This window comes from Streptomyces sp. NPDC094147 (genome assembly GCF_044764265.1).
Classification (GTDB): domain Bacteria; phylum Actinomycetota; class Actinomycetes; order Streptomycetales; family Streptomycetaceae; genus Streptomyces.
Genome location: NZ_JBIWHT010000006.1, coordinates 1 through 221260, shown reverse-complemented (window position 1 = coordinate 221260; position 221260 = coordinate 1). Strand labels below are relative to the sequence as shown.

At 71.5% G+C, this 221260-nt stretch carries 218 protein-coding genes, 3 pseudogenes and 2 riboswitches; of the genes and pseudogenes, 111 read left to right on the top strand and 110 right to left on the bottom strand.

Annotated features, from left to right (window positions below):
- Positions 1–106 precede the first annotated feature (106 nt).
- Positions 107–1195 (top strand): WD40/YVTN/BNR-like repeat-containing protein, encoded by a 1089-nt coding sequence (locus ACIQ8J_RS12975; protein ID WP_403269935.1) that lies wholly within the window; start codon positions 107–109, stop codon positions 1193–1195.
- Positions 1196–1254: 59 nt separating this feature from the next.
- Here ACIQ8J_RS12975 and ACIQ8J_RS12970 read toward each other — a convergent pair whose 3' ends face one another.
- Positions 1255–1932 (bottom strand): uracil-DNA glycosylase, encoded by a 678-nt coding sequence (locus ACIQ8J_RS12970; protein WP_403607810.1) that lies wholly within the window; start codon positions 1930–1932, stop codon positions 1255–1257.
- A gap of 175 nt (positions 1933–2107) precedes the next feature.
- On the opposite strand from ACIQ8J_RS12970, the gene ACIQ8J_RS12965 reads away from it, so the two are divergent.
- Entirely contained in the window at positions 2108–3088 is a 981-nt protein-coding gene (locus ACIQ8J_RS12965) for an N-acetylglucosamine kinase (protein ID WP_403269941.1), read from the top strand.
- Between the two features lie 121 nt (positions 3089–3209).
- Complete coding sequence (locus ACIQ8J_RS12960) at positions 3210–4139, top strand: sirohydrochlorin chelatase (protein WP_403269944.1); 930 nt, start codon at positions 3210–3212, stop codon at positions 4137–4139.
- An 83-nt stretch (positions 4140–4222) separates the two neighbouring features.
- Here the strand turns inward: ACIQ8J_RS12960 and ACIQ8J_RS12955 are convergent, their stop codons facing one another.
- From ACIQ8J_RS12955 to ACIQ8J_RS12940, 4 genes are all read right to left on the bottom strand, one after another.
- Positions 4223–5266, bottom strand: a complete 1044-nt coding sequence (locus ACIQ8J_RS12955; RefSeq protein WP_403269948.1) for a lactonase family protein — start codon at positions 5264–5266, stop codon at positions 4223–4225.
- A 238-nt stretch (positions 5267–5504) separates the two neighbouring features.
- Positions 5505–6176: a hypothetical protein gene (locus tag ACIQ8J_RS12950; RefSeq protein ID WP_403269951.1), complete on the bottom strand. Its 672-nt coding sequence runs from the start codon at positions 6174–6176 to the stop codon at positions 5505–5507.
- Between the two features lie 172 nt (positions 6177–6348).
- Positions 6349–6810 carry a hypothetical protein gene (locus ACIQ8J_RS12945; protein ID WP_403269954.1) on the bottom strand — a complete coding sequence of 154 codons (462 nt, stop codon included), beginning with the start codon at positions 6808–6810 and terminating at the stop codon, positions 6349–6351.
- Positions 6811–6993: 183 nt separating this feature from the next.
- Positions 6994–8478, bottom strand: coding sequence for an FUSC family protein (locus ACIQ8J_RS12940; RefSeq protein ID WP_403270493.1), 1485 nt, complete (start codon positions 8476–8478; stop codon positions 6994–6996).
- A 225-nt stretch (positions 8479–8703) separates the two neighbouring features.
- On the opposite strand from ACIQ8J_RS12940, the gene ACIQ8J_RS12935 reads away from it, so the two are divergent.
- The 3 genes from ACIQ8J_RS12935 to ACIQ8J_RS12925 all read left to right on the top strand — a co-directional run bounded on the left by ACIQ8J_RS12935 (position 8704) and on the right by ACIQ8J_RS12925 (position 11141).
- Entirely contained in the window at positions 8704–9180 is a 477-nt protein-coding gene (locus ACIQ8J_RS12935) for an Lrp/AsnC family transcriptional regulator (RefSeq protein WP_403269956.1), read from the top strand.
- 54 nt (positions 9181–9234) lie between these two features.
- Entirely contained in the window at positions 9235–9918 is a 684-nt protein-coding gene (locus ACIQ8J_RS12930) for an HAD family hydrolase (RefSeq protein ID WP_403269959.1), read from the top strand.
- Between the two features lie 170 nt (positions 9919–10088).
- On the top strand, positions 10089–11141 hold the full coding sequence (locus ACIQ8J_RS12925) for a chitinase (RefSeq protein ID WP_403269962.1): 1053 nt from the start codon (positions 10089–10091) through the stop codon (positions 11139–11141).
- Positions 11142–11164: 23 nt separating this feature from the next.
- Here the strand turns inward: ACIQ8J_RS12925 and ACIQ8J_RS12920 are convergent, their stop codons facing one another.
- Positions 11165–14182, bottom strand: coding sequence for an amino acid adenylation domain-containing protein (locus tag ACIQ8J_RS12920; protein WP_403269965.1), 3018 nt, complete (start codon positions 14180–14182; stop codon positions 11165–11167).
- A 486-nt stretch (positions 14183–14668) separates the two neighbouring features.
- On the opposite strand from ACIQ8J_RS12920, the gene ACIQ8J_RS12915 reads away from it, so the two are divergent.
- The 5 genes from ACIQ8J_RS12915 (at position 14669) to ACIQ8J_RS12895 (ending at position 30691) form a co-directional block, all read left to right on the top strand.
- Positions 14669–18736: an amino acid adenylation domain-containing protein gene (locus ACIQ8J_RS12915; protein WP_403269968.1), complete on the top strand. Its 4068-nt coding sequence runs from the start codon at positions 14669–14671 to the stop codon at positions 18734–18736.
- Positions 18733–28050 (top strand): amino acid adenylation domain-containing protein, encoded by a 9318-nt coding sequence (locus ACIQ8J_RS12910; protein ID WP_403607808.1) that lies wholly within the window; start codon positions 18733–18735, stop codon positions 28048–28050. Before ACIQ8J_RS12915 ends, ACIQ8J_RS12910 begins: the two co-directional genes overlap by 4 nt.
- Positions 28047–29090 (top strand): GSCFA domain-containing protein, encoded by a 1044-nt coding sequence (locus tag ACIQ8J_RS12905; RefSeq protein WP_403269977.1) that lies wholly within the window; start codon positions 28047–28049, stop codon positions 29088–29090. Before ACIQ8J_RS12910 ends, ACIQ8J_RS12905 begins: the two co-directional genes overlap by 4 nt.
- On the top strand, positions 29056–29748 hold the full coding sequence (locus tag ACIQ8J_RS12900; RefSeq protein ID WP_403269980.1) for a hypothetical protein: 693 nt from the start codon (positions 29056–29058) through the stop codon (positions 29746–29748). The genes ACIQ8J_RS12905 and ACIQ8J_RS12900 overlap by 35 nt, the downstream gene beginning before the upstream one ends.
- Before the next feature lie 70 nt (positions 29749–29818).
- On the top strand, positions 29819–30691 hold the full coding sequence (locus ACIQ8J_RS12895) for a TauD/TfdA dioxygenase family protein (protein WP_403269982.1): 873 nt from the start codon (positions 29819–29821) through the stop codon (positions 30689–30691).
- A gap of 12 nt (positions 30692–30703) precedes the next feature.
- On the opposite strand, the gene ACIQ8J_RS12890 is transcribed toward ACIQ8J_RS12895, so the two are convergent.
- Together ACIQ8J_RS12890 and ACIQ8J_RS12885 are read right to left on the bottom strand one after the other, a co-directional pair.
- Positions 30704–31393, bottom strand: coding sequence for a SpcZ (locus ACIQ8J_RS12890; RefSeq protein WP_403269985.1), 690 nt, complete (start codon positions 31391–31393; stop codon positions 30704–30706).
- 214 nt (positions 31394–31607) lie between these two features.
- Positions 31608–32963, bottom strand: a complete 1356-nt coding sequence (locus ACIQ8J_RS12885; RefSeq protein WP_403269988.1) for an OFA family MFS transporter — start codon at positions 32961–32963, stop codon at positions 31608–31610.
- A gap of 442 nt (positions 32964–33405) precedes the next feature.
- Here ACIQ8J_RS12885 and ACIQ8J_RS12880 point away from each other — a divergent pair, with 442 nt between their 5' ends.
- The 8 genes from ACIQ8J_RS12880 (at position 33406) to ACIQ8J_RS12845 (ending at position 42865) form a co-directional block, all read left to right on the top strand.
- The gene (locus tag ACIQ8J_RS12880; protein WP_403269991.1) at positions 33406–33633 is read left to right on the top strand and encodes a type A2 lantipeptide; all 228 of its coding nucleotides are present in this window, start codon (positions 33406–33408) and stop codon (positions 33631–33633) included.
- A 75-nt stretch (positions 33634–33708) separates the two neighbouring features.
- Positions 33709–34515 carry an HlyD family efflux transporter periplasmic adaptor subunit gene (locus ACIQ8J_RS12875; RefSeq protein ID WP_403269994.1) on the top strand — a complete coding sequence of 269 codons (807 nt, stop codon included), beginning with the start codon at positions 33709–33711 and terminating at the stop codon, positions 34513–34515.
- On the top strand, positions 34500–36791 hold the full coding sequence (locus ACIQ8J_RS12870; RefSeq protein WP_403269997.1) for an NHLP family bacteriocin export ABC transporter peptidase/permease/ATPase subunit: 2292 nt from the start codon (positions 34500–34502) through the stop codon (positions 36789–36791). The genes ACIQ8J_RS12875 and ACIQ8J_RS12870 overlap by 16 nt, the downstream gene beginning before the upstream one ends.
- A gap of 1 nt (position 36792) precedes the next feature.
- Entirely contained in the window at positions 36793–39645 is a 2853-nt protein-coding gene (locus ACIQ8J_RS12865) for an NHLP bacteriocin export ABC transporter permease/ATPase subunit (protein WP_403270000.1), read from the top strand.
- 205 nt (positions 39646–39850) lie between these two features.
- Complete coding sequence (gene htpX, locus ACIQ8J_RS12860; RefSeq protein WP_403270002.1) at positions 39851–40756, top strand: zinc metalloprotease HtpX; 906 nt, start codon at positions 39851–39853, stop codon at positions 40754–40756.
- A gap of 40 nt (positions 40757–40796) precedes the next feature.
- A complete protein-coding gene (locus ACIQ8J_RS12855; protein WP_403270004.1) occupies positions 40797–41375 on the top strand; it encodes a hypothetical protein in 579 nt (192 codons plus the stop codon).
- 124 nt (positions 41376–41499) lie between these two features.
- Positions 41500–42114 carry a phospholipase domain-containing protein gene (locus ACIQ8J_RS12850; RefSeq protein WP_403270007.1) on the top strand — a complete coding sequence of 205 codons (615 nt, stop codon included), beginning with the start codon at positions 41500–41502 and terminating at the stop codon, positions 42112–42114.
- A 37-nt stretch (positions 42115–42151) separates the two neighbouring features.
- Entirely contained in the window at positions 42152–42865 is a 714-nt protein-coding gene (locus ACIQ8J_RS12845) for a DUF4142 domain-containing protein (RefSeq protein ID WP_403270009.1), read from the top strand.
- Positions 42866–42887: 22 nt separating this feature from the next.
- Here ACIQ8J_RS12845 and ACIQ8J_RS12840 read toward each other — a convergent pair whose 3' ends face one another.
- The 5 genes from ACIQ8J_RS12840 to ACIQ8J_RS12820 all read right to left on the bottom strand — a co-directional run bounded on the left by ACIQ8J_RS12840 (position 42888) and on the right by ACIQ8J_RS12820 (position 46724).
- A complete protein-coding gene (locus ACIQ8J_RS12840; RefSeq protein WP_403270012.1) occupies positions 42888–43367 on the bottom strand; it encodes a DUF3574 domain-containing protein in 480 nt (159 codons plus the stop codon).
- A gap of 37 nt (positions 43368–43404) precedes the next feature.
- The gene (locus ACIQ8J_RS12835; protein ID WP_403270014.1) at positions 43405–44364 is read right to left on the bottom strand and encodes a DNA-binding protein; all 960 of its coding nucleotides are present in this window, start codon (positions 44362–44364) and stop codon (positions 43405–43407) included.
- Complete coding sequence (locus ACIQ8J_RS12830) at positions 44361–45575, bottom strand: MAB_1171c family putative transporter (RefSeq protein WP_403270017.1); 1215 nt, start codon at positions 45573–45575, stop codon at positions 44361–44363. The genes ACIQ8J_RS12835 and ACIQ8J_RS12830 overlap by 4 nt, the downstream gene beginning before the upstream one ends.
- On the bottom strand, positions 45572–46147 hold the full coding sequence (locus ACIQ8J_RS12825) for a hypothetical protein (RefSeq protein WP_403270020.1): 576 nt from the start codon (positions 46145–46147) through the stop codon (positions 45572–45574). The genes ACIQ8J_RS12830 and ACIQ8J_RS12825 overlap by 4 nt, the downstream gene beginning before the upstream one ends.
- A 154-nt stretch (positions 46148–46301) precedes the next feature.
- Positions 46302–46724 carry a YjbQ family protein gene (locus tag ACIQ8J_RS12820; protein WP_403270023.1) on the bottom strand — a complete coding sequence of 141 codons (423 nt, stop codon included), beginning with the start codon at positions 46722–46724 and terminating at the stop codon, positions 46302–46304.
- Positions 46725–47157: 433 nt separating this feature from the next.
- Between ACIQ8J_RS12820 and ACIQ8J_RS12815 the strand changes: the two genes are divergently transcribed.
- From ACIQ8J_RS12815 to ACIQ8J_RS12795, 5 genes are read left to right on the top strand one after another with little or no spacing between them, the layout of a single operon-like run.
- Complete coding sequence (locus ACIQ8J_RS12815) at positions 47158–48093, top strand: ABC transporter permease (RefSeq protein ID WP_403270026.1); 936 nt, start codon at positions 47158–47160, stop codon at positions 48091–48093.
- Positions 48066–48824, top strand: coding sequence for an ABC transporter ATP-binding protein (locus ACIQ8J_RS12810; RefSeq protein WP_403270029.1), 759 nt, complete (start codon positions 48066–48068; stop codon positions 48822–48824). Before ACIQ8J_RS12815 ends, ACIQ8J_RS12810 begins: the two co-directional genes overlap by 28 nt.
- 24 nt (positions 48825–48848) lie before the next feature.
- Entirely contained in the window at positions 48849–49880 is a 1032-nt protein-coding gene (locus ACIQ8J_RS12805) for an ABC transporter substrate-binding protein (RefSeq protein WP_403270032.1), read from the top strand.
- The gene (locus ACIQ8J_RS12800; RefSeq protein ID WP_403270035.1) at positions 49880–51088 is read left to right on the top strand and encodes an LLM class flavin-dependent oxidoreductase; all 1209 of its coding nucleotides are present in this window, start codon (positions 49880–49882) and stop codon (positions 51086–51088) included. Before ACIQ8J_RS12805 ends, ACIQ8J_RS12800 begins: the two co-directional genes overlap by 1 nt.
- Positions 51089–51142: 54 nt before the next feature.
- Positions 51143–52225, top strand: coding sequence for an NAD(P)-binding domain-containing protein (locus ACIQ8J_RS12795; RefSeq protein ID WP_403270496.1), 1083 nt, complete (start codon positions 51143–51145; stop codon positions 52223–52225).
- A gap of 92 nt (positions 52226–52317) precedes the next feature.
- Here the strand turns inward: ACIQ8J_RS12795 and mltG are convergent, their stop codons facing one another.
- Together mltG and ACIQ8J_RS12785 are read right to left on the bottom strand one after the other, a co-directional pair.
- Positions 52318–53148, bottom strand: coding sequence for an endolytic transglycosylase MltG (gene mltG / locus ACIQ8J_RS12790; RefSeq protein WP_403270038.1), 831 nt, complete (start codon positions 53146–53148; stop codon positions 52318–52320).
- Between the two features lie 407 nt (positions 53149–53555).
- A complete protein-coding gene (locus ACIQ8J_RS12785) occupies positions 53556–55376 on the bottom strand; it encodes an ABC transporter ATP-binding protein (protein ID WP_403270041.1) in 1821 nt (606 codons plus the stop codon).
- Between the two features lie 118 nt (positions 55377–55494).
- Between ACIQ8J_RS12785 and ACIQ8J_RS12780 the strand changes: the two genes are divergently transcribed.
- The 3 genes and pseudogenes from ACIQ8J_RS12780 to ACIQ8J_RS12770 all read left to right on the top strand — a co-directional run bounded on the left by ACIQ8J_RS12780 (position 55495) and on the right by ACIQ8J_RS12770 (position 58093).
- Positions 55495–55953: a MarR family winged helix-turn-helix transcriptional regulator gene (locus ACIQ8J_RS12780; RefSeq protein ID WP_403270044.1), complete on the top strand. Its 459-nt coding sequence runs from the start codon at positions 55495–55497 to the stop codon at positions 55951–55953.
- A pseudogene (locus tag ACIQ8J_RS12775) lies at positions 55920–56521 on the top strand (hypothetical protein); the annotation flags it as partial. The gene ACIQ8J_RS12780 and the pseudogene ACIQ8J_RS12775, both read left to right, overlap by 34 nt.
- A 150-nt stretch (positions 56522–56671) precedes the next feature.
- Positions 56672–58093, top strand: a complete 1422-nt coding sequence (locus ACIQ8J_RS12770) for a Gfo/Idh/MocA family protein (RefSeq protein WP_403270046.1) — start codon at positions 56672–56674, stop codon at positions 58091–58093.
- A gap of 136 nt (positions 58094–58229) precedes the next feature.
- Here the strand turns inward: ACIQ8J_RS12770 and ACIQ8J_RS12765 are convergent, their stop codons facing one another.
- A complete protein-coding gene (locus ACIQ8J_RS12765) occupies positions 58230–59837 on the bottom strand; it encodes a peptide-N4-asparagine amidase (protein WP_403270048.1) in 1608 nt (535 codons plus the stop codon).
- Positions 59838–59997: 160 nt separating this feature from the next.
- Here ACIQ8J_RS12765 and ACIQ8J_RS12760 point away from each other — a divergent pair, with 160 nt between their 5' ends.
- Positions 59998–61812 carry an ABC transporter transmembrane domain-containing protein gene (locus tag ACIQ8J_RS12760; RefSeq protein ID WP_403270051.1) on the top strand — a complete coding sequence of 605 codons (1815 nt, stop codon included), beginning with the start codon at positions 59998–60000 and terminating at the stop codon, positions 61810–61812.
- Positions 61809–63590, top strand: coding sequence for an ABC transporter ATP-binding protein (locus tag ACIQ8J_RS12755; RefSeq protein ID WP_403270054.1), 1782 nt, complete (start codon positions 61809–61811; stop codon positions 63588–63590). Before ACIQ8J_RS12760 ends, ACIQ8J_RS12755 begins: the two co-directional genes overlap by 4 nt.
- Before the next feature lie 167 nt (positions 63591–63757).
- Here ACIQ8J_RS12755 and ACIQ8J_RS12750 read toward each other — a convergent pair whose 3' ends face one another.
- Positions 63758–64549, bottom strand: a complete 792-nt coding sequence (locus ACIQ8J_RS12750) for a metal-dependent hydrolase (RefSeq protein WP_403270057.1) — start codon at positions 64547–64549, stop codon at positions 63758–63760.
- Between the two features lie 85 nt (positions 64550–64634).
- Between ACIQ8J_RS12750 and ACIQ8J_RS12745 the strand changes: the two genes are divergently transcribed.
- From ACIQ8J_RS12745 to ACIQ8J_RS12735, 3 genes are read left to right on the top strand one after another with little or no spacing between them, the layout of a single operon-like run.
- Complete coding sequence (locus ACIQ8J_RS12745) at positions 64635–67208, top strand: DEAD/DEAH box helicase (protein WP_403270060.1); 2574 nt, start codon at positions 64635–64637, stop codon at positions 67206–67208.
- A gap of 22 nt (positions 67209–67230) precedes the next feature.
- Complete coding sequence (locus tag ACIQ8J_RS12740) at positions 67231–68115, top strand: acyl-CoA thioesterase (RefSeq protein ID WP_403270063.1); 885 nt, start codon at positions 67231–67233, stop codon at positions 68113–68115.
- Positions 68116–68146: 31 nt separating this feature from the next.
- Complete coding sequence (locus ACIQ8J_RS12735) at positions 68147–68635, top strand: glutathione peroxidase (protein ID WP_403270065.1); 489 nt, start codon at positions 68147–68149, stop codon at positions 68633–68635.
- Positions 68636–68702: 67 nt separating this feature from the next.
- On the opposite strand, the gene ACIQ8J_RS12730 is transcribed toward ACIQ8J_RS12735, so the two are convergent.
- Positions 68703–68924: a hypothetical protein gene (locus ACIQ8J_RS12730; RefSeq protein ID WP_403270068.1), complete on the bottom strand. Its 222-nt coding sequence runs from the start codon at positions 68922–68924 to the stop codon at positions 68703–68705.
- A 115-nt stretch (positions 68925–69039) separates the two neighbouring features.
- On the opposite strand from ACIQ8J_RS12730, the gene ACIQ8J_RS12725 reads away from it, so the two are divergent.
- Entirely contained in the window at positions 69040–69795 is a 756-nt protein-coding gene (locus ACIQ8J_RS12725; RefSeq protein WP_403270071.1) for a TetR/AcrR family transcriptional regulator, read from the top strand.
- Here ACIQ8J_RS12725 and ACIQ8J_RS12720 read toward each other — a convergent pair.
- A complete protein-coding gene (locus ACIQ8J_RS12720; protein ID WP_403270073.1) occupies positions 69783–70400 on the bottom strand; it encodes a TetR family transcriptional regulator in 618 nt (205 codons plus the stop codon). The two genes, ACIQ8J_RS12725 and ACIQ8J_RS12720, sit on opposite strands and share 13 nt — an antisense overlap.
- A gap of 152 nt (positions 70401–70552) precedes the next feature.
- On the opposite strand from ACIQ8J_RS12720, the gene ACIQ8J_RS12715 reads away from it, so the two are divergent.
- Complete coding sequence (locus ACIQ8J_RS12715) at positions 70553–71398, top strand: class I SAM-dependent methyltransferase (protein ID WP_403270499.1); 846 nt, start codon at positions 70553–70555, stop codon at positions 71396–71398.
- A gap of 21 nt (positions 71399–71419) precedes the next feature.
- Here the strand turns inward: ACIQ8J_RS12715 and ACIQ8J_RS12710 are convergent, their stop codons facing one another.
- The gene (locus ACIQ8J_RS12710; protein WP_403270075.1) at positions 71420–72649 is read right to left on the bottom strand and encodes an acyl-CoA dehydrogenase family protein; all 1230 of its coding nucleotides are present in this window, start codon (positions 72647–72649) and stop codon (positions 71420–71422) included.
- Positions 72650–72824: 175 nt separating this feature from the next.
- Here ACIQ8J_RS12710 and ACIQ8J_RS12705 point away from each other — a divergent pair, with 175 nt between their 5' ends.
- Positions 72825–73478 carry a TetR family transcriptional regulator gene (locus tag ACIQ8J_RS12705; RefSeq protein WP_403270077.1) on the top strand — a complete coding sequence of 218 codons (654 nt, stop codon included), beginning with the start codon at positions 72825–72827 and terminating at the stop codon, positions 73476–73478.
- Positions 73479–73512: 34 nt separating this feature from the next.
- Here the strand turns inward: ACIQ8J_RS12705 and def (ACIQ8J_RS12700) are convergent, their stop codons facing one another.
- Positions 73513–74052, bottom strand: a complete 540-nt coding sequence (gene def, locus ACIQ8J_RS12700) for a peptide deformylase (RefSeq protein WP_403270080.1) — start codon at positions 74050–74052, stop codon at positions 73513–73515.
- A 117-nt stretch (positions 74053–74169) separates the two neighbouring features.
- On the opposite strand from def (ACIQ8J_RS12700), the gene ACIQ8J_RS12695 reads away from it, so the two are divergent.
- The 5 genes from ACIQ8J_RS12695 (at position 74170) to ACIQ8J_RS12675 (ending at position 78660) form a co-directional block, all read left to right on the top strand.
- Complete coding sequence (locus ACIQ8J_RS12695) at positions 74170–75417, top strand: MurT ligase domain-containing protein (protein WP_403270082.1); 1248 nt, start codon at positions 74170–74172, stop codon at positions 75415–75417.
- A 20-nt stretch (positions 75418–75437) separates the two neighbouring features.
- Positions 75438–76166: a type 1 glutamine amidotransferase gene (locus tag ACIQ8J_RS12690; RefSeq protein WP_403270085.1), complete on the top strand. Its 729-nt coding sequence runs from the start codon at positions 75438–75440 to the stop codon at positions 76164–76166.
- A 181-nt stretch (positions 76167–76347) separates the two neighbouring features.
- A complete protein-coding gene (locus ACIQ8J_RS12685) occupies positions 76348–77373 on the top strand; it encodes a 6-phosphofructokinase (RefSeq protein ID WP_403270088.1) in 1026 nt (341 codons plus the stop codon).
- 104 nt (positions 77374–77477) lie between these two features.
- The gene (locus ACIQ8J_RS12680) at positions 77478–78434 is read left to right on the top strand and encodes a cytochrome c oxidase assembly protein (RefSeq protein ID WP_403270090.1); all 957 of its coding nucleotides are present in this window, start codon (positions 77478–77480) and stop codon (positions 78432–78434) included.
- A 64-nt stretch (positions 78435–78498) separates the two neighbouring features.
- The gene (locus tag ACIQ8J_RS12675; RefSeq protein WP_403270092.1) at positions 78499–78660 is read left to right on the top strand and encodes a hypothetical protein; all 162 of its coding nucleotides are present in this window, start codon (positions 78499–78501) and stop codon (positions 78658–78660) included.
- A gap of 50 nt (positions 78661–78710) precedes the next feature.
- On the opposite strand, the gene ACIQ8J_RS12670 is transcribed toward ACIQ8J_RS12675, so the two are convergent.
- Positions 78711–81137, bottom strand: coding sequence for a polysaccharide lyase 8 family protein (locus ACIQ8J_RS12670; RefSeq protein WP_403270094.1), 2427 nt, complete (start codon positions 81135–81137; stop codon positions 78711–78713).
- 244 nt (positions 81138–81381) lie between these two features.
- Between ACIQ8J_RS12670 and ACIQ8J_RS12665 the strand changes: the two genes are divergently transcribed.
- Both ACIQ8J_RS12665 and ACIQ8J_RS12660 read left to right on the top strand, forming a co-directional pair.
- The gene (locus ACIQ8J_RS12665) at positions 81382–82083 is read left to right on the top strand and encodes a lysophospholipid acyltransferase family protein (protein WP_403270096.1); all 702 of its coding nucleotides are present in this window, start codon (positions 81382–81384) and stop codon (positions 82081–82083) included.
- Between the two features lie 93 nt (positions 82084–82176).
- Entirely contained in the window at positions 82177–83202 is a 1026-nt protein-coding gene (locus tag ACIQ8J_RS12660) for an NAD-dependent epimerase/dehydratase family protein (protein ID WP_403270098.1), read from the top strand.
- Between the two features lie 67 nt (positions 83203–83269).
- Here ACIQ8J_RS12660 and ACIQ8J_RS12655 read toward each other — a convergent pair whose 3' ends face one another.
- The 9 genes from ACIQ8J_RS12655 to ACIQ8J_RS12615 all read right to left on the bottom strand — a co-directional run bounded on the left by ACIQ8J_RS12655 (position 83270) and on the right by ACIQ8J_RS12615 (position 90980).
- The gene (locus ACIQ8J_RS12655) at positions 83270–84847 is read right to left on the bottom strand and encodes an alpha/beta hydrolase (protein ID WP_403270100.1); all 1578 of its coding nucleotides are present in this window, start codon (positions 84845–84847) and stop codon (positions 83270–83272) included.
- A gap of 112 nt (positions 84848–84959) precedes the next feature.
- Positions 84960–85769 (bottom strand): urease accessory protein UreD, encoded by an 810-nt coding sequence (locus ACIQ8J_RS12650; protein WP_403270102.1) that lies wholly within the window; start codon positions 85767–85769, stop codon positions 84960–84962.
- On the bottom strand, positions 85757–86434 hold the full coding sequence (ureG, locus tag ACIQ8J_RS12645) for an urease accessory protein UreG (RefSeq protein ID WP_403270105.1): 678 nt from the start codon (positions 86432–86434) through the stop codon (positions 85757–85759). The genes ACIQ8J_RS12650 and ureG overlap by 13 nt, the downstream gene beginning before the upstream one ends.
- Before the next feature lie 99 nt (positions 86435–86533).
- Positions 86534–87208 carry an urease accessory protein UreF gene (locus ACIQ8J_RS12640; RefSeq protein WP_403270107.1) on the bottom strand — a complete coding sequence of 225 codons (675 nt, stop codon included), beginning with the start codon at positions 87206–87208 and terminating at the stop codon, positions 86534–86536.
- 14 nt (positions 87209–87222) lie between these two features.
- Complete coding sequence (locus tag ACIQ8J_RS12635) at positions 87223–88944, bottom strand: urease subunit alpha (RefSeq protein WP_403270110.1); 1722 nt, start codon at positions 88942–88944, stop codon at positions 87223–87225.
- The gene (locus ACIQ8J_RS12630) at positions 88937–89248 is read right to left on the bottom strand and encodes an urease subunit beta (RefSeq protein WP_399051746.1); all 312 of its coding nucleotides are present in this window, start codon (positions 89246–89248) and stop codon (positions 88937–88939) included. The genes ACIQ8J_RS12635 and ACIQ8J_RS12630 overlap by 8 nt, the downstream gene beginning before the upstream one ends.
- Before the next feature lie 15 nt (positions 89249–89263).
- Positions 89264–89566, bottom strand: a complete 303-nt coding sequence (locus ACIQ8J_RS12625; RefSeq protein ID WP_329466479.1) for an urease subunit gamma — start codon at positions 89564–89566, stop codon at positions 89264–89266.
- A 297-nt stretch (positions 89567–89863) separates the two neighbouring features.
- Positions 89864–90142: a type II toxin-antitoxin system Phd/YefM family antitoxin gene (locus ACIQ8J_RS12620; RefSeq protein ID WP_403270113.1), complete on the bottom strand. Its 279-nt coding sequence runs from the start codon at positions 90140–90142 to the stop codon at positions 89864–89866.
- A gap of 142 nt (positions 90143–90284) precedes the next feature.
- Complete coding sequence (locus tag ACIQ8J_RS12615) at positions 90285–90980, bottom strand: lysophospholipid acyltransferase family protein (protein ID WP_403270115.1); 696 nt, start codon at positions 90978–90980, stop codon at positions 90285–90287.
- Between the two features lie 186 nt (positions 90981–91166).
- Between ACIQ8J_RS12615 and ACIQ8J_RS12610 the strand changes: the two genes are divergently transcribed.
- From ACIQ8J_RS12610 to ACIQ8J_RS12600, 3 genes are all read left to right on the top strand, one after another.
- Positions 91167–91796, top strand: a complete 630-nt coding sequence (locus ACIQ8J_RS12610; protein WP_403270117.1) for an ATP-dependent Clp protease proteolytic subunit — start codon at positions 91167–91169, stop codon at positions 91794–91796.
- 6 nt (positions 91797–91802) lie between these two features.
- Positions 91803–92111 carry a hypothetical protein gene (locus ACIQ8J_RS12605; protein WP_403270119.1) on the top strand — a complete coding sequence of 103 codons (309 nt, stop codon included), beginning with the start codon at positions 91803–91805 and terminating at the stop codon, positions 92109–92111.
- 324 nt (positions 92112–92435) lie between these two features.
- A riboswitch (cyclic di-AMP (ydaO/yuaA leader) is annotated at positions 92436–92631 on the top strand.
- 4 nt (positions 92632–92635) lie between these two features.
- Complete coding sequence (locus tag ACIQ8J_RS12600; RefSeq protein ID WP_403270122.1) at positions 92636–93109, top strand: C40 family peptidase; 474 nt, start codon at positions 92636–92638, stop codon at positions 93107–93109.
- A gap of 94 nt (positions 93110–93203) precedes the next feature.
- Here ACIQ8J_RS12600 and ACIQ8J_RS12595 read toward each other — a convergent pair whose 3' ends face one another.
- A complete protein-coding gene (locus tag ACIQ8J_RS12595) occupies positions 93204–93638 on the bottom strand; it encodes an ATP-binding protein (RefSeq protein WP_403270123.1) in 435 nt (144 codons plus the stop codon).
- A 244-nt stretch (positions 93639–93882) separates the two neighbouring features.
- Here ACIQ8J_RS12595 and ACIQ8J_RS12590 point away from each other — a divergent pair, with 244 nt between their 5' ends.
- Positions 93883–94770, top strand: coding sequence for a helix-turn-helix domain-containing protein (locus tag ACIQ8J_RS12590; protein ID WP_403270125.1), 888 nt, complete (start codon positions 93883–93885; stop codon positions 94768–94770).
- On the top strand, positions 94771–94992 hold the full coding sequence (locus ACIQ8J_RS12585) for a DUF397 domain-containing protein (protein ID WP_403270128.1): 222 nt from the start codon (positions 94771–94773) through the stop codon (positions 94990–94992).
- A gap of 7 nt (positions 94993–94999) precedes the next feature.
- Here the strand turns inward: ACIQ8J_RS12585 and ACIQ8J_RS12580 are convergent, their stop codons facing one another.
- The gene (locus tag ACIQ8J_RS12580; RefSeq protein ID WP_403270131.1) at positions 95000–96142 is read right to left on the bottom strand and encodes an 8-amino-7-oxononanoate synthase; all 1143 of its coding nucleotides are present in this window, start codon (positions 96140–96142) and stop codon (positions 95000–95002) included.
- A gap of 145 nt (positions 96143–96287) precedes the next feature.
- Between ACIQ8J_RS12580 and bioB the strand changes: the two genes are divergently transcribed.
- From bioB to ACIQ8J_RS12530, 10 genes are all read left to right on the top strand, one after another.
- Positions 96288–97487, top strand: coding sequence for a biotin synthase BioB (gene bioB, locus ACIQ8J_RS12575; RefSeq protein WP_403270502.1), 1200 nt, complete (start codon positions 96288–96290; stop codon positions 97485–97487).
- Complete coding sequence (locus tag ACIQ8J_RS12570; protein ID WP_403270133.1) at positions 97480–98769, top strand: adenosylmethionine--8-amino-7-oxononanoate transaminase; 1290 nt, start codon at positions 97480–97482, stop codon at positions 98767–98769. Before bioB ends, ACIQ8J_RS12570 begins: the two co-directional genes overlap by 8 nt.
- A 1-nt stretch (position 98770) precedes the next feature.
- A complete protein-coding gene (bioD, locus tag ACIQ8J_RS12565) occupies positions 98771–99463 on the top strand; it encodes a dethiobiotin synthase (protein ID WP_403270136.1) in 693 nt (230 codons plus the stop codon).
- Entirely contained in the window at positions 99463–99825 is a 363-nt protein-coding gene (locus ACIQ8J_RS12560; protein WP_403270139.1) for a VOC family protein, read from the top strand. Before bioD ends, ACIQ8J_RS12560 begins: the two co-directional genes overlap by 1 nt.
- Before the next feature lie 60 nt (positions 99826–99885).
- Positions 99886–100566, top strand: coding sequence for a class I SAM-dependent methyltransferase (locus ACIQ8J_RS12555; protein ID WP_403270142.1), 681 nt, complete (start codon positions 99886–99888; stop codon positions 100564–100566).
- Between the two features lie 228 nt (positions 100567–100794).
- The gene (locus ACIQ8J_RS12550; protein ID WP_403270145.1) at positions 100795–101616 is read left to right on the top strand and encodes an ABC transporter ATP-binding protein; all 822 of its coding nucleotides are present in this window, start codon (positions 100795–100797) and stop codon (positions 101614–101616) included.
- Positions 101617–101622: 6 nt separating this feature from the next.
- Positions 101623–101748, top strand: coding sequence for a hypothetical protein (locus ACIQ8J_RS12545; RefSeq protein ID WP_403270148.1), 126 nt, complete (start codon positions 101623–101625; stop codon positions 101746–101748).
- Positions 101749–101816: 68 nt separating this feature from the next.
- The gene (locus ACIQ8J_RS12540) at positions 101817–102239 is read left to right on the top strand and encodes a GNAT family N-acetyltransferase (RefSeq protein WP_403270150.1); all 423 of its coding nucleotides are present in this window, start codon (positions 101817–101819) and stop codon (positions 102237–102239) included.
- 179 nt (positions 102240–102418) lie between these two features.
- On the top strand, positions 102419–103756 hold the full coding sequence (locus ACIQ8J_RS12535; protein WP_403270152.1) for a hemolysin family protein: 1338 nt from the start codon (positions 102419–102421) through the stop codon (positions 103754–103756).
- A complete protein-coding gene (locus ACIQ8J_RS12530) occupies positions 103753–104775 on the top strand; it encodes a hemolysin family protein (protein WP_403270155.1) in 1023 nt (340 codons plus the stop codon). The genes ACIQ8J_RS12535 and ACIQ8J_RS12530 overlap by 4 nt, the downstream gene beginning before the upstream one ends.
- A gap of 31 nt (positions 104776–104806) precedes the next feature.
- On the opposite strand, the gene ACIQ8J_RS12525 is transcribed toward ACIQ8J_RS12530, so the two are convergent.
- Positions 104807–105073, bottom strand: coding sequence for a holin (locus tag ACIQ8J_RS12525; RefSeq protein WP_403270158.1), 267 nt, complete (start codon positions 105071–105073; stop codon positions 104807–104809).
- Positions 105074–105257: 184 nt separating this feature from the next.
- On the opposite strand from ACIQ8J_RS12525, the gene ACIQ8J_RS12520 reads away from it, so the two are divergent.
- The gene (locus tag ACIQ8J_RS12520) at positions 105258–106094 is read left to right on the top strand and encodes an SGNH/GDSL hydrolase family protein (RefSeq protein ID WP_403270161.1); all 837 of its coding nucleotides are present in this window, start codon (positions 105258–105260) and stop codon (positions 106092–106094) included.
- A 31-nt stretch (positions 106095–106125) separates the two neighbouring features.
- On the opposite strand, the gene ACIQ8J_RS12515 is transcribed toward ACIQ8J_RS12520, so the two are convergent.
- The gene (locus ACIQ8J_RS12515) at positions 106126–106848 is read right to left on the bottom strand and encodes a GNAT family N-acetyltransferase (RefSeq protein ID WP_403270164.1); all 723 of its coding nucleotides are present in this window, start codon (positions 106846–106848) and stop codon (positions 106126–106128) included.
- A gap of 234 nt (positions 106849–107082) precedes the next feature.
- Here ACIQ8J_RS12515 and def (ACIQ8J_RS12510) point away from each other — a divergent pair, with 234 nt between their 5' ends.
- Positions 107083–107730: a peptide deformylase gene (gene def / locus ACIQ8J_RS12510; protein ID WP_403270167.1), complete on the top strand. Its 648-nt coding sequence runs from the start codon at positions 107083–107085 to the stop codon at positions 107728–107730.
- 198 nt (positions 107731–107928) lie between these two features.
- Here def (ACIQ8J_RS12510) and xerC read toward each other — a convergent pair whose 3' ends face one another.
- Positions 107929–109173, bottom strand: a complete 1245-nt coding sequence (gene xerC / locus ACIQ8J_RS12505) for a tyrosine recombinase XerC (RefSeq protein WP_403270170.1) — start codon at positions 109171–109173, stop codon at positions 107929–107931.
- Between the two features lie 13 nt (positions 109174–109186).
- Positions 109187–109891 (bottom strand): helix-turn-helix domain-containing protein, encoded by a 705-nt coding sequence (locus tag ACIQ8J_RS12500; RefSeq protein ID WP_403270173.1) that lies wholly within the window; start codon positions 109889–109891, stop codon positions 109187–109189.
- Between the two features lie 174 nt (positions 109892–110065).
- On the opposite strand from ACIQ8J_RS12500, the gene ACIQ8J_RS12495 reads away from it, so the two are divergent.
- From ACIQ8J_RS12495 to ACIQ8J_RS12430, 14 genes are all read left to right on the top strand, one after another.
- Positions 110066–110275, top strand: coding sequence for a hypothetical protein (locus ACIQ8J_RS12495; RefSeq protein WP_403270176.1), 210 nt, complete (start codon positions 110066–110068; stop codon positions 110273–110275).
- Positions 110275–110484 (top strand): DNA-binding protein, encoded by a 210-nt coding sequence (locus tag ACIQ8J_RS12490; RefSeq protein WP_403270179.1) that lies wholly within the window; start codon positions 110275–110277, stop codon positions 110482–110484. The genes ACIQ8J_RS12495 and ACIQ8J_RS12490 overlap by 1 nt, the downstream gene beginning before the upstream one ends.
- A gap of 352 nt (positions 110485–110836) precedes the next feature.
- A complete protein-coding gene (locus tag ACIQ8J_RS12485; RefSeq protein ID WP_403270181.1) occupies positions 110837–111124 on the top strand; it encodes a hypothetical protein in 288 nt (95 codons plus the stop codon).
- 139 nt (positions 111125–111263) lie between these two features.
- A complete protein-coding gene (locus ACIQ8J_RS12480; protein WP_403270183.1) occupies positions 111264–111551 on the top strand; it encodes a hypothetical protein in 288 nt (95 codons plus the stop codon).
- On the top strand, positions 111548–114070 hold the full coding sequence (locus ACIQ8J_RS12475) for a DUF3987 domain-containing protein (RefSeq protein ID WP_403270186.1): 2523 nt from the start codon (positions 111548–111550) through the stop codon (positions 114068–114070). Before ACIQ8J_RS12480 ends, ACIQ8J_RS12475 begins: the two co-directional genes overlap by 4 nt.
- Positions 114067–114246, top strand: a complete 180-nt coding sequence (locus tag ACIQ8J_RS12470) for a hypothetical protein (protein ID WP_403270189.1) — start codon at positions 114067–114069, stop codon at positions 114244–114246. The genes ACIQ8J_RS12475 and ACIQ8J_RS12470 overlap by 4 nt, the downstream gene beginning before the upstream one ends.
- Positions 114247–114266: 20 nt before the next feature.
- The gene (locus ACIQ8J_RS12465) at positions 114267–114905 is read left to right on the top strand and encodes a hypothetical protein (RefSeq protein WP_403270192.1); all 639 of its coding nucleotides are present in this window, start codon (positions 114267–114269) and stop codon (positions 114903–114905) included.
- Complete coding sequence (locus tag ACIQ8J_RS12460; RefSeq protein WP_403270195.1) at positions 114902–115513, top strand: hypothetical protein; 612 nt, start codon at positions 114902–114904, stop codon at positions 115511–115513. Before ACIQ8J_RS12465 ends, ACIQ8J_RS12460 begins: the two co-directional genes overlap by 4 nt.
- A 305-nt stretch (positions 115514–115818) precedes the next feature.
- Positions 115819–116046: a helix-turn-helix domain-containing protein gene (locus tag ACIQ8J_RS12455; protein ID WP_403270198.1), complete on the top strand. Its 228-nt coding sequence runs from the start codon at positions 115819–115821 to the stop codon at positions 116044–116046.
- Positions 115994–116575, top strand: a complete 582-nt coding sequence (locus ACIQ8J_RS12450) for a hypothetical protein (RefSeq protein ID WP_403270200.1) — start codon at positions 115994–115996, stop codon at positions 116573–116575. Before ACIQ8J_RS12455 ends, ACIQ8J_RS12450 begins: the two co-directional genes overlap by 53 nt.
- A gap of 161 nt (positions 116576–116736) precedes the next feature.
- A complete protein-coding gene (locus ACIQ8J_RS12445) occupies positions 116737–117105 on the top strand; it encodes a hypothetical protein (protein ID WP_403270203.1) in 369 nt (122 codons plus the stop codon).
- 3 nt (positions 117106–117108) lie between these two features.
- Positions 117109–117441, top strand: a complete 333-nt coding sequence (locus ACIQ8J_RS12440) for a hypothetical protein (protein ID WP_403270204.1) — start codon at positions 117109–117111, stop codon at positions 117439–117441.
- A 369-nt stretch (positions 117442–117810) separates the two neighbouring features.
- Positions 117811–118149 carry a helix-turn-helix domain-containing protein gene (locus ACIQ8J_RS12435; protein ID WP_403270206.1) on the top strand — a complete coding sequence of 113 codons (339 nt, stop codon included), beginning with the start codon at positions 117811–117813 and terminating at the stop codon, positions 118147–118149.
- Positions 118150–118247: 98 nt separating this feature from the next.
- Positions 118248–119294: a tyrosine-type recombinase/integrase gene (locus ACIQ8J_RS12430; protein ID WP_403270209.1), complete on the top strand. Its 1047-nt coding sequence runs from the start codon at positions 118248–118250 to the stop codon at positions 119292–119294.
- A 92-nt stretch (positions 119295–119386) separates the two neighbouring features.
- Here ACIQ8J_RS12430 and ACIQ8J_RS12425 read toward each other — a convergent pair whose 3' ends face one another.
- On the bottom strand, positions 119387–119962 hold the full coding sequence (locus ACIQ8J_RS12425; protein ID WP_403270212.1) for a hypothetical protein: 576 nt from the start codon (positions 119960–119962) through the stop codon (positions 119387–119389).
- Between the two features lie 338 nt (positions 119963–120300).
- On the opposite strand from ACIQ8J_RS12425, the gene ACIQ8J_RS12420 reads away from it, so the two are divergent.
- Complete coding sequence (locus ACIQ8J_RS12420; RefSeq protein ID WP_403270214.1) at positions 120301–120900, top strand: SHOCT domain-containing protein; 600 nt, start codon at positions 120301–120303, stop codon at positions 120898–120900.
- Positions 120901–121067: 167 nt separating this feature from the next.
- The gene (locus ACIQ8J_RS12415) at positions 121068–121208 is read left to right on the top strand and encodes a hypothetical protein (protein ID WP_403270217.1); all 141 of its coding nucleotides are present in this window, start codon (positions 121068–121070) and stop codon (positions 121206–121208) included.
- A gap of 143 nt (positions 121209–121351) precedes the next feature.
- Here ACIQ8J_RS12415 and ACIQ8J_RS12410 read toward each other — a convergent pair whose 3' ends face one another.
- The 20 genes and pseudogenes from ACIQ8J_RS12410 to ACIQ8J_RS12315 all read right to left on the bottom strand — a co-directional run bounded on the left by ACIQ8J_RS12410 (position 121352) and on the right by ACIQ8J_RS12315 (position 131654).
- Positions 121352–121582 (bottom strand): hypothetical protein, encoded by a 231-nt coding sequence (locus ACIQ8J_RS12410; protein WP_403270220.1) that lies wholly within the window; start codon positions 121580–121582, stop codon positions 121352–121354.
- The gene (locus ACIQ8J_RS12405; RefSeq protein WP_403270222.1) at positions 121579–122097 is read right to left on the bottom strand and encodes a hypothetical protein; all 519 of its coding nucleotides are present in this window, start codon (positions 122095–122097) and stop codon (positions 121579–121581) included. Before ACIQ8J_RS12405 ends, ACIQ8J_RS12410 begins: the two co-directional genes overlap by 4 nt.
- A gap of 134 nt (positions 122098–122231) precedes the next feature.
- Positions 122232–123074 (bottom strand): helix-turn-helix domain-containing protein, encoded by an 843-nt coding sequence (locus ACIQ8J_RS12400; protein WP_403270224.1) that lies wholly within the window; start codon positions 123072–123074, stop codon positions 122232–122234.
- Positions 123071–123607: a DUF6879 family protein gene (locus tag ACIQ8J_RS12395; protein ID WP_403270226.1), complete on the bottom strand. Its 537-nt coding sequence runs from the start codon at positions 123605–123607 to the stop codon at positions 123071–123073. Before ACIQ8J_RS12395 ends, ACIQ8J_RS12400 begins: the two co-directional genes overlap by 4 nt.
- Before the next feature lie 2 nt (positions 123608–123609).
- Positions 123610–123813, bottom strand: a complete 204-nt coding sequence (locus ACIQ8J_RS12390) for a hypothetical protein (protein WP_403270229.1) — start codon at positions 123811–123813, stop codon at positions 123610–123612.
- A 220-nt stretch (positions 123814–124033) separates the two neighbouring features.
- A pseudogene (locus tag ACIQ8J_RS12385) lies at positions 124034–124189 on the bottom strand (pRL2-8); the annotation flags it as partial.
- A gap of 27 nt (positions 124190–124216) precedes the next feature.
- Complete coding sequence (locus ACIQ8J_RS12380; protein ID WP_403270232.1) at positions 124217–124441, bottom strand: hypothetical protein; 225 nt, start codon at positions 124439–124441, stop codon at positions 124217–124219.
- 150 nt (positions 124442–124591) lie between these two features.
- Positions 124592–126724, bottom strand: a complete 2133-nt coding sequence (locus ACIQ8J_RS12375; RefSeq protein WP_403270234.1) for a cell division protein FtsK — start codon at positions 126722–126724, stop codon at positions 124592–124594.
- An 86-nt stretch (positions 126725–126810) separates the two neighbouring features.
- Positions 126811–126987 (bottom strand): hypothetical protein, encoded by a 177-nt coding sequence (locus ACIQ8J_RS12370; RefSeq protein WP_403270236.1) that lies wholly within the window; start codon positions 126985–126987, stop codon positions 126811–126813.
- Positions 126974–127141: a hypothetical protein gene (locus ACIQ8J_RS12365; RefSeq protein ID WP_403270239.1), complete on the bottom strand. Its 168-nt coding sequence runs from the start codon at positions 127139–127141 to the stop codon at positions 126974–126976. The genes ACIQ8J_RS12370 and ACIQ8J_RS12365 overlap by 14 nt, the downstream gene beginning before the upstream one ends.
- A gap of 23 nt (positions 127142–127164) precedes the next feature.
- Positions 127165–127362: a hypothetical protein gene (locus ACIQ8J_RS12360; protein ID WP_403270241.1), complete on the bottom strand. Its 198-nt coding sequence runs from the start codon at positions 127360–127362 to the stop codon at positions 127165–127167.
- Between the two features lie 82 nt (positions 127363–127444).
- On the bottom strand, positions 127445–127672 hold the full coding sequence (locus ACIQ8J_RS12355) for a hypothetical protein (RefSeq protein ID WP_403270244.1): 228 nt from the start codon (positions 127670–127672) through the stop codon (positions 127445–127447).
- An 89-nt stretch (positions 127673–127761) separates the two neighbouring features.
- Complete coding sequence (locus ACIQ8J_RS12350) at positions 127762–128100, bottom strand: hypothetical protein (RefSeq protein WP_403270247.1); 339 nt, start codon at positions 128098–128100, stop codon at positions 127762–127764.
- Positions 128097–129092 carry a hypothetical protein gene (locus ACIQ8J_RS12345; protein ID WP_403270250.1) on the bottom strand — a complete coding sequence of 332 codons (996 nt, stop codon included), beginning with the start codon at positions 129090–129092 and terminating at the stop codon, positions 128097–128099. Before ACIQ8J_RS12345 ends, ACIQ8J_RS12350 begins: the two co-directional genes overlap by 4 nt.
- 73 nt (positions 129093–129165) lie before the next feature.
- Positions 129166–129336 (bottom strand): hypothetical protein, encoded by a 171-nt coding sequence (locus tag ACIQ8J_RS12340; RefSeq protein ID WP_403270252.1) that lies wholly within the window; start codon positions 129334–129336, stop codon positions 129166–129168.
- Positions 129336–129533, bottom strand: coding sequence for a hypothetical protein (locus ACIQ8J_RS12335; RefSeq protein ID WP_403270255.1), 198 nt, complete (start codon positions 129531–129533; stop codon positions 129336–129338). The genes ACIQ8J_RS12340 and ACIQ8J_RS12335 overlap by 1 nt, the downstream gene beginning before the upstream one ends.
- Positions 129530–129775 carry a hypothetical protein gene (locus tag ACIQ8J_RS12330; protein WP_403270257.1) on the bottom strand — a complete coding sequence of 82 codons (246 nt, stop codon included), beginning with the start codon at positions 129773–129775 and terminating at the stop codon, positions 129530–129532. The genes ACIQ8J_RS12335 and ACIQ8J_RS12330 overlap by 4 nt, the downstream gene beginning before the upstream one ends.
- Positions 129772–130380, bottom strand: coding sequence for a DUF6907 domain-containing protein (locus ACIQ8J_RS12325; protein WP_403270260.1), 609 nt, complete (start codon positions 130378–130380; stop codon positions 129772–129774). Before ACIQ8J_RS12325 ends, ACIQ8J_RS12330 begins: the two co-directional genes overlap by 4 nt.
- Entirely contained in the window at positions 130377–131096 is a 720-nt protein-coding gene (locus tag ACIQ8J_RS12320; protein WP_403270262.1) for a DUF6907 domain-containing protein, read from the bottom strand. Before ACIQ8J_RS12320 ends, ACIQ8J_RS12325 begins: the two co-directional genes overlap by 4 nt.
- Positions 131097–131204: 108 nt before the next feature.
- Entirely contained in the window at positions 131205–131654 is a 450-nt protein-coding gene (locus ACIQ8J_RS12315) for a hypothetical protein (RefSeq protein WP_403270265.1), read from the bottom strand.
- Positions 131655–131888: 234 nt separating this feature from the next.
- Between ACIQ8J_RS12315 and ACIQ8J_RS12310 the strand changes: the two genes are divergently transcribed.
- The 4 genes from ACIQ8J_RS12310 to mug all read left to right on the top strand — a co-directional run bounded on the left by ACIQ8J_RS12310 (position 131889) and on the right by mug (position 135965).
- Complete coding sequence (locus ACIQ8J_RS12310) at positions 131889–132158, top strand: helix-turn-helix transcriptional regulator (RefSeq protein WP_403270268.1); 270 nt, start codon at positions 131889–131891, stop codon at positions 132156–132158.
- A gap of 181 nt (positions 132159–132339) precedes the next feature.
- The gene (locus ACIQ8J_RS12305) at positions 132340–133836 is read left to right on the top strand and encodes a peptide deformylase (protein ID WP_403270271.1); all 1497 of its coding nucleotides are present in this window, start codon (positions 132340–132342) and stop codon (positions 133834–133836) included.
- A 133-nt stretch (positions 133837–133969) separates the two neighbouring features.
- Entirely contained in the window at positions 133970–135412 is a 1443-nt protein-coding gene (gene purB, locus ACIQ8J_RS12300; protein ID WP_403270272.1) for an adenylosuccinate lyase, read from the top strand.
- Positions 135413–135425: 13 nt separating this feature from the next.
- A complete protein-coding gene (mug, locus tag ACIQ8J_RS12295; RefSeq protein WP_403270505.1) occupies positions 135426–135965 on the top strand; it encodes a G/U mismatch-specific DNA glycosylase in 540 nt (179 codons plus the stop codon).
- Between the two features lie 75 nt (positions 135966–136040).
- On the opposite strand, the gene ACIQ8J_RS12290 is transcribed toward mug, so the two are convergent.
- From ACIQ8J_RS12290 to ACIQ8J_RS12280, 3 genes are all read right to left on the bottom strand, one after another.
- Positions 136041–136475, bottom strand: coding sequence for a hypothetical protein (locus ACIQ8J_RS12290; protein WP_403270275.1), 435 nt, complete (start codon positions 136473–136475; stop codon positions 136041–136043).
- 66 nt (positions 136476–136541) lie between these two features.
- Positions 136542–137288 carry an ABC transporter permease gene (locus ACIQ8J_RS12285; protein ID WP_403270277.1) on the bottom strand — a complete coding sequence of 249 codons (747 nt, stop codon included), beginning with the start codon at positions 137286–137288 and terminating at the stop codon, positions 136542–136544.
- 3 nt (positions 137289–137291) lie between these two features.
- Positions 137292–138224, bottom strand: coding sequence for an ABC transporter ATP-binding protein (locus tag ACIQ8J_RS12280; protein WP_403270279.1), 933 nt, complete (start codon positions 138222–138224; stop codon positions 137292–137294).
- Positions 138225–138331: 107 nt separating this feature from the next.
- Between ACIQ8J_RS12280 and ACIQ8J_RS12275 the strand changes: the two genes are divergently transcribed.
- The 3 genes from ACIQ8J_RS12275 to ACIQ8J_RS12265 all read left to right on the top strand — a co-directional run bounded on the left by ACIQ8J_RS12275 (position 138332) and on the right by ACIQ8J_RS12265 (position 141502).
- On the top strand, positions 138332–139504 hold the full coding sequence (locus ACIQ8J_RS12275; protein ID WP_403270281.1) for a sensor histidine kinase: 1173 nt from the start codon (positions 138332–138334) through the stop codon (positions 139502–139504).
- A 101-nt stretch (positions 139505–139605) separates the two neighbouring features.
- Complete coding sequence (locus tag ACIQ8J_RS12270) at positions 139606–140256, top strand: response regulator (RefSeq protein ID WP_403270283.1); 651 nt, start codon at positions 139606–139608, stop codon at positions 140254–140256.
- A gap of 88 nt (positions 140257–140344) precedes the next feature.
- Positions 140345–141502, top strand: coding sequence for an ROK family transcriptional regulator (locus ACIQ8J_RS12265; protein WP_403270286.1), 1158 nt, complete (start codon positions 140345–140347; stop codon positions 141500–141502).
- A gap of 98 nt (positions 141503–141600) precedes the next feature.
- On the opposite strand, the gene ACIQ8J_RS12260 is transcribed toward ACIQ8J_RS12265, so the two are convergent.
- A complete protein-coding gene (locus ACIQ8J_RS12260; RefSeq protein ID WP_403270289.1) occupies positions 141601–142365 on the bottom strand; it encodes a GntR family transcriptional regulator in 765 nt (254 codons plus the stop codon).
- Positions 142366–142754: 389 nt separating this feature from the next.
- On the opposite strand from ACIQ8J_RS12260, the gene ACIQ8J_RS12255 reads away from it, so the two are divergent.
- Entirely contained in the window at positions 142755–143624 is an 870-nt protein-coding gene (locus tag ACIQ8J_RS12255; RefSeq protein ID WP_403270292.1) for an alpha/beta fold hydrolase, read from the top strand.
- Positions 143625–143633: 9 nt separating this feature from the next.
- Here ACIQ8J_RS12255 and ACIQ8J_RS12250 read toward each other — a convergent pair.
- Positions 143634–144479: pseudogene (locus ACIQ8J_RS12250) on the bottom strand (EamA family transporter); the annotation flags it as partial.
- 47 nt (positions 144480–144526) lie between these two features.
- Here ACIQ8J_RS12250 and ACIQ8J_RS12245 point away from each other — a divergent pair.
- A complete protein-coding gene (locus ACIQ8J_RS12245; protein ID WP_403270295.1) occupies positions 144527–145969 on the top strand; it encodes a PLP-dependent aminotransferase family protein in 1443 nt (480 codons plus the stop codon).
- Positions 145970–145994: 25 nt separating this feature from the next.
- Here the strand turns inward: ACIQ8J_RS12245 and ACIQ8J_RS12240 are convergent, their stop codons facing one another.
- Positions 145995–146405, bottom strand: a complete 411-nt coding sequence (locus tag ACIQ8J_RS12240) for a VOC family protein (protein ID WP_403270298.1) — start codon at positions 146403–146405, stop codon at positions 145995–145997.
- Between the two features lie 286 nt (positions 146406–146691).
- Here ACIQ8J_RS12240 and ACIQ8J_RS12235 point away from each other — a divergent pair, with 286 nt between their 5' ends.
- Positions 146692–148080, top strand: a complete 1389-nt coding sequence (locus ACIQ8J_RS12235) for a GNAT family N-acetyltransferase (RefSeq protein WP_403270507.1) — start codon at positions 146692–146694, stop codon at positions 148078–148080.
- A gap of 69 nt (positions 148081–148149) precedes the next feature.
- Positions 148150–149826, top strand: coding sequence for a DUF885 domain-containing protein (locus ACIQ8J_RS12230; RefSeq protein WP_403270300.1), 1677 nt, complete (start codon positions 148150–148152; stop codon positions 149824–149826).
- Positions 149827–149885: 59 nt separating this feature from the next.
- Here ACIQ8J_RS12230 and ACIQ8J_RS12225 read toward each other — a convergent pair whose 3' ends face one another.
- The gene (locus tag ACIQ8J_RS12225; RefSeq protein WP_403270303.1) at positions 149886–150371 is read right to left on the bottom strand and encodes a rhodanese-like domain-containing protein; all 486 of its coding nucleotides are present in this window, start codon (positions 150369–150371) and stop codon (positions 149886–149888) included.
- Between the two features lie 95 nt (positions 150372–150466).
- Here ACIQ8J_RS12225 and ACIQ8J_RS12220 point away from each other — a divergent pair, with 95 nt between their 5' ends.
- A complete protein-coding gene (locus tag ACIQ8J_RS12220) occupies positions 150467–150913 on the top strand; it encodes an Lrp/AsnC family transcriptional regulator (protein WP_403270306.1) in 447 nt (148 codons plus the stop codon).
- A gap of 21 nt (positions 150914–150934) precedes the next feature.
- Here the strand turns inward: ACIQ8J_RS12220 and ACIQ8J_RS12215 are convergent, their stop codons facing one another.
- From ACIQ8J_RS12215 to ACIQ8J_RS12205, 3 genes are all read right to left on the bottom strand, one after another.
- Positions 150935–153949, bottom strand: coding sequence for an AAA family ATPase (locus ACIQ8J_RS12215; protein WP_403270309.1), 3015 nt, complete (start codon positions 153947–153949; stop codon positions 150935–150937).
- Positions 153946–155100, bottom strand: coding sequence for an exonuclease SbcCD subunit D (locus ACIQ8J_RS12210; protein WP_403270312.1), 1155 nt, complete (start codon positions 155098–155100; stop codon positions 153946–153948). Before ACIQ8J_RS12210 ends, ACIQ8J_RS12215 begins: the two co-directional genes overlap by 4 nt.
- 72 nt (positions 155101–155172) lie before the next feature.
- The gene (locus ACIQ8J_RS12205; protein WP_403270314.1) at positions 155173–155799 is read right to left on the bottom strand and encodes a YigZ family protein; all 627 of its coding nucleotides are present in this window, start codon (positions 155797–155799) and stop codon (positions 155173–155175) included.
- Positions 155800–155897: 98 nt separating this feature from the next.
- Here ACIQ8J_RS12205 and ACIQ8J_RS12200 point away from each other — a divergent pair, with 98 nt between their 5' ends.
- Positions 155898–156305, top strand: a complete 408-nt coding sequence (locus ACIQ8J_RS12200; RefSeq protein ID WP_403270317.1) for a CoA-binding protein — start codon at positions 155898–155900, stop codon at positions 156303–156305.
- 101 nt (positions 156306–156406) lie between these two features.
- A complete protein-coding gene (locus ACIQ8J_RS12195; protein ID WP_403270320.1) occupies positions 156407–157270 on the top strand; it encodes an alpha/beta fold hydrolase in 864 nt (287 codons plus the stop codon).
- Between the two features lie 48 nt (positions 157271–157318).
- On the opposite strand, the gene fxsT is transcribed toward ACIQ8J_RS12195, so the two are convergent.
- From fxsT to ACIQ8J_RS12170, 5 genes are all read right to left on the bottom strand, one after another.
- Positions 157319–161293 carry an FxSxx-COOH system tetratricopeptide repeat protein gene (gene fxsT, locus ACIQ8J_RS12190; RefSeq protein ID WP_403270323.1) on the bottom strand — a complete coding sequence of 1325 codons (3975 nt, stop codon included), beginning with the start codon at positions 161291–161293 and terminating at the stop codon, positions 157319–157321.
- A complete protein-coding gene (locus ACIQ8J_RS12185; protein ID WP_403270325.1) occupies positions 161286–162635 on the bottom strand; it encodes a TIR-like protein FxsC in 1350 nt (449 codons plus the stop codon). The genes fxsT and ACIQ8J_RS12185 overlap by 8 nt, the downstream gene beginning before the upstream one ends.
- Before the next feature lie 194 nt (positions 162636–162829).
- Complete coding sequence (locus ACIQ8J_RS12180; RefSeq protein ID WP_403270328.1) at positions 162830–165253, bottom strand: FxsB family cyclophane-forming radical SAM/SPASM peptide maturase; 2424 nt, start codon at positions 165251–165253, stop codon at positions 162830–162832.
- 20 nt (positions 165254–165273) lie between these two features.
- The gene (locus ACIQ8J_RS12175; protein ID WP_403270331.1) at positions 165274–165465 is read right to left on the bottom strand and encodes a hypothetical protein; all 192 of its coding nucleotides are present in this window, start codon (positions 165463–165465) and stop codon (positions 165274–165276) included.
- 493 nt (positions 165466–165958) lie between these two features.
- On the bottom strand, positions 165959–166531 hold the full coding sequence (locus ACIQ8J_RS12170; protein ID WP_403270334.1) for a helix-turn-helix domain-containing protein: 573 nt from the start codon (positions 166529–166531) through the stop codon (positions 165959–165961).
- Between the two features lie 131 nt (positions 166532–166662).
- Here ACIQ8J_RS12170 and ACIQ8J_RS12165 point away from each other — a divergent pair, with 131 nt between their 5' ends.
- Positions 166663–167529, top strand: a complete 867-nt coding sequence (locus ACIQ8J_RS12165; RefSeq protein ID WP_403270337.1) for an EamA family transporter — start codon at positions 166663–166665, stop codon at positions 167527–167529.
- Positions 167530–167556: 27 nt separating this feature from the next.
- Here the strand turns inward: ACIQ8J_RS12165 and ACIQ8J_RS12160 are convergent, their stop codons facing one another.
- The 5 genes from ACIQ8J_RS12160 to ACIQ8J_RS12140 form a co-directional block, all read right to left on the bottom strand.
- The gene (locus ACIQ8J_RS12160; protein WP_403270340.1) at positions 167557–168300 is read right to left on the bottom strand and encodes an acyltransferase; all 744 of its coding nucleotides are present in this window, start codon (positions 168298–168300) and stop codon (positions 167557–167559) included.
- 72 nt (positions 168301–168372) lie between these two features.
- Positions 168373–168903: a gamma carbonic anhydrase family protein gene (locus ACIQ8J_RS12155; RefSeq protein WP_403270343.1), complete on the bottom strand. Its 531-nt coding sequence runs from the start codon at positions 168901–168903 to the stop codon at positions 168373–168375.
- Between the two features lie 310 nt (positions 168904–169213).
- Positions 169214–169864: a DedA family protein gene (locus tag ACIQ8J_RS12150; protein WP_403270346.1), complete on the bottom strand. Its 651-nt coding sequence runs from the start codon at positions 169862–169864 to the stop codon at positions 169214–169216.
- A gap of 76 nt (positions 169865–169940) precedes the next feature.
- On the bottom strand, positions 169941–172421 hold the full coding sequence (locus ACIQ8J_RS12145) for a beta-glucosidase (protein ID WP_403270349.1): 2481 nt from the start codon (positions 172419–172421) through the stop codon (positions 169941–169943).
- Positions 172422–172666: 245 nt separating this feature from the next.
- Positions 172667–173104, bottom strand: a complete 438-nt coding sequence (locus tag ACIQ8J_RS12140) for a DUF4442 domain-containing protein (protein WP_399051866.1) — start codon at positions 173102–173104, stop codon at positions 172667–172669.
- 109 nt (positions 173105–173213) lie between these two features.
- Here ACIQ8J_RS12140 and ACIQ8J_RS12135 point away from each other — a divergent pair, with 109 nt between their 5' ends.
- Both ACIQ8J_RS12135 and ACIQ8J_RS12130 read left to right on the top strand, forming a co-directional pair.
- Positions 173214–174281 (top strand): hypothetical protein, encoded by a 1068-nt coding sequence (locus ACIQ8J_RS12135; RefSeq protein ID WP_403270352.1) that lies wholly within the window; start codon positions 173214–173216, stop codon positions 174279–174281.
- Between the two features lie 58 nt (positions 174282–174339).
- Positions 174340–175638 carry an MFS transporter gene (locus ACIQ8J_RS12130; protein WP_403270355.1) on the top strand — a complete coding sequence of 433 codons (1299 nt, stop codon included), beginning with the start codon at positions 174340–174342 and terminating at the stop codon, positions 175636–175638.
- Here ACIQ8J_RS12130 and ACIQ8J_RS12125 read toward each other — a convergent pair.
- The gene (locus ACIQ8J_RS12125) at positions 175600–176460 is read right to left on the bottom strand and encodes a spermidine synthase (protein ID WP_403270358.1); all 861 of its coding nucleotides are present in this window, start codon (positions 176458–176460) and stop codon (positions 175600–175602) included. The genes ACIQ8J_RS12130 and ACIQ8J_RS12125 overlap by 39 nt on opposite strands.
- A 118-nt stretch (positions 176461–176578) precedes the next feature.
- The gene (gene tuf / locus ACIQ8J_RS12120; protein WP_403270361.1) at positions 176579–177748 is read right to left on the bottom strand and encodes an elongation factor Tu; all 1170 of its coding nucleotides are present in this window, start codon (positions 177746–177748) and stop codon (positions 176579–176581) included.
- A gap of 398 nt (positions 177749–178146) precedes the next feature.
- On the opposite strand from tuf, the gene ACIQ8J_RS12115 reads away from it, so the two are divergent.
- Positions 178147–178851, top strand: a complete 705-nt coding sequence (locus tag ACIQ8J_RS12115) for a TVP38/TMEM64 family protein (RefSeq protein ID WP_403270364.1) — start codon at positions 178147–178149, stop codon at positions 178849–178851.
- Between the two features lie 66 nt (positions 178852–178917).
- Here ACIQ8J_RS12115 and ACIQ8J_RS12110 read toward each other — a convergent pair whose 3' ends face one another.
- Positions 178918–179292, bottom strand: a complete 375-nt coding sequence (locus tag ACIQ8J_RS12110) for a hypothetical protein (RefSeq protein ID WP_403270366.1) — start codon at positions 179290–179292, stop codon at positions 178918–178920.
- Between the two features lie 198 nt (positions 179293–179490).
- Between ACIQ8J_RS12110 and ACIQ8J_RS12105 the strand changes: the two genes are divergently transcribed.
- From ACIQ8J_RS12105 to ACIQ8J_RS12095, 3 genes are all read left to right on the top strand, one after another.
- Positions 179491–179664 (top strand): hypothetical protein, encoded by a 174-nt coding sequence (locus ACIQ8J_RS12105; RefSeq protein WP_403270368.1) that lies wholly within the window; start codon positions 179491–179493, stop codon positions 179662–179664.
- Positions 179665–179784: 120 nt separating this feature from the next.
- Positions 179785–179982: a hypothetical protein gene (locus tag ACIQ8J_RS12100; RefSeq protein WP_403270371.1), complete on the top strand. Its 198-nt coding sequence runs from the start codon at positions 179785–179787 to the stop codon at positions 179980–179982.
- A 115-nt stretch (positions 179983–180097) separates the two neighbouring features.
- Positions 180098–180838 (top strand): GNAT family N-acetyltransferase, encoded by a 741-nt coding sequence (locus ACIQ8J_RS12095; protein ID WP_403270509.1) that lies wholly within the window; start codon positions 180098–180100, stop codon positions 180836–180838.
- 28 nt (positions 180839–180866) lie between these two features.
- Here ACIQ8J_RS12095 and ACIQ8J_RS12090 read toward each other — a convergent pair whose 3' ends face one another.
- Positions 180867–181670, bottom strand: coding sequence for a crotonase/enoyl-CoA hydratase family protein (locus ACIQ8J_RS12090; RefSeq protein ID WP_403270374.1), 804 nt, complete (start codon positions 181668–181670; stop codon positions 180867–180869).
- A gap of 83 nt (positions 181671–181753) precedes the next feature.
- Here ACIQ8J_RS12090 and ACIQ8J_RS12085 point away from each other — a divergent pair, with 83 nt between their 5' ends.
- Both ACIQ8J_RS12085 and lnt read left to right on the top strand, forming a co-directional pair.
- Positions 181754–182239, top strand: coding sequence for a nuclear transport factor 2 family protein (locus ACIQ8J_RS12085; protein WP_403270377.1), 486 nt, complete (start codon positions 181754–181756; stop codon positions 182237–182239).
- A gap of 143 nt (positions 182240–182382) precedes the next feature.
- The gene (gene lnt / locus ACIQ8J_RS12080) at positions 182383–183954 is read left to right on the top strand and encodes an apolipoprotein N-acyltransferase (RefSeq protein WP_403270380.1); all 1572 of its coding nucleotides are present in this window, start codon (positions 182383–182385) and stop codon (positions 183952–183954) included.
- On the opposite strand, the gene ACIQ8J_RS12075 is transcribed toward lnt, so the two are convergent.
- Together ACIQ8J_RS12075 and ACIQ8J_RS12070 are read right to left on the bottom strand one after the other, a co-directional pair.
- Positions 183878–184783 (bottom strand): Gfo/Idh/MocA family protein, encoded by a 906-nt coding sequence (locus tag ACIQ8J_RS12075; RefSeq protein WP_403270382.1) that lies wholly within the window; start codon positions 184781–184783, stop codon positions 183878–183880. The genes lnt and ACIQ8J_RS12075 overlap by 77 nt on opposite strands.
- Positions 184780–185145, bottom strand: coding sequence for a hypothetical protein (locus ACIQ8J_RS12070; protein WP_403270385.1), 366 nt, complete (start codon positions 185143–185145; stop codon positions 184780–184782). The genes ACIQ8J_RS12075 and ACIQ8J_RS12070 overlap by 4 nt, the downstream gene beginning before the upstream one ends.
- A gap of 184 nt (positions 185146–185329) precedes the next feature.
- Between ACIQ8J_RS12070 and ACIQ8J_RS12065 the strand changes: the two genes are divergently transcribed.
- Positions 185330–185866: a DinB family protein gene (locus tag ACIQ8J_RS12065; protein ID WP_403270388.1), complete on the top strand. Its 537-nt coding sequence runs from the start codon at positions 185330–185332 to the stop codon at positions 185864–185866.
- 124 nt (positions 185867–185990) lie between these two features.
- Positions 185991–186446 (top strand): hypothetical protein, encoded by a 456-nt coding sequence (locus tag ACIQ8J_RS12060; RefSeq protein ID WP_403270390.1) that lies wholly within the window; start codon positions 185991–185993, stop codon positions 186444–186446.
- Positions 186447–186471: 25 nt separating this feature from the next.
- On the opposite strand, the gene ACIQ8J_RS12055 is transcribed toward ACIQ8J_RS12060, so the two are convergent.
- The 6 genes from ACIQ8J_RS12055 to ACIQ8J_RS12030 form a co-directional block, all read right to left on the bottom strand.
- Positions 186472–186945 carry a hypothetical protein gene (locus tag ACIQ8J_RS12055; RefSeq protein ID WP_403270393.1) on the bottom strand — a complete coding sequence of 158 codons (474 nt, stop codon included), beginning with the start codon at positions 186943–186945 and terminating at the stop codon, positions 186472–186474.
- 160 nt (positions 186946–187105) lie between these two features.
- Positions 187106–187789: a uracil-DNA glycosylase gene (locus ACIQ8J_RS12050; protein ID WP_403270396.1), complete on the bottom strand. Its 684-nt coding sequence runs from the start codon at positions 187787–187789 to the stop codon at positions 187106–187108.
- A 162-nt stretch (positions 187790–187951) separates the two neighbouring features.
- On the bottom strand, positions 187952–188713 hold the full coding sequence (locus ACIQ8J_RS12045) for an SDR family oxidoreductase (RefSeq protein ID WP_403270399.1): 762 nt from the start codon (positions 188711–188713) through the stop codon (positions 187952–187954).
- Between the two features lie 17 nt (positions 188714–188730).
- Positions 188731–189492 carry a 3-oxoacyl-ACP reductase FabG gene (gene fabG / locus ACIQ8J_RS12040; RefSeq protein WP_403270402.1) on the bottom strand — a complete coding sequence of 254 codons (762 nt, stop codon included), beginning with the start codon at positions 189490–189492 and terminating at the stop codon, positions 188731–188733.
- Between the two features lie 148 nt (positions 189493–189640).
- The gene (locus ACIQ8J_RS12035) at positions 189641–190024 is read right to left on the bottom strand and encodes a DUF3037 domain-containing protein (RefSeq protein ID WP_403270405.1); all 384 of its coding nucleotides are present in this window, start codon (positions 190022–190024) and stop codon (positions 189641–189643) included.
- Positions 190021–190884, bottom strand: coding sequence for a HipA family kinase (locus ACIQ8J_RS12030; protein ID WP_403270407.1), 864 nt, complete (start codon positions 190882–190884; stop codon positions 190021–190023). Before ACIQ8J_RS12030 ends, ACIQ8J_RS12035 begins: the two co-directional genes overlap by 4 nt.
- Before the next feature lie 159 nt (positions 190885–191043).
- Between ACIQ8J_RS12030 and ACIQ8J_RS12025 the strand changes: the two genes are divergently transcribed.
- Positions 191044–191523, top strand: coding sequence for a Rieske (2Fe-2S) protein (locus ACIQ8J_RS12025; RefSeq protein ID WP_403270409.1), 480 nt, complete (start codon positions 191044–191046; stop codon positions 191521–191523).
- On the opposite strand, the gene ACIQ8J_RS12020 is transcribed toward ACIQ8J_RS12025, so the two are convergent.
- Complete coding sequence (locus ACIQ8J_RS12020) at positions 191510–192160, bottom strand: cysteine hydrolase (protein WP_403270412.1); 651 nt, start codon at positions 192158–192160, stop codon at positions 191510–191512. The two genes, ACIQ8J_RS12025 and ACIQ8J_RS12020, sit on opposite strands and share 14 nt — an antisense overlap.
- A 99-nt stretch (positions 192161–192259) precedes the next feature.
- Between ACIQ8J_RS12020 and ACIQ8J_RS12015 the strand changes: the two genes are divergently transcribed.
- The gene (locus ACIQ8J_RS12015; RefSeq protein ID WP_403270415.1) at positions 192260–192736 is read left to right on the top strand and encodes a pyridoxamine 5'-phosphate oxidase family protein; all 477 of its coding nucleotides are present in this window, start codon (positions 192260–192262) and stop codon (positions 192734–192736) included.
- Between the two features lie 34 nt (positions 192737–192770).
- On the opposite strand, the gene ACIQ8J_RS12010 is transcribed toward ACIQ8J_RS12015, so the two are convergent.
- Positions 192771–193679 (bottom strand): LysR family transcriptional regulator, encoded by a 909-nt coding sequence (locus tag ACIQ8J_RS12010; RefSeq protein WP_403270416.1) that lies wholly within the window; start codon positions 193677–193679, stop codon positions 192771–192773.
- Between the two features lie 75 nt (positions 193680–193754).
- On the opposite strand from ACIQ8J_RS12010, the gene ACIQ8J_RS12005 reads away from it, so the two are divergent.
- Complete coding sequence (locus ACIQ8J_RS12005; RefSeq protein ID WP_403270419.1) at positions 193755–194729, top strand: DMT family transporter; 975 nt, start codon at positions 193755–193757, stop codon at positions 194727–194729.
- Here the strand turns inward: ACIQ8J_RS12005 and ACIQ8J_RS12000 are convergent.
- Positions 194723–196063: an aminotransferase class I/II-fold pyridoxal phosphate-dependent enzyme gene (locus ACIQ8J_RS12000; protein ID WP_403270421.1), complete on the bottom strand. Its 1341-nt coding sequence runs from the start codon at positions 196061–196063 to the stop codon at positions 194723–194725. The two genes, ACIQ8J_RS12005 and ACIQ8J_RS12000, sit on opposite strands and share 7 nt — an antisense overlap.
- 23 nt (positions 196064–196086) lie before the next feature.
- Here ACIQ8J_RS12000 and ACIQ8J_RS11995 point away from each other — a divergent pair, with 23 nt between their 5' ends.
- Positions 196087–196770, top strand: coding sequence for a pyridoxamine 5'-phosphate oxidase family protein (locus ACIQ8J_RS11995; protein WP_403607805.1), 684 nt, complete (start codon positions 196087–196089; stop codon positions 196768–196770).
- Positions 196771–196783: 13 nt separating this feature from the next.
- Positions 196784–197422 carry an FMN-binding negative transcriptional regulator gene (locus ACIQ8J_RS11990; RefSeq protein WP_403270426.1) on the top strand — a complete coding sequence of 213 codons (639 nt, stop codon included), beginning with the start codon at positions 196784–196786 and terminating at the stop codon, positions 197420–197422.
- Between the two features lie 36 nt (positions 197423–197458).
- On the opposite strand, the gene ACIQ8J_RS11985 is transcribed toward ACIQ8J_RS11990, so the two are convergent.
- The 3 genes from ACIQ8J_RS11985 to ACIQ8J_RS11975 form a co-directional block, all read right to left on the bottom strand.
- Positions 197459–198403 (bottom strand): DMT family transporter, encoded by a 945-nt coding sequence (locus tag ACIQ8J_RS11985; RefSeq protein ID WP_403270511.1) that lies wholly within the window; start codon positions 198401–198403, stop codon positions 197459–197461.
- 190 nt (positions 198404–198593) lie between these two features.
- Positions 198594–199577: an EamA family transporter gene (locus ACIQ8J_RS11980; protein ID WP_403270429.1), complete on the bottom strand. Its 984-nt coding sequence runs from the start codon at positions 199575–199577 to the stop codon at positions 198594–198596.
- A gap of 184 nt (positions 199578–199761) precedes the next feature.
- The gene (locus tag ACIQ8J_RS11975; protein WP_403270432.1) at positions 199762–200289 is read right to left on the bottom strand and encodes a Clp protease N-terminal domain-containing protein; all 528 of its coding nucleotides are present in this window, start codon (positions 200287–200289) and stop codon (positions 199762–199764) included.
- Between the two features lie 245 nt (positions 200290–200534).
- On the opposite strand from ACIQ8J_RS11975, the gene ACIQ8J_RS11970 reads away from it, so the two are divergent.
- Positions 200535–200726: a hypothetical protein gene (locus tag ACIQ8J_RS11970; RefSeq protein ID WP_403270513.1), complete on the top strand. Its 192-nt coding sequence runs from the start codon at positions 200535–200537 to the stop codon at positions 200724–200726.
- Between the two features lie 119 nt (positions 200727–200845).
- Positions 200846–201274: an SRPBCC family protein gene (locus tag ACIQ8J_RS11965; protein WP_403270434.1), complete on the top strand. Its 429-nt coding sequence runs from the start codon at positions 200846–200848 to the stop codon at positions 201272–201274.
- A gap of 75 nt (positions 201275–201349) precedes the next feature.
- On the opposite strand, the gene ACIQ8J_RS11960 is transcribed toward ACIQ8J_RS11965, so the two are convergent.
- The gene (locus tag ACIQ8J_RS11960; RefSeq protein WP_403270437.1) at positions 201350–201955 is read right to left on the bottom strand and encodes a PadR family transcriptional regulator; all 606 of its coding nucleotides are present in this window, start codon (positions 201953–201955) and stop codon (positions 201350–201352) included.
- Between the two features lie 161 nt (positions 201956–202116).
- Here ACIQ8J_RS11960 and ACIQ8J_RS11955 point away from each other — a divergent pair, with 161 nt between their 5' ends.
- Positions 202117–202932 carry a PhzF family phenazine biosynthesis protein gene (locus ACIQ8J_RS11955; RefSeq protein ID WP_403270439.1) on the top strand — a complete coding sequence of 272 codons (816 nt, stop codon included), beginning with the start codon at positions 202117–202119 and terminating at the stop codon, positions 202930–202932.
- Between the two features lie 68 nt (positions 202933–203000).
- Here the strand turns inward: ACIQ8J_RS11955 and ACIQ8J_RS11950 are convergent, their stop codons facing one another.
- Together ACIQ8J_RS11950 and ACIQ8J_RS11945 are read right to left on the bottom strand one after the other, a co-directional pair.
- Positions 203001–203783 (bottom strand): CPBP family intramembrane glutamic endopeptidase, encoded by a 783-nt coding sequence (locus tag ACIQ8J_RS11950; protein ID WP_403270441.1) that lies wholly within the window; start codon positions 203781–203783, stop codon positions 203001–203003.
- Between the two features lie 325 nt (positions 203784–204108).
- Entirely contained in the window at positions 204109–205626 is a 1518-nt protein-coding gene (locus ACIQ8J_RS11945) for a glutamate--cysteine ligase (protein ID WP_403270444.1), read from the bottom strand.
- Positions 205627–206114: 488 nt separating this feature from the next.
- Between ACIQ8J_RS11945 and ACIQ8J_RS11940 the strand changes: the two genes are divergently transcribed.
- Both ACIQ8J_RS11940 and ACIQ8J_RS11935 read left to right on the top strand, forming a co-directional pair.
- Entirely contained in the window at positions 206115–206702 is a 588-nt protein-coding gene (locus tag ACIQ8J_RS11940; protein WP_403270446.1) for a hypothetical protein, read from the top strand.
- Between the two features lie 319 nt (positions 206703–207021).
- A complete protein-coding gene (locus tag ACIQ8J_RS11935; protein WP_403270448.1) occupies positions 207022–207228 on the top strand; it encodes a DUF5999 family protein in 207 nt (68 codons plus the stop codon).
- A 117-nt stretch (positions 207229–207345) separates the two neighbouring features.
- Here the strand turns inward: ACIQ8J_RS11935 and gcvP are convergent, their stop codons facing one another.
- Positions 207346–210231, bottom strand: coding sequence for an aminomethyl-transferring glycine dehydrogenase (gcvP, locus tag ACIQ8J_RS11930; RefSeq protein ID WP_403270450.1), 2886 nt, complete (start codon positions 210229–210231; stop codon positions 207346–207348).
- Positions 210232–210424: 193 nt separating this feature from the next.
- A riboswitch (glycine riboswitch) is annotated at positions 210425–210533 on the bottom strand.
- 136 nt (positions 210534–210669) lie between these two features.
- On the opposite strand from gcvP, the gene ACIQ8J_RS11925 reads away from it, so the two are divergent.
- Positions 210670–211047, top strand: a complete 378-nt coding sequence (locus ACIQ8J_RS11925; RefSeq protein ID WP_403270453.1) for a PRC-barrel domain-containing protein — start codon at positions 210670–210672, stop codon at positions 211045–211047.
- Here the strand turns inward: ACIQ8J_RS11925 and ACIQ8J_RS11920 are convergent.
- The 10 genes from ACIQ8J_RS11920 to ACIQ8J_RS11875 all read right to left on the bottom strand — a co-directional run bounded on the left by ACIQ8J_RS11920 (position 210963) and on the right by ACIQ8J_RS11875 (position 221017).
- Positions 210963–212453 (bottom strand): DNA polymerase IV, encoded by a 1491-nt coding sequence (locus tag ACIQ8J_RS11920; RefSeq protein WP_403270455.1) that lies wholly within the window; start codon positions 212451–212453, stop codon positions 210963–210965. The genes ACIQ8J_RS11925 and ACIQ8J_RS11920 overlap by 85 nt on opposite strands.
- Positions 212454–212511: 58 nt before the next feature.
- Positions 212512–213105 carry a MerR family transcriptional regulator gene (locus tag ACIQ8J_RS11915; protein WP_403270458.1) on the bottom strand — a complete coding sequence of 198 codons (594 nt, stop codon included), beginning with the start codon at positions 213103–213105 and terminating at the stop codon, positions 212512–212514.
- A gap of 218 nt (positions 213106–213323) precedes the next feature.
- Positions 213324–213797: a bifunctional nuclease family protein gene (locus ACIQ8J_RS11910; protein ID WP_006123076.1), complete on the bottom strand. Its 474-nt coding sequence runs from the start codon at positions 213795–213797 to the stop codon at positions 213324–213326.
- Positions 213798–213850: 53 nt separating this feature from the next.
- Positions 213851–214594, bottom strand: a complete 744-nt coding sequence (locus ACIQ8J_RS11905; protein WP_403270461.1) for a MerR family transcriptional regulator — start codon at positions 214592–214594, stop codon at positions 213851–213853.
- Between the two features lie 19 nt (positions 214595–214613).
- A complete protein-coding gene (locus tag ACIQ8J_RS11900) occupies positions 214614–215558 on the bottom strand; it encodes an FHA domain-containing protein (protein ID WP_403270515.1) in 945 nt (314 codons plus the stop codon).
- A gap of 82 nt (positions 215559–215640) precedes the next feature.
- Positions 215641–216444 (bottom strand): DUF881 domain-containing protein, encoded by an 804-nt coding sequence (locus tag ACIQ8J_RS11895; protein ID WP_403270464.1) that lies wholly within the window; start codon positions 216442–216444, stop codon positions 215641–215643.
- A gap of 5 nt (positions 216445–216449) precedes the next feature.
- On the bottom strand, positions 216450–216782 hold the full coding sequence (locus ACIQ8J_RS11890) for a small basic family protein (RefSeq protein ID WP_031069011.1): 333 nt from the start codon (positions 216780–216782) through the stop codon (positions 216450–216452).
- Complete coding sequence (locus ACIQ8J_RS11885; RefSeq protein ID WP_403270467.1) at positions 216779–217711, bottom strand: DUF881 domain-containing protein; 933 nt, start codon at positions 217709–217711, stop codon at positions 216779–216781. The genes ACIQ8J_RS11890 and ACIQ8J_RS11885 overlap by 4 nt, the downstream gene beginning before the upstream one ends.
- Positions 217712–217799: 88 nt before the next feature.
- Positions 217800–220295 (bottom strand): sugar phosphate nucleotidyltransferase, encoded by a 2496-nt coding sequence (locus ACIQ8J_RS11880; protein ID WP_403270470.1) that lies wholly within the window; start codon positions 220293–220295, stop codon positions 217800–217802.
- A 113-nt stretch (positions 220296–220408) separates the two neighbouring features.
- Positions 220409–221017, bottom strand: a complete 609-nt coding sequence (locus ACIQ8J_RS11875; RefSeq protein WP_403270473.1) for a CDP-alcohol phosphatidyltransferase family protein — start codon at positions 221015–221017, stop codon at positions 220409–220411.
- Positions 221018–221260: the final 243 nt, after the last annotated feature.

Genomic DNA, 221260 nt, shown 5'->3' with positions numbered 1-221260 from the left:
TAGCCAAACCGCTCTGAACTGCCGCTTTCCCGCTTCAGAGGCCGTTGTCAGTGGCCGGGTGCACACTGGCCCCTATCCGGAACAACGGCGTTTTGGAGGGACAGGCATGACCGAGGTACTGCTCACTGTGGGTACGCGCAAGGGGCTCTTTCTCGGCCGCAGACGCGGCGGGGCATGGGAGTTCGACGGACCGCACTTCAACGCCCAGGCGGTGTATTCCATCGCCATCGACACCCGGCACGGTCCGCGGCCCCGGCTGCTCGTCGGCGGGGACAGCGCGCACTGGGGCCCTTCGGTGTTCCACTCCGACGACCTGGGCCGGACCTGGACCGAGCCGAAGCAACCGGCCGTGAAATTCCCCGAGTTCACGGGTGCCTCGCTGGAGCGGGTGTGGCAGCTGCGCCCGGCCGGGCCCGAGGCGCCGGGCGTGGTCTACGCGGGGACGGAGCCGGCGGCGCTGTTCCGCTCCGAGGACGGCGGGGAGAGCTTCGAGCTCGTACGGCCTCTGTGGGAGCATCCGACCCGCTCCCAGTGGGTCCCCGGCGGCGGGGGCGAGGGACTGCACACCATCGTCACGGACCCGCGGGACGCCCAGGCGCTGACGGTCGCGGTGTCCACGGCGGGGGTGTTCCGCACCCGGGACGGCGGGGCGAGCTGGGCCCCCGCCAACAAGGGCGTCTCGGCGGTGTTCCTGCCGGACCCGAACCCGGAGTTCGGCCAGTGCGTCCACAAGATCGCCCAGGACCCGGCCGACCCGGACCGCCTGTATCTGCAGAACCACTGGGGGGTGTACCGCAGCGACGACGCCGGGGACCAGTGGACGGACATCGGCGCGGGGCTGCCGTCCACCTTCGGCTTCGCGGCCGCCACCCACCCGCGCCGCTCCAACACCGCCTACGTCTTCCCGATCACCGCCGACTCCGACCGGGTCCCGGCGGACAACAAGTGCCGCGTCTTCCGCACCGAGGACGCGGGCAAGAACTGGGACGCGCTCTCGACGGGCCTGCCGCAGGACCCGCACTACGGCACGGTCCTGCGCGACGCCCTCTGCACGGACGACGCCGACCCGGCCGGGGTCTACTTCGGCAACCGCAACGGCGAGCTGTACGCGAGCGCCGACGACGGCGACACCTGGCGGCTGCTCGCCTCGCACCTGCCGGACGTGCTCTGCGTACGGGCGGCGGTGATCGGTTGACGGCCCGATGGCCCGGCGGGCGGCGGTTTCCCCACTGCCGTGCCGACGGCGGAGCTGCCCTAGGGCAGGCGCCAGTCGACCGGCTGGGCGCTCTGCCGTGCCAGGAGTTCGTTCGTACGGCTGAAGGGGCGCGAGCCGAAGAAGCCGCGATCGGCCGACATCGGCGAGGGGTGGGCGGACTCGATCGCCGGGAGGTCGCCGAGCAGCGGCCGCAGGTTGCGGGCGTCCCTGCCCCACAGCACCGACACCAGCGGCTTACCGCGCGCGACGAGCGCCCGGATCGCCTGCTCCGTGACCTCTTCCCACCCCTTGCCCCGGTGGGCGGCGGGTTTGCGCGGGGCCGTCGTCAGCGCCCTGTTCAGCAGCAGCACGCCCTGCTCGGTCCACGGCGTCAGATCCCCGTTGGACGGCCGCGGCAGGCCCAGATCGGAGTTCAGCTCGCGGAAGATGTTCTCCAGGCTGCCCGGCAGCGAACGCACCTCGGGCGAGACCGCGAAGCTCAGCCCGATGGCCATCCCCGGCGTGGGGTAGGGGTCCTGGCCGACGATCAGGACGCGGACATCGTCGAAGGGCTGCTGGAAGGCCCGCAGAACGTTCGCCCCGGCCGGGAGATAGGTCCGTCCGGCGGCGATCTCGGCCCGGAGGAAGTCCCCCATGGCCGCGATGCGTTCGGCCGCGGGTTCCAGAGCCTTCGCCCAGCCCGCTTCGACAAGTTCATGCAAGGGTCGTGGTGCCACGACGCGTCACTCTACTGGCCCAGGCCGGGGCTCCGCACAAGCAGGGAGACCGCCGCCCCGGCTCGGCGCTACGCTTCGCCCGCGAGGAGGGGATTGCGCTGCGTCCAGTGACCTTCAGCCGTACGAGCGAGCTCCCGCGGCGGCGGGGCGCCCGGCCGGTCGACCGGCGGCTGCCGTGACGGGCGGCGCCCAGGAGTGGGTGCTCGGGGTCGACTCGGGCGGATCGGGAGTGCGGTTCGCGCTGCGCCGGACCGAACCGGGTGCGCGGGCCGAGGTGATCGTCTCGAAGGAGCCGGTGCGGACCGGTCCCGCCGGGATCGACGCCGGGCATTTCCTTGAGCAACTGCTGCCCGCTGCCGAGGAGTTGAGGCTACGCACCGGGGCGGGCCGGATCGTCGCGGCGGCGGTCGGCGCGGCCGGGATGGTGACGCTCGGGGACGCGCTGCGGGCCGAACTGCCGGGGGCCCTCGCCCGCTCGCTCGGGGTGCGCAGGCTCGCCCTGGCCGCCGACGCGGTCACCGCGTACGCGGGTGCCCTGGGCCAGCGGCCCGGCGCGGTGGTCGCCGCCGGGACGGGGATGATCGCGCTCGGCACGGATCTGAGCGGCTGGCGGCGGGCCGACGGCTGGGGGCATCTGCTCGGGGACTGCGGCAGCGGCGCCTGGATCGGCCGGGCCGGTCTCGAAGCGGCCCTGCGCGCCCATGACGGACGGCGCGGCGGCTCGGCGGCGCTGCTCGCCCGGGTCGAGGCGGTGTTCGGTGCGCCCGGCGGACTGCCGGGACTGCTCTATCCGCGGACCGACCGGCCCGCCGTGCTGGCCTCGTTCGCGCCCGAGGTCGCCCACTGCGCGGCTGCGGACCCGGTCGCGGCCGGCATTCTGCGCGATGCGGCCCGGCACATCGCCGAGACCGCCGCGGCGGTCTGCCCGGACGCCGGCCAGAAGAGCCAAGTGGCGCTGACCGGCGGCCTGTTCAGACTGGGAGACCCCCTTCTCATGCCGCTGCGGGAGGAGTTCCGCCGGCAACTCCCGCTGGCGCGCACGGTCGAGGCGGCCGGGGACCCGCTCGATGGTTCGCTGCTCATCGCGGCCGCCCTCGCCGACGGCGATCTGCGGCTCCCGAGCGACCCCCGCATGCTGTGGATCTCGACCGCGTGAGCGCCGAGACAGATCAGGGCAGTTGATGTTTATGCCACTCTCCGGGAAAATGCGGACAGATACCGCTCAGCTACCCCCTCCCCGAACGGCGGCCCACGCAAAACCAGTAGCATGCGGCGCCATGAGCACCCCCACTGGGCCAGCATCCGGCCTGCCCGTACGAATGCCGCGACCCCGCCAGTCCGGCCGGCACCGCCGCCCGGAACCGGTGGTTGCTCCGGAGGGCGCGCCCGCGCTCGTTCTCGCCGTTCCCGGCGCTCCCGGCCCGGCTGTGCGCAGCCTCGCCGAAGAGGTCATCAGCATCGCCCGTTCCGAGCTGCCCGGTCTCGATGCCCGCATCGGCTACCTGGACAGCGAGGACGCCGAGTCCGTCGAGTACCCCACGCTCGACGTCGTGCTCGCCCGCACCGCCGCCGAGCGCGCCGCGCGCGTCGAGCAGGCGCGCGCGGCGGGCCGCGAGGCCGCCGACCCGCAGGGCCCGGCCGCCGTGGTCGTGCCGCTGCTCGCGGGCCCCGACAGCGCCCTGATCCGCCGGATACGGCAGGCCGTCATGGACAGCCGCGCCGCCGCAGAGCTGACCGACGTGCTCGGCCCGCACCCGCTGCTCGCCGAGGGCCTGCACGTGCGGCTCTCCGAGGCCGGTCTGGCCCGCGCCGACCGCGCCCGGCTGTTCACGGTCGCCACCGCCGCCGACGGGATCATCCTGGCGACGGTCGGCGGCGAGGAGGCCGTCCAGGCCGCCGGGATCACCGGCATGCTGCTCGCCGCCCGGCTCGCCGTGCCGGTCATGGCCGCCGCCCTCGACCAGGAGGGCGCGATCGCGGCGATGGCCGCGCAGCTGCGCGGCTCGGGTTCGGTGCAGCTCGCGGTCGCCCCGTACCTGATCGGTCCCGAGGTCGCGGAGGGTCTGCTGGACGCCGCCGCGAAGGAGGCCGAGTGCGCGGTCGCCCAGGCGCTGGGCGCCTACCCGGCGATCGGCAAGCTGGTGCTCTCGAAGTACGCGGCCGCGCTGGGCATCGCCCCGCAGCCGCAGGGTTCGCCGGTCCACTGACCGTACGTACGACGTGAGGGGGCCCGTACCGGATGTCCGGTACGGGCCCCCTCACGTCGTGGACGGAGTGCGGCCCCAGGCTGTCAGCAGAAGACCACGCACGAGGCGGCGGGTGCCTCGATCGAGCCGGTGCGGGACGGGACGCCGGTGGCGGCATCGAGGTCGAACCAGGTCACGTCGCCGGAGCGCTCGTTGGAGGCGTACAGACGGCGTCCCGACGGGTCCAGGGTGAGGTCGCGCGGCCAGTGCCCGCCGCAGTCCACCGTGGCGACCAGGGCCGCCTTCTCGCCCGTCGGGTCGAGCGCGAGGACCGCGATCGAATCGTGGCCCCGGTTCGCCGACCACAGGAAGCGGCCGTCGTGCGCCACGACGACCCCGGACGGGTAGATCTCGCCGCTCACGCCGTCCTCGACGACCGGTGTCTCGCCGAGCGGTTCGAGGGTGCCGGTCGCCGCGTCCCAGCGGCACACGGTGAGTGTCGGCACCAGTTCGTTGAGGACGTACGCGTACCGGCCGCCGGGATGGAAAGCGAGGTGGCGGGGGCCGCTGCCGGGCCGCAGCGCCGTCTCGGAGCGGAGCCTGAGGACGCCGGTGTCCGGGGCGAGTTCGCAGACGCGTACGGAGTCGGTGCCGAGGTCGACGCTGACGGTCCAGCGCCCGCTCGGGTCCGCGAGCACCTGGTGGGCGTGCGGGCCTTGTTGGCGGTCGGGGTTCGGGCCCGAACCCCGGTGCTCCAGGACGCACGCGGCCGGGCCGAGGCGGCCGTCGGCGCGGACCGGGAGGGCGGTGACGCTGCCCGAGTCGTAGTTGGCGGTGAGGAGGTGGCCGGCGGCGAGCGAGAGATGGGTGGGGCCCGCGCCGCCGACCGGGACGGGCGCGCCCAACGGCCGGGGCAGCGCCCCGCTGATGTCGAACGCCGCCGCGGTCCCCGCTGCGTTCTCCCCGACGGCGTACAGGACGGTTCCGTCAGGGGAGGGAGCCAGGAACGACGGGTTGGGGACGGCGGCCGAGGCGCCGAGCGGGGTGAGCGCCCCCGTCTCCTGGTCCACGGCGGCCGCGGTGACCCCGCGCCCGCCCGCCGTGGTGAACGACCCGATGAATGCCCGCGCGGCGCCCTTGCTGCCCACCGTGCTTCCCCTCTCCCCTGAACCGAGCTGCCCTTGATCCGAACTGCTCGGCCGACCGTAGCAGTCGGTCTAGACCAACGGCTGGTCGTGGCGCGGCTCCTCACCCCGCGAACGGGCGAGTCGGCGTGGCGAGCGAGGGCGCCGGGGTGCCCGGGGCGTACGGCCTCCACGCGCCGACAGGCCGCGGCGAGCCGGGCGCGTGCGAGGCCGGACGACCCCAACGGTGGTTGTGTGCCGCCTACTTGAGGCCGAGCTTGGCCACTGCGGTCGTCCAGTCGGTCGCGATGGCGGTCTGCGCCGCGGCCAGTTGGACCTTGCCGGAGCAGACCGCGCTGGACAGTTTGGCCTCGACTCCGTCCTTGGGGTTGTTGGGGCCGCCGCCGGGCTTGTGGTCCGGCGACGGCGGCTCGACCCAGATGTTGCGCGGGTCGTCGGGGTCGCCGCCGAGGACGAGGGAGATCAGGTGGTCGTACTCGGCGTCGCCCAACGGCCCGGTATAGCCGTACGACTTGGCGTTCGCGGTCTTCTCCGGTCCGGTGACGGAGACCGGCGGGCGGATCGTGGCCGTGTACCCGGACTGGCAGACCGTCGACTTCAACGTCGTCTGCGTCACCTTCGGGTTGAGCGCCCCGGGAGTGCATTTCGGGTCGGGCAGCGGCTGCTTGTCCGCCGTGTAGCGGTAATGGCAGCTGCCCGGCGCCGGCTGCGCCTGCACGGTGTACTTCGCCTGCGCCCCCGGCCCGTACTGCAACGCGCCCGGGGCGCCGGGCGCCGGCGGGTTGCTGCTCTCGCTCGGAGCAGGCGGGCTCGGATGCTTTCCGCTGTCGGCGGACTTGCCGCTCGAACAGCCTGTGACGGTTGCGGCCAACACCAGCGAGACAGCGACGACGGTGATCCGGCGGACATCCATGGCGAACCCCCCAGGAGGACTGCGACACGATAAAATTACCGCGCGATCCTCAACTGCCATGCGGCCAGGGGCCGTAGTCCGCTCGATCGAAGGACACGTCACCGGCAGCGGCGCCGCAGCAGCCCCACTCGCCACATCCGGGGCTGCCCGAGCCCACGCTCGACCCCCTGGGTCAGTCTTCCTCGGGCGCCCCGGGGCGCAGCAGCGGGTGCAGGATGCCGGGGAACACCCGGGCCCGGACGACCGGTTCAGCGGCTCCGCCCTGGATGACCGTCTCGGCGATGCCCCACGGACGGCCGGGGAGGGTGACGGCGATCGTGTACGAGGACGCGCAGCCGGTGCAGTCGTACCGGTCCGCCCAGACCTCTACCTCGGTGAGGCTGCCGGGGGCGCGTGCCACGTGCCGGTGCAGGGCGTGGCAGCGGTCGCACTTCTCGCCGGGCTCGCACGTCCCGCCGCAGGGACACGGCAGGTCCGGCGAGTCCGCGGGCCGCCAGCGCTGCGTGCGGACCGCGTCACCGGTGGCGCCCATGTCCTTCATCGCCTTCAGGTTGCGGGCGGCGACGTTGTACGACTCGCCGGTCGCGGTCATCCGGTCCCGGATCACGTCCTTGCGTCCGCGGTTCGTCGTCATCTTGTTCCTCCTGGGTTCACGCAGCCCGTCAGGAGGCCCATGAGATCGGTTCTCCCTACGGTACCTGCCGCCCCGCACGGCCCGTGACGTCCCGGCTTCCGACGGACCGCTGATCACCGCAGGCACGAACGGGCAGGACACTTCGCGAGAGCCCCTCACAGAGCGTTGCGGATCTCACACCATTCAGGCGGGAGCGACGGGGCTCCGCAGGGGTGCGGCGAGTGCCTTCAGGGCCTGTTCCAGGTCGTGCAGATGGGCCAGGGCGACCTCGCCGTCGACATGCCGCGGTTCGGCGACGGGCACCTCGGTCTCGTCGTGCGGTGCACCCGGCGTGGTGAGTGCCAGCACCGCCGCCTCCACGCGCCAGCACGCGGCAGCGAGCCTGGCATCGTGCGAGGCGTCGGGATCCGCCGCGACCGACGCCAGACCGCGTACTTCCCGGGCGCACTGGTCGAGCAGCCGCAGCACCAGGCGGGCCCGCGCCTTGCGGGCGCGCAGCGGGCTGAGCGGGTGGACGAGCGGAGCGAGCGACAGGCGCACCCGGCCGAGCAGCAGCTCCAGTTCGGCGGCGCGGGGCGCCGGGTCGGCCCCCTCGTCCCCGGCGAGCCGGCCTGCGGCCTCGGCGGTGCACCGTCGTACGCAGTGCAGGGCCCGCTGGATCCAGGCGTCGGTGGTGGCATGCGTACTGACCGGCAGGACCAGGGCCACCCCGACGACCGCGCCCAGCGCGCCCACCGCGGTCTCCTGGACGCGGAGCACCAGCAGGCCCGGGTGCAGCACACCGAGCAGCCCGTACAGCAGCCCGGCCATGACCGTCACGAAGAACATCATCCAGCTGTAGCTGGGGGCCGCGGTGTAGAAGATCCCGAAGACGCACACCGCGACCAGGGCCGCGGTGGGGGCCGGCGCGCCGTGCAGCGGGATCGCGATCAGCAGTCCGGCGGCGATGCCGGTGACCGTGCCGAAGACCCTGCGGAAGCCCCGTACCAGGGTCTCGCCGCGCGAGGCGGTGTTGACGAAGATCCACCAGGCGGCGCCGACGGCCCAGTACCAGCGGTCCTCGGACAGCGCCTCGCCCACGCCGAGGGCGATCGCGCAGGCCACCGTCGCCTGGAAGGCCTGCCGGGTGGTGGGGCGGGCGAGGCCGCGTCCGGAGAGCGGGGCGGGGGCCGCGGGCGGCGGGGTGCGCCGCTCGATGCACCACAGGCCGAACCTGACACCGGCCGAGGCCGCGATCGCGAGTGCGACGGCTGTGTACAGCTCGGGCAGCTGAGCGGGGACCGCGTGCAGGAACTGGGTCGCGAAGAACATCATGAAGCCGAAGATCCCGAGCGCCTGGCCGCGCGGGCCCCAGCGCCGGGCGTACACGCCCGCGAACACGACCGCGAGCCAGGCCGCGTCGCGCGGCAGCGGGGTGCCGTGCAGCGCGGTGGCGAGCGCGAGCACCGGGAAGCCGACGGCGGGCAGCAGCGCGGTGGTGACGGCCTGGCGGCGGGCGGTGGCGTCGCCGACGGTGAACAGCGCGAGCAGCGCGGCGAGGCCCGCGGTGATCGAGCCGGCCAGGGGGAGTCCGCAGAGTTCGGCGGCGGTGACCGCCAGGCTCACGCCGAGAACGGCCCGTACCGATACGCGCAGTCGCAACAGCCCCGGGTCCGGAGCCACAAACATCCTCTTCACGGCGGTCGCCGCGCCCCCTTCGTCGCACATTGGCTCAGGCATGACGAAGGCGCCGCGGGCCCGGACCGGCATCGTCACCGTCTCGCGCACTGCGCAGCGCCATCTGTCATCAGAGGAAAACATCCGGAGTGACACTGGCTCAAACGGACTCCGTGTCGCTGCGCCATTGGTACAGTCGAAGCCTCATCGGCAGGGCCAGAAGGGAGCCATCGGGACGTGACGGTGGACACACTCGACACCCGGATCCTGCGGTTGCTGATCGAGCAGCCGCGCACCAGCGTCCGCGAGTACGCGCGCGTGCTGGGCATCGCCCGCGGCACGCTCCAGGCCCGGCTCGACCGGATGGAGCGGGAGGGTGTGATCACCGGCACCGGTCCGGTCCTCTCCCCCGCGGCGCTCGGACACCCGGTGCTCGCCTTCGTCCACATCGAGGTGACCCAGGGGCACCTGGACGAGGTCGGCGACGGCCTCGCGGCGGTCCCCGAGATCATCGAGGCGTTCTCGATCACCGGCGGCGGCGATCTGCTGACCCGGGTCGCGGCGCGCGACAACGCCCACCTCGAAGACGTCATCCAGCGGCTCATCCAGCTCCCTGGCGTCGTGCGCACCCGTACCGAGGTGGCGCTGCGCGAGCGGGTGCCGCACCGGCTGCTGCCGCTGGTCGAGTCGGTGGGGCGCTCCGCCGCGAAGTGAGCGCCGGGCAAGGGGCGTCACGAGGTGCGCCCGGGTCTTGGCATGCTGGTGCACATGCGCACATCACGTACCACTTCGGTCATCTTCGATCTCGACGGCACACTCGTGGACAGCGAGCCGAACTACTACGAGGCGGCGCGCCAGGTGCTCGCGGGCTACGGCCTGCCGGGGTTCACCTGGGAGCAGCACGCCCGCTTCATCGGCATCGGGACCCGCGAGACGCTGGAGATCCTGGCCCGGGAGTACGCGCTGACCGGCCCCGTCGACGAGATGCTCGCCGCGCAGAACGCGACGTATCTGGAACTGGCCGCCGCCCGCACCGAAGTCTTCCCCGAGATGCGGAAGTTCGTGGAGCGGCTGCACGCGCAGGGCGTACGGATGGCGGTGGCGTCGGGTTCCTCGCGGGCCGCGATCGATGCGGTGCTCGCGGGCACGGGCCTCGATTCCTTCATCACGCTCGCCGTATCGGCCGAGGAGGTAGAGCGGGGCAAGCCCGAGCCCGATGTCTTCCTGGAGGCCGCGCACCGGCTCGGCGCCGCGCCCGCCGACTGTGTGGTGCTTGAGGACGCCCCGCCCGGCGCGGCGGCGGCACACGCCGCCGGTATGCGCTGCATCGCCGTCCCCTACCTTCCGCAGTCCGCCGACGACCCGCAGTTCGCGACGGCGGGGCTGCTGTTCCGGGGCGGCCGGCGGGAGTTCAGCGCGGAGACGGCGTACGAGTGGGCGGTCGGCGCCTGACCACGGGCCTGCGGCCCGGCCCAACTTCCTTGCCACGCAAGTGATTGACGGTAGGTCTGGACCAATCTACGGTGTGGGGCGCCACCCCCCACACCTCTCCAGGTCTCTCCCCCACGGTCCGGGAGCCGCCGCACCGCGCCGGTGGCGCTCCCGGAGGCAAGGAGCACAGCATGATCGGTCGTTCGTTGCGTCTGCTGACAGCCGGCCTGGTGCTGGCCTTCGCCGTGCAGGTCCCGGTCGCGGCGGCGCCCGCCGCGTCGGCGGCCGACACCTGCGCGGTCAAGCCGAGACCCTCGGGCAAGGTGCTCCAGGGGTACTGGGAGAACTGGGACGGCGCCGCCAACGGCGTTCATCCGCCGCTGGGTTGGATACCGATCACCGAAAGCCGCATCGGAGCCCACGGCTACAACGTCATCAACGCGGCCTTCCCGGTCATCCTCTCCGACGGCACCGCGCTGTGGCAGGACGGCATGGACGCGACGGTGAAGGTTCCCACTCCGGCCGAGATGTGCCAGGCCAAGGCGTCCGGCCAGACGATCCTCCTGTCCATCGGCGGGGCCGCGGCAGGCATCGACCTCAGTTCGAGCGCCGTCGCCGACCGGTTCGTCGCGACCGTGGTGCCGATCCTGAAGCAGTACAACTTCGACGGGATCGACATCGACATCGAGACCGGCCTCGTCGGCAGCGGGGACATCAACACCCTGTCCGCTTCGCAGGCCAACCTCGTCCGCATCATCGACGGCGTGCTCGCGCAGATGCCGTCCGGCTTCGGCCTGACGATGGCACCGGAGACGGCGTACGTCACCGGCGGCAGCGTGACGTACGGCTCGATCTGGGGCGCGTACCTGCCGATCGTGAAGAAGTACGCGGACAACGGCCGGCTGTGGTGGCTCAACATGCAGTACTACAACGGCAACATGTACGGCTGCTCCGGCGATTCGTACTCCGCCGGAACCGTCGCCGGGTTCACCGCGCAGACGGACTGCCTCAACCAGGGGCTCGTCGTCCAGGGAACCACGATCAGGGTGCCCTACGACCAGCAGGTCCCGGGTCTTCCGGCCCAACCGGGCGCCGGGGGCGGCTACATGGAGCCGGGCCAGGTGGCCCAGGCCTGGAACGCGTACGGCGGCGGGCTCAAGGGCCTGATGACCTGGTCGGTCAACTGGGACGGCTCGAAGGACTGGACGTTCGGCTCCAACGTCCAGTCCCTGCAAGGGCGTTGACGATCCCCCGCCGCACGCCGCCGTCACGCCTGCCCGGACTGGAGCGCGGCGACCACCGCGGCGAGTTCCTCGACGGTCGGGGCGTCGAAGTACGCGTCCAGGGGGACGTCGACGCCGAGCCGGTCCAGGAGCCGGGCCGAGATCTGGGTCATGGTGATCGAGTGGCCGCCGAGGTCGAAGAAATCCTCGCGGTCGCCCACTTCGGGCAGCCGCAGGACCTCGCACCACACCTGGCGTACCGCCTCCAGCGGAGTTCCGGACCCCGAGGAGTCCGAGGCCGGCGCATCGGGCGGGGCCGGCAGGGCTCCCCGGTCCAGCTTGCCGTTCGGGGTGAGCGGCAGGGCGTCGAGCGCGAGGAGTACGTCCGGGACCATGTACGCGGGGAGCGCTGCCGCCAGCGCCCGCCGGACGATGCCCGGGTCCGCGTCGCCGACGTGGTAGCCGACGAGCCTGCCCTCTCGTACGGCCGCGGCGGCGCGGTCCACGCCGGGGAGGGCGAGCAGCCGTGATTCGATCTCGCCGAGTTCGATCCGGTAGCCCCTGAGCTTGATCTGGTCGTCGTTCCTGCCCAGGAATTCGAGCCGTCCGTCGCCGCGGTGGCGCGCCCGGTCGCCGGTGCGGTAGACGCGGCTGCCGGGCGGCCCGAACGGGTCGGGCAGGAACCGTTCCCGGTCCAGGTCCGGTCTGCCGAGGTAGCCGCGGGCGAGCCCCGCCCCCGCGATGTACAGGTCTCCGGGCACCCCGACGGGCACGGGCCTGAGGCGCTCGTCCAGCACATGGGTGCGCGTGTTGGCCAGCGGTCGGCCGATCGTCACGCGCTCGGGTTCGGGCCCGATCTCGTCCGAGGTCGACCAGATGGTGGTCTCCGTCGGCCCGTACGCGTTGATGAGCCTGCCGACTCTGGGGCGCAGTCGCCGCGCGAGGGCCGGCGGGAGCGCCTCGCCGCCCGCCAGCGCGGTGACCCCGGGTGCGTCGAAGCCCGCGTCCAGGAGCATCGACCAGCCGGTCGGGGTCGCCTGGACGTGGGTGATGCCGTGGCGGGCGACGAGTTCGCCGAGCGCTTTTCCGTCGCGCGTCCGGCTCTCGCCCGCCACGACGACCGTGCCGCCGGTGATGAGCGGAAGGAACAGTTCGAGGGCGGAGATGTCGAAGGACACCGAGGTGAGCGCCAGCCAGGTGTCGGTGGGCCCGGCGTCCAGCAGATCGCGGAAGGACAGGAGCAGGTTGGTCAGCGAGCGGTGCTCGATCTGCACGCCCTTGGGGCGGCCGGTGGAGCCTGAGGTGTAGATGACGTACGCGAGATCGTCCGGCCTCGGCTGCCCGGCGGGGTGTCCGGTGCCGGGCCCCGGCGCTGCCCGCTGCGCCAGCTCCGAGTCGTCCAGTTCCAGGACGGCCTTCGAGTCCGCCGCGATGAACTCCAGCCGCTCCGCCGGGTATTCGCCATCCAGCGGAATGTAGGCCGCGCCGGACTTGAGCACCCCGAGCAGGCCCACGACCAGCCGTTCCGACCGTCGCGCCCGTACGGTCACCAGGTCGCCCGGCCCGATGCCCTTGGTGCGGAGGCGGTGTGCGAGGGCTTCGGCCTCGGTGTCGAGTTCGGCGTACGTGAGGTGGTGGCCGGCGTGGCTGACGGCCACGGCGTCGGGGGTGCGGGCCGCGTTTTCGGCGACCAGTTCGGGGACCGTTGCCGCCGGGTACTCCACGGCGGTGTCGTTCCACCCGGCGAGGAGGCGCTCTCGCTCCTCCCGGTCGAGCAGCGGCAGTTCGGCCAGCGCGGTGTCCGGTGCGGCCACCACCTGTCCGAGCAGGTTCAGCCAGTGCCGGGCGATGCTGTCGGGAGCCCCGGCGAGGATCTCCTGCCGCGGGCACTGAACCAACACACTCAACTCATGGGCGCTGTCGGCGAGTTCGATGCGCAGAGCGTTGCGCGCGGTGTGGTTGGAGGTCGACCAGTCGGCCGTGGTGGTCAGGCCGGGGAAGTCGGGCACGGCGCTCGGGACGCGGTAGGACATCGAGACCTGGGCCAGCGCGACGCCCGGTTTCACCCCGGCGCCGACGCGGCCGAGCGGCACATCGCGCACCGGGTACAGCTCCCGCAGCCCGGCCCGCACCGCGCGGGCGAACGCGCCGAACGGCAGCGCGCCGGCCGGCTCCGAGCGGTAGGGCAGCTCATTGACGTACACGCCGATACGGTCCTGCTGCCGCGGGGTCCGGGTGCCGAGGTCGATGGCGGTGACCGGTGCGCGGTTGCCGTAGCGGAACAGGAGGGCGTGCAGGGACGCCACGATCAGCTCGAACCGGGTCACTCCGATCCGCCGTGCCACCGGACCGAGTCGGTCGCGTACTTCCGCGGGGACCCGGAACCGCACCGAGTCCCCCTCGGCCACCCCGTGGGCGGGCCGCTCCAGGCCGGGGAGCACCACGTCGTCGTCCGCGAGCGGGTGATCGGCCCAATAGGCCCGTGCCTGCGGCAGCTTGGCGGCTATCCGCTCCTCCTCGGCGCCGGGCGGTTCGGCGGGGGCGAGTTCCGGGAGTCCGGGATCGGTTCCTGAGACCTCCGACCGGTAGAGCGCCGCGAGGTCGGCCAGGAGCAGTCCCATCGACTGCCCGTCGAAAACCAGATGGTGGGCCACCACGAGCAGCCGGTGTTCCCGCGGCCCCGCGCTCAGCAGCACCAGCCTGCACAGCGGCCCGCGGACCAGGTCGAAGGGCGCCGTGAGGTGGCGTCGCTCGGCGCCCGGGGCGTCCTCCTCGACCCGCAGCTCGGGCAGCCGCGCGGCCGGGACCAGGAAGGGCAGCCCCGCCCGGTCCTCGACCGCGCGGCTCAGCGCCTCGTGCCTGCGGACCGCCGCGGCGCAGGCGCGCGTCAGCGCCGCGATGTCCAGGTCGCCTTCGAAGCGCACGGAGAACGGGAGGTGGTGCACCGCCCCGCAGTCGGCGAGCCGCTCGTTGAACCAGATGCCGCTCTGCGCGGCGGAGGCAGGGCGCGGCCGGGGCGGGGCCTGGCGCGAGGGGGCGGGCTCGGCAGGGGCATCGGACATCGAACACGTCCTGTCACCGTCGTGGCGGTCTCGTGGCGGAGGAACACCCCCGGGTACCGCGGTCGGGGGCGGCCGGGCGGCCCCCATCCGACCGGCTGACTCAATCTGCCTGATGCCGACCGGAATACGCAATACCTTGATCAATCTCCTTAACTTCTTGGTGCATCCACCGGACTTGGCGGTGTCGCCCGCGGAATGCCAGGCATGACGACCCAGTTCGGCGCGGATCCGAACAACTGACCATTGACAGGTTCAGCGGCGTTGATCAATCATCGCGGTGCGGACCAGAACCGGCCGACGGTGCGAGAGCGGCCCTCGATCGCATGCCCTTCGGCGGCGGGAACAACTCCCTCTGCTCCTCAGCTCCGGGCGACGGCTTTCCGACCGGCCGATCGCCCTGACCGAAATTCAGTCGCCCCGCGAACCCCTTGAAGTCGCCCCCGCGAACCCCTTGGACAAGCCTCCCGCAGAGGGGAAGAACCAGCTTTGCCCGCTCATCGCACGACCCCCCATTCCATCCCCGAGCAGCCGTCTTCGGTACCCGCACAGAACGCGGCCGTACCGAAGGCGGACCGCGCCGCACCGCTGGTCCCGTCCTTCGCTCAGCAGAGGCTGTGGTTCCTGGCGCAGCTGCGGGGCGCGAGCGAGGCGTACCACATGCCGCTGGCACTGCACCTCCAAGGCTCCCTGGATTGCGAGGTGTTGAGCCGCTCGCTGGACGCGCTCATCGCGCGGCACGAGGTGCTGCGTACCCGGCTGGTCGCGGTGGCGGGCGAGGCATTCCAGCGCATCGATCCGCCCGGCGCGGGCTTCGCCCTGCCGTTCCACGACCTGTCCGGCCTGCCCGATGCGGTGTCGCAACTCGCCGCCCTGCAAAGGGAGGAAGCCACCGAGCCGTTCGACCTGGCCCGGGGCCCCCTGATCCGCGGGCGCCTCGTCGTGCTGGCTCCGGACCGCCACGTACTGCTTCTGACGATGCATCACATTGTTTCGGACGGCTGGTCCATGGGGGTTCTGACCAGGGAACTCGGGGCGCTCTACGCCGCGTTCCAACAGGACGGGCCCGACCCGCTGCCGCCGCTCCTCGTGCAGTACGCGGACTACGCCGCCTGGCAGCGGCAGCTGCTGGCCGACGGCGCGCTGGCCGCCCAGAGTGCCTACTGGCAGGAAACCTTGGCGGGCGCCCCCGCGCTGCTCGAACTCCCCACCGACCGGCCGCGCCCCGCAGAGCAGGATTACCGCGGCGGCCAGGTGCGGCTCGCCTTCGACGAGGAGCTGACCGCCGCTCTCCATGCCTTCAGCCGCCGCCATCGCAGCACTCTCTTCATGACCGTGCTGACCGGCTGGGCCCTGACCCTTTCCCGGCTTTCCGGCCGGCACGACCTGGTGATCGGCACCCCGGTCGCCAACAGGCGCCGTACCGAACTCGAAGAACTCATCGGCTTCTTCGTCAACACGCTCGCGCTGCGCATCGACCTTTCCGGCGCCCCCTCGGTGGCCGAGCTGCTGAAGCGCGTGCGCGGGGTGGCACTGTCGGCCCTCAAGCACCAGGATCTGCCCTTCGAGCAGGTGGTGGAACTCGCCAATCCGTCCCGCACCCTCGCCCATACTCCCCTGTTCCAGGTGATGTTCGCCTGGCAGAACAACGAAGAGGGCGAGTTGACGCTGCCGGATATCGAGGTGACCGGGCTGGATTCACCGTCCGCCGTCGCCAAATTCGATCTGGCGCTGTCCCTGGGGGAAGAGAACGGGCGCATTGCGGGCAGTCTGGATTACGCGGACGCCCTGTTCGACCGCGAAACAGCCGAGCGTTATGGCCGCTATTTGAAGCGCGTTCTTGAGCAGATGGTCGAGGAACCCGACCGGGAAGCGGCCTCGCTTTCGCTGCTCGACGAGCGGGAGCGCCGGCAGGTCCTGGTGGACTGGAACGACACCGCCCGGCCGGTCTCAGACACGTCGCTGGTCGAGCGCTTCGAGGCCCAAGTGCGGCTGCGCCCCGACCAGTTGGCGCTGGTCTGCGCCGAGGAGCGGCTCGACTACGCGACGCTCGACCGCCGCGCCAACCGGCTCGCCCACGCCCTGCTCTCGCGCGGTGTGCACACCGATCAGCCGGTCGGTCTGCACACCGGGCGCTCGGCCGAGCTGGTGGTGGGCGTCCTCGGGATCCTCAAGGCCGGCGCAGCCTACCTGCCGCTCGACGCGGGGCTGCCCGCGGAACGCCTGGCCGGCATGGTGGCGGACGCCGCACCGGCCCTGGTCCTGAGCGACGCCGCGACGCCACCCGCCGGCTGGCACTCGCTGGCGGCGGTCGAAGCCGAGGGCCTCCGCACCGACGCGCCCGGCATCGCCGCCGCCCCTGGCGATCTGGCGTACGTCATCTACACCTCGGGCTCGACCGGCAGGCCCAAGGGCGTCGCGGTGACCCACGGCAACGTTGTCAACCTGTTCGACCACTGGCTGGACCGGATCGGCGCCGCGCCGGGGGAAGCGGCGTCCATGTGGTCGAGCATCGGCTTCGACGCCTCGGTCCACGAGATCCTGCTGCCGCTGACCACCGGGGCCGCGCTGCACCTCGTACCGGAGGAGCTGCGCGGTGATCCCGAAGCACTGGTGGACTGGCTGCGCACGCACCGCATCGCCCAGGCCTTCCTGCCGCCCGCCTTCATCAAGTGGATCGACGAGGACCCACGGGCCCGACTCGCCGGACTGGCCCTGCGCCAGCTGCTGACCGGCGTCGAATCGCTGCCCGAAGCGGCCCTGCACCGCATGACGCGACTGCTGCCGGGCCTGCGCGTCCTGTACGGGTACGGTCCGACCGAGACCACGCTCTACAGCACCGCCTACTTCGACCCTCAGCCGCTGGCGCGGCAGTGCCCGATCGGCCGGCCGATCGCCAACACCCGCGTCCACCTCCTGGACGAGCGGCTCGAACCCGTCCCGATCGGCGTGCCCGGCGAGCTCTACATCGCCGGCGCGGGAGTGGCGCGCGGCTATCTCGGCCGGCCGGACCTGACCGCCGAGCGCTTCCTGGCGGACCCGTTCGTCCCCGGTGAGCGCATGTACCGCACGGGCGACCTCGCGCGCCGGCTGCCCGACGGCGCCATCGAGTACATCGGCCGCCGCGACCACCAGGTCAAGCTGCGCGGCTTCCGCATCGAGCTGGGCGAGGTCGAGGCCGCGCTGCTCGACGAGCCCGGGGTGTACGAGGCCGCGGTCTTCGCCGACCGGACCGCGACGGGTGAACAGCGACTGGTAGCCGCGGTGGGCCGCAGCGGGCCCGAACCCGACGCGGGGCACGGCGAGACCGACCTCGCCGGGAGTGGCAGCGAGACCGAACCGGCCTCGGACCGCGCCGGGACCGAGCCTCAGTCGCTCGCCCAGTGGCGCGCCGCGCTGTCGCGGCGGCTTCCGGACTACATGATTCCGGCGCTCTTCATCGAGCTGCCGCGACTTCCGCAGACCCCGAACGGCAAGGTCGACCGCACGGCGCTGCTTGAGCTCGCCCGGACCGGCGGGCCCGCCCAGGTCAACCAGGCAAGCCCGCGCGACCACATCGAGCTGACGCTGTATCAGATATGGCAACGCCTGCTGCTCCAGCCCGAGATCGGCATCCGCGACAGCTTCTTCGACATCGGTGGCAGCTCGATCTCCGCGATCAAGCTCGCCCACGCGATCCGCGAGGCGTTCGGCGAGACCCTGCCGGTGCGCGACATCATCCAGCATCCGACCATCGAGGCGCTGGGCGGGCGGCTGCGCGAGGGCGCCGGGGGCCCGCCGCCGAGCAATCTGATCGAGTTCCGCGCCGGAGACGGCGCCGGGCGCGTGGTCTGCGTCCACCCGGCGGGCGGCACCGCCTTCTGCTATCTGTCGCTGGCCAAGGCGCTGCCCGATTCCGTCGGTGTGTACGGGATCCAGTCGCCCGGGGTCAATCCCGGTGAACCCTTCCTGCCCACGGTCGAGGCGATGGCCGAGGAGTATCTGCGGCTCATCGAGCCGCTCCTGGACGGGCCGCTGGTCCTGACCGGGCTGTCCTACGGCGGCCTGGTCGCCCACGAGATGGGCCGCCGTCTCGCACTGGCCGGCGCCGGTCCGAGCGTCGTCCTGCTGGACACCCAGGCCACCGACGATCCGGTGGAACAGGCGCTGGTGGAGCCGGTGGAGATGGCCGAGTTCCGGGACAAGCTCGTGAAGTTCAACGGGATGTATCCCGGCATCGAGGACCGCCAGATCGACCAGTACTTCCACATCTACAACCACAACCGCCTGACCGCCCGCGACCACCGCCCGGCGCACTCCAAGGCCCGGCTGGTCCTGGTCCAGGCGGTGGGCGGTGCCCCCGAATCCGCGGGCCGGGTCCGCGCGTTCTGGCAGAGCCGCGCGGATGGCGGGCTGCTGGTGGAACCGCTGGACTGCGACCACTGGGAGGTGCTGGAGAACCCGGCGCTCCCCCGGGTCGCCGCCCTGCTCGACTCCGAACTGACCCGACTGCGCACGGCGGGCCAACTCCCGTCCGGTGCGGGCACGTTCGGCCCCGATCGCGCCCAGGAGGCATGATGCAAGCCAGCCCGAACCCCCGGGGCGGGGCCGATACGGCGGCCGGGTCCGTGGACGCTCAGGCCGGCGGGCCGACCGGGGGCGACGCCCGGTCCGCCGCCCCCGGCCTCGCCCGGCGCGTACTGGCGCAGGCACGCCGTACGCCGGATGCCGTCGCCGTCGTGGACGGCGGCCGGTCCCTCGACTACGCGGAGCTCGACACCGCGAGCGCGGTCGTCGCCCACGGTCTGAGCCGCGGCGGGATCCGGCCCGGCGACGCGGTGGCCGTCTGCCTGCCGCGCTCCTGGCAACTGGTCTGCGTCATGCTCGGCATCCTGCGGCTCGGCGCGACGGTGGTGCCGCTGGACGTCCAGAGCCCTCCCGAGCGGCGCCGCCACATCCTGGCCGATTCGGCGAGCGTGGCCGTGGTGCACGGTGAATCCGCGCCCGCCGAACTGCCGGACAACATACGGCAGTTGAGCGCCTTCACCCTGCTGAGCGGTCGACCCGCGCGCCTGCCGCGGGAAGCGGCGCCAGCGGCGGTCTCCTTCCTCTTCTACACCTCGGGCACCACGGGACGCCCCAAGGGCGTCGAGGTGCGCGATGCCGGGATTCTGCGCCTTGCCCGCCCCGGGTACATCGAGCTCGGCGAGGCCGCGCGCTACTCCTGTCTGTCCAACCCGGCCTTCGACGCGCTGAGTTTCGAGGTCTGGGTGCCGCTGCTGACCGGCGGCTGCTGTGTGATCCTCGGCGACGAGACCGTACAGACGCCCCATCTCCTCGCGGCGGCGCTGGAGAGCGAGCGCATCGACACGGCGTTCATCACCGTCGCGCTGTTCAACGCGGTGGTCGACAGGATGCCGCACTGCTTCGCGGAGGTCGGCCAGGTCCTGGTGGGCGGCGAGCAGCTCAACGCCCGGCTGATCCGGCGCTGGTACCGCGCCAACGCCGACAGCACCACCCGGCTCTACAACGTGTACGGACCCACCGAGTCCACCACCTTCGCGCTCTGCCACCCCATCCCGCGTGAGTTCGACGGCGACGTGGTGCCGATCGGGCGGGCGCTGCCCGGCACCGTCGCCCTGCCGGTGGTGGACGGGTCCCGCCCGGCCGAGCCCGGCGAGGTGGCCGAACTCCTGCTCAGCGACGAGGGGTTGGCGGTCGGCTACCGGAACCTGCCCGAGGAGACCGGCCGCCGCTTCGTCCGGCTGCCCTGGCTCGACGGCGGCCGCGTCCTCCACTACCGCACCGGCGACCTGGTCCGCGGCGACCGCGAGGGCCGGATCAGCTATGTGGGCCGGGCCGACCGGCAGGTCAAGGTGCGCGGCTTCCGCATCGAACCCGGCGAGCTGGAGCGGCAGATCGTCACCCACCCCGCGGTCCGGCAGGCCTATGTCTGCACCCGCCGCGACCCCGACCACGGAGCCGACGAGCTCCTCGCCTACCTGGTCCTAGGCGCCGACCTGTCGTACGAGGAGTTCGCCCGGCATCTCGCCGACGGCCTCCCCGCCTACATGCGGCCGCACCGGATCCATCTGGTGGACGAGCTGCCGCTCAACGCCAACGGCAAGGTCGACCAAGCCGCCCTGCTCGCCTCCGATTCCCCGCCCTGGCGGTCCGATGCCGAGGCCGTGCCCACAACCGGCCATCAGCAGGCGGTACTTGACCTGGCGTCGCAGATCCTGGGCGTCCCCGGGCTGCGGCTCGGCGACGGCTGGATCGCGCATGGCGGCGACTCCCTCAAGGCCCTGCGGTTGCGCTTCGAGATCCGGCGCCGCTGGGGCTGCGAGATACCCCAATCCCTGGTTCTTCAGGGGGACTTCACGCAACTCGCCGCAGCGATCACGCCGGGTCGCACCCACGAGTCGCCCTACCCCGTGCCCGCCGCTCCCGCGGGTGCGTGCTCGGCCCCGGCCACCGCCGAGCAGCAGCGGCTCTGGCTCCTGCACCAGCGGGAGCCGGGATCCACCGCGTACAACGTCCCTCTCGCCTTCCGTCTCGACGGCGCGGTCGACATCGCCGCGCTGCGGCACGCGCTCCGGCGGCTCGTGGCACGCCACCCGGCGCTGCGCACCGCCTTCGAGCCCGCGCCCGAGGGCCTGACGCAGCGGGTCGCGGAACCGTACGACCCATGGCTCGACCCCACTTCTGCAACCTCCGACTGGCGCGCCTTCGCCCACGGGTTCTTCTCCACGCCGTTCGATCTGTCGGACCCTCGGCTTCTGCGGTCGTGCGTACTGCCGCGGCCCGACGGGGCTGTGCTGCTGCTCCATCTGCACCACATAGCGGTCGACGGCTGGTCGCTCAACGTGCTCTTCCGCGAGTTGTCGGCCGACTACGAGGCCGGCTACGAGGCCGCGCCGGACGGAGAGGCGGTCCGGGAGGAGTCCGCGGCGGTCCACACTCCGCTCGACTTCGCCACCTGGCAGTCCGACTGGTTCGCGAGCTCCGCCTACCGGTCCCAACGCGCCGAGCTGGCCCAGCACTTCAGTGCGCTGACCGAGCGAGACGAATCGCCGCTGGAACCCGTCCGTCCCCCAGGCGCGGGACGGTTGCTGCTCGCCTCGCTCGATCCGGGCCGCCGCGCCACCCTGGACCGGCTGACCGCCGAACTGGGCCTCACCCGCTTCCAGGTGCTGCTGAGCGTCTTCACCTGGAGCCTGTACGGGGTGACCGGCCGGACCCGCCCGCGCATCGCGGGGCCGGTGGCCAACCGGCCGGTGCAGGAATTCGAGTCCAGTGTGGGCATGTTCGCCAACACCGTTCTGCTGCCCCTGAGTTCGGCGCCGCGCGAAGCCCTGCGAGCGCAGCTCGGGCGGCAGGCCGCCGACGTCCAGGCGGTGCTCGACCGGCAGGACGTGGCGCTCGCGGATGCGCTCGCCGACGCGGGCGCACGCTCCGACGGGCCGCCGTTCGACTTCATGTTCGTCCTGGAGAACACGGACTTCGGCGCGCTGTCGCTGCCGGGCTGCGACACCCGGCCGCAGTGGCTGGCCCCCGCCGACGCGAAGTGCCCGCTGACGCTGTCCGTGGTCGAGCACGAGAGCGGCTTCGACTGCCTGTGGGAGTACGCCGACGACCACTTCGACGGTGAGGAAGTGCGGGCGCTGGCCGATCTGTTCGGACGCGGTCTCGACAGCCTGGCCGAGAGCGGCGACCTCACGCTGGCGGAGTTGGTGGCCCCGTACCGGCGCGGCCTGCCGGATCCCGGGATCGGCGCGTCGACTCCCCTTTCCTTCACCACCGTTGCCGACGGCTTCGCACGCCAGGCCCGCCGCACACCCGACGCCATCGCGCTCGTCGCGTCCGGCCGCGGTGTGACCTACGCCCAACTCGACACCCACGCTGCGGCGTTGGCGGCCGAGCTGCGATCCCGCTTTCCGCATCCGCAACAGTCCGGCAGCGTCGCGCTCCACTTCGAGCCCTCGATCGAGCATGTGGTGGCACTGCTCGCACTGGCGCGGCTCAACCTCACCATCGTGCCGCTCGACCCGGCCTACCCGCCGACTCTGCTGCGCCAAATCCTGGACCAGGCAAGGCCGTTGTGCCTGCTGGTCGCACCGGGTGGCGAGGCCGCCGTCGACGCGATCGCCCCGGACGGGCTGGTACGTCATCCCGTCACGCTGTCGGCCTCCGCGGCCCCCGCGCTGCCGCCGCACGACGGCCTCCGGCCGCTGTACACCCTGTTCACCTCCGGCTCCACGGGCACGCCCAAGGGCGTCCAGGTGCCCGACCGCACGCTGTGCAACCTGCTGCAATGGCAGAGCCAGGAGGGCGGCCTCGCGGGCGGCGCGGTCACCCAGCAGTTCTCCATGCTGTCCTTCGACGTGTCGTTCCAGGAGATCTTCGGCACGCTGTGCGGCGGCGGCACCCTGCACCTGGTGCGGCCGGGCCTGCGGCAGGACGCGCCCGCGCTGCTCGACCGGCTCGAAGCGGCCGGTGCCGAGCGGATCTTCATGCCGTACGTCGCCCTGCACCTCCTGGCCGAGCACGGGGTACGGCTCGGCCGCTACCCGTCGAAGCTCCGCGAAGTGGTCACCGCGGGCGAGCAGTTGCTGTGCACCGACGCCATCCGGCGGTGGTTCGCCGGGATGCCCGGTGTGCGCCTGTTCAACCACTACGGCCCGACCGAGACCCATGTGGTCAGCAGCCTGTGCCTCGAAGGCGACCCGGCGAAGTGGCCGGCCCGTCCTGCGATCGGCGGTCCCATAGCCCAGGCCCGGCTGCTTGTCGTCGACGAGGACGACGAGCCCGTCCCGCCCGGCTGTCCGGGCCGCCTCCTCATCGGCGGAGTGATGGCCACGCCCTGCTACCTGGGGGATGCGGCACTCAATGAGGCCCGCTTCGTGGAGCTGGCCGGGCTCGGCCGCTTCTACCGCAGCGGCGACCGGGCCCGCTTCGACCGTCAGGGTCTGCTCCACTACCTCGGCCGCGACGACCAGCAGATCAAACTCAGCGGCCACCGGCTGGAGTTGGGCCAGGTCGAATTGGCACTGCTGCGGCATCCGGACATCGTCAACGCGGTCGTGGTGCGCGACGGCGAACGCCTGGTGGCCTGTCTGCAATGCCGCGGGGATTCGCCCTCGCCGCAAGACCTGGCCGGCCATCTGGCACCGCTCCTTCCCCCGTACGTACGGATCGACCGCTTCCGTCGGCTCGAAGCGCTGCCGCTGACGCCCAGCGGCAAGCTGGATCGCCGTACGGTCCTGTCCGCTCCCGGCGAGGAGCTGCGCCCGCGTACCGCCGCCGCACCCGTTGTGTCGGCGCGCGAGGCCAGGTTCAGCGAGCTGTTCGAGGAGGTGACAGGGCGGCGGGTCGGGCCCGAGCAGCGGTTCTTCGACGCGGGCGCGTCCAGCCTCGACCTGATGCGCTTCCATCTGCGCTGCACCGCCGAGCCCGGCCCGCAGTTCACCATCCCCGACCTGTTCGAGCACGTCACCGTCCGCAGGCTGGCCCGTTTCCTCGACGGCCGCCCGACCGAGGCCGCACCCGGCGCGGAAGTTCCGGCGGCCGCTGACGAGCCGGCCGTGGACGAACCGGTCGCCGTCATCGGCATGGCGGTCCGGCTCCCCGGAGCGGAAAACCTCGCGGCCTTCTGGGAGTTGGTGACGTCCGGCGGTCGCGGCATCGAGCACTTCGAGGCGGCCGAGGGCCTGGTGGGTGCCCGGAGTCAGATGGCGGGTCTGCTCGACTTCGACCCGGAGCACTTCGGCATCAGCAGGCAGGAGGCCCGCCTGATGGATCCGCAGCAGCGCCATCTGCTGATGAGTTCGGTCCAGGCGCTCGCCCACGCGGGCATCGCCGACCCTGCCGGGCAGCGCATCGGCATGGTCGCGGGCTGCGGCGAGAACACGTACTTCCAGTCCCTGCTCCGCGAGGCCGACCCCGAGCAATTGCCCGACGGCTTCCAGCTGGCCCTGCACCACGACAAGGACTTCCTCACCACCAAGGTGGCGTACCACCTCGATCTGTCGGGTCCCGCCTTCACCGTGCAGGCGGCCTGCGCCAGTTCGCTGGTGGCGGTGCACGTCGCCGCCGGCCTGCTGCGCCAGGGCGAGGCCGACGTGATGCTGGCGGGCGGCGTGCTGGTCGACACCCTGCTGAGCGAGGGCTACGCGTACCGGCCGCAGCACATCTTCTCCCCCGACGGACACTGCCGCCCCTTCAGCGACGACGCCGACGGCACCATCGGGGCCAGCGGGGTCGGCGTCGTGGTGCTGAAGCCGCTGCGGCTCGCGCGGCGGGACGGCGACACGGTGTACGCGGTGATCACCGGCTCGGCGGTCAACAACGACGGCTCCGGAAAGCTCAGTTACAGCGCTCCCTCGCTCGCCGGGCAGCGTGAGGTGATCCGTTCCGCGCTCCGTCGCAGCGGTCGCGGCGGCGCCGACATCGGCTATGTGGAGGCGCACGGCACCGGGACCCGCCTCGGCGATCCCGTCGAGGTCGGGGCGCTGCGCCAGGCATTCGGCCCGGACCTGCCGGACGCGCCCGGGGACCACCGCTGCGCCCTGTCGTCGGTGAAGAGCCAGATCGGCCATCTGGGCGCGGCCGCGGGCGTGGTGGGCCTGGTGCGGGCCGCCCTCTCGGTCCACCACGGCGTGATCCCGCCGACCGCCGACTTCCGCCGGCTCAACCCGCAGATCGGCTCCGACCCGGCGCCCTTCCACATCCCCACCCAGGCGCACCCCTGGCCCGCAGGCCGACCGCGCGTGGCGGCGGTGAGCAGCTTCGGCATCGGTGGCACCAACGCCCATCTGGTCCTTGAGCAAGACGCTCAACCGCCTGCGGAACATGGTGAGTTGAGCGAGTGGCGTAACGACGAACCGCCCTGTCTCCTCCTCTCCAGCCGCAGCGCGGCGGGGCTGCGCATCGACGCCGGGCGCATCGCCGACTACCTGGAAGCCAGTCCCGCAACGTACGACCAGGTGGTACGCCATCTGCGAGCGGGGCGGCCCGCCCATCGCCATCGGGCTGCGGCGGTGTGCGCGGATGCGGCGGCCGCGGTGGCGTGGCTGCGTACGGTCGCAGGTGCCGTGGCGACGCCGAGCGGGGAGACTCGCCCGGCCGAAGACCTGACGGCCGCCGGACCGGTCGCCGCCTGGCTCGCCGGGGAAGCCGTCGAACGGCCCGCCGGGCCCGCGCAGGCGCCCTGGGACTTTCCGCCGCCCGCCTTCGACCTGGCCACCTACGATTTCGAACGCGCCGCCGCCGTAACCGCCGATCCGGGTTCCCGGGAGTGGCCGCAGCGGCTGCCCGAGGAGGAGTGGCTGTACCAGCCGCACTGGGTGCGGCTGAGCCGCGCCGTCACCGGCGGCACGGTCCGCACTCCGGGGGTGCTGGTGGTGGTGACGGCCGGGCCCCTGCCGCGCGCGGCGCTGCTTCCCTTCGAGGCGGCGTACGACCGGGTGGTTCGGGTGCACGCCGCCGGTGCGTTCGCGCGGCTTGCGGACGACCGCTTCGAGGTCGACCCGGCCGATCCCGTATCGCTGCGGCAGCTGCTCGACGCGCTGCCCGACGGCGACGGGACCGGAATCGACTGGCTGCACGCGCTGCCGCTGGCGGTCGACGGCGAGGTGGGTGCGGACGCGCTGGACCGCGCCCGCTGGGCCTGTCTCGACACTCCCGCCGCGCTGCTCCAGGCCGTGACGGGCTCGTCCCGCGCGGCACGCCTGCGGCTCTGGTGGCTCTCGCACCGGGCCCAGCCCGTCGAAGGAGCCGTCCAGCGACCGGAGTTGGGGCTGCTCGCCGGGGTCTGCGAGGTGGGTCCCCAGGAGTGCGGGGTGAGCGGGCGCTGGCTCGATCTGCCGAGCGGCGATCCGGCCGACTGGGCGGCGCTGCTTCCGGGTCTCCTCGCCTGGGACGACACCGCGCTGCCGCGGCGGCTCGCGCTGCGGCAGGGCTACTGGTGGCGGCAGGCCCTCCTGCCCGTGACCGCGCCCGCCCTGGCGACGCCCCCGGCGGCGGAGGGAGAAGGAGAGGTCCACCTCGTCCTCGGCGGCACCGGAGGCATCGGCGCGGCCATCGCGGCCTGGCTCCTCGCGCGGTCCGACTGCCGGGTGATCCTGCTGGCCCGGCGGCCGCGGCTGCCCGCCGATCTCGCGCCGTGGGCGGACCGCGTCGAGCTGATGGCGGCCGACCTCGCCGAGGACGACACGGATGCGATCCTCGCCCGGCTCGACCGGCTCGCCCCCCGGATCGACGGCGTGGTGCACGCGGCCGGCGTACCGGGCGGCGGTCTGATCGGCAGGCGGGACGCCGCCGCGATGGGGGTCCCCCCTGGTCGAGCGGAGCCGAGACCTTGGGGGAGGGACGCCGCCGCGATGGGGGTCCCCCCTGGTCGAGCGAAGCCGAGACCTCGGGGGAGGGAGGCCACCGCGGCCAAGCTGGGCGGCGCCCTCCTGGTCGAGCGGCTGATCGCGCTGCACCGGCCGGGTTTCGCGGCGTACTGCTCATCGATGTCCGCGCTGTTCGGCGGCGTCGGCCAGTTCGACTACGCCGCCGCCAACGGCCTCCTCGACGGGTTCGCGCACTACCGGGCCGGGACCGCCGAGAGCACGGTGCGGATCGGCATCGACTGGGACATCTGGAACGAGGCCGGCATGGCGCGCGACGCCCTGACGACGGACCGCCGGCACCAGGCGCACCTCGCCGTCGGCCTGACGGTGAAGGAGGGGCAGCGGCTGTTCGCGCGTGCCCTGCGGCTGCAACTGCCCCAACTGCTGCTCTCCACCACGGACATCGAGCAGGCCCGCACCTTCTACGAGCCGTCGACGGCCGCGGAGCAGGAGACCCGCACCGAAACAGCGGCGCCCATCGGCGAGTTGCTCACCGACTGGCTCTGCGGCTGGCTGGGCGTGGACGAGCTCGATCCTTCGGTCTCGCTCTACGACTACGGCGCCGACTCCCTCACCATGCTCGATCTGATCAGCAAGGTGAAGCGGCACTGCGGCATCGACCTCGAACTGTCCCAACTCACCCACGAGGCGAGCCTGTCCGAGGTGCTGGCACTGCTGGAGCGGGCGGCACCGGTGGACGACGACGTCCCGCTGGAGGTCTGGCAGACCGGCACCGGCCGCGAGGTGCTGTGCCTGGTCCACCCGGTCGGCGGCGACATCCAGGCCTACCGGGCGCTGGTCTCCGCGCTGGACGAGCGCTTCACCGTCTGCCTGATCGCCGACCCGGCGCTGCGCAGACCCGAGCTGCCGGCCTGGTCCCTCGCCGACCGGGCGCGGCGCTATCACGCGGCGCTCCAGGCCCGGTTCCCGGGCGGCATCTGGCGCCGACGGCTGGTCGGCTGGTCCTTCGGCGCCTGGGTGGCGCACGCGATGGCGGCCGAGGCGGAGGCGGCCGGGCGGCCCGTCGAAGGGCTCTGTCTGCTGGACCCGCCGCCGCCCGACGCCGGACCCCGCTTCGAGGCGTACGACGGCACCGAGCTGGAGTCGGTCTTCGCGCACGAGCTGGGCCAGGGCGGTGCGGAGCCCCGGGCGAGCGAGGGGGCGCGGTCGTACGCCGAGCGGCTGGCGCGCTGCTGCCGGGCCAACCTGGCGAGCATGGCGCGGCACGAACTGCCGTCCCTGCCGGGCACTCCGGCCCGCCTGTGGCTCGCGAGCAGACCGGTGCCCGGACTGCCGGACCTGGGTTCGACGGAGCACCAACTGGACCTGTGGCACGGACAGTTGGCGAACCTCACCGACTGGGAGTGTCTCGACACCACCCACTACGACCTGGTGCGGCCGCCGCAGGTGAGCGTGATCGCGCACGCGATCAACACCGAACCGCCGACCCCTCAGCCGTCCGTCCTTCCGTCCGACCAGCCGAGGCCGACGCCATGAACCCCTACCAATCGCTGCCCGCCCGCTCGTTCTGGCGCACCGCCGTGGCCGAACCGGACATGCTGGACATCGACGGACTGTGGACCCCCAAGTTCCCCATCGGGCAGGACGATGTGGTCCTGACCGCCGGGTCCTGCTTCGCCCAGCACATCGGCCGTGCGCTGGTGGAGCGCGGGATGAACTGGCGCGAGGCCGAACCCGCCCCGCCGGGACTCACCGAGGCCGAACGGCAGGCCCGGCACTACGGAACGTTCTCGTTCCGCACCGGCAACATCTACACCGCCGCGATGCTCCGCCAGTGGCTGACCTGGGCGCACGACGAGTCCGCGGCGCCCGAGGAGGTCTGGCACGAGGACGGCCGGTACTTCGACCCGTACCGTCCCGGCGTCGAGCCCGAGGGGTACGCCTCGGCCGGAGAGGTACGGTCGGCGCGCCGCGCGACGCTGGCCGCGATCCGCGGCGCCGTAGCCGGGGCGAGCTGCCTGGTCTTCACGCTCGGCCTGACCGAGGCGTGGCGGGACCGCACGCACGGCACGGTCCATCCGGTCTGCCCCGGCACCGTGCGCGGCACGTTCGACGCCGACCGGCACGTCTTCCACAACCACACCTTCGCCGAGGTCCACCACGATCTGTCCGCGGCGATCGAGCTGGCCCGCGCCGCCAACCCGGAGCTGCGCGTCCTGCTCACCGTCTCGCCGGTGCCGCTCACCGCGACCGCCACCGGCGGCCACGCGCTGACCGCCACGACGTACTCGAAGTCCGTACTGCGGGCGGTGGCCGGGCAGTTGGCCCAGGAGCACGCGCACGTCGACTACTTCCCGGCGTACGAGATCGTCACCGGCTTCCCCTTCAAGGCGGCCTTCTTCGAGCCGAACCTGCGCTCGGTGACGCCGCGGGGCGTCGCCTTCGTCATGGGCCGGTTCTTCGACGCGCTCGCCGACCGCCCGGCCGCCCCGGGCCGGGCCCGCCGGGCCCGGCCCCGAGCAGGAGAGGACCTCTGGTGCGATGACGCCGTACTCGACTACTACAACCCCCGCTAGGTTCCTGCTCCTCGGCGACTCCCACGCGGGCCCGATCGGCCGGGCCGCCAAGGCCGCCGGCATCCCGTTCCAGGGCGGGCCCATCGGCGCCGGGCGCGAGTTCAACGCGGAGTTCTTCGATGTGCGCGAGGGCGATGTCGTCTTCCGCAAGGCGGAGGCGGAGGCCCACTACCGGGGATTCCTGAAGGAGTTGGGCGCGGCGGGGCTCGGCGGTGTCGGTGTGCCGCTGGTGTGCACGTTCGGCTTCAGCGCGCACTTCCTCGCCACCACCGAGAACTGGCGGATCTACCGGGTCCCCGGCGGCGGCTTCGCGCCGGGATTCCTGACGAGCGGCCTGTTCGACGCGGTCGTGCGCGCCACGGTCCGCGACGCGCTCGCCTTCTACGGCCATGCGCGCGCCCTCGGTCTGCGGGTGCTGGCCGTGATGCCACCACAGCGCGTGCCCGGTCTGTCCGACCCGGCCGTGTTCATGGCGGCGCAGGAGAGCGTGCGCGGCGCGCTGGCCGAGCTCGGCGTGGAGATCGTGGACCTGCGGCCCCGCGTCACCGACGAACAGGGCGCGCAGCGACCGGAGTTCTGCGAGAGCGACGACACGATCCACGGCAACCTCGCCTTCGGCCGGCTCATCCTGGCCGAGCTGCTCGCGCGAGGACTGTGACCGACCAGGCCCCACCATCCGGCGACCGCCGTACGGGACGCCGGGGAACCACCCGCATCAGGAGGCAGTAATGGAGCAGTTCGCGCTGGACGCCATCGAGCGCATCACCACCAGGCCGCAGGAGGTGTACGACACCCTTGTCGTCGACCCGCTGACACCGGTGATCGGCGCCGAGGTGTCCGGCCTGGACCTGTCCAAGGAGCTGACGGAGGATCAACTGGCGGAGCTCAAGCGGGCGTTCCTGGACCGTCACGTCCTGGTGTTCCGCGATCAGTCGCTGTCGGACAGCGACCACAAGCGGCTCGCCGGATACTTCGGCGAGCTGCACCCGGTGACACTGCCCGCCGAGGGTTCCGACCCGTACGTCCTCGAAATCAGCACCACCAAGGACTCGCGCGCGGTCGCGGGCAACGGCTGGCACGCCGACGGCACCGCCGACGCCGAGCCCTCCCTCGGCTCGATGCTCTACATCACCCGCACTCCCGAGTCGGGCAGCGGCGGGGACACCCTGTTCGCCAATATGCACCTGGCGTACGAGATGCTGTCGCCCGCCATGAAGTCCCTGCTTGACGGGCTCACGGCGGTGCACGACGGGCTGCTGCCCTGGCAGGGCGAGACACCGCCCGCCGGCTACGTCGTCCCCAGGACCGAGCACCCTGTGGTGGTGCGCCACCCCGACACGGGACGCAGGCTGCTGTTCGTCAACGGCGCCTACACCTCGCACATCACGCAGCTGTCGCGCGGCGAGAGCAGGGCGGTGCTCGACATGCTGTACGACCAGACCGCCCGCACCCCGTTCCTGAACTGCCGCGTCCGGTGGACCCCGAACACCCTGGTGTTCTGGGACAACCGCTGCGTACAGCACCATGCGACCTGGGACTACTACCCGCACTCGCGCTACGGGCGGCGCGTGGCCATCAACGGGCAGCGGCCCCAGGCCTGACACGGCGGGCGTTCAGACGCGGGTCAGGCTGTCGGCGAGCCCTTCGGCGAGCCGGACCCAGGCCGCCGCCTCTTCCCCGCCGGAGCCCGCGTGCGCGAGGACGTAGGCGTGGGCGCGGGCGTACGGGTAGGTCTCGGCGTAGGCCCGCTCGTCCGCCTCGGCGTAGGCGAGCGCGGTGGCCCGCGCGTTCGCGAGGGAGTTGGCGACCGCGTAGGAACGGGCGTTGGCGGTGGTGTTGAGCTCGGCGTAGGTGGCGGCGAACTCCGTCGCCTCGGATTCGCCGTAGTCATTGGCCACCGCGTAGGCGTGCGCGTTGGCGGAGGCGGTGGCATGGGCCTCGCCGTAGGGGTAGGCGAGGCGGTACACGTCGCGCAGGGCCGGTTCGAGGGCGGCGGACCAGGAGGCGGCCGCGATCCGCTCGCCCGTGAGGGCGCGGGCGTGCAGCTCCCCGACCGCCTCCAGCGGCCCGGCGTCCTCGCTCTCCTCCAGGAGCAGCGGCAGGACCGTGCGGGCGTGCCAGTCGTGCACCACGAGGAACGGCACCCGGCCGCCCAGCCGGGCCAGTTCTGCGTGGGCGCGGCGCACCCCGTCCGATTCCGCCGCGCCCTGGCTGATGGCGAGGGCCAACTGCGCTGGCCACGGCGGTATGTCCTCGCCGGACGCGCTCGTTCGGGGCTCGGTACCGGCCGGGGAACCGCTCATGGGCCTCACTCCTGTCTGGGCTGATCCGCCCCCGGCCGGTCGCCGGGGAAGGCGGATGCCAAGACCGTATCCCGGTGGATCAACCGCCGCGGCGGGGTCGCTCAGGAGCCCGTGAACAGCTGCTTGAGCTTGAGGCCCAGTTCGTACATGCCGTACGCGAACGGCACACCGACCCACAGCCAGGCGACGGCGAACAGCGCCCTTCGGCGGACCGTCATGACAGCGCTCCCTTCTCCGGGGCGGGCAGCGCCGACTCGCCCTCGACGGCCGGGGGTTCATGGTGCCGCGGGTGGACGGGGCGGACCAGCTCGTTGGCCGCGAAGCCCACCGCGAGGAGCCCGATCATGATGAAGAAGGACGTGGTGTAGAGGTCCGGGCCGGTGCGTCCGGCGGACTTCTGCGCGTCGGCGATGGCGTTGACGATCAGCGGGCCGAGGACGCCGGCGACCGACCAGGCCGTGAGCAGCCGGCCGTGGATCGCGCCGACCTGATGGGTGCCGAAGAGGTCCTTGAGATAGGCGGGGACGGTGGCGAAGCCGCCGCCGTAGAAGGAGAGGATGACGGCGGCGCACCCGATGAACAGCGGCTTGGAGGCGTTGCCGGTCAGCGCGATGAGCAGGTACATCAGCGCGCCGATGCCGAGGTAGCCGCGGTAGACGTTCTTGCGGCCGATGACGTCGGAGGCCGAGGACCACAGGATGCGGCCGAGCATGTTGGCGAGCGAGAGCAGACCGACGAAGCCGGCGGCCGCGGCCGCCGCGACCGGGGACGCCGTGCCGGCGAAGAAGTCCCCGATCATCGGCGCGGCCTTCTCCAGGATGCCGATGCCCGCGGTCACGTTCATGCAGAGCACCACCCACAGGCACCAGAACTGCGGGGTGCGCACGGCGTTGCGGGCGGAGACCTGACCGGTGGTGGCCGCCGCCGCGTCCCTCGGCCGGGAGGGCGGCCGCCGGCCGTCCGGGGGCAGCCGCACCAGGAGCACGCCGAACGTCATGAAGACCGCGTAACCGACCCCCATGACCAGGAAGGTCCGCGCGATGCCCGCGGGGTCCTTGCCGAAGGAGGAGAGGAGCTGGGTGGACAGGGGCGCGGCGATCAGCGCGCCGCCGCCGAAGCCCATGATGGCGATGCCGGTGGCCATGCCGGGCCGGTCGGGGAACCACTTGATGAGGGTGGAGACCGGCGAGATGTAGCCGATGCCGAGTCCGATGCCGCCGATGAAGCCGTAGCCGAGGACCACGAGCCAGTACTGGCGGGTGGCGGCGCCGAGCGCGGCCACCAGGAAGCCGGAGGAGAAGCAGACCGCCGAGACGGCCATCGCCCACCGGGGCCCGTTGCGCTCCACCAGGGTGCCGCCGAAGGCCGCCGAGAGGCCGAGCATGACGATGGCCAGTTGGAAGGGCAGTGCGGACGCGGTGCCCGACAGGCCGAGCGAGGACTCCAGGGGCGGTTTGAAGACGCTCCAGGCGTACGCCTGGCCGATGGCGAGGTGGATGGAGAGCGCGGCGGGCGGCACGAGCCAGCGGCTCCACCCCCGTGGGGACGGCGTGCGCGAGCGGGCGAGCATGTCGCGGACCGTACAGCACAGGGACAACTCCCGGAAGAGTACGGGGAGTTGGTGGCACGGGCCGGGCAACTCCCCGTCCCCCAGGCAAGCGGAGCCGCACCTTCCGAAAATCTGCACACCGCATGCGCAGACCCGTCACGGGGGGCCACGGCCGGGTTTCAGGTCTGGACCGAGTCAGGGGGCTTTGGTGCGGGAGTGTCCGACTTGGCGCACATCCGCTTCCCGGCAAAAGGAATTCATCGCGTGAAGCTCGTGAAGAAACTGCCCCCGAATCATGAACACACCTGCACGCGGCGGTAATTCGAGGCAGTACGGAACCCCTGTTCAAAGCCCGTTCGATTCGCAGTGACCGCAGTCGGCGTGCTTTGATCCTCGCCACTGCGGGAAACCCCGCCAACGGGTTCCCCGATAAGAAATGTCCCCATGAAAGGCAGTCCCCACCATGAACAACGCTCCCCAGGTTGAGACCCTTGAGATCTCCGACGCCGACCTGGACAACGTGTCCGGCGGCCTCGTCGGCACCGCGCTCGGCAACGTGAACGACACCGCCGACTCCATCCTGCCGGTCTCCGGCATCGTCGGCTCGGTCACGGGTCTCGTCGGCTCGGCCACCGGTGTGAACACCGGCGTCGTCACGGGCCTCGCCACCGGTCTCATCGCCGGTCTCTGATATCACGCGTGAGCCCCGGAACCCGCTCGGTTCCGGGGCTCATTGCGGATGGTTAAAGGTTAAGGAAAGAGTTCCGTGCAGTTTCGCCAACAGGCCCTTTCCAAACTGCAGTCACCGGAGGAACTCGACCTGCCGGTGCGTTTCGCACGCCCGCAGGGCCGGCTCGTTCTGCTGATCACGGTGGCCGTGATGGCCGCCGCCACGTTCTGGGCCATGACGGGCTCCGTCTCCGCCACGCTGGACGCGCCCGGCATCCTCACCCACGCGCAGGGCAGCTACGCCCTGCAGAGCCCGGTCGCGGGCCAGATCACCGGGGTGTTCGCCCGGGAGGGCCAGACCCTGCCGGCCGACGCGCCCCTCCTCAAGGTCCGTACCGCCCAGGGCGACCGGACGGTCCGCACGATCGACGCGGGCCGTCTGACGAGTCTCGCCGCCACGATCGGCTCGGTGGTCGCCACCGGCGCGAACGTGGCGAGCGTGGAGCGCACCGGCGGCGCCGACGACCCCCTGATCGTGATGCTGTACCTGCCCGGCGACAGCGGCGCGAGCGTCCCGGTGGGCGCCCCCGTCGACCTCGCCGTGCAGTCCGTGCCCGCCGAGCAGTACGGAGTGCTGCGCGGCACCGTGGCCGCGGTCGGCCGCACGCCCGAGACGCTTCAGCAGATCACCGCCTTCCTCGGCGACGGACAGCTCGCCGAGCAGTTCTCGCAGCACGGCAGGCCGTTGGGGGTCCTGGTGCGCCTGGAGCCCACGTCCGCCAATCGGTCCGGCTACCGGTGGTCGTCGGCCGCCGGCCCGCCGTTCGCCGTCGACTCCATGACCCCGGCCACCGGCACCGTCCATCTGGCCGACCGGCGTCCCATCGATTGGCTGCTCCCGTGACCGCACCGCACGCATCGTCCGCCGCCCAGCAGTTTCCGCCCACCGGCCACGGCCGCCGCCGACCGCCCAACTCCACTGGCGGCAACCGCCGTTCACGTGCCCGGCAGGCGCCGAGGACCAAGGCGGCGAAGAGCGTACGCACCCCCACGATCCTCCAGATGGAGGCACTGGAGTGCGGCGCGGCCTCGCTGGCCATGGTGCTCGGTCACCACGGACGCCATGTGCCCCTGGAGGAGCTGCGCATCGCGTGCGGCGTCTCGCGCGACGGCTCGCGGGCCAGCAACGTCCTCAAAGCCGCCCGCGGTTACGGGCTCACGGCCAAGGGCATGCAGATGGAACCGGCCGCGCTCGCCGAGGTGCAGGCGCCCGCCATCCTGTTCTGGGAGTTCAACCACTACGTCGTGTACGACGGCATGGGGCGCCGCCTCGGCCGGCGGGGCGTGCACATCAACGACCCCGACAAGGGCCGCCGTTTCGTGCCCGCCGAGGACTTCGACACGAGCTTCACCGGCGTCGTCCTGGTCCTGGAGCCCGGTCCCGCCTTCCAGCGCGGCGGCCGGAAGCCGGGCGTCCTGGGCGCACTGCCCGCGCGGCTGCGCGGCACCACCGGCACGATGCTGGCCTCACTGCTCGCCAGCCTGCTGCTCGTGGCGGTCGGCGCGGCGCTGCCCGCGCTGAGCCGTACGTACATCGACCATTTCCTGATAGGTCATCAGACCTCGCTGCTCGGCGTGCTGTTCGCGGCGATGGGCACCATGGTGGCGCTCACCGCGGTGCTGACCTGGCTGCAGCAGGCGAACCTCCTGCGCGGGCGCATCATCTCGTCCACACTCAGCAGCGCCCGGTTCTTCCGGCATCTGCTGAGGCTGCCGGTCACCTTCTTCGCGCAGCGCAGCCCCGCCGATCTCGTCCAGCGGCTCCAGTCCAACGACGCCGTCGCCGAGACGCTGGCCCGCGACCTCACCGCGGCGGGCGTGGACGGCATCGTCGTACTGCTCTACGCGTTCCTGCTCTGGACGTACGACCCGCAGCTCACGGTCATCGGGGTGGGCATCGCGCTGCTCAACGTCGTCGCGATGCGCATCGTCGTGCGCCTGCGGGCCACCCGCACCCAGAAGCTGCGGGCCGACAGCGCGCGGCTCACCAACACCTCGTACACCGGGCTCCAGCTGATCGAGACGATGAAGGCCACCGGTGGCGAGAACGGGTACTTCCGCCGCTGGGCGGGCCAGCACGCGACCACGCTGGAGGAGCAGCAGCGGCTGGGGGTGCCGAGCGCCTGGCTCGGCGTCGTCGCCCCCCTGCTCGCCACCCTCAACAGTGCGCTGATCCTGTGGATCGGCGGACTGCGCGCGGTGGAGGGGCACATTTCGATCGGGCTGCTCGTCGCGTTCCAGGCGCTGGTGACCCGCTTCACGGCGCCGGTCACCCGGCTCAACGGGGTGGCGGGCCGGATCCAGGACTTCGCGGCGGATGTGGCCCGGCTGAAAGACGTCGAGAACTTCCCCGTGGACTCGCTGCACTCGCGCCCCGAACCGGCCGCCAGCACGCGCCGCCTCAAGGGCCATGTGACCCTTGAGGACATCACCTTCGGCTACAGCCCGCTCGACAAACCCTTGCTCACCGGGTTCTCACTGACCGTCGGTCCGGGACAGCAGGTGGCGCTCGTCGGCGGCTCCGGCAGCGGCAAGTCGACGGTTTCCAGGCTCATTTCGGGCCTCTACGCCCCGTGGGAGGGCACGATCCGCATCGACGGACAGCGCCTTGAGGACATTCCGCGCGGTGCGCTCGCGGCCTCGGTCTCCTTCGTGGACCAGGACGTCTTCCTCTTCGAGGGGACGGTGCGGGACAACGTGGCGCTGTGGGATCCCTCGATCACCGACGACGCCGTGGTGGCCGCCCTCCAGGACGCGGCCCTGTACGAGGTCGTCGCGCGCCGGCCGGGCGGCATCCACAGCCGGGTCGAGCAGGACGGGCGCAACTTCTCCGGCGGGCAGCGCCAGCGCCTCGAAATCGCCCGCGCGCTGGTGCGCCGGCCCAGCATCCTGGTCCTGGACGAGGTCACCAGCGCCCTGGACGCCGAGACCGAGCACCTCATCATCGACAATCTGCGCCGCCGCGGCTGCGCCTGCGTCGTCATCGCGCACCGTCTCAGCACGGTCCGCGACAGCGACGAGATCCTGGTCCTCGACCACGGAACCGTCGTGGAACGCGGGCGGCACGAGGACCTGGTGGCCGCCGCGGGCGCGTACGCCGACCTGGTCAGGGAGCACTGAGGTGACCTCCGTACACCACTTCGCGGACCCGGGCGCGGCCGGGCACGACGCGGTCATCGGCGCGCTCGGGGGCCTGGGCCACCAGGTCGACTGCACCGGTCTGCGCAGCCTTTCGCTGGAGGGGCCGCAGGTGCTGTGGCTCGTCGTGGCCGGTGCGCTCGACCTGTTCGCGGTCGACGCGGTGGAGCAGGGCCACTGGCACTTCCTCGGCCGCCTCGAACCGGGCACCCTGCTGCTCGGCCCCGTCGACGGCCCGCGGCACACCCTCGTCGGCCGCCCCCTGCGGGAGTGCGTGCTGCGCCGGATCGAGCTGCGGGAGCTGTACCGGTATCCGGATTCCGGTGGCTACGAGGTCCCGTACCACAGCCAGTACGACACCGGGGACGCGGCGCTGAGCCTGCTGGAGCACGCGTTCTCGCTCGGTGTCGGACGCGGCCAACGCGTGCTGTTCGAGGCGCCGTTGGACGGCCGCACCACCCCTGACGAGGCGGTCGCCGACGACGACGTGCTGTGGCTTCCGGTCTCGCCGGGCAGTGTGCAGTACGGGGCCGCGTTCAGTGCGGAGGCGGCCGGTGATCTGCTCGTCGACGGTGAACTGTGGCAGGGCATGGTCAACCGGCAGTACCGGCTGCTGTCCGCCCTCGACCGCTGGATCGAGCGTCTGGAGCGGGCGCACGAGGACCGTACGGCGGCCGGCATCAAGGCGGGCGAGGCCGTCCGCGACGAGGCCGACCGGGCGCTGCTCACCTCCATCGGCCGCCCGCGCAAGTCCTCTTCGCGGGCGGCGGGTTCCGGTGACGACGAGACGTACGCGGCCTGCCGGCTGGTCGCGGCCGCGGCCGGGATCACGCTCACGGAGCCCGCGCGGAGCGGCGCGGTGAGCGACCGGATCGATCCGGTCGAGCGGATCGCGGTCGGCTCCCGGATCCGGACCCGGCCGGTGCGGCTCGACGGGCGCTGGTGGCGCCAGGACGCGGGCCCGCTGGTGGGGCACCGCACCGCGAGCGGCACTCCGGTCGCGCTGCTGTGGCGCCGCGGCGGGTACGAGGCGGTGCACCCGGTGTCGGGCCGGCGCAGCCGCGTCGACGGGAGCAACGCGGCGGAGTTCGAGCAGCGCGCCGTCATGTTCTACCGGCCGCTGCCGGAGCGGCCGCTCGGCAAGTGGGGCCTGCTGCGCTTCAGTCTGCGCGGCACCCGGGCCGATGTGCGCAATCTGGTGCTGGCCGGACTGGTGACGGTGGCGCTCGGCGCGCTGGTGCCGATCGCGACCGGGCAGGTGCTCGGCGTCTATGTGCCCCGGGCCGAGAACAGCCTCATCGTGCAGGTGTCGCTCGCCGTGATCGTCTCCGGGGTCGTGTCGGCCGCGTTCACGCTGCTCCAGAACCTCACCATCCTGCGGATGGAGGGACGCATCGAGAGCACCCTCCAACCCGCCGTGTGGGACCGGCTGTTGAGGCTGCCGACGAAGTTCTTCACCGAGCGTTCCACCGGCGAGCTGGCGAGTGCGGCGATGGGCGTCAGCGCGATCCGCCGGGTCCTTTCGGGCATCGGCCCGGTCGCCGTGCAGTCGGGCACGGTCGGCGTGATGAACCTCGTCCTGCTGTTGTGCTTCAGCGTGCCGCTGGCGCTGACGGCGCTGGCGATGCTGGCCGTCATCGCCGCGGTGTTCCTCACCATGGGGATGTGGGAGCTGCGCTGGCAGCGCCGTCTGGTGGAGCTCGGCAACAAGCTCAACAACCAGGCGTTCCAGACCCTGCGCGGGCTGCCCAAGCTGCGGGTCGCCGCGGCGGAGAGCTTCGCGTACGGGGCCTGGGCGCGGGAGTTCGCCCGCAGCCGGGAGCTGCAGAAGCGGGCGGGCCGGATCAAGAACCTGACGACGGTCCTCAACGCCGTCTATCTGCCGCTGTGTTCACTCGTCATGTTCGTGCTGCTCGCGGGACCGGCCCGCGGGTCCCTGTCGGCCGGCGCGTTCCTGACGTTCAACACCGCGGTGACGATGCTGCTGACCGCGGTCACCCAGCTCACCGGGGCGTTCATCTCGGCGGCCGCCGTGCTGCCCATGTTCGAGCAGATCAAGCCGGTGCTCGACGAGGCGCCCGAGGTGCGCGGGGCCAGCACGCAGCCCGGCGAGCTGTCCGGCGGGATCGAGGCCAAGGGCCTCTCGTTCCGCTACACCGACGACGGCCCGCTGGTCCTGGACGAGGTGTCCCTGAAGGTGCGGCCCGGGGAGTTCGTGGCGGTCGTCGGGCCCAGCGGCTGCGGCAAGTCGACCCTGCTGAGGCTGCTCATCGGCTTCGACACCCCGGTCACGGGCAGCGTGCTCTACGACGGCCAGGACCTGGCGGCCCTCGACCGGGCGGCCGTGCGCCGCCAGTGCGGGGTCGTGCTGCAGAACGCGCAGCCGCTCAGCGGGTCGATCCTGGACTGCATCTGCGGAGCGGAGGTGTTCACTCAGGAGGAGGCGTGGGAGGCCGCCGCGATGGCGGGCCTCGCCGAGGACATCAAGCGGATGCCGATGGGGCTGCACACCATGGTCTCCGGCGGCGGTGCCATCTCGGGCGGCCAGCGCCAGCGCCTCATGATCGCCCAGGCGCTGGTCCGGCGCCCGCGCGTGCTGTTCTTCGACGAGGCCACCAGCGCCCTCGACAACGAGACCCAGCGCATCGTGATCGAGAGCACCCGCGCCCTGAACGCCACCCGCGTGGTGATCGCCCACCGGCTCTCCACGGTCCTGGACGCCGACCGCGTGATCGTCATGTCGCAGGGCCGCATCGTCCAGCAGGGCCCGCCCGCCGAGCTCCTCGCCGACCCGTCCGGCCGCCTCCACGAGCTGGTGCGCAGGCAGCTGGCCTGAGGCGGGTCCGCGCGCCGAATTCGTCCCGTACGACCACCGTCGCCGGGGCCCGCGCGGTGGCATGGTGGAGGGTGAGCATCACTGCACCGGTCCTGGAGAACGCCATGATCAAGAGGAATGTGCCGCCCGTCCCCGGGCCTCCCATTCACGCCGCGCGAGCCCGTGCGCGCTCGGGCCGCACCGGCATGGGGACGGAGTGACGGCCGTGCACAGCCGCTTCGCACCCGACCGGCAGCTGACCGCCCGCATGCTGCTCACGGTGTTCCTGCTCGGACTGCTGTACGTGGCGTTCGTCGCCGCGCTCCTGGTCCTGCTCAGGTCGACGGTCGTGGTCGTCGTGGTGGCCGCGGCGGTGCTGTTCTCGCAGTACTGGTTCTCCGACCGGATCGCCCTGTACGCGATGCACGGCCGCGTGGTGACCCGCGAGCAACACCCCCAGCTGCACGGCATCATCGACCGCCTGTGCGCCACCGCCGACATGCCAAGGCCCCAGGTCGCCGTCGCCGACATCGACCTGCCCAACGCGTTCGCGACCGGGCGCAACGCCGACCACGCCGTGCTCTGCGTCACCACCGGGCTGCTGCGCCGGCTGGAGCCCGACGAGCTGGAGGGGGTGCTCGCCCACGAGCTCTCGCACGTCGCGCACCGCGACGTCGCGGTGATCACGGTGGCCTCGTTCCTGGGCGTCATCGCGGGGCTCATCGTCCGCTTCGCTTTCTACTCCCAGCTGTACGGCGGGCGCGGCCGGCGCGACCAGAACACCGTCGTCGTGCTGATGGCCGTCATGGCGGTGTCCGCGCTCGTGTACTCCCTCAGCTTCGTCCTGATCCGGGCGCTGTCCCGCTACCGGGAACTCGCCGCCGACCGGGCCGGGGCGCTGCTCACCGGGCACCCCTCCGCCCTCGCCTCGGCGCTGACCAAACTGGACGGCGACATCGCCCGGATCCCCAGCAAGGACCTGCGGACGGCCAGCGCGTTCAACGCCTTCTACTTCGTCCCCGCCCTCGGCGAGGGAAGCCGTGTCGGGCGGCTCTTCGCCACCCACCCGAGCCTGGAACAGCGCCTGGACCGGCTGGCGAAGATCTCCGCCGAGCTGGGACGTCCCGCCTGACCGCGGCCGCCATCGCCCCCTGACCGAGGACGGAGCACACATGGGATTCCTGGACATCCTGCTGGGCCGCACCAAGCCCGCCCCGCCCGACCTCGACCGGCTGTTCGGCCTGCCGTCGGCGGCGGTCACCGTGCAGGCGGCCGCCGGGTTCACACCGACCGGGCAGGGCTCGGTGTGCTTCACCACGGTCGAGGGAACGGCGTTCGCCGGCATCCGCCAGGACGTCACGGACCTGCTGAACGCGGACACCGAACGGGTCGGCGCCTCGGTGGAGTTCAGCCGCGACGAGTACGGATACTCGTGGCTGCTCTCCCGCCGGGAGCCCGACGACCTGGCCGCTCTCGTCGGCGATCTGCACGCCGTGAACACCGCCCTGGAAGGATCCGGCTTCGGCCCCCAACTCCTGTGCTCCCTGGTCGGGTTCGGCAACGAGGAGGGGCAGCGCTTCGCCCTGGTGTACCTCTACAAGCGGGGCACCTTCTACCCCTTCGCGCCGCTGCCGGGCGAGAAGCGCGACAACGCGCTCGAACTGCGCGTCAGGGCGGTCGTCGCGGACGACCTCCGCATCGAACCGGACCTGTCCCGCTGGTTCCCGGTATGGGGCGCGCCCGGCCTGTGAGCGGTGCCGTCGCCCTGACGGCCTGGGCGACAGAGCTTCTTCCGCCCCCTGTTGAACATCCGCCTCCTCTTTCCCGTACTGAAGGACGTCCCTGTCGCGCCCCCTCACCCCGAAAGGGACGCACATGCCTTCTGCGTGGAGCGCACGCCGTGCGCGCGGGCGGAGCGCGGCCTGCTGGGCCGCCGCCCTGGTGACCGCGACCATGGCCGCGGGCTCCGTCGCGGCGGGCGCGGCCGCGGCGCCGGAGTCCCGGTATCCGCAGGAGCCGGCGCTCGTGCTCCGGCTGCCCGGCCAGGGACCGGTGCCGTCCGTGACCGCAGCGGACGACTGCGCCCGGGGCGGCGTGGACGTCACCGCGAGCAACGGGGGCGACGCGCCGTTCGGCTTCGCCCTGGCGGGCGTCTCGGTGACGGTCGGGCCGGGCCGCTCCAGGACCGTCACCGTGCCGGTCGCCGAGCACCAGAACTACCGCTTCACCGTCGTGGGGCCCGGCGGATTCCGCCAGGACATGACGGGCGTACTGACCTGCGCGACCCCTTCCCCATCGCCCGCGACCGGCACGGACCGGGCAGCCGGCACGCAGCCCGTCCCCGTGACGCCCCGCGGCTCCCCCGCACATCCGGGCGACCGCCGCCTGGCGATCGCCGGGGTCACCGACCTCGACTCACTGGTCACCGGGACGGTCCTGGTGCTGCTCGGCGCAATGCTCTTCGCCGTCCGCCGACTCCGCCTCTCCTAAGTCCCTCGTACGACACACTCCAGGAGGCACCTCCTTGATGCGCCGCATCGTCTTCTCCAGCACCGGTCTGGTCCTGCTCGCCCTGATCGCGACGGTGGCCGCGCTCTCCTACCCGGTCTGGTCCTACGCCGACCGTTCGGGCACCGGCCTCGCCAATCTCAACTCCGGTACGGTGCCCACCCGTTGGGGCCCGCTGTCGGCGGCCGACCGCGACTTCATCACCCGGGTCAGACTCGCGGGGCTGTGGGAGCTGCCCGCGGGACAGCAGGCGATGGAGCGCGCCCCCACCGAGGCCGTCAAGACGGCGGGCGAGCATCTCGTCCAGGGCCACACGTTCCTCGACGCCCGGGTGCGGGAGGTGGCGGCCCAGCTCGGCATGGAGCTGCCGAGTCAGCCCAACGCGCTGCAACAGGGCTGGCTGCGCACGCTGACGGCCGACACGGGCACGGCGTACGAGCGCGACTTCGCCAACCTCCTGCGCTCCTCGCACGGCCAGGTGTTCGCCCTGATCGCGCAGATCCGGGCGAACACCCGTAATTCCCTGGTCCGTTCGCTGGCCGACGACACGAACACGACCGTCCTGGACCACATGAAGGTCCTGGAGGGGACCGGCTTCGTCGACTTCGACGCCCTGGCCCGGGGCGCCGCGGCCTCCGCGACCGCGAGCCCTACCGGCCCGCCCCCGCCCAATGCGGGCTCAACTCCCCCATCGGCGGCTCCCGTTCAGCCGAGCGGCTCCTACCAGCCGTAACGGGGGGGGAAGACCGCGGGGGTCAGAATTCGGCCTGGGCCCGGACATCGGCCCGGCCGACGGATTCCAGACCGTACATCGTGCAGTACAGGTGGCGGATGTACTCGATGTCGGGGTCGTGCGTGCGGGCCTCCTTGGCGGGATAGAGCACCGTCAGTTCGTAGGAGATCTCGCGGTTGATGCTCCCCTGCTTGTCGCGCCACTGGCCGCGGCCCTGCTGGATGGTGAGCCCGGACGGGAAGCGGGGAGTGACCACGTCGGCGATGAACTTCATGAACTCGACGTCGGTGATGGGCGGTTTGCCGCCGTGGCGGCCGGTGCCGAAGTAGAGGTGGGTGGCCAGATAGGGGCTGCCGTGGCCGGTGGCGGTGTCCGGTGCCGCCGCCGACGGGGCTGCTGACGTGCCGTAGGCGACGTCCGTCACCGGCCCTCCGGTGGCGAAGAGGAGCACGACCGCCACGAGGGCGGCGGCCGCGGGCGTCGACACGCGTATGTGGAGCATGTTGTCCCTGTCTGTTGACTTCCGGTGGGGGTGGTTCCTAGCGGGAGGGGCGGTCCGGGCCACTGGGGTGCGTGGTCAGGGACTCCCGCAGGAAGGCTGCCGCGTCCCGCAGGTTCGCCGGTGCGTCGGCACGGCCGAGCAACTGGGCGGCGGTCCTGGCGAGGGTCTCGGTGGTCCGTACGGAGCCGATGCCCCCGGCGCGCGGGACGAGGCCGGCGATGAGGTCCTCCGCCTCGCTCCAGGCCCCGGCCCCGGTGAGGGCCGCCAGGAGTTCCGCGGTGAACAGGTGCCGGTAGGAGGGGCCGGGGGCGGTCGCGGCCTCGTACAGGAGGGGAATGGCCCGGTCCCAGTCGCGCAGTCTGGCCAGCACCCACCCTTGGTGGCCGGTCAGTTCGGCCTGGTCGATCCACCAGGACCAGGGCGGGTCGTGGCGCGAGGCGCCGTCCAGGAACCGGCTCCGGGCCCGGTCGACGAGCTCCGCGGCCTCGCGGCGGCCGCCCAGCAGTGCGGTGGCGTGCGCACGGCGGACCAGCACGAGGCTGCCGACCAGCGTGGGCAGCGGGCGGGGCCCGGCCACCCGGGCGGCGGTGTCCAGGGCGGCCCTGGGGTGGCCGGTGTGGGTGAGCAGCATGCTGTGGTTCAGCAGCACCAGGCGGGTGATGCCGCGGTCGCCGCAGAGTTCCGCGAGGGCGAGCGCCCGGGTGTTCATGCGGTCGGCCGCCTGATGCCGGCCCGCGTCGAAGAGGATCCAGCCGATCACTTCGCAGAGTTCGGCGAGGGCCGCGAGCAGGTCGCTGTCCGCGCCGGGCGGACCGGCCGGGCCGGCCAGCAGTTCGGGGATGCGCCGCAGCGTGTCGTAGGCGGCGGGCACCGCGGCCCGCGCACCGTGCACGGCGTCGAGGTTCACGAGGCGGTCAACTGCCCCCAGCGCCAGGGGAGTCAGCGGGCCGCGGTCGCCGCCGCACAGCGCGGTGTGCGGCCCGGTCGCCTTCGTCATGAGGGGATGCGGTCGGCCGCGTGCACCGCCCGGCCCTGGGTGAGCGCGGTGAAGGAGGACGCGACCCGGGTCAGCCACTCCACCTCGTCGCGGAAGTCCTCGTACGGCGGCCGCTCGGGAATGTCGGACGCGTCGGCCTGTTCGGCCCGCTCCTCGGCCGGACGGTCGAGGACGGCCCGCACCTGGAGCGCCTCGCCCAGCGGCGAGGTGGGGTCCTCGGGGAGGTCGAGGGAGCGGGCCACCCGGGAGAAGTCTGCGAGGGAGAGCGAGGTGCGGAGCATGAGCTGTCCGTCGCGTATCTCGATGACCCTTCGGTAGAGGCTGTAGTGCGGATCGCGCGGCGGGACGAGGTCGCGTGCCCAGGACCTGGGCGGGTCGAGCGCGATGTCCGGCGACGCCTGGTACAGCGCCCACCACAGGGGGCGCAGTCGGCGGTAGGAGCGGTAGCTGCGCAGCCAGCCCAGGGCGCGGGTGATGTGGATTCCCCAGGACGGGATGGTCCAGCCGGTGATCTGCAGGAGCGCTCCGATGCTGCCGCACGACCACTGGATCGGGTCGAGGGCCGAGCCGTCGAAGTGCAGCCGGGTGCCGGCGATCTGGATGCTGCGGGTGACGCAGTAGACCATGATCAGGCTCGCGCCGACGGTCACGGTGCGCATTCCGACCTTGAGCCACTGCCGGTTGGCCATCTTGGTGAAGCGCAGCGACAGCCGGACGGTCTCGAACTGCCCCACCCCGCAGATCACCAGGTAGAAGGACATGTACAGCGCGTACCGGCCGTCCTGAATGCTGAGCAGGATGGTCGAGGTGGCCGTCTTCGAGCTCGCGACCGGGCTGACGGCGATGGATGCCACCACCAGGACGCAGAGCGCGGCGCCGAAGAACATCACCCGGCGCCCGGCTCTGCGGCGGGCCTCTTCGGGCGGGGACGACCAGTAGACGAGGACGACCTGCTGGGCGGCGGTGAGCACCACGACGGCGACCTGGACGATCAGCGAGGTGATGTTGGGCCGGCCGAACAGGTCGGAGATGTGCACCCGGAGCACGTCCAGGTCGACCAGGAAGCTGATCCCGGAGCAGAGGAAGTAGACGCACAGCGCCCACAGGGCGACGTCGTGCTTTCTGCGCAGCAGATCGGGGAGCCGGTAGCCGAAGGCGGCGAGACCGCCGAGCGCGCAGGTCCAGGAGAGGATTCCGTTGACGGTATTCATGCCTGGTCCGGGTTGCCGACGCCGTTCTCGATGCGAGCGACGATTTCCGCGGCCTCTTCCGGGACTCCCCAGGCGGGTTCCAGCCAGCGCTTGGTGGCACGGGCCAGGATCAGCGAGGCCATCGTCTCGGCCTCCTGCTCCTCGTCGTCGCTGTAGCGGGAACGCATCAACATGCTCTGCACGACGGCCGGTTCGACCTCGGTGAACAACTGACTCGTATCACTGCGGTCGAATTCCACGGAACCGCGGTGCGCGAAGGCGATATGAGCCAGTTCATGGGCAATGATGTGTTCCTTGTGCGACGGCGAGGCCGCCTTCTCGTAAGCGATGATGTCGAAGTCATCGAGTTTCAGCCACAGCCCGAAGAGATGGCGTTCCGGGAAAGGCATCGGAATCAGATGGATCGGGCGCTGGTTCTGGGTGCTGAGATAGCGGTGGAGTTCGTCGATGCCGCAGCCGTGCTCCATGCCCCAGTCCGCGAGCAGCGCCTCACAGGTCTGGCGGACCTTTTTGAGACGGCGCCTGAGCCGACGGTCCTCCGGCGACGGTAACGCAGAGCCAGACACCTTCATCCTTAGCCTTCCACGCCTTCCACGCTGGAGAAGCAGGCCGTTGCGAAGCCGATTCAACTGTCCCCGGGATTCGGGCTCCCGGCCCCCGGGCGGACAACGCGGCCATAATGCCACACCCTCAACTCGCCGACGATTGAAGCGAGTTTCTCCCGGATCAGCCGAGGAAACTCAGCCGGACCTGCCGATTCGGATTGTCCCTGTTCGTGTCCACCAGGCATACGGACTGCCAGGTCCCCAGCGCCAGTTGGCCCCCGATGACGGGCAGCGTCGCGTGGGGCGGGACGATCGCGGGCAGGACGTGGTCCCGCCCGTGTCCCGGGCTGCCGTGCCGGTGCTGCCAGCGGTCGTCGGCGGGGAGCAGCGTGTGCAGGGCGGCAAGGAGGTCGTCGTCGCTGCCCGCGCCCGTCTCCAGGACGGCGATGCCGGCCGTGGCGTGGGGCACGAAGACGTTGAGCAGACCGTCGCGGCCTGCGGCGCTCTGCCGCAGGAACTCCGCGCAGTCGCCGGTCAGATCGGTCACCGTCTCGGCGGAACCGGTCTCGATGTGCAGGATGCGGGTGGTGAAGGCGTCGGACATGCTGCCCATCTTCCCGCCCGTGCGCCCGGTACGCGCCCCGGCCGCGCCGGGTACCGCCCGACGGGCAAGATCGCACGTCCGAGGGTCGAGACGCCATTGACCCCGTCCGGAACGGGTCGCTACCTTCGCGCCATGTTGCGTACAGCCCTGCTCACCACGCGCGGTCACATCGACCTGCTGCGGGTGGCCTCCGCCGCGTGTTGCCGCGGCTGCTGACGCCCTTTCAGCACCTTTCCACGCTTCCCCCTCGTTCCTGAGCCACGCCGCCGCGCACTGACGCGCAGGGCCGGCCGGTCGTGCCCGCTCCCCCGCTCCGCGCAGGCGCGCTCCCGTGCGTACCTGCGCCCTGAGGGGGCTACCGCCGCTGCCTAGGGCCGCCTCTGCTGAACCCCTCCCCTTTATCACCCGACTCTCGCCCGACCATGGAGTCCCCATGACCGTCGACCATGCTCCGCCGGATATATCCGCAGAATCCGGCCAGTCCACCGCGGCCGCACCCGCCAGCCCCGGCCCCGGCCCCGAACCGGCGAATCACAAACCCGTTGATCTCGAACCGGTCGAACTCGAACCGGTCGTCCCGCTCGCCTCCCGGCGCGGCCGGCTGCGCTCGGTGCCGCGCTGGCTGCGGCGTACCGTCGGGCCGCTCACCCTGCTCCTGCTGTGGCAAGTCCTCAGCTCCAGTGGGGTGTTGAGCCCCGACACGCTCGCCTCGCCCGGCACCGTCGCGCACGCCGGGGCCGGTCTCATCAAGGACGGCACGCTGCCCTCGGCGATGGGCATCTCGCTCCAGCGGGTGGCCGTGGGCCTGCTCGTCGGCGGCGCGGCCGGGATCGCGCTGGCCCTGGTCTCCGGGCTCTCGCGGCTCGGCGAGGACCTGGTCGACGCCACCGTGCAGATGCTGCGCACCGTGCCCTGGGTCGGTCTGATCCCGCTGTTCATCATCTGGCTGGGCATCGGCGAGGCACCGAAGGTGGCCCTCATCGCGCTCGGTGTCGCCTTCCACCTGTATCTGAACGTGTACGCCGGGATCCGGGGCGTCGACGAGCAACTCGTGGAGGCCGGACAGGCGTTGGGGCTGGGCCGCTGGGGTCTGGTGCGCCATGTCGTGCTGCCGGGCGCGCTGCCCGGCGCCATGACCGGGCTGCGCTACTCGCTCGCCACCGCCTGGCTGGCCCTGGTGTTCGGCGAGTCGATCAACGCGGACGCCGGCATCGGCTTCCTGATGAACCAGGCCCGCGAGTTCTTCCGCACCGACGTGATCGTCGTCTGCCTGGTCGTGTACGCCGCCCTCGGCCTGCTCGCCGATGCCGTCGTCCGCACTCTCGAAAGGCTGCTGCTGCAATGGCGACCGACCTTCAAGGGCCAGTGAGCACCACCACGGCCACCGCCGACGCCGTACGTGTCGAGGGGCTCACCCGCGCCTTCGACGGGCGGCCCGTCATCGACCGGCTCGATCTGACCCTGCGGGCGGGCGAGTTCACGGCGCTGCTCGGGCGCAGCGGCTGCGGCAAGTCGACGCTGCTGCGGGTGCTCGCCGGGCTGGACCGGGAGATCGAGGGCACGGTGCTCGTACCCAAGCGGCGGGCCGTCGCCTTCCAGGCACCCCGGCTGATGCCGTGGAAGCGGGTATGGCGCAACGTACTCCTCGGGCTGCCCGGCAAGCCCCAACGTACGGTCGCCGAGGGCGCGTTGGAGGAAGTGGGGCTCGGGCACCGGTCCGGGGCCTGGCCCAAGACGCTGTCCGGCGGCGAGGCCCAGCGCGCCTCGCTCGCCCGTGCACTGGTGCGCGAGCCCGATCTGCTGCTGCTCGACGAACCGTTCGGCGCGCTGGACGCGCTGACCAGGATCAAGGCACAGCAGCTGGTCGCCGAGCTGTGGCAGCGGCGCGGCTGCGCGGTGCTGCTCGTCACGCACGACGTGGACGAGGCGCTGCTGCTCGCCGACCGGGTGCTGGTCATGCGGGACGGCGCCATCGCGTACGACACGGCCATCGCCCTCGACCGGCCCCGCACGCCCGCCGCGCCCGGGTTCGCGGCGCTGCGCTCCCGGCTCCTCGGCGAGCTGGGCGTGGACCAGCCCGCCACCGCCTCCCCCGTCTGACCCCTGCGAAGAAAGCACGTACTCATGCGACGCCACACCCTGCCGGTTCTGCTCCTGCCGCTCGCTCTGCTGCTGTCCGCCTGCGGCGGCACCTCCGCGGCGGACACCAAGACCAACTCCGCCGGAGGTTCCGGCGAGGTCACGCTCAACGTCGGTGACCAGAAGGGCGGTTCCGAGGCCGTGCTGCGGGCGGCCGGTGAACTCGACCACCTCGACTACAAGATCAAGTGGTCCACCTTCACCTCCGGGCCGCCCCTGCTGGAAGCGGTCAACGCCAAGGCCGTCGACATCGGCGGGGTCGGCAACACACCGCCGGTGTTCGCGGCGGGCGCCCATTCGAAGATCAAGGTGGTGGCGGCCAGCCACGGCTCGTCGGCGGGCGAGGCGATCCTCGTCCCGGCGGGCTCCCCGCTCAAGCAGCCGCAGGACCTCAAGGGCAAGTCGATCGCCGTCGCCCAAGGCAGCTCCGCGCACTACCAGTTGGTGGCCTCGCTGAAGAAGGCCGGGCTGAGCCTCGGCGACGTCAAGCTCAACTACCTCCAGCCGGCCGACGCGCTGGCCGCGTTCAGCCGCGGCAAGGTCGACGCCTGGGCGGTGTGGGACCCGTACACCTCGCAGGTCCTGCGCTCGGCGAAGGCGCGCGTCCTGACCACCGGCGAGGGGGTCACCAACGGCCTGGGGTTCCAGGTGGCCGCGCCGAGTGCCCTGGCCGACCGGGCGAAGGCGAAGGCCATCGGGGACTACCTCCAGCGGCTGAACCGCGCCCAGGACTGGGTCTTCAAACACCCGGAGGCCTGGGCCAAGGTCTGGTCGCAGGAGACCGGGCTGCCGTACGACGTGGCGCTCGACTCGGTGCGGCGCAGCAACGGCACGCGCGTCGCGGTCGCCGTGGACGGGGCCGCGATCGCCTCGGAGCAGCAGGTCGCCGACACCTTCGCTGATCTGTCGCTGATCCCGGGCCGCTTCTCCTTCAAGGAGTACGTCGACACCCGCTTCAACGGCTCGCTCCCCGCCTCCACCACCGCACCCCGCTCCTACGGAAAGGCGTCCTCCTGATGACCGTCCATCTGCACTGGTTCCTGCCCACCGGCGGTGACGGCCGCACGCTGGTCGACCGGCACGCCTACACCGACGGCGGCGTCAAGCGCTCGCGGATCGCCCCGGTGAGCGGGGTGCGCGCGCCCGACATCGAGTATCTGGCCCAAATCGCCAAGGCGGCCGAGCAGTTGGGCTTCGAGGCGGTCCTGACGCCCACGGGTACCTGGTGCGAGGACGCCTGGCTGACGACGGCCGCGCTCGCCCAGCACACCGAGCGCCTGAAGTTCCTGGTCGCCTTCCGCCCCGGGGTCATCTCCCCCGTCCTCGCCGCGCAGATGGCGGCCACGTACCAGCGCATCACGCGCGGCCGGCTGCTGCTGAACGTGGTGACGGGCGGCGACTCCACGGAGCAGCGGCGCTTCGGCGACCACCTGGACCACGACCGGCGCTATGCGCGGACCTCGGAGTTCCTGTCGGTCGTACGCGGTGTGTGGCGGGGGCAGCCGTACGACTTCGACGGCGATCACTATCGGGTGGAGGGCGGGCTGACCGCACTGCCGCCGGACCCGCTGCCGGAGGTCTTCTTCGGCGGCTCGTCGGCGGCGGCCGGGCCGGTGGCGGCCGAGCATGCCGATGTGTATCTGACCTGGGGCGAGCCGCCCGCGCAGGTGAAGGAGAAGATCGACTGGATCCGGGGGCTGGCGGAGGAGCGCGGACGCACGGTCAGGTTCGGCATCCGGCTGCACACCATTTCGCGGGACTCCGCGCGCGAGGCGTGGGCGACGGCGGACCGGCTGCTCGGCGATCTCGACACCGAGACGGTGGCCGCCGCCCAACAGGCCCTCGGCAAGAGCGAGTCGGTGGGCCAGCAGCGGATGCTCGCCCTGCACGGCGGGACGCGGGACGGCCTGGAGATCTCGCCCAACCTGTGGGCGGGCATCGGTCTCGTACGGGGCGGCGCGGGCACGGCGCTGGTCGGCAGCCATGCGGAGGTCGCCGACCGGATCGAGGAGTACCACGGCCTCGGGATCGAGCACTTCGTGCTGTCCGGCTATCCGCATCTGGAGGAGGCGTACTGGTTCGGCGAGGGCGTGACGCCCGAGCTGGCCGCGCGCGGACTGCTGCCGAGGATTCCGGCCTCGCCGCTGCTCGGCGTGCCCGCCGCCAACGGGCGCCCGGCCTCCGCGCCGGGCGGGGCTCCGCTCCTGGTGAGCGGCGGTCGCTGAACCCGCCCGCGGCCCCGCGGGAAGATCCCCGTACCGCCCGTGGTTGGTAGAACCGTGAACGACTTCGCGGTACGAGACGTGGACGTGGTGGTCATAGGCGCCGGGCAGGCGGGTCTGTCCAGCGCCTATCACCTGCGCCGGGCGGGGCTGGTCCCGGACCGCGACTTCGTGGTGCTCGACCACGCACCGCGACCGGGCGGGGCCTGGCAGTTCCGCTGGCCGTCACTCACGTACGGCAAGGTGCACGGGATGCATGCGCTGCCGGGCATGGAACTGACCGGCGCGGCCGCCGACCGCCCCTCCTCGGAGGTCATCGGCGCGTACTTCACCGCGTACGAGGACGCCTTCGGTCTGCGGGTGCACCGGCCCGTCGACGTGCGCGCCGTGCGGGAGGGCGAGGGCGGGCGGCTGCTGGTCGAGACCTCGCAGGGCGGCTGTGCCACCCGCGCGCTGATCAATGCCACCGGCACCTGGGACCGCCCGTTCTGGCCGCGCTATCCGGGCCAGGAGACGTTCCGGGGGCGGCAGTTGCACACGGCGGACTATCCGGGGCCGGACGAGTTCGCGGGGCTGCGGGTGGTCGTGGTCGGCGGCGGGGCCTCGGGCACCCAGCATCTGATGGAGATCGCCGAGGTCGCGGCGGAGACGACGTGGGTGACGCGGCGGCCGCCGGTGTTCCGGGAAGGCCCCTTCGACCAGGAGGCCGGCCGCGAGGCCGTGGCGATGGTAGAGGAGCGGGTGCGGCTCGGGCTGCCGCCCAGGAGTGTGGTCTCGGTGACGGGGCTGCCGCTGAACGATGCCGTCCGGGCGGCGCGCGCGAAGGGCGTCCTGGACCGGCTGCCGATGTTCGACCGGATCACCCCGCAGGGGGTGGCCTGGGACGACGGCCGGTCGGTCGAGGCCGATGTCATCGTCTGGGCGACCGGTTTCCGGCCGGTCATCGACCACCTCGCCCCGCTGCGGCTGCGCGAGCCGGGCGGCGGCATCCGGCTCGACGGAACCAGGGCGGTCCGGGACGAGCGTGTCCATCTGGTCGGATACGGCCCGTCGGCGTCGACCATCGGCGCCAACCGGGCCGGGCGGGCCGCGGTGCGGGACATCAAGCGGCTCCTCGAACGCGAGCCGGCCGGGGTGTGACCGGCGGGCTCGCCCGGGGGGGGGTGACCAGCAGGGTCGGCTCGGGAGGAACGGGGTCGGCCGGAGTGGGGCCCGGAGTGGGGTGGGCGGGGTCAGCCGGTCGTTCCCGTCTTGCGCTGGTTCTCGTTGAACTCCCTTACGTTCAGCTGCTGTTCGGCGTAGCTGTCGGTGAAGCGGGTGTCGCCGGGCGCCACCGTCACGAAGTACAGCCAGTTGCCCGCTGTCGGGTCGATCGCGGCGTCCACCGCCCGCTGCCCCGGGTTGCCGATGGGGGTGGGCGGCAATCCCTTGTGCTCATAGGTGTTGTAGGGGCTGTCGGTCTTGGTGTCGCTGGTCGTGGTCGTGAGCGTCGAGCGGTTGAGTGCGTAGTTCAGCGTCGAGTCCATCTGCAACGGCATTCCGCGGGCGAGGCGGTTGTGGATGACGCGCGAGACCTTGCCCATGTCGGCCATGGAGCCGGCCTCGGCCTGCACGATCCCGGCGATGACCACCATCTGATAGACCGTCAGCCCGGCGCGCCGGGCGCCCGCCGCGATCCGGTCCTGACCGAAGCGCTTGTTGGCGGTGTCCACCATGTACTGGAGCAGGTCGCCCGGGGTCGTGTCGTCCTTTACCGGGTACGTCGCCGGGAACAGATAGCCCTCGGGGTTGCCCTTGGCGTCCGGCGGCAGCTTGAGCTCCGCCGTCGCGGCGGCCCGCTTGGTGGTTCCGGGCGGCAGATCGAGGCGCTTGTCGACGGCCGCGTACACCTGACTCGCCCGCCACCCCTCGGGGACTACGAGGGTCCTGACCGGAGCGCCGGTCTCCCGCAGCACCAGGACGAGCACCACGCCCGCCACGACCAGCAGCAGCGCGAGGAGCAGCAGGCTCAGCCGGCCGCGGCGGGTCAGCCGGGACCGCCGACGGTACGGGGACTCACTCATGGCGGCACGCTACCCCGACAAATAACATAAACCAGACATTCGACGACCTCCGACACGGGCGGGGACCAGTCGAGACGAACACACGAACACGGGATCGGTTGTTCGCCGGAACGCGTGATCGTCACGCCATTCGTTGCTCAACTCCCTTGTGGCGAAGGATGCTTGAGGGGCGCAAGCGACGGGCTGCAGACCGGGGTTGCGCAGTCCCACAGCGGCATCCCATCGATGCCCCCTGCACAAGGAGAAGGCACCACCATGAACCTCATCACCGACCTGCTCGCCGGCGTCCTCCACTTCATCGGCTGGCTCGTCTGACGATCGTCACGCCCGGCGCCGTCGCTCCCCGTCCCACGGGAGCGGCGGCGTCGCCGTGTCCGGACCCGGGGCCGTGTCGTCGGCCCTGCCGGTCATGAGGGGGCCGGGGCCAGCTCGGCGTCCCTGCGCACCAGGGCCGCGTATCTGCCGTCCTGGTCGAGCAGTTCGTCGTGGGTGCCGCGCTCGGCGATCAGCCCTTGGTCGAGGACGACGATCTGGTCCGCGTCGCGCACCGTGGAGAGGCGGTGGGCGATGGTGATGGTGGTGCGCCCCTCGGAGAGCGCGTCGATGGCCTGCTGGACCGCGTGTTCGGTACGGGTGTCGAGCGCGCTGGTCGCCTCGTCGAGGATGAGCACGGGCGGGTCGCGCAGGATCGTACGGGCGATGGCGAGCCGCTGCTTCTCGCCGCCGGAGAACCGGTAGCCGCGCTCGCCGACCAGGGTGTCGTAGCCGTCGGGCAGCGAGGCGATGTGGTGGTGGATCTGGGCGGCGCGGGCGGCCGCTTCCAGCTCCTCGTCGGTGGCTTCCGGCTTGGCGAACCGGAGGTTCTCGGCGACCGAGGCGTGGAAGAGGTACGTCTCCTGGGAGACCACGCCGACCGAGCGGGCCAGGGTGTCGAAGTCCAGGTCGCGCACGTCCACGCCGTCGAGCGTGACACGGCCGCCGGTGACGTCGTACAGCCGGGGCACCAGATAGCTGAGCGTGGACTTGCCGGAGCCGGTCGGGCCGACGACGGCGAGGCTGCCGCCGGCCGGGACGGCGAGGTCGATGCCGGACAGGGTGGGCTGCGGCTGCTTCTCGTCGTACCGGAAGTCGACCCCTTCGAAGCGGACCGCGCCGCGCGCCTTGGTCAGGCGGACCGGCTCGTCGGGTTCGGTGATGTCGACCGGCAGGTCGAGGTATTCGAAGATCCGCTGGAACAGGGCGAGCGAGGTCTGCATCTCGACGCCCGTGGACAGCAGGCTCACGGCGGGCCGGAACAGGCCCTGCTGGAGCGAGACGAAGGCGACCAGGGTGCCGATGGAGACCGAGGGGCCGCCCGCCTGGAGGGCCAGACCGGCCGCCCAGTAGATGACCGCGGGCATGGCGGCCATGACGATGCCGATGGTGGACATCCGCCAGCGCCCGGCCATGTTGGACCGCACTTCCAGGTCGACGAGACGCTCGGACTCGGCGGCGAAGGACTTGGTCAGCGAGTCGGCGCGGCCCATGGTGCGGCCGAGCAGGATGCCGCTGACCGACAGCGATTCGGTGACCTCGGCGGCCATCGCGGCCATCTGCTTCTGGCGCTGGGTGGTGATCTTCTTGCGTTCGCGGCCGACCCTGCGGCTGATCCACACGAACACCGGCAGCAGGAGCAGGGAGACGATGGTCAGGCGCCAGTCGAGCGCGAGCATCGCGACGACCGAGGCGACGACGGCCGTGAGGTTGGAGACCAGCGAGGTCGCGGTGGAGGTGACGGTCGCCTGCATGCCGCCGATGTCGTTGGCTATGCGGGACTGGACCTCGCCGGTGCGGGTCCTGGTGAAGAAGGCGAGCGGCATCCGCTGGAGCTGGGCGTAGACCGCGGTGCGCAGATCGTGCATGACCCGCTGGCCGACGGTGGTGCTGATCAGTGTCTGGAGCACGCCGAAGACGCTGGTGACGACCGCCGTGGCGATCATGCCGAGCGCCAGCAGGCTCAGCAGGCCGGTGCGGCCCCGCGGGATGGCCACGTCGAGGATCTCGCGCAGCAGGAACGGCGTGGCGACCGAGACGAGCGAGGACGCGGCGACGAGCAGCCCGACCAGGGCGAGCCTGCCCCGATAGGGGCGGAAGAGGCCGAGGATGCGGCGGACCTGGGCCGGCTCCTGGGGCTCGGTGCCGCGGGGCGGTGGGGTCCAGGTGGAGTGCGTGGAGTGTTCGGGGCGCATGGGCTCCTTCGACAGGGTGTGAGGGCCGCCCGCCGGGAGCGGGAGGACGACGATTTCGGGAGCATAGCTCACTGTTACCTATACTCACAATGTACGGGGTCCTGTTATTGTTCCCGGTATGCAGCCTCACCTTTCCCGGGCCCCCGACGCCGACGGTCTGCTGGCCGAGCAGTTGCTGCGGCTGACCCGCCGACTGCACCGGATCCAGAAGCAGTACCTGGAGCCGGTCGGTATCACGCCCGCGCAGTTCCGGCTGCTGCGCACGGTCGCCCACTGCGCGGAGCCGCCGCGCATGGCCGATCTGGCCGCTCGCCTCGAAGTCGTTCCGCGCGCGGTGACCACCCTGGTCGACGCGCTGGAGGAGAGCGGCGACGTCCGCCGGGTGCCGGATCCGGCCAGCCGCCGGGTGATCCGGATCGAGCTCACCGACGCGGGCCGCGCCACCCTGCGTTCGCTGCGCAGCGCGCGCCGGGGCGCCGCGGAGGAGATCCTGGCTCCCTTGACCGCCGACCAGCGCGAGGTGCTCGGCGGACTGCTGAACACGCTGGTGGACGGCCCCCCGGAGCGCCGCTGCTGAAGAGCCCGACGGCCCCGGGGAGGCCGTGGTCCGTGGTGCCCCATCTCACGTACGACAGCTGGGAGTTGCACCGCGAGCCGAGGATCGTGGACTCGGGGGTCTGGGCCGCCGAGGAGTTGCTGCCCCGGCTGACGGTGCTGCGCACGGCGCGGTCGGCCGTCCTCCATCCCACCTGCTCCATGCGGCACTTGGGCGACGAGGCGCAGTTGCGGGCCGCCGCCGAGGCCTGCGCCGACGAGGTGGTGGTCCCCGACGACGCGGGCTGCTGCGCCTTCGCGGGCGACCGCGGCATGCTGCACAAGGAGCTGACCACCTCGGCGACCGCCCGCGAGGCCGCCGAGGTCACCTCCCGCCCGTACGAGGCCCATCCGTCGGCCAACCGCATGTGCGAGGTGGGCGTGGACCGGGGACCTGCCGCCGCTGCCACTCCGTGATCCTGGAGCCGGAGCGGTCGACCCGCCCGTCGAGCACGTCTTGGCTCCGCCTGCGGAACCGTTCCGCCCCCGCCGTGCCCGCCGGGGGGTTTGTGCTGTCCGGGCCCCGACACGAGCGCCCGTACGCCCGATGAAACACGGCCGGGAGTCCATGGGCCGGTATCAAGTGTCCGATGGGCGCCCTTGTGCACCACCTGTCCCACCCTCCAAGGTCCTTACCGAGGTTCGGCAAAGGTCGCGCAAACGTCAGCCCATGGATTTCCGGTCGATCACCTGGAGGCTCGATGAACGACGCAGCACCGGAGCACCCCGAGGTCAGCCGCCGCTCGGTCCTGTGGACCGCGGGGGCCGCGAGCGCCGGGCTCGGGCTCGGCACGTTCGCCGCCCAGCCCGCGGCAGCCGACGAGCCGCCGGCCCCGTCCCGCGAGTCGCAGGACACGCAGGAGGCGCAGCGCCACGGCAGAACCATGATCGGGGTGCCCTTCGAGCGGCGCTCGACGGTACGGGTCGCGCTGATCGGCCTCGGCAATCGCGGCGGCAGCATGATCGACCTGTATCTGGCGGTTCCCTGCGTCCGGGTGGTGGCCCTGTGCGATCCGGTGAAGGCGAAGACCGAGCGGGCCGCCGCCAAGGTCACGGCGGCCGGTCAGCCCGCGCCGGCCGTCTACGTCCACGGCGACCACGACTACGAGCAGTTGCTCCGGCGCGGCGACATCGACTTCGTGCATGTGGCGACGCCCTGGGACTCCCACTTCGAGATCGCCAGGTCGGCGCTCCTGAACGGCGTCCACGTCGGCGTGGAGTGTCCCATCGCCCTCGAACTCGACCAGTTGTGGGAGCTGGTGAACCTGTCCGAACGGACCCGCAGGCACTGCATGCAGCTGGAGAACTGCTGCTACGGCCGCAACGAGATGCGGGTGCTGCGGATGGCACACGCGGGCAAGTTCGGGGATCTGCTGCACGGCGCGGGCGCGTACAACCACGATCTGCGCGGCCTGATGTTCGATCCGGCGTACTACGAGGGCCCGTGGCGCAGGCTCTGGCACACCCGGCTGCGGGGCGATCTGTACCCCAACCACGGCTTCGGTCCGGTCGCCAACTACATGGACCTCAACCGGGGCGACCGCGCGGTGAGCATCGTCAGCGTCGGCTCGCCATCGCTCGGCCTGTCCCGGTACCGGGCCGCCAACGTGCCTGCGGGCGACCCGAGTTGGAGGGAGACGTACATCGAGAGCGATCGCACGATCAGCCTCGTGCAGACCGCGAAGGGGCGGGTGATCCGCCTGGAGCACGATGTGTCGACGCCGCATCCGTACAGCCGGATCAACAGTCTGGGCGGCACCAAGGGGCTCTTCGAGGACTACCCGGAGCGGATCTACATCGAGCCGGACCACAAGAACGACGAGTGGGGTGACTTCGCGCGGTACGCCGAGTGGGACCACTGGCTGTGGAAGGAGCACGCCACTCCGCCGGGCGGGCACGGCGGGATGGACTACATGCTGGTGTTCCGGCTCATGCAGTGCGTGCGCCTGGGTCTGGTGCCCGACTTCGACGTGTACGACGCGGCGACCTGGACCTCGCCCGTCCCGCTGAGCAATCTGTCGATCAAGGCGAAGGGCGCGCCGCAGCAGATCCCGGACTTCACACGCGGGGAGTGGAACAAGGCCCGCCCCGGCATGGACTCCGAGCGGCCCGCCGAGGCGTGACAGCCCGGTGGAGGTCGCCCTCCCGCATCGGCCGCACCAGCGCAGAACCCATACCGGGAGCGTAGCGACGCCACCGGTGACGCGGCATCCGGATTTCGGGTGCCCCCGGCCGGGGGCACCCGTGCGGTGCGGCCCGTCAGCAGCGTCGGGTGTCCTCGGTCAAGGTTCCCTGGGCTGTCTTCAGGCTGCGGTCCCAGCAGCTGTCCGAGGTGTACAGGCGGTAGCGCTCGGCGGAGGTGCCGACCGCGTGGCGCTGGTCGCGCGGCACGTTCATGGTCCAGGAGGCGTCGCCCTGGTAGGTGTCGTCCAGGTGCGACCAGGCGGTGGGGTGCGCGCCGTGCAGGGTGAGGGCGTCCGCGCGGTCGCCGAGGGTGATGGCGGTGCGCAGCCGGTTGTCCGTGCCGATGGTCGTGGTGCCGTCCATCGTGTACGTGCGGTCGTCGCGGGCGGTCACCGCGGGGCCCCGGCCGTCCGTCGTGACGCTCTGGTCGTCGTGCCAACTCCCCTTCAGCGCATCGGTGTTCTCGCCTTCGGTCCAGCGGTGGACCGAGTCGCCGGTCACCGAGCGGGCCACCGTCGTCGTGACGCGGCCGTGCGAGGTGTTCAGGTATCCGGCCGTGGTGAGCCGGTGGCTACTCTTCGCGTCGAGCCGCAGTTCCGGTGAACCCGGCCGGTACGTGGTCGAGTTGACCGGCGCGGTCTCCTCGTGGCGGGTCAGCGCGCCGGAGACCACCTGGCTCGCCTTGTCCTGCCAGATGAGCAGGTTCGTCGGCGTCGACCAGCCCGCCTGCCCGGCGGGGACCCCGGCGACGGACACCTCGACCTGGTGCGGCCTGCCGTCGTTGAGCAGCGCGGCGTACGGCGTCAGGTCGTACTCGACCGGCTTGACGTCGAAGGCGCGGGGTGCCGGGATGACGTACCAGAGGAAGGGGTTGGACCAGCCGCCGGTCCATACGGTCGGGAACGGGGCCGCGATTCCGGCGAGTTGGCCGTCGACCTTGATCTGCACCTCGCGGTTCGGCCCGGCCGGCGCCTTGCAGGAGTACGGGGCGGGTTCGGGCACCGCGAGGTACCAGAACTCCTCGCAGCCGCCGCCGGATCCGGTGGCGTACACCTCGGCGACGATGCGTTCGGAGTTCCGCGGCGCGGTCACCTGGGCGCCGGTGAGCGGCAGCACCTTGTCGGGGACGGCGGCCGGGCGGGTGCGGCCCTCGGCGGCGTAGAAGGTGAGCGTCACCTTGACGTCGATCACGCCGGTGTACGTGTCGTCCACGACGTTGCCGATGAGCATCTCGACGGGCTGTGTGGAGCGGAAGGTGTCGCTGTAGCGCGTGACGTCCTTCTCGACGTGCCACGCTATGCCGTCCACCGAGGGCTCGGGCGTCGAGGTGCGCAGCACCTCCGTCCCGCCGACGTGGAGGTAGCCGAGGCGGTCGTACTGGCGCCCCTTGACCTTGCCGTCCAGGCGCAGCACCACCTTGCTCCAGCGGTCGCCGCAGCCCTGGGGAGGCGCGTAACCCCCCTTGTACGGCGTGAAGTCGCGGAACTGCGCCTGGGCGAGGGTGACTTGGCAGGACTTGGTGTGCGGGGTCGCCACCGGCGGCGCCGCGGTCAGCGGGTCGTGCCAGCCGGTGCCGAACTCGGTGGGCGGTGTGCCGGCGGCCGCGGCCGGACCCGCGCCGAGCACCAGTCCGGCGGCCAGGGTGAGGCCACCGAGCATGGACATGATCCTTCGTCGTCTCATGGGACAGGAGTGAAGCGCGAGCGGAGCCCGGACGCCAGACCTCGTACGCGGACCTTGGCGCGTTGTGGGTCCCGTCGCGGGAAAACCAATTGCTTTCGGCACGTCCGGAAGGCGAACCTTGCACCCCTTGAACCACTCGAACCGAGGATTTCTGGACGCCATGCAGATTCGCGATCTTCCCTACTCGGATCCAGGCGAACCGGATGTCCGTTCAGGCCCCCGGTTCCTGTACTGGCTGGGCCGAAACCAGCTCGCCGGTCAGCTCAAGTCCCTCGCCTGGGGGCTGCTCCACCAGTGCGGCATCGCCGGACTGCCGCTCACCGTCGGCCTCGCCGTGCAGGCGGCCGTCGACCGCTCGGGCACCCGGCTCGCCCTCGCGGGCGCGCTCAATGTGCTGCTCGGCGTGGCCATCGCGCTCGGCGACACCATGCTGCACCGCACCGCGGTCACCAACTGGATCACCGCGGCCGCCCGGGTGCAGCAGCTGCTCGCGCGCAAGACGGCCGAACTGGGCTCGGTGCTGACGCGCCGGGTCGCGGCGGGCGAGGTCGTGGCGGTCTCCACCGGCGACGTCGAGAAGATCGGTTGGTTCGTGGAGGCGCTCTCGCGGTTCGCCGCGGCCGCCGCCGCACTCGTGATCATCTGCGTCGGTCTGGTGCTCTACCAGCCCGCGCTCGGCATCATCGTCGCGCTCGGCGTGCCCGTACTGGCCCTCGCCGTCCTGCCGTTGCTGCCGCGCGCCACCAAGCGCGCCGACATCCAGCGCGAAAAGGCGGGCCGGGCCACGGAGTTGGCGTCCGACACGGTCGCCGGGCTGCGGGTGCTGCGCGGCATCGGCGGCGAGGAGCTGTTCCTCGGCCGCTACCGCGAGGCCTCCCAGGAGGTCCGCCGGGCCGCCGTGCGCAGCGCCCGCATGTGGTCGCTGATCTCGGCCGTCCAGGTGCTGCTGCCGGGCGTCCTGCTCATCACGGTCGTCCTGTACGGCGCGCACCTGGCGCTGGCCGGGCGGATCGCGGTGGGTGAACTGGTCACCGTGTACAGCGCGGTGACGCTGATGCTGTACCCGCTGCGGCACTTCGAGGAGATCGCGATGGCGTACTCCTTCTCCCGGCCCTCCGCGAAGCGGGCGGCCCGGGTGCTGGCGATCCAGCGGGTCACCGACCCGGCCGGGACGGACACGGGGGTGCCGTCCCGGCCGCCGACACCGCGGCTGTCGGGCGATCTGTACGACCCGGCGACCGGTCTCCTCGCACCCGAGGGCCGGCTCACGGCCGTGGTGTGCGGCGACCCGGACGCGGCCGGGCGGCTCGCGGAGCGGCTCGGCGGCCACGCCGAGGAGACCGGCGCCCTGCCGTCCGTCCTGCTCGGCGGGGTCGCGCTCGACGGGCTCGCGCTCGACGGCGCCCGGACCGCCGTCCTCGTCCAGGACAAAGATCCGGTGCTGCTGTCCGGCACGCTGCGGGAACTGCTCGCCGTGCCGTCGTCCGGGCAGGTCGAGGCCGCCGACGCGCTCGCGGCCGCCCAGTGCGGCGATGTGCTGGAGGCGCTGGCGCAGGCGTCGGTGGACGACGACGGGGATCCGATGCGGACCCGGATCACCGAGCGCGGCCGGTCGCTCTCCGGCGGGCAGCGCCAACGCCTCGCGCTGGCACGGTCGTTGGTGACCGACCCGGAGGTGCTCGTGCTCGACGAGCCGACCTCCGCGGTCGACTCGCACACCGAGGCGCGGGTCGCGGACGGCGTCAAGCGGCTGCGGGCCGGGCGGACGACGGTCGTGTTCACCTCGTCGCCGCTCCTGCTCGACCTGGCCGAGCGCGTCGTGTTCGTGCACGACGGCGAGGTCGCCTCGGTCGGGGTGCACCGCGAACTGCTGCACTCCGACGCCCGCTACCGCGCGGTCGTCACCCGCGAGAGCGACGAAGAAGCACAGTCGAAGAGGCTTGAGAGCCTGGAGAAAGTGGAGGAGTCGGCATGATAGGCGTGGCAGCACCGGAGTACGACCCGGCGGCCCCGCAGTCGGCCACCACGCTGCCGGTCGGCAGCCCGGCGACGGTGCGCTCGTACGTGCGCGGGCTGCTGCGGCGCCACCGCCGGGCGTTCGGGGTCCTGGTCGGGGTCAACGCCGTCGCGGTGGTCGCCTCGATGGTCGGCCCCTACCTCCTCGGCGGCATCGTCGAGGACCTGTCGTCGGGGGTGCGCGACCTCCAACTGGGGCGCACCGCCGCCCTGTTCGCGGTCGCGCTCGTCGTCCAGACGGTGTTCGTCCGGATGGTGCGGCTGCGCGGCGGGATGCTCGGCGAGGAGATGCTGGCGGATCTGCGCGAGGACTTCCTCGTGCGGTCGGTCGGGCTGCCGCCGGGCGTGCTCGAACGGGCCGGTACGGGTGACCTGCTGTCCCGTATCACCACGGACATCGACCGGCTCGCCAACGCGATGCGCGAGGCCGTGCCGCAGCTCGCGATCGGGGTGGTGTGGGCGGCGCTGCTGCTCGGCGCGCTGGGGGTCACGGCGCCGCCGCTGGCGCTGGCGGTGCTGATCGCGCTGCCGGTGCTCGTGGTGGGCTGCCGCTGGTACTTCCGGCGGGCGCCCTCGGCGTACCGCTCGGAGGCCGCCGGATACGCGGCGGTCGCCTCCGCGCTGACCGAGACGGTCGACGCGGGCCGCACGGTCGAGGCGCACCGCCTCGGTGCGCGCCGGGTCGCCCTGTCCGACCAGCGGGTCAAGGAGTGGACCGCGTGGGAGCGCTACACACTCTGGCTGCGGTCGGTGCTCTTCCCCGTGGTCAGCGTCACGCACATGACGATCATGCTGTCCGTGCTGATGATCGGCGGGGTCTTCGTCCTGCACGACTGGATCACGGTCGGCCAGCTCACCACGGGCGCGCTCTTCGCCCAGATGCTGGTCGAGCCGGTCGGGCTCATCCTGCGCTGGTACGACGAGCTCCAGGTGGCCCAGGTGTCGCTCGGGCGGCTGGTCGGGGTCCGGGACATCGAGCCGGACGCGGGTGACGCCGGGGTGCATCCGGACGGGCGGGACGTGGAGGCGGCCGAGGTCCGCTTCGGCTACCGCGAGGGCGTGGACGTGCTGCACGAGGTGTCGCTGTCCGTGGCCCCGGGCACCCGCCTCGCCCTGGTCGGCCCGTCCGGCGCGGGCAAGTCGACGCTCGGGCGGCTGCTCGCCGGGATCTACTCCCCGCGCGAGGGCCGCGTCACGCTGGGCGAGGCCGAGCTGTCGCGGATGCCGGCGGAGCGGGTGCGCGCGCATGTGGCGCTGGTCAACCAGGAGCACCACGTGTTCGTCGGCTCGCTGCGGGACAACCTGCTGCTCGCCCGCACGGGCGCCGACGACGCCGAGCTGTGGGCGGCGCTCGGCGCGGTCGACGCGGACGGGTGGGCGCGGGCGCTGGGCGAGGGCCTCGACACGGAGGTCGGCTCCGGAGGGCTCGCGCTCACCCCGGCGCAGGCCCAGCAGATCGCGCTGGCCCGGCTCGTCCTCGCGGACCCGCACACCCTGGTCCTGGACGAGGCGACCTCGCTCCTGGACCCGCGCGCGGCCCGCCACCTGGAACGCTCGCTGGCCCGCGTCCTGGACGGCCGCACGGTCGTGGCGATCGCCCACCGGCTGCACACGGCGCACGACGCGGACGTGATCGCGGTGGTCGAGCGCGGCCGGATCAGCGAGCTGGGCAGCCACGATGAACTGGTCGCGGCGGACGGTGCGTATGCGGCGCTGTGGCGGTCCTGGCACGGGTGACCCTGCGGGGCGGGGGGGCTTGCACCCTGGTGCTGGGCCCCCGGTCCTGTCCGCACCCTGCGCCGGGGGGACCTGGCTGCTGTTTGCTGCGGACCGTGCGTGGCTGGTCGCGCAGTTCCCCGCGCCCCTGGAAGGCGCCACCCCCGGAGGGGTTCGGGTGGGGGCGGTCAGATGACGTCCAAGGCGCCGGCCGCGCCTACCCCGCCCAGCACCATGAACGTCGGCATCAGGATCTTCAGTTCCACCCAGCTTCCGGCCCGGAAGCGCATGCCCTTCGGGGGGCCGATCGGGTGCCAGCGCCTGCGGCCCAGCGGGATCGGCCACAGGATCGGGCAGCCCGAGACCGTCAGCGCGTCGCCGATGTCGTGCACGAGGGCGCCGAGCACGATCGGCAGACCCAGCCACAGGTACTCCTCGCCGGGCCCGCTGAACAGCCAGTCCGAGCCGTTGCCCGGCTGGTCCAGGACACCGGCCAGGATCCACGCGCCGGTCGCGCCGAGCGCCCACACCAGCACGTCGCTCGACACCCGCGCGGCCCGCCACAGCAGGCCTTCCACGGCGAGGACGAGGTGCACGAAGAGGATGGCGAGAACCGCCCAGCGGCCGCCGAACATCGCCGCGGCGGAGGCGCCCGCCCCTATCAGGACGGCCCACAGCCAGGTGTGGGTCAGGGTGCGGTGACCGCCGTTGCGGCGCGGGTCGCCGGGGCCACGGGTCGCCTTGTAGACGGCGTGCGACAGCTCGTCGACGATGCCGCACAGGCCCCGGGAGACCGGTCCGAAGGCGCGCGAGATGGTCGCCGACTTGTGATCGAGGTCGGGCGCGAGGGCCGCACCCGCCGTGATCAGGGCACCCACGACGAGAACCGGCCACGGCATGGGGTGCCCGGCGGCGGCCGCTGCCGCGCCCACCCCCAGCCAGGCCGCCGCCCCCGACAGTGAGTGCGCAGGTCCCATCATGACCGTGCCCCGCCCCATTCCTCGTGCTCTGTGCCTCAGTTGACGGCCCGTCCGGCAACGGGCCGAGCAGGCAGCCTACCCGTCGGTGATCTTCGTGCCGGTGGCCGGTTCCCCCTCCCGGGCCTGGGCCAGGCAAGATGGGGGCGTGACCCTTATCGATCAGCTGCCGCCGAGTGCCGACCCCGATGCCCTTTTCGAGGCCTTCTCCACCTGGGCCGAGGACCGGGGCATCAACCTGTACCCGGCCCAGGAGGAGGCGCTGATCGAGGTGGTGTCGGGGGCGAACGTCATCCTGTCCACCCCGACCGGCTCCGGAAAGAGCCTGGTGGCGGCGGGTGCGCACTTCGCCGCGCTGGCCCGCGACGAGGTCACGTTCTACACCGCGCCCATCAAGGCGCTGGTCTCGGAGAAGTTCTTCGACCTGTGCAAGCTCTTCGGCACCGAGAACGTCGGCATGCTGACCGGCGACGCCTCCGTGAACGCGGACGCCCCCGTCATCTGCTGCACCGCCGAGGTGCTCGCCTCCATCGCGCTGCGCGACGGCAAGCACGCCGACATCGGCCAGGTCGTGATGGACGAGTTCCACTTCTACGCCGAGGCCGACCGCGGCTGGGCCTGGCAGATCCCGATCCTGGAACTCCCCCAGGCCCAGTTCGTCCTCATGTCGGCCACGCTCGGCGACGTGTCGATGTTCGAGAAGGACCTGACCCGCCGCACCGGCCGCGAGACCGCCGTCGTACGGTCGGCGACCCGGCCGGTCCCGCTGTCGTACGAGTACGTCACGACGCCCATCACCGAGACCCTGACCGAGCTGCTCGAAACCAAGCAGTCGCCCGTCTACATCGTGCACTTCACGCAGGCCCAGGCGGTCGAGCGCGCGCAGTCGCTCATGTCGATCAACATGTGCACCCGCGAGGAGAAGGACAAGATCGCCGACCTGATCGGCAACTTCCGCTTCACCACCAAGTTCGGCCAGAACCTGTCCCGTTACGTCCGCCACGGCATCGGTGTGCACCACGCGGGCATGCTGCCCAAGTATCGCCGCCTGGTCGAAAAGCTGGCCCAGGCGGGCCTGTTGAAGGTCATCTGCGGTACGGACACGCTCGGCGTCGGTGTCAACGTACCGATCCGCACGGTGCTGTTCACCGCTCTCACCAAGTACGACGGCAACCGCGTCCGCACCCTCCGGGCGCGCGAGTTCCACCAGATCGCGGGCCGGGCCGGGCGGGCCGGGTTCGACACCGCCGGGTTCGTGGTGGCGCAGGCGCCCGAGCACGTCATCGAGAACGAGAAGGCGCTCGCCAAGGCGGGCGACGACCCGAAGAAGCGCCGCAAGGTGGTCCGCAAGAAAGCGCCCGAGGGCTTCGTGGCCTGGTCGGACACCACCTTCGAGAAGCTGATCGCCGCCGAGCCGGAGCCGCTGACCTCGCGGTTCCGGGTCACCAACATCATGCTGCTGTCGGTGATCGCCCGACCGGGCAACGCCTTCGAGGCGATGCGCCACCTCCTTGAGGACAACCACGAGCCGCGCAAGGCCCAGCTGCGGCACATCCGCCGGGCCATCGCGATCTACCGCTCACTGCTCGACGGCGGTGTGGTGGAGCAGCTGGACACCCCCGACGCCGAGGGCCGCACGATCCGCCTCACCGTCGACCTCCAGCAGGATTTCGCGCTGAACCAGCCCCTGTCGACGTTCGCGCTCGCCGCCTTCGACCTGCTGGACCCGGAGTCGCCGTCGTACGCCCTCGACATGGTCTCGGTCGTCGAGTCGACGCTCGACGACCCGCGCCAGATCCTCGCCGCGATGCAGAACAAGGCGCGCGGCGAGGCGGTCGGCCAGATGAAGGCGGACGGCGTCGAGTACGAGGAGCGCATGGAGCGGCTCCAGGACATCTCGTACCCGAAGCCGCTGGAAGAGCTGCTCTGGCACGCGTACAACGTCTACAAGAAGTCGCACCCGTGGGTCGCCGACCATCCGGTCTCGCCGAAGTCCGTCATCCGCGACATGTACGAACGGGCGCTCACCTTCACGGAGTTCACCTCCTGGTACGAGCTGGCGCGCACCGAGGGCATCGTGCTTCGCTACCTGGCGAGCGCGTACAAGGCGCTCGACCACACCATCCCCGACGACCTCAAGACCGAGGACCTCGAAGACCTGATCGCCTGGCTCGGTGAGATGGTCCGCCAGGTCGACTCCAGTCTCCTGGACGAGTGGGAGCAGCTCGCCAACCCGGAGGTCCAGACCGCCGAGGAGGCGCAGGAGAAGGCCGACGAGGTCAAGCCGGTCACGGCCAACGCCCGTGCGTTCCGGGTGCTCGTGCGCAACGCGATGTTCCGGCGGGTGGAGCTGGCCGCGCTCGACAACGTGGCCGCGCTCGGCGAGCTGGACGCGGAGTCCGGCTGGGACGCGGACGCGTGGGGCGAGGCGATGGACAAGTACTGGGACGAGTACGACGACCTGGGCACCGGTCCCGACGCGCGCGGCCCGAAGCTGCTCGCCATCGAGGAGGACGCGGCGCACGGCCTGTGGCGCGTCCGCCAGACCTTCGCCGACCCGAACGGCGACCATGGCTGGGGCGTCAGCGCGGAGGTCGACCTCGCGGCCTCCGACGACGAGGGCCGCGCGGTGATCCGGGTGACGGACGTAGGCGAGCTGTAATCACGAGAGTGGAGCCGGACCCATGACGAACCCCGCCGAGAGACTCGTCGATCTGCTCGACCTCGAACAGATCGAGCTCAACATCTTCCGTGGCCGCAGCCCGCAGGAGTCCCTCCAGCGGGTCTTCGGCGGCCAGGTCGCGGGCCAGGCACTGGTCGCGGCCGGGCGCACCACGGACGGCGAGCGCCCGGTGCACTCGCTGCACGCCTACTTCCTGCGGCCGGGCCGCCCCGGTGTGCCGATCGTCTACCAGGTGGAGCGGGTCCGCGACGGGCGTTCCTTCACCACCCGGCGGGTCACCGCGGTCCAGCAGGGCCGCACGATCTTCAACCTCACCGCGTCCTTCCACCGCCCGGAGCCCGGCAGCATCGAGCACCAGCTCCCGCCGCGCCTCGACTTCCCCGAGCCGGAGTCGCTGCCCACGGTCACCGAGGAGATCCGCGAGCACCTGGGCGCGCTGCCCGAGGCGCTGGAGCGGATGGCCCGCCGCCAGCCGTTCGACATCCGGTACGTGGACCGGCTGCGCTGGACCGCTCAGGAGATCAAGGACGCGGATCCGCGCAGCGCGGTGTGGATGCGGGCGGTGGGCCCGCTGGGCGACGACCCGCTGGTCCACACCTGCGCGCTGACGTACGCGAGCGACATGACGCTCCTGGACGCGGTGCGCATCCCGGTCGAGCCGCTGTGGGGGCCGCGCGGCTTCGACATGGCCTCGCTCGACCACGCGATGTGGTTCCACCGCCCGTTCCGTGCCGACGAGTGGTTCCTCTACGACCAGGAGTCCCCGATCTCGACCGGCGGCCGGGGTCTTGCCCGGGGCCGGATCTACGACCGCGAGGGCAGGCTGCTGGTGTCGGTGGTCCAGGAAGGGCTCTTCCGGCCGCTGATCACCACGACCCGCGACTGATCAACTCACCTTTTTCCAGAAGGAGTCACCCATGAGCCTGTACGACATCCCGCTGCGCACCCTGACCGGCGAGCCGGCCTCCCTGGCCGACTACGAGGGCAAGGCGGTGCTGCTGGTGAACGTGGCGTCCAAGTGCGGCCTGACCCCGCAGTACGCGGGCCTGGAGAACCTCCAGAAGCAGTACGGCGACCGCGGTTTCACCGTGCTCGGCGTGCCCTGCAACCAGTTCGGCGGCCAGGAGCCCGGCACCGCCGAGGAGATCGGGACGTTCTGCTCGGCGACGTACGGCGTGACCTTCCCGCTCCTGGAGAAGACCGACGTGAACGGCGAGAGCCGGCACCCGCTGTACGCGGAGCTGACGCGGACGGCGGACGCCGAGGGCGCGGCCGGTGACATCCAGTGGAACTTCGAGAAGTTCCTGATCTCCCCGCGGGGCGAGGTCGCCGCCCGCATCCGCCCGCGCACGGAGCCGGAGGCCCCCGAGGTGGTGGCCCTCATCGAGGCGAACCTGCCGGCCTGACCCACTTCCGCGGTGCCCCGGGCGCTCCCCCTCCTTGGAGGGCGGGGCGCCTTCGCGCGTCCCGGGGTCAGCCCCGGCGGCCGAGCGCCTTGGCGTGCCCGTGCGCCCAGCCCGCGAGCAGCACACCGGCGGCGAGCAGCACCAGGTACGCGATGAGCACGGCCGGGAATCCGCCGGGGATCCAGCCGAGCAGTCCGTGGTTGTCGTGGTCGACGAGCAGGCGGAACGCCGCTTGCGCGCAGACGACCATCACGACCGCGCCGACGATCTGCAACACGTCGTACTTCATGGTCCCTCTCCCGTGACTCGCTCACCCGTTGATACGAACGTACCACCGTGAATGCGCTGCATTCAGGGAAGAATCCGCATTACGTCACACATTTCCACGCCCTATAGTCGGTGTTGTGCGTGACGAAAATGAACCGCTCTGCGAGGTGTGCGGTACCGGCCTGCCTTCGTCCGGGCGCGGCCGTCCCGCCGTCTACTGCTCGCGCAGCTGCCAGGCGCGGGCGTACCGGCGGCGCAAGCAGCCGCTGCCCGAGCCCGGCCCGCCCGCACCCGGGGAGCGCGAGGGCCGGCGCCGGGAGATCGCCGCGGCGGTGTGGCGCATCGCCGCCGGGCGGGGGCTGCACGAGGCGAGCATGCGGGAGATCGCGGCCGAGGCGGGCGTCTCGCTGCGCTCCGTCCAGCACCACTTCGGCAGCAAGCACCAACTCCTCGTCGGCGCACTGGAGTTGCTGCACGCGGAGAACGAGCGGCGGGCCCGTGAGCGGATCCGCTACGACCCTGAGGACCCGCGCGCGCTGCTCAACGCGGTCCTGGAGGAGTTCCTGCCGCTCGACGAGGAACGGCGCCTGGCGCTGCGGGTCCTGTCGGCGTACTACGCCCGCAGCCTCACCGATCCCGCGCTCGCGGCGGTGTTCCTGGGCGCCGAGCACCCGTTGGAGGACCTGGTCGCGGGGATCATCGGGCAGGCGCAGGACGGCGGCGCCTGCCGGCCGGGGCTCGACGCGCGCCACGAGGCCGATCTGCTGGTTTCGGGGGCCGTGGGACTCGGAGGGGACATGCTCCACGGGCGGCGCGGCGCGGCCGAGGTGGCCGCCACCCTTGACTACCACCTCGACCGGATCTTCACCCCGGCAGGCGGCTACACCGTGTGAGCCGACCCCGCCACGGGCCCTCCGCCCGCCGCCACGAGCGCCACCAGCCGCTCCACCTGCTCGCGCGGGTCGGGGGCGCCCGGCCGGCCGGTCATCAGGAGGTGGTGGACGGTGCCGACCACGGCCAGGGCGAGGGTGGCGGTGTCGGCGGACCGCGGCAGACGGCCCAACTCGCGTTCCGCTGCCAGGTATTGGGCGATGGACTCCTGGATCGCCGCGAACCCCGGCGCACCGGACTCCAGCGCCTCGCGGATGCGGAGGGCGGCGGCGGGGCGGGTCATGGCGAGGGCGGCGACGGCCGGGCCGCCCGAGTCGAACAGGGCGAGGGCGACGCCGCGCAGGTTCTCGGCCACCGCGCCCTCCCCCGCGCGGCCGGGGAGTTCGGCGGCCCGGGTCGCGGTGCGGGCGAAGCGGTCCAGGCACAGCTCGGCCACGAACTCGTCGAGCCCGGCGAAGTGGGCGTGCAGCATGCCCTTGGCGCAGCCGGCCTCGCCGGTAATGGCCCGGCTGGTGAGGGCCCCGGGCCCGTCCTGGGCCAGGACCCGTTCGGCGGCCGCGAACAGCCGCTCCTTGATGTCGGGCATCGCCACTCCACGCGGTGACACGAGTCCCCTCCCGGTGCGCTGTCGCCAAACGCCCACAACACGCCCCGCGGTGAAGGGGGTTGCCAGTATGGGCATGCGCCCATACTGTTTGGGCACCCGCCCATCATAGGCTCGCCCGTGCGGCGGCCGGCAGGAGGCACCCGATGCAACCGATGCGCAACGTCGTCAACACCGAGCAGGCCGAGGCCTGGAACGGCTACGAAGGCACCTACTGGGCCGATCACCAGGACCGCTGGGACGCCGTGAACGCGGGGTTCAACCAGCCTTTGATCGACGCCGCCGCGATCGGCCCGCACGACCGCGTGCTCGATGTCGGCTGCGGGGCGGGGCAGACCACCCGCCTCGCCGCGCGCGCGGCCGACCAGGGGCGCGCGCTCGGCGTCGACCTGTCGGGGCCGATGCTGGCGCGCGCCCGGTCCCGCGCCGCTCAAGAGGGCATCGGCAACGCGGAGTTCGAGCAGGCGGACGCCCAGGTCCACCCCTTCGAACCCGGCGCCTTCGATGCCGCGATCAGCCGCTACGGGGTGATGTTCTTCGCCGATCCGGTCGCCGCGTTCAGCAACATCGGCGGCGCGCTGCGCCCCGGCGGCCGGCTCGCGTTCATCTGCGCCGCGGAGCCCGCGCGCAACGAGTGGGTGGCGGCGATGGCCGTCCTGCGCGAGCACCTGCCCGTCGGCGACTTCGGCGCGCCCGGACAGCCCGGGATGTTCTCCCTCGCCGATCCGGACCGCATCCGCGAGGTGCTCTGTGCCGCCGGGTTCGCCGATGTCACCCCCCGGCAGGTCGAGGCGTACGGAATCTGGGGACGTACGGCCGAGGACGCCGCGGCCTTCCTCATGGACAGCGGCCCCGGCCGGCACCTCACCGCCCAGGTGTCCGAGGAGACCGCGGCGCGTGCCCGCGAGGCGCTCACCGAGCGGCTGCGGGCGCACGAGCGGCACGGCTCGGTCCGGCTGCGCAGCACCGCCTGGCTGGTCACGGCGGAACGCCCGCAGTGACCGGCCGGGGAGCGCCGACGGCTAGCGGATCGGCATGCCCGACAGGGTGCGGGCGATGACCAGGCGCTGGATCTCGCTGGTGCCTTCGAAGATCGTGTAGATCGCGGCATCCCTGTGCATGCGCTCCACCGGGTACTCGCGGGTGAAGCCGTTGCCGCCGAGGATCTGGATCGCCTGGGCGGTGACCTTCTTCGCCGTCTCGCTCGCGAACAGCTTGGACATCGAGCCCTCGGCGGAGGTGAACGGCTTGCCCGCCGTCGCCATCCAGGAGGCCCGCCACACCAGCAGGCGGGCCGCGTCGATCTGCGTGCGCATGTCGGCGAGCTGGAAGGCGATGCCCTGGTTGTCGATGATCGGGCGGCCGAACTGCTCGCGCGTCCTGGCGTATTCGAGCGCGTAGTCGTACGCGGCCCGTGCGGTGCCGACCGCCATCGCGCCGACGGCCGGGCGGGAGGCCTCGAAGGTCGCCATCGCCGCGTTCTTCACCCGCTCACCACCGCCCGCCTTCGCCTTCTCACGGGCGCGGGCGAGCCGCTCGTCGAGCTTCTCCTTGCCGCCGAGCAGGCAGTGGCCGGGCACGCGTACGTCTTCGAGGACGACCTCGGCGGTGTGCGAGGCGCGGATGCCGTGCTTCTTGAACTTCTGGCCCTGAGTCAGGCCGGGGGTGTTCGGCGGCACGATGAAGGAGGCGTGGCCCTTGGAGCCCAGCTCGGGGTCGACCACGGCCACCACGACGTGGACGTTGGCGATGCCGCCGTTGGTCGCCCAGGCCTTGGTGCCGTTCAGCACCCACTCGTCCTTGGCCTCGTCGTACACGGCCTTGGTGCGCATCGAGGCGACATCGGAGCCCGCGTCCGGCTCGGAGGAGCAGAAGGCGGCGACCTTGACATCGTTCACATCGCCGTACATCTGGGGAATCCAGGTGCCGATCTGCTCCTCGGTGCCGTTGGCGAGGACGCCGACGGCGGCGAGTCCGGTGCCGACGATGGACAGGGCGATGCCCGCGTCGCCCCAGAACAGCTCCTCCATGGCCACCGGGATGCCGAGACCGGTCGGGTCGAAGAACTGCTGCGCGTAGAAGTCGAGGGAGTAGATTCCGACCTTGGCGGCCTCCTGGATCACCGGCCAGGGAGTCTCCTCGCGCTCGTCCCACTCGGCGGCCGCGGGCCGGATCACATCCTTGGCGAACCCGTGCAGCCAGTCCTGGACCTGCCTCTGGTCGTCGTTGAGATCCATCGTGAACTCGGCCATGTCCCCTCCACCACTCCAAGCGTTACTTGCGGTAACCGCAGTCTGTTACCGACGGGTAGCCCATGTCAACCGACCACCCGCCCCGCAGCACCGCGACCGGGCGGGGTGTTACGTTGCGCAAGGCTTTCGAGAGATGGAACCCACGGAAAATGCAGTACGGGCGGGGAGAAGACCCATGGACACCACGCAGCAGGCCGAACAGCAGCGAACGGCGGCGGAGCGCCGGCGGCGGGAGCTGCTGGAGGCGGCGGACCGGGTGGTGCTCCGGGACGGCCCGAAGGCCTCGATGAACGCGATCGCGGCGGAGGCGGGCATCACCAAGCCCATCCTCTACCGGCACTTCGGCGACAAGGGCGGCCTCTACCGGGCGCTGGCCAAGCGCCACACCGACGCCCTGCTGTCCGCGCTGCGCTCCGCGCTCGACGCACCCGCCGAGCGCCGCGAGCGGGTCGAGGCGACCCTGGACACCTATCTGGCGGCGATCGAGGCCCGGCCGCAGGTCTACCGGTTCCTGATGCACCCCGCCGAGGACACCCCGGCACCCGAGTCCGAGCAGGGCTTCGACGTGGGCCGGCACTCGGCGCCGCTGCTGCGCCGCATGGGCGAGGACCTCGGCGTGGTCATAGCCGAGCGGGTCGACCTGGGGCCGGGCAGCGAGACGCTGGCCCGGGTCTGGGGCCACGGCATCGTCGGCATGATGCACGCGGCGGGCGACTGGTGGCTGGGCGAACGCCCCTGCTCCCGCGCCGAGTTGGTACGTGCCCTGGCCGACCTGCTGTGGGGCCGGCTTGCCGCGGCGGGCGACCGGGTGGGCGGCCCGGGGTTCTGAGAGCGGTGTCAGCAGCCCCACTCGATCTTGCGGTTCAGCTCCCCCACTCCGTCTTCCCGATCGCCCGCAGGAGCTTGGACTTCCGCCGGCCGGTGACCCGGTCCGCGTACACCAGTCCCTCCAGGTGGTCGCACTCGTGCTGGAGGCAGCGGGCGAAGAAACCGGTGCCCTCGACCCGCACCGGAGCCCCGGACAGGTCCACGCCCTCCACCACCGCGCGGTCGAAGCGCGCGGTCGGCGCCTCGACGCCGGGCAGCGACAGACAGCCCTCGGGACCGCGCACCTCCACCCCGTCCGCCGCCACGAGCCGTGGATTCACCACGTACCCGAGGTGGCGCACGTCCTCGTCGTCGGGGCAGTCGTACACGAACACCCGCCGGGCGACGCCGATCTGGTTCGCCGCCAGGCCGACACCGTCGGCCGCGTACATCGTGGCGAACATGTCCTCGATGAGGCGGTGCAGCGCGGGGCCGAAGTCGGTGACGGGCTCGCAGGGGGCGTGGAGCAACCGGTCGCCGAGGAGACTCATCTCTCGTACGGAGCCGGAACTGCCGGGAATGGGGCGGTGACGCATGGGCGCAAGAGTACGTTCCGGGGAGCCCGGAGCATTCCGGATGGTGGCGCGGTTCGGGGCGCTGACCGGATCTCGATAGGCTGACACCCGACCCAGGCGCAAGGAGGATCAAGGACGATGTCAGGACACGTTGGAGGTGCCGGGCCCCTGTCACCGCGAGCCAAGCTGGCCGTGACCGCGGGCAAGGCCGCCGCGGCGGTGTCGCGCGCGGCGGGGCGGGGCAGTGGATCGGTGATCGGCGGGCGCGTCGCGCTCAAGCTCGACCCCGATCTGCTCGGCCGGCTCGCCACTCATCTGGACGTCGTCCTGGTGTCGGCGACGAACGGCAAGACGACCACGACCCGGCTGATCGCCGAAGCCCTGCGGGCCAGCGGCCCGGTGGTGTCGAACGCGCTGGGCGCCAACATGCCCGCGGGTATCACCTCGGCGCTGGCGGGCGGTTCGGACGCCAAGTACGGCGTCATCGAGGTCGACGAGAAGTATCTGGCGGGTGTCGCGCGCGATGTGACGCCGAAGGCGATCGCGCTGCTGAACCTCTCGCGCGACCAGCTCGACCGGGCCGCCGAGACCCGGATGCTCGCCGAGAAGTGGCGCGAGGGCCTGTCCGGCTCCAAGGCCGTGGTGATCGCGAACGCGGACGACCCGCTGGTCGTGTGGGCGGCGTCCTCCTCCCCCAACGTGGTGTGGGTGGCGGCCGGTCAGGAGTGGAAGGACGACGCCTGGTCCTGCCCTGCCTGCGGCGGTGTGATGCAGCGGCCCGGTGACGACTGGTTCTGCGGCGAGTGCGGTTTCCGCCGCCCGGCGCCCAGTTGGGTCCTCAGCGGCGACTACGTACTGGATCCGCACGGTTCGGCCTGGCCGATCCACCTCCAGCTGCCCGGCCGCGCCAACAAGGCGAACGCCGCCACCTCCGCCGCGGTCGCCGCGGTGTTCGGGGTGCCGCCGCAGGTCGCCCTGGAGCGCATGTACCAGGTGCAGGCGGTGGCCGGACGGTACGACGTCGTCACCTTCCAGGGCCGTGAACTGCGGCTGCTGCTCGCCAAGAACCCGGCGGGCTGGCTCGAAACGTTTTCCCTCATCGACCCGCCGCCGACGCCGGTCGTCCTGTCCGTCAACGCCCGCGGCGCGGACGGCACGGACACGTCCTGGCTGTGGGACGTCGACTACACCCGGCTGGCCGGCCACCCGATCTTCGTGATCGGCGACCGCAAGCTGGACCTGGCCGTACGCCTGGAGGTCGCGAACCTGGACTTCCGGGTCTGCGAAAGCCTGGAGGAGTGCACGCAGTTGGCGCCGCCCGGCCGGATCGAGCTCATCGCCAACTACACGGCATTCCAGGACGTCCGCCGCGTCGTCGGCAACTGACCCAGTAAGGAGCAAGCGACATGGCAGACAACAGCCTGCGCCTCGTGTGGGTCTACCCGGACCTGCTGAGCACCTACGGCGACCAGGGCAACGCGCTGGTCGTGGAGCGCCGGGCCCGCCAGCGCGGCCTGGACGTGCACCGGCTCGACGTCCGCAGCGACCAGCCGATCCCGACCTCCGGTGACATCTACCTCATCGGCGGCGGCGAGGACCGGCCGCAGCGCCTCGCGGCCGAGCGGCTGCGCCGCGACGGCGGCCTGGAGCGCGCCGCTTCCAACGGCGCGATCATCTTCTCGGTATGCGCCGGGTACCAGATCCTCGGCCACGAGTTCATCAACGACCTCGGCGAGCGCGAGCCGGGCCTCGGTCTGATCGACGTGGTCTCGACGCGCGGCGAGGGCGAGCGGTGCGTCGGCGACGTGCTCGGCGACATCGACGAGCGGCTCGGGCTGCCCCAGCTGACCGGGTTCGAGAACCACCAGGGCGTCACCCACCTCGGCCCGACGGCCCGCCCGTTCGCCCGGGTGCGCCTGGGCAAGGGCAACGGCACGGGCGACGGCACCGAGGGCGCGTACAACGACACGGTGTTCGGTACGTACATGCACGGCCCGGTGCTCGCGCGCAACCCGCAGATCGCGGACCTGCTGCTGAAGCTGGCCCTCGATGTGAACGCGCTGCCGCCCACCGACGACCGGTGGTACGAGGCGCTGCGCGCCGAGCGCATCGCGTCGGCGAGCCAGCCCGCATAAGGCGCGAAACCGGCAACCCGGAGCAACTCGGCCCCGCCGCTGGACGGTTCGTACGTTCGTACCACGTCCATCAGTCGGACCTCCGATTCGGCCCCCGTCACCCCGCGCCGGTAGGGTGACGGGGATCCAACCGGACGACGTGGTCCGGTCGTCGGCCCACGTTGCAAAGGTTCTCCGGGCAATGCGAATTGGTGTGCTCACCTCCGGCGGCGACTGCCCCGGCCTGAACGCCGTCATCCGATCCGTCGTGCACCGCGCGGTGGTCGACCACGGCGACGAGGTCATCGGCTTCCACGACGGCTGGAAGGGTCTCCTCGAAGCCGACTACCGCAAGCTCGATCTCGACGCGGTCGGCGGCATCCTCGCCCGCGGCGGCACCATCCTCGGCTCCTCCCGCGTCCAGCCCGCGCATCTGCGCGACGGCGTCGAGCGGGCCAAGGGCCACGTCGCCGAGCTCGGTCTCGACGCGATCATCCCGATCGGCGGCGAAGGCACCCTCAAGGCGGCCACCCTGCTGTCCGACGCGGGGCTGCCGATCGTCGGCGTGCCGAAGACCATCGACAACGACATCGCGTCGACCGACGTCACCTTCGGCTTCGACACCGCCGTGGGCGTCGCGACCGAGGCCCTCGACCGGCTGAAGACGACGGCCGAGTCGCACCAGCGGGTGCTGATCGTCGAGGTCATGGGCCGCCACACCGGCTGGATCGCGCTGCACTCGGGCATGGCCGCCGGTGCCCACGCGATCGTCGTCCCCGAGCGCCCCTTCGACATCGACGAGCTGACCGAACTGGTCGGTCGGCGCTTCTCGGCGGGCAAGAAGTTCGCGATCGTCGTGGTCGCCGAGGGCGCCAAGCCGCGCGAGGGCTCGATGCAGTTCGACGAGGGCGGCACCGACATGTACGGCCACGAGCGCTTCGCGGGCGTGGCCCGCCAGCTCTCCATCGAGCTGGAGCGGCGCCTGGACAAGGAGGCCCGGCCGGTCATCCTGGGCCATGTCCAGCGCGGCGGCACGCCCACCGCGTACGACCGGGTGCTCGCCACCCGCTTCGGCTGGCACGCGGTGGAGGCCGTCCACCGCGGCGAGTTCGGGATGCTGACCGCGCTGCGCGGCACCGACATCGTGATGGTCCCGCTCGCCGAGGCGACGGCCACCCTCAAGACCGTCCCGGCCGAGCGGTACGCCGAGGCGGAGTGCGTGCTGTAGTCCACGGATTGTTCTGTACTCAAGGAACCGCCCCCGGCCGCAGCAGTGGCCGGGGGCGGTTCTAGTCTGGTGGGGGACAACCGGTACGAATCAGGAGTCAGCGGATGGATCACAGCGGGCACGGCATGGACATGAACATGGACCTGCCGCCGTTCACGCTGACGCGGGGCCTCGAATGGTCGGCGGACCCCTTCTTCCTCATCGGATGTCTGCTGGCGCTCGCGCTGTACGGCTGGGGCGTGGTCCGCCTGAGGCGGCGCGGGGACAGCTGGCCGGTCAGCCGGATGATCTTCTGGACCGTCGGCGTGCTGACCATCGGGCTGGTCATGTGCACCAAGCTCAACGACTACGGCATGGTCATGTTCAGCGTGCACATGGTGCAGCACATGGTGATCAGCATGCTGTCGCCGATCCTGCTGCTGCTCGGCGCGCCGGTCACCCTCGCGCTGCGCGCGCTGCCGGTCGCCGCGCGCGGCCGCAAGGGCCCGCGCGAACTGCTCCTGATGCTGCTGCACAGCCGGTACATGAAGATCATCACGCATCCGGCGTTCACCATCCCGCTGTTCATCGCGAGCCTGTACGGGCTCTATTTCACGCCGATCTTCGACTTCCTGATGGAGTCCAAGACCGGGCACATCGCGATGATGGTCCACTTCCTCGCGGTCGGTCTGGTGTTCTTCTGGCCGATCATGGGCGTGGACCCGGGACCGCACCGGCCCGGCTATGTGATGCGCATGCTGGAGCTCTTCGCCGGAATGCCGTTCCACGCCTTCTTCGGCATCGCGCTGATGATGGCGAGCGAGCCGATGATCAGCACGTACCGGAATCCTCCGTCCTCGCTGGGCATCGACGCGCTCACCGACCAGCAGGCCGCCGGCGGCATCGCCTGGGCGTTCAGCGAGATCCCCTCCGTGCTCGTGCTGATCGCGCTGGTCTTCCAGTGGTACGCGACCGAGAAGCGTCAGGCGCGCCGCACGGACCGGGCCGCCGACCGGGACGGCGACCGGGAACTTCAGGCCTACAACGCCTACCTCGCCTCGCTGAACACGCGCGGCCAGTAGCGGCGGGACCCTCCGCGGGGTGACGATGGCCTTCACGGCACCTGCCGGGAGGAAGGGGACGCGGATGCCCCGTTCGACGAAGTCGATGATGGTGCTCACCGTCGTGATGCTGGTGCTGATCACGGCGTACACGGTGGCGCTCGGCAGCAGCGGCTGGCTGTGGTTCGGCTGGGTGGTGCTCGGGCTCGCCACGATCGGGACGGCCGCGGTGTCGGGCAGCAGCTGAGCGCCGCCGCCCGCCGGCGGTTCGCGGGTGCCCGGCCCGAGGTCTCTCGGTCAGCCGAGTCCGACGGTGATCTTCTGGGTGGCTCCCCCGGTGCCGCTGAGGTCGCCGAAGGTGAGGGTCAGGGACGGGCCGGTGGTGGCGCCGGTGACGGTGGGCGGCCTGGAGGTCACCGAGGCGACGGCGCGCTGCCAGGTGAGGGTGAGCGAGGTCTGCATCCGCATCGGGTCGCTGACGCAGATCACCGCGGTGCCGTCGCTCCGCTCGCTGATCATCACGGCGCAGGGCGCACTGGCCGTGAGCGCGCCGACGGTGCCGCCGAACCAGAAGTTGACCCCGGTGAAGCCGAGCGGGGGCACCTGGACGCCCTGCTGGTCGCAGGTGTTGGCGAGGACGGTGAGCCAGCCGGTGTCGTCGGCGCGGGCCGAGGTCTGGGCCGCCGAGGCTCCGGGCAGCAGGACGTAGGCGTATCCGGCACCGGACGGATTCGTGCCGTGGTCGGCCCACAGGGTGAGGTACCGGCGGCTGATCGCGGTCGCCGAGCCGCCCTTGTTGATGTCGCTCCAGCGGCCGGTGCGCTCCTCCCGCAGGGCCCGTACGGTCGCCCGGCCGGGGAAGACATAGCCACCGTGGCCCGCGAGATGGGCCCAGGAGGCGCCGGTCAGGGTCGCCGACCAGGGGTGGGTGAGGGGCTGCACGGTTCCGTCGACGGTGAGGGCGGCGCTTCCGGCCGGCCCGAGGTTGCGGTTGTCGACGGTGGATTCGACGGCCGTGCCGTCCGTGCAGGTGATGCCCGCGCCGAGGCAGACGATCGCGTCGTCGAGGCAGAACCAGGACTTCTTGGCGAGCAGGGTGCTCTGCAACCCCTTGAGGTACTGGCCGATGGCCGCCCGCCGGCCGTCGGTGGCCCCGCCCACCCAGTTGACGTCCGGTTTCGACGCCCCCCAGTCACCGCCCGCCGCATCCGCGAGGACCTTGCGCGATGCGGTGGTGCCGGGCAGGCGGCAGGGGTCCACGGTGGGCCAGAAGGCATCGCTGTACTGCCCGTTGGCGTAGCTGTCGCCCCACCAGTAGAGCATTCCGGACCCGGTGTGCCAGCCGCGCAGGTTCTCCCCGTTGCCGGTCTCGTAGTACGTGATGCGCCTGTCGGCCATGCTGATCGCGGCCGCCCAGGTGGGACGGCGGTGGGTGGCCCGCGCCATGTGCGTGAAGAGCCGGTGCCCGACGGGTTCGGCGATCGCGGAGACGGTGGTGTCGTCCTCAACTCCCTTGAGACGGGCGAGACTTGCGATGCCGAGGAAGCCGTCGCTCATCGGCGGGCTGTAGTAGTCCCGCTGCATCCATCCCTTGACGAGCCCGCGCCAGCGGGCGTTCTCGGTGCTGCTCGCGCCCTGGCCGAGCAGCACGATCGAGGCGAGGATCACATGGCCGCGCACATGGTCGTCCTGCCGGCGGCCCGGGGTGCCGGTGGCCGGGACACCCCGGCTGATGGCGCGGCCCGCGACGCCGTCCATGGCGAGGCCGTTGTGGAGGAAGGGTGCCCAGGCGTTCTCCACCGCGTCGAAGACGATCTGCCGGGCCGGGTCCGAGACCTGCCAGGCGGAGCCGGCGAGCAGGGCGAACAGCATGCCGAGACCGCCGAGCAGGACCGATCCGTAGGAGGCGGTGTAGGGCACATCGGTGTGCTGGATGAAGGAGCCGTCGGCGTAGAGCCCGTCTCCGGCACTCACGTACGGGAAGACCGGCGAGAGCGCGTTCGCGGCCAGAGAGATCTTCGCCGAGTTCTTGCCGACGACTCCGCGTACCGCGAGCACCCGGCAGAGGTCGACGCGGTTGGCGCCGGTGCTGGTTCCGGAGTAGACGGAGACAGCACCGTCCGGGACGAAGTGGTCAACTGCCCTGAGATAGCTGGCGACTTGGTCTGCGGAGAGCCTGTCGTACATCAGCACGCAGCTGTCGAGCAGGTCCTGCGGGGCGCCGATCTGCCAGTTCCACCAGTTGCCGAAGGGCGCCCGGTTCTCGTTGTAGACGTCGCCGTGGAGGTGGTCCAGGCCGGTCACGACGGCGGCGGCGAGGGCGGTGTCGCCGGTGAGTCCGGTGCCCGGCTGGCTGTAGGCCTCGGCCATGGTCCTGAGCCGGGTGCAGCTGGTGTTCATGCTCGCCGAGTAGCCGAACGAGTCCTGGCCGGTGCCCGGATTCGGGTCGGCGTACACGGCGTCCGGCCACAGTGATCCGCTCGCCGGGGCCATCGTGGAGAGCAGGTTCGCGGCCGACGAACCGAGGTCGGCGAGCTGGGACTTGAACGGCTCGGCGGTGGGGCTGAAGCCGGAACCGAGGATCAGCGTCCGCCAGGTGGCGCGCAGCCCGTCGAAGGCATCGGCGGCGCCGGCCTCGGCGGACGTGGCGGCCGTGCTGCCGAGAGCGAGGGCCGAGGCACCGGTGGCGTACAGGAAGCCACGACGAGACCAGCGACTTGTCATGGAGACTCCAGGCCGGAGAGGAAAAGGGGTGAGGAGTGCACACAGTGCCGTGAACGGACTGCCGTGAACGGACTGCCGTGAACGGATTCCCGTGAACGGTTTGTACACTCCGCACTTCGTCCGCTCAAGAACCTCGCCTTAAATGATCGATTGATCGATCTGCCCCGGCGCCAGTCATCGGTGGTTACAGGGGCGGGAAACTCCCCCTACACTGACCACCCCCCGAATGGTGAGGAGCGTGCGCGTGCTCTACTACGTCCTCAAATACGCAGTCCTGGGGCCCCTGTTGAGACTGCTGTTCCGGCCGAGGATGGAGGGGTTGGAGCACATTCCCGAGGAAGGGGCGGCGATCATCGCGGGAAATCACCTCTCGTTCTCCGATCATTTCCTGATGCCGGTGATGCTGAAGAGGCGCATCACCTTCCTCGCCAAACAGGAGTACTTCACCGGGCCCGGCATCAAGGGGCGGCTCACCGCCGCCTTCTTCCGGGCCATCGGGCAGATTCCGGTGGACCGCTCCGGCAAGGAGGCGGGCCGGGCCGCGATCCGGGAGGGGCTCGGAGTGCTGAACAGGAACGAACTGCTCGGCATCTATCCGGAGGGCACCCGCTCCCCCGACGGCAAGCTCTACAAGGGCAAGGTCGGGGTCGCGGTGATGGCGATCCGGGGGCGGGTGCCGGTGATTCCGTGCGCGATGGTCGGCACCTTCGAGATCCAGCCGCCCGGTCAGGTCGTGCCGAGGATCAAACGGGTCGCGGTCCGCTTCGGCGAGCCGCTGGACTTCTCCCGGTACGCCGGGATGGAGGACGAGAAGGCCGTCCTGCGGGCGGTCACCGACGAAATCATGTACAAGGTCATGGAGTTGTCGGGCCAGGAGTACGTGGACCGGTACGCGGCCGACGTGAAGGCGGAGGAGTCGCGGAGGTTCCGCGGAATCATCGGCTGAGCCCGGAAGTTCCCCCGGCCGCTCGGCCCTGGGCGGATCCGCGCAGGGCGAAACGATCTGGCCGCGCTGATCGTCCCGGCGTAGCTTCCAGGCATGGCCAAGGGATCAGCGTTCGTCATCGGAGCTACGGGACAGATCGGGCGGGCCGCGGTGCGCGCGCTCGCCGGGGACGGGTGGGAGGTGCGGGCCGCGTCGCGGGGCAGCGGCCAGGACGCCGACTGGCCCGGGGACGTGCAGCGGGTGCGCCTCGACCGGGAGGACGACGCGGCGCTCGCCTCGGCGCTCGGGGACGGCGTCGACGTACTGGTCGACGTGGTGGCGTACGGGCAGCAGCACGCACGGCAGTTGGCCCATCTCGGCGACCGGATCGGGTCGGCCGTAGTGATCTCCAGCGGCGCGGTGTACGAGGACGACAAGGGCCGCAGCTTCGACACCCAGGGCGAGCCGGACGGAGCACCGCGCTACCCGGTCCCGATCACCGAGTCACTGACCACGGTGGCGCCCGGTGACACGACGTACGGGGCCAGGAAGGTGCAGCTGGAGCGGGAGCTGCTGGACTCCCCGGTGCCCGCGACGCTGCTGCGCGCCGGTGCGATCCACGGCCCGCACTGCCGCAGCCCGCGCGAACTCCACTTCGTGAAGCGGGCGTTGGACGGGCGGCCGGTGCGGATCCTCGCGTACGGCGGGCAGAGCCGCTTCCATCCCTCGCACGTCGCGAACATCGCCGAACTGATCCGGCTCGCCGCGCTCAAGCCCGGCTCCCGGGTGCTCCACGCGGCGGACCCCGAGGCACCGACGGTGGCCGAGATCAGCGCCGCGATCGACGAGGTGCTCGGGGTGCGCAGCGAGATCGTGCCGCTGGAGGGCGCGCCGGAGCAGATGGTCGGGCTGACCCCGTGGAGCGGTCCGCATCCCATCGTGTACGACATGTCGGCGGCCGAGCGGGAATTGGGCTACCGGCCGGTGACCGGGTACGTGCAATCGCTGCCGCGGACGGTCGAGTGGCTCGCCGCCGAGCTGAAGGGCCGGGACTGGCGCGAGGTGTTCCCCCCGATGGCCCGGTACGGCGACCTGTTCGACTACGCGGCCGAGGACGCCTGGCTGGCCGCGCGCGGCTGACATCAGGGGCGAACGGCAGGAGGGGGCGGCCGGAGTGCTCCGGCCGCCCCCTCGGCTCAACTGGCCGTTACGGCACGGGCGTTGCGTGCGGGGTGCACGTGAAGTCCGCGCTGTCGGTCTTGCCGGTGAGCAGGTAGTCGTCCACGCGCGAGTTGATGCACGGGTTGACGAGACCGGTCACACCGTGCGAACCGGCGCCCTTCTCGATGATGAGGCGCGAGTTCTTGAAGCGGTTGTGCAGCTCGACGGCGCCGTGGAACGGGGTGGCGGCGTCATTGGTGCTCTGCACGATCAGGACCTGCGGCAGGCCGCGGCCCGTCTTGACCTCGATCGGGGTCTGCTGCTTGGTGGGCCAGGTGGCGCACGGCAGGTTCATCCAGGCGTTGGACCAGGTCAGGAACGGATAGTCCTTGTTCAGCCGGGTGTTGTCGCGGTCCCACTTGCGCCAGCTGGTGGGCCACTTGGCGTCCGCGCACTCGACGGCGGTGTAGACCGCGTTGCCGTTCTCCGACGCGATGTTGCCCTTGATGTCCGACATGTCAGGTGCGGTGGCCGCGATGACCGGCTTGCTGTCACCCGCCTTGTAGGCACTGAGCGCCTTGGCGACCGGCACCCAGTACGAGTCGTAGTACGGGGCCTTCTGGAAGAACCCGAGGAGCTCGGCCGGGCCGACCTGACCACCCAGCGGGCTCTTCTTGGCGTCCGCGCGCAGCTTCAGCCACTGGGCCTCGACCTGCGCCCGGGTGGTGCCGAGGTGGAAGGTGGCGTCGTACTTCGCGACCCAGTCCTCCCACTCGTTCCAGCGGGCCTGGAAGGCGACGTCCTGCTCCAGGTTGGCCTGGTACCAGATGTTGTCCTGGGCCGGGTTGACGACGCTGTCCACGATCATCCGGCGCACATGCGACGGGAAGAGCGTGCCGTAGACCGCGCCCAGGTAGGTGCCGTAGGAGACGCCCAGGTAGTTGAGCTTCTTCTCACCGAGCGCGGCGCGGATGACGTCCATGTCGCGGGCGGTGTTCGGCGTGGTCATGTACGGGAGCATCCAGCCGCTGCGCTCGGCGCAGCCGTCCGCGTACTCGGCGGCCAGCTTGCGCTGGGCCTGCTTGTCGGCCTCGCCGCTCGGTACCGGGTCGGCCTTCGGCGCCTTGGCGTACTCCTGCGGGTCGACACAGGAGATCGGCGTCGAGCGGCCCACGCCGCGCGGGTCGAAGCCCACGAAGTCGTACGCCTTCGAGATGTTGGCATACAGCGGGTTCTTCGTGGTTACTCGTGTGGGGAAGCGCATGCCCGAGCCGCCGGGGCCGCCCGGGTTGTAGACGAGGGCGCCCTGGCGCTCGGCCTTGGTGCCGGTGTTGCCGATGCGGTCGACGGCCAGCTTGATCTGCTTGCCGTTGGGCCGCGAGTAGTCGAGCGGGACGCTCACGTACCCGCACTGGATCGGCTTGGCCAACGCCCAGTCGGCGGGGCAGTCGGTCCAGTGGATGCCCTGCCTGGCCGCCCGGTCCGCGGCGATCTGCGAGCCACGCGCCTCGGACCAACCGTGGTCGCGGTTGTCGGCGTTCGCGACCGGAGCCGCTATCGCGCCCGCCAACAGCGTGCCCGCGATCAGAGTGCCGGCCGAGCCGAGCACTGCGGTGCGTCTCAAGTGGTACCTCCCCCTGCTGAAGTGCGCTGTCGGTCAACAGCGCGCCGTTTGGGCCTGTCGGGGGATCCTTTCCTCTATGTGCCCGCTGTGCACAGGCCGTACGGGTGTTTCTTTACCGAACCGATAGCCGGTACGCGGTGTTCCGCTGAGCGGTCGGCGTGTTGTGGGGTCCCGCCCGGAGCACCTCGTCCAGCGTCCGGCGCAGCAGCCGGGCGTCGGGGGCGAGCGCCGTCACGAGGAACGCGGGGCCGGCGAGCGGGGTGAGCACGGCATGCTCACCGAGCATCCGGGGCTCGGCCGGCCGGTCCGCCAACTCCGGTCCGACGACGAGCAGTTGGCCCACCGCCCGGTGCCCGCCGAGCACCGCTCCCCCGTCCCAGCCGCCGGGCGCGCCCGGCCCGTACGCCAGTTCCTGGTCGAGGAGCGGGCGGCCCGCGCGGTGCACGGTGAGGCGGGTGGCGAGGGTGCCGGGCGCCTCGCCGTGGCGGCCGAGCACCTGCTCCTCGCGGAACACCAGGCGGGCACCGGTCGCCAGTTCGATCCGGGTGCGCATCCGCAGGTCGCTGCCGCGCGCGGAGATGAGCTGCTCGGGCAGCCAGCGCAGTTCGGCGTCCTCGCCGACGGTGAGCCGTACGTCGTAGTGCGCCCGCTCGCCGCCGCGGCCGGGCAGCGCGATGGTGGCGGCGGCCGAGTCGACGGCGAGCCGCGCCCCGTCGCACGCCTGAGCCTCGATGGCGATGCGGTCGCCGCCGAGCGGGGCGCTCATCGCGCCGATGACGGTGACGCGGTGGCCGGGCCCGCTCGCGCGGGTGCGGCGCAGCGCGAGCGGACCCTCGCCTTCGAGTACCGGCAGGCCTTCGGGGGTCGCGACGATGCGGGCCCTGGCGCGCAGGCCCGTCGCGCCGGCGGTCAGGCCACCCATGCCGCGAGCTGCTCCCGCACCCAGCCGGCGACTTCGGCGACACCATCCTCGGACCTCAACGACTGGAAGACGACGGGCAGTTCGGCCCGCTGCTCCTTGGCGTCGCGGGCCATCCGGCCGAGGTCGGATCCCACGTGCGGGGCGAGGTCGGTCTTGTTGACGACGAGCAGGTCGGCGGTGGTGACGCCGGGGCCGCCCTTGCGCGGGATGTCGTCGCCGCCGGCCACGTCGATGACGAAGATCTGGGCGTCGACCAGGCCCTTGGAGAAGGTGGCGGTGAGGTTGTCGCCGCCGGACTCCACGAGGATCAGATCGAGCGGCCCGACCGCCTCCTCCAGATCCTCGACGGCTTCGAGGTTGGCGGAGATGTCGTCGCGGATCGCGGTGTGCGGGCAGGCGCCGGTCTCCACGGCCTGGATCCGCTCGGGCGGCAGCACGGCGTTGCGCAGCAGGAATTCGGCGTCCTCGCGCGTGTAGATGTCGTTGGTGACGACGGCGATGGAGAGCTGGTCGCGCAGGGCCCGGCAGAGCGCGGCGACGGTGGCGGTCTTCCCGGACCCGACGGGCCCGCCGAGCCCGACGCGCAACGCACGCCGGGTGCCATCGGGACGGCGCGCGTCCGCGCTGACTGCGGCGGGACCTTCGTGGGAGTGGTCGAGGTGCATGGGGCGGCTCCGGGGGGGAGGTGGATGGGGTTCTGGACGGCGGGTCGGTTCATTCGGGGCGAAGGGGGTCTGGGGGCGGAGCCCCCAGCACTCGGCGGGCTAGGAGGCGAAGAGGCGGACGGGCCAAGCGGCATGCGCCTCGGCGGAGATGTCCAGCAGCGGAGCAGACGCCGCGGGCAGCGCGTCAAGCCCCTCGACCGCCGCCTCGGTCGCGGCGAGCGCGGCCCGCCGGGCCACCGCGTCCAGCTCCGGTGCGAGCCGGGCCAGCACGGCCGTCGCGTCGAACGGGTCGAGGCTCAACAGGCGTACGGCGGCCGTCGCCGGACCGCTGACCGTCTCGTACGCCACGCAGTGCGCCGCGTCCTCGGGTCCGAGCCCGGCCGCCCGTGCGGCGAGGCCGAGGACGATCGGCTGGTGGGCGCCGCGCGGACGGGCCGCGGCCAGCGCGTCGAGCTCGGCGCACGGCCAGGTCGCGCGCGCCGCCCGCATCATCTGGCGGCCGAGCTTTCGGGCGGTGGCCCGCAGCGCGGGCGAGGGGGTGCGGGCGTCGGCCGCCTCGTCCAGGGCGAGCGGGTCGAGGCCCGCGGCCGCCGCCGCGGCGAGCGACGCGGCGGTGAGGCCCGCGGTGTGCAGCCGCCCCCGGCAGAACTCCGCGAGGTCGGCCGCGGTACGGATGCGTCCCGCCTTGACGGCCGGTTCGGCCCCGCCCGAGTGGGCGTGGCCACCGGCGGGGAACCGGCCGTCGGCGAGGACGAGCAGTGCTGCGCGACTCATGTGGTGACAGCCCGTCAGAAGAGGAAGTACCGCTGGGCCATGGGCAGTTCGGCGGCGGGTGCCGGTTCCACCGCGTCGCCGTCGATGGTCACCGTGAAGGTGTCCGGGTCGACCTTGACGTCCGGCAGCGCGTCGTTCTCGCGCATGTCCGCCTTGCCGACCCGTCGGGTGTTCTTGATCGCCACGAACTGCTTGTCCAGCCCGAGGCGTTCGGGGAGCCCGTCCTCAAGCGCCGCCTGGGAGACGAAGTTGAGCGAGTTGGCCGCGGGCGCCTTCCCGTACGCGCCGAACATGGGCCGGGGCAGGATCGGCTGCGGGGTGGGGATCGACGCGTTCGCGTCGCCCATCTGCGCGTACGCGATCTGGCCGCCCTTGATCACGAGCTGCGGCTTGACGCCGAAGAACGCGGGCTCCCACAGAACGAGGTCGGCGAGCTTGCCCGGCTCGACCGAGCCGATCTCGTGGTCGAGGCCCTGGGCGACCGCCGGGTTGATCGTGTACTTGGCGACATAGCGGCGGACCCGGTGGTTGTCGGCCCGGCCGTCGCCGGGCAGCGCGCCCCGCCGCACCTTCATGACGTGCGCGGTCTGCCACGTACGCAGCACGACCTCGCCGATCCGGCCCATCGCCTGGGAGTCGGAGGAGATGATCGAGATGGCTCCGAGGTCGTGCAGGAAGTCCTCGGCCGCTATGGTCGACGGCCTGATCCGGGACTCCGCGAAGGAGAGGTCCTCCGGTACCGCCGGGTTCAGGTGGTGACACACCATCAGCATGTCGAGGTGTTCCTCGATGGTGTTGACGGTGTGCGGCCGGGTCGGGTTGGTGGAGCTGGGCAGCACATGGGGCTGCGAGACCACGGTGATGATGTCGGGGGCGTGGCCGCCGCCCGCGCCTTCGGTGTGGTACGCGTGGATCGAGCGGCCCGCGATGGCGGCGAGGGTGTCCCCGACGAAGCCGGCTTCGTTCAACGTGTCGGTGTGGATGGCGAGTTGGGCGCCGGTCTCCTCGCAGACACTCAGACAGGCGTCGATGACGGCGGGGGTGGCACCCCAGTCCTCATGGATCTTGAACCCGAGGGCGCCGCCGCGCAGTTGGGAGTGCATGGCCTCGCGCGACATGGTGTTGCCCTTGCCGAGCAGACCGATGTTGACGGGCGCGTTCTCCAGGGCGGCGAACATCCGGGCCAGGTGCCAGGGGCCCGGTGTGATGGTGGTGGCCTTGGTGCCCTCGGCGGGTCCGGTGCCGCCGCCGACCAGCGTGGTGATGCCGGAGGAGAGGGCCTGGTCGATGAGGGTGGGCGAGATGAAGTGGACGTGGGTGTCCACGGCGCCGGCGGTCAGGATCTTCCCGTTGCCCGCGATGATCTCGGTCTCGGGGCCGGTGACGAGCTCGGGGTGGACGCCGTCCATGGTGTCCGGGTTGCCGGCCTTGCCGATGCCGGTGATGCGGCCGTCCCGGATGCCGATGTCGGCCTTGACGATGCCCCAGTGGTCGATGACGACGGCACCGGTGACAACGGTGTCGGGCGCGCCTTCGGCCCGCGTGGTCCGGGCCTGGCCCATGGACTCGCGGATCACCTTGCCGCCGCCGAACACCGCCTCGTCGCCCGCGCGGCCGGGCCCGCCGCAGCGGTCCTCCTCGATCTCGACCAGCAGGTCGGTGTCGGCGAGCCGGATGCGGTCGCCGGTGGTGGGGCCGAACAGGTCGGCGTAGACAGCACGGTCGAGCTCAGCCATCGAGGGCACCTCCACTCTCGCCGCGCAGACCCGGGACGATGCGCAGTCCGGTCAGGGGGACGAGTTCTACGTCTACGGGGATTCCGGGTTCGAAGCGCACGGCGGTGCCCGCGGCGATGTTGAGCCGCTTGCCCCGGGCAACCGTTCGGTCGAAGTTCAGACCGGGGTTGGCTTCGGCGAAGTGGTAGTGGGAGCCGACCTGGACGGGGCGGTCGGCGGCGTTCAGTACGGTCAGCCGCACGGTCTCACGGCCCTCGTTGAGGGCGATGGGGTCGTCGGCGAAGAGGATCTCTCCGGGAATCACGGCGGCGCTCCCCCGTCAGACGATCGGGTCGTGGACGGTGACGAGCTTGGTGCCGTCCGGGAAGGTCGCCTCCACCTGGACGTCGTGGATCATCTCCGGGATGCCCGGCATGACCTCGTCGCGGGAGAGCAACTTCCGTCCGGATGCCATGAGTTCGGCGACGGTGCGGCCGTCGCGGGCGCCTTCGAGGATGTGCGAGGTGATGAGCGCGACGGACTCGGGATGGTTGAGCTTCACCCCGCGGGCCCTGCGCTTCTCCGCCACATCGGCGGCTACATGGATGAGCAGGCGTTCCTGCTCGTGCGGCGTCAGTTGCACGCTTCCCACCTCACAGTTGTGCCCTTCCGTTCACGGACAGCCGTGGACGGACCCAGCGAGCGTCTGGGGCGGGCCGACCGGAGCAGGTACTTTCCGCCCGAACGCAGCGGAACCGTATCCGATGTCAACATCCTGTTGACCGGCCTCTCCCGGCCCCTCGGCCAGGCATTGCACGTTAGAGCGGAAGTTTTTCCGGCGCGTTAACTGGCGCTTTGCGAACACATGATCTTCGAACCGGGGTGCGACTGCGGACCCCTCCGACTACGGAGCGTGTCCGTAAGCGGCCCGCCTCACGGCTCAGTCGCCGACGTGCGGACCCCGGTGCTCGGCGGCGATCCCGAAGCGCCGGTGTTCGCCGGGGGCTGCGGTCAGGGGGCGTACGGACGAGACGGAGCTCGCCACCTGCTCGTCCTGCTGCGGCTCGCTCTCCAGTTTCTCCAGGTCAGCGGCGGAGACCAGCGCGACCAGCGGCTTCCCGTGGCGCGTCACCACCACGCGCTCACCGCCGTAGACGACACGGTTGATCAGCTCGGCGAGCTCTGCGCGGGCTTGCGTCACCGGAATCTCGTAGGCCATGCTCCCCAGCTTAGACTCCGCCGCCACGGCCCGTGGGGCCCGCGCGAATCGACGGGTGCGCAGGTCAGAGCCCTGCGGCCGACACCTCGGCACCCGTCTGCGGGGCGCGGGCCGAGCCCCGGCCCGGCCCGCGCCCCGCGCGTCAGGCGGCCGCCACCCCCAGCTCCCTCGTCGCGCGGGCCTCGGCCGCGTACACGTCCACGTACTCCTGCTGCGACAGCTTCCGCACCGCGTACATGATCTCGTCCGTCACCGCCCGCAGCACGAAGCGCTCGTCCTCCATCCCCCGGTAGCGGGAGAAGTCCAGCGGCTCACCGAAGCGGATCGTGATCGGTACGCGCCGGGGCAGCCGCCGCCCCTTCGGCTGGGCCTCGAACGTTCCGATCATCGCGACCGGGACCACCGGGGCGCCGGACCGCAGCGCCATCGCCGCCACACCCACCTTGCCCTTGTAGAGCCGTCCGTCGTGCGAGCGCGTCCCCTCCGGGAACACCCCCAACACGCCTCCCCTGCCGAGCACTTGGAGCGCCGTGTCGATCGCCGCCTGGGCCGCGGCCTTGCCGGAGCGGTCGACCGGGATCTGCCCGAGCGCGCGGAAGAACGCGGCAGTCGCCCGGCCGGTGAGCCCCGGCGCGGTGAAGTACTCCTGCTTGGCCAGGAAGGTCAGGCGGCGCCTGAGCGTCACCCCCAGCAGGAACTGATCGGTGAACGACTGGTGATTCCCCGCGAGGATCACCGCACCTGCCTCGGGCACCCGCCCGGCCCCTTCGACACACGGGCGGAACAGCCACCGCAGCAGCGGCACCAGCACCACGAGACGGAATGCGTAATAGAACACGTCAGTGAGCCCTCTCCCCAGGTGACCCCCGCGCCGACGCACGCTAGTCACCCCCGGGGATCACCGGGAGAGCGCCTATTGAGCCAGGCCCCCGCTCGCCGAGAGCGAAAACCACCCCTCATCGATCTGTACGTCCTGTACATTTTTTACATCCGGTCGAGGTATCCGGTCGAGGAGAGGTACGTCATGACCCACCGCCCTGCCGCCCGCTACGTCCTGCCCGAGTTCTCGGAGCGCACCGCCTCCGGGGTCCGCACGCTCGATCCGTACTCCAAGCTCTTCGAGGAGCGGATCGTCTTTCTCGGCACCCCGGTCGACGACGCCTCGGCCAACGATGTGATGGCCCAGTTCATGCACCTGGAGCACGCCGACCCCGACCGGGACATCTCGCTCTACATCAACTCCCCCGGCGGCTCGCTCACCGCGATGACCGCGATCCACGACACGATGCAATTCGTCACCTGCGACGTGCAGACGTTCTGCCTGGGTCAGGTGAGTTCGGTGGCCGCGCTGCTGCTCGCGGCCGGGACGCCCGGCAAACGCCTGGTGCAACCGGCCTCCCGGGTGCTCCTCAGGGAGCCCGCGATCGAGGAGCCGCTGCGCGGCCAGCCCTCCGACCTGCAGATCCAGGCCGCCGAACTGCTGCGCGGCCGCACGCTCCTGACCGAGTTGCTCGCCCGGTACACCGGGCGGACCGCGCGGCAGGTGGCCGCCGACATCGAGCGGGACGTGGTCTTCGACGCCGCGGGCGCCGTGGCGTACGGGCTCGCCGACCACGTACTCGAAAGCCGCAAGACCTCGCTGCGCGGACGGTGAACCGCCGTGCTGCCACCGGAACTTCCGCCGCTGCCGGCGCTCACGCGGGCCGAGGCCGAGTTCGTCGACTGCTATCTCGAAGTGGTCGATCTGCTCGGTCGCGTCAATCCGGCGCACGGCCCCGACACCTACGGCGCGCTGCGGGCCGCGCAGGCGCTGGTCGGCCGGACGGCCGCGCTGAAGGACGCGCTCGCCCTGATGCACCTGCGCGGCGAGACCCGGGTGCACGCCCGCACGCTGACCCGCGCCCTGCGGGTGCTGGACGGCGAGCGCCGCACGGGGCGGCTCACGGTGCCGCCGCAGACCACCGGTTGAGGCCGCCGCGCGCAGCGGCGGCGCCCAACGCGCCGACGGGGCCGACGAAACGGACCAGACGGGGTACCCCCGTTCGGCCCACCGCCGACTACGTCCACTGCCCCTTATGAGCTCCTTACAGCGCCTGCACAACGCGCGGAATCGATCGTTCCGTCGCTGGTAGGAGGCTCGTCAGCCCTCCTTCGGGAGGTGCCGAACCACCCGTGTCCACCCGAATCGCCCAGTCGTGAGCACCCTCACACAAAGCCGTTTCGTTACGAAAATATGACAGTCGGTGCGTGAAGATCCCTGGGACGACAAGCCCCCGCCACCGTGGCGGGGCGGTCCGGGCGGACGCCGAGTCCTGCCGCCGCTCCGGACGACTGGTCGACAGGAGTGGACCGGCAGGAGTGGAGGACCCGCGTTCTTCGGGACGGCCGGCCGTCGGCCGTCCCTCGGGGTGAAGCCGTTCAGGCGGCCGGGCGTCTTCGCCGGTCCGAACCCGACAGGTCATCCTTCGCAGGCGGTTTGACGAAGGGTTGCGCATGACCGCGCAGACACATGTCCCGTCTCTGCTGCTCCGCCTGGGCGCCGTCACGGCCCTCACCGTCGCCGTGGCGGGGGGAACCATACTGGCGCCGGGCGCCACACTCGAAGCGCATGCCGCGGCCGTCGCCGCCAGGGCGCTCCACGTGGCCGAATCGAAGAAGGGGTCGCCCTATCAGTACGGGGCCGCCGGACCGCACCGCTTCGACTGCTCCGGGCTCACGCTCTACTCGTTCAAGCAGGCGGGCCACAAGCTGCCCCGCTCGGCCCAGCAGCAGTACAACAGCTCCCGGCATGTCTCCGCCTCCTCCCGCAAAGCCGGAGACCTGGTGTTCTTCCATTCGGCGGGACACGTCTACCACGTGGGGATCTACGCCGGGAACGGGAAGATCTGGCACTCCCCCAAGACCGGCGCGGTGGTCCGCCTCGAACGGATCTGGAGCGGCAGCGTCTTATACGGGCGGGTCGGCTGACCGCCCCGCCGGCGGGGCCGTCCCGATGCGCGCGCCCACGCACCGGGACGGCCCGCGCCCCCAGGGCGGCTCCGGGGCCGGGCAGTGAGCCCCGCTAGCCGCTCTGCACCACTGCCGTCCACGGCAGGGCGATCCAGACCGTCTTGCCGCCGTCCGCGGTGGGTTCGACCGAGAGCCGGCCGCCGCACTCGGCCGCGAGCCAGCGGACGATCACCATGCCCCGGCCGTTGTCCTGCTGGACGGCGGCGGGCAATCGTTTCGGCCAGCGCGGATGACTGTCGGTCACCCCGACCCGCAGCTCCTCCTCGCATTCCAGCTGGACGTCCACGGTGAAGGTGGGTGACTGGCCGAAGGTGTGCTGCACGGCATTGGTGGCGAGTTCGGACACGATGAGCCGGACCGTGTCGCCGGTCTCGTCGTCGGACGGCAGACCCCAATCGGTGAGAACCTCGGCGACGTATCGCCGTGCCGCGGAGACCGAGGCGGGTTCGCTCGGCAGAGTGATTGATGCTTCGAGATGGTCTGCCATGGCGACGCTGTCCCTTTCCCACCCGGGCCGGCCAGAGGACTCCTGGCGGATGAGCGCTCGCGGAGACGAGGTCGGCCTCGGATTGTGCTTCGCGCCAGAGTGCCACTCATCGTGCCGGTCTTGGGTGCCATCCACCAAGATATGCATATATCTGTCGCTCAAAGCGGTGAACTCTGCGGCGACAGAGCGTAATTGGGCTCACACTTACCCATCGCCGAAGGCGCCGGAGGCGAAGGAGACGGCCATGTGGCACGGACCGGCGGTGCACCGCCGCAAGCTGGGCGAGGAACTGCGAGGGCTGCGCGACCGGAAGGGTCTGACGAGCGGGGAGGCGGCCCGCCTGGTCGGCTGGCACCAGTCGAAGGTGAGCCGGATCGAGACCGGCCGCAGCGGCGCGAAGCCCGCGGACGTGGCCCGCCTGCTCGACGCCTACGAGGTGCGAGATCCCCAACTCCGCACACTCCTGGAGGCGTTGGCGGATTCGGCGGACGGCGGCGGGGAGCACTGGGCGCGCGCGTACCGCGGTCTGCTCCCGCCGCAGTACCGGGACTTCATCAGCCTGGAGTCGCAGGCGCGCACGGCGCGCACGCTGGAGACCTCGGTGGTGCCGGGACTGCTGCAGACGCCCGCGTACGCGCGCGCGGTGACCCGGGCCGCGCTCGCGTCCCTGCCGCCGGACAAGGTGGACTCGCTCGTCAAGGTGCGGCTGGCCCGCCAGGAGGTGCTGCGGGGCGATCCGCCGCTCGCGCTCAGCGCGGTGCTCGACGAGGGGGTGCTGCGGCGTCAGGTGGGCGGTCCGGCGGCCATGAGCGATCAGTTACGGCATCTGCTGGCGGCCGCCGCCTGGCCCCACGTCCGGTTACAGGTCATTCCTTTCCGTTACGGCGGCTACGTCGGGCTCACCGGCCCTTTCATTATCTTTTCGTTTCCGGACATTTCAGATCTGGATGTGGTCGTTCTCGACCATTTGACGAGTAGCCTCTATCTCGAACGGAGAGAAGACCTTGAGGCGTACAACGCCGCGTTCCAGACCGTTCAGTCGCTCGCACTCTCCTGCGAGGACTCGTTGGATCTCATCGCCCGGACAGCCCGGGAAGAACCGGGCCGATCCACGGCGAGTGGGGAGGCATGAATGTCCGCACGCCCTGCGCACGTTCCTTCCAGTACATCCCTCCACGGTGCCCGGTGGCGGCGCAGCAGCCGCAGCGTGGGCATGAACAACTGCGTCGAGACGGCCAGGCTCAAGGGCGAGCTGCTGGCCGTGCGCGACTCCCAGCGGATCGAGGGCCCCGCGCTGCTCTTCGGTGACCGGGCCTGGCACGGCTTCATCTCGGCACTCCAGGCAGATAACTGACAGTTCGTCAGGCGGTGGGCGCGGTCCGCAGGATCGTGCCCACCGCCGTGTCGATCTGCCGCTCCGTCAGATCCGCGCGGGCGGTCAGCCGGATCCGCGAGATGCCGTCCGGGACCGACGGCGGCCGGAAGCAGCCGACCACGAGCCCGGCCGCGCGGCAGTCGGCCGCCCAGGCCACCGCCGCCTCCGGCGACGGGGCCCGCACGGAGACCACCGCGGCATCGGGGCGTACCGCGCGGTGCCCCGCGGCGGTGAGGCGTCCGTGCAGTTCGGCGGCGACGGTACGGGCCCGGCCCGCGAGTTCCGGCTCCGCGCGCAGCAGCCGCAGGGCCGCCAGCGCCCCGCCGGCCGAGGCGGGTGCCAGCCCGGTGTCGAAGATGAAGGTGCGGGCCGCGTTCACCAGGTGCCGGATGACCCGGGCGGGGCCGAGGACCGCGCCGCCCTGGCTGCCGAGCGACTTCGACAGGGTGACGGTGGCGACCACGTCGTCCGCGCCCGCGAGTCCGGCCGCGTGCAGCGCGCCGCGTCCGCCCTCGCCGAGCACGCCGAGCCCGTGTGCGTCGTCCACCACCAATGCTGCCCCGAACTCCCGGCAGAAGTGGGCCAGTTGGGACAGCGGGGCGGCGTCGCCGTCCACCGAGAACACCGAGTCCGACACGACGAGGCCGGGTCCGCCATGGGCGTCCAGGGCCTTGCGGACCGCCTCGGGGTCGGCGTGCGGCACGACGTCCGTACCGGCCCGCGCGAGCCGGCAGCCGTCGACGATGGAGGCGTGGTTGCCCGCGTCGGAGACGATCAGCGAGCCGTGGGGGCCGAGCGCGGTGAGCGCGGCCAGGTTCGCCGCGTAACCGGAGGAGAAGACCAGCGCGGCCTCGAAGCCGCAGAACTCGGCGAGTTCGCGCTCCAGTTCCGCGTGCAGCGCGGTGGTTCCGGTGACCAGGCGGGAGCCGGTGGCGCCGGCGCCCCAGCGGTGGGCCGCCCCGGCCGCTCCCGCGGTGACCGCCGGGTGCCGGGTGAGCCCCAGGTAGTCGTTGCTCGCCAGGTCCAGGAGATCCTGGTCGGCGGCGCGCGGCCGGAGCGTACGGACCAGGCCGGCGCGCTCGCGGCGCTCCGATTCCACGTCGATCCAGTCGAACGGCGCTCGGGGCATGGTGGAGTCCCTTTTTGTAGGCTGCCCACAGACCCTAGCCGGTGCCATGCCGGGTCAGGGTGTGGCGATACACACACCTCAAACCACCTGTGTTGTGGGATCCCTACCTTGGCCTCAGGCGGTGCGGTACGCAAAGATCGGCGCCATGGACCTGCTGAACACGCTGGTGGACAAGGGGTTGCGGCGCGAACTGCCGACCCGCGAAGAGGCTCTCGCCGTACTGGCGACCTCCGACGACGAACTGCTCGATGTGGTGGCCGCGGCCGGCCGGGTGCGCCGCCAGTGGTTCGGACGCCGGGTGAAGCTCAACTATCTGGTCAATCTGAAGTCGGGCCTGTGCCCCGAGGACTGTTCGTACTGCTCCCAGCGGCTCGGCTCCAAGGCCGACATCCTGAAGTACACCTGGCTCAAGCCCGACGAGGCGTCGAAGGCCGCCGCCGCGGGTGTCGCGGGCGGCGCGAAGCGGGTCTGCCTGGTGGCCAGCGGCCGCGGCCCCACGGACCGGGACATCGCCCGGGTCTCCGAGACCATCGAGACCATCAAGGAGCAGAACGAGGGCGTCGAGGTCTGCGCCTGCCTCGGTCTGCTCTCCGACGGCCAGGCCGAGCGGCTGCGCGCCGCCGGGGCCGATGCGTACAACCACAACCTCAACACGTCCGAGGGGACGTACGGGGACATCACGACCACGCACACCTATCAGGACCGTGTGGACACCGTGACCAAGGCGCACGACGCCGGTCTGTCGGCCTGTTCCGGTCTGATCGCGGGCATGGGCGAGTCCGACGAGGACCTGGTCGACGTGGTCTTCGCGCTGCGCGACCTCGACCCGGACTCGGTTCCGGTGAACTTCCTCATTCCGTTCGAGGGCACCCCGCTCGCCAAGGAGTGGAACCTCACCCCGCAGCGCTGCCTGCGCATCCTGGCGATGACCCGGTTCGTCTGCCCGGACGTCGAGGTGCGGCTCGCGGGCGGCCGCGAGGTGCACTTGCGCTCGATGCAGCCGCTGGCGCTGCACCTGGTCAACTCGATCTTCCTGGGCGACTACCTGACCAGCGAGGGCCAGGCCGGGCAGGCCGATCTCGACATGATCGCGGACGCCGGGTTCGAGGTGGAGGGCACGGGCACCACCACCCTGCCCGAGCACCGCGCCGACGCGCTCGCCGCCGCGGGCTGCGGTTCGCACGCGGCCGCGTCCGGCTGCGGCTCCCACGAGGGCGGCGGCTGCGGCCCCTGCGGCGAGAGCGCCTCCGAGGTGCCCGAGCAGGCGGCCGCGGATCAGGCGCGCACCGATCTGGTGGCCGTCCGCCGCCGAGGCGCGGGGACGGATCTCGCGCCCAATGCCTGAGTACTCCCCCGCGCGGCTTCTCGATCTGGACCGCCGGCACGTCTGGCATCCGTACGGCCCGATGCCCAACCGGCAGGAGCAGCTGCTCGTCGAATCGGCGTCGGGTGTACGGCTGCGGCTGGCCGAACCGGCCTACGGGCAGCGCGAGTTGATCGACGGAATGTCGTCGTGGTGGTCGGCCGTGCACGGCTACAACCACCCGGTGCTCAACGAGGCGGCGCGCGGCCAGCTGGACCGGATGAGCCATGTCATGTTCGGCGGGCTCACTCACGAGAGCGCCGTCCGGCTCGCCGCCCGTCTTGTCGAGATCACGCCCGAGCCGCTCCAGCACGTCTTCCTCAGCGACTCGGGTTCGGTCGCGGTCGAGGTCGCCGTGAAGATGTGCCTGCAGTACTGGCGCTCGGTCGGACAGCCGCGCAAGCAGCGGCTGCTCACCTGGCGCGGCGGCTACCACGGCGACACCTGGCAGCCGATGTCGGTGTGCGACCCGGACGGCGGCATGCACGAGTTGTGGCAGGGCGCCCTGCCACAGCAGTTGTTCGTGGGACCGCCGCCGGCGGAGTTCGAGGAGTCGTACGCCCGCGAGCTGCGCGAGACGATCGCGCGGCACTCCGGCGAGCTGGCCGCGGTGATCGTGGAGCCGGTGGTGCAGGGCGCGGGCGGCATGCGGTTCCACTCGCCCGAGTATCTGCGGGTGCTGCGCGAGGCCTGCGACGAGCACGGCGTGCTGCTCGTCTTCGATGAGATCGCCAGCGGCTTCGGCCGCACCGGCGCGCTCTTCGCGGCCGATCACGCGGCTCTCTCGCCGGACGTCATGTGCGTCGGCAAGGCGCTGACCGGCGGCTATCTGTCGATGGCGGCGACGCTGTGCACGACGGAGGTCGCCGAGGGCATCTCGTCGGGCGAGGTCCCGGTGCTCGCGCACGGTCCGACGTTCATGGGCAATCCGCTGGCCGCCGCGGTGGCCCTGGCCTCCATCGACCTGCTGCTCGGCCAGGACTGGCAGGGCGAGGTCAAGCGCCTGGAGGCGGGGCTGCTCGACGGGCTCGACGCGGCCCGCTCGATCAAGGGCGTACGCGATGTCCGGGTCCTGGGTGCCATCGGCGTCGTACAGCTGGACCACGAGGTGGACATGGCGGCGGCGACCGCGGCCGCGGTCCGCGAGGGCGTGTGGCTGCGGCCGTTCCGCGATCTGGTGTACACGATGCCGCCGTATGTGACGGGTGACGACGATCTGGCGCGCATCTGCCGTGCGGTGTGCGCGGCCGCGCGGGAGGGCTGAGATGACGGTTCTGTTCGTGAGCGGTACGGGGACCGAGATCGGCAAGACGATCACCACGGCGGCCGTCGCCGCCGTGGCACTCGCCGGCGGCCGTTCGGTGGCCGTGCTCAAACCGGCCCAGACGGGTGTCGCGCCGGGTGAGCCCGGCGATGTCTTCGAGGTGCGCCGGCTCGCGGGCGAGGCGGTGACCGGGGTCGAACTGGCCCGGTTCCCCGAGCCGTTGGCGCCGAACACCTCGGCCCGCCGGGCGTCCATGGTGCCGGTGGGGCCCGAGCAGACGGCCGAGGCGGCGGCGAAGCTGGCCACCGAGCACGATCTGGTCCTGGTCGAGGGCGCGGGCGGGCTTCTGGTCCGCTTCGACGATGCGGGCGGCACCCTCGCGGACGCGGCCCGGCTGCTCGACGCGCCCGTCCTGGTGGTGACGCCCGCCGGACTGGGCACACTGAACTCGACGGCCCTGACCGGCGAGGCCCTCAGGTCCCGCGGTATCGAGTTCGCCGGGGTCGTCGTGGGCAGTTGGCCGGCCGAACCGGATCTGGCCTCGCGGTGCAATCTCGCGGACCTTCCGGAGTCGGCCGGTGCACCATTGCTTGGCACCGTGCCCGAGGGCGCCGGACGGCTGGCGCCCGCCGACTTCCGTACCCGCGCGGCCGGTTGGCTCGCACCGGCGCTCGGCGGTGTTTGGAGCATCTGATGGCTGTGTTACGGGCCCGCCTCGGGCAGCTCGTCGTGGACTGCGCCGACCCGGCCCGGCTCGCCCGGTTCTGGTCCGGCGTGCTCGGCGGGCGGCCGGTGGTCCGGGACTCCTCGTGGGCGTACGTCGATCCGCCGGGCGCGCCGCGGCTCGCCTTCCAGCGCGTACCGGAGGACAAGTCGGTCAAGAACCGGCTGCACCTGGACCTCAGGGTCGAGGACGTGCGCCGGGCGCGGGCCGCGGCCGTGCGGCGCGGGGCGGTCCCGGTGGGCGGGACGGTGACCGACGCCCAGGGGGCCTTCCAGGTGATGCGGGACCCCGAGGGCAATGAGTTCTGCTTCGTGGAGTCCGCGGACGGGTGAGCCGTCCCGGCGCGGGGACAATGGCGGTACCGGCTGCCCGCCAGGCTCAGGAGGTCCGACATGGCGCAGCGCACCAAGATCGCCCCGGATGCCGTGCACCACCCCGTGTTCGCGCGCTTCTACGCGCGGTTCAGCGTGGCGGCCGACGACAGAGCCGGAATCGCCGCGCACCGCCGGGAGCTGCTGGACGGGCTCTCGGGGCGCGTGATCGAGGTCGGCGCGGGCAATGGACTCAACTTCTCCCACTATCCGGCCGCCGTCTCCGAGGTGGTGGCGATCGAACCGGAGCGCACGCTGAGGCAGTTGGCGGTCCGGGCCGCGCTGCGGGCCGAGGTGCCGGTGGATGTCGTGCCCGGCGCCGCGGAGGCGCTCCCGGTCAAGAGCGAGGCCTTCGACGCGGCGGTCGCCTCGCTCGTGCTGTGTTCGGTACGGGATCTGCCCCGGGCGCTCGGTGAGATCCGCCGGGTGCTGCGTCCGGGCGGCGAGCTGCGGTTCTTCGAGCACGGCCGGGCCGAAGGGCGGGCGCTGGCGGCGGTGCAGCGCGGGGTGGACCGCACGGTGTGGCCGATGCTGTTCGGCGGCTGCCACACGGCGCGCGATCCGCTCGGCGCGATCGAGGCGGCGGGCTTCGAGATCGTCGGCTGCCGCCGTCTGCGCGTGCCCGCGCGCGGCATCCCGACCCCGTCCTCACCGTGCGTCCTCGGGGTGGCACGGCGGCCCCCGCTGAGTCCGGGCGAATAGGTTCCGCGCGGGGACCCGCGCGACCGGCTCCGGACGGCCCGCGCCGAGCGGCCACGGAGCACGGAGCACGGAGCACGGAGCACGGAGCACGGAGCATAAGCGTGGCCCTTACATCTGCCGCCCGGCACCCGGCCCCGCGACGGATGGCGGTGCCTCGCTCATGGCCTCTACTCTCGTATGCGGTACGGGAGTTGGAACCGCCATGGCGCCACACACGGGGAGGCGGCCTTGTCCACACCTGCAACGGCACACGCGTACGGCACGGAGCCGGTCGCCGCGCGGGCGCGCGGACTGACCAAGGCGTACGGCAGCGGGGAGACCGCGGTCCTCGCCCTCGACTCGGTCGACGTGGACATCGCCCGCGGCCGGTTCACCGCGGTGATGGGTCCTTCGGGGTCGGGGAAGTCGACCCTGATGCACTGTCTGGCCGGGCTCGACACCGTGTCGGCGGGGCAGGTCTGGCTCGGCGACACCGAGATCACCGGGCTCAGGGAGCGCGAGCTGACCCGGCTGCGGCGGGACCGGATCGGCTTCATGTTCCAGTCGTTCAACCTGCTGCCGACGCTCACCGCCGCCGAGAACATCACGCTGCCCATGGACATCGCGGGCCGCACACCGGATCGCGCGTGGGTGGACCAGGTCATCGACACGCTGGCTCTGCGCGACCGCCTGGGGCACCGCCCGGCCCAGTTGTCCGGGGGCCAGCAGCAGCGCGTGGCGTGTGCCAGGGCGCTGGCGTCCCGGCCCGAGCTGATCTTCGCGGACGAGCCGACGGGCAATCTGGACTCGCGGGCGGGCGCCGAGGTCCTGGCGTTCCTGCGCCAGGCGGTGGACGGGCTCGACCAGACGGTGGTGATGGTGACCCACGACCCGGGCGCCGCCGGCCACGCCGATCTGGTGCTGTTCCTGGGCGACGGCAAGATCGTGGACCGAATGCCGGAGCCCACCGCGGCGGCCGTCCTGGAGCGGATGCGGCTCTTCTCGGGCGGGCGGCCGCACCCCGGGGAACCTTCGGACGGCCCCGGATCCGATGCACCGCGCAAGAACTGATCCGCTGTGCTGGGGGCAACCCTGCGGCACGAGCAACACACCTACAGCCGAGGCGAGTTGATGACCCGTCCGTTCCGTTTCGCGGCGAACAGGGTGACCCCCGCGGTGATCGAGGAACTGCGGGCCGAGTGACCGCCCGGCAGGTGTCCGCATGCCAGAACGGTTCGCAGCACGCCGGGGCCGGGTGATGGGATGGCGCCATGGACGAGCTGCACATCCGGGCCGCCGGGCCCGATGACCCGGACGCGGTGCTGGCCTTCTGGAAGACCGCCGCCGAAGGCACCAGCATCAGTGACGACCGGGCCGGCGTCGAGCGGCTCGTCGCCCGCGACCCGGAGGCGCTGATCCTGGCGGTCCGGGGCGGCGAACTGGTCGGCACGGTGATCGCGGGCTTCGACGGCTGGCGCTGCCATCTGTACCGCCTCGCGGTCCACCCGGACCACCGCCGCCAGGGTGTCGGCGGGGCGCTGCTCGCCGCCGCGGAGGACCGTTTCGTACGCCTCGGCGGGCGGCGGGCCGACGCCATGGTGCTGGTACGCAACGAGCTCGCGCAGCATGCCTGGCAGGCCGCGGGCTACGGGCTCCAGGAGGATTGGCGCCGCTGGGTGAAGCCGCTCGGCTGAGCGGACCCCACCCGGCCGTGCTTTGCCCGTGTTTTACCATGGGCACATCGCATTGTCCCCCTGACTGAAAGGTGTGAGCGTCCGCCCATGGGCGAGCCTCCCAGTACCAGTACCAGTACCGCCGCGCGACACCGCGCGCACCGCCTCCCCCTGGCCGATCATGGGACGGAGGTGACCCGATGACCGAAGTGCTCCTGCTCCTGGTGGCCGTGCTGCTCTCGCTGGTCTGCGGGGTGTTCGTCGCAGCGGAGTTCTCCCTCACCACCGCCGAGCGCAGCGATCTGGAGCGAGCGGTCGAGCGCGGCGAACGAGGCGCCTCCGGTGCCCTCAAGGCCGTCCGCAGCCTCACCTTCCAGCTGTCCGGCGCCCAGCTCGGCATCACCGTCACCGGCCTGGTCATCGGCATGATCGCCAAGCCGTCGATCGCGAAGCTGCTGAGCGGCCCGCTCGAATCGCTCGGCCTGTCCGCGTCGGCCGCGGGCTCGGTCGGGCTGATCCTCGGCATGGTGCTCTCCACCGTGTTCCTGATGGTCGTGGGCGAGCTGGTCCCCAAGAACTGGGCCATCTCCTCGCCGCTCGCCGTCGCGAAGGTCGTCGCGGCCCCGCAGCGCGCGTTCAGCGCGGCCTTCCGGCCGCTGATCAGCCATCTCAACAACTCGGCCAACCACTTGGTGCGCCGCTTCGGCCTGGAGCCCGCCGAGGAGCTGGCCTCCGCGCGCAGCCCGCAGGAGCTGGTCGCCCTCGCCCGGCACTCGGCCAAGGAGGGCGCCCTGGAGGCGGACACCGCCGAACTGTTCGTCCGTACCCTCAACCTCGCGGAGCTCAACGCCGAGAACGTGATGACGCCCCGCGTGCAGGTCACCGCGCTCGACATCCAGGCCACCGCCGAGGACGTCGCCAACGCGACCCGCGCCACCGGCCTGTCCCGCTTCCCCGTCTACCGGGGCAGCCTCGACTCGGTCGTGGGCATCGCGCACATCAAGGACGTCCTGGCCGTGCCGGCCGAGCGCCGGCACCGCCACCCGGTGACCGCGCTGCTGCGCGAGCCGCTGCTCGTACCCGAGACGCTCACCGTGGACCGGCTCCTGGACCAGCTGTACGCGAAGCGCACCATGGCCGTCGTCATCGACGAGTACGGCGGCACCGCGGGCGTCGTGACGCTGGAGGACATCGTGGAGGAGGTCGTCGGCGAGGTGCGTGACGAGCACGACCCGCACGAGACGCCCGACCTCGCGCCCGCCGGGCAGGACACCGACGGCCGCACCCTCTACTCCGCGGACGGCGCGGTCCGCGACGACCAGCTCGCCGTCATCGGGCTGCGGGTGCCCGACGGCCCGTACGAGACCCTCGCGGGTCTGATCGCCACCGAGCTGGGGCGGATACCGAGGGTCGGCGACAGCGTGGAGCTCGCCGGCTGGCGGATGGACGTGGTCGACGCGACCGGGCGGCGCGCGGCACGCGTGCTGCTGCACGCACCGCTGGAGACCGAGGGCGACGACGAAGAGGCCGGCCGATGATCGCGATCCAGATCCTGATCGGCCTGGCGACCCTCGTCGTCAACGCGTTCTTCGTCGGCGCGGAGTTCGCGCTGATCTCGGTACGCCGCAGCCAGATCGAACCGCTCGCCGAGGACGGGAACCGCCGTGCCCGCAGCGTCATTTGGGGCCTGGAGCACGTCTCGGCGCTGATGGCGGCGGCACAGCTCGGCATCACCCTGTGCACCCTGGTGCTCGGTGTGGTCGCCGAACCGGCCATCGCTCACCTGGTCTCGCCGGTCTTCGACGCGGTGGGCGTGCCGACCGGGCTCGTCCACCCGGTGTCCTTCGTGCTCGCCCTCGCCGTCGCGACGTATCTGCACATGCTCCTCGGCGAGATGGTGCCGAAGAACATCGCGCTGGCCGAGCCCGCGCGCACCGCTCTGCTGCTCGGCCCCCCGCTGGTGGCGCTGGCGCGGGCGCTGCGTCCGGTGATCTTCGCGGTCAACACCTTCGCCAACACCCTCCTGAGACTGCTCAGGGTGGACGCCAAGAGCGAGGTCGCGGCGACCTTCTCGGACGACGAACTGGCCCGTCTGGTCACCGACGCGAGCGCCGCCGGGCTCCTTGACGAGCGGGCGACCGAGCGTCTGCACGACGCCCTGGAACTGGGGCGCCGCCCGGTGCGGGACGTGGTCATGCCGCTGGACAAGGTGGTGCGCGCCGAGGTCGGCACGACGCCGGAGGAACTGGAGCGGCTCTCCGCCGGTTCCGGGTTCTCCCGCTTCCCCGTCGTGGACGAGGAGAGCCGCATCCTGGGCTATCTGCACGTCAAGGACGCACTGGACGCGGCACCGCGCCATGTGGCGTTCCCGGTCGCGGCCCTGCGGCCGATCGCCCGGGTCCGCGCCGCGACGCCGCTGGACGACGTACTGACCGCGATGCGCCGCAGCCGTACGCACCTGGCCGCGGTCCTGGACGAGGACGGCAAGCTGGCGGGCCTGGTGACGATGGAGGACGTGCTGCGGGAGCTCGTGGGGCAGCCGGGGTCCGCGGTCTAGCCGCTGGGCAGGCGCGTGATCCAGGTCCTGCTCAGGGTGCGGGCTCGGCGGGGTGCGGCGGGTTCGTGGCCGGGTTCGTGGTCTCGGTGAGGCCCGGACCCGGCTGCCCCAGCTGGGACGTTCCGATCGCCATCAGGACGGCGAGCAGCGCGGCGAGACCCGCGGTCGCCAGGGCCGCGGTCCACCTGACGTCGAAGAGGTTGGTCGCACCGGCGGTCAGGACGGCGGCGAGTGCCTGGGCGAAGGTGCGGATGGCGCGTTCGGCGGTCGCCTTCCAGAAGACTGCGGTGAACAACATCGCACGCTCGCTCTCTCGCGGGGCCGGCACCGGCCACGAACCGAAAACTTGATGTGTTCCTGGCATACCGCGAAACGCCCCCGACGGACAGGTCTCGCGGGGTCGTTCCGGTCCGGGGGCGGCGCTCTGCCCGCGCCCCGCGGCTCGGGCCGCGGACACTACCGCGCGGTAGGATCGCTCCGCCATGGAGATGAATGCTGCCTACACCAGCTTTGCCGCGATCGGGGACTCCTTCACCGAAGGCATGTCAGACCGGCTTCCCGACGGGTCCTACCGGGGCTGGGCCGATGTGCTCGCCACCCGTCTCGCGGCCCGCACGCCCGGTTTCCGCTATGCGAACCTCGCCGTGCGCGGCAAGCTCATCGGGCAGATCGCCGAGGAGCAGGTGGCCGCCGCGGCGGCGCTGCGCCCGGACGTCATCACCCTGGTCGGCGGCCTCAACGACACCCTGCGGCCCAAGTGCGACATGGGCCGGGTGCGCGGCCTCCTCGCCGAGTCGGTCGAGCGGCTGGCCCCCGCCTGCAAGCAGCTCGTACTGATGCGCAGCCCGGGACGGCGCGGCCCGGTGATGGAACGTTTCCGGCCCCGCATGGAGGAGCTCTTCTCGTACGTCGACGAACTCGCCGACCGGCACGGCGCGTTGGTGGTCGACCTGTACGGCGCCCCGGTGCTTGGCGACCCCCGGCTCTGGGACGTGGACCGGCTGCATCTGACGGCGGCGGGGCACCGCAGGGTGGCCGAGGCGGTCTGGCAGACGCTGGGCCTGGACCCCGAGGACGACTGGCGGGCGCCGCTGCCGCCCGCCGTCCAGCCCGACTGGACCGCGCGCCGGAGCGCCGACCTGCGGTTCGCCCGGCAGCATCTGGTGCCGTGGATCGGACGCCGGATCACGGGACGGTCCTCCGGCGACGGCCGGAGCGGGGCGCACTTCGATGCCGGGCGGGGACGCGCGTTCTGGGTCACGCCGCCGGACGGTCCAGCGCCGGGCCCGGTGGCCGACTGGGCCCGGGTCGAGGACTGAACCGCCGCCTGTCCAGAGGGCCGGGCGCCCGCTACCCGGCGGGCCTCTCCTCAGGCACCCTGACCCCGAGGAAACGCGTCGTGCGGCGGAGCCGGAAGCCAAGCGACTCGTACAGGCCGATGGCACCGGTGTTGGCGGCGGCGGTGTGCAGGAACGGTGTTTCGCCGCGCTCCCTGATGCCCGCGGCGACCGCGCGGACCAAGCGAGAGCCGAGACCCTGGCCGCGGAAGGCGGCATCGGTGCAGACCGCGCTGATCTCGGTCCAGCCCGGCGGGTGCAGGCGCTCGCCGGCCATCGCGATCAGCTCGCCGCCCCGGCGGATGCCCAGGTAGGTGCCGAGCTCGACGGTGCGGGGCAGGAACGGCCCCGGCCGGGTGCGCTCCACGAGGGCGAGCATGTCGGGCACGTCCTGCGCGCCGAGCAGTATCGCCTCCTCGTCGGGGCGGGCGTCCACGGCCTCGGCGACGAGTTGCACGCCCTCGACGTCGAACGTCACCTCCCAGCCCTCGGGCGGCGCGATCCGCACTCCGGGGAGCGCCACCTCCGCGCCGGGCCCGGCCAGAGCTGCCAGATCCGACCAGTCGGCGGTCCCCGGATCCGGGGGAAGCCCGAGCCAGGGCGACACATCGGTCTGGTAGCGCAGCACTCTGCCGCGCCCCTCGGCGAACCGGGCGTGCGGCCCGGTCAGTGAGGCGTACGCGGGATGGTCCAGCGGATGCGCCGGGACCTCGGTGCGGACGGACGCGTTGGGCATGGTCTCCCTCGCTCGGAATCAGGCAACGCCGGATGCGTCGGCGCCGAATGCCACCAGCGGCGGCTGCCGACCGGCCATCGGCGATCGCTTCCCTCCGGTCTACAGCGGCTGCCATCTGCATCCCTCAAGAAAAGATCCGATTCCGGCCGTACATTCCCGGAAGGCCGGATTGTTCACAGGGCCGACATGATCCCGGTGTACGCACCACGTGATCGTTCTTGGCATGCTGTCCGCATGTCGTCCCCCGCACTCACCGATCTCGTCGACGAACTCCTCGCCGGCTCGGGCCCCTTGCCGATCGTCTCCGCCGGAGACCCCGTACTGCGCCGGCCCGCCGATCCGGTGGACGACCGGCTCGACCGGCAGCGGCTCGGCCGGTTGATCGAGGCGATGCGCGCCACCATGCACGCCGCGCCCGGGGTCGGTCTCGCCGCGCCGCAGGTGGGCCTGCCGTTGCGGCTCGCGGTCATCGAGGACGCGGCGGAGGTCTCCGAGGAGGTCCGGCAGGTGCGAGGCCGGATCCCCCAGCCCTTCCGGGTCCTGATCAATCCGTCGTACGAGGCCGTCGGGCCCGGCCGGGCCGCGTTCTTCGAGGGCTGCCTGAGCGTGCCCGGCTGGGGAGCGGTCGTCGCCCGGCACAAGACCGTACGCCTGCGCGCGCTCGACGAGCGCGGACGCGAGGTGGACGAGGTGTTCACCGGCTGGCCCGCCCGCATCGTCCAGCATGAGACCGACCACCTCGACGGCACGCTGTACCTGGACCGCGCGGAGCTGCGCTCGCTGTCCTCGCGGGAGGCGATGGCCGAGCGCTGGGCCCAGCCCGCCCCGACCGCGGCGGCCCAGGCCCTGGGTTTCGAGCTGGGGAACGGCAGCCAGGGGTGAGCGCGGACACCCCCGGGAGCCGACCGCCCGTGCCCTCCGGTGAACCGCGCGCGCTCTCGTAGCAAGGCACAAACCGGGGTGGGGCGCTGGCCTGCAGAAATCGCCAGTAGACTCTCGACACTGTTCTACAAGTGACCATTGAGCCGCAGGTCAGGGGCCGTATACGTGATTCTTAAGGGCCTCACGTCTCACGATTTCTCACACCGGGGGTTTTGGATCTCCCCCGTGGAAGCTGTCCCACGCGGTCGCCGCGGGCCTCAAGTCCTCGACGTCCGGGTGGACGTACTTCTTCTTGGTGAAGGCGCCGACCGTGTGGCCGGCCCACGCGGCGAGGATCACGTCTGAGACGCCGTTGACCGCCAGGTATGTCAGGCAGGAGTGCCGGGCGTCGTACAGGCGCACCTTGCGTAGCCCCAGCTTCTCCATCAGCCGGTAGGCGTGCTCGCGGAGATGGCGGGTGTTCCTCGGCATCCCCAGCTCGTCGACTACCACGTACCCAGTGTCGGTGTAGCCCTCCCCCGCGGCGAGCCGCTCCCGAGCCTGCAGGGCCCGGAACTTGCGGAGCGCCTCGGCTGCCCGGCTCGGCAGGGGCAGGGCCCGCTCACCCGCCTCGGTCTTGGTGTCCTTCTCCAGGACGGTCTTGTTCCCGATCATCGTGCGGGTGTTGGCGGTCTCCAGCGTGGCCGACTTCAGATCGATGTCCGACCACCGCATGCCGACCACTTCGGCCGGCCGCAGGCCCATCAGGGAGAGCAGCAGCGGGGCGTGCAAGCGGTCGCTCTCGATGCCCTTGATGAACTGCTGGACCTCGTCGACGTTCCACGGCTTGGCGGGCTTCCGTTCGCGCCGGTCCGTCTTCTTGTCGTTCAGCGAGACCTTGACGTACTGCGCCGGGCTGGACGGGATGAGCTTGCGGACCACGGCCCGCCCGAGCGCCTCGCGCAGCCGGGTCAGGATGCCCTCGGTCGTCGACACCGCGAGCCGTGTACCGGCCGGGCCGCCCTTGCGGCGTCCGGTGGCCACCAGGTCGTCGACGAAGACCTGAATCTGGTCCTCGGTCAGCGCCTGGAGCCGGATGCCGCCGAGCTTGTCGTACACGTGCACCAGGGCCATGCGGTAGGTACGGATGGTGGTCGGCTCGACGTCACGGGCCTTACGCCCCAGCCATTCATCGAGCCACTCGGCCAGGGTCATCTTCGAAGGCACGATGTACGTCCCGGCGTTCTGCTGGTGCCGGATCCGGGACAGTTCGTTCTCGGCGTCCTTAAGCTTGTCCCTCGTGACGGTCAGCTGCTTCCGCTGCATGACCGGCTCATCGGTGGCCTGATTCAGGAGCACTTCGCCGGTGCCCTTGTCCTTCTTCGGCACCGAGCCGACGTCGATGACGAACCGGTACCGCACTGCCCCGTTCTTCAGCACGACCTTCTTGATCAGGTCATCCATCGCTCCACCCCTCTCACCATGGGCTCTTGTCGCCCCCAGGTGAAGAGAGCAGGTTGCCGGGCACTTCGCCGTGCAGTGGCGGCGTCTCCGCAAGGATGCCCTGCTTCTCTTCCAGTTCACGCCGCCAACGGGCAACGACCGCTTCCTGGCCAGCTACTTGTTCGTCCGCTGTACGGGCCATCTGCTCATACGCCTGCCTTGCCTCCGGCGAGTCGGCGGTCGCCACGCGAAGCCAGTGATCCCTCGCCCGCTGCTTGTTGTAGCGGATCGTCTCTTCGTCCTTGAGTAGCTTGCGGATCCAGAAGACCGCCGTGCTGCACCAACGGGAGGCGACGTTCTGCTCCTTGTCGCCTTGATGGGGCGGCAGCACCCCCTCACCCGAAGCCCATCGGAGCCCCGTCACGGGGTGCTCCAGCCGCTCCGGCAGCACCTCAGTCTCCTCCTCGTAGCCGACAGGGAAGACAAGCGCCAACGGCGGGAGGTCGAGAGCTTTCGCCAGTACGAGCAGGTCAGCGACGGACACCGTCTGCCTGATGCCCTTTTCGAGCTTGGCGATGACCGACCGGTCCAGCGGGTGCCCGAGGGCAGCGCAGCGGTCGGCAAGCGTCTGGGCGCTGAGCTTCCGGCCTCGTTCATCTACTGAGCCTTCGCGGGCTCGGGCGACTTCCCGCCCGACGCGGCGGGCAATCCGCATGTTCCAGTCATCATGTTGTGCCATAGCGGAACAGTATCAACCACCAGTCGACCTTGACAGCACATGCCGCACAGTCCGACACTAATTGAGCCACAGAGGAACGGAAGGTTCATTACTTTCACTCCTCCGGAACAATTTCTTTGATCGGAGAGAGTTCCCATGACCCCTCAAACCCGGACGGCAAGGGCCGCCCGAGGCATGTCGGAGTCCGAGGTGCTCGCGCTGCCGGTGACGATCCCGCTGGAACTGACCAACCGGGCCATCGGCTTGGGGCGCACTGTCGGATACGACCTGGCAAAGCACGACAAGTACCCGATTCCAGTACTACGCATCGCCAACGCCTATCGCTGCCGGCGCGTGGACCTGCTCGAATATCTCGGCATCCATGACAAGGCGGGGACCGCGTGATGGAGTCCGCACCCACCCTCGCCGAGATCCGCAGCAGTTGGCCGGCCACCGTCAGCGTGCGAAGAACGGCTCCCGCTATCGGCTGTAGCGCCTCGCATCTGTACGAGCTGATCAAGCGCGGGGCATCGCCCGTGAAGACGATTTCGCTCGGCGAGCGGCGTCACGTCGTCATCACCGCCGACCTGATCCGACTGCTCGAAGGCGCCTGAAACGACAGCAGCCCCCAGCAGGCGCGCCAACGCCTGCCAGGGGCCAGACGCACCCATCCACACACGGCGAAGCCCCGCCTCAACCACCACAGCCGAGCGGGGCCACGTACAAGAAAAGGAACGCCATGCCCATCGTGGCACAACCCCCGGACGGCGCGCCTCCCGAGGCCGAACCCGCCCGTAAATGCGACCAGTGGGTCGGCGCAGAAGCGCGCTTCTGTAACTCCGTCGACGGCGTCCGCCGGTTCCTCCCCGGCTACCGATGTCCCCTCCACACCCCAGCCGCACATCAAGGGCACCCCGAACCCCCGCCGGGCCCCGGCTGGCCCATCTTTCGCGAAGAGGGCGCGGAGTGAGCGACTTCGTGGACATCGTCGCCGAGTACGACACCACCCCCGACCTGTACGCCGCCGTACTGCGCATCGAGCAGGATTTCCCCGGCGAACTCCCTGTGATCATTGGGCTGAAGGCGTGGGCGCTCCTCGACGAACAGATGCAGCGCGACATCAACGACCTCCTGCAGGCCCTGCGTCGAACTCGTCCAGATGCAGCGCGCCGAAGACCGGGAGGCAGGCCGATGAACGACCACAGGCAGCAACTCGAAGAGGCGCTGCGCAGCTACCGCCGAGGCGAGCTGTGACCGGCCGCCGTTCCGCCCCGAGCCCCCGCACGGCGGGCGGGACGGCGGCCCCGCTCACCAACACCCGTACCCGTAACGCCCCGCGAGGCGCGGCCCCCGCCGCTACGCCCTCCCTCGCCCCTCGCGAAGGACAACGAACGTGACCACCAACACCGCTGAACCCTCCGGGGACGACCCCGAAGGCAAGCACAACACCACCCTCGCCCCCGCAGCACGAGGGAACGAGCCGCAGGTCGCCGGACGGCTCGACACCTACCGCTCCCGGTCGTCGAAATGGCACCGGCAAGTCCGCGTCGAGACCTGCCCCAAATGCGGCCACCCGCACCTCCACCGAGCACCCCTCCCGCTCGTCCGCAGCGTCCGCAAGACCGCACCCTGCGGTCAGTTGTACGTCGTCGTACTCCGACCGACGGCGGTGGGCGCGTGACGACCCTCGAAAGCGCCCAGTGGCTCATCAATCACAGTTTTCCCGTCTTCCCCTGCGATCACCCCGGCCTCGAAAAGTGTGCCGGCGTTGGCCGCGGCCACGACGCAGCCGCCTGCGAAGACCGCGGCAAGCACCCCGCGGTCGCGTTCACGCGGACTTACGCCCGAGACCCGGAGCGGGTGAAGGAGCTGTTCGGCAACCAGCTGCGCAACGTTGGCGTGCCCGTGGGAGCTTGTTCCGGACCCGAAGGCGAACAGCTGGTCGTTCTCGACAGCGACCGGATCGGCGCGATCGAGGACACGGCCGTGTCCCTTGGGCAGCAGCACACGCCGACCATGCGGGTGCGCACCGCCAAGGGCTACCACGACTACTACTGGGCGCCCGCAGAGGCCAAGATCGGCAACCGCCTCGGCGCGCTGCAGGGCAAGTTTGATGGGGATGTCCGCGCGGGCAACGCCTACGTCATCGGACCGGGGTCAGTCCATGCCTCGGGTGTCGTCTACGAACTCGAAGACGCGGAACAGCCCCCAGTTTTGATGCCCAACTGGCTACTCGAAGCCCTACAAGCGCGTACAGCCGCCCCGAGTGCCCCCGGCCTTGCCCCGGTCATTCCCCTCGACCGGCACGACGCGTACACGCGTAAGGCCCTTCAGGCCGAATGCGACGCCATCGTGCGGGCGCCCAACGGCGATCAGAACAACGCGATCAACCGGGCCGCCTTCAGCATCGGCACCCTGGTAGCCGTCGGCGCCCTCTCCGAAGCCGATGCACAAGGGGCACTGCTGGCCGCTGCTCGCGCAGGCAACCACCCCGAGGGAAGGGCCCGTAGCGCCATCGAATCGGGCCTCACGGCAGGCGCCGCCAAGCCGCGCCACCCGTGGCCGCCGATCACCGAGCTGACACCTCAGACACGGACCGCCCCCCTCCAAAACGATTCCAGTAATTCCAGCGAAGAGCTCTGGGGCCCGGAAGACACGTCCGCTGGAATAAGTGGAACGGAAAATGAGGGGGGCGGTCCGTGTTGGGACCCACCCATCCCCGTCCCCGAGCACAAGCTGCCGCCCTTCCCCACCGACCTCCTCGGCGCGAGCCTCGCCAACTGGGTACGAGCGCAAGGCGCCGCACTCAACGTCTCTGACGACCTCCTCGCCCTCTCCGCGCTCGCCTCGATCTCCGCCGCACTCGGCGGACGCGTACAGGTCCGAGTCAAGGACGGCTGGGAAGCCGAAAACGTCTGCCTGTACTGCCTCGGCCTCGCCGACTCCTCCGCCCGCAAGACCCCCGCCCTCGACGCCGCCATGGCCCCCATGCGCGAGCGCATCGGCAAGTTTCGCGACGACCTGCGGGCCGAGGTCGAAGAGAACGAGCAGATGATCCGCATCACGGAAAAGGAACTCGCGGCCGTCGAGAACGATGTCTCCCGCGGCAAGAAGACCCAGGACGACGCCCGTGCCGTCCTGGACACGCTCAGAGACCTGCGCGACCAGCCCGCCCTGCCCAAGGCGTTCGTCGGCGACGTCACCCTCGAAGCCCTCGGCAAGGTCATGGGTGAAAACGGCGGCCGGATGGCCCTCATGGAATCCGAAGCCGGATTCTTCAAGGCCTGCGCCGGCCTCTACGGCAACGGCCGGGCAGACATCACCCTCGTCCTCAAGGCCTTCAGCGGCACCGGCCACGAGATCGACCGGGTGGGCCGCGGCAACTCGTGGATGCCACGGACTGCTCTCACGCTCGCTCTGATCATCCAGCCCGGCGTTGTCGAGCATCTGGAGAAGGAGAACCCTGAGTTCAAGTCCTCCGGCTTCCTCAACCGGTTCCTGTACGCCCTGCCGACACCCATGCCGCCCGGCACCTTCGACACTCCCGGCGTCCCCGTCCAGGTTGCCGCCGACTATGCCCAGCGGCTCGTCCGGCTGGTCGATGACATCTGGGACTCCGAGAACATCCGTACCCTCACCCTCACGGCTACGGCCCGGAAGGTGTTCGCCGACTTCTACAACCAGATCGAGCAGGACAAGGTCGACGGCGGGAAGCTTCACGACATCGCGGAATGGGCCGGGAAGCTCTGCGGGCAAGTCATCAGGCTCTCGGCCTGCCTCGCCCTATACGAGAACCCGTCTGTCGCCGAGATTGACGAGAACGTGATGGAGCGGGCAACCGGCCTTGCTCCGTATCTGATTGGCCACGCCCGCGCCGCCTTCGCCCTGATGAGCCGCGACGGCGACGGCGGACGCAAGCTCCTGCGCGACATCTTGGAGCGGCTTGCCCAGCTGCTCGACGACGACAACACCGTGACCCTGCGGAAGATCCGCGAGTCCTTCAAGGGCCGCCGGTCCCCTGGCGGACAGGGCGCGGTCGACGCCGAACTCATCAAGGACGCCATGGACGAGTTGGAAGACCTCGGCTGGGTCTCGGAGATCCCTGCACCGCCTCGGAAGCCCGGACAGCGGGGGCAGAAGCCCTCGCCCAAGTACGACGTCCATCCTTGGGTCTATGCCCCGCCGAGGGAGGCGTCGTGAACGTCGACGACATCGTGGCCGCGCGGATAGCCGCAGCCCGTGCCCGTATCGAGGCGGCCAAGCTTCGCCGGGTCGCCCTCGCCGCAGCCCGCCAGCGCGGCCTCGCCCACCGGCACGCCGCCAAGCTCCGCAACCTGCGCGGCCCGGACGACAACGCCCCGGAGAAGTCGTTGTGACCGGCACGCCTTCACGGCGAATGGCCGTCATAAAGAACCGCCGCAACGTGCCGCGGCCGAACATCCGATGCCGCCGCCCGCCCCCCGAACAGGAAGCCCCCGATCCGGGAACGGTCGCCGTAACGACCGAGGGGATCGCCGTCGTGTACGTCGGCGACACCCCGGGTCTAGTCGACGCCGAGGCACTCGCCCCGCAGCTGCGACAAGCCCGCGAGGTAACCCTGGTCGGGGACATCTGGGGCGTGGCCCGGCCGTTCAAGCAGCAGCTGCTCAATACGTGGACCGCGGCGACCCGAGCCCGACAAGCGGCGTCGAAGTCATCGCCGGCCCCCAAGGCTCCTCCCACGCGCTGCGGCCGGCCACGAAAAGACGGGGAGCCGTGCCGAACCTGGGCCGGGTCGGGCACCGATACGCCCGGGACCGGCCCCTGCCGTGCGCACGGCGGCAGCACAGCCCGCCGGGACGCCGAGGCGCGCCGCCAGCTCGAACTCGCACTCACGATTGCCGAGTTCGCCGGGAAGTCCCGCACGGCCCCCCTGGGCCCCGAGGAACGCCTGCAGGCCGCCGTGGCGCTCCGCGACCTGCTCACGCTCCGTCCGGCCCTCCGAGGCGGCCAGTTCAGATCCCGTAGCCGTTCCACCCCGAAGGAGACGCCATGACAGCTTCGCTCAGCACGCCAGGCCCTGACAGCCGCTACTGCGGAGCCCAGCGCAAACAGCAGCCCGGAACGTGCACCCGCCCGGCAGGCTGGGGCACCGACCATGCAGGCGCCGGCCGGTGCAAACTGCACGGTGGCAGCACCCCGAACCAGAAGACCAGCGCGGCCCGACAGCGGGTCGAGGCCGAAGCCCGCGCCGTCCTCGCCAAGCTCGGCGTCGCGCCGGTCGAGGACCCGCTCAAGCAGCTGCTCGCCCTCGCCGGCCAAGTGCTGGCCTGGCAGAAGGCGACCGCGGAACTCGTCAACCGGCTCGATGCCGTGCGCTACCAGTCCGACACCGGCTCCGAGCAGATCCGCGCCGAAGTCCTCCTGTACGAGCGGGCCATGGACCGGGCGGTGGCGGTCCTCACGGCGATAGCCCGCCTCAACATTGAGGAGCGGCTGGCCACGATCAGCGAGAAGCAGGTTGACGTGTTGGTCCGGGCCGTCGAGGCCGCGCTCGCGTCCGTCGGGATCAGGGGCGAGGACGCCGTCGAGGCCAAGAGGATCGTCGCCCGGCATTTGCGCGCGCTGGACTCTGCCCCGCCGTTCGAGAGTCGCGAGTCGTGATTGCCCCGCCCCGGGATGGGCGCCCGGCTCCGATCCTCCTGCACGACGGGATCGCCGTTCCCGGGGAGTTGTGCGCGGAACTCGCCTCCGCCCTGGCCCTGTTGAACGACTTCGTGCGGGGCGCGCCCCCGTCGGCCAGCTGCCGGGCACAGCGGCTGTCGCGTCCTGCGGCGGCGGTGATGCTCGCGGCCCGGGACGCGGCAGCCCGCCATCAGGCCCGTGAGCACGCCCGGCAGGCTTGGCCAGCCCCAACGCCCGTGACTGCTGGGATTCTTGGGACTGCCCAACCGGTGTCAGTGTCGGACATGGAAGAGCTGACCACAGCTCAGGCCGCCGACATCGCCGGGTACAGCCCGGAGTGGTGGCGGCGCCTGGCAGTCCGCGGCACGGTACGAGCCCGTCAGGACTCGCGCCGCACCTGGCTGATAGCCCGAGCGGACGTGGTCGGCTACGCAGCCCGCGCCCGGCAGGAGAACGCCCATGGCATCCACGGCGACCAGGACACCGCCCGACCTTCCCGCCAGGCTGGCTGACGCCCGCACCGAGACCGAGAAGGTACGCGGCGAACTGAGCCAGGCCGAGCAGGATCTCGCCGCCGCTCTCGAACGCGAAGACTTCCGTGCCGCCGAGGACGCCAAGAGCAGGGTGGAAGCGATCCGCCCGCACCTTGCCCTCGCCGAAGCCTCCCAGCGCGCCCTCGCCGACGCCATGACGGCCCTTGACGCGCACCGCCAGGCGGAGCAGGCCGCGGCCCAGCGCCAGGCCCTCCAGGAGGCCGCGCAGCGCACCCTCGAAGCCGCGATGGCCGCCGAGCGGGAGGCTGAGGAGACCGCCCACCGGTGCATGGCCGAGGTGGCGGCCGGGCTCGAAGCGATCCGGGCGTCCCTGATGGCTGCCAAGCAGGCCGAGCAGGTGGGAGGCACTGCCCGCCGGAATGCGAACACGGCCCAGGCCGAGCTCGCCGGTACCCCGCCCATTCCCTACATCTCGACGCCGAACTGGGCTTCCGCCCGGATTGCCCGCAGCCCCGTGCTGACCGCGATCCTCCGCAGCGACGCGTAGGCACCCAGACCCGCGTTCGGCGTCAAAGTCACCCTGCGGTTATTCGGTGGTGCGGTGTTTTCGGCCCGTTCCTCACCAGCAGGGAGCCAAGGCAGCCCCGTCCTGGGCGGCCTGCGCCGGGCGCGCACCCCTCTTTCGTTCCGTCGTCCGAGGAGGACGTCATGACGCACCAGCCCAGCCGGACCCCGATTCACGAGGTGGCGCCGGCCACCGACGCCGAGTTCGCCCGCCTCCGGCAGGAGGCCCTCACCAGCCTGCTCACGACGAGGCCGACCGCGGCCAAGACGGTCGGGGAGAGCAAGCCGAAGGCGAAGAAGGTCAAGGAGAAGACGGCCCGGAATGCCGCCGACAAGCCCGACGGAGACGTACCGTCGCCGCAGGATGACGCGCCGCCGAAGCCCTGGGAGATGGGCCCTGAGCAGCTGCGGGCCCATCTGACCGCGGCTTTGTGGCCGGAGGCCGAATCGGCTCACCAGTGGGTGCCGCAGAAGCCGATGACGCTTGACCAGTACCTCGAAGGCGGCGCCTGACCGATGCCTACGAACCCGGTGTTTACGCCCGTGGACGGCAATGGCTTCTCGCTGTCTGCGGGCGGTGACCTGTCGGTGTCGATCGCGGCCGGGGCGACTGGCCCGCAGGTAGTGAAGACCGGCCCGGGACGGCTCGGCCGCATTGTCCTGGCTGCGGCCAACGGCGCTGCGGCGATCACTGTGTATGACAGCGCGACCGTCGCGTCCGGCCCGGTGATCGGTGTCGTTCCCGCCTCGGCTGCGGCCGGTGTCTACGACTTCCAGCTGCCCGCCCGCAGCGGAATCACCGTTGGCGGGGCGTCCACCAGTCCGGCCCTGGTGGTCGGCTACTCGTGAAGGTCAGGAGGAGCAGCATGTCGAAGATGACGATCGACCATCACCTCAAGGACGGCTGCTGACCGCCATGGGGGTGACGGACAGCAGCAAGCACAAGCCCCGGGAGTGCGACCACTGTCGCGAGATGTTCGCCCCCGCCCACCGGTACCCGGCGCAGCGCTTTTGCGCACATCGTTGCGCGAACGCCTGGTGTCGCGAGCAGGCGAAGGTGCGAGCCCAGGCGGACCGGATCGCCGCAATGCTCCCCCATCTGCCGGGCCAGACACGCAAGTTCTGGTCGGAGTGCGAGCAGCTGCTGCGGCTGTCGATCGCGGCGGGTGAGGCCCGCACGCGGCGTCGGAAGCCAGCCTCAGACTGGACGGACGCGTGATGACGGCCGAAGTGCGGCTGCGCCGTACCCCGCCGCCCGGCTTCGGCCAGGCCCTCGCCGAAGCCCGGCGGACGGCCGGTCTGGGATTGCGGGAGGCCGCCCGCCGGGTCGGCGTCAGCTCCGGCTACCTGGCTGCGCTGGAGGCCGGTACCCGTTGTCCGTCGGTGTCGGTGGCCGAGCAGCTCGCCGAGGTGCTCGGGCTCGGTGCGGCTGGCCGGGCAGTCGTACTTGCCGCGGCGGTCGACGACGCCGGCCGGGACCACCCGGCGAGGCGAGCTGACAAGACCACGGACTTGCGCACCGACTCTTCGAACGTCCCTGAGACCGATCGGAGTTGATCTCAGGAAGTGCACCCCTAGGCACGCATTCACCCCGGATAATGTCCTCATATCAGGGGCGAGCCTTGCGGGAATTGAGCCTGTTTAGGGGTGAGTTGATGGATCTGAACCAGATTGCCCGATCCGACGGCGGGCCGGAGATGGTGGTCGTCCCAGCGGCGCGCGGCGCGGTCACCGACCCGGCCGCCCTCGCGGTCCTCGCGGCGTTCGAGGACTTCGCCGACGCCGAAGAAGAGAAGAACACCCCGCGCAACACGAAGCGCGGCTATGTCAACGACTGGAACCTCTGGCTCGCCTATCTCGCCTGGTTCCGCGAGAAGACCGGCCAGACCGTACCGGAACTCGCAGTCACCCGCGGCACCCTCGTCGGGTTCGTCGTCTGGCTCGACGACGTGAAGAAGGCCGCCCCGAACTCGATCGACCGCCGCATCACCGGCGTCACCGTCACGGCCCGCAGCCGCGGCGCCACGGTCACCGCCGAGGCGACGAAGGCCGCCCGCAAACGCCTCAAGCCCTTCAAGAACGACCCCGAGCGGCAGAAGCGCGGGCGCGGCAAGGCCAAGGCCGCCACCCCCGCCCACCTGGCGCAGATGAGCACCGCCGCCCCCGACACGCTCGCCGGACTGCGCGACCGGGCACTGCCCCTGCTGGCCTTCGGCATCGCCGGACGCTCCGCCGAGGTAGCCGCCCTCAATACCGAGGGCATCACCCTGGAGACCCAGGGCCTGCGCGTCGAAGTCCCCTCGGTGAAGGCCCGCCCCGGCCGTACCGTCGTCGTCGCCTACGGAGAGCGCGACGAGACCTGCCCTGTGCGGGCCTGGCTCGCCTGGCAGGGAGCCGCCGCCCTCACCAGCGGGCCGGCGTTCCGCGCGGTCGACCGGTGGGGCAACCTCGGCACCGGCCGCCTGTCCGCAGACGCCTGCCGGGACGTCATCACCCGCGCCGCCGAACGCGCCGGCCTCGACCACCGGCTGACCGGACACTCCGCCCGGTCCGGGTTCATCACGACTTCCCGGAAGGCCAAGAAGCGCGTGGAGAAGATTCGCAAGCAGTCCGGGCACTCCCCGAACTCCTCCTCGTTCTGGGGCTACATCGAAGAAGCCGAGCAGTGGGAAGACGCAGCCTCCGACGGTATCGGCCTATAGAGGCGACGACGTCGGCCTGGCCGACCCCATCGGCGCGAAGGGTCCGGGCCAGTCCCGACCCTCGGCCGTGACATGCGGACGCCCCAGCGAGGTCACTTTGCCCTGGACCACCGCAACCACCGCCGCCCCGGCCGGACATGGGTGCGGGCGGCATCGGCGAGCCGGGCGACCGCCTCATCGAACTCCTTGCCCGTCCTGGCCCGAGCAGCAGCGTTCGCCCTCCGGGCGTAGGCCGCCCCCAGCGCCTGCCCGGCGTCCGCCACGGCCCTGGCAGCGGCCCGAAGTCCGACGTCATCGAGCAGGGAGACGTCTACCGCAGCGGCGTTCATGCGGGACATCGGGCCAGTAACGAGCGCCTCGTCGGCTTCCTCGGCCGATCGCCGCCATGTCAGCGCCGTACCAATGCCGTCGATGGCACCGCGGAAGAGCCGGCCGTCCTTGTAGCCCGCCAGGACGTGCGCCATCGCGTGACCGAAGGTGTGCAGCACCCCACTCGGGCGCCGCCAGCGGGCCTCCCACATGTGCAGCGCGGCTTTGAAGGCGCAGGCAGCGCACAGCAGTTCCCGCGCGGCGTCGCATGCCTGTTTCTTCGCCGAGTCCCTCCTGACTGCGCGCACACCGATGAGGACGCCGAGGAGGCTGCAGACCCCCGTGATGATCTGATTCACAGCTGGTCACCCTGCCGCGCCCGCCGGACCTGGGTGGGGTGCAGGCCGCAGTTCACCCGTTCGTTAGCCTTCCGAACTCTTGCTCTGTTACGGCTGTGCGTGTGCTCTCCGCCGGTACGCCTTCTGTCGGCAGGCGGAGCCGCAGTATCGGGAGTCGGCGCGGCCGAACGGCCTGTATGCCTCCACCGCTCGCCCAGCTGCCGCCTCGCCGAGTCCCTCACCCAGGCCATGGACAACGTGGCATGACGAACCGTCACGGTCCGGCAACAACGGCTCGCGCTCGGTTCACGGCTGCCACAGTGACGGCACTCAACTGCCGCACCAGGGGGAGTACCGCCATGGGCCTTTTCAAGAGCAAGAACCAGCAGCCCGCCGACAGCGCACCGTCGCCTCTCGCCGAGTACAAGGTGACGTACAAGGGCGGCCTACCCGAACTGCCCAAGGCCAAGGTGGGCGGGATCGAGTTGCGGTTCTGGCCCGACCGGGTCACCTTCGAGTCGACGACCGCGAGCAAGAAGTTTTGGCAGCCCCTCACCGTGCCTTACGTGCGTATCACCGACCTGCAGATTGTGCGCCGCCAGGTGACCACAGCCGAGGTGCTGCTATCGGCAGGATCCCGGTCCGGCACTCGCGACCTGGAGCAGGACAACAACATCCACCTCAGCTACACGACGGAGCAGGGACAGCCGTTCGCCCTGCGGGTAGAGATGCTGACTGGCGTGACGGTCACCGGTCAGGCGAAGAAGTGCCGGGAGCTGGAGGACATGCTGCGAGTCAACGGCATCCGCGACCGTTTCGTCGGCAGCCCCGTGCAGACGGCACAGCCCGCGGGTGGCGGCATCGCGGAGGAGATCGGCCGGCTCGCCACCCTGCACGCGCAGGGCGTCCTCTCCGACGAGGAGTTCACCGCCGCGAAGGCTCAGCTGCTCGGGCAGTAACGCGTCTGGTCATGCGGGCGCGGGGCCTGGCCGGGACACCGCTGTTCCCGTCGCCAAACGCTTCCTACACTCCCCAGCACGAAAGAATCCGCAGCTGCCGTTCGGCGGCCCCGGCGGTGCTTCGCACCGCGCCTCGCAATTGGCCCACCCGGAAGAAGGAGGGCCACGTGGTACTCCTGGACTTGCAGTCGCTGCCGCTACGCCCCGAGCCACCCGTAAGCCTCGGGCTGATGTCAAAGAGTGCGGGCAGCATCCTGCTCTGCCCGAGCATGGTGACCGTGATCTTCTGCTTCGACGAGCCGGAGTAGCCCGTTGGTAACGCTCAGGCCGAAGCCCCGGCTGGGATGCAACGACCGGCCGGGGCTTCGGCGTCCCGCCCCGGTTCGGTTTCCCGGGGGCGCAACCGGAGCGAGCCCGCTCCCTGCCGATCGGCGGCGGCAGGGAGCGGAGTTCAACGGGGCGGCGGCAGAAAACTCCGCTGCGATGCCCGGGTCAGCCCCCGAGCTTTAACGGTGGCCGCCTCCTCGTCCGTCGCGGGCCGAAGCTCACGGTTCCGAAACGTGGCCTCGCGTAGCTCACCCGGGCGTGTGGAGGGCAGGAACGCCACGCGCTTCAGGTCGTCCAGGTCCATGGTGACGAGCCCGGTGCGGCCGTCGTGGACGACGTAGTCCCACTGCTTCACGAGTCGGCCCCCGCACGCAGTTCCAATGATCCGGCCGTGACCATGGCCGCCAGCCGGATCGGATCGCACAGATCCCCCGGCCGGGCCATAGGGACCGCCCAGTAGCCGCCCAACTCTTCGCCGGGGGTGATGATTTCGATGCGGGGCACGCCCAGGTAGGTGCCGAGTCCCAGGTACTCCGCATGCCGGCCGAGCCCCCAGGTCGGCACTGCGGGGGACGTGAGGGCGTAGAACCTGCGCCCCTGCGGGTCGTGGATGACGGGGCCGTGCAGAGCTGAGGCCAGGACGCGGGTCACGGTGTCGGGGAGCTTGCTGGCGGTGACCGCGTACACCAGCGGCTCCGAGAGGCGGACGGCCGAGAAGCGGCGCCCCATCGCGAGCGTCGCGATGGACCCGTCCTTCCACTGGTTCCATGCCTCCTGCGGCCTGTTGAGGCTGCCCGCGAGCCAGCCGGAGATCGCTGCTCGCTCGGCCTCAGTGAGAGGTTGCGCAATGGATGTGCCAGGGGTGCTCATGGTCGCCTCCGCCGTCGGCTGCTCGAAGCGGCACGCAATGGCGCCGCGACCAGCACCGTAGGGAGAGCCCCTGAGCAGGCGCTCGGCGATTGCGCCGGATTGCGCGTACCCGTGGGACGGTTCGCGCCGATTGCTCACGCGGGGTGCATCTGGGCTCGGGCGCGGGCAATCAGGCGGTGCGCGGGCAGACCGTAAGCAGCTGCTTCGTTGAGGCCGTCCCACACCCGCCCGTACAGGGCGACGTCGTCGTCGGACTCGAACTGCAACTCCGTGTTGATGGTCTCGACGATGACGCGTTCCTCATCGAAGATCCAGAATCCATGTTTCGGGGTCATCTTCAGCGGCGCGCCGAACGGCACGATCCCGAGCCCCACCGTGCTCATACCGATCAGCCCGACGAGCCGGTCCAGTTGGCCGGCCATCACATCACGCGGACAGATCAGGGCGTGCAGGGCGCCCTCCCAGATCAGGACCCGGAACAACTTGCCCGCTTCGTACAGGACTTCCTGCCGCTTCATGCGGGCCTGCACGGCCGCATCAGTGTCGCGGGGCGACTGCATCAACTCGGCGTTCTGCGCCAGCACATGCCGGGCATAGTCCGGCGTCTGGAAAAGCCCGGGGATGACGGTGGCCTCGTACCCGCGCACGGTGGCGGTGCCGCGGTACTCGACGACGTACCGGTCCTGCACCGGGCGGTGTCCGGCGGAGAGCTGACGGCGCCACGAGCGTTGCTGCGATTCCAGCCCGCGCAAGCGGCTCTTCAGGTCGTCGGCCTGCCCCGGCGCCCCGGCAGCGTGCGCCCAGGCGTCGAGGTCATCGGCGGTCGCGGTCTGCTTGCCGTTCTCCAGCCTCGACACCTTGGAGCGGGCCCAGCCGAGCCGGGCAGCGATGTCCTTGCCGTTGAGCCCGGCCTCGGTGCGCAGTTCGCGCAAGCGCGCACCGAGGGCGACTCTGGCGCTCTGAAAGTCCGTGCTCACACGGACGAACGTACCTGCGCCCAGACCTCGGCAGTAGGCACAGCGCAGCGCCAGGCAGCATCCCGCGCCCGGCACGCGGCCAGCACTTCGGCGGGGTCCTCAATGACCTCTACGCCAAGGGTGGTGTCTGTGTCGTCGATGTCGAGGCGCACCAGGACGCGCGAGTCGAACAGCCACAGATCGAAGTCAGGCAGCTTCAGCCGCTCGGCCTCGGAGCGAGACAGAACGCGGATGTCCTCGCCGGCCGCTACGTTCCCGGCCGCTGTCGCCATCAGGAACCGCTGCCCATCGGTCGGCGGTTCGTCGATGATGCGGACGCGGGAGAACCGGGCGCCCTGAGCAGCCCGTTCGCGCACGTTGACGTTCCACGGGTGGTCCGGCTCGGGCTGCGGCACCACGCCCTGCATAAAGGCCTGGAAGCGCTGGCCCTGCCGGTCGGAGGCGTAGCCGCGGCGGGTCTCCAGCCGGAAGGCGGTGTGCTGGAACTCCGAGAACAGGTAGGTGATCTCATCGAACGGGATCAGGGGTGGCAAGGTCACTCCTTCGGCGCGAAGCGGGTGAGCAGCTCGCGGGGGATGATGACGACGGTCTCGCCCTCTCCGACGTCACGGAGCTGGCCGAGGTGTTCAGGGTCGGTGAGCAGCTTGCCCTGAACGGCGACGTCGCCGGTCTCGATGACCTCGTACAGGGTGGGGCAGTTGCCGTGCTCGGAGGTGGTGCCGATGAACCTGAGCGTCATGTCGCCCTCCATCTGCGCTGGTTGGGGAACCAGGATGCGACAGACAGGCCGGAGCCCGCTCGGTGATTGCGGCAGATTGCGAATCGGCAGCCGGACCGCAGCGTTGCGCGCAACCCAGAACGACGAAAAGGGCCCCACCCCCGGCAAGGAGATGAGGCCCTGGTTCAGCAGATACGGGCAAGTTGGCGATTCTTCCAAGTTGGCGCGCTGAACGGCTTCGTCACCACCAGCGTGACTTCGACGGCACGATGCTGGGGCAGCCGTTGACCATGTGGTCGACGCACTGCGGGCAGTCCTGCCGGGGGCCGAGTTTGCGGTGCGCGCGCCGGTCGTGGGCGTGCTGCCAGCACTGAGGGCACTCGCCAGGGGGGCGTGTCCTTGCCGGTCACGGCGTTCTCCTTCCTCATCGGTTTCCGTCGCTGTGGGTGCGGAGCCATGCGTTGTGGATCCGCCGGCCGATGCGGAGCCGGTACCGTTTGCCGCGGCAGCGGCGGCACGTCTCCGGTCCTTTGCGGGCCTCGCGCCGGCCGGTGCCCTTGCACTTGCAGCAGGGTCCGAACGGCCGGAGCCAGCACAACGCTGCGTAGTAGGCGAGGGCGGCCACGATCAGGCCGCTAGTGGTGAGCATGGGTGCCTCAACTCCCTGTGAGAGCCGTGTTTCCCGTTTCCCGACGCCTGCCTGCTAGACGCTAGGACGCAGGCCACGGGCCGTTTGTGGTGCTAGCGGAGCTGCTAGACCTAGCAGGGGCGGGTGCTAGACCTAGCAGCCGTGCTCGGGTCAGGCGGCGACCCTGTCGGCGTCACGCCGTGTGATGGCGGTGACGATGTCGGCGCGCTGGATGCCGCGCCGGTTGGCGCCCTCGCCGTCGTCGGTGGTGCCCCATACCTGGCCCGTTTTGACGCCCCAGGGCTTGAGTGCGGCGGTGACGTTCTCGCCCTTCCACTCGGCGTAGGCGTCGGGCCGCAGGTTGGCGAGGCGGGTGGCGATGCGCTCGCACCAGACGGCCTTCTCGTCGATGCCCATGGACTTCAGGACGTCGCCGAGGATGTCGAGGCCGGCGACCTCTGCGGGGCCCTCGCCGATGGCGTGGCCGGTGATGTTCCCGTACTCCTCGCGCATCTTGCGGGCCCGGGTGACGATCACCTCGGCCTTGGGGGCGTCGATGAACGCGGAGGACACGATGCGCGGGTCGTCGCCCTCGCCGGCCATGTAGCAGATGCCGAGATCCTTGCGGCTGAACATGGTGGCGCGGATGCCGGACTTGTACGCGCCGGTGCCGAGGACGAGGTCGTTCGCGGTGTGGTTCATGACCTTCAGGCAGAACCGCAGGACCGCGTTCGCGCTGATGCCCGTGGGCAGCGACTTCGCGTCGGGCCGCTGGGTGGCGTACATGCCGATGATGCCCAGCGCGGGGCCGCGCTTGGTGATGTCGGTGCAGATGGACTCCAGCTCGGCACCGTACTTCTCGTGCTCGAACAACACTTGGCACTCGTCGATGCTGACGGCGATCGGGTGCAGGCCGAGGGACTTGTCGTTGGCCAGGGCCGGGGTGACCTTGGACTCGGGGCAGCGGGTACGCGGCAGGGACTTGATGACCTTGGCTCGGCGGCGCAGCTCGGCTTTGATCTCGCGCAGGGCGTGAAGGATGTACTCGATGTCCTCGTCTTCCTCGCCGGCCCGGTAGCGGTGGCAGACCGGTTCGAGGGCGCCGAAGTCGCCTGTGCCCTTCAGGTCGAACGCGAGCAGCATGGCCCGCGGGTCGAGGGCGCAGATCAGCATCAGCAGCCTGAGCAGGAATGTCTTGCCCATGCGGGGGACGGCGCCGATGACGATGGACGCGAACATGAGGGTGACCTCGACCCAGCGCATGCGCTGGTCGTTGCCGAAGATGACGGGCTTGAACAGGTCGACCTGCCCGTCTTTCAGCAGCGGCCAGGCGGGCTTGGTGGTCTCGTTCATCGGCTTGTCGCCGACCCATAGCACCAGGCGGCCTTCGTGCTCGTTCTCGTCGCCGGACGGCCACACGCAGCCGGTCTTGCGGCGCAGCCCGGAGGCGAGGGCCTCGCGCTTCTCCATGACGTCGTCCGGGGTGACGCCGTAAGGCAGGTCGACGTCGGCTCGGTAGCCGGGCCCGTCACGGACGATCTCGGAGGTGAAGCGCATGCCGTCCATGGCGCCGCCCTTCTTGATGGCGGCCGAGATCTTCGGGTTGCCGATCGCGTCGAGGGCGCGCAGCACGATGGTGCCGGTGAGTTTCTGCAGCTCGGTGCGCATGACGGCCGGGCCGATGACGGGGGCGTCGGGCTGCTGGCCGAAGTATCCGAGGGTGAGGACGCCGCCGGCGGCGAACGCGTACAGCAGGCCGGGGGCCATGACGTAGAGCCACAGGGCGAAGCCGAGGCCGAACACCGCGGCGACCACGGTGACGAGGCCACGCAGCCGGACCCGGCCGGCCCGCAGCCGGGCGAGGCGCATGTACTCGTCGACGTCGTCCTGCCGCACGGTCCAGTCGCGCAGGGGTGCGGCCTCGCGGTCCCACACCCACCGGTTCGTACTGACCACGAAGCGGCAGGCGCCGCGGGGGGCCATCATCGCCAGCTGGGTGCCGTACCAGGGGACGCGCAAGCCGTGGTAGAGCGAGGCGTACCCGACGTACTCGCCGGCCCGTTTCGCCGCGGCTACGAAGTCCTGCCGGGTCGTCATCCAGCTGGCGAGGATCGGGCGGCGCCTCTCGTCGCGGACCCCGGGGGCGGGCAGGTTCGGGTTGTCGACGGGCACGGGCGTACCCGGTGTACCCGCGTCCTCGACCGGCTCGGGTACAGGCGTACCCGCCGCGGGCACGGGCGCGGGTACAGGGTCGGGGGGTGTACCCGGCCGGGCGTCTTCCTGAGGGATGACGGTGTCCGTCATGCTGATCTCTCCTGCTGCTCTTCGAGCGGTTCGGGTACACGGGGCGGCCGGTGTCCTTGGCCGGGTACGGCCGCCCCGTGGCGTAGCTACTTGCCGGTCTTGCGCTTCGCGTTCTCGCGTTCGCGGGCCTGCTCGACGATGCGGTCGATGCGCCGCTGCTGGCGGGCGCTGAACCGGCCGCCCTTCAGCACGGCGACAGCGGTGATCCCGAAGATCCGGGCGGCTTCGCTGTGGTTGATGTCGTCACGGTCACTGATCCGCATGGCGCACCGCCTGCGTCTCCTCGGAGATGGCGGCAGAGATGGCGAGCCGCGCCCAGACGTCGGCTTCGTGGGCCTGGCTGGCGGGCAGCTCGCTGAAGCCGCCCTTGTCGGTGAGCAGGCGTTCGGCGCGCTTGCGGTATTCCTCGGCGGTCATGCTGACTCCCTTCGGGTTCGAGGTCAGATGCCGTGGCGGCGGGCGAAGATGCCGCGTCCGCCCTGGCGCTCGTCGGCGTCGAAGTTGTCGTTGACGTCGCGCCAGATGCTCTCGGCGGTCCGGCGGTCGCCGTGGGCCAGAGCATCCACGGCGTCGTCCATGCGGTCGGCGATGTACTCGGCGTCGGTGCGGCCATCGCTGGTCGTGAACCTGCGTGCCATAGCGATCTCCATTCGGGTTGTGGGCCGGACCTGTTCCGGCTCCCCTCACCGCCGGTACGAGACCGGCGGATCGGGCAGCCTGTCAGCGGCCTCGAACGTTGTTGTGGTGGCCCATGGCGACGGTCCCGGTGATCGTCACGTTGTTGCCGATCACTCCGTTGTTGTCGTGACCGCTGCCGGACGAGTCCGAGTCGTTGTCCGTGTCGGCGTATCGCCAGTCCGAACCGGACGTGCTGCCGCTGTGGTCGCTGATGTCGAGTGGGCCGGTGATGACGAGGTCGTCGTCACCCGAGTGCGAAATGCCTGCCATGTCGTGCCTCCCTTGTAAGGGGCCGGACTGTCCGGCTCCACCGCCCACCTGGGCCTGCAGCACGCAGGGCCAGGTGCACGGAAGGGCCGTCAGTCCCTGGACTGCTGCATGTCCTGCCACATGCCTTGGAGCATGCGGAGGCAGATGACCAGGACGACGAGGGTGATGCAGAGTGCGATCGCGACGACCGCGGGGCCGAGGATGAACAGCAGGACGATGCCGACGACGGCGATCAGCGCCATCACTGCGATGCAGCCACCGGCCAGATAGGTGCCCACCGGGTGGGCCTGCAACGGGCGTTGAGCTACTGGCGCCGGCTGGTGCTGGGTGAGCTGCTGCACCTTCAGTACGGCCGCGATGAGCGCCAGCTGCTCCGTGTTGTCGGCAGCCTCGACAGCGTCGCGGGCGGCCTTCTCCAGGTCGTTCATGCGTAGCCACCGCCGCCCTGGCCCACGCCTTCGTCTTCGGGCTTGGCGGGCTGCTTCTGCGCGCGGGACAGGACGGCCCGGACCTGGTTCGGCTTGACGCCGAGCTGGTGGCGCTGGTTGACGAGGTCGGCCACGGCCGCGGCAGTCGCATCAGGGCCAAGGAGTGTTGCGGCATCGACGATCGCGGCGCTCTTCGTCAGCGCGGGCCGTCCGTCGCCGACCTGCGGCGCAACAGGTGTTGCGCCCTGTTGCGCCTCCCGCTCGACGGTGACCTCGCAGGGCCGGTAGCCGAGGACGAGAGCGACCTGCACGGCATCGACGATGACCCCGTAGGTGATCAGCAGGGAGGCCAGGTCGCCCGGGGGCAACATGGGTTGCGCCTCGTGTGCGATACGGATCGCCTCGGCCGGATCCATCTCCGCGAACTTCGACCGCAGCACGGCGGTGGCACTCCGGTCCTTGCCTGCGGGCGCGGCCGGCTTCCCGGCGTGCTCGATGTGGTCGACGGCCCGCTGCTTGACGCTGCGCCCCGCACGGGCGGGGGCCAGCAGCCAGACCCAGCCGCCGAACGCGGGCAGCCGGAACGGGATCTCACCGCGCTCGACACGGGCCCGGTAGCGGGCCGCAGACCAGGCCAGCCCCGAGGGGAGAAGTAGCGCGAGGGTGGGGCTGGAGAACAGGATCGCGGCCGGCACGACGGGCAGGTGTCCGTCGAGGAGCCGGGCGTGGGTGGTGTTCAGGTAGCAGGAGACGCCCGCCATGACGAGCGTGCCGCATACGGCGCCGATCGCGGCCCGGCCTTCCTGTACGGCGACGGAGGCCAGGTACATGCAGGCGATGGCCGCGCCGTCGAACACGGCGACCGCGCCGTAGGCGAACAGCTTGGGCACGCCGTAGGTGTCGTGCGCGATGACGTACAGGGACCAGCCGGTCATGGCGAGGGCGGCGAGGGAGACGACGGTGATGGAGATCCGCCAGGCGTTGCGGTTCATGAGAGTGCCCGTCCAAGGAGGTACGCGAGCAGGATGAGCGGCCAGATCATGGCCAGGAGGTAGAGGGCGCGCATCACGTCGCCCTCCGCATGCGGTGGATGACGATCCCGGCGGCGAGCGCGACCAGCGCCCACGGCTGCTCGGTCACGAGACGGATGACGGTGAACACGGCGTCCAGCAGCCACGGTTCGCGGGCCAGCAGGACGACCAGGACGATCAGCAGGGCCCAGGTGGAGGGACGCATCACTGTTCTCCTACTTCGTTGAGCGCGGCGCGGACGGCGTGGTGGGCGGCGAGGCAGAAGCCCTTGCGGTCCTTGGCGCGGTATGCGAGTACGAGGCGGTCGAGGAGGACCTCGACCGGGGGAAGCTGTCGGGGGGACCGGCACGCCGCGCGGATCGCGGCGTGTTCGGTCGGTCGGCGGATCGGCCACTGGCTCACTTCGGGTCCTCCCCGAAGGGGCGGTAGCCGGTGGGGGGATGCTTGGCGAGTTGGCCGAGCAGATAGCCCGCGGACCAGTCCGGGTCGTCAGCGCCGGTCAGGACGGCCTCCAGGGCGATCCGGGCGTGCATGACCCGCTCGCCGAGGATCTGGTCGTAGACCTCGCGGTCGCCGAGGGTCGCCGGATACGGGATGTTGATCGCTTGGTAGACCGCTTCGAGCAGCCTGCGGTCCTCGCTCACGCCCCGCCCCCGTTCTCGGCGGTGTAGCGGGCCAGGCGGCGCGACAGCACCCGCAGGTCGACCGTGACCGTCTCCATGGCCGCGGCGACCTCGTCGACCCCGGCCTGGTCGAGCGGGTAGAACTGCCCGTCGATTTCCAGGTTCAGGACGATTCCGGTGCCGGGCGGGCGGGTCGCGAACGGCCGCCGCTCGAACACGGCCGTCATCAACGTGACCGGCTCGCCCTCTACCTGCACTTCCAGCAGGTGCTCGACACTCTCGTGCCCGAGGTCCGCCCGGTACTTCGGGGCGGCTTCGTGGCCGGCGCACCACACGGGGCAGGTCAGGGTGACCGGCCCGTGGTCGGACGTCGGCACCGTCACCGTCCCGTCCAGGCCCGCTGTCAGCCGCTCCGGCGCCACGTACAGGGCCTCGTCGTGGAAGGCCCACGTGCGGCCGAGGACGTCACGGTGCTCGGGGTGATAGGCCCGGTTGAGGATGCACGGGTAGCCGTCCTGGCCGGGCTGCGGTGCACAGCACACGGCCGGATCGTCGGCCAGCGCACCCCAGTGCCAGGCCAGCACCTCCGGGTCGACACCCTCCAGCGGGTCACGGTCGTCGGTCATGACCGGGCCGCCTTGGCGGCGTTCATCTGGCGACGCATGGTCCGCAGGCCCTCGACGAAGCCGGTGAGGCTGTCGATCGCGTCGTCGACCTCCGCCGCGGTGAGCGGCAGACCGTTCCCGCCGCTGGTGTACGACAGGTACGGGCCCTCAACGATCAAGGCCTCGTCGGCACACAGCCGGGCCTTCAGCAGGTAGGCCTCGTCAATGGGCATGCCCGAGGGAACAGGCAGGAGCGCTTCGGCGCCGTGGTGCTCGACGTAGGACTCGCCGTCGTCGTAGTACGCGGTGATGCACTGGCCGGGGGCGCACCACGGGTAGTGGCCGGGCTCGGCGGCGGCGTTCTTGGCGTCGACCTTCTCGGCTGCGGCGATGAGCGGCTTGAGGGGGCGGCCGTCGATGATGTGCTCGACGACCGTGTCCAGGCAGCTGAAGAACGCCGTCATCTCTTCGTCGTCGCCGCCGTTGTGTGCGGCCTTGGAGGCGTAGGTGTAGACCTGCCCGGCAGCGATCATCGTGCGGACAAGGTGGATGTCGGCCGCGTTGGCGCCCGTCCCCTCAAGAGCCTCAAGCGTGATCTCAGTGAGCGTGCGCGGCGGCGCCTCGACGGGGTGGGGCTGGGCGGGCATCGCGGGCAGGGTGGCGGTGTACGACTGGACGATCCCGCCGGACGGCCGGACGGTGGACGGATTGACGGCGGTCGGTACGGTGTTGTTCACGGTGAACTCCTTGCGTGAAGGGTTCGGCCGTAGGCCCCGGTTCGGTGTAGCGAGCACCGCCCGGGGCCGCCCGCATTCTGCGGGCAGGCCACGGTGAAACGGGGAGAGTCAGGCGGCGACGAGCGTTACGTCGGCCTCGACGGAGGCCAGGCGCTCGACCTTGAGCGATGCGACCGACGACTTCATCGGGACCGGGCCCAGCCTGTGGGCCTTGAAGATGCGGCGGATCTCGTCCAGGTCCGCGGTCTGCCGGTTCGACGTCACCCTCGACACCAGCCAGGAGCCGTACCGGCCGGCGGGTAGGCGGTCCAGGACCTTGCGCGCGGCGCGCTTGCCACGGTCCGCGCGGCGGGCCTGGTCGGCGCTGCGCTCGTACTCGGCGGCAGCGGCCTCAATGTCCTCGACCGGCGGCATCTCATCGGCCTCGTACAGCCCTGTGGGCTCAGGCACGGGGACCGGCTCGGCCGTGGCGGAGGACGCGGCCTCGATGACGAGGGAGACGGCTGAACGAGCCATGCCCGAGACGAGGGACAGACCGGAGATGAGAGACTTCAGCACAGCGGGCTCCTGGTGATGTCAGGTAGTTCCGTCAGGCCCTCGGTCGGTGTTAGCGCACCGTCGGGGGCCGCTTGCGTGTGGCTGAAAACCCCAGCCACTTTGTCCTGCTGATATTGACAATGTTAGGCCGGGCGGCAGAACCTTGTCAATATCAGTGCTGCAAAGTTGAGGAGGGATAGCGCCTTGATCGCCCGCGTGATGGACTTTGTGCATGCCATGGGGACAATGAGGGCCATGGCCGACCCGAACGCTGACTACTGGACCGTTGCCGACATCGCCGATCATTGGGGAGTGACGCCTCAGACGATCCGTACCTACAGATCGCGCAAGCGGGGCGAGCTGCCTGAGCCCGACAAGCTCTTCGGTCGATCTCCGGTGTGGAAGCCAGCGACGATCATCGGGTTCCAGCGCCCAGGACGGGGTGCGCGCACAGACCTGAAGGGCGAGGCCCCTGTCGCAGCTCCTGGTGATGCCGAGCCCGAGACGGAAGACAGCCAGGCCTGACGCGACACTGCCGGGCGGCGTGCCCTTGTAGTGCCGTCTGCCTAGCCCCTTGCAAGACGTCATGAGAACCGCCCTCCTCGTCATCTGCCGGACATGGCCAAGAAAGCCCGGCCGGAGCATGTGACGGCAGGTTGAGGACGGATCACTCACAGATCACTCACACGCACAGGCGGGAGGCCCGATGGCCACCGAGTACGGGGCGGCCGAAGCGTTCATTGCGGAGCTGAAGCGCTGGCGCGACGTGCGCGGCTGTTCCCAGTCGGAGTTGGGGAGGCGGGTCGGCTACTCGCCGTCCTACATCTCCAAGGTGGAGAACAACCAGCAGCGCCCGTCGGCCACTTTCGCCGACCAGGCCGACAGGGAGCTGCGGGCCAGCGGGGCCGTGCAGCGCGCCTACCGCGACCTGGAAGCCAGCAGGCGCGCCGTTCCGCACCAGCACTCCGCTGACAATTCACACGGTGAGCCGCACGCCGCAAACCTCGTCGTCGAGCACGAGGACGCCACCCTCCACTACGACGGCCGCGCCTACCGGGCCACGCAGCGCAGGAAGCTCTACAACGACAGCCCCGACCCCGTCACCCGGTACCTCATCCGCGTATCCGTGGACCGCTACCCCGGCAACCCGGAGCGCTCGAACCAGCACTACCGTGAGCACCCGCTCACCTGGGAAGAGATCAACCTCAGCGCACACATCGGCGGGGAGCCGATCGGCTGGCGCGTCCAGCACGACCGCGACGCGTTCAAGGAACTCTGGCTGCTCTTCGAGAACGAACACGGCCGATACCCGCTCTACCCGAGCGAGTCAGCATGGCTGGAGTACAGCTACACCGTCGGGGACGAGAAATGGGGTTCCTGGTACCAGCGGGCCATCCGCCTTCCGACCCGACACCTGGCCGTCCGGCTCGACTTCCCTGCCGATCTCGACCCCGTCGTCTGGGGCACTGAGACCACCACGACGGCCGCGGCCCTGCCGTTCCGCACCGCCATCCACCAGGCCGAAGAAAAGGGCCGGCGTCTCTTCGCCTGGAGCACCGATGACCCACCCCTGCACGCCCGCTACCGGCTGGAATGGAAATTCCGCGCCAGCCTCAAGACCGAGGAGACCCAGCAGGCCATGACCGCCACCCCGAGCGAGAGGATGCGCGCGGTCGGCGTCGTCCAGGAAGGTGACCCCATCCTGACGCGTCCCGCACGCCCGTTCACCCTGCCCGAGGAAGCCGAGGACGCCCGCCGGGTCGTCGCCGAACTCAACTCGGCAGCCGAACGCGCCGCCGCCGTCCACACCTTCGGCAAGGGGATGGGGATCGCCGCGCCTCAGATCGGCATCGACCGGGCCGCCGCCATTGTCCGGACCCCGGACGGCGAATCGGTGACGCTCTTCAACCCCCGCATCGTCGAGGAATCACCACAGACCGACGACCAGTACGAAGGCTGCCTGTCCTTCTTCGACGTCCGGGGCATGGTGCCGCGCCCGCTCGCCTTGCACGTCGAGCATCAGGGCATCGACGGGCATCAGCACATCACCATCTTCGAAATGGGCATGGCACGACTGGTCGCGCACGAAGTCGACCACCTGCACGGCATCCTGTACCGCGACCGGATGCGCCCCGGCGTCGACCCCATCCCCGTCTCCGAATACCGCGGAACAGGGCGCAGCTGGCAGTACGGCGCCGCCTGACTGGCAGGGGCTTCGTCTCACACCTTTCTCACAGACTGGGGCGAGTGCTGCGGCCAGGTTGCCCCCGACCTGGGCTGTATGGACGGTACGGACGCGCTCAGCCCGCCAAAAACGGCAGGTAAGCTCTCGACACGTGACTGCTGTGTCTGCGAAGCCTCGCATCCCGAACGTTCTGGCCGGCCGCTACGCCTCCGCGGAGCTCGCCGTCCTCTGGTCCCCCGAGCAGAAGGTCAAGCTGGAGCGCCAGCTGTGGCTCGCCGTGCTGCGCGCCCAGAAGGACCTGGGGATCGAGGTGCCCGAGGCCGCACTCGCCGACTACGAGCGCGTCATCGACCAGGTCGACCTCGCCTCCATCGCCGAGCGCGAGAAGGTCACCCGGCACGATGTGAAGGCCCGCATCGAGGAGTTCAACGCGCTCGCCGGGCACGAGCAGGTCCACAAGGGCATGACCTCCCGCGACCTGACCGAGAACGTCGAGCAGCTCCAGATCCGGCTGTCGCTGGAACTGATGCGGGACCGCACGGTCGCCGTCCTGGCCCGTCTCGGCAAGCTGTCCGGTGAGTACGCCGAGCTGGTCATGGCCGGGCGCTCGCACAATGTGGCCGCGCAGGCCACCACCCTGGGCAAGCGTTTCGCGACCGCGGCCGACGAGCTGCTCGTGGCGTACGGCCGCCTGGAGGACCTCCTCGCCCGCTACCCGCTGCGCGGGATCAAGGGCCCGGTCGGCACCGCCCAGGACATGCTGGACCTGCTGGGCGGCGACGCCTCGAAGCTGGCCGACCTGGAGCAGCGCATCGCGGGCCACCTCGGCTTCGCGCACGCCTTCACCTCGGTCGGCCAGGTCTACCCCCGCTCGCTCGACTACGACGTGGTGACCGCGCTGGTGCAGCTGGCCGCCGCGCCGTCCTCGGTCGCCAAGACGATCCGCCTCATGGCCGGGCACGAGCTGGTCACCGAGGGCTTCAAGCCGGGCCAGGTCGGCTCGTCCGCGATGCCGCACAAGATGAACACCCGCTCCTGCGAGCGCGTCAACGGCCTGATGGTGATCCTGCGCGGCTACGCCTCGATGACCGGAGAGCTGGCGGGCGACCAGTGGAACGAGGGCGACGTCTCCTGCTCGGTGGTCCGCCGGGTCGCGCTGCCCGACGCCTTCTTCGCCTTCGACGGGCTGCTCGAAACCTTCCTGACGGTCCTCGACGAGTTCGGCGCGTTCCCCGCCGTCGTCGCCCGTGAGCTGGACCGCTACCTGCCGTTCCTGGCCACGACGAAGGTCCTGATGGCCGCCGTCCGCGCCGGGGTCGGCCGGGAGGCCGCGCACGAGGTCATCAAGGAGCACGCGGTCGCCTCCGCCCTCGCGATGCGCGAACAGGGCGCCGAGCGCAACGAGCTCCTCGACAGGCTGGCCGCCGACGAGCGCATGCCGCTCGACCGGGCCCAGCTCGACGCGCTCATGGCCGACAAGCTGTCCTTCACCGGTGCGGCCGGCGATCAGGTCACCGCGGTGGTCTCCCGCATCGAGGAGATCATCAAGCAGCATCCGGCGGCCGCCGGTTACACCCCGGGCTCGATCCTCTGATCCTGCTCCCATGCTGACTCCCGAGGAACTCCGGGCCGCCCGCGACACCGTCATCCCCGACGTGATCACGGGCGGCCTGTCCGTGCTGTTCTGCGGCATCAACCCCAGCCTGATGTCGGGCGCCACGGGCCACCACTTCGCCCGTCCCGGCAACCGCTTCTGGCCGGTGCTCCATCTGTCCGGCTTCACTCCGAGGCAGTTGCAGCCCTCGGAGCAGCATGAGCTCCTCTCGTACGGTCTCGGCATCACCAATGTGGTGGCGCGGGCCACCGCCCGTGCCGACGAGATCGGGGCCGAGGAGTTCCGTGAGGGCGGGCGACTGCTGACGGCGAAGGTGGAGCGCCTGCGGCCGCGCTGGCTGGCCGTCGTCGGGGTGACCGCGTACCGCACGGCCTTCGGCGACCGCCGGGCCCAGATCGGCCCGCAGGAGCACACGATCGGCTCGACCAGGGTGTGGGCCCTGCCCAACCCCAGTGGTCTCAACGCCCATTGGACCGCCCGCACCATGGCTGAGGAGTACGGCCGGCTGCGCCTCGCGGCGGACACCCCCTAGGATTCCCTGCCGCCCTGCGGGCTCTGGGCCTGTGCGCCCGAACCGCGCCGACGGGCTCGGCGCCCCTCGCGGGCCCTAGGGAGGGTCCACCTCCGTCACCGTGACGCTCAGGTCCCACCCCGGGCCTTCCTCCTCCAAATCGAGGCCCACCGCGATCCACCGGCCGTCGACCCGCCACAGGTTCAGGAAGTCGAAACCGACGGCGAACTCCGCCCACGGCTCCGGTATCACCTCGCCCGCCACCAGCCGGGCCTGGGCGCTCCAAAGGCTGATCCACTGCGGTTCCTGCCAGCGGTGGGTGAGCTCCGCCACCAGGGCATCGTGGTCGGCGACGCACTGCGCACGCTTTGCGAGCCGTTCCGTCAGGTCCTCCCACTCCTCCTCGTCGGCGCTCAGGCATGAGGAGTGGTATCCCGGCCCGCTCACACCCGAGCTGCTTCGGCTGCGCTCCGGGGGGAATTCCCGGGAGCGCAACCAGTCGATGTGCTGGAGATACAGGGCGGTGGTCATGCCGTCAGTAAACCGCCCGGCACTGACAATTGGCGGTTCCTCAGCACCCGGGCCGCCTCGTTCCGGTCAGGCGTCCCGCCGTCGCAGCGCCCACCAGCCGGCGGCCGCCGCGAGCGCCGTCCACCCCGCCAGCACGGCCATCCCGCTCCACGGCCCCAGCGTCCCGGCCGGATCCTGGAGCAGCACCTGCCGGCCCGCCCGGTCCGGCAGGAAGTCGGCCGCGCCGCCGCCCTGCGACACATCCCCGACCACGAAGGGGACGATCAGGAACAGCGGTACGAGCACGCTCAGCGCGCCGGTGACACTGCGCAGCAGAGCGCCGACTCCCGCCGCCAGCACGCTGATCAGAGCCAGGTAGAGCGCGCACCCCATGACCGCGCGCAGCGCGCCCGGATCTCCGATGCCTATGCCGAAGCCCTTGTCCATCAGCGCCTGGCCGCCGAGGAAACTGATCAGGCTGGCCACCAGGCCCACGGCGAGGACGCAGCCGCCCACCAGCGCGAGCTTGGCCCCGTAGAACAGCCCCCTGTTGGGCACGGCCGCCAGGGATATCCGGATCCCGGCGTTCTTGTATTCACCCGCCATCGCGATGACACCGAAGATGATCGCGGCCAACTGGCCGAAATTCAGGCCGTAGTAGGAGAACAGAATGGGGTCGAAGTTTGTGCTGCCGCGCTCCGGGCGGCCGAGCGAGCCGCACATGAGGAGGGAGAGGCCGGCCGTCGCGACGGGCACGGTCAGCAGCGAGCCCACCAGGGAGCGCAGCGAACGGATCTTGATCCACTCGGTGTGGAGCACTGCGGGGTACGACATGGTTCACGCCTCCTGTGTCGCGGTCGAGCGGGCGGATGCGTACTCCGCCTCATCTGCGGTCAGATCGAGGTAGGCCTGTTCCAACGTGGCTTCCTCATTGGCGAGTTCGAGTATCGGGATGCCCTCGCGTGCGGCGATCGGACCGATCTCGTCGATCCGCGCGCCCTGCACCGTCCAGCGCCCGTCCTCCTCCTGGACCGGCTCGAAGCCCTCGCCGGTCAGGACCGCCCGCAGCCGGGCACCTTCGGTGGTGCGCAGCCGGACCTTCGGCCGGATGCGGGAGTCGATGAAGTCCTGCATCGGGGTGTCGGCGAGCAGCCGTCCCCGGCCGAGGACGACCAGGTGGTCGGCGAACGAGGCGGTCTCGTTCATCAGGTGGCTGGAGACGAGCACCGTCCTTCCTTCGCGGGCGAGGCCTCGCATCAACTCCCTTGTCCAGATGATCCCTTCGGGGTCGAGGCCGTTCGACGGCTCGTCCAGGATCAGGACCGCCGGGTCGCCGAGCAGGGCGGCCGCTATCCCGAGCCGCTGCCGCATCCCGAGCGAGAACGTCCTGATCCGGCGGCCCGCGACACTCGCGAGCCCGGCTTCCTCAAGGACCTCGCCCACGCGCCGCACCGGTATGCGGTTGCTCACCGCGAGGGCCAGCAGATGGTTGCGGGCCGTGCGGGAGCCGTGCGCGGCCTGGGCGTCGAGCAGCGCACCCACTTCGCGCAACGGGTCCGCCATGTCCGCGTACCGACGGCCGCCGATCAGCGCGGTGCCCGAGGTCGGCCGGTCGAGGCCGAGCAGGATGCGCATCGTGGTGGACTTGCCCGCGCCGTTGGGGCCGAGGAAGCCGGTGACCCGGCCGGGCCGCACCCCGAACGTGAGGCGGTCCACGGCCCGCGTGGTGCCGTACTCCTTGCAGAGCTCTTGGACGTCGATCCTTGTCATGCCCCAAGCCTGCCCGTCGGCCCAGGTCAGGGGCCTCCCCCGACGGTGGGGAGCGTCTCCCCCGCACGGGGGAGCCGCCGGGATCATCGCGCTGCGACGATGGGCGAATGCGCCGCTCTCTTCGCCTGCTGGCCCGTCCGGTCACGTACACCCGATGGCTGCATCTGCTCATCCCCGTCGCGTTCGTGGCCATGTGGCTGTTCATCGACACGGACCGGCTGTATGTCCTCGGGCTGCTCGTCGTGCCGCTCGGGCTGATTCCGGCGGTGCGTCTCGAAGAGGGCATACAGGCGCAGTTGCTGCTCACGCCAGGCGAGCGGGGCCGGCCCGACGCGTCCATCACGGTCGCGCCGTCGGCCACTTGGCGCGACCGCTGGCGGACCGTGCTCTGGCTGGAGGCCCGGCTCGTGCTGTCCGGCCTGGCGATAGCGGCGACGGTCTGGCTGCCCATGCTGTCCCTCGACCTGGTGGCCCGTGGACTGGGCGGGCCGCCGCTCCTCTTGGGCTGGATGACGTCGTGGCATCCGCACGGGTGGCTGGTGCCCCTCGCAGTGGTTCCGATCGCCGTCATGCTGGTCTGTCTGGTCCTCGCCGGGGACCTTGTCACCTTCCTCGCCCGCAGGCTGCTCGGGCCGTCGGCGGCCGAGCGGCTCACCGCACTGGAGGAGCGCACCGAGCTGCTCCTTGAGCGCAACCGCATCGCCCGCGAGATCCACGACTCCATCGGCCATGCGCTGACCGTCGCCGTCGTGCAGGCGGGTGCGGCCCGCGCGGCCAAGGATCCCGCCTTCACCGACCGGGCGCTCGCGGCGATCGAGGAGACCGGCCGGGCCGCGCTGGAGGATCTGGAGCGGGTGCTGCTCGTGCTGCGCGAGACGGGCCTGCCGGCCAGTCAGCGGCCCACACTCCTGGAGGCCGACCGGCTCATCGAGTCGGCCCGCAGTTCGGGCGCCCGGGTCGACGCCGAGTTCTCGGGCCCCCTGGAGCAGGTGCCGGGCCCGGTGTCGCGGGAGGGGTACCGCATTCTCCAGGAAGCGCTGACCAATGTGCTGCGGCACTCGGGCCCGGTGCCCGTCCGGGTCCGTATGGCCGTGCTCGGCATGCGACTTGAGATGGATGTGACCAATCCGCTGACGGGGGCGGCGCCGAGCGGGAAGGGCGGCAGCGGACTGCGCGGGATGCGGGAGCGGGCCGCGCTGCTCGGCGGGCAGGCGGAGTCGGGACCGTACGAAGGCGAGTGGCGGGTGCGGGTGCGGCTGCCGCTGGACAGCCTGGTGTGAGGGCCCGTGTCCATACCCCGCCCAGTCCTGCGGCGTCCGGCACGAGCGAGGTTGTCCACAGGCCCCGGAGCCCTTCCGCGACCTGCCACTACGCTGGCCGGATGCCGGTAACCGTTCTTCTGGTCGACGACGAGCCCCTGGTCCGCGCGGGGCTGCGGGCCGTGCTCGAAGCACAGCCCGACATCGAGGTGGTGGGCGAGGCCGCCGACGGCGCGGCCGTGATCCCCCTGGTGCGGCAGCTGCGCCCGGACGTGGTCGCGATGGATGTGCGGATGCCGCTGCTCGACGGGATAGAGGCGACCCGGGCCGTGCTGCGCACGGTCCAGGACCCGCCGAAGATCCTCGTCATCACGACCTTCGAGAACGACGAGTACGTGTACGAGGCGCTGCGGGCGGGGGCCGACGGCTTCCTGCTCAAGCGGGCCCGGCCCACCGAGATCGTCAACGCGGTGCGGCTGGTGGCCGAGGGCGATTCGCTGCTGTTCCCGGCCGCGGTGCGCGCACTCGCCGCCGAGTACGGCAGCGCCTCGGCGCGCACGGCGCTCGCCGAGGCGGCGCTCACCGACCGGGAGGCCGCGGTGCTGCGGCTGATGGCGCGGGGGCTGTCCAACGCGGAGATCGCCGCCCACCTCATCGTCGGCACGGAGACCGTGAAGACGCATGTCAGCGCCGTGCTCGCGAAGTTGGGCGCCCGCGACCGCACCCAGGCGGTCATCGCCGCGTACGAGTCCGGTTTCGTCGCCCCGAGCTGATGCGTCTCCGTTACCGGCCGCCGCTCGCCGTACACCTGACCAGCGAGTACGATCCGGCAGACACGCGCACGAGCTGGGAGGACACACGTTGGGGCGGCTGACCGGCGGGGACCCCTCTCTGCTGCGGCGGATCAATTCCGCGGTGGTGCTGCACGCGCTGAGAGGCGCGGAATCTCCCACGCTGACCGATCTCACCCGGATCACCGGGCTGTCCCGGCCGACCGTCGAGGGTGTGGTCGAGGGCCTGATGGAGGCGGGGCTCGTAGTCGAGTCGGCGCCCGAGGAGGGCGAGGCCCGGCGTCAGGGCCGGCCCGCCCGGCGGTTCCGGTTCCGCGCCGAGGCGGGGCACCTGCTCGGCATAGAGATCGGCCCGCACCGGGTCGCCGTGCTGCTCTCCGGTCTGGACGGCCGGATCTTGGGCGCGGGTTCGCGCGAGGTCCCCGAGGCCGCTTCGGCCGACGAGCGCCTGGAGCGGGTCCGCCTGACCGTCGCCGATGTGCTGCGCCGGGCGGGCGTGGCGCGCAGTTCGCTGCGGGCGGTGGGCGTCGGCAGCCCCGGGATCGTCGAGGCGGACGGCACCGTGCGGCTCGGCACCGCGCTGCCGGAGTGGACGGGCCTGCCGCTGGGAGAGCGGCTGCGTCGCTCCTTCCGGTGCCCGGTCCTGGTCGAGAACGACGCGAACGCCGCGGCCGTGGCCGAGCACTGGAAGGGTGCGGCCACCGACTCCGACGACATCGTCTTCGTCATGGCGGGCCTGAGCCCGGGGGCCGGTTCGCTGATCGGCGGGCGGCTGCACCGGGGCTTCGGCGGCGCGGCCGGCGAGATCGGCGCGCTGCATCTGCTCGGCCGCGATGTCACGCCCGAGAAACTGCTCTCCACGACGGACGAGCCGCTGCACCCGCTGGACGAGCAGGCGGTCGCCGATGTGTTCGCGCTGGCCAAGCAGGGCGATGCGCGGGCGCAGGCCGCGGTGGAACGGTTCCTCCAGCGGCTGGTGCACGATGTGGCCGCGCTGGTGCTCGCCCTCGACCCGGAGCTCGTCGTCGTGGGCGGCTGGGCGGCCGGCATAGACGGCGTACTGGAGCCGCTGCGCCGGGAGTTGGCGCGCTACTGTCTGCGGCCGCCGCGGGTCGCGCTGTCGATGCTGGGCGAGGCGGCGGTGGCGACGGGCGCGCTGCGCCTCGCCCTCGACCACGTGGAGGAAGAGCTGTTCGCCGTCGAAGGAACGGTCACGGCACGGCGCTGAGGCGTCTTGAAGGAACGGTCGCGGGCGCTGGGGCGCCGTCGAGCACAACGGCCCGCAGCTCCGGGAGCTGCGGGCCGTGCGGTGTGCGGGGCAGCCGGTCAGGAGGCCTGGCGCTGCTGGCCGGGGTGGCTGATCTCCAGGTCGCCCGAGTCGCCGAAGGTGAGGCGGCAGGTGTCCGCGCGGTAGGTGGCCACCGAAACGGCCGCGGTGCGGCCCGCGGAGAAGTACCGGGTGGTCACGACGAGGACGGGGGCGCCGGGCAGGCGGTCGAGTTCCTTGGCGTCGTCGGCGCGGGCCGAGCCGAGTTCCACCGCGCGGTCCTGGCCTTCGAGTTCGAGGCGCCGCAGTTCGCGCAGTACGGCGCGGCCGCGGGCCGGGCCCGAGGGCGCGTCGATGGCGGAGAGCTCGGGCACCGAGCCGGCCGGGACGTAGAGGAGTTCGGCGGCGACGGCCTGGCCGTGGCTCACCCGGATCCGGCGGACGGTGTGCATCTCCTCGCCGGTCGCGGCCTCGAAGAGACGGGCCACCGCGGCGGGCACGGCGGCTGCCGTCGCATCGGCGGTCTGCCAGTCGTCGCCGGGCGCGCCGGGCCAGTCGTGCCGCGCGGTGGCGACGGAGACGGCGGTGCGCGGCGGGGCGACGGTGGTGCCGACCCCGCGGCGGCGCTGGAGCCGGCCTTCGAGTTCGAGCTGTTCCAGTGCCTGTCGCAGGGTGGCGCGCGCGACGCCGAACCGGGCTGCGAGATCACGCTCGTTGGGCAGGATCTCGCCCACCGCGAAGTCCGAGTCGAGCGCCTCGCTGAGTACCGTCTTGAGGTGCCAGTACTTCGGTTCCGGCACCGATTCCAGCTGCGTGGTCCCCACCCTGATCCTCCGCAATCGCCGTGTGCGCGGCGGGTTTCCGTGCCCTTGTTTATTAAAGGTTCCTGCACTAACTCTGCGACCATAGGGCGGCACACCCCCTTGGTCAAGACCAATCCTCCTTCCGTTACGGAGCGAACACGGGGGTTGCCGCAGAGCGTTCACACGACGTTCGTGCCCCTGTGAGGACACCGCCCCAGGCCTGGACGGGTGGGGGGACGTATCCGGATTTCGAATGGTGGGGCCCACCGGGCCGACGTACCGGCGCGGGCGACACACCGGCGCGGGCGGTGGCGGACTTGTCCGGTACGTCTCTTGAACTCCAAGCTACCGAGCGGTAATTGTTGCTGACAGGACGTCTAAGTGTGGATCCCAGGACAGGGAGCAGCAGCATGGCCGCAGAGGTCTCGTTCATGGTCGACACTCCCCGGGGGAGCCGCGCCGTCTCCGTCACCTACCGCAGACAGGGCACGGGCGAACCGCTCCTGCTGCTCCACGGCATAGGGCACCACCTCCAGGCCTGGGACCCGGTCTTCGACCTGCTCGCCGCCGAGCGCGACGTGGTCGCGATCGACCTGCCCGGTTTCGGTACGTCGCCCGGCCTTCCGGACGGCGTCTCCTACGGCCTGTCCACCGTCGTCCCGGTCCTCGCCGCACTCTGCGAGGCCCTGGAGATCGACCGGCCGCATGTCGCGGGGAACTCGCTCGGCGGGCTGCTCGCCCTGGAGCTGGGGCGCGAGAAGCTCGTACGGTCCGTGACGGCGCTCTCCCCCGCGGGCTTCTGGACGCCGTCCGAGCGGCAGTACGCCTTCACGGTCCTGCGGACGATGCGTCAGGTGGCACAGGCGCTGCCGCTGCCCGTCATCGAGCGGATGTCCCGCACGGCCGCCGGGCGCACCGCGCTGACCAGCACCATCTACGCCCGGCCCGGCCGGCGCTCACCGGAGGCGGTCGTCGCCGAGACGCTGGCGCTGCGCGGGGCGCCCGGCTTCGAGCAGACCCTGGCCGCCGGCCGGGAGGTGCTGTTCGCCGACGACGTGCCCGGGGTGCCGGTGACCGTCGCATGGGGCAGCAAGGACCGGCTGCTGCTGCGCCGCCAGGGCGTCCGCGCCAAGCACACCGTCCCGGGCGCCCGGCTCGTGCGGCTGCCCGGCTGCGGCCACGTGCCCATGAACGACGACCCCGCCCTGGTGACGCGCGTCATCCTGGACGGAAGCCGCACCGTCGACGGCGTCCCCCGCACCGGGGCCCAGTACCCCTAGGACGACTCCGGCGCCGACCAGGGCGCTGCCCGCGGCCTGGGCGACTCCGTAGGAACCCGTACCGACGAAGGGTGCGGTGAAGGCGGCCGCCACCGGGATCAGGCCGGAGAACAGCGTCGCCCGCTCGGCGCCGATCCGCTGCATCCCGCTGTACCAGCAGACGAATCCGATGACGGTGACGACCGCGGCCTGCCACAGCAGCGCGACGGCCTCGGTCGGATCGGGAACTTTCAGCGCCGCGCTGCCATTGAGTACGGCCGCGGCCAGCGCCGACTCGACGGCGGCGACCGCGCACACGGTCGCCGAGAGGAGTCGGGGGCCCAGCGGTCGCAGAACGGGCACGGCGAGCACCGCGAATCCCACCTCGCCGAGCAGCGCCACGACCGAATAGGCGATCCCGGCCGGGTCGGTGCGGCCCCAGCCCTGCACGGCGAAGGCCCCCGCCGCCACGAGCAGCGCCCCGTACAGCGCCGGCCGGGCGGGGCGGCGCCCGTCGAGGAGCGGTACGAGCACCGCCACCACGACCGGCGCGCAGCCGACGAAGACGCCGGGAACGGCCGGTTCGGCGGTGCGTTCCGCGGCGAGCACGGCCAGGTTGAAGCCAACCATCCCGACCGCGGCGAGCAGCGCGAGGCGCCCCCATGAACGCGTGCCGAGCCCGCGCAGCGGTGCGGCGGCGCCACGGCCGAGCAGCGGCAGGAGAAGGAGCAGGGCGAGTCCGTAGCGCAGGGCCTGGCCGCTCGCGTACGGGTAGTCGCCGAGGAGGCTGTTCGCGGTGAAGGAGCCGCCGACCAGGACACAGGCGGTGGCGGCGAGCGCCGCGCCGCCGAGGCGGGTCACGTTCGTGGGGTGCATGGGGTCGACGCTAGGGAGCTCGGCGGCCCCGTTTAAGGTCCACTTCCATGATGCCATCGGGGACCAATGCGGCACCGGGCGAGGGCTCGACGGCGTGGCACGCGGCCTGGGAGCTGCTGCTGCCCGCCGCCGCGGCACCGGCCCGGCAGCGCGGCCGGATGCTCCAGTCGGCGCTGCGCGAGTCGGTGCGTTCCGGGCGGCTCACGGCCGGCACCCGACTGCCTTCCAGCCGTGAACTCGCCGCCGATCTGGGGGTTTCGCGCGGTCTGGTGACGGAGACGTACGAGCAGCTGACCGCCGAGGGCTATCTGCGCAGCGACCGGGGATCGGGGACCTGGGTGGGTGATGCGGCACGCGCCGCGCCCGCGCCGCGGGTCCGCGACCTGGCGCCGCGGCCGTCCGGCGCGGTGGCCGACTTCCTGCCGGGGACGCCGGACCTGTCCTTGTTCCCGAGGGCGGCCTGGGCCGCCGCGCACAAGCGGGTCCTCTCCGGGCTGCCGCACCGGGCGCTGGGGTATCCGGATCCGCGCGGGATTCCGGAGCTGCGCACCGCGCTGGCCGGACTGCTCGCCCGCAGGCGCGGCGTGGTCGCGGATCCGGAGCGGATCGTGGTGTGCTCGGGGGTGGCGCAGGCGATGACGCTGCTCGGATTCGCCCTGGCCGAGCGGGACTTCACCGCCGTCGGGGTGGAGGACCCCGGCAGCCCCGAGCACGGCGCGCTGTTCGCGTCCGCCGGGGTGCGCACCGTACCGCTGCCGCTCGACGCGGAGGGACTGGCCACCGGTCCGCTGCGCGCGAGCGGGGTGCGGGCCGTGGTGACCACTCCGGCCCATCAATTCCCTTCCGGAATCGGGTACTCCGCCGACCGGCGGGCCCAACTCCTCGACTGGGCACGCTCGGTGGACGGGGTGATCGTCGAGGACGACTACGACGGCGACTTCCGCTACGACAGGGCGCCGGTGGGCGCGCTCCAGGGCCTCGACCCGGAACACGTCGCCTACACCGGCTCGGTGAGCAAGTCACTGGCGCCCGGACTGCGGCTCGGCTGGCTGCTCGCGCCGGAGCGGCTCCGCACGGCCGTCGTCGCGCGCAAGCGCACCATGGACCTCGGCAACCCGTCCCTCGACCAGGCCCTGCTGGCCGACTTCATCGCCAGCGGTGCCTACGACCGCCAGCTGCGCCGCTGCCAACGCGCCTACCGCGAGCGCCGGGACGCTCTGATGACCGCCCTCGCGCAACACTTTCCCGGCGCCCGGGTCAGCGGCATCGCGGCCGGACTGCACGTCATCGTGCGGCTGCCCGAGCGGTACGGACCCGAGCCGGAGTTCCTCGATCGGGCGGCCCGCGCGGGCGTGGCCGTCCGCCCGCTCGCCGACTACGGCACCGCGGCGGCGCCCCGCGCGGGGGTGACGCTGGTCCTCGGGTACGCCCATGTGGCGCCCGGCGACATCAGGCGGGGAATCCGGCTCCTCTCGGAAGCGGCCCGCTAGCCGCGGCGTCGGGCGGGCCGCCCCGTCAGGCGTTGGACCAGCCGCGCTTGCAGAGCACCAGCCGGTATCCGTCCGGGTCGGCCACCGTCACACCCCATTGGTTCCAGTACGGGTTCGGCGACCGGACGCGTACGCCGCCGTGCTCCACCAGGCGGCCCACCAGTTCCTCGGGCACCTCCTCGTCCAGGTAGACGACGAGCAGGTCCTCCTCGGTCGGCCGCGGTTCGACCGGGTGGCCCGCCTCGTGCACCAGCTCCAGATGCCAGTCGGCGTCCGGCCAGCCGAGCATCAGGAGCGCGTGCTCGCCCGGCACGTCACCGCCCTCGGCCCGGTAGACCACCTTCAGGCCGAGGCCCCCGACCCAGAAGCGCTCGGCCGCCGCGAGGTCGCGGGACGGCCGGGCGATGCGGATGTGCGAACGGCCACCGATGGGCATGCGCTCCCCCTCTGTCTGCCGGGCCGCCCCCGTCGGCGTCCCGTACCCGCAAACGTAACCACCCAAGATCGGCCGGTCGATCGTCCGTTGGCCCTGGGTCGATGGGCCTAGGGCCGTTGGGCGCGGGGCGGTTCGGTACCCTTCACCCAGGTCGAACACTCCAGGCCACGGCCGGTAAAAAACAGCCAAAAGAGCACCAGAAGCACACTTAACCCGTCAGTCACAAAGCGTTCGTGATCACGCAACACCGCTGAGTCACAGTGATGCCATGACTGATATGCAGGGATTGAGCTCCGAGAAGCACGCCCGCCGCCGACACCACTGGCGACGGGACCTGGTGGAACTCGCCGCGCTGTTCACGGCCGTGGCCGTCGCCGACGGGCTCGCGAACCTGGTCGCGCACGGTCCCGACGGGCCCTTCCTGCTGGTCGCCTCGGCCGTGGCCCTCGTCGCCACGGCGGCGTTCCACACCTGGTGGGCCCGCCGCCACAGCCATGCGCCGCCGGTCCTCGATACCGGCGGCACAGCGACCGGCTCCGACAGCGGGAACACCCGGGGCGCCGCGGCCGGGAGCGCGCCCCGCGAGACGGCGCTGTGGCGGATGCGGACGACCGTACGGGACGAACCCGGCAGCCTCGCCGCGCTCTGCACCGCGCTGGCCGGGCACCGCGTGGACATCCTCACGCTCCAGACGCATCCGCTCGCCGACGGCACGGTGGACGAGTTCCTGCTGCGTACGCCCGCCGCGCTGCCGGCCGCCGAACTGTCCCGGGCGATCGCCGCGGTGGGCGGCAGCGACACCTGGATCGAGCGGGCCGACGCCCACGACCTCGTGGACGCGCCGACCCGGGTGCTCGGCCTCGCCACCCGCACCGCGCTGGACGCGGCCGAACTCCCGCTCGCGCTGCGCCAGTTGCTCGGCCGCTGCACCATCCACTCGCTGCCGGCGGTCTCCCTGACCGGCCGGCCCACCGGTGAGACCGCCCCCGTCGAGGGCGTACTGGAAGCGACCACCATGCGGCTGCGCGACCCGAACGGCGGGGCGATCACCATCGAGCGGCCCCATCTGCCCTTCACCCCCACCGAGTTCGCCAGGGCCCGCGCGCTGATCGAGCTGGACGCCCGCCTCGGCCCGCGCATCCCGCGCAGCGAGGACGTCCTGACCCTGCCCGAGGGCAACGAGATCACCGTACGGCGGGCCGGCCAGAGCGACATCGAGGCCGCCAAGGCCATGCACGAGCGCTGCTCCGAGCGCACGTTGAGCCTGCGCTACCACGGCCCCGTCGGCGACGCCGACCGCTACCTCGGGCACCTGCTCAGCCCGCGCTTCGGCCGCACCCTCGCCGTGCAGACCGCCTCGGGCCGCCTGGTCGCGCTCGGCCATCTGCTCTGGGACGGTGACGAGACCGAGGTCGCGCTGCTCGTCGAGGACGACTGGCAGCGCCGCGGCATCGGCTCCGAACTGCTGCGCCGCCTGGTCGAGCTCGCCGTCGAGGCCCGCTGCGACAGCGTCTACGCCGTCACCCGGGCCGCCAACACGGGCATGGTCGCGGCCATGCGCGGCCTGGGCCTGCCCCTCGACTTCCAGATCGAGGAGGGCACCCTGGTCGTCACCGCCCGCCTCGGCAAGAGCGCCGCCGTAACCCGGGCCGCCGGGGCCCCGCGTCGCGTGTGAGGTGACCCGGTCAGGCACACCGACAGGATTGGTGGTGACGCGGAGCCCTCGCTCGTAGAGGATGTCCGCATGTCAGTCTCTTCCAGCAGCGCGCTGCCCCGCCAGGTCGCCGACGCCTACGTCGACGCACTCATCGAACTCGACCCGATCACCGGGAGCTATCTGGGCGTCAGGGCGAGCCACGCCCTCCTTCCCGACTTCTCCCCCGCAGGACAGTCGGCCCTGGCCGACCTGGCGCGCACCACGCTCGCCCGCCTCGACGAGGCCGAGCGGCAGCCCGGCGCGGACAGCGACGCCGAGCGGCACTGCGGCCGGCTGCTGCGGGAGCGGCTGACCTCCGAACTCGCCGTGCACGATGCGGACGAGGCGCTGCGCACGGTCAGCAATCTGCACTCGCCGGTGCACAGCGTCCGGATGGCGTTCACCATCACGCCGACGGAGACCGAGGAGGACTGGAAGGCGATCGTCTCCCGGCTGGGCGCGGTGCCGGCCGCCGTCGAGGGCTACCGCGCCGCGCTGGAACTGGGCCTGGAACGCAAGCTGTTCGGCGGTCCGCGCGCCACCGCCACCGTGATCGGCCAGCTCGGCGAGTGGGTCGACACCCGCTTCTTCGAAGAGTTCGCCGGACCGGGACCCGAGGCGCTGCGCGGCGAACTCGACGCGGCGGCCGGCGAGGCGTCCGCCGCCGTCGCCGCGCTGCGCGACTGGCTGCGCGACGTGTACGCGCCCGCTGTCGAGGGAGCCCCCGACACGGTGGGCCGCGAGCGGTACCAGCGCTGGTCGCAGTACTACAACGGCACGGCTCTCGACCTGGACGAGGCGTACGCCTACGGCTGGTCCGAATACCACCGGCTGCTGGGCGAGATGAAGTCCGAGGCCGCCAAGATCCTGCCCGGCGCGGGCCCTTGGGAGGCCCTCGCCCACCTCGACGAGCACGGCACGCACATCGAGGGCGTGGACGAGGTGCGCGACTGGCTCCAGGCCCTGATGGACGAGGCCATCGAGGCGCTGGACGGCACGCACTTCGAACTCGCCGAGCGGGTACGGAAGGTGGAGTCCCACATCGCGCCGCCCGGCGGCGCGGCGGCGCCGTACTACACGGCCCCCTCCGAGGACTTCTCGCGCCCTGGCCGCACCTGGCTCCCGACGATGGGCGAGACCCGCTTCCCGGTGTACGACCTGGTGTCGACCTGGTACCACGAGGGCGTGCCGGGCCACCACCTCCAGATCGCGCAGTGGGTGCACGTCGCCGACCAGCTCTCCCGCTACCAGGCCACCGTCGGCCACGTCAGCGCCAACGCCGAGGGCTGGGCCCTGTACGCGGAGCGCCTGATGGACGAGCTGGGCTTCCTCACCGACCCCGAGCGCCGGCTCGGCTACCTGGACGCGCAGATGATGCGCGCCTGCCGGGTGATCATCGACATCGGCATGCACCTGGAGCTGGAGATTCCGGCGGATTCGCCGTTCCACCCGGGCGAGCGCTGGACGCCGGAGCTGGCCCACGAGTTCTTCGGCAGCCACAGCAGCCGGCCCGCCGACTTCGTACAGAGCGAGCTGATCCGCTATCTGTCGATGCCGGGGCAGGCGATCGGCTACAAGCTGGGCGAGCGGGCCTGGCTGCTCGGCCGCGAGAAGGCCAGGGCCCGGCACGGCGACGCCTTCGACCCGAAGGCCTGGCACATGGCTGCCCTTTCGCAGGGCTCGCTCGGCTTGGACGACCTGGTGGACGAACTCGCCAAGCTCTGACGCGGGGTGGGGCGGCGCGTACCCCGGGCCGCCCCGCACTCCCCTGTGACAGGGTCGCGTCAGCAGCCGCAGTCCTCCGAGTCGACCGGCGCGGTCAGCGGGTCGGCGGCACGCTGCTCGCGGCCCTCCCACGTCTCGAACGCGAAGCCCTCACGCACCCAGTACTCGAAGCCGCCCAGCATCTCCTTGACCTGGAAGCCGAGTTCGGCGAGCGCGAGGGCGGCACGGGTGCCGCCGTTGCAGCCGGGGCCCCAGCAGTACGTGACGACCGGCACGGACTTGTCCAGGAACTGCTCGGCCTGCTCGGCGATGAGGGCGGTCGGCAGGTGGACGGCGCCGGGGACATGGCCCTGGTCCCAGGACGCGGTGGAGCGGGAGTCCACAACCACGAAGCCCGGCTCGCCCTCGGCGGCGAGCGCGGCGGCCACGTCGGAGACGTCGGCGTGGAAGACGAGACTGGCGCGGAAGTAGGCGGCGGCGTCGGCGGGGGCGGCGGGGGCCACGCGCAGGACCGGGTTCGCGGGGGCGGTGAGCTCTGTAGTCATGGCTGAAAATCTATGTGGCGATGATCAACTCCCGGAAGGCCCGATCCCCGGAACATCTCTTGATCTGCCGGGGATTTCACTGTTGTCTGGTCGCCATGACCGAGTATTCCCCGGACGCCACGGACTGGCGCATCCTGCAGGCCCTCCAGCAGGAAGGACGGGCCAGCTTCGCCGAGCTGGCCCGTACCGTGTCGATGTCGGCGAGCGCCGTCACCGAGCGGGTACGGCGCCTTGAGGAGGCCGGAGTGATCGCGGGGTACACGGCCGTGGTCGACCAGGAACGCCTCGGCCGGCCGATCCTCGCCTTTGTGCGCCTGCGCTATCCGAACGGCCATTACAAGCCGTTCCACGATCTGGTGGACGCGACGCCGGAGATCATGGAGGCGCACCATGTGACGGGCGACGACTGCTTCGTGATCAAGGTGGGCGCCCGCTCCATGAGCCACCTGGAGGAGATCTCCGGGAAGATCGGCTCGCTGGGTGCCGTGACGACGAGCGTGGTCTATTCGTCCCCGCTGCCCAGGCGCGCCATCGGCCGCTGAGCGCGGGCCCGGCTCGCGCTCTCAGCCCTCGCCTGCCCCGCCCCGCAGCCGCACCGTCGACCCCGCCCGGTCCTTCACCACTTCCAGCTGGACGGGGATGCGGCGGCGCAGGTCGCCGACGTGGCTCACGATGCCCACGCTGCGGTCGCGTTCGCGCAGCGAGTCCAGTACGTCCAACACCTCGTCCAGGGTCTGGTCGTCGAGGCTGCCGAAGCCCTCGTCGATGAACAGGGTGTCGAGCCGCGCCCCGCCCGCCTCGTCGGTGACGACATCGGCCAGGCCCAGGGCCAGCGCGAGGGAGGCGAAGAACGTCTCGCCGCCGGAGAGCGTCGCGGTGTCCCGCTCGCGGCCCGTCCAGGCGTCCACGACGTGCAGCCCGAGGCCCGAGCGCCCGCGGCCGCCCCTGGCGTCGGAGTGGACCAGGGTGTACCGCCCGCCGGACATGCGCTGAAGCCTTGCCGTGGCGGCGGCCGCGACCTGTTCGAGGCGGGCGGCCAGCACATAGGACTCCAGGCGCATCTTGCGCTCGTTGTCGGCGGAGGTGCCCGCGGTGAGCCCGGCGAGGCGGGCCACCCGCTCGTGCTCCTCGCGCAGCGGGCCGATCCTGCGGGTCTCCTCGGCGGCCCGGCCGCTCAGCGCGTGCAGTTCGGCGCGGCGGGACCGGGCGGCCGCGAGCGCCGACGCGGCGTCCCGCAGGGCCCGTTCGGCCTCGGCGAGCTCGGCCGCGGCCTGCTCGGTGCGGGCCTGCGGGAGCAGTCCGGCCGCGGCCGTCTCCGGTTCCGCGAGGCGCGCGGTGACCGCGGACTCCTGCTGCTGCCACGCGTCGAGCCGGTGCTGGATGTCCCGCTGGCCCCGCTCGTCGATCATGGCGGCCGATGCCGCGGCGGGGGTGTCGAACCCGGCCCGGAAAGCCGCATCCGACAGGCGTCCGTCGGCCTCCTTGAGCCGCTCGGAGGTGGCCTCGACGGCGCGGACCGCCTCCACTGCCTCGGCGAGGATGGCCGTGCGGTGCTCAAGGAGCGCGGCCTGCTCGGCGACGCTCGACGCCCCCGCCCGGACTTCGCTCAACTCGCCTTCCAGGGCGGCCTGTTCCTTGTCCAGCGCTTCGCGGCTCGCGGTGCGGGCGGCGATGTTCTGCTGCGCGGCGCGCTGTGCGGCGATGCGCTGCTGGTGCTCGCGCTCCGCCGCGGCGAGCGCCTCGCGTGCCTCGTGCAGCCCGGCCGCCGTGGCCCGCGCCGCCCGGTGCTCCCGCTGCAACTCCCCCGCCGCGTCGGCCAGTTCGGCGACGCTCGCCGTGCCCGCCTCAGCCCGCGCCCCCGCGAGCTCCTCCCGTACCGAGGACAGGGCGAGCTCGGCCTCGGCGCGGGTCTGCTCCGCCCGCCGGTACGCGTCCTGCGCGGCGTCCTCGGTGGCGCGGTCGACCTGGCCGGTGCCGGGGCGGGCGGGCGCGGGGTGGTCGACCGAGCCGCACACCGTGCAGGCCTCGCCGTCGCGGAGCCCCGCGGCCAGTTCGGCCGCGATGCCGCGGAGCCGCTCCTCGCGCAGCGCGAGCCAGTGTTCGTGGGCGGTGTTGGCGGCCTCGCGGGTGTCGATGTGCCGCTGGTCGGCCGCCGTCAGACGGGTGTGCAGCGCATCGCGCGCGCGGGCGGCGTCCAGGCGGCGCAGGGCCGGTTCGAGCCGACCGGCCAGCTGTTCCGCGCGCGTCGCCGCTTCGTGGGCGGCGTCGATCCGCCTCTGGTGGCCGAGCCGGGCGGCCTCCCAGCCCGCGAGCCAGGCCGCGGTGTCGGTCAGTACGTCCTCGTCGGCGCGGGCCTGCCGGTCGAGGCGGGCGCGCTCGTCGCCGATCTCGGCGCTGCGCCGCTCGGCCCGGCGGGCGGACTCCAGGGCGCCGAGGTCGTGGCGCATCTTCCGCTCCAGGGCGGCGAGTTGCTCCGCCCCGGCGTCGGCGAGCTCGGGATGCAGCCGGGCGCGGGAGCGATCGCGTTCGGCGGCGGCCGTGCGATGCTCGCGCTCCGCCTGCTCCCGCCATTGCAAGGCGGGCGAGACCCGCTCCGCCTTGCGGGCCGTGTCGAGGCGGGTGCGCAGCGCGTCCCGGTCGGGTCGGCGGGCCGCCAACTCCTCGGCGCGGTCCCGGGCTTCGGCGTACCGCTCCTGGAGGGCGGCGAGCTGCCGGGCCTCTTCGGCGGTGCGGCGCGCGGCGGCCTGCCTGCTCTCGGCGGCGGCCACGGCGGCCGAGGCGATGTCGAGCCGTTCGTGCGCGCCGCTGCGCGCGACGGCCGCCCATTGCAGGACGGCCGATGCCAGGCCCGGGTCGCCCGGCCTGGCGTCGGGCAGCGGCCAGTCGCACGCGTCGGCGCTGTCGCCCGCGGCCTGCGCCATGCGCTCGGCGAAGGCCAGCAACTGCCCGTCGCCGTCCTTGACTTGACGCTCGGCCCTCTTGCGCAGTTCGGCGAGGCGGTCCTCCACGGCGGCGAACCTGCGGGTGTCGAAGAGCCTGCCGAGGAGCTGGCCGCGCTTCTCCGCGTCCGACCGCAGGAACTTCGCGAACTCCCCCTGCGGCAGCAGCACGACCTGGCAGAACTGCTCCCGGCTCATCCCGACGAGCTGCCCGATCTCCTCCCCGATCTCCTGGTGCGAGCGGCTCAGTGCCCGCCAGGCGCCGGCGGCCGGGTCGTACTCGCGCAGCCAGGTCTGCGCCTTCTCGGTGGTGAAGCCGGTGCCCTTCTTCTTGGGCCGTTCCTGCTGCGGGCGGCGGGTGATCTCCAACCGCCGCCCGCCCACGGTCAGTTCGAGCAGCACCTCGGTGAGGGTGTCCGGCGCCGCGTGGTCGCTGCGCAGGACGGTGGCGGCGCTCTGGCGGGCGCCGGGCACGGCTCCGTACAGGGCGAAGCAGACCGCGTCGAGCACCGAGGTCTTGCCGGCGCCGGTCGGTCCGTGCAGCAGGAAGAGCCCGGCGGTGGACAGCGTGTCGAAGTCGACCTCCTGGGTCCCCGCGAAGGGGCCGAAGGCCGTGACGCGCATGCGGTGCAGCCTCACCGGGCCACCTCGCGCACGCCGTCGTCCACCCGTACGGCGTCGAACGCCCCTTGCAGCACGGTCCGTTCACGGTCGTCCGGTCCGCTGCCGCCGCGTACATGCGCCACGAAATCCTCCGCGATCTGCTGGTCGCTGCGGCCGCTGAGCCGCTGGGCGTACGAGGCGTGCGCGTCCTCGTCGGCCCGTTCCGGGTCGAAGGCCAGGCTCAGCGTGTGCGGGAAGCGCGCGGCGAGCCGGGCCATGGCGTCCGTCGGCCGTACCGCGTCGGTGAGGGTGGCCTCGACCCACGCTTGTTCGTGCCGGGTCAGCGCCGGGTCTTCGAGGAGTACGTCGAGGTGGCCCCGGATCCGGGCGAGCGGGCGGGGCACCGGGCAGTCGATCCGCTCGGCCGTGATGCCCGAGTCGGCGGCGAGGTCCACGAGCCACATGGATTTGCGGTGGGTGGCCTCCGAGAAGGAGTAGGCGAGCGGCGAGCCCGAGTAGCGGACCCGGTCGGTGATCACCTGGCTGCCGTGGAGGTGGCCGAGGGCCACGTAGTCGACGCCGTCGAAGACCCCGGCGGGCACGGCGGCCACTCCCCCCGCGGTGATGTCGCGCTCGCTGTCGCTGGGCTCGCCCCCGGCCACGAAGGCATGCGCGAGGACGACGGACCGGGTGCCGTCGGGGCGCGCCGCGAGGTCGGCCCGGACGCGCTCCATGGCCGCGCTCAGCACCGCCTCGTGCCCGGCCTTCGGCGCCGCCAGCTCGTCGCGGACCAGCGCGGGCTCCAGGTACGGCAGTCCGTAGCAGGCCACGTCACCGATCATGACCGGGGTGCCGCAGCCCGCCGGGTCGGTGCGCAGATGGATCCCGGCCCGCTGGATCAGCCCGGCCCCGACGCCGAGCCGGCGCGCCGAGTCGTGGTTCCCGGAGATCATCACGGTCAGCACCCCGGCGTCGGCGAGGCTGTGCAGCGCCCGGTCGAAGAGGTCGACGGCGGCGAGCGGCGGCACCGCGCGGTCGTACACGTCCCCCGCCACCAGGACGGCGTCCACCTCGCGGTCACGCACCGTCGCCACCAGGTGGTCGAGGAACGCGGCCTGGGCACCGAGCAGGTCGACCCGGTGGAAGGACCGGCCCAGGTGCCAGTCCGAGGTGTGGAGGAATCGCATGATCCCCGAGGGTAACGGTGGCGTCTGACATCACGGGCGGTAACCGGGACATCCGGCCGTTGCCCCCCCGCCTCAGGCGTCCCCGTACGCCTCTCCGCCCAGCTCCAGGGTGGCCGTGCCGGCCGTGGCGTCGGCGAGCCAGGCGCGGAAGGCCGCCACGTCGGCCTCGGGCAGCCCGATCCCGATGGTCACGGCCTCCGCGTAGCGCACCTCGCGCACCGCGCGGCCCGTCGCCCTCAGGTCGTTCTCCAGCTTGCCCGCGCGCTGGTGGTCGACGGTGACAGTGGCCAGCCGGAACCGCTGGCGCACGATGGTGCCGAGCGCGTCCAGGGCCTCGCCGACCACTCCCCCGTACGCCCTGATCAGACCGCCCGCACCGAGCTTGACCCCGCCGTAGTACCGGGTGACGACAGCGACGACGTACCGCACCTCGCGCCGGGTCAGCATCTGGAGCATGGGCACTCCCGCGGTGCCGCCGGGTTCGCCGTCGTCACTCGCCTTCTGTACGGACGCGTCGGCGCCGATGACGTACGCGAAGCAGTTGTGGGTGGCCGTCGGGTGCTCCTTGCGGATGCGGGCGACGAACGCCTGCGCCTCCTGTTCGGTCGCGGCGGGCGCGAGCGCGCAGATGAAGCGCGATCTGTTGATCTCGCTCTCGTGCACGCCCTCTCGGGCGATGGTCCGGTACTGCTCCTGCATCCGCCCACCCTATGCGGCGTACGGCGGGAATCCTTCGGCGCGGCCGCCCGTTACCACGAGGACAGTGACACGTGGCACGGCACCACCGGAGGCGGCCCATGTACGGCGACCAGGAGACCATCCGCAGGATCCTCACCGGCAGCGGTGACACCTGGGCCGTCGTCGGTCTCTCCACGCATGAACACCGCGCCGCCCATGGAGTCGCCCGGGTCCTCCAGCGCTACGGCAAGCGGATCGTGCCCGTCCACCCCAAGGCGGAGACCGTGCACGGCGAGCAGGGGTACGCCTCGCTCGACGCGATCCCGTTCCCGGTCGATGTCGTGGACGTCTTCGTCAACAGCGGCCTCGCCGGAGACATCGCCGACCAAGCCGTCGCCATCGGCGCCAAAGCGGTCTGGTTCCAGCTCGAGGTCATCGATCAGGACGCGTATCACCGCACCCGCGCCGCGGGGCTCGACATGGTCATGGACCGCTGCCCCGCGATCGAGATACCGCTCCTCGACTGAGGCCGGCGGGCCCGGTCCGGCGCATTCGGCGAGTGCGGGTATGTACCACTGAATGGCACACGCTCATACTGTCGCCAACCAGACCTACGGGGAGGCACCAGTTGGGGGAGCTGATTCGTACCAGGGACGGGCGGGACTTAGCAGTCGAGAACTACGGGAACCCGCAGGGCAGGCCGGTGTTCCTGCTGCACGGCACCCCGGGGAGCCGGCTGGGTCCGGCGCCCCGCAGTGCGGTGCTGTACCGCCTCGGCGTCCGCCTCATCACCTTCGACCGGCCGGGGTACGGCGATTCGGACCGGCTGCCGGGGCGCCGGGTGGCGCATGCGGCCGCGGATGTGGAGGCGATCGCCGACGCGCTGGACATAGACGAGTTCGCCGTGGTCGGGCGGTCCGGCGGCGCCCCGCACGCGCTCGCCTGCGCGGCGCTGCTGCCGGACCGCACGGCGCGGGCGGCAGCCCTGGTGGGCATCGCGCCGCGCGATGCCCAGGGGCTCGACTGGTTCGAGGGGATGACCGAGTCCAATGTGCGGGAGTACATCAACGCGGCTGCCGGGAAACGGCAGTTGACCGCCGCCCTGGAGATGCGCTCGATCACCATCCGTGCCGATCCCCGGCGTTCGGTGGACGACATGCGGCACCGGCTGCCCAAGTCGGACCGGGGGATCGTCGCCGACGCGGGGATCCGGGCGATGCTGGAGCGCAACTTCGAGGAGGGGCTGCGCAGTTCCGCCGACGGCTGGGTGGACGATGTGATGGCGTTCAGCACCGACTGGGAGTTCCGGCTTGAGGACATCACCGCTCCGGTGCTGCTGTGGCACGGCGAGCAGGACGTGTTCGCGCCCGTACAGCACACCCGCTGGCTGGCCGAGCGCATTCCCGGCGCCCAGCTGATAGTCGAGCGGGGCGCGGCGCACTTCGGGGCCCTGCGGGTGCTCACCCGCGTGCTGGGCTGGGCCACTTGGTGAGCCACCGGCAGCGCCCGGACCCAAGGGCCCGAGCGCTCCCGGTCCCTCTCACACCGGCTGCGGCTCCAGGTCCCGGTTGATCCGGCGCCAGGCGCGCGCCGCCTCGGCGATCGGATGGTCCACGCCCAGCTGCTTCGCGGCCGGTTCCAGGATGGAGGCGCGCAGCCGCTGGGCCTCCTCCTCGCGGCCGGCCGCACGCAGGGTGATCGCCAGGTTGGACCGGCAGGCGAGCACATCGGGATGGGTGGGGCCGAACCGCTCCAACAGGCCCTTGAGCGCGGTCCGTTCCCAGCGTTCGGCGAGGTCGGGGCGGTCCATGTCGCCGTAGGCGTTGGCGAGGTTGATCGCGGCGCACAGGGTGAACGGGTGGCGCGCCCCCAGCACTTCCTCCAGCGCCGCCCGGACGTCCTCGCCGCCCCGCACCGCCTCCTGTGCGGCACCGAGGCCGCGCTGGTAGATGTAGACGTTGTTGCGGCAGGCCAGGGTGAAGGGGTGTTCCTCGCCCAAGGTGCTCTGGTATCCCTCAAGCGCCTGGACGGCCAGGTCGAGGGCGGCCTGCTTGTCCCCGGTCGCCGAGAAGTCGGCGGCCAGGTTGAGGCAGCAGGCGAGCGCGTCGGGCGCCTTGGTGCCGTACCTGCCGCGGTAGCGGTTGTACGTTTCCTCGGTCAGCCGCTTCGCCTCGTGCGGGTGGCCCGCCTTGCGCAGGGACACCGCGAGGCTCTTGGCGGTGCGCAGCGCCTCGGGCACATCGGCGTTGAGCACCCGCTCGAACGCCGCCACGACTTCCCGCAGCACCTGCACCGAGGCCACGTACTCGCCGCTCTCGCGCAGGTCCCTGGCGAGGTGGCCCTTGGTGGTGAGCGTGAAGGGGTGGTCGTCGCCGAGTAACGCGCTGCGGCGCTCCACGGTCTCCTCGTCCAGCCTGCGGGCCGCCTCGCTGTCGCCGCTGAGCCGGTAGTCGATGGCGAGGTTGTTGGCGGCGATCAGGGTGCGCGGGTGGTTCTCGCCGAAGATCTGCCGAAGGCCGTGGTAGATCCGCAGGTCGCGGGTGAGAGCCTCGTCGAACCTGCCGAGCGCGCGCAGGTCGGCGGCGAGGCTTCCGGTGGTGATGAGGATGCTGGGGTGGTCGTCGCCCGGGTGGTCCTTGTGCAGGACGCTGATCTGGCGGGCGAGGGTGTCCTCGTCCATCGCCCGCGCCTCCTGGTACTTGCCCTGGGCGCGCAGGGCGTTGGCGAGTTCGAAGCGGATGTTCAGGGTCTGGAGGTCGTTCTCGCCGAGCTCGCGCGTCCAGGTCTTGTTGAGCTGCATGCCGAGCACCCGGGCGCTCTCCAGCTCACCGCGCTTGAGCAGGTAGCGGATGCGGTCGACCATGAGCTGGCGGACCTTCTCCTCGTCGCAGTCGGCGATGCCGGAGGCGCTCAGATGCGGCCAGATCAGCTCGAAACTGGGCCAGCTCTTCGGGTCGTTGACGGGGTTGTCGCGGTCGACGCCCTCCACCGGTCGGGCCTCGGCCAGGATGCGGTGCACCTCGTGCTTGGCCGTGTCCACGTCCTCGTCGCTGAGCCCGGCCCGCACCGCGGCCTGGACGAGCCGGTGCACCTGGATGCTGCTGTCCGCCGGGTCCACCTTGGCAAGCGCGAACCGGTTCAGCGTCTGGATGACCTTGCCCAGCATGTACCGCTCGCGCAGATCGGGGTCGTACGGCAGGAGGGACTCGAACATCGAGTCGCTGCCGATCAGGCGCATCGAGATCGGCTCGGCGGAGAAGAACGAGCAGAGCTCCAACAGGCGTACCGCCGCCTTGGATTCGTCCCGCAGCCGGCTGATCGAGATGTTCCAGGTCGCGCCGATCTGCTCCGAGTAGTCCTCCGGCTTGCCGAGCGAGAGCACCTTGGTGCTCTGCTCCTTGAGCTGTTCCACATAGGCGTCGACGGGGGTCGCCGTCTCGGCGAGCCAGGCCGCCGCGACCTCGACCGCCAGCGGCAGGTCACCGACCGCGTCGGCGACCCGGTCGGCGTCGGCGGCCGGCAGCTTGGTCACCCGGCGGCACAGGTGCTCGACGCTCTCGGAGCGGGTGAAGACCTCGACCTCTATGGCCTCCACCTGTGTCGAGGCGGGCTTGTTGCGGCAGGTGGCGAGGATGTGGCCGTAGGTCTCGCCGGGGATCGGCTCGGTCTCCTCCGGAAGGAGCTTCAGGGCGCGGTCGAGGTCCTCGACGTTGTCGAAGATCAGCAGCCAGCGGGAGTAGGGCGCGCCGCGGCGCAGCGCCTGGAGGGCCGCGGCGGCGGCCTCGGCGACCACGTCACCGGCCCGGAGGTCCATCTCGGAGGCCAGCTCGGCCAGCGAGGACACCACCCGGTCGGGCTGCTCGGCCTCGATCCACCAGACCAGGTCGTAGTCGGCCCGGAACCGGTGCGCGTACTCGCGGGCCACCTGGGTCTTGCCGACGCCGCCGAGCCCGTACAGGACCTGCGGGAAGCGCTGTGCGGAGCGGGTGTCGCCGCGCAGTTGGTCGCGCAGCCGCTCCAGGACGGAGGTGCGGCCGGTGAACCAGGCGTGCCTCGGCCGTACGTTCCAGACCTTGGGCACGCTGCCCGGGTAGCGCGGGCCCGCGGGCCCGGCCGGCAGGGCGGTGGCCGCCTCGGCCCGGTCGAGCGCCTGGAGCAGGGCGGCCGCCGCGTCGGGCTCGTCGAGGCGTACCAGGTCGATGACGCCGCGGCTGCTGAGCGGGGGGCTGAGCCGCACGTCGCCGACGCGCACCGGCAGGATCTGGCGCCGGCCGCCGGACGCGTCGAGCCCGGCCCCGGTCTCCCAGAAGCTCCTGGCGCGTTCGGTGTTGAGGTAGGACTGCGAGACCACCGGGATGACGCGGTATCCGGCGCCGGAGGTGAACTGGGCCTCCGCCGCGGCCGCTTGGGGGGTGCGCACATCGATCGGCACCACGTGGAAGCCGGCCGTGGTCAGCACGGAGTCCAGCCAGTCCACCCACATCTGGTCCTCGGCCACATGGGTCAGCACGATGTTGGACGGCGGCATGGGCCTGCGCCGGGTGTAGGCGGCGACATGGGTGAGCCGGTCCGACTCGTCGATCGGCGGCAGCGAGTTCACCAGGCCGCCGGTGAGCACCGAGGTGAGCCGTTCGCAGGCGCTGAGCATGGAGCTGCTGACGTTGGGGGCGTCGCCGAAGGTGGCCAGGATCTCCTCGTAGGCGTAGAAGGGGCGGTAGGGGACCTCCACCGTGCCCCAGTAGTTGGCGAGTTCCTCGGTGCTGAGGCCGCTGGGGAAGCCGGGGAAGCTCTCGCGGGCCAGTGCCCGTCCGGCGTCCGCCTTCTCCTTCTCGCCGTCGTCGATGCGCATCGGCACCGGCAGTATGCGGATGCGCCGCTCGTGGTAGCGCTCCTCGATGTCGCGGGCGACCGCGGAGGCGCCGTCGATGCTCTGGTCGCTCAACGTGAAGCAGACGACGAGGACTTCGGGCATCTGGACGGTGCAGATGTCGGCGATGTCGCTCAGTCCGGTGCGGCTGTCGATCAGGGTGTAGTCGTAATGGCGCTGCATGTCGTCGCGCATGGCGTCGAAGAACTGGCCGCCGCCGAAGCGCTCGTGGAAGTCGTCCCAGTCCATCTTGCCCACGATGGACGGGTAGTCGCGGTTGCGCCGCCCGGCGGACAGGAAGTCCAGGCTGCCGCCCTGGGGGAAGTTCCAGTTGAGCGAGGTGGCGTGGGGGCGCACCCGGGCGTATTCGCGGTGCCAGTCGGGGTCGCGGTCGGCGGGGCGGCGGGCCTCGTCCTGGTAGTCGGTGATCAGGTTGATCAGGCCCGGCGTGGCCTCCAGGTCGGAAAGGTCGAGGAAGGGGTGGAAGAACCGGTGCAGTCCGGGCGCCTCCAGGTCCCAGTCGACCGCGAGCACCCGGTATCCGTTGGCCGCCAGGATCCACGCGCAGTTGGCCAGCGCCATGGTCCGTCCGGTGCCGCCCTTGTACGAATAGAACGTGACGACGGTCCCGTTGCGGTTCTCAGTCATCTGATGAGCCCTCCGCCTTATCACCGTTGTTCTTGCCCTGGTCCGTGCTCTGACCGCGGCTGCCCGGTCCATTGATGCCGTAGCCGATGCCGCCCGGAAGCACGCGGGGCATCGGCCCTCCGCTGCCGGGCGGTGGATAGGTCGGCGCGTTGGCCTCGTAATGTCTGACCGCCGCCTTCACCGCCCCCGGGATCGCCTTGCTGAAGGCCTCCAGTGTGGGCAGTCCGGCGCTCGGCGTGCGGTGCCCGTCGCTCTCGTCGGTGCGGGAGGACAGCACGCTGTCGGTCTGCTGCGTCAACTCCTCGTTGTACGCGCGGGTCTGGGGGTCGGCCGCGTTGCCGGGGACCATCACGCTGATCCACGGTCGGGGGGCGGCGCAGAGCTGGTCCACGAGTTCGCGGCGGCGCCGGGCGTCCAGGGCCCAGCGGTCGAGCAGCAGCAGACCGGGCCCGACCGGCGGGCCGGAGGCCAGGATCCGCTGGGGTTCGGCCTCGAAGTCGCTCAGGTGCACGGTGTAGTTGAGATTGCGTACGACGTCCACGGTGTGGTCGGCGAGCGGTCTGGAGGAGGCCGGATGGTACGGGTTCCAGTCGAGGGCCTCGGTGCCGTAGCAGTCGGGGCTGCGTCCGGTGGGGAGGCTGGAGCGCGAGCAGGCGAGGACGGACACCTCCATTTCGCGGGCGGGTCCTCCGGCGGGGCCGAACGCGGGGGGCACCTTGGCGTAGTCCTGATGCGGGTCCCCGGGCTCCAGCTGGGTCTGCTGGGCGACGCTGACTATTCGCTTGGCCAGCCGGTAGACGGCGCGTTCGTACTGGTCCCGCAGGTAGTTGAGCTTGATGAGGCCGTAGAAGCCCTCGTCGGCGTACTCGTCGCCGAATGTCGCGTGGTTGAACTGGAGCCGTTCGGCGGGCTGCGGCAGCTGCCGGGTGGGGACGGGCACCCACAGGGCGGGCACGATCCCCGTCACCGGGTTGCTGTTGTTCTGGCTGACGCGGGTGTTCTGGACGGCGGCCCGGCTGGAGAAGGCGAACCACTCCCGCCCGCACTGCTCGCTGAGGAAATAGCGCGGTGAATAGAGCGGGACGAACACACGGCAGTACGCCAGCGCCTCCGAGAGCCGTTCCTGCCAGCCCTCGCCGGGCTGCATCTGCTGGTCCATGAAGCCGGCGCTGCCGGCCGGCAGCGGCGTCAGCTGCATCACATGGGCGCAGAGGTCCCGGAAGAACCGCTGGACCCAGAGGTTGGGGTCCTTGTCCTTGGGGTCGCTCTTCGGCGTGTGCGCGTAGCTGAGGAAGAAGTATGGCTTCTGCTCGTCTCCCCCGGCCCCCACTGATACCTGCACCACTGTCTCCCCCGGTCCAAGTGGATGGGTCCTCAGTGTAGGAACGGAGGATTCTCCGGCGGAACAGAACGAACAAACCCGATGGTCGATCCACCCACGGAAATTCGATCAGATCATGACCGAAATCATGCGGTGTCCGTCGAGTGGATCAACCAAATGGCGGGAGAATTCGCTCAATTCGCAGCGGAATTCACTCAGCGCCCTTCATCGACCCGGGCCTTCCACGCGGCCCGGTGGCGCTGCGCGGAGTCGGCCGCCGCACGGAGCGCGGCCCCCGACACGGGCTCGTCGAGCCAGCCGCGCACCGTCTCGCCCATGCCGCCGACGAAGCGTTGCCCCAGGTCGGTCAAGGAACCCGAGCCGAGCAACTCCTCCACGGCCTCGGCCGTGTGCCGCCGCCAGCGGGCGAACTGCGCCTCGGCCGCGCCGCGTTCGGCGGCCCCTGGCGCACTCCGGCGGCGCACCCGCCAGAAGTCGGTCACCGCGACATGGGCGTACGTTCCCTGAAGCAGCCCCCCGATGGGCCTGGGATCGTCGCGCCAGGGAGCGTAGTAGAGCTGCCGGTCGCTCTTGTCGTACAGGTCGACGGCGTCGAGGACCGCGGCGAGCTTCACATGCTGGAACTCGTGGACGATCAGCAGGGCGAGCTGAGCGGGCGAGGCGGGCCGGGCCGCGCCGATCGCGGCCCACGCCTCCTTGCAGGCGGCGCTGACATCGCTGCCGGCGGGTGCGTGCAGGGGGGTGATCAGGCGCAGTCCCGCGGCCACGCCGTCGGCGTAGGCGGGGAGTTCGCTCCGGATCAGGGACCAGGCGCCGGTCAGGTCCTCGGCCCACAGTTTGGCCTCGCCGGCCGGCAGCCGCTCGGCGACGGGCCACTTGTGGCAGTCCCGCAGCGGGTCGGTGTCCTCGATGGCCACGCTCCAGCCCTCGCCCTCGAAGAGGCGTACCGGCTGCCAGTGGGGGGTGAGGCCGTCCATGCCCTCGTGCCACCCGATGTCCAGGCGGCGGGTGCCCGCGCGCACCGTGAACCCCTCGGGTCCGGCGGTCACTTCGGCGTGGTCGGCGCCGTCCGCGAGCCGCACCGAGCCGAGGCCCGGCAGGCGCAGGGCCCCGTCGCGCAGCGGCACCGTGACGGGGTGGCCGAGCCGGGCCCGCAGCAGGGTGGCCGCCGCGATCTCGGCGAGGCCGCCCGCGGGCGCCGCCCGGCCGTCGAGCACGCTCAGCGCCCACGGCCTGGTGTACGGGTGCGCGAGGACGGCGTCGAGTGCGGTGGACGCCTCGGTGTCGAGGTGCGTCACGAGCTCCCAGGCCGCGGCGCCCTGCCGGTCGGAGAGCGCGATGCGCTCGCTGACCGCGGCGAGCAGCTCCTGGTTGATGTCCAGTTGGGCTTCCGCCAGGCGCCGGATCGTGTCCGCCGTGCCGAAGCCTGCGGCCAGGGCGTCGAAGTCACCCTGTTCCAGGGGCAGTTGGGTGTTGGGGCGCGGCGTCGGTGCGGGCACGGCCGCCTCCCGGTCTCGGATGGTGGTGACCAGTGCCAGCAGGTCGGGGCAGAACACGGAGGGGTTGTCGAAGTCGCTGCCGGTGCGGTAGCGGTGGGCGTAGAGGCCGCCGCCGCAGGATTCGACCACCGGGCAGCCGCGGCACTGCGCGCAGAGCTGCTCGATGCCCTGCTGGCGGGCGAGCATGCCCGGGTGCCGCAGGACGTCGTCGAGCGAGTGCGTGAAGACGTCCATGCCGGTGGCGGGGGCGCCGTCGTACGACGTCTTGAGGCTGTCGGCCTGCTCGAAGGTGCCGTCGGTCTCGATCACCACGAGGTCGGCGGGGGCAAGCCCGAGGGATTCCGTGAGGCTGCTCTCGCCCCGCAGGGTGCGCAGCACGGAGTCGAAGATGCGGACCGGCACCGGGCGGCCCGCCGCGTCCCACCGCCGGTACACGGCGTCGAGCCAGTCCGCGTAGGGCGTGGCCGCGCCGCCGGGGCGGGGCGGCGGGGTGTCCCAAGTGGCGTGCGGGAGAAGGAAGTCGATGCGGGGCGGGGCGAGGGCCACGAGGGCGTCGTAGACGGCGATCGGGTCGTTCTCGACGTCGATGGTGCAGAGCAGACCGGCGAACAGGCGTCGGTAGCGCGGGCGGTTCAGCAGCTCCACCGCGCGGATGACCTTGTCGTGGCTGCTGCGGCCGTCGGCGTAGCGGCGGTGGCGGTCGTTGGAGGCCTTGTCGCCGTCGAGGGAGACCCCGATCTTGATGCCGAGTTCGAGGAAGAGTTCGCAGAACTCCTCGTCCAGCAGAACGCCGTTGGTGTGCATGCGCAGATCGAGGGCGCTCACTGTGCCGAGGGCCCGCTGGAGTTCTTCGGCGGCCCGCCTGATCCTGCCGGGTCCCGCGAGCAGGGGCTCGCCGCCGTGCAGGACGACGTGGACCATGGGGAGCGCGTGGCGCCGGGCGTGCTCGGCGATGCGGTCCGCTACCTGGGCGAGGATCTCCTCGGAGACCGCCCTCGGCCGTCCGCGCCAGCTCGTGTCCGCGTGTTCATAGACGTAACAGTGATCGCAAGCCAGGTCGCAGCGGCTGTGGATCTTCAGCACGAATTGCGACAGGGCAGGTGGAAGCGGCCGGTCCATGGTCGGGGTCTGTCCGCCCGTCAGAGCGCCGACTGGAACGCGGAGGTGCCGGGTTCAGCGGGACTGCCGCCTCCCGGCATCACCCTGGCCAGGCTCGCCGGGGTCTTCCCCGCACTCTGCGCCGCTGCCCGCTTCACCAGGGGCAGCCGCTTGGTGGCCGGCCTGTGGGGGGCGGGGCCGGGCCGTTCGGCCGCCGAGACGAGAGCTTCCACGTGAGCGCCTTTCAGGTCTGAGCGCCGTTTCCGCAGCGGGGTCTTGTCTGGATCACTGCATGAGACACGGCATGTGAACGATTCCATGGGCTTTCCGTACGTCGCGCACATTCGGCCGCACGCCGTGCCCATGTGCGCTCATGCGCCACGAGCGACTGGTCCGACCACTGCCGCCTCTCCGGGACACCCCAACTGCGTTGGCCGGTGCCCAGGTTCGGCGTTGGCGCCGAAACCACTCTCATGAGTGGTTTCGTTCGAGATCGACGCGGTCCGCTTCCGTCGCCCCCGGGCCGCGAAAGTAGACGATAGTCAGCCTCCACCCGACCCGGGCCCGATTACCAGATACGGGCCCAAAATCATCCCGCCCGGACGCCGGACCGATCACGGCGCGCGCCCCCGGACGCACACCGGCTCGCGATGCGGCCCGGCTCCGCGATGGGTGCGCGCATTGAGGGAACACCAACAGGCAGTGTCCGTACGGTGGTTGAGTATCTCAGCGTTCGAACGGGACCGAGATGGCCATCGTCATGGCGACCGGCTCGGAGCCGTCATTGCGGTAGGTGTGCGCCGCGTTGGCCTCGAAGGATGCCGAATGCCCGGCCGGTACCGGGTGGTCGACACCGTCCACGGCGAGGGTGAGGGTGCCCTCGGTGACGTGGATCAGCTCGACCGTGCCCGCGGGGTGCGGATCCGATGAGCTGCCGTCGCCCGGCATCAGCCGCCAGTGCCACATCTCCAGCGGGCCGGGCGCCTCGGTGCCCGCGAGCAGCGTGTTGTAGCTGCCGCGCTCGGTGGACCAGAGCCGTACCGCCTGGTCCGGCGGCACGATGCGCACCTTGGGGCCGCTCTCGTAGTCGAGCAGGGTGGTGATGCTGACGCCGAGCGCGTCGCCGATCTTCACCACGGTGCCGACGCTGGGGTTCGTCCTGGCCTGTTCGATCTGGATGAGCATGCCGCGGCTGACCCCGGCGCGGGTCGCGAGCGCGTCCAGCGTGAAGCCGCGCTCGGTGCGCCAGCGCTTGACGTTGCGGGCCAGTGACTGGGTCAGCAGTTCGAGGTCCGACACATTCCGTCCATGAGGTGGGCCTCCAGGAAGGCCGTCCAATATATTTAATGACAGGGTTCAATAAATTGCACTACGGTGTGGTGCAACCGACTGACCACCCGTGTCACTGAACTGTACTGCGAGGCCCCACCATGACAGCACTGTTCGCCCTGGCCACCAGCCTCCTGTGGGGTCTGGCCGACTTCGGCGGCGGGCTGCTCACCCGGCGCATGCCCGCGCTGACCGTCGTGGTGGCCTCGCAGTCGGTGGCCGTGGTGGTCCTGGGCGCGGTCGTCGTCGCCACCGGCAGCCGGCACGAGGCGGGCCCGCAGCTCTGGTTCGCGGTCGCGGCGGGCGCGGTGGGCCCGGTCGCCATGCTCAGCTTCTACAAGGCCCTCGCGCTCGGCCCGATGGGGGTCGTCTCGCCGCTCGGCTCGCTGGGCGTCGCCGTACCCGTCGGTGTCGGTCTCGTCCTCGGCGAACGGCCGGGCCTGCTCCAGTTCGCCGGGATCGCGGTGGCCGTGGTGGGCATCCTGCTGGCGGGCGGCCCGGAGTTCCGCGGCGCGGCGGTGCGGCGCCAGGCCGTCCTGCTCACGCTGCTCGCCGCCTTCGGCTTCGGTGCCGTGATGGCGTTGATCTCGGAGGCGTCGACGACCGTGACGGGGCTGTTCCTCGCGCTCTTCGTGCAGCGCGTCACCAATGTCGCGGTGGGCGGCACCGCCCTGTTCGTCTCGGTGCGGCGCGGCGCCCGCGCGCTGCCCGAGGACGGCGGGCTGCGCGTCGTGCGGCTCGCGCTGCCCGCGCTGGCCTTCGTGGGCCTCGCCGACGTGGCCGCCAACGGGACGTACTCGATCGCCGCCCAGCAGGGCCCGGTCACCGTCGCGGCGGTGCTCGCCTCGCTCTACCCGGTGGTCACGGCGCTCGCCGCCCGAGGGGTGCTCAAGGAGCGGCTGCGCGCGGTGCAGGCGGCGGGAGCGGGCCTCGCCCTGGTCGGCACGGTACTGCTGGCGACCGGCTGATCAGATCCGGGGTTCGCCCACGGGATCTCAGGCCTCTTCCCGGGTCAACTCCGCGACGGCAAGCAGCTGTTCGGGGGTGACGCCGTCCGGAATCGGCACCGGCGCGGGCGTGCGCAGCGGCGGCTGCCAGCCGTTCTCCTCGTCCCAGGTGCGGACGATCTTCGCGGGGGCCCCGGCCACCACCGCGTGGTCGGGCACCTCACCGCGTACGACGGCGCCCGCCGCCACGACCACGTTGCGGCCGAGCCGGGCGCCGGGCAGCACCACGGCGCCCGTGCCGAGCCAGCAGCCGGGGCCGATCTCGACGGGCTCCATGCGCGGCCACTGCTTGCCCACGGGCTGACGGGGGTCGTCGTAGCTGTGGTTGGTCGAGGTGATGTAGACGTACGGCCCGCAGTACGTGTCCGAGCCGATGGTGACCGTCGTGTCGGCGATGACGTGGCTGCCCCGGCCGAGCACGACGCCGTTGCCCAGGGTCAGTATCGGTTCGGCGCCAAGGTCCAGGCCCGGCATCATCCCGGCCGTCAGGGTGACCTGTTCGCCGATGATGCAGTGGTCGCCGAGCTCGATCCAGGGCTCCCCGAAGACGGTGCCCTGCGGGAAGGCGAGGCGGGTTCCGGAGCCGATCCGGCGGAAGCGCAGCTTCCCCGGGTGCTCGGCGGTGACCGCGCCCGCCTCCTTGATCCAGCCCCAACCGCCGTGCACCGCGCGGGAGGCGATCCGGCGCCGCCAGGCGGTCAGCGATGAGAACGTGTTTCTGTTCTTGGGCACCCGCTCACGGTACTCATCGCCGACCCGGCCGATCAGGGCCGACCCCTGTGATCTTCCGCTCAGCGCGGAGGCTCAGCCGGCCTGCGCCTTTCGATGGTCCTCCGCCAGGCCGAGGTACATCAGGGCGTTGACCTTGATGCCCTCGCGCTCCTCCCCGGTCAGCTCGCGCCGCACCTTGGCGGGCACGCCCGCGACGAGCGATCCCGGCGGTACCACCATGCCCTGCGGCACCAGGGCCTGCGCCGCGATCAGCGAACCGGCGCCGATACGGGCGCCGTTGAGGACGGTGGCGCCCATGCCGACCAGGACGTCGTCCTCGACGGTGCAGCCGTGCAGGACCGCGTTGTGGCCGACGGTGACCCGCTCGCCGACCGTGACCGGGAAGCCCGGGTCCACGTGGACGGTGGAGTTGTCCTGGATGTTGCTCTCGGCGCCGATCACGATCGGCCCGCAGTCGGCCCGCAGGACCGCGTGGTACCAGACGCTCGCGCCCTCGCCCAGGGTGACCTCGCCGAGCACCACCGAGGTGGGTGCGGTGAATGCGGTCGGGGCGATCTCGGGCGCCTTGCCGCCCACTGCCACGACCAACGCCTGCTCTGCCATGCGCCACTCCTTGGTACGGATCCGTTCGCGCCCACCAGCACGCTAGGCGACCGTCCCCCGGCCCGCGCGGTCGGGGGTCCGCTCACGATCACGCGCCGACGGCGCGGATGGCCCTAGGGGGTGTCCGGTGGGTCAGGGTCGGACAGGGCGCGGCGGCTGGTGCGGTGCATCGCAAGGCGCCGGAGCGTCTTGAATGGGGGTCCCCCCTGGCCCTTGAGGCCTTGGGGGAGGAGCTATGGGGACGTTTCGGCAACGCGGCGAGGTGCCGTGCCAGCCGCCGCGACCCCGGCCATGACCCACCGGACACCCCCTAGTCCGCGGCGGGCACGCTCTCGGGGGTGGACCGGTCCGCTTCCGCCTCGGCCATCGACTTCTTGGCGCGGTTCTTGACGACCAGCATCGACACGAGGCCGATCAGCAGCGCGGCCACCAGGCCCAGGTACGAGAAGTTCTTCAGCCAGGACTCGGCGACGATGCCGAGGTAGTAGATGACGGCCGTCGTACCGCCCGCCCAGCAGATGCCACCGAGCACGTTGGCGATGAGGAACTTCCAGTACGGCATCTTCAGTACGCCCGCGAGCGGTCCCGCGAAGATCCGGAGCAGGGCGATGAAGCGGCCGACGAAGACGGCCCACATGCCCCACTTCTGGAAGGACCGTTCCGCCATGGCGACATGGCCCTCGCTGAAGTGCTTGGGGAACTTGCGGCCGAGCCAGGCGAGAAGTGGCCTGCCGCCCTTGCGGCCGATGGCGTAGCCGATCGAGTCGCCGATCACCGCGCCGGCCGTGGCGCAGGCGCCCAGCACGACGGGGTTGATGTGCCCCTGCTGTGAGGAGAGCAGTGCCGAACTGACCAGCACGATCTCGCCCGGCAGCGGGATCCCGAGGCTTTCGACCCCGATGACCAGCGCCACCAGGAGATAGACACTGACGGCGGGGATGTGCTCCAGCCAGTCCTGCAACTCCGCTTCCTCCCGCTCGCACCGGGCCGGAGCCCGGCGTGCGCCCCCCTTGGCGCACGCCGGGCAGCCTACCCGGTCACGGCCGGCCGGCCGTCTCCTGCGATCGGACCTGGCCAAGGCCGGTGAGCCGCCGCTCGCACGCGGAGACGCCGACACCGACCTCGCGCGTTCCGGTGCCCAGGACCCAGCCGTGCCGCTCCGGGTCCCAGGAGGACAGCGAGCGGGCGGAGATGCGTACGGTCACCTGCTGCGCGCGGCCGGGTTCCAGTTCCAGGCGGCGGTAGCCGGCCAGGGCACGGCGCGCCTGGTCGAGGCGGAGGTCGGGCGAGGGGCCGAGGTACACCTGGGCCACCGTGGTGCCGGTGCGCCGCCCGGTGTTGCGCACGGTGAAGCCGACCGCGAGCCCGTCGCCGTCGGGCCCGACGGTCAGTCCGGAGTATTCGAAGGTGGTGTAGGAGAGGCCGTGCCCGAAGGGGAAGAGCGGCGCCACGCCCTCGGCGTCGTACCACCGGTAGCCGAGGTGGATCCCCTCGGAGTACTCCTCGGTGCCGTTCACGCCCGGGTAGCGGCGCGGGTCCCCGGCGACCGGGTGCCGCGTGTCGGAGACGGGGAAGGTCTGGGTGAGCCGGCCGCCCGGGTCGCAGTCCCCGAACAGGACGGCCGCGGTGGCCTCGGCGCCTTCCTGGCCGGGGTAGTACATCTGCAGTACGGCGCCAGTGCGGTCCAGCCACGGCATGGTGGTGCTGGACGACGTGTTGAGCACCACCGTGGTGCGGGGGTTGGCGGCGGCGACCGCCGTGATCAGCTCGTTCTGGTGGCCGGGCAGCGCGAGGCCGGTGCGGTCGGCGCCCTCGGTGGCGTCCTCGTAGGCGAACAGCACGACGCTCTCGGCCGCGCGGGCCGCGCGTACCGCCTCGGCCACGTCGGCGGCGCGGGTGGCACCGGTGGTGCGGCGGAGCCGGAAGAGCTGGCCCGCGGTGCGGCCCTTCGCGGTGACCGCCAGCCGGTGCGCCCCGGCGGCGAGGCTGAGCGTCCTGCGGCGCACCGCGAGTCCGTCGGGTGCGGCGCTGACGAGTCCGCCGGCGAAGTACTCGCCGAGGCCGGGGGCGGGCGGGAAGAGTTCGGTGCCGTCGAGGAACACCTTGGGCCGGTCGCCGGAGTAGTGGATGAAGAAGGTCCACTCGTCGGGGTCGGCCACGGTGAGCGTGCCGTCGTACGTCCACGTGGTGCCCGGCGCTACGTGCTGGCCCTCGAAGTCGGCCCCGGACGAGGCCCCCGGGAGCGGTTTGCCGAAGATGTCCTCGCCCAGGGCGTAGCTGACGCCGGCGCCCTGTCCGGCCCGGACTCTGAGCGCGTCGAGCGGGCTCTGCGCGTGTTCGGGCACCACATGTGCGCTGCCGCCACCGCTCACGAAGGGGATGGCTCCAGTGGGTCCGATCACCGCGATGCTGCGGGTGGCCCGGCCGGTCAGCGGCAGGGTGGCGTGCCGGTTGTGGAGCAGGGTGGCGCCCGCCTTGGCGACCTTGAGCGCGGTGCGCGCCCCGGCCCGCGGGTCGAGGCCCGGCCGGGCGGGAGCGCTCCCGTCGAGCAGCCCGAAGCGCTCCATGACGGACAGGACGCGGCGTACGGAACGGTCGACGAGCTCCTCGGGGACGCTGCCGCTCTGCACGGCCTCCTTCAGGTGGTCGGCGAAGTAGTTGCCTCTGGGCATCTCCATGTCGAGCCCGGCGCTGATGGCGGCGGCGGTGCTGTGCGCGGCGAACCAGTCGCTCATCACCCAGCCGTCGAAGCCCCAGTCGCCCCGCAGCACGTCGCTGAGAATTGGCTTGTTTTCGCAGGCGAAGGCGCCGTTCACCTTGTTGTACGCGCCCATCACCGCGCCCGCTCCGGCGGCGAGGGCCGCTTCGAAGCCGCGGAATTCGAGCTCGCGCAGCGGCTGTTCGGCGATCCGCACGTCGACGGTCAGGCGGTCCTGCTCCTGGTTGTTGTGGGCGAAGTGCTTGACGGTGGCGATGAGTCCCTGGCTCTGGATGCCGCGGATCTCCTCGGCGACCAGGTCGGCGCAGAGCAGCGGGTCCTCGGAGAGCGTCTCGAAGTTGCGTCCGGCGTACGGGGTCCTGATCAGGTTGATCATGGGCGACAGGAGCACGTCCTGGCCGAGCGCGCGGCCCTCGCGGCCGATGACCTCGCCGTACTCGCGGGCGAGCGCGGGGTCGAAGGCGGCGGCGAGCAGGACGGGCGCCGGGAGCGCGGTCGCGTGCCCGGCGACGCGGACGCCTGCCGGTCCGTCGGCGAGTCTGAGCGGGGGGATCGCGAGCCTCGCGACGCCGGGGACGTAGCCGGCCTGGCCGAGGCTGTGCGGATCCTCGGCGCCGTGCAGGAGGCCGATCTTCTCGTCCAGGGTGAGGCGGGCGAGCAGGAACTCCACCCGGAACGCGCCCGGAGTTGCCGTACGGGCGCGGGCCGGGCCGGCGAGGGTGCCGGTCGCGGCCGCCGCGACCGTGACGGCGCCGCCGAGCAGACGCAGTGCTGACCTTCGGGAAACGGTGTCGGACATGGACCGTCACTCCTTTGTGTGCGGACACGACGTGGTGGACCGCGGCACAGCAGGCGGCGGGCCGGCGTTCGACCAGTGAACGCACTATGCGTCACGACCGAGTTGACAACCCGTCAGGCGCCACGAGGCGCCGGAAACGTAGGACCGTCCGGTGTAAGAGTCAACGAAAAGCGAACGAGAAATGAAGAAGGCGCCCCGGCTGAAGCCGGGACGCCTTCGGATTCCGTAGCTTGCGCCGCGGTTGGTCAGGAGTTGGGACGCAGGGTCCAGACAACGGTCATCTCACCGGTCACGGCGCCGTCCGCGCGCTGGATCTCGATGACGACGGGGAACTCGGGGCGCTGCCCCGCGTCCAGTTCGGCCACCACGTCGGCGATCGGGCGGCCCAGCGTCGCGGTCGCGGTGACGACGCCCATGGCGAGCTTCTTGTAGCCGATCTCCGCCTTGACGGCGAGCGGCACGGCGCGGTTCATCTGGTCGCCGAAGGCGGCGATGACGATGGCGCCACTGGCGGACTCGGCGAGCGTGAACATCGCTCCGGCGTGCGGTCCGCCCACGTGGTTGTGGTACTCGGACTGGTCCGGCAGCCGCACCACGGCACGCTCGGGGGTGGTCTCCAGGAACTCCAGGTTGAGGGTCCTGGCCATCGGGACCGTGGCGGCGAGCATCTCGCCGACGGACATCTGATCAGCGCTCATGAGGCTCGATGTTACCCATGGGTAGCCACCTTTGGCCATCCCTTGCGGGGGCGGCCGTAGCAGGAGCGGGGCGGCACCTCTATGGTTACTGGCCATGTGGCCAGGACAGCAGCCGCCCGGGGGCGAGCAGAACCCGCAGGATCCGAATCAGAACCCGTACCAGCAGCCGGGGTACCAGCAGCCGAATCCCTATCAGCAGCCGGGACATCAGCCGCAGGGACAGCCCGCGCAGCCGGGACAGCCCCCGCAGCCGGGGTATCCGCAGCAGGGTTACCAGACGCCCAACCCGTACCAGCAGCCGACAGTGCCGCAGTATCCGGTGGGCAGCCCGCCCGGGGCTCCGCAGGCGCCGGAGAGCAACAACAAGAAGAAGACCACGATCATCGCCATCGTCGCGGCCGCCGCCGTGGTCGTGGCCGCCGCGGTCACGGGCGTCGTGGTGCTCAAGGGCAACGACAAGAGCAGCAGCCAGGCCGACGGCAAGAACAAGCAGTCGCCGTCCGCGTCCACCTCGGCGGCGCCGTCGTCCCCCGCTCCCAACCCGCGCGGCGCCGGTACCGAGGTCCAGCCGGTCATCGCGGGGTGGAAGGTCGTCGTCAACCCCACCCGGGGCGACGCCTTCGACGTACCGCCGGACTGGGAGGTCGACAGCCCCGGGATGAGCGTGGGCTGGTCCGACAAGGCGGACCCCAACGGGTTCGGCGGCATGATGATGTCCGCCCCCGCCTACTACAAGTCCAAGTGGTGCACCACCAAGGGTTCCAGCGGCCGCGACGAGAACACCGCGCTCGCCACCATCGGCACCAAGGGCGCGAACGGCGCCAAGTCGACGGACGAGGCGGCCCAACAGGCCCCCGACTGGCTGTACTACGCCTACACCCAGCCGGACAAGAAGCACATCACCTGGGAGAAGCCGGTCCCGTACACGACCAAGTCCGGTCTCCAGGGCAGCGTGGTCCGCGCCAAGACGACGGGCGTGAAGAAGACGGACAAGTGCTCCACCGAGGGCCAGTCCGTGCTCTTCGGCTTCAAGACCGCCAAGGGCGACCTGGCCGCCTGGAGCTTCATCGCCAACACAGGCGTGCCCGGCGCGGTCGAGGAGGACACCATCCAGAAGATCCTCGGCACCATCCGGCTGGTGCCGGTCTCCGGCGGGTCCTGACGGAGCCGGGCCGACAAACCGGTTGGCGCCACCGGGTGGCGGCGGCGATAGTCCCTGGGTGACTTCCGCCGCCACCCCTTCGCATCCGCGCCGCCCGTCCTGGGCGGGCCGCAACTACACCCTGCTGACCGCCGCCGCGGTCGTGACGAACCTGGGCAGCCAGGGCGCGCTGATCGCGGCGGCGTTCGCGGTGCTCCAGTCCGGGGGCAGCGGCGGTGACGTGGGTCTGGTGGCGGCGGCCCGCACCGTGCCGCTCGTCCTGTTCCTCCTGGTGGGCGGCGCGCTGGCGGACCGGCTGCCGCGGCACCGGGTGATGGTCGCGGCCAACGCCCTCAACTTCCTTTCGCAGGGCGCCTTCGCGCTCCTCGTCCTGACCGGCGAGCCCGAGCTGTGGCAGATGGTGGTGCTCACCGCGCTCGGCGGTGTGGGCCAGGCCTTCTTCGGCCCGGCCTCCGAAGGCATGCTGATGTCCAGCGTCTCCGGCACGGAGGCCGGCCGCGCCTTCGCGTTCTACCGGATGGCCATGCACGGCGCGGGCATCGGCGGGGCCGCGCTCGGCGGCGCGCTGATCGCGGTGTTCGGCGCGGGCTGGGTGCTCGCGATCGACGCGGCCGCCTTCGCGGTGGCGGGCGCGCTGCGCGCCTTCCTCGACGTGAGTCACATCCCGGCGCGCGCACCCGGCGGCGGAATGGTCTCCGATCTCCGGGAGGGCTGGCGGGAGTTCGTCTCGCGGCCGTGGCTGTGGTCGATCGTGGTGCAGTTCGCGGTGGTCAACGCCGTGGTCGCGGCGGCCGAGGCGGTGTACGGGCCGCTGGTGGCCCGCGACGAACTCGGCGGCCCCGGCCCCTGGGGGCTCGCGCTCGCCGCGTTCGGCGCCGGCACGTTCGGCGGCGCGGTGCTGATGATGCGCTGGAAGCCGCGCCGGCTGCTGCTCGCGGGCACCCTCGGCGTCTTCCCGCTGGCCCTGCCCTCGGCGGCGCTCGCGGTACCGCTGCCGATCGTCGCGCTCGCGGCGGTCATGTTCCTGACGGGTGTCTCCATCGAGGTCTTCGGCGTCTCGTGGATGACCGCGCTCAACCAGGAGGTCCCGGAGGAGAAGCTGTCCCGCGTCTCGGCGTACGACTGGCTGGGCTCGATCTCCATGGTGCCGCTGGCCACCGCGACGGCCGGGCCGGTGGAGAGCGCGGTCGGCCGCACTTCCGCGCTGTGGGGCTGCTCTGCGCTGATCGTGCTGCTCACCGCGGCGGTCCTGTTCGTCCCGGACGTACGCCGTCTGACCCGGCGCACCGAGACGGTGGCCGCGGGCGGTGCCGAGGCGTCAGCCGATGCTGAAAGCGCCGTCGGGCGGCTCGGGTGAGGCCTGCGCGTTCTCGTCGCCGACCGGCGCCGCGCCCGCGATGAAACGCCGCAGCGCGTCGCCGTGCTCGACCCGGGCCGGGAAGGCGTCCCCCGCCGTGCGCCGGGCGAGCGCCGCCACGTCCAGCGGGCGCGCGCAGGCGAGCAGCACCGCGTTCCCGAAGCGGCGCCCGCGCAGCACCGACGGTTCGGCGATCAGCGCGACCTCCGCGAACACCGCCCGGAAGGTGGCCAGTTGGGAGCGGAGGAAGGCGAAGGGTGCGCCGTCCGCGAGGTTGGCGGCATAGATGCCGCCGGGCTTGAGGACCCGCTGGGCGATCCGCGCGTACTCGATGGAGGTGAGGTGCGCGGGCACCCGTGAGCCGCCGAAGACGTCCGCGATCAGCAGGTCCACCGAGGCGGCCGGAGCCCGTCCGGTCCAGGCCCTGGCGTCCGCCGCGTGCAGGGTGATCCCGGCGTCGGGCGGCACCGGCAGGTGTTCCCGGACGAGTTGGACGAGCGCCCGGTCGGCGTCCACGACGTCCTGGCGGGAGCCGGGCCGGGTCGCGGCGACGTAGCGGGGCAGGGTGAGCGCCCCGCCGCCCAGGTGCAGCACGTCCAGCGGGGCGCCCTCGTCGGCCGCGCAGTCCACGACATGGGCGAGCCTGCGGACGTACTCGAACTCGATGTACGTCGGATCGTCCAGGTCCACGTACGACTGCGGGGCGCCGTTCACGGTCAGCAGCCAGGCGCGCTCCCGGTCCACGTCGGGGAGCAGCTTGGCGGTGCCCTCGTCGACCTCCCGGACGACGGGGATCGGTTCGGCGCGCGGGTCGTCGTTCACCGTCCCATTGTGCGCCCGGCGGCTCCGGCCGGGCCGACCGGCCCGACAGGTCAGCCCCCGAGGGCCTTCACGGCTGCGGCCCGCCCCGCCCGGGTGTTCGGGTGGGGCGGGCCGACGGTCAGGCCAGCGCGCTGACCGTGCCGGCGCCGACGGTGCGGCCGCCCTCGCGGATGGCGAAGCCGAGCCCCGGCTCCAGCGGCATGTCACGGCCGAGTTCGACGGTCATGGTGACCGTGTCGCCGGGCCGCGCGACCGCCGCCCCGCCGAGGTCGACGTCGCCGACCACGTCCGCGGTGCGGATGTAGAACTGCGGCCGGTAGCCGGTCGCGATGGGCGTGGAGCGACCGCCCTCGCGCGTCGACAGGACATACACCTGGGCGGTGAACCTCCGGCTCGGCGTCAGGCTGCCGGGCTCGGCGACCACGTGCCCGCGGCGGACCGCGTCGCGCGGCACGCCGCGCAGGAGCAGCGCGACGTTGTCACCGGCCTGCGCCGACTCCATGGGCTTGCCGAACGTCTCCAGGCCCGTGACCACCGACTCGACCTCCGCGCCGAGGACTTGGACCCGGTCGCCGACCCGGATGGTGCCGCGCTCCACGGCTCCGGTCACCACCGTTCCGCGCCCGGTGATGGTGAGCACGTTCTCGACCGGCAGCAGGAACGGCGCGTCGACATAGCGCTCGGGCATGGGCACATAGGTGTCCACGGCGTCGAGCAGCGCGCCGATGGCCTCGGTCCAACGCGGGTCGCCCTCAAGGGCCTTGAGCCCGGAGACCCGTACGACGGGCACCGAGTCACCCCCGTATCCGTGCGCGGAGAGCAGCTCGCGCACTTCGAGCTCGACCAGGTCGGTCAGCTCGTCGTCGCCCGCGTCGGCCTTGTTGAGCGCGACCACTATGTGGTCGACACCCACCTGCCGGGCGAGAAGCACGTGCTCGGCGGTCTGCGGCATGATCCCGTCGAGCGCGGAGACGACGAGGATCGCCCCGTCGAGCTGGGCCGCGCCGGTGACCATGTTCTTGACGTAGTCGGCGTGGCCCGGCATGTCGACGTGCGCGTAGTGGCGGGTGTCGGTCTCGTACTCGACGTGCGCGATGTTGATGGTGATGCCGCGGGCGGCCTCCTCCGGGGCCCGGTCGATCCGGTCGAACGGCACGAAGGTGCCGGTACCGCGCTCGGCGAGCACTTTGGTGATGGCGGCGGTCAGGGTCGTCTTGCCGTGGTCGACATGGCCCATGGTGCCGATGTTGAGGTGGGGCTTGGTGCGTACGTATGCCGTCTTGGGCATGGCTGAATGTCCCTCGCGTGGTCGCGGAGCTGTGCTGGGACCCCTGGATCCGGCCGACCCTCCCCGTGCGGGGTCCGCCGGACTTTCCGGGAAGGGTCAGCTTCGGGCGCCGCCGATGGGCGCTGCGGGTGCGACTGCGTACGCCGCTGCCGAGACGGCAGCCTTCGGCGCGTCCGCGACTGCGGACGGCGCTGCGAGGAAGGCGTACCGGGACATGCCGCTGATCATGCCTGGCGGGCGGGCGCGCGTCGAATGGTTTTCGGCGGGCGGGAGTTGGGGCCGAGTGTGGGCGGGATCACGGTCTTCCCTTCGGGGAGCCAGAGCCTGTGGCCCGCCCCCAGTGCGCGCCCGCCCGGTCGAAACGGCGATCACATCCCCCCGTCGGCTAGTCTCCCCGGATGCTTGAGCCCGCCGTCCGCCCGTCCCCCGGCCTCGCCGTGCGCTGCACCAGAGCGCTGCTCTCGCCGTGGTCGCGTCTCTCGCTGCTCGTGCTGCTGCTCGCGGCGGCCGCGACCACCGTGCTGGTCTTCCAGCCGCAGCGGCTGCTCGCCGGCGGCTGGCCGCCGGAGCTGGGCGGGGCGGGGGCGGTGGCGCTCTTCGCGGTGGCGTACGGGCTGTGCACGGCGGCGTTCGTGCCGCGCCCGATCCTGAACCTGGCGGCGGGCGCCCTGTTCGGCACCCCGGCCGGTCTCGCCTGCGCGCTCGCGGGCACGGTGCTCGGCGCGGGCATCTCGTTCGGCCTCGGCCGGGTGCTCGGGCAGGACGCGCTGCGGCCCCTGCTGCGCGGACGCTGGCTGAAGGCGGCGGACGAGCAGCTGTCGCGGCACGGGTTCCGTTCGATGATGGCGATCCGGCTGTTCCCCGGGGTGCCGTTCGCCGCCGCCAACTACTGTGCGGCGGTCTCCCGCATGGGCTGGTCACCGTTCCTGCTGGCGACGGGCCTCGGCTCGGTCCCCAACACCCTGGCGTACGTCGTCGCGGGCAGCAGCGCCTCGTCGCCGACCTCGCCGGCCTTCCTGATCGCGACGGGGTTCATCGTGCTCACCACGGTCGCGGCGGCCGCGGTCGCCTGGTGCAAGCGGCACCGTCTGCGGGGGCGGTAGGGCGGTCCGCCGGGCGTTTCGTCGGGGATTTCGTCGGGCGGACTCCGGGTTGACGCCCGGAGCCCTTCAGCCCTCCGGCTGTTCGGGTCCGTCCCCCTTGAACTCCTCCGCGCGCAGCGCCAGGTCCTGGAGCACGTCGGCCGACGACACGTCCTGCTCGCCGGAGTCGTGGACCTGGGCGAGGGCCACATAGGCCAGGCTGAAGGCGGCCACGAGCTGGCTGATGGCTCCGCCGACCTCCCTCGCCACGAGGGTGGCCATCTCCTGCGGGGTGGCGTCCGCCGGGATCTCGATGTGCGGCATCGTCTCGTTGAGCAGAGCGGTGACGATGCCGGTCCCGATGTCCCGCCCCTGTTCGCCGTCCTCCTCGATGCGGCGGCGGTAGCCCCCGGCCTCGGTGAGAATGCCGATCACTCGCTTGAGAACCTCGCTCTGCTCCATGGCGTGAGGATAGGCGGGGGTCGATGCCCGGGTCCCCGACAACATCCCTGGCGCGGTGGGCACTTGCCCCGCCCCCTTCCGTACTGTCCGGTTCTGCCCCGGGGTGTGCCGCCCACCCCACCTACCTCAACTGCCGCACGGTGGCTGAGAGTTCCGACTTCATGGCGGTGGGTCACCTCATGGCCGTAGGCTTGCCCCATGCCCCCTTCCGACTGCCGGTCCGTCCGCCCTGCCGACGTGGTGAACGCGGAGATCCGCTCCCTGTGGGAGCGGTCCGACGGACATCTGTCCCCCGGCGAGGAGGAGCGCTATCGGTGGCTCCTGATCGAGTGGGCCGCGGCGATACGCACCGACACCGCCCAGGCGGCCTAACCCCCGGGGCGCGCCCAAACCCTCCCCGGCCTGTGACCTTGAACACCATCGACCGCGCCCACCTGCTGTTCAGCGCGATCGACGCGGCCGAGTGTCCGAGGAGCCCCGTAGCCTGGTCGCATGTCTTCCTCCTCCGACCGGGCCGCTTCCGTGCCGTCCGACGCCGACGCCGCCAACGACGCCATCCGCGCGCTCGTGGACGGCGCGGACGGGCAGTGGCCTGCGGAGGAGTACGAGCGGCTGCTCGCCGAATGGGCCGAGGCCGTGGGCGAAGCAGCGCCGCTCGCCTCGTCGGCGCCCTCGAAGCCGCGGGGCTGAGCCGCCCGAATTCCAGTTGCTGCGGCGCTCCGCGCGGTGTTGGAGTGACCGGATCGACACCAACGCGCCGGACAGCGGCACCGATGACGAACTGCTCGCGGTCTTCGACCGGCAGATGCGCGAGAACGCCCTGGCCGACGGACCGGGGGCGAGGGTCGAGCGGGTGGGTGACGTCGTACGTCAGGTGGGCCCCGGCCATGTGTGGAACGGCGTCCTCTGGTCGGACCTGACGGCCGCGACCGCCGACGCGGAGATCGCGGCGCAGGTACGCCACTTCGCTGCCCTCGGCAACGAATTCGAGTGGAAGCTGTACGGGCACGACTGCCCCGCCGACCTCGGGCAGCGCCTGCGGGCGGCCGGTTTCGAGGCCGAGCCCGAGGAGACGGTCATGGTCGCCCGCGTGGCGGACCTCCCCCTCGATGCCGAGCCCGCCGACGGCATCACCCTGCGTCCGGTGACCGACGCGGCCGGGGTCGACCTGATGACGTACGTCCACGACCGGGCCTTCGACAACGACTCCACCCGCGTCAGGGAACGGCTGCTCGCCCAGTTCGCCGACGCTCCCGAGACCCTCACGGCGGTCGTCGCCATGGCCGGTGACCTGCCGGTGAGCGCGGCCCGCATGGAATTCCACCCGGGTACGGAATTCGCCAGTCTGTGGGGCGGCGGCACCCTCCCCGAGTGGCGCGGCAAGGGCATCTACCGCGCCCTGATCGCCTACCGCACCCGCATCGCCGCCGAGCGCGGCTACCGCTACCTCCAGGTCGACGCCTCCGACCAGAGCCGCCCCATCCTGCAACGCCTCGGCTTCGTGCCGCTGACGGCCACGACGCCGTACATCCGTCAGCCCGCGTAACCCACCAGGCCCACGGCACACCGGTTCGTCAGTGGTGACCCTCGAACGCACCGTGCCGGCCCGCACCGGCGGCGAACCTGGCGGCGCCCTCGGCCGCCTCTCCCAACGCGTGGACGCCGTGCCGCACCTCGTTGAGCAGGGCTTCCGGTTCGGTCAGGCCCTCCTGTTCGAGCAGCGACATCCGGTCGTGGCGCAGGCAGGTCCCCGGGAACGCGGCGATCTGCGCGGCGAGTTCCTCGGCGGCGGCGCGGGCGGTTCCGGTCGGCACGATCCGGTCGGCCAGGCCGATGGCCCGCGCCTCCGAGGCGTCCACCGGCCGCCCGGTCAGCACGAGGTCCATGGCGCGGCCCGCCCCGATCAGCCTCGGCAGGCGTACCGTCCCGCCGTCGATCAGGGGCACGCCCCAGCGCCGGCAGAACACGCCGAACACGGCGTCCTCCTCCATCACCCGCAGATCGCACCAGAGGGCGAGTTCGAGGCCGCCCGCCACCGCGTGTCCGGCGACGGCCGCGATCACCGGTTTGGAGAGCCGCAGCCGGGTCGGCCCCATCGGCCCGTCGCCGTCCTCGGCCACCGTGTTTCCGCGCTCCGTGCCGATCGCCTTCAGGTCGGCGCCCGCGCAGAACGTGCCGCCCTCGCCCCACAGCACCGCCACCGCGGCCTGCTCGTCGGCCTCGAAGGCGCGGAAGGCGTCCGCGAGCGCCCGCGCGGTCGGGCCGTCCACCGCGTTGCGCGCGGCAGGGCGGGAGAGCACCACGGTCGTGACCGGGCCGCGTCGTTCGATGCGTACGGGAGCACTCTCGTCGGTCACGGGGGCAGTCTCTTCAGTCATGGCGCCAGCGGTAGCACGACGCGCCAACCAGCCACAAGTGCGGGGCTCTTGGAGTTCCGGGCCGGCTGCCGGAGACTGAGCCGATGACGCAGCGCGTGGATCTCGGGACCGTGTTGGACCGCTTGGCCATCGACGAACTCATCACCGGATATGCCGCGGCCGTCGACGACGGGGACTGGACGGCCTACCGCGCCCTGTTCGCCGTGGGCGGCCGCGCCGACTACCGTTCGGCGGGCGGTATCGAGGGTCCCGCCGAGGAGGTGGCCCAGTGGCTCGCGGAGACCATGCGGCTCTTCCCGGTCCGCCAGCATCTGATCGCGAACCGGCTGCTGACCCTCCAGGACCTCGGCGGCTACCCGGGCGACCGGGCCGAACTCCGCGCCGACTACCTCAACCCGATGTGCTTCGGCGGTACGGGGGACGGCGACAGCCACTCGTCGGCGCCCGATTTCGAGTCCGGCGGACGCTATGCGTTCTCGCTGGTCCGGACGGATGCGGGCTGGCGGCTCCAGTCGGTGACCGTGCACGAGAAGTGGCGGCGCGTCTCGGGGGCGCTCGCCGGGGCGTGAGCGCGCGGACGGGACGCGGCGGGGCCCCGGTCCGCGGACGGGACGCGCCGGGCGCCCCCGCCATCTGTGCGCCGCTGTCCCGCTCCCGCACACTGGTGGTGCGGGAACACATGTGATCACGGGGGTGGGCAAGGAGGCGCGGTATGCGGATTCCGGTCGGCCGTCACCGTCCACGTCTGGACTCCGCGTGGTGGCGCGGCGCCGCCGCACTACTGGCCGGGGCGCTGCCCGCGCTCGCCTTCCCGGCGCCCTCGCTGTGGTGGTTCGCGTACGTCGCCCTCGTGCCCTGGCTGCTCCTGATCCGCGCCGCACCCACCGCGCGGCGGGCCGCGCTCGACGGCTGGCTCGGGGGCACCGGGTTCATGATCGCGGTGCATCACTGGCTGATGCCGAGTCTCAACGTCTTCATCGTGGTCCTGGCCGCGCTGCTCGGGCTGCTGTGGGCACCGTGGGGCGTCCTCGTGCGCTCCACGCTGGGCGGCCGTCCCTCGGTCGCCCGCGCGCTGACCGCGATCGCGGTGGTGCCGTCGGGCTGGCTGATGGTGGAGCTCGTCAGGTCGTGGCAGGGGCTCGGCGGGCCCTGGGGGCTGCTCGGCGCCAGTCAGTGGGAGGTCACTCCGGCGCTGCGGCTGATGTCGGTGGGCGGGGTCTGGCTGGTGAGCCTGCTCGTGGTGGCGGTCAATACGGCCGCCACACTCTGTGTAGCGCTCCCCCCTGTGCGTACCGCTGCGGTGTCCGCGCTCGTGGTGTGTGCCCTGATCACGGGGGCGGCCTGGATGTGGGCTCCGCACACGGAGCGGGACGGCCGTCTCAGGGTCGCGGTGGTGCAGCCCGGTGTGATCGAGAACGGCGACGCCCGGTTCGCCCGCAGCGAGGCGCTGACCCGTTCGCTGGCGGGGCAGCACGTGGATCTCGTCGTGTGGGGCGAGAGCAGCGTGGGCCAGGATCTGGCGGCCCGGCCGGACCTGGCCGCGCGCATCGCCACGCTCTCCAAGGACCTCGGCGCGGACATCCTGGTGAACGTGGACGCGCGCAGGTCCGACAAGCCGGGGATCTTCAAGAGTTCGGTCCTGGTCGGGCCGCGGGGGCCGACCGGGCAGCGCTACGACAAGATGCGGCTCGTGCCGTTCGGTGAGTACGTCCCCGCGCGTTCGCTGCTCGGCTGGGCGACCTCGGTCGGCAAGGCGGCGGACGAGGACCGCCGGCGCGGGACCACGCCGGTGGTGATGACGCTGCCGGACGCGGTGCGCGTGGGACCGCTGGTGTGCTTCGAGTCCGCGTTTCCCGACATGAGCCGTCATCTGGTGCGCATGGGCGCCCAGTTGCTCATCGCGCAGTCGTCGACCTCGACGTTCCAGAACACCTGGGCGCCCGCCCAGCACGCCTCGCTCGCCGCGCTGCGCTCCGCCGAGACGGGCCGCCCGATGGTCCACGCCACGCTGACCGGCATCAGCGCGGTCTACGGTCCGGACGGCGAGCGCATCGGCGAGTGGCTCGGCACCGGCAGCAGCACGGCGGCCGTCTACGACGTCCCGCTCGCCAGTGGCGCCACTCTCTATGTGCGCCTCGGCGACTGGGCGGTGTTCTCGGCGCTCGCGGTGCTCGCCGTGTTCTGCGCGGCCGAGGGCGCGCGAGCGCTCAGGAGGCCTGCTCCAAGGCCTCCCGCACCACCCTCTCGCACAGCTCATGGGTCGCCAGCGCATCCTGTGCGCTGAGCGTCTTCCCGGCCCGTACGGCGTCGAGGAAGGCGAGCACGGACTGCTCGATGCCGCGCTGGCGGGCCACCGGCACCCAGTCGCCACGGCGGCGCACGCTGGGCTGGCCCTTGTGGTCCACGATGTCGGCGAGGTTGAGGACCTGGCGCTTGGTGTCCTGGCCCGAGACTTCCAGGATCTCCTCGGTGGATCCGTTCATCCGGTTCATGGTGCCGATGGCGGTGAAGCCGTCTCCGGAGAGCTGAAGCACCACGTGCTCCATCAGTCCCTCGCGGATCCGGGCCCGTACGACGGTGTGCTCGATGGGTCCGGGAACCAGGAAACGCAGCGTGTCCACGACATGGATGAAGTCGTCGAGCACCAGGGTGCGCGGGTCCTCGGGGAGTCCCACGCGGTTCTTCTGCATCAGGATCAGTTCGCGCGGGTGATCGGCGCACTGGGCGTAGCCGGGCGCGAAGCGCCGGTTGAAGCCGACGGCGAGGCCGACGCCGCGCTCCTCGGCGAGCGCCACGAGCCGCTCGGATTGGGCGAGTTCGTACGCCAGGGGCTTGTCCACATAGGTCGGTACGCCCGCTTCGAGCAGCCGGGTCACGATCGCGGGATGCACCGCGGTCGGGGCGTGCACGAACGCCGCGTCGAGGCCCTGCGCGAGCAGCGAGTCGAGGTCGGTGTGGCACCGGTCGGCCGGAATGCGGTGGGTGTCGGCCACCGCCGCGAGGGTGGCCGGGGTGCGGGTCTGCAGGTGCAGCTCCGTGCCCGCCAGCGTGGTCAGAACCGGCAGATAGGCCTTCCGCGCGATGTCCCCGAGTCCGATGCATCCGAGCTTCACGGGCTCTCCTGCCGCCGAGTTGTGTCCTGCTCCCTTGCCTGATCAGCATACGGGCGCCGGAGCGGCTGCCAGGTGGCGACGGCGTCCTCGACGGCCTGGTGTGACCCGGCCCGGCGTCGGTGCCACGGCGTGGGCGGCGTCGCCGATGGGCGCGCCCTGACCGCGGTGGTGGGCAGCGCCCCGGCGATCGGGTGGACGTCGTTGCGCAGCACCGGACCGCCCCAGGCCGCGTCGAGGACGGCCGGGATCGGGTCGTACCGGCCGCCGAACAGCCCGCGCAGTTCGGCCAGTTCACCGTCGGCGACCCGCCCGCCCTGCGGGGTCCTGGCCGCCGCGTACGCATAGACGCGGCCGTCCTTCAAGGGCTGGCCGCCCCGGACCGATGACGTGAAGCGCCCGCTGGGAGTTGGGGGCGAGCCCGATGCAGGCGCCGGCCGGCTTCGGCTCGGCAACCGCTCCAGGACAGTGACCCACCGGCCACGGAGGCGGTGATCCCGCCTCGGATAACGGCTGGCCACCGTCATGACGGTCGGCGAGGATGTCGCCATGACGACCTCCGAAACACCCCCGGCCGAGTCGGCCGAACGCAGCGAACCCGCTCTGGACGCCACCGAGCGGGACATGCTCGACGGCTGGCTCGAATACCACCGCGAGACGCTGGCCTGGAAGTGTTCCGGGCTCACGGACGAGCAGCTCAAGTCGGCCGCGGTGCCGTCCTCGGCGCTCACCCTGCTCGGACTGCTGCGGCACATGGCCGAGGTCGAACGGTGGTGGTTCACCACGGTGTTCGGCGGCGAGGCCGACGCGCCGGTGTATTCGACCGATGAGGACCCGGACCGCGACTTCCACTTCGGGCCCGAGGACACCTATGCGGAGGCGCTGGCCACCTGGCGCGGCGAGATCGCCGCCGCACGCGCGCACGCCGCCTCGCACGAGCTCGACGAACTCAGCGCGGGCACCAGCCGCAACGGCAAGCACTTCACTCTGCGCTGGATCTACACGCACATGATCGAGGAGTACGCCCGCCACAACGGGCACGCCGATCTGATCCGCGAGGCGGTCGACGGCTCGACCGGAGACTGAGAGCCTGAGACCGAGAGGCGGAGACTGGGCGAGCCCGCGCGGCGGGGGCGGCGATGTCACTCGTGCGGGCCATTCCGGGGCCGCGACATCGCCGAACTCCCGCTCCAGCCAGCAGAGTTGGCGGATGCACCGAACCGGAACCGCGCTGAAACTCCTGACGGCAGCGGCGGCCCTGACCGTCTGCGGATGCGTCTCAGGCTGTGTCTCCGTCGAGGCCCGTCCCGCGCCCGCCCGGCCGCCCGCTCCGCCGACCCGGCACGAGGAGAGGGTCGGCCCGCAGATCGTCCAGGCGCCGGCCCGCGAAGGGCTGGACACGGTCCTGCCCCCGAACACCCCACCGCCACCGCGGCCCGCGACTCCGAAGACCTCCGAGCCCGAGCCCCCCGCGGTGCCGCATCACCCGCGCGTCCGGTCCGAAGCACCCCCGCACCACCCCACCGTGAAACCCCGCAGGAAGCACCCCCGGCCCGCCCCCGCGCTCCCGTCGGCGGGTGACACCTGCGCGCTCGGCAAGGGGTACGGAGGCTGGACCGACGACAGCCCCGCGGCCCGCATCTGTCGTGAGGCCTACGGACATTGACGGGCAGTCAGACGGCAGCGGTCGGTCATACGGCGTCCAGCCGGCGTTCGAGGCGGCCGAGCGCCTCCCGGATGCCGTTCCCGTACGCATCGTCGGAGAGCGCGTCCAGGGCGGCGTGGGCCCGGTCGAGATGGAGCCGGGCCTCCGCGGGGCGGTGCAGCTTCACATAGTCGGCGGCGAGGTTGAGGTGGAGCGAGGGGTAGAAGGCCCGTACCGCCAGCGAGGACTGGTGTTCCTCCAGGCGGTCCTGGCTCAGCCCGTCGGCCGCCGCCAACGCCCTCAGGTCCCAGGCCAGTTCGTCCCCCGCGTCGTCCTGCGCGTCGGCCATGTAGTGGGCGAGGGTGCAGCGGTGGAGCGGATCGCCGTGTTCGCCGATCTCTGTCCAGAGGTCGCCGAAGCGGTTGCGCGCCTCCTCGCGGTCCCCGCCGTGCAGCAGCATCATCGCTTGCCCGATGCGGGTCATCACGATGTCCCCCGGAGCTTCCTGCATGTCCGTCACTGCGGTCTCCACCCGTCGTCAGGAAAGTCGAGCGTCATGAAAGTCGAACGACTCCGACGCTAGCCGCCACCACTGACAATCGGACTCAGGCTCGGGCGCGGGCCCCGGGCCCGTCAGCCGGACGCCGCCACACGCCCGGACCCCTTTCCCGCCGTCCGGCTCAGCCCAGGTTCGGAATGCGCCAGTCGATCGGGGCGTGGCCCTGGGCCGCGACCGCCTCGTTGATCTGCGTGAACGGATGCGAGCCGAAGAACTTCTTCGCCGAGAGCGGGGAGGGGTGCGCGCCCTTGACCACGACGTGGTGCTCCTCGTCGATCAGCGGGAGCTTCTTCTGCGCGTAGTTGCCCCACAGCACGAAGACCGCCGGGTCGGGCCGCGAGGCCACCGCGCGGATCACCGCGTCGGTGAACTTCTCCCAGCCCTTGCCCTTGTGCGAGTTGGCCTCGCCGGAGCGGACCGTGAGCACCGCGTTGAGCAGCAGCACGCCCTGCTCGGCCCACGGCATCAGATAGCCGTTGTCCGGGATCTCCAGGCCGAGCTCGTCCCGCATCTCCTTGTAGATGTTGCGCAGCGAAGGCGGTGTCCTGACGCCCGGCCGCACCGAGAAGCACAGGCCGTGCCCCTGGCCCTCGCCGTGGTACGGGTCCTGGCCGAGGACCAGGACCTTCACCCGGTCGTACGGCGTCGCGTCCAGGGCCGCGAAGACCTCCTCGCGGGGCGGAAAGACGGGGCCCTTCGCCCGCTCCTCCTCGACGAACTCGGTGAGCTCCTTGAAGTAGGGCTTCTGGAGCTCCTCGCCGAGGACGCCGCGCCAGGACTCGGGCAGCATGGCGGTATCGGTCACGTCAACAACCTCCGTGGGACGTTCGGTTCCTGCACCTTCGGCGCAGATTCCAGAACCTACCCGCCGCCACTGACAACGCCGCCCGCGCCCGCCCCTACGAGCGGGGACGGGCACTTGGCGTGTCCAGGAGCACGTCGGCGCACCGCGCCCATACCCCTTCGCTCAGTGGACTCCGGCGTTCAGGAACAGCCCGCCGTCGACGACCAGCGTCTGTCCGGTGATCCACTCCGACTGCCCGGAGGTGAGGAACGCGGCCGCGCCGCCGATGTCGGAGGGCAATCCGAGCCGGCCCATCGGATAGACCGCGGCGGCCTCCGCCTCGCGGCCCTCGTAGAGCGCCTGCGCGAACTTGGTCTTGACCACGGCCGGGGCGATCGCGTTGACCCGTACGACAGGCGCGAACTCGTGCGCCAGCTGGAGGGTCAGGTTGACCATGGCCGCCTTGCTCATCCCGTACGCGCCGATGAAGGGCGAGGCCGAGACTCCGGCGATGGAGGCGATGTTGACGATCGCGCCGCCGTTCTCCTTCTGCCAGGCCTTCCAGGTCTGCTGGGCGAAGCCGAGCGCGGAGATCACGTTGGTCTCGAACACCTTGCGCGCGACGTTCAGGTCGAGCTCGGCCATGGGGCCGAACACCGGGTTCGTACCGGCGTTGTTGACCAGGAAGTCGACGCGGCCGAAGGCCTCCATGGTGCGCTCCACCGCGGTGGCCTGGTGGGCCTCGTCGGCGGCCTTGCCCGGGACCGCGATCACCCGGTCGGAGCCGAGCTTCTCGACGGCCTCCTTGAGGGCGTCCTCGCCTCGTCCGGTGATGCAGACGCGGTCGCCGCGGGCCACGAGCGCCTCGGCGATGCCGTAGCCGATGCCGCGGCTGGCTCCGGTGACCAGGGCCACCTTGCCGGACAGTTCGGGAAGTACAGTCATGTTCCTTGTCCCTGGCCTTAGTTGAGCGGTCCGCCGGCCACGTACATGACCTGGCCGGAGACGAATCCGGCGTCGTCGCCCGCAAAGAAGGCGATGGCGTTGGCGATGTCCTCGGGCCGGCCGACGCGCTGGACCGGGATCTGGGTGGCGGCCGCGGCCTGGAACTCCTCGAAGCCCATGCCGACCCGGGCGGCGGTCTGCGCGGTCATCTCGGTGACGATGAATCCGGGGGCGACGGCGTTGGCGGTGATACCGAACTTGCCGAGCTCCTTGGCGAGGGTCTTGGTGAAGCCCTGGAGGCCGGCCTTGACGGCGGCGTAGTTGGCCTGGCCCCGGTTGCCGAGCGCGGAGGACGAGGAGAGCGAGACGATCCGGCCCCACTTGGCGTCCACCATGTGCTTCTGGCAGGCCTTGGCCATCAGGAACGCGCCCTTGAGGTGCACGTTCATCACGGTGTCCCAGTCCGACTCGCTCATCTTGAAGAGGAGGTTGTCGCGGAGCACGCCCGCGTTGTTGACGAGGATGGTCGGCGCGCCGAGCTCGGCGGCGACGCGCTCGACGGCCGCCTCCACCTGGGCGCTGTCGGACACGTCGCAGCCGATCGCGACCGCCCGGCCGCCCGCCGCGGTGATCTTGTCGACGGTGTCCTTGCAGGCCGCCTCGTCGAGGTCGAGTACGGCGACGGCCCGGCCCTCGGCCGCAAGCCGGACGGCGGTCGCGGCGCCAATGCCCCGCGCCGCCCCGGTCACGATGGCGACACGCTGCTCGGTGGTGGACATGCTGTTCTCCTCGCCCTGGGATCCGCGGCCCTCAGTCACTGAGCAACCGCTTAGTAGCTTCAGCAGACGAGACGCTAGAAGCCCTGGCACGCGGTGTCAACGGCCTGCGGATCCCCCGGCGGATGTCACACCCCCAGGGCGGCGGAATTCAGCGCACCAGCAGGTCGAGGAGCCGCTCGGCCTCGGCCGCCGGATCGACGGTCAGACCGGTGTGCACCGGGCCCGGCTGGACGACGGTGGAGCGCGGCGCGATCAGCCAGCGGAAGCGGCGGCCCGCGTCGTCGCCCGCCGCCTGCCCCGCTCCCTCGCCGCCGCCGCAGACGCCCTCGACGGCGCGCAGCGCGGCCCGTACGCCCACGACGTCCGCCTGCGGATCGAGCGCCTTCAGCTTCGCCTCGTCCAGATAGGTGCGCGCGGCGACGTAGGACCGGGCGCGGCAATACACCAGCACGCCCGCGTTGAAACACTCACCGCGCTCGACGCGTGGCACCACGCGCAGCAGCGCGTACTCGAAGACATCGCGCTTGCTCAACGGTCGGCATCCTTCTGGCTGTTCTGGCTGTTCTTGGTGGGGTGCGGCCAGGGGGTGGCGTGCTCGGTCAGCCAGCCGGGGGCCTGCGAGGGCTTGGGGGCGGTGGGCGCGTCGAGCGTGATCCGCTCGTGAATCGTCGCGGACCGGGCGAGCAGCGGCTCTACGTATGCACGGCGCAGCGCGTCGGTCGTCTCGAAACCGGGCTCGTCGACCAGCCACTCGCTGGGGACCAGGGCTGCGACCTCGGTCAGGAGCTCCTCGGTCACCAGCGGCGCGAGCTCGGCGGCCGCGGCGGCGATCTCGGGCCCGAAGGGCGCCAGCGCATGGTCGGAGGCGTTGTACGGCTTGGCCGCGGACACCTGCGCACCCGGCCAGTTGTGGTGCCAGATCATGGTGGCGCCGTGGTCGATGAGCCACAGGTCCCCGTGCCAGACCAGCATGTTGGGGTTGCGCCACGACCGGTCGACGTTGTTGATGAGCGCGTCGAACCACACGACCTTCCCGGCCTCCGCGGGGTCCACCTGGTAGGCGAGCGGGTCGAAGCCCAGCGAGCCGGGCAGATAGTCCATCCCGAGGTTGAGCCCGCCGCTCGCCTTCAGGAGCTCCTGCACCTCCTGGTCCGGCTCGGAGAGCCCGATGACCGGGTCGAGCTGGATGGTGACCAGTTCCGGCACGCGCAGCCCGAGCCGCCGTCCGAGCTCCCCGCAGATGACCTCGGCGACGAGCGTCTTGCGGCCCTGCCCGGCCCCGGTGAACTTCATGACATACGTTCCGAGATCGTCGGCCTCGACGATGCCCGGGAGCGAGCCGCCCTCACGCAACGGCGTGACGTAGCGGGTCGCTGTGACTTCAGTGAGCATGGCCCCAGGCTACTTCGAGGCAATCGGGTGCCCACTCCCGTTTCCTCCCGCGCGGGCGCGGGCCGCTCCCTGAGAATTGGCCGGACCGCTGAACGCGGGGCGGTCCGGGTGCGTACCCCCTCACGCAGCCAACCGACATACATCGAGAGGACAGCAAGCATGAGCATCGAATCTCTCCCGTCCGAATCCGCCTCGGTTCCGGCGCGCCGCACCGTCATCGCGGTGGTCGGCGCGGCCGGGCTCGCCGCCGCGCTCACCGCGTGCGGGGGCGGCTCCGACAAGGCGAGCGGGTCCGATGCCTCCAAGTCGGCCGGGTCCGATCCCTCGAAGTCGGCCGGGGGCGGCGCCGGAGGGGTCGTGCTCGGCAAGACCTCCGACATCCCGCAGGGCGGCGGGAAGATCTTCGCGAACGAGGGGGTGGTGGTGACCCAGCCGACGGCCGGCCAGTTCAAGGCGTTCTCCTCGAAGTGCACGCATGAGGGCTGCACGGTGTCGACGGTGTCCGGCGGCACCATCAACTGCCCCTGCCACGGCAGCAAGTTCGACGTGGCGGACGGCAGCGTCAAGCACGGGCCCGCGCCCACCCCGCTGCCCGCCGCCGCGATCTCCGTCGAGGGGGGCTCGATCAAGCTCGCGTGATGCGGCGGGGTGTTTTCAGGCAGCCCAGGATGTCGTCGGTGGTGGTCACCGTGGCGACGAGGGCAAGGGTGTGACGGATCATCGCGGGGGTGTAGTCGGCGGGCACCCCCGCGATCGCGTCGGCCGGCACCACCGCCGTGTAACCGAGGTTGACGGCGTCGAAGACCGCGTTGGGGATCGCCACGTTCGCCGAGACCCCGGTGACGATCAGGGTGCGGCAGCCCAGGTTGCGCAGCAGCGCGTCCACGTCCGTGCCGGACACGGGCGACAGGCCGTGCAGCCTGCGTACGACTATGTCCTCGTCCGCCACCTCGATGGGCTCGGCGATCCGCACCGCCCGCGAGCCCGAGTACTGCTGTATCGGCAGCCGTTCGGCGGCGCGGAACAGCCGGGCGTTGCGGCTGGCCCCGCGTCCGTCGGGCCGGCGCTCGGCGACCGCGTGCAGCACCTGGACGCCCGCCTCGTGGGCGCCCGCCACCAGCAGGGCCACGTTGCGCAGCGCCCCCGACGCCCGCGCCTCCTTGGCGAGTTCGGGCAGCGCGCTGTCCGCGCCGACCACGCCCTGTTGGCACTCGACGGTCATCAGCACGGTGGTGGCGGGGTCGAGCTGTTCCGCGAGGTGTTCCTTCGTCGCCATGGCGCGGGAGGCTAACCGCCATTGCGCGACGAGGGAAGAGCGCGTCATGATTTCTGACGTACCGTCAGAATGCCTGCCACCGTGGAAGGGAAGGCGCAGATGACCGCCACACAGCGCCGGGGCCGCCGGATCATGATGACCGACGAGGAGCGGGACGCCTTCCTCGGCGAGCAGCGCACCTGCCGGGTCGCCACGGTGTCGGCGGACGGCAGCCCGCACGTCGCCCCGCTCTGGTACGTCTGGGACGGCGCCTCGCTCTGGCTGTACTCGATCACCCGCAGCCGGCGCTGGGCCCAGCTCGGCAAGGACCCGCGGGTGGCGGTGGTGGTGGACGACGGCACGGAGTACGGGGAGCTGCGCGGAGTGGAGCTGACCGGCCGCGTCGTCCCGGTCGGCGAGGCCCCGCGCACCGGCGGGGCCTGTCCCGAACTCGCCGTCCCCGAGCGGCTGTTCGCGGCGAAGAACTTCGGCCTGGAGGAGATGGTCCACGACGGGCGGCACGCCTGGCTGCGGCTGACGCCGGACACCGTGGTGTCGTGGGACTTCCGCAAGCTGGGGGGCGAGTTCGGGCGGTAGGGCCACCCGTTCCGGGGCGACAGGCGGGCACCCCCTAGGGACGGGCGAGCCGCTCCCCCGCCGCGGCCAGCGCGTCGACGGCGGCCCGGATCGAGGGCCTGCGGTCGGCGTCCGCGCGCCACACCGCGTACACATGGCGGCTCATCGCGTCGCGCACCGGAACCACCCGCACTCCCTCGGGCACCGGACCGCGGCCCAGTCGCGGGGCGATGCTGACGCCCAACCCCGCTTCCACCAGGGCGAGTTGGGTGGCGTGTTCGCGCGCCACATGGGCGATCCGCGGCTCGACGCCCTTGCCGCGCAGGGTGAACATCAGCCACTCGTTGCAGAATTCGCCCTCGGGCCAGGTGATCCACTCGTCCTCGGCGAACTCCTCCAGATCCACCGCCTTCCGGCCGGCCAGCGGATGGTCGGCCGACATGGCGACGTCCGCGAGGTCGTCGAGCACCGCCCGCTTGGCGAGCCCGTCGGGCAGCGGCAGCGGCTTGTTGTACCAGTCGAGTACGAGCGCGAGATCGAGGTCGCCGAGCAGCACGCCCTGCACCGATTCGTCGGCCTCCAGTTCGTCGGAGCGGACCTTGAGCCGCGGGTGCTCGGCGCGCAGCGAGGCGAGCGCCGCGGGGAAGAGCCCGCGGACGGCGGTGGCGAAGCCCGCGATCCTGAGGTCGCCGACGACCCGGCCGCGCTGGGCCTCCAACTCGGCCTGGGCGACCTGCACTTGGGAGAGGATGCGGGCGGCGTGCTCGGCGAGCAGCCGGCCGGCGTCGGTGAGCCGCACCCCGCGCCCGTTCTTGGCGAGCAGCGGCTGACCGGCCTCGCGTTCCAGCTTGGCGAGCTGCTGGGAGACGGCGGAGGTGGTCACGTGCAGGGTGTCGGCGGCGCCGCCCACCGAGCCGTGCCGGGCCACCGCGTCGAGGGTGCGCAGACGCTCCAGGTTCAACATATAAGCAATGCTAACCGATCACCTCAGTTAATTTTCGCTTGTGCTACGTGATGGATGGGCCTCATCGTGGTGGTCATGAGCACCGCCGCCCCCTCCCGGGGCCTCTCCGCACAGATCTCCCCGACCTCGTCCGCCGCGCGCCGCCCCACCGTGGACTGGCGCGTCCGCTTCGCGGCGCTCTCGCTGATCTGGGGCTTCAGCTTCCTGCTGATCAAGGTCGGCACGGACGGCTACGCACCGTTCCAGGTCACCTTCGGGCGGCTGTTCTTCGGCACGCTGGTGCTCGCCGTCGCCATGGCCGTCAAGCGCGAACGGCTGCCGCGCGGGGGCCGCACCTGGCTGCATCTGAGCGTGGCGGCGCTGCTCCTCAACGCCGCGCCGTTCTCGCTGTTCGCGTACTCGGAGCTGACGATCCCCTCCACGCTGGCCGGCATCTGCAACGCCACCTCGCCGCTGTGGGGCATGGCGCTGTCGCTGGTCGCGCTCTCCGAGGACCGGCCGACCCGCCGCCGGGTCGCGGGGCTCGGCCTCGGCTTCCTCGGGGTGCTGACGGTCCTCGGCGCCTGGCAGGGCTTCCACGGTCTGGACGTCACCGGCACGGCGATGGCGCTGCTCGCCTCGCTCTGCTACCCGGTCGGCTGGATCTACGTCCGCCGCACTTTGGCGGGCAGCGGCCACTCCAATCTGTCCCTGATCGGCTCGCAGCTCGGCGTGGCCACCCTCCAACTGGCCCTGGTGACCCCGCTGTTCGCCGGTTTCCCGAGCTCGTTCCCGCTCGTCCCGCTGCTGGCCGTCGCGGCGCTCGGCGCGTTCGGTACGGGGTTCGCGGTGCTCGTCCAGTACGGGCTGGTCAACGAGGTCGGCCCGACGACCGCGCAGATGGTCACCTACTTCATTCCGGTGATCGCCACCGCCGCCGGTGTGGCGGTCCTCGGCGAGAGCCTCAGCTGGAACACGCCGGTCGGCGCGGCCGTCGTGCTCGCGGGCGCGGCCCTCACCCAGAGCCGCCGGCGCGCGAAGTCCACGTCCGCGAAGTCCCCGGCTCAGTAGTCGTAGCGGTTCCCGGGGCCCGGACCGACCGCGGCGGCGATGGCGTCCGCGAGCGGCCCGATCTCGTCCCGGGCCAGGCTCGACACGGTGAGCCGCACCCCGGGGGCCGAGGCCATCCGGAAGCGGGCGCCGGGCGCCACCGCCCAGCCGGCGTGCAGCAGCCGGGCCACCGCCCCCGTCTCGTCGGGCACCGGAACCCAGACCACGAAGCCGCTCCGCCCGCGGGCCTCGATCCCCCGCTCGCGCAGCGCCCGGAGCAGGCCTTCCCGCCGCTCCCGGTACGAGCGGGCCACCTTCGCCGGGTCGACGGCCCCGGATTTCCAGAGCTCCACGACGGCCCGCTGGAGCAGTCTGCTGACCCAGCCGGGCCCGAGCCGCTGGCGCCCGCGCACCCGGTCGAGGGTGACCGCGTCACCAGTAAGTACTGCGAGCCGCAGGTCCGGCCCGTACGCCTTGGCCACCGACCGCACGAAGGCCCAGTGCTCGGTGACCGGGGAGAGCGGGTGCAGCGGCAGGTCGACCATGCCGTGTCCGTGGTCGTCCTCGATCAGCAGCACCCCGGGATGCGCGGCGAGGATCTCGCGCAGCGCGCGGGCGCGGGCCGCGCTCACGGCCGCACCCGTCGGGTTCTGCGCGCGGCAGGTGATCACCACGGCCCTGGCGCCCGCGGCCAGGGCGCGTTCAAGCCCTTCGGGCAGCGGGCCCTCGTCGTCCAGCGCCATGGGTTCGGGCCGCAGACCGAGCGCCGGTACGAGGTCGAGCACCGCGCCCCAGCCGGGGTCCTCGATCGCCACCGCGTCGCCGGGACGGAGGTGGGCGGTGAGCACCCGCTCGATGGCGTCGAGCGAACCCGAGAGCACCCCGATCGGCCCGTCCGGCACGCCCCCTTCGTCGAAGGAGGCGCGGGCGAGGCGGGCCAGTTCCTCGTCCACGGGGTCCTGCCCGTACATGTACCGACCGGGTTCTTCGGCATTGCGGCGGGCGGCGGCCGCGAGCGCGTCGGCGAGCGGCGGCAGCAGTTCCGGATCCGGATTGCCGTCGGCGACGTCGCGCACGCCCTCGGGCACGTCCACGCGGATGAGGTCGCGGGCCGTGCTGGCGGGCCGCGAGCGCACCCGGCTGCCGCGCCGGCCCGCCGTCTCGATCACGCCCCGGTCGCGCAGCAGCCGGTAGGCGGCCGCGACGGTGTTGGGATTGACCCCGAGCTCGGTGGCCAACTCCCTTAGCGGAGGCAGCAGTTGACCCGGTTCGAGTCCGCCGGAACCCACCGCGCGCTCCACGCTCTCGGCAATCTCCGATGCGCGCCGCCCAACAATCCGATATTCTCCTAGCACAAACAAGATTATGCACTAGTGCAATGGAGATCGCAATGTCGGACACCGCCTCTGCGGCCCCCTACCCGGCGACCGACCGCACCGTACCCACCCGCTCGCGCGAGCGGGCCTCCTACGACCGCGCGTTGGTGCACGGCATCCTGGACGCGGCGTACGTCTGCCACCTGGGATTCGTCCGCGACGGAGCTCCGGTCGTCCTGCCGACGCTCTACGGCCGTGTCGGCGAGCGGCTGTACGTACACGGCTCCACCGGCTCCCGCCCGCTGCGCGCGGCGGGCCAGGCCGACCCGGGGCTCGCCGTGTGCCTGACCGTCACCCACGTCGACGGCCTGGTCCTGGCCCGGTCCGCCTTCCACCACTCGATCAACTACCGCTCGGTCGTGGTGCACGGCATCGCCCACGAGGTCACCGATCCGCAGGAGAAGCGCACCGCGCTCGACGCGCTCGTGGACCACGTCGTGCCGGGCCGCTCCGCCGACTCGCGCCCGGCGAACGCCAAGGAGCTGGCCGCGACCGCCGTGATCAGCCTCGACCTGAACGAGGTCTCCGCGAAGCTCCGCACCGGCGGCCCGAACGACGACCCCGAGGACCTCCCGCTGCCCCACTGGGCCGGCGTCCTGCCGCTCGTCCCGCGCTACGGCGCCCCCGTCCCGGCGGACGGCCTCGATCCGTCGCTGGCCGTGCCCGGCTACCTCGCGGCACTGTGAGGGGGCGGCCGACATGCTGATCCACCCCTGGGACACCCCGGAGGACGACGGCGAGTGGCAACGGTGGCTCGCCGCCCACGACTTCGGCCAGCTCGCGGTCAACGGGCTGCCGGGCGAGCCCCCTTCGGTCCAGCCGACGCACTTCCTGTACGAGCCCGGACACGGCGGCCCGCACGGCCAGGTGCTGCTGCATCTGGCCCGCCCGAACCCGCTGTGGCCCGCGCTCGACGCCGATCCGCAGGTCGTGCTGAGCGTCACCGACGACTACGTCTTCGTGCCCGGCCCCTGGGGCGCCGCCGAGGACGCGCCGCCGGAGCACGGCGTGCCGACCAGCTTCTACGCGGCCGTCCAGCTCCGCTGCACCGCCCATGTGGTGGACGACCCGGTACAGAAGGCGGAACTGCTCAACCGGCAACTGGCGCACTTCCAGCCGGAGGGCGGCTCGGCATCGGTGGCCGCGGGCGAGGTCCCGTACGGCCGGACGCTGTCCGGGCTGCGCGGGGTGCGGCTCGAAGTCCTGGGCGTACGGGCCAAGTTCAAGTACGGCAGTCACAAGCCGGAGTACGTGAAGCAACGCACGGCGGCCGCGCTGAAGGAGCGCGGAGGGCCGCGCGACCTCGCGGCGTACACCCATCACGAACGGCGCCGCTGACCTGTGGGCCCCCGGCCGGCGGGGGCCCGCCGCGTTCTACAGCGCCACCGCCCGCCGGGCCCTGGCGTCCCTCGCCTCGGCCGCCGCGAGTCCGACGACCGCGAGCAGCAGCAGGGTGGTGCCCACCGCGGTGGCCGCGGTGATCCGTTCGCCGAGCACCGACACCGCGATCACCGCCGCGCTCACCGGCTCCAGGAGCATGATCACGGAGACGGTCGCGGCCCGGACGACGGCGGCGCCGGCGAAGTACAGCGCGTACGCGAGCGCCGTCGGTATGGCGGCCACGTACAGCATCAGGACGACCACCCGCACCGGTTCGACGGTGTGCGGGAGGAGTCCCTCCGCCGCCGCGAACGGCAGCAGGCAGATCGCGGCGACACCGAAGGCCCAGGCCGTGGTGGCAGAGGGGTCGGCGGCGCCGCCGTCCCGGCCGAGCCACCTGGTCAGCAGGGTGATGGCCGCGTACCCGGCGGCCGACACCAGCGCGAGCAGGACTCCGGCGGGCCGGACCGTGCCGCCGCCGTTGCCGATCCAGAGCACCGCGAGCCCGGCGAGCGCCCCGGCGACGGCCGCGGTGCCCGCCCAGCCGATCCGCTCGCCCATGGTGAGGCGGGCGCCGAGCGCGATGAGGACGGGGCCCGCGCCCAGGGTCACCACCGTCGCGACCGCGAGGCCGGTCGCCTCGACGGCCGCGAAGTAGGCGCTCTGGAAGATCATCAGACCGATGCCGTTGCCGAGGACGCGCAGCAGTCGGCGGCGGCGCGGTTCGGGCGCCGCGGGCGCGGGGCGGCGGCGCAGCGCCATCGCGCCGAGCAGCAGGACGAGCCCGCCCGCGCAGCGCCAGAAAGAAAGGGCGAGCGGTCCGAGGTCGCTGGCTCCGAAGACGAGGGCGGCGGCGCCGCCCGCGGTGCCCCAGGCGACCCCGGCGACGGCCAGGTAGAGCAGACCGCGCCCGACGGGCAGAGCGGTGGAGGGGGCCATGGCAAGGCCCGTGGAAGAGTTCGACACGTACGTACTCCGAAGAGGAAGACGGCTGGCTGGTCGCGTGCCTGGAGTACGCGGGCAGCGACGAGCCGCTCGGGGACTGCCCGAGCCGGGTCTTCGTCTGGAGTGCGGCCGCCCGCGTTACGCGGCGGGAGGCGGCAGTACGGTCGAATGCATGCTCGGAACCCTATGCGGCGGACCGGCTGGCCGACAACTCCCCTTCGGCGGGCGCCGGCCCGCCCGAGGCGACGGGGCCCGAGGGGGCCTTGGGAGCCGCCGACTGGGCGATGAACGCACCGGTCAGGACCACCGCGCCGCCGATGATCTGCGGCGCGGACAGGTGCTCGCCGAGCAGCACCCAGGCGAAGACGGTCGCGAGCACCGCCTCCAGACAGGCGACCACCCCGGCCACCTGCGGGGAGAGCCTGCGCACCGAGATGACTCCGGTGACGTACGCGACGACCGTCGCGATCAGCACGATCCAGCACAGCAGCAGCGCGGCGGGCACCGGCGTGCCGTTCATCTCGGCGCTGCCGCCGAGCACCGACCACTTCATGCCCCAGGGCCGGGCCACGGCGGTCAGGACGAGCGCGCCGATGAGCAGTCCGTAGGCGATGACGCCGAGCGGGTCGGCCGCTTCGTCGCCCTCGCCGCCCTGGTCGGACAGGACGAAGTAGCCGACCTGGCAGCAGGCCGCGCCGAGGGCGAGCAGCAGTCCGAGCGCGTCGAAGCTCAGCCCGGACCAGACCTCCACGACGCAGGCGAGACCGCCGACGGCGAGCACCACGCCGACCGCGGCGGCACGGGTGACGGGCCGGCGCTGGACGAAGCGCACCCAGCCGAGGACGAGCGCGGGCGCGAGATATTCGACGAGGAGGGCGACGCCGACGGGTATCCGCGAGATCGACGCGAAGTAGCAGGCCTGGACGCCCGCGACGGCGAGCAGTCCGAACCCGGCGAGCAGTGCGGGTTTGCGCAGCACCAGGCGGCGGTGGCGCCAGGCCACCGGGAGCATGACGAGCGCGGCCCCGGTCACCCGCAGCCACACCACGTGCAGCGGGTCGAGCCCCGCCTCGATGAGCGGCTTGGCCGCCACACCTGAACCACCGAATGCGAACGCCGACACCAGGGCGAGTCCCAGGCCGACGCTTCTCCCCTGAGACGCGTGCATCGGCACATGATGACAGGCCGGGTCAGGACCGTCATCCGGATGACACCTGTCGAGACGGCTGGGCGGAGCGCGACTGCGCGAAGGACCCCGGAGACCGGGGAACTCGGGGGCATGCGGCGGATCAGGGTCGGACGGGGCCGTCTCTCGTGCGGTAGCGGTGTAGCAGCCATCAGCCGGGCAGGCCCTAGGCCCTCCGGGCCTGCCGGGACGGCTCGGTCAGACGGCAGGCCAGCGCGGCCGCGTCCACCCCGGCGTGTCCGAGCACCTCGACGGCCCGGCACCGCGGATCCTCGGCGAGCGCGGCGAGCAGGTCAAGACCGGTGGCCCGCGCGGCGCCCCGCGCGAAGGCGCGGCGCCGCGCGCACTCCATGGCGGACAGCACACCCGGCGACCAGCCGGGCTGGCCGATCAGCGGCACGGCCCCCGAGTCCTCGACGGAACCCTGCCAGCGCAGTCCGTACCCGATGCTGCGCTGCACCAGATAGCCGAGCACGCGCGCCACCTGCGGCCCGCTCTCGAAGGCGGCCCGGACGTCGGGGTCGCTCTCCATCAGCGAGTGCAGCAGATGCGCGGTGTCCACCTGCCGGTCGCCGTCGCGCAGCGCACGCCTGCGGGCGCCCGCGACCACCGGGGCCAGCTCGGCGGTGAGTCCGGCGTCGATGTCTGCGGGTGAGGGGACCTGGCGAGGGGCTCCCGGAATAGGACTGTGCACTCCTCAACTCCATCAGCTGTCCGTCTCAAGAACATCCCCGTGGGGGAGCATTCGCGCTCCCGCGAAAGTTGGGTATGGATGACCGGCTTCTCCTCCTTACGGATGAGATCTCGGAAATCTCCCCTGACAGGGCAACCCGACGGCTTGTGCCGCGTCGCCCCCGCCCCCGGCGCAACCGGACCGCCGCCCCGGCTCGTCCTCATCCCATGACACAGCCGTCCCCACCGCCCGCCGAGGGAGCGCCGATGTGCTGGATGATCGCCCTCCTGGCGCAGGACGGCATGCAGTACGTGTACCGGGTGTACGCCCCGCGCGACGCGCTGCCGGGCGATCTGTTCTGGGCCGCCTTCCACTGCCACGACGAGTCGGCGCGGCCGCGCGCCTCGGACCTGTTCGACTCCGCGCAGATCTGGGAGCTGGAAGCCCAGAAGATCTGATCCGGCCGCGGGAAGGCGGGAGTTGAGAAATCTGACGGTTCATCAGTATTGAATGTTCGCCGGGGCGCCGCTACGTTCCGCGAGACGTCCCCGTCACAGTCCCACGAAGGAGTGGTCGCATGGCCGAGGTCAGCGCGGAGGCACGTATCGAGGCTCCGGCCGAGAAGGTCTGGGCACAGCTCACCGACTTCTCCTCGTACGGCGAGTGGAACGCCACGCACACCAGCTTCCCCGCGGGCGGCCCCGAGAAGCTGGAACTGGGCGCGACCTACGCGGAGAACATGAAGCTCATGGGTTTCCCCGCCGAAGTGGCGTGGACGGTGGACGAGTTCGAGGCCGGCCGGGTGTTCGGCATCAGGGGCAAGGGACCGATGGGCGTGAACGTCGCCAACCGGTACACGGTGATCCCCGACGGCGCGGCCACCACGGTCCGTATCGAGGGCGAGTTCACGGGCGCCGCGGTCTCCCTCATGGCGGGAAAACTGAAGGACTCGGCGACGGCCGCCCTGAACGAGTCGCTGCGCAAGCTCGGGGGCCTGTGCGCCTGACGCACGTTCCGGGCATGGGAAAGCCCCGCGGCCGCATGGATTCCAGCGGCCGCGGGGCTTTCCTGTACCCGAGGTTCAGTCCTCGTCGGCGAGGATCAGATAGAGCTTCTTACGGGCGTCGTTGATGACCCCGAGTGCCTTCTGGCGCTGATCGGCCGAGCCGGTCTTCCAGACCTGGCCGAACGCCTCCATCAGACCGAAACCGGCCTGCCGGATCTCGTGCATGCCCTCCCAGTCGACCCCGCGCCCGGCGTCCTCCCAGGGGGCCTCGGCCCCCGATTCGGCTTCCGTGCGCCCGGCGTCGGTGAGCGTGAACAGCTTCTTGCCGCCCTCGCTCTCACTGGTGATCAGGCCCTCGTCCTCCAGGAGCTGGAGGGTGGGGTAGACCGAGCCCGGACTGGGCTTCCAGGCCCCGCCACTGCGCTCGCCGATCTCCTGGATCATCTCGTAGCCGTGCATCGGCCGGTCCTTCAGGAGGGCCAGGATCGACGCGCGGACATCGCCGCGCCGCGCCCTGCCCCGCGGACCGCCCCGACCGCCACGGCCGGGACCGAACGGTCCGCCGCCCCAGGGTCCCCCGCCGAAGCCGGGACCGAAGGGCCCGAAGGCGGCACGCCGCCCCTCGAAGTCACCCCGACCGCGATGGCCGGGTCCGTGCTGTCCGTGTCCATGTGAACGCATTGTTCGCTTCCTTCCATCGTTGATCTGTCGCGATGCGTCAACGATATATCGGTGACTTTCGCTTGGCAACCCCCTTCCGGCGCACGTCCGGGCCCGGAAACGGTCCAGCCACCCTGAATTGGCCTTGGCCTGCGGGTTTTCCCGTCCCGTACGGTGCCGCCATGCGCATCCGAATCGTCGACGCCTTCACCGACCGCCCCTTCGCCGGCAACCCCGCCGGCGTCCTCCTGCTCGACGCCTTCCCCGCTGACGACTGGCTCCAGGACGTGGCCCGCGAGGTCAACCACGCCGAGACCGCCTTCGCGCACCCGCTGCCGCCGGGCGGCCAGGCCGACTGGGCGCTGCGCTGGTTCACCCCGGCGACCGAGGTCGACATGTGCGGCCACGCCACCCTGGCCACCGCCCACGTCCTGCACTCCACGGGAGCGGCGACCGGGACCGTGCGGTTCGCCGCGCGCTGCGGCATCCTCACGGCGACCGCCGCCGAGGACGGCACGATCACCCTGGACTTCCCCACCTCGACGCTGAAGGAGGAATCCGTCCCGGACGGCCTCGCCGAGGCGCTGGGCGCGGACATCGTCTCGGTCCACGACACCGCGTCCGACATCGGCGACCTCCTCGTGGAACTGCCCGACGAGCGCACCGTACGAGCCCTCGCACCCGACGCCCGCGCGCTGGGTCGGCGCTCCAGGCGCGGCATCATCGCCACGGCCGCGGCCTCGGATCCCGCGAGCGGCTACGACTTCGTCTCGCGCTGCTTCTTCCCCAACGTCGGCATCGACGAGGACTCGGTGACGGGCAGCGCCCACACCGCGCTGGCGCCGTTCTGGTCGGCCCGTCTGGGCCGCACCGAACTGACCGGCCTCCAGGCCTCGGCCCGCTCCGGCCTCGTCCGTACGGCACTGCGCGGCGAGCGCACCCTGCTCACCGGCCGCGCGGTGACGGTCATTGACGGCGAGCTCCTGACCGCGCCGTAGGGACACGCCGGAACGCGGTAAGGGGCGTACGCAATGGCCGTACGCCCCTTACCGCTCGCGCTCCCCGCTCACATCGTCGGCAGCCAGCTCACCTTGCCGGCCAGCAGCGCGTACCCCACGAACGCTCCGACGTCGAGGAACGCATGCGCCACCACGAGCGGTCCGACCCGCCGCCAGCGCCGGTAGAGCAGCACGAAGACCACGCCCATCACCATGTTGCCGATGAAGCCGCCGATGCCCTGGTAGAGGTGGTACGAGCCGCGCAGCACCGCGCTCGCGAAGAGCGCGGCCATCGGCGTCCACCCCAACTGACCGAGCCTGCGCAGCAGATAGCCGACGACGATCACTTCTTCGAGCACCGAGTTCTGCAGCGCCGAGAGAATGAGCACCGGGTACTTCCACCACACGTCGGGCAGCGACTCGGGGACGACGGTCAGATTGCCGCCCGCCGCGCGCGCCGCCAGGTAGAAGGCGAGACCCGCGCTGCCGATGCCTGCCGCGATCAGGGCACCCCGGCCGAGGTCGGGCCAGGGTCGCGTCCGGTCGAAGCCGATCACCCGCAGTCCGCCCGTGCCCTCACGCAGGAGCAGATGCGCTACGAGCGCGACCGGCACCAGCGCCGTCGCGATGCCGAAGAGCTGCCAGGCGAGATCGAGCCACGGCCGCCCGGGAGCGTAGGAGGTGTTGAGGTTCGCCGCCTGATGCCTGAGGCCGCCCGGCTTGGTGAGCGACCCGACAAAGCTGATCAGCGCCGACACCCCGCTCGCGCCCAGCGAGAGGGCCAGCACGAGCACCGTCTCGGACCGCAAGATCCGTGGTGAAGTCCCCCCGTCGGGAAGAGAATCAGCCACCCGCTCCGCCTCCACCTGCACACCTGCCTCCAGTTGACGAATCCCACTCCGTCCCCGCCGCCTCGCCAGGGTCTCGAAGGACATTCCGAAGATCGCGTGCGACAGGCCGGGGGACGGACGCCATCGCGATGGTGCGGTCCCCCTTTTCCTCGTTCGGGGATCAAGGAGGGGCACCACCGCCATGGGACGTCACAGCTTGCCCGACGACGGCGCGGCCGGGGGCATCGGGGAGGGCCTGGCATCCGTACGGCGTCGCACGATCACCCCGCCAGCGCCCTCGTCCCGGCCGTCGCCGCAGGCACGGGGTTCGGCGAATCAGGGCCGTCTACCAGCCCCGCGAGGACCGGCCGGGAAATCCCGTGGGCCAGGTGTGCACGGGCTCGCCGCCGTGCATCAGCTCGCCGTAACGCCGGGTGGTGGCCGCGAGCGCCGCCTCCCGGCCCAGGCCCGCGGCCGACGCCCGGTGGTAGGTGTCGACCTGCCAGGACGCCCCGTTGACGCGGCGCCGGCACCGCCCCTCGATGATGCCGAGGTAGTGGTCCCGGTCGGCCCGCTCGATGCCCCAGGCATCCAGGCCCGCCGCGGCGAGCGGCAGCAGTTCCTCGCGTACGAGCTTGACCGCGGGCACCGGGGCGACGCCGCCGCGCCGGGGCACCGGCCACAGGAGCTCCGCGTCGATGCCGTAGCGGCACGCCGAGTCGAAGTTCGAGGCGGCCGAGGCGAAGGGCAGCCGGGTCCACACCGGCCGGCTGTCCTCCGCCAGGGCGCGCACCAGGCCGTAGTAGAAGGCCGCGTTGGCGAGGACGTCGGCGACGGTGGGTCCCGCCGGAAGCACCCGGTTCTCCACCCGCAGGTGCGGCACCCCGTCGGCGATCCCGTACACCGGCCGGTTCCAGCGGTAGATGGTGCCGTTGTGCAGCACCAGCTCCTGCAGGCGCGGCACCCCGCCGTCCGCGATGACGTGCAGCGGGTCCTCCTCGTCGCAGATGGGCAGCAGCGGCGGGAAGAAGCGCAGGTTCTCCTCGAAGAGTTCGTACGCGGACGTCACCCACCGCTCTCCGAACCAGGTGCGCGGACGCACCCCTTGGGCGCGCAGCTCGGCCGGCCTGGTGTCGGTGGCCTGCTCGAACAGCGGTGGCCGCGATTCGCGCCACAGCTCCCGGCCAAACAGGAAGGGCGCGTTGGCGCCCACCGCGATCTGCACGGCCGCCACCGCCTGCGCCGCGTTCCACACCGCGGCGAACCTGGCCGGCGTCACCTGCAAGTGCAACTGCACGGAGGTGCAGGCCGCTTCGGGGGTGATCGACGTCGAAGTGCAGACGAGGCGTTCCACCCCTTGGATGTCCAGGGTGAAATCCTCTCCGCGGGCCGCCACTATTTGATCGTTGAGCAGCGTGTAGCGGTCGACGTCGGAAAGGTTCGCGGATACGAGATCATCCTGGGTCAGGGTCGGCAGAATTCCGATCATGACGATGCCGGCGTCGACTTCGGCCGCTTTTCGGTGGGCATAGCCGAGCCCGATGCGCAACTCCTCGGCGAGCTGATCGAATACCCGGCCGCCGAGCCGGTGGGGGGCTATGTTCACTTCCAGGTTGAACATTCCGAGCTCGGTCTGGAAATCCCTGCTCGCGATGCGTTCGAGCACCTCGGCATTCATCATGCGCGGCATGCCGTCGGGACCCGCGAGATTCAGTTCTATCTCCAGTCCCATCAGGTTCCGGGGGCGGTCGAACCGCTTCTGCGCCAGGAGCCTGGCGAGCCCCTCCAGGCACTGCTGGAGCTTGCCCCGGTACCGGTGCCGATCGGACAGGTCGAAACCGCCTGCCACGACCTTCTCCCCCATCGAAGTGTCCCTCCTCGAATGGGCAGCCAGCGACACCGGCCGCTCGCGTCATGCTCGATAATGCCCACGCTGACTGATCCATAACGCATGCGCGAGCGGTGGTCAGGGAGTAGGGTCGGGCGAGACCGCCTCCGGCACATTCGGCGGGCATACGGCAACATGCAGTTACCGGGATCTTCGGAATCGTGAAAAAGACCGACGAGATTCGGCCGACCGCCGAAGGGGCACCTTTCCAGGTCGGGGTCCCGCGGAAGACGTTTCCCCGGGTGAATCGCCTCGACAGGAGGGCCTGATACCGACTTGCGGGCAATATCGGCGACAGCTAGCCGAAACACTGCGTGAACACGTGTCGTATAAACTCTGCAAACGAGGCAGAGAGTTGGCGCCCCGGCCATCGCTCGACGGCCCCCCTCTGACCCCGCACCGCAGACAGCGCCGTCCGCACTGCCCACGCATCACCGTGTCTCCGAAGTGAGAGGCGACCCACCATGCCGCTGCATGTCCCCCCGGCTCCCGCGCCCGCCCTGCGCAGCGTCCTCGCGGCACTCGGTTCCCCCACCGCCGTCCGCGAGGCCCGCACCCCGGCCCTCTGCTCCGCCACAGGTCCGCTCAGCCCCGAACTCCCGCTCCCGCTCCACGTCCTGGACGGGATAACTCCGGGCGGCCGGACCCCGCGCACCCGGCTGGCCGGATGGCGTTTCCTGATCAGCGACCCCGAGCGCCCGGTCGCCGCCGCGGACACCCGGCTCACACCGGACGGCTGGGCCTTCTCGCACTTCTTCGAGGGTCCCTACCTCGCCTCGACCCAACGCGCCCTGCGCCAGGCCGAACTGCTCGCCACACACTTCCAGCCCCGGCTGCTCTCGGTCCCCGAGCTCTACATGCTCACGCTGTGGCTGCACGGCGACACCGCCGCCGACGGTGCCTCCGGCACGCCCGCACCGAACGACCTCCTGGTGCCGCTGGCCCCCGCGCCGCCCGGCATCTGCGCCCACCGCCCGCTGCGCGTCAGCGAACTGCTGCCGGTGCTCACCCTCCGCCTCGCCCCGGCGCCCCTGCTCGGCCAGCCCGTCTGACCTCGTCACAGAAAAGTGCCCCGCGACCGGTGTGGCCGCGGGGCACCGAGGTGTCTATGCTGCGTACGCGCCGCCTCCGCCATACGGGCTAGTCCGGCCGGGCCACCTCGAACCACCCGAAAAGACAGGCCAGTTGAGCTGAACCGTCCGCACGGGTGACACGTCATTAAGCAGTAGGAAGCGCTGCCGCGAAATCCCTGCGGATTGACTCCCGTGGGGCAACACTGGGATCGGACCGACCGACTTACTACGGGGGGCGGCCATGAACAACGCATCTAGCCGCAGCACACTCACCACGACGCAGCGAAAGAACGCATCCATGTGCCAGCACAAGCCAGCCTGCCCGACAGCCTTCTCCGCCGACCGGGAAGCCGCGATGCCCGTGGCGCACCATCCGGAGCAGGGCTGGAGCCTGCTGTGCAACGGTGTCCTGCTCTTCGAGGACACCGGTGAGCTGCTGCCGGACGGGCAGATCATCGCCCCGCACCGGTCGCTCACGGCGGAGCAGGTGGCGACGGCCGCCTAGCGCGGTCCCGTTCGGACAGCTCTCGTACGGACCGGTCCCCCAAGGACTCGTCCCGTACGGACACAAAAGGGCCGGCCCGGGGAATTCACCCCGAACCGGCCCTTACGCATGTGCGGATCAGTTGTCGTACTCGTCGAGCGGCGGGCAGGAGCAGACCAGGTTGCGGTCGCCGAAGGCGCCGTCGATGCGGCGGACCGGCGGCCAGTACTTGTCGGCGGCCGACACACCGGCCGGGAAGACGGCGTCCTCACGGCTGTAGGCGTGGTTCCACTCGCCACCGAGCGCGGCCGCGGTGTGCGGGGCGTTCGCGAGCGGGTTGTCGTCGGCCGGCCAGACGCCGGAGGCGACCTTCTCGATCTCGCCGCGGATCGCGATCATGGTGTCGCAGAACCGGTCGATCTCGATGAGGTCCTCGGACTCGGTGGGCTCGATCATCAGCGTGCCGGCCACCGGGAACGACATGGTCGGCGCGTGGAAGCCGTAGTCGATCAGGCGCTTGGCGATGTCGTCGACGCTGACGCCGGTCGCCTTGGACAGCGGCCGCAGGTCCACGATGCACTCGTGCGCGACGAGCCCGTTCGGGCCGGTGTAGAGCACCGGGTAGTGCGGCTCCAGGCGCTTGGCGATGTAGTTCGCGGCGAGCACGGCGACCTGGGTGGCGCGCTTGAGCCCCTCGCCGCCCATGAGACGTACGTACGCCCACGAGATCGGCAGGATGCCCGCCGAGCCCCACGGGGCGGCCGAGATCGGACCGACGCCCGTCTCCGGACCGGCGCTCGGCTGCAGCGGGTGGTTCGGCAGGTACGGCGCGAGGTGCGCGCGCACCCCGACCGGGCCGACGCCGGGGCCGCCGCCGCCGTGCGGGATGCAGAAGGTCTTGTGCAGGTTGAGGTGCGATACGTCGCCGCCGAACTTGCCCGGCTTGGCGAGCCCCACCAGGGCGTTGAGGTTGGCGCCGTCGACGTACACCTGGCCGCCGGCCTCGTGGACCAGGCCGCAGATGTCGGCGACGTGCTCCTCGAACACGCCGTGCGTGGACGGGTAGGTGATCATCAGCACCGACAGCTCGTCGCGGTACTGCTCGATCTTGGCGCGCAGGTCGTCGGCGTCGACCTCGCCGTCGTCGGCGGTCTTGACGACGACGACCTTCATGCCGGCCATCACGGCGCTCGCGGCGTTGGTGCCGTGCGCGGAGGACGGGATGAGGCAGACGGTGCGCTGGGTGTCGCCGTTGGCCCGGTGGTAGGCGCGGACCGCGAGCAGGCCCGCGAGTTCGCCCTGGGAACCGGCGTTGGGCTGGATGGAGACCGCGTCGTACCCGGTGACCTCGGCGAGCCGCTCCTCCAGCTCACGGATGAGCGTGAGGTATCCGGCGGCCTGCTCGACCGGCGCGAAGGGGTGGATCTGGCCGAACTCGGGCCAGGTCACCGGCTCCATCTCGGTCGTCGCGTTCAGCTTCATGGTGCAGGAGCCGAGCGGGATCATGCCGCGGTCCAGCGCGTAGTCCCGGTCGGCGAGCTTGCGCAGGTAGCGCAGCATCGCGGTCTCGGAGCGGTGCTGGTGGAACACCGGGTGGGTCAGGAACTCGTCGGTGCGCAGCAGGGCGGCGGGCAGCGTGTCGGCGGCCGCGGCGTCCAGCGCCTCGATGTCGGCGTCGACGCCGAACGCGGCCCAGACGGCAGCCAGTTGGGCCCGCGCGGTGGTCTCGTCGCACGCGATGGAGACGGTGTCGGCGTCGACCGGGTGCAGGTTGACCCCGCCCTCTCGGGCGGCGGCGACGACCTCGGCGGCCCTGCCGGGAACGCGCACGGTCAGCGTGTCGAAGTACGAGCCGTGGGCGACCTCGATGCCGGCGGCCTTGAGGCCCTCGGCGAGCAGGACGGCGTAGCGGTGGGTTCGCTGCGCGATCTGCTTGAGCCCGTCCGGGCCGTGGTAGACCGCGTACATCCCCGCCATCACGGCGAGCAGCACCTGAGCGGTGCAGATGTTGCTGGTGGCCTTCTCGCGGCGGATGTGCTGCTCGCGGGTCTGGAGGGCCAGGCGGTACGCCTTGTTGCCGTCCGCGTCCACGGAGACGCCGACGAGGCGGCCGGGCAGGCTGCGGGCGAACTTCTCCTGGACCGCCATGAACCCGGCGTGCGGGCCGCCGAAGCCCATCGGGACGCCGAAGCGCTGCGTCGTACCGACGGCGATGTCCGCGCCCAGCGAGCCGGGCGAGGCGAGCAGGGTGAGCGCGAGGAGGTCGGCGGCGACGGTGACGATCGCGCCGAGTCCGTGCGCCGCGTCGATCACGGGCTTGAGGTCGCGGACCTGTCCGGAGGCGCCCGGGTACTGGAGCAGCACGCCGAAGACACCGCGCTCGGCGATCTCGGCCGGGATGCCGTCGCTCAGGTCGGCGACGACGACCTCGACACCGGTCGGCTCGGCGCGGGTCTGGATCACGGCGACGGTCTGCGGCAGGGTGTCGGCGTCGACGAGGAAGACGCCGCCCTTGACCTTGCCGACCCGCCGGGAGAGCGCCAGCGCCTCGGCGGCGGCGGTGCCCTCGTCGAGCAGCGAGGCGCCCGAGGTGGGCAGGCCGGTCAGCTCGGCGACCATGGTCTGGAAGTTGAGCAGCGCCTCCAGGCGGCCCTGCGAGATCTCCGGCTGGTAGGGCGTGTACGCCGTGTACCAGGCGGGGTTCTCCATGACGTTGCGCAGGATCACCGGCGGCGTGAACGTGCCGTAGTAGCCGAGGCCGATCATCGGGGCGAGCACCTGGTTGCGGTCCGCGAGCCGGCGCAGCTCGGCGAGCACCTCGGCCTCGGTCCGCGCCTCGGGCAGCCCCAGCGCACCGGCGCTCTTGATCACATCGGGAACGGCGGCGGCGGTCAGCTCGTCGAGCGAGCCGTAGCCGACCTGCGCGAGCATCTTCGCCTGGGCCCCGGCATCGGGCCCGATGTGGCGCTGCTCGAAGGGGATGCCACGCTCCAGCTGACTGAGCGGAATGCGGTTGGCGGTCATTACGGAGGCCTCCTGGTCGCACGACCTGCGAGGGGCACCACGGCGCGGGTACCCGGACGGCCTCCCCCTCTGTCATCTCAACCTGAGAGCTTCACCGGGCGCGTGGCAGCGACCCGGCTTTCACCGTCGGTGAGGAAGGGTCGCGCCCGGACACGACTGCCCGTACGTCCCCCGTCCTGCTTTCCAGAGTGACCTCGTCCGTGCGGTCCGTGGGCCTGAGAGATTCCGGGGAGGAGTTGCTCCTTCGGCGCCGTCGAAGGAACTCCAATGAGCACTCCGGACGGCTCTCCCGCACGGGGTCAGCAGCCGCTTGCCAGCCTACCAGCGAGGTCCGAGCTCGATTCTTTGTTCACCTGCTCAAGTGGCCGACACCCCCAATGTGCACTTTCGTAGTAGCTGTGGAGCAGTTGTGACCGGTTGCGACCATTTGGAGGGACCGTGCAGACCGATATCGATCCGCGCAGCCTGATCGGCCGCAAGGCGTACGACCTCAATGGACACAAGATCGGAACGGTGGACGAGGTCTATCTGGACGATGCGACCGGCGCCCCCGAGTGGGCCGCCGTGCGCACCGGGCTGTTCAGCCGGGACGCCTTCGTACCGCTGGAGCCCAGCACCGTGGTCGACGAGGCGCTGCACATCCCGTACGACCGCTCACTGATCAAGGACGCCCCCGACTTCGGCGTGGGCCGCCACCTCTCCCCGGAACAGGAGCTCCAGCTGTACCACCACTACGGTCTGGACATCTCGGCCCCCGATCCGGGCCCGCCGCCGCCCGACCGGGACTTCGGACGGCTCGCCAACGGCGATTCCTGACCCTCCCCGCGCCCGTCCCCGGCCGCCGTCTCCGTACCCGCTGCCCCTTTCTCCGCGGCCACCTCCGCGACCAGGGGCAGCGGTTCGGAGGGCACCAGCTCGGGGTCGTCCACCTTGAAGGTCCGTACGCGCCCCGGCTCCGCCGACACCGGGGTCTCGAACCGCACCGTGACCCGCCCGAGGCCGCTTCCCTGCACCCATCCCGGCCCGTACTCCGCGTGCCGCACGTCGTGCCCGGCCAGCCACCGCCGCTGCGCCGGGTCCGCCACGGCCTCCGCCTCCTCGTCCGGCGGCGGGGCCTCGTCGCTGGTGGGCTCCTCCGCGGCCCGCTCCCCCGCGGCCTGTGCGAACAGGTCCTCCTGCGTGAAGTCGGTGAGCCCGCTGACGCCCACGCCGAGCAGCCGAACGCCGCCCGTGGTGTCCACGGCGTCCAGCAGCCGGCCCGCCGCCTCCCGCACCACCGAAGGGTCGTCCGTGGGGCCCCGCAGGGTCTCGGAGCGGGTCAGTGTCGAGAAGTCGTAGCGCCTGACCTTGAGCACGATGGTCCGGCCCGAGTGCCCGGAGGCCCGCAGGCGCTGCACACACCGGTCCGCCAGCCGCCCGACCTCGGTGGTGATGCGCACCCGGTCGTGCAGGTCCACGTCGAAGGTGTCCTCCACCGACACCGACTTGGTGTCCCGCTCGGCCACCACCGGCCGGTCGTCGCCGCCCGCCGCCATCCGGTACAGCGACGCCCCGTGCGACTTCCCGAGCAGCCGTACGAGCTCGTCCTCGCCAGCCTCGGTCAGGTCCGCGATCGTGGTCATCCCGGCCCGGCGCAGATGCTCCCCGGTCGCCGGGCCCACACCCGGCAGGGTGCGCACCGGCATCGGGGCAAGGAGCTCGCGCTCGGTGCCGGGTTCTATCAGCACGAGGCCGTCCGGCTTCGCCTGCTCGGAGGCGATCTTGGCCAGCATCTTGGATCCGGCGAGCCCGACCGACCCGGTGAGCCCGGTGACCGCCCTGATGTCCCTGCGCAGCCGCTCACCGGCCTCCAGCGCCTCGGCCGGCCCGAAGGCTACCCCGCCCGCCTCCAGGTCCACGAAGGCCTCGTCCAGGCTCAGCGGCTCGACCAGCGGGGACAGCCGCCCGAGGAGCTCCATCACCTGCTCGCTGATCGTCCGGTACAGCTGGAAGCGCGGCACGAGATAGGCCGCGTTCGGACAGAGCCGCCGGGCCTGCGCCATCGGCATGGCCGAGCGCACCCCGAACCGTCTCGCCTCGTACGACGCCGTCGAGACCACCCCGCGCGGCCCGAGACCGCCCACGATCACCGGTTTTCCGCGCAGGCTGGGCTTCGCCGCCTGCTCTGCGGCGGCGAAGAAGGCATCCATGTCCAGATGCAGGATGGTCGGCGCGGCTCTCACACCACCGATGCTGCCGTACGCCACTGACAATCGGCCGCCCGCGCGGCCTCCGGTCGCCTCAGACCGCTCGGTTGCGGCGCCTGGCCAGCTCGTCGGCCGGGTTGTGCCCGACCAGGGTCTCGCCGGTGTCCACGCGCTCGCCGTGCAGCTGCGAGAGCGCCGCCTCGACATCGCGCCACACCACGCCCACCGCGATCCCGAAGATCCCCTGACCACCCTGGAGCAGGTCCACGACCTCGTCCGGGGACGAGCATTCGTACACCGTCGCCCCGTCGCTCATCAGCGTCATCCGCTCCAGGTCGCGGAAACCGCGCTCGCGCAGGTGCTGCACGGCGGTGCGGATGTTCTGGAGCCCGACACCGGTGTCGAGGAAACGTTTGACGATCTTCAGGACGACGACGTCCCGGAAGCTGTAGAGACGCTGCGTGCCCGACCCGTAGGCCGGACGCACACTGGGCTCGACCAGGCCGGTACGCGCCCAGTAGTCGAGCTGTCGGTAGGTGATCCCCGCCGCCGCGCAGGCGGTCGGCCCCCGGTATCCGATCGTGTCGGTACTCAGGTCGGCCGCACTGCTGTGAAGCGGGTACGGCCCGCCCTCCCCCGGACTGCGTCCGGGAGCGCCCCCTGCCGTACCGTCGCCGCTGATTCTCACGCCGACCCTCCGTCCTTGACCTGCCCACTCGACGGTAGGCAGTCACTCGGGGTGCGTCAACGATCGCCACACTCGGCACGCCGAGTGATAATCACCCTGAGAGTGGTTTCCCGTATCTCTCTTGCGGGAAAGGCTACTCGAATGCGCCGGAACGCCCCCGGCGCGAGCGCCTCGGACAGCACCACTCCCTCAGCCGCAGGTTCACCGGTTTCCGGTGCTCACTGGCTGTTGGTGCCGAAATCCTCGGGGGAGATCTGGTCGAGGAACTCGCGGAACTTCTCCACCTCGTCCTCCTGCTCGTCCGGGATGGCGATTCCCGCGTCGTCGAGGACTCCGTCACTGCCGTAGATCGGCGTTCCGGTGCGCAGCGCAAGCGCTATGGCGTCGGACGGGCGGGCGCTCACCTCCACGCCACTGGCAAAGACCAACTCCGCGTAGAAGACGCCTTCGCGCAGGTCCGTGATGCGGACTTCGGTCAGCTCCTGGCCAACGGCCTCCAGCACGTCCTTGAAAAGGTCGTGCGTCAGCGGCCGCGCCGGTGCCATCCCCTGCTGGGCGAAGGCGATCGCGGTCGCCTCCCCTGGACCGATCCAGATGGGGAGGTACCGATCGCCTCCCACTTCACGCAGGAGCACGATCGGTTGGTTGGAGGGCATTTCCACCCGGACACCCACGACGTCGAGCTCGTTCACACAGCAACCCTAGGACGTGCCCGGCAGGTTTGGGTAGTCGGGCACCTACAAGATCAGTGAAGCCGGACACCCAGGGCGGTCTGCACCAGTGCCGCATGAAGCCGTACGGAGAGCGCGGCGAGCTCCTTCGTGGTGGCTTCCGCATGGGCTCTGGTCTGCGGATTGCGGTGCAGCCGCAGCGGCGTCACCACCTGCTCGATCAGGCCCGCCTCACGGTCCGCGGCAGCCTTCATGGCCCGCAGATGGCGGGGTTCGAGGCCGAATCGCCCCAGATCCGCCACAAGTCGCGCCACATTCACCGACTCGGCGTCGAAACCGCCCTCGGGTCCCGGCGTGAGCAGGCCGTACGCCTCCCACTCGGCCAGCTCGGTCTCGCTGACCTCGGCGGCCGCCATGAGCTCCGTACGGCCCACCCGGGCGGCCGTCGGCCGGTCCGGGGCCAGCTCGCCGAGACCGTCGAGGAGCTCCCCGGAGCCGCCCGGAGCGGGCATGGGGGGCCGCTCACCGCGGGAGAGGGCGTCCAGATGCTCGCGGATGACCCTGAGCGGCAGATAGTGGTCCCGCTGCATCCGCAGCACCTGGGCCAGCCGCTCGACGTCCTCCACACTGAACTTGCGGTACCCCGACGGCGTACGCCGCGGCTCCACAAGCCCCTCGGACTCCAGGAAGCGAATCTTGGAGATGGTCACTTCGGGAAATTCTTCGCGCAGCTGGTTGAGCACACCGCCGATACTCATCAGCCGGTCGCCCTCAGAGGCGGTGCCGCGTCCGGCACCGCCCGTCGGTGTCTGCTGCATGAACCTTCCCTGCCGGGCTCTAGAGAGCGCGCTGGCTCGCGTAGAAGACCAGCCGGTACTTCCCGATCTGGACCTCGTCGCCGTTGGCCAGGTCGACGGAGTCGATCCGCTCGCGGTTCACATACGTACCGTTGAGGCTGCCGACGTCGGAGACGGTGAAACGCCCGTCGGGACCGCGCCGGAACTCCACGTGCCGGCGTGACACCGTCACGTCGTCCAGGAAGATGTCGCTCTGCGGGTGCCGGCCCGCCGTGGTCAGCTCGCCGTCGAGGAGGAAGCGGCTTCCCGAGTTCGGCCCGCGGCGCACCACCAGGAGCGCCGAGCCCTGCGGCAGCGCGTCCACCGCGGCCTGCGCCTCCGGCGAGAGCGACGGCAGCTGCGTCTGACCGGTCACCTCGGCGTCGTACGCCTCCAGGCCGGAGATCGAGATGGTCGAGGTGGTCTCGGACGCGCGCTCCGGAACGACACCCGGCCGCAGCGGGGCACCGCAGTTGGAGCAGAAGCGACTGGCGGCGGCATTGCTGTGCCCGCACCTCGTACAAACAGGCAATCCCGACATCGACGGATCCTCCTGCCGCGGCGGCACCGCGTGGGCACTGGTGGCATACGGGTCGGAGCCGAACCCTCCACCCGTACTTGAGGTTGACGGTTCCCCGAAACCTATGCGCCCGGCACCAGCAGGGTCAACAGACGACGCGCCCGGAATGTCACCACCGGAACCAGCCACCTCGTCGCGGAACAGCGGACGCTCGCCGCCCTGCTCCTCCGGCCCACCGGGGCGCTGAGCACGGTGCCTTGCGGCGCTGCCGCCGTCCTGGCGTGCGCTCTTGCCGAACAACTTCGCAAACAACTTCACGGGCGATTCCCCTTGACCGAAATAGACCCGCCCGTGGGGCAGGACGAACCCAGAATCAACACACCTGCCGAACCGGACATCCTCACAACGTCCGTATCCGCCAAACAGTTTCCACCACGCACCACTGTTACCAAGCGGCGACCCCCCGCAACCTCCTGCCCTTGTCCGGCAGCTCCCACGCCTGCCCGCATCAGTGGGAGGACGACTGAGCGTAGTCAGGCCGCTTCGCGGGTCGCAAGGCGTCCACGATGATCTTCTCCGAGCGGGCCACTGTGGCCGTGGCCTGCTCCTTCTCCAGAGTCTGCACCACTCCGCCGGGGATGTTGAGCGCCGGCTCCAGATCCTGCGGCTTGCCGATCACCTTGAACACGTAAGGGGCGCTGACCTTCTTGCCGTCCACCCCGATGCCGCCGGTCTCGTCCGAGAAGTACGTATTGGCCACCACCCGCACGCCGTTGATCTGGATCGCCTCCGCGCCGGCGGCCCGCAGTTCCTGCACCGTGTCGAGCACCTTGTCGGACTGGACACCGCCCTTGGGGTCGCTGATCGTCAACGTGATGCCCGGGCCCTGCGCCGCGACCGTACCGGCCAGGATGCCGAGCTGCCGCTCCTTCTCCACGGTCTGCTTGCGCGCCTCCTCCGCCTGGTTGGAGCTGGTCTCCAGCTGTGTGCGCTGGTCTTCCAGACGCTGCTTCTCATCCTCAAGACGCTTCGTACGCGAGTCGAGTTCATCGAGGATGCGCACCAAGTCCTCCTGGCGGGCACCCCGCAGCGCGCTGTTGTCGCTGTTGGAGCGGACCTGGATGGCGAGACCGAGGCCGAGCACGAACAGGAGCAGCGCCACGATGAGCTGGGCACGGCTGGCCCGCGGCGGCCACAGCCCCGCTGCGAGCCGTTGGCGTCCGGTCAACTGGGCCTTCGCCTCGGGTGGTTCACCCGCCGCCTCGCCGGGCCGCTCGTCGTCGCCGCCGTTCGCTTTCTCCACGTCGCTCATCGGCCTCAGGCCCTGAAGACGTGCCGGCGGATGGCGGCAGCGTTGGAGAAGATCCGGATGCCGAGCACGACGACGACGCCGGTCGACAATTGCGCGCCGACGCCCAGCTTGTCGCCGAGGAACACGATCAGCGCCGCGACCACCACGTTCGACAGGAAGGAGACCACGAAGACCTTGTCGACGAAGATGCCGTCGAGCATGGCCCGAAGCCCGCCGAAGACCGCGTCGAGTGCCGCGACCACGGCGATCGGCAGATACGGCTCGACCACCGCAGGCACCTCGGGCCGGACGAAAAGTCCGACCACGACTCCCACGACGAGGCCAAGTACGGCGATCACGATGTGCCCTTCCCTGTGTCGGCCGCGCCCTTGCCGGCGCCCGCGGCCATTGGCTCTGCTGTCCGTACGGTCAGGCTCGGCGCCGCCGGGAGACGCACATCGGCCTCGACGGAAATGCTGCCCCTGATCCCGTAGTTCTGCTCCAGCACATGCAGGTACTGACCGTCCGCGCTGTCCTGGAAGTCGGTGCTCAGCTTCTTGCCGTCCCCCACCGCGAGCACGGTGTACGGCGGCACCAGTGGCCTGTTGTCGACCAGTATGGCGTCGCCCGCGGCCCGGATCGCCGAGAACGACGTCAGGCGCTGCCCGTTGATCGCGATCGCCTCGGCACCGGACTGCCACAGCCCGTTGACCACCCGCTGCATGTCGCGGTCGCGCACCCGGCCGGTGTCCGCGAAGGTCGTGCTCTCGCGCGGCCGGCTGCCGTCGCCCTGGGCGGTGTCCTTGGCGTCGTCGACGACCAGCTTCACGCCCGGACCGTGCACTTCGGTGGCACCGGAGAGCAGCGCCACGAGCTCGCCCTGGTCGCCGCCGTGCTTTTCGAGCGCCTTGCGCTGCCGGTCGCCGACCTCGGTCCGCAGCCCGTCCACATCCCTCTGCAGCTTGTCGGCGGCCCTGGTCTCGGACTCGACCCGGTTGATCAGCTCCTGGCGCTCCTTGGCCACCACGGGCGCGGTGATACGGGCCTGAGCTGCCCCGACGGTCACCACGAGGGCGGCGAGCACCAGTCCGGCCGCGAGGCCGAGCTTCGCCCGCAGCGGGCGCGGCACTGCGGTGTCGCCCGCGGCCTTGCGGCGAGCGGTCGATTCGGCGTAGCCGTCATCGAGCGCGTGGTCCATGACATTGGTCAGCAGCGACATCGACGCGTCGGGACGCGGAGGCGGAGACGGAGTGCTCCGAACGGGGGGCTGCTGCGGCATGCCGCACATCGTCGCACGTCGGCGCCGCTACCACCGAATGGCCCCACCGGTGCGCCGGGCCGTACCTGCAAGGCCGGCCCGGCACACCCGTACGGTGTCAGTGACCTGCGCTGTCGACCACCGCGGCCCATTCGTCCAGGAGCGCCTGAGCCGATACGTCGTCCGGCCCCTCCGCCCACAAATGAGTGACGGCCTCGGCCGGGTCGGGCAGCACCATCACCCAGCGGCCGTCGGCCTCGACCACCCGTACACCGTCGGTCGTGTCCACGGACCGCGTGCCGGCGGCCTCCACGACCCGCCGCATCACCATGCCCTTCACTGCCCACGGCGTAGCGATGTCCCGGCGCAGCACGTGTGCCTGCGGTATCCGCGCATCGATCTGACTGAGCGTCAGCTGGGTCCGCGCGACCAGCCCGATGAGCCGTACGAAGGCGGCCGCGCCGTCGAAGACGCTGCTGAACTCGGGCACGATGAACCCGCCGCGCCCGTCCCCGCCGAAGATGGTGGACTCCTCGCGGCACACCCTGGTCAGATCGTCCGGCGAAGTGGTCGTCCACTCCACCTGCGTGCCGTGGTACGCCGCGACCTGTTCGGCGATCCTGGTGGTCGTGACGGGCAGCGCCACCCGCCCGCTGCGCCGCTCGGCCGCGACCAGGTCCAGCATCACCAGAAGCGCCCGGTCGTCCTCGACGATCCGCCCCCGCTCATCAACCAGCGAGAGCCGTTCGCCGACGGGGTCGAACCGCACCCCGAACGCCGCACGCGCCGAGGCCACGATCTCGCCGAGCCGCACGAGCCCGGCCCGCCGGCTCTCGGCGGACTCGGTCGGCCGGGACTCGTCCAGGCCCGGGTTGATGGTCAGCGAGTCCACCTTGAGCCGCCCGAGCAGGCTGGGCAGCACCAGGCCGGCACTTCCGTTGGAGGCGTCCACGACCACTTTCAGCCCGGCCTCCGCGATGCCGGTGGTGTCGGCCTTGCGCAGCAGCGATCCGGTGTACGAGTCGAAGACGCTGGAGGGGAACTGCAGATCGCCGATCTCCCCGGGGAAGGCCCGCCGGTACTCCTGGCGTGCGTAGACCCGGTCGAGTTTGCGCTGGCCGCCCTGCGAGAGGTCGGCTCCCCGCTCATCGAAGAACATGATGTCGACGGAGTCCGGCACGCCAGGCGACGTACGGATCATGATCCCGCCGGCGCTGCCCCGCGCGGTCTGCTGCCGCGCCACCGGCAACGGCACGTTCTCCAGGTCCCGTACGTCGATGGCACTGGCCTGCAGCGCGGAGATGACGGCCCGTTTCAGCGCTCGCGCGCCACGGGAGTGGTCGCGGGCCGTGGTGACCGTCGAGCCCTTTTTGAGCGTCGTGGCGTACGCACCGGCAAGACGTACGGCGAGTTCCGGAGTGATTTCCACGTTGAGGATTCCGGAGACGCCACGGGCCCCGAAGAGGTGGGCCTGCCCTCGCGATTCCCAGATCACGGAGGTGTTGACGAAGGCGCCCGCCTCGATCGTCTTGAAGGGGTAGACCCTGACATTCCCCTGAACAATCGATTCCTCACCGACGAGGCACTCGTCCCCGATAACGGCACCGTCCTCGATCCGGGCGGCCCGCATGATGTCGGTGTTCTTGCCGATCACACAACCACGCAGGTTGCTGTGCTGACCGATGTAGACGTTGTCGTGGACAACGGCCTTGTGCAGGAAGGCGCCGGTCTTCACGACGACATTGGACCCCACGACCGTGTGCTCGCGGATTTCCACATCCGCTTCGACCTTCGCGTAGTCCCCGATGTAGAGGGGCCCCCGGAGCACGGCATCGGAATGGACCTCGGCGCCTTCGGCGACCCACACGCCGGGCGAGATCTCGAAGCCGTCGATCTCGACGTCGACCTTGCCTTCAAGTACGTCGGCCTGGGCCTTGACGTAGCTCTCGTGGGTTCCGACGTCCTCCCAGTAGCCCTCGGCGACATAGCCGTAGATGGGCTTGCCTTCCTTCATCAGCTGAGGGAATACATCTCCTGACCAGTCGACGGACTTGTCCGCTTCGACATAGTTGAATACCTCGGGCTCCATCACATAGATGCCCGTGTTGACGGTGTCGGAGAACACCTGCCCCCAGGTGGGCTTCTCCAGGAAGCGCTCGACCTTGCCCTCTTCGTCGACAATCGTGATGCCGAATTCAAGAGGATTGGGCACACGGGTCAGGCACACCGTGACCAGTGCGCCTTTCTCCTTGTGGAAGCGGATGAGATCGGTCAGGTCAAAATCGGTGAGAGCATCACCGGAAATGACCAGGAAGGCATCGTCCTTGAGGGCTTCCTCGGCATTCTTTACGCTGCCCGCGGTGCCGAGGGGCTTCTCCTCATTGGCATAGGTGAGCTCCATTCCGAGCTCTTCTCCGTCACCGAAGTAGTTCCTGACGAGTGACGCGAGGAACTGAACGGTTACGACGGTCTCATTGAGCCCATGCCGCTTGAGCAGCCGCAGCACATGCTCCATGATCGGCCGGTTGACCACCGGCAGGAGCGGCTTGGGCATGCTCGACGTCATGGGGCGAAGACGTGTGCCTTCGCCACCAGCCATCACGACGGCCTTCATGTCGGAAACGTCCTCCTTGAAGAGACGACGGTTTGGCCGACTTCGCCCGCTTGGGCAGACCCGCTGGCGTCACCCGCGGATGCCGGCTCACCGCCGGGGCCGCACCGCCGAGCTCAATCGGCCGCTGCGTCCGCCTTCACCAACCGGCGGACCTGAACCACATAGAGGATCCCTGCCCACCAATACAGAGTTGTACCCCATCCTGCGAACGCCCATCCGAAAATCGCCGCAAGGGAGGCCAGCCAGCCATGCCCGTCACTGAGCAACAGCAGAGGGAAGGCGTACATCAAGTTGAACGTAGCGGCCTTACCCAAGAAGTTCACCTGCGGCGGCGGATAGCCGTGCCGGCGAAGGATTCCCACCATCACCAGAAGCATCAGCTCACGGGCGACAAGGGCGGCGGTCAACCAAATCGGCAGGATCTCCCGCCAGGTGAGCCCGACCAGAGTGGAAAGGATGTACAACCGGTCGGCAGCCGGATCGAGTAGCCGCCCGAGGTTGCTGATCTGGTTCCATCGCCGGGCCAGCTTCCCGTCCAAGTAGTCGCTGACACCACTCAGCGCCAGTACCAGCAAGGCCCAGCCATCACTGGTCGGCCCGCCAAAGACAGGGCGAAGAATCAGCCACAGGAAGAGGGGTACGCCAACGAGGCGCGCCATGCTGAGAATATTGGGGATGGTGAGCACCCGGTCCGTCTGAACGCGAGTCTCCTGGACCTCCACCCGGGGGCCTCCTGTGGGAAACGTGCCAACGATGCCCCCTGACCCTACCGTCAGCGAGAGCCAACAGATGCACAGGGGGTACGGGGAGCCCCTGCCTCCCACTGGGCCTTAAACGCGGAAAAGCCCCGCACCGTGATCCCGAAGGGATCTGGTGCGGGGCTTTCCCCAAAAATTGTTCGGCGGCGTCCTACTCTCCCACAGGGTCCCCCCTGCAGTACCATCGGCGCTGAAAGGCTTAGCTTC

What these genes read in the sequence shown, in the direction of transcription:
- ACIQ8J_RS12975 (WP_403269935.1), top strand. Translation starts at nt 107, where the DNA reads ATGACCGAGGTACTGCTCACTGTGGGTACGCGCAAGGGGCTCTTTCTC.
- ACIQ8J_RS12960 (WP_403269944.1), top strand. Translation starts at nt 3,210, where the DNA reads ATGAGCACCCCCACTGGGCCAGCATCCGGCCTGCCCGTACGAATGCCG.
- ACIQ8J_RS12950 (WP_403269951.1), bottom strand. Translation starts at nt 6,176, where the DNA reads ATGGATGTCCGCCGGATCACCGTCGTCGCTGTCTCGCTGGTGTTGGCC.
- ACIQ8J_RS12945 (WP_403269954.1), bottom strand. Translation starts at nt 6,810, where the DNA reads ATGACGACGAACCGCGGACGCAAGGACGTGATCCGGGACCGGATGACC.
- ACIQ8J_RS12940 (WP_403270493.1), bottom strand. Translation starts at nt 8,478, where the DNA reads ATGTTTGTGGCTCCGGACCCGGGGCTGTTGCGACTGCGCGTATCGGTA.
- ACIQ8J_RS12930 (WP_403269959.1), top strand. Translation starts at nt 9,235, where the DNA reads ATGCGCACATCACGTACCACTTCGGTCATCTTCGATCTCGACGGCACA.
- ACIQ8J_RS12925 (WP_403269962.1), top strand. Translation starts at nt 10,089, where the DNA reads ATGATCGGTCGTTCGTTGCGTCTGCTGACAGCCGGCCTGGTGCTGGCC.
- ACIQ8J_RS12920 (WP_403269965.1), bottom strand. Translation starts at nt 14,182, where the DNA reads ATGTCCGATGCCCCTGCCGAGCCCGCCCCCTCGCGCCAGGCCCCGCCC.
- ACIQ8J_RS12910 (WP_403607808.1), top strand. Translation starts at nt 18,733, where the DNA reads ATGATGCAAGCCAGCCCGAACCCCCGGGGCGGGGCCGATACGGCGGCC.
- ACIQ8J_RS12905 (WP_403269977.1), top strand. Translation starts at nt 28,047, where the DNA reads ATGAACCCCTACCAATCGCTGCCCGCCCGCTCGTTCTGGCGCACCGCC.
- ACIQ8J_RS12900 (WP_403269980.1), top strand. Translation starts at nt 29,056, where the DNA reads ATGACGCCGTACTCGACTACTACAACCCCCGCTAGGTTCCTGCTCCTC.
- ACIQ8J_RS12895 (WP_403269982.1), top strand. Translation starts at nt 29,819, where the DNA reads ATGGAGCAGTTCGCGCTGGACGCCATCGAGCGCATCACCACCAGGCCG.
- ACIQ8J_RS12890 (WP_403269985.1), bottom strand. Translation starts at nt 31,393, where the DNA reads ATGAGCGGTTCCCCGGCCGGTACCGAGCCCCGAACGAGCGCGTCCGGC.
- ACIQ8J_RS12885 (WP_403269988.1), bottom strand. Translation starts at nt 32,963, where the DNA reads ATGCTCGCCCGCTCGCGCACGCCGTCCCCACGGGGGTGGAGCCGCTGG.
- ACIQ8J_RS12880 (WP_403269991.1), top strand. Translation starts at nt 33,406, where the DNA reads ATGAACAACGCTCCCCAGGTTGAGACCCTTGAGATCTCCGACGCCGAC.
- ACIQ8J_RS12855 (WP_403270004.1), top strand. Translation starts at nt 40,797, where the DNA reads ATGGGATTCCTGGACATCCTGCTGGGCCGCACCAAGCCCGCCCCGCCC.
- ACIQ8J_RS12850 (WP_403270007.1), top strand. Translation starts at nt 41,500, where the DNA reads ATGCCTTCTGCGTGGAGCGCACGCCGTGCGCGCGGGCGGAGCGCGGCC.
- ACIQ8J_RS12845 (WP_403270009.1), top strand. Translation starts at nt 42,152, where the DNA reads ATGCGCCGCATCGTCTTCTCCAGCACCGGTCTGGTCCTGCTCGCCCTG.
- ACIQ8J_RS12840 (WP_403270012.1), bottom strand. Translation starts at nt 43,367, where the DNA reads ATGCTCCACATACGCGTGTCGACGCCCGCGGCCGCCGCCCTCGTGGCG.
- ACIQ8J_RS12835 (WP_403270014.1), bottom strand. Translation starts at nt 44,364, where the DNA reads ATGACGAAGGCGACCGGGCCGCACACCGCGCTGTGCGGCGGCGACCGC.
- ACIQ8J_RS12830 (WP_403270017.1), bottom strand. Translation starts at nt 45,575, where the DNA reads ATGAATACCGTCAACGGAATCCTCTCCTGGACCTGCGCGCTCGGCGGT.
- ACIQ8J_RS12825 (WP_403270020.1), bottom strand. Translation starts at nt 46,147, where the DNA reads ATGAAGGTGTCTGGCTCTGCGTTACCGTCGCCGGAGGACCGTCGGCTC.
- ACIQ8J_RS12820 (WP_403270023.1), bottom strand. Translation starts at nt 46,724, where the DNA reads ATGTCCGACGCCTTCACCACCCGCATCCTGCACATCGAGACCGGTTCC.
- ACIQ8J_RS12815 (WP_403270026.1), top strand. Translation starts at nt 47,158, where the DNA reads ATGACCGTCGACCATGCTCCGCCGGATATATCCGCAGAATCCGGCCAG.
- ACIQ8J_RS12810 (WP_403270029.1), top strand. Translation starts at nt 48,066, where the DNA reads ATGGCGACCGACCTTCAAGGGCCAGTGAGCACCACCACGGCCACCGCC.
- ACIQ8J_RS12805 (WP_403270032.1), top strand. Translation starts at nt 48,849, where the DNA reads ATGCGACGCCACACCCTGCCGGTTCTGCTCCTGCCGCTCGCTCTGCTG.
- ACIQ8J_RS12800 (WP_403270035.1), top strand. Translation starts at nt 49,880, where the DNA reads ATGACCGTCCATCTGCACTGGTTCCTGCCCACCGGCGGTGACGGCCGC.
- mltG (WP_403270038.1), bottom strand. Translation starts at nt 53,148, where the DNA reads ATGAGTGAGTCCCCGTACCGTCGGCGGTCCCGGCTGACCCGCCGCGGC.
- ACIQ8J_RS12785 (WP_403270041.1), bottom strand. Translation starts at nt 55,376, where the DNA reads ATGCGCCCCGAACACTCCACGCACTCCACCTGGACCCCACCGCCCCGC.
- ACIQ8J_RS12780 (WP_403270044.1), top strand. Translation starts at nt 55,495, where the DNA reads ATGCAGCCTCACCTTTCCCGGGCCCCCGACGCCGACGGTCTGCTGGCC.
- ACIQ8J_RS12770 (WP_403270046.1), top strand. Translation starts at nt 56,672, where the DNA reads ATGAACGACGCAGCACCGGAGCACCCCGAGGTCAGCCGCCGCTCGGTC.
- ACIQ8J_RS12765 (WP_403270048.1), bottom strand. Translation starts at nt 59,837, where the DNA reads ATGAGACGACGAAGGATCATGTCCATGCTCGGTGGCCTCACCCTGGCC.
- ACIQ8J_RS12760 (WP_403270051.1), top strand. Translation starts at nt 59,998, where the DNA reads ATGCAGATTCGCGATCTTCCCTACTCGGATCCAGGCGAACCGGATGTC.
- ACIQ8J_RS12755 (WP_403270054.1), top strand. Translation starts at nt 61,809, where the DNA reads ATGATAGGCGTGGCAGCACCGGAGTACGACCCGGCGGCCCCGCAGTCG.
- ACIQ8J_RS12750 (WP_403270057.1), bottom strand. Translation starts at nt 64,549, where the DNA reads ATGATGGGACCTGCGCACTCACTGTCGGGGGCGGCGGCCTGGCTGGGG.
- ACIQ8J_RS12740 (WP_403270063.1), top strand. Translation starts at nt 67,231, where the DNA reads ATGACGAACCCCGCCGAGAGACTCGTCGATCTGCTCGACCTCGAACAG.
- ACIQ8J_RS12735 (WP_403270065.1), top strand. Translation starts at nt 68,147, where the DNA reads ATGAGCCTGTACGACATCCCGCTGCGCACCCTGACCGGCGAGCCGGCC.
- ACIQ8J_RS12730 (WP_403270068.1), bottom strand. Translation starts at nt 68,924, where the DNA reads ATGAAGTACGACGTGTTGCAGATCGTCGGCGCGGTCGTGATGGTCGTC.
- ACIQ8J_RS12715 (WP_403270499.1), top strand. Translation starts at nt 70,553, where the DNA reads ATGCGCAACGTCGTCAACACCGAGCAGGCCGAGGCCTGGAACGGCTAC.
- ACIQ8J_RS12710 (WP_403270075.1), bottom strand. Translation starts at nt 72,649, where the DNA reads ATGGCCGAGTTCACGATGGATCTCAACGACGACCAGAGGCAGGTCCAG.
- ACIQ8J_RS12705 (WP_403270077.1), top strand. Translation starts at nt 72,825, where the DNA reads ATGGACACCACGCAGCAGGCCGAACAGCAGCGAACGGCGGCGGAGCGC.
- def (WP_403270080.1), bottom strand. Translation starts at nt 74,052, where the DNA reads ATGCGTCACCGCCCCATTCCCGGCAGTTCCGGCTCCGTACGAGAGATG.
- ACIQ8J_RS12695 (WP_403270082.1), top strand. Translation starts at nt 74,170, where the DNA reads ATGTCAGGACACGTTGGAGGTGCCGGGCCCCTGTCACCGCGAGCCAAG.
- ACIQ8J_RS12690 (WP_403270085.1), top strand. Translation starts at nt 75,438, where the DNA reads ATGGCAGACAACAGCCTGCGCCTCGTGTGGGTCTACCCGGACCTGCTG.
- ACIQ8J_RS12685 (WP_403270088.1), top strand. Translation starts at nt 76,348, where the DNA reads ATGCGAATTGGTGTGCTCACCTCCGGCGGCGACTGCCCCGGCCTGAAC.
- ACIQ8J_RS12680 (WP_403270090.1), top strand. Translation starts at nt 77,478, where the DNA reads ATGGATCACAGCGGGCACGGCATGGACATGAACATGGACCTGCCGCCG.
- ACIQ8J_RS12675 (WP_403270092.1), top strand. Translation starts at nt 78,499, where the DNA reads ATGCCCCGTTCGACGAAGTCGATGATGGTGCTCACCGTCGTGATGCTG.
- ACIQ8J_RS12670 (WP_403270094.1), bottom strand. Translation starts at nt 81,137, where the DNA reads ATGACAAGTCGCTGGTCTCGTCGTGGCTTCCTGTACGCCACCGGTGCC.
- ACIQ8J_RS12660 (WP_403270098.1), top strand. Translation starts at nt 82,177, where the DNA reads ATGGCCAAGGGATCAGCGTTCGTCATCGGAGCTACGGGACAGATCGGG.
- ACIQ8J_RS12650 (WP_403270102.1), bottom strand. Translation starts at nt 85,769, where the DNA reads ATGGGTGGCCTGACCGCCGGCGCGACGGGCCTGCGCGCCAGGGCCCGC.
- ureG (WP_403270105.1), bottom strand. Translation starts at nt 86,434, where the DNA reads ATGCACCTCGACCACTCCCACGAAGGTCCCGCCGCAGTCAGCGCGGAC.
- ACIQ8J_RS12640 (WP_403270107.1), bottom strand. Translation starts at nt 87,208, where the DNA reads ATGAGTCGCGCAGCACTGCTCGTCCTCGCCGACGGCCGGTTCCCCGCC.
- ACIQ8J_RS12635 (WP_403270110.1), bottom strand. Translation starts at nt 88,944, where the DNA reads ATGGCTGAGCTCGACCGTGCTGTCTACGCCGACCTGTTCGGCCCCACC.
- ACIQ8J_RS12620 (WP_403270113.1), bottom strand. Translation starts at nt 90,142, where the DNA reads ATGGCCTACGAGATTCCGGTGACGCAAGCCCGCGCAGAGCTCGCCGAG.
- ACIQ8J_RS12610 (WP_403270117.1), top strand. Translation starts at nt 91,167, where the DNA reads ATGACCCACCGCCCTGCCGCCCGCTACGTCCTGCCCGAGTTCTCGGAG.
- ACIQ8J_RS12600 (WP_403270122.1), top strand. Translation starts at nt 92,636, where the DNA reads ATGACCGCGCAGACACATGTCCCGTCTCTGCTGCTCCGCCTGGGCGCC.
- ACIQ8J_RS12595 (WP_403270123.1), bottom strand. Translation starts at nt 93,638, where the DNA reads ATGGCAGACCATCTCGAAGCATCAATCACTCTGCCGAGCGAACCCGCC.
- ACIQ8J_RS12590 (WP_403270125.1), top strand. Translation starts at nt 93,883, where the DNA reads ATGTGGCACGGACCGGCGGTGCACCGCCGCAAGCTGGGCGAGGAACTG.
- ACIQ8J_RS12585 (WP_403270128.1), top strand. Translation starts at nt 94,771, where the DNA reads ATGTCCGCACGCCCTGCGCACGTTCCTTCCAGTACATCCCTCCACGGT.
- ACIQ8J_RS12580 (WP_403270131.1), bottom strand. Translation starts at nt 96,142, where the DNA reads ATGCCCCGAGCGCCGTTCGACTGGATCGACGTGGAATCGGAGCGCCGC.
- bioB (WP_403270502.1), top strand. Translation starts at nt 96,288, where the DNA reads ATGGACCTGCTGAACACGCTGGTGGACAAGGGGTTGCGGCGCGAACTG.
- ACIQ8J_RS12570 (WP_403270133.1), top strand. Translation starts at nt 97,480, where the DNA reads ATGCCTGAGTACTCCCCCGCGCGGCTTCTCGATCTGGACCGCCGGCAC.
- bioD (WP_403270136.1), top strand. Translation starts at nt 98,771, where the DNA reads ATGACGGTTCTGTTCGTGAGCGGTACGGGGACCGAGATCGGCAAGACG.
- ACIQ8J_RS12560 (WP_403270139.1), top strand. Translation starts at nt 99,463, where the DNA reads ATGGCTGTGTTACGGGCCCGCCTCGGGCAGCTCGTCGTGGACTGCGCC.
- ACIQ8J_RS12555 (WP_403270142.1), top strand. Translation starts at nt 99,886, where the DNA reads ATGGCGCAGCGCACCAAGATCGCCCCGGATGCCGTGCACCACCCCGTG.
- ACIQ8J_RS12540 (WP_403270150.1), top strand. Translation starts at nt 101,817, where the DNA reads ATGGACGAGCTGCACATCCGGGCCGCCGGGCCCGATGACCCGGACGCG.
- ACIQ8J_RS12535 (WP_403270152.1), top strand. Translation starts at nt 102,419, where the DNA reads ATGACCGAAGTGCTCCTGCTCCTGGTGGCCGTGCTGCTCTCGCTGGTC.
- ACIQ8J_RS12530 (WP_403270155.1), top strand. Translation starts at nt 103,753, where the DNA reads ATGATCGCGATCCAGATCCTGATCGGCCTGGCGACCCTCGTCGTCAAC.
- ACIQ8J_RS12525 (WP_403270158.1), bottom strand. Translation starts at nt 105,073, where the DNA reads ATGTTGTTCACCGCAGTCTTCTGGAAGGCGACCGCCGAACGCGCCATC.
- ACIQ8J_RS12520 (WP_403270161.1), top strand. Translation starts at nt 105,258, where the DNA reads ATGGAGATGAATGCTGCCTACACCAGCTTTGCCGCGATCGGGGACTCC.
- ACIQ8J_RS12515 (WP_403270164.1), bottom strand. Translation starts at nt 106,848, where the DNA reads ATGCCCAACGCGTCCGTCCGCACCGAGGTCCCGGCGCATCCGCTGGAC.
- def (WP_403270167.1), top strand. Translation starts at nt 107,083, where the DNA reads ATGTCGTCCCCCGCACTCACCGATCTCGTCGACGAACTCCTCGCCGGC.
- xerC (WP_403270170.1), bottom strand. Translation starts at nt 109,173, where the DNA reads ATGGATGACCTGATCAAGAAGGTCGTGCTGAAGAACGGGGCAGTGCGG.
- ACIQ8J_RS12500 (WP_403270173.1), bottom strand. Translation starts at nt 109,891, where the DNA reads ATGGCACAACATGATGACTGGAACATGCGGATTGCCCGCCGCGTCGGG.
- ACIQ8J_RS12495 (WP_403270176.1), top strand. Translation starts at nt 110,066, where the DNA reads ATGTCGGAGTCCGAGGTGCTCGCGCTGCCGGTGACGATCCCGCTGGAA.
- ACIQ8J_RS12490 (WP_403270179.1), top strand. Translation starts at nt 110,275, where the DNA reads ATGGAGTCCGCACCCACCCTCGCCGAGATCCGCAGCAGTTGGCCGGCC.
- ACIQ8J_RS12465 (WP_403270192.1), top strand. Translation starts at nt 114,267, where the DNA reads ATGGCCGTCATAAAGAACCGCCGCAACGTGCCGCGGCCGAACATCCGA.
- ACIQ8J_RS12460 (WP_403270195.1), top strand. Translation starts at nt 114,902, where the DNA reads ATGACAGCTTCGCTCAGCACGCCAGGCCCTGACAGCCGCTACTGCGGA.
- ACIQ8J_RS12455 (WP_403270198.1), top strand. Translation starts at nt 115,819, where the DNA reads ATGGAAGAGCTGACCACAGCTCAGGCCGCCGACATCGCCGGGTACAGC.
- ACIQ8J_RS12450 (WP_403270200.1), top strand. Translation starts at nt 115,994, where the DNA reads ATGGCATCCACGGCGACCAGGACACCGCCCGACCTTCCCGCCAGGCTG.
- ACIQ8J_RS12445 (WP_403270203.1), top strand. Translation starts at nt 116,737, where the DNA reads ATGACGCACCAGCCCAGCCGGACCCCGATTCACGAGGTGGCGCCGGCC.
- ACIQ8J_RS12440 (WP_403270204.1), top strand. Translation starts at nt 117,109, where the DNA reads ATGCCTACGAACCCGGTGTTTACGCCCGTGGACGGCAATGGCTTCTCG.
- ACIQ8J_RS12435 (WP_403270206.1), top strand. Translation starts at nt 117,811, where the DNA reads ATGACGGCCGAAGTGCGGCTGCGCCGTACCCCGCCGCCCGGCTTCGGC.
- ACIQ8J_RS12430 (WP_403270209.1), top strand. Translation starts at nt 118,248, where the DNA reads ATGGATCTGAACCAGATTGCCCGATCCGACGGCGGGCCGGAGATGGTG.
- ACIQ8J_RS12420 (WP_403270214.1), top strand. Translation starts at nt 120,301, where the DNA reads ATGGGCCTTTTCAAGAGCAAGAACCAGCAGCCCGCCGACAGCGCACCG.
- ACIQ8J_RS12405 (WP_403270222.1), bottom strand. Translation starts at nt 122,097, where the DNA reads ATGAGCACCCCTGGCACATCCATTGCGCAACCTCTCACTGAGGCCGAG.
- ACIQ8J_RS12390 (WP_403270229.1), bottom strand. Translation starts at nt 123,813, where the DNA reads ATGACGCTCAGGTTCATCGGCACCACCTCCGAGCACGGCAACTGCCCC.
- ACIQ8J_RS12380 (WP_403270232.1), bottom strand. Translation starts at nt 124,441, where the DNA reads ATGCTCACCACTAGCGGCCTGATCGTGGCCGCCCTCGCCTACTACGCA.
- ACIQ8J_RS12375 (WP_403270234.1), bottom strand. Translation starts at nt 126,724, where the DNA reads ATGACGGACACCGTCATCCCTCAGGAAGACGCCCGGCCGGGTACACCC.
- ACIQ8J_RS12370 (WP_403270236.1), bottom strand. Translation starts at nt 126,987, where the DNA reads ATGCGGATCAGTGACCGTGACGACATCAACCACAGCGAAGCCGCCCGG.
- ACIQ8J_RS12365 (WP_403270239.1), bottom strand. Translation starts at nt 127,141, where the DNA reads ATGACCGCCGAGGAATACCGCAAGCGCGCCGAACGCCTGCTCACCGAC.
- ACIQ8J_RS12360 (WP_403270241.1), bottom strand. Translation starts at nt 127,362, where the DNA reads ATGGCACGCAGGTTCACGACCAGCGATGGCCGCACCGACGCCGAGTAC.
- ACIQ8J_RS12355 (WP_403270244.1), bottom strand. Translation starts at nt 127,672, where the DNA reads ATGGCAGGCATTTCGCACTCGGGTGACGACGACCTCGTCATCACCGGC.
- ACIQ8J_RS12350 (WP_403270247.1), bottom strand. Translation starts at nt 128,100, where the DNA reads ATGAACGACCTGGAGAAGGCCGCCCGCGACGCTGTCGAGGCTGCCGAC.
- ACIQ8J_RS12345 (WP_403270250.1), bottom strand. Translation starts at nt 129,092, where the DNA reads ATGAACCGCAACGCCTGGCGGATCTCCATCACCGTCGTCTCCCTCGCC.
- ACIQ8J_RS12340 (WP_403270252.1), bottom strand. Translation starts at nt 129,336, where the DNA reads ATGCGTCCCTCCACCTGGGCCCTGCTGATCGTCCTGGTCGTCCTGCTG.
- ACIQ8J_RS12325 (WP_403270260.1), bottom strand. Translation starts at nt 130,380, where the DNA reads ATGACCGACGACCGTGACCCGCTGGAGGGTGTCGACCCGGAGGTGCTG.
- ACIQ8J_RS12310 (WP_403270268.1), top strand. Translation starts at nt 131,889, where the DNA reads ATGGCCGACCCGAACGCTGACTACTGGACCGTTGCCGACATCGCCGAT.
- ACIQ8J_RS12305 (WP_403270271.1), top strand. Translation starts at nt 132,340, where the DNA reads ATGGCCACCGAGTACGGGGCGGCCGAAGCGTTCATTGCGGAGCTGAAG.
- ACIQ8J_RS12290 (WP_403270275.1), bottom strand. Translation starts at nt 136,475, where the DNA reads ATGACCACCGCCCTGTATCTCCAGCACATCGACTGGTTGCGCTCCCGG.
- ACIQ8J_RS12285 (WP_403270277.1), bottom strand. Translation starts at nt 137,288, where the DNA reads ATGTCGTACCCCGCAGTGCTCCACACCGAGTGGATCAAGATCCGTTCG.
- ACIQ8J_RS12280 (WP_403270279.1), bottom strand. Translation starts at nt 138,224, where the DNA reads ATGACAAGGATCGACGTCCAAGAGCTCTGCAAGGAGTACGGCACCACG.
- ACIQ8J_RS12275 (WP_403270281.1), top strand. Translation starts at nt 138,332, where the DNA reads ATGCGCCGCTCTCTTCGCCTGCTGGCCCGTCCGGTCACGTACACCCGA.
- ACIQ8J_RS12270 (WP_403270283.1), top strand. Translation starts at nt 139,606, where the DNA reads ATGCCGGTAACCGTTCTTCTGGTCGACGACGAGCCCCTGGTCCGCGCG.
- ACIQ8J_RS12255 (WP_403270292.1), top strand. Translation starts at nt 142,755, where the DNA reads ATGGCCGCAGAGGTCTCGTTCATGGTCGACACTCCCCGGGGGAGCCGC.
- ACIQ8J_RS12245 (WP_403270295.1), top strand. Translation starts at nt 144,527, where the DNA reads ATGATGCCATCGGGGACCAATGCGGCACCGGGCGAGGGCTCGACGGCG.
- ACIQ8J_RS12240 (WP_403270298.1), bottom strand. Translation starts at nt 146,405, where the DNA reads ATGCCCATCGGTGGCCGTTCGCACATCCGCATCGCCCGGCCGTCCCGC.
- ACIQ8J_RS12230 (WP_403270300.1), top strand. Translation starts at nt 148,150, where the DNA reads ATGTCAGTCTCTTCCAGCAGCGCGCTGCCCCGCCAGGTCGCCGACGCC.
- ACIQ8J_RS12225 (WP_403270303.1), bottom strand. Translation starts at nt 150,371, where the DNA reads ATGACTACAGAGCTCACCGCCCCCGCGAACCCGGTCCTGCGCGTGGCC.
- ACIQ8J_RS12220 (WP_403270306.1), top strand. Translation starts at nt 150,467, where the DNA reads ATGACCGAGTATTCCCCGGACGCCACGGACTGGCGCATCCTGCAGGCC.
- ACIQ8J_RS12210 (WP_403270312.1), bottom strand. Translation starts at nt 155,100, where the DNA reads ATGCGATTCCTCCACACCTCGGACTGGCACCTGGGCCGGTCCTTCCAC.
- ACIQ8J_RS12205 (WP_403270314.1), bottom strand. Translation starts at nt 155,799, where the DNA reads ATGCAGGAGCAGTACCGGACCATCGCCCGAGAGGGCGTGCACGAGAGC.
- ACIQ8J_RS12200 (WP_403270317.1), top strand. Translation starts at nt 155,898, where the DNA reads ATGTACGGCGACCAGGAGACCATCCGCAGGATCCTCACCGGCAGCGGT.
- fxsT (WP_403270323.1), bottom strand. Translation starts at nt 161,293, where the DNA reads ATGACTGAGAACCGCAACGGGACCGTCGTCACGTTCTATTCGTACAAG.
- ACIQ8J_RS12180 (WP_403270328.1), bottom strand. Translation starts at nt 165,253, where the DNA reads ATGGACCGGCCGCTTCCACCTGCCCTGTCGCAATTCGTGCTGAAGATC.
- ACIQ8J_RS12165 (WP_403270337.1), top strand. Translation starts at nt 166,663, where the DNA reads ATGACAGCACTGTTCGCCCTGGCCACCAGCCTCCTGTGGGGTCTGGCC.
- ACIQ8J_RS12155 (WP_403270343.1), bottom strand. Translation starts at nt 168,903, where the DNA reads ATGGCAGAGCAGGCGTTGGTCGTGGCAGTGGGCGGCAAGGCGCCCGAG.
- ACIQ8J_RS12145 (WP_403270349.1), bottom strand. Translation starts at nt 172,421, where the DNA reads ATGTCCGACACCGTTTCCCGAAGGTCAGCACTGCGTCTGCTCGGCGGC.
- ACIQ8J_RS12140 (WP_399051866.1), bottom strand. Translation starts at nt 173,104, where the DNA reads ATGTCCGTCGGCGAGATGCTCGCCGCCACGGTCCCGATGGCCAGGACC.
- ACIQ8J_RS12135 (WP_403270352.1), top strand. Translation starts at nt 173,214, where the DNA reads ATGTGGCCAGGACAGCAGCCGCCCGGGGGCGAGCAGAACCCGCAGGAT.
- tuf (WP_403270361.1), bottom strand. Translation starts at nt 177,748, where the DNA reads ATGCCCAAGACGGCATACGTACGCACCAAGCCCCACCTCAACATCGGC.
- ACIQ8J_RS12115 (WP_403270364.1), top strand. Translation starts at nt 178,147, where the DNA reads ATGCTTGAGCCCGCCGTCCGCCCGTCCCCCGGCCTCGCCGTGCGCTGC.
- ACIQ8J_RS12110 (WP_403270366.1), bottom strand. Translation starts at nt 179,292, where the DNA reads ATGGAGCAGAGCGAGGTTCTCAAGCGAGTGATCGGCATTCTCACCGAG.
- ACIQ8J_RS12105 (WP_403270368.1), top strand. Translation starts at nt 179,491, where the DNA reads ATGCCCCCTTCCGACTGCCGGTCCGTCCGCCCTGCCGACGTGGTGAAC.
- ACIQ8J_RS12100 (WP_403270371.1), top strand. Translation starts at nt 179,785, where the DNA reads ATGTCTTCCTCCTCCGACCGGGCCGCTTCCGTGCCGTCCGACGCCGAC.
- ACIQ8J_RS12095 (WP_403270509.1), top strand. Translation starts at nt 180,098, where the DNA reads ATGCGCGAGAACGCCCTGGCCGACGGACCGGGGGCGAGGGTCGAGCGG.
- ACIQ8J_RS12090 (WP_403270374.1), bottom strand. Translation starts at nt 181,670, where the DNA reads ATGACTGAAGAGACTGCCCCCGTGACCGACGAGAGTGCTCCCGTACGC.
- ACIQ8J_RS12085 (WP_403270377.1), top strand. Translation starts at nt 181,754, where the DNA reads ATGACGCAGCGCGTGGATCTCGGGACCGTGTTGGACCGCTTGGCCATC.
- lnt (WP_403270380.1), top strand. Translation starts at nt 182,383, where the DNA reads ATGCGGATTCCGGTCGGCCGTCACCGTCCACGTCTGGACTCCGCGTGG.
- ACIQ8J_RS12065 (WP_403270388.1), top strand. Translation starts at nt 185,330, where the DNA reads ATGACGACCTCCGAAACACCCCCGGCCGAGTCGGCCGAACGCAGCGAA.
- ACIQ8J_RS12060 (WP_403270390.1), top strand. Translation starts at nt 185,991, where the DNA reads ATGCACCGAACCGGAACCGCGCTGAAACTCCTGACGGCAGCGGCGGCC.
- ACIQ8J_RS12045 (WP_403270399.1), bottom strand. Translation starts at nt 188,713, where the DNA reads ATGACTGTACTTCCCGAACTGTCCGGCAAGGTGGCCCTGGTCACCGGA.
- fabG (WP_403270402.1), bottom strand. Translation starts at nt 189,492, where the DNA reads ATGTCCACCACCGAGCAGCGTGTCGCCATCGTGACCGGGGCGGCGCGG.
- ACIQ8J_RS12030 (WP_403270407.1), bottom strand. Translation starts at nt 190,884, where the DNA reads ATGCTCACTGAAGTCACAGCGACCCGCTACGTCACGCCGTTGCGTGAG.
- ACIQ8J_RS12025 (WP_403270409.1), top strand. Translation starts at nt 191,044, where the DNA reads ATGAGCATCGAATCTCTCCCGTCCGAATCCGCCTCGGTTCCGGCGCGC.
- ACIQ8J_RS12020 (WP_403270412.1), bottom strand. Translation starts at nt 192,160, where the DNA reads ATGGCGACGAAGGAACACCTCGCGGAACAGCTCGACCCCGCCACCACC.
- ACIQ8J_RS12015 (WP_403270415.1), top strand. Translation starts at nt 192,260, where the DNA reads ATGACCGCCACACAGCGCCGGGGCCGCCGGATCATGATGACCGACGAG.
- ACIQ8J_RS12010 (WP_403270416.1), bottom strand. Translation starts at nt 193,679, where the DNA reads ATGTTGAACCTGGAGCGTCTGCGCACCCTCGACGCGGTGGCCCGGCAC.
- ACIQ8J_RS12005 (WP_403270419.1), top strand. Translation starts at nt 193,755, where the DNA reads ATGAGCACCGCCGCCCCCTCCCGGGGCCTCTCCGCACAGATCTCCCCG.
- ACIQ8J_RS11995 (WP_403607805.1), top strand. Translation starts at nt 196,087, where the DNA reads ATGGAGATCGCAATGTCGGACACCGCCTCTGCGGCCCCCTACCCGGCG.
- ACIQ8J_RS11990 (WP_403270426.1), top strand. Translation starts at nt 196,784, where the DNA reads ATGCTGATCCACCCCTGGGACACCCCGGAGGACGACGGCGAGTGGCAA.
- ACIQ8J_RS11985 (WP_403270511.1), bottom strand. Translation starts at nt 198,403, where the DNA reads ATGGCCCCCTCCACCGCTCTGCCCGTCGGGCGCGGTCTGCTCTACCTG.
- ACIQ8J_RS11980 (WP_403270429.1), bottom strand. Translation starts at nt 199,577, where the DNA reads ATGCACGCGTCTCAGGGGAGAAGCGTCGGCCTGGGACTCGCCCTGGTG.
- ACIQ8J_RS11970 (WP_403270513.1), top strand. Translation starts at nt 200,535, where the DNA reads ATGTGCTGGATGATCGCCCTCCTGGCGCAGGACGGCATGCAGTACGTG.
- ACIQ8J_RS11965 (WP_403270434.1), top strand. Translation starts at nt 200,846, where the DNA reads ATGGCCGAGGTCAGCGCGGAGGCACGTATCGAGGCTCCGGCCGAGAAG.
- ACIQ8J_RS11960 (WP_403270437.1), bottom strand. Translation starts at nt 201,955, where the DNA reads ATGCGTTCACATGGACACGGACAGCACGGACCCGGCCATCGCGGTCGG.
- ACIQ8J_RS11955 (WP_403270439.1), top strand. Translation starts at nt 202,117, where the DNA reads ATGCGCATCCGAATCGTCGACGCCTTCACCGACCGCCCCTTCGCCGGC.
- ACIQ8J_RS11945 (WP_403270444.1), bottom strand. Translation starts at nt 205,626, where the DNA reads ATGGGGGAGAAGGTCGTGGCAGGCGGTTTCGACCTGTCCGATCGGCAC.
- ACIQ8J_RS11940 (WP_403270446.1), top strand. Translation starts at nt 206,115, where the DNA reads ATGCCGCTGCATGTCCCCCCGGCTCCCGCGCCCGCCCTGCGCAGCGTC.
- ACIQ8J_RS11935 (WP_403270448.1), top strand. Translation starts at nt 207,022, where the DNA reads ATGTGCCAGCACAAGCCAGCCTGCCCGACAGCCTTCTCCGCCGACCGG.
- gcvP (WP_403270450.1), bottom strand. Translation starts at nt 210,231, where the DNA reads ATGACCGCCAACCGCATTCCGCTCAGTCAGCTGGAGCGTGGCATCCCC.
- ACIQ8J_RS11905 (WP_403270461.1), bottom strand. Translation starts at nt 214,594, where the DNA reads ATGCAGCAGACACCGACGGGCGGTGCCGGACGCGGCACCGCCTCTGAG.
- ACIQ8J_RS11895 (WP_403270464.1), bottom strand. Translation starts at nt 216,444, where the DNA reads ATGAGCGACGTGGAGAAAGCGAACGGCGGCGACGACGAGCGGCCCGGC.
- ACIQ8J_RS11885 (WP_403270467.1), bottom strand. Translation starts at nt 217,711, where the DNA reads ATGTGCGGCATGCCGCAGCAGCCCCCCGTTCGGAGCACTCCGTCTCCG.
- ACIQ8J_RS11880 (WP_403270470.1), bottom strand. Translation starts at nt 220,295, where the DNA reads ATGAAGGCCGTCGTGATGGCTGGTGGCGAAGGCACACGTCTTCGCCCC.